Annotated in this window: 213 protein-coding genes, 2 tRNA genes, 2 pseudogenes and 1 riboswitch (2 of these 218 cut by a window edge); of the genes and pseudogenes, 99 read left to right on the top strand and 118 right to left on the bottom strand. The window is 38.1% G+C overall.

Annotated elements, in window-relative coordinates:
- Together H4J66_RS17725 and H4J66_RS17730 are read right to left on the bottom strand one after the other, a co-directional pair.
- Window positions 1-1,506, bottom strand: the 5' portion of a protein-coding gene (locus tag H4J66_RS17725) for a tetratricopeptide repeat-containing diguanylate cyclase (protein ID WP_182176255.1). 390 nt of this gene lie to the left of the window's left edge; only the first 1,506 of its 1,896 coding nucleotides appear in the window; it begins with the start codon at window positions 1,504-1,506; the stop codon falls past the left edge of the window.
- Window positions 1,507-1,625: 119 nt separating this feature from the next.
- Window positions 1,626-1,853 (bottom strand): glutaredoxin family protein, encoded by a 228-nt coding sequence (locus tag H4J66_RS17730; protein ID WP_070374757.1) that lies wholly within the window; start codon window positions 1,851-1,853, stop codon window positions 1,626-1,628.
- A 363-nt stretch (window positions 1,854-2,216) separates the two neighbouring features.
- Here H4J66_RS17730 and H4J66_RS17735 point away from each other — a divergent pair, with 363 nt between their 5' ends.
- Complete coding sequence (locus tag H4J66_RS17735; protein WP_182176256.1) at window positions 2,217-2,945, top strand: cytochrome b/b6 domain-containing protein; 729 nt, start codon at window positions 2,217-2,219, stop codon at window positions 2,943-2,945.
- 187 nt (window positions 2,946-3,132) lie between these two features.
- A complete protein-coding gene (locus H4J66_RS17740; protein ID WP_182176257.1) occupies window positions 3,133-5,067 on the top strand; it encodes a DNA topoisomerase III in 1,935 nt (644 codons plus the stop codon).
- A 79-nt stretch (window positions 5,068-5,146) separates the two neighbouring features.
- Here H4J66_RS17740 and ampE read toward each other — a convergent pair whose 3' ends face one another.
- Both ampE and ampD read right to left on the bottom strand, forming a co-directional pair.
- A complete protein-coding gene (ampE, locus tag H4J66_RS17745) occupies window positions 5,147-6,070 on the bottom strand; it encodes a beta-lactamase regulator AmpE (RefSeq protein ID WP_182176258.1) in 924 nt (307 codons plus the stop codon).
- A gap of 113 nt (window positions 6,071-6,183) precedes the next feature.
- Window positions 6,184-6,777: a 1,6-anhydro-N-acetylmuramyl-L-alanine amidase AmpD gene (ampD, locus tag H4J66_RS17750; protein ID WP_259369170.1), complete on the bottom strand. Its 594-nt coding sequence runs from the start codon at window positions 6,775-6,777 to the stop codon at window positions 6,184-6,186.
- Between the two features lie 42 nt (window positions 6,778-6,819).
- Here ampD and H4J66_RS17755 point away from each other — a divergent pair, with 42 nt between their 5' ends.
- From H4J66_RS17755 to yacG, 9 genes are all read left to right on the top strand, one after another.
- Window positions 6,820-7,338 carry a TIGR02281 family clan AA aspartic protease gene (locus H4J66_RS17755; RefSeq protein WP_182176259.1) on the top strand — a complete coding sequence of 173 codons (519 nt, stop codon included), beginning with the start codon at window positions 6,820-6,822 and terminating at the stop codon, window positions 7,336-7,338.
- Between the two features lie 89 nt (window positions 7,339-7,427).
- Window positions 7,428-8,306, top strand: a complete 879-nt coding sequence (nadC, locus tag H4J66_RS17760) for a carboxylating nicotinate-nucleotide diphosphorylase (protein WP_409049368.1) — start codon at window positions 7,428-7,430, stop codon at window positions 8,304-8,306.
- Window positions 8,307-8,466: 160 nt separating this feature from the next.
- Window positions 8,467-8,913: a prepilin-type N-terminal cleavage/methylation domain-containing protein gene (locus H4J66_RS17765; RefSeq protein ID WP_182176261.1), complete on the top strand. Its 447-nt coding sequence runs from the start codon at window positions 8,467-8,469 to the stop codon at window positions 8,911-8,913.
- Window positions 8,914-9,078: 165 nt separating this feature from the next.
- Entirely contained in the window at window positions 9,079-10,782 is a 1,704-nt protein-coding gene (pilB, locus tag H4J66_RS17770; protein WP_182176262.1) for a type IV-A pilus assembly ATPase PilB, read from the top strand.
- A gap of 82 nt (window positions 10,783-10,864) precedes the next feature.
- Window positions 10,865-12,115, top strand: a complete 1,251-nt coding sequence (locus tag H4J66_RS17775) for a type II secretion system F family protein (RefSeq protein WP_182176263.1) — start codon at window positions 10,865-10,867, stop codon at window positions 12,113-12,115.
- 69 nt (window positions 12,116-12,184) lie between these two features.
- Window positions 12,185-13,066 (top strand): A24 family peptidase, encoded by an 882-nt coding sequence (locus tag H4J66_RS17780; protein ID WP_259369171.1) that lies wholly within the window; start codon window positions 12,185-12,187, stop codon window positions 13,064-13,066.
- Window positions 13,067-13,076: 10 nt separating this feature from the next.
- Entirely contained in the window at window positions 13,077-13,691 is a 615-nt protein-coding gene (gene coaE, locus H4J66_RS17785) for a dephospho-CoA kinase (RefSeq protein ID WP_259369173.1), read from the top strand.
- Window positions 13,692-13,798: 107 nt separating this feature from the next.
- Window positions 13,799-14,545, top strand: coding sequence for a cell division protein ZapD (gene zapD, locus H4J66_RS17790; protein ID WP_070374765.1), 747 nt, complete (start codon window positions 13,799-13,801; stop codon window positions 14,543-14,545).
- A 112-nt stretch (window positions 14,546-14,657) separates the two neighbouring features.
- The gene (yacG, locus tag H4J66_RS17795) at window positions 14,658-14,894 is read left to right on the top strand and encodes a DNA gyrase inhibitor YacG (protein ID WP_070374766.1); all 237 of its coding nucleotides are present in this window, start codon (window positions 14,658-14,660) and stop codon (window positions 14,892-14,894) included.
- A 2-nt stretch (window positions 14,895-14,896) separates the two neighbouring features.
- On the opposite strand, the gene mutT is transcribed toward yacG, so the two are convergent.
- From mutT to H4J66_RS17810, 3 genes are all read right to left on the bottom strand, one after another.
- Complete coding sequence (gene mutT, locus H4J66_RS17800; protein ID WP_182176265.1) at window positions 14,897-15,289, bottom strand: 8-oxo-dGTP diphosphatase MutT; 393 nt, start codon at window positions 15,287-15,289, stop codon at window positions 14,897-14,899.
- A gap of 288 nt (window positions 15,290-15,577) precedes the next feature.
- Window positions 15,578-18,277: a preprotein translocase subunit SecA gene (secA, locus tag H4J66_RS17805; protein ID WP_182176266.1), complete on the bottom strand. Its 2,700-nt coding sequence runs from the start codon at window positions 18,275-18,277 to the stop codon at window positions 15,578-15,580.
- Window positions 18,278-18,355: 78 nt separating this feature from the next.
- The gene (locus tag H4J66_RS17810; protein ID WP_259368442.1) at window positions 18,356-19,207 is read right to left on the bottom strand and encodes a M23 family metallopeptidase; all 852 of its coding nucleotides are present in this window, start codon (window positions 19,205-19,207) and stop codon (window positions 18,356-18,358) included.
- Window positions 19,208-19,287: 80 nt separating this feature from the next.
- Between H4J66_RS17810 and H4J66_RS17815 the strand changes: the two genes are divergently transcribed.
- Window positions 19,288-19,758 (top strand): DUF721 domain-containing protein, encoded by a 471-nt coding sequence (locus H4J66_RS17815; protein WP_070374770.1) that lies wholly within the window; start codon window positions 19,288-19,290, stop codon window positions 19,756-19,758.
- Between the two features lie 97 nt (window positions 19,759-19,855).
- Here H4J66_RS17815 and lpxC read toward each other — a convergent pair whose 3' ends face one another.
- The 21 genes from lpxC to H4J66_RS17920 all read right to left on the bottom strand — a co-directional run bounded on the left by lpxC (window position 19,856) and on the right by H4J66_RS17920 (window position 45,698).
- Window positions 19,856-20,773, bottom strand: a complete 918-nt coding sequence (gene lpxC / locus H4J66_RS17820; RefSeq protein ID WP_070374771.1) for a UDP-3-O-acyl-N-acetylglucosamine deacetylase — start codon at window positions 20,771-20,773, stop codon at window positions 19,856-19,858.
- Window positions 20,774-20,998: 225 nt separating this feature from the next.
- Window positions 20,999-22,156: a cell division protein FtsZ gene (gene ftsZ / locus H4J66_RS17825; RefSeq protein WP_182176268.1), complete on the bottom strand. Its 1,158-nt coding sequence runs from the start codon at window positions 22,154-22,156 to the stop codon at window positions 20,999-21,001.
- 132 nt (window positions 22,157-22,288) lie between these two features.
- Entirely contained in the window at window positions 22,289-23,524 is a 1,236-nt protein-coding gene (gene ftsA / locus H4J66_RS17830; RefSeq protein WP_182176269.1) for a cell division protein FtsA, read from the bottom strand.
- 5 nt (window positions 23,525-23,529) lie between these two features.
- Window positions 23,530-24,321 carry a cell division protein FtsQ/DivIB gene (locus H4J66_RS17835; RefSeq protein ID WP_259368441.1) on the bottom strand — a complete coding sequence of 264 codons (792 nt, stop codon included), beginning with the start codon at window positions 24,319-24,321 and terminating at the stop codon, window positions 23,530-23,532.
- Entirely contained in the window at window positions 24,321-25,262 is a 942-nt protein-coding gene (locus tag H4J66_RS17840; RefSeq protein ID WP_182176270.1) for a D-alanine--D-alanine ligase, read from the bottom strand. Before H4J66_RS17840 ends, H4J66_RS17835 begins: the two co-directional genes overlap by 1 nt.
- Window positions 25,259-26,719 (bottom strand): UDP-N-acetylmuramate--L-alanine ligase, encoded by a 1,461-nt coding sequence (gene murC / locus H4J66_RS17845; RefSeq protein WP_182176271.1) that lies wholly within the window; start codon window positions 26,717-26,719, stop codon window positions 25,259-25,261. Before murC ends, H4J66_RS17840 begins: the two co-directional genes overlap by 4 nt.
- 11 nt (window positions 26,720-26,730) lie before the next feature.
- Window positions 26,731-27,837: an undecaprenyldiphospho-muramoylpentapeptide beta-N-acetylglucosaminyltransferase gene (gene murG / locus H4J66_RS17850; protein ID WP_182176272.1), complete on the bottom strand. Its 1,107-nt coding sequence runs from the start codon at window positions 27,835-27,837 to the stop codon at window positions 26,731-26,733.
- A complete protein-coding gene (gene ftsW, locus H4J66_RS17855) occupies window positions 27,824-29,074 on the bottom strand; it encodes a cell division protein FtsW (protein WP_220463351.1) in 1,251 nt (416 codons plus the stop codon). The genes murG and ftsW overlap by 14 nt, the downstream gene beginning before the upstream one ends.
- A gap of 41 nt (window positions 29,075-29,115) precedes the next feature.
- The gene (gene murD, locus H4J66_RS17860) at window positions 29,116-30,537 is read right to left on the bottom strand and encodes a UDP-N-acetylmuramoyl-L-alanine--D-glutamate ligase (protein WP_182176274.1); all 1,422 of its coding nucleotides are present in this window, start codon (window positions 30,535-30,537) and stop codon (window positions 29,116-29,118) included.
- Between the two features lie 63 nt (window positions 30,538-30,600).
- Window positions 30,601-31,683 carry a phospho-N-acetylmuramoyl-pentapeptide-transferase gene (gene mraY, locus H4J66_RS17865; RefSeq protein ID WP_182176275.1) on the bottom strand — a complete coding sequence of 361 codons (1,083 nt, stop codon included), beginning with the start codon at window positions 31,681-31,683 and terminating at the stop codon, window positions 30,601-30,603.
- Window positions 31,677-33,089, bottom strand: coding sequence for a UDP-N-acetylmuramoyl-tripeptide--D-alanyl-D-alanine ligase (murF, locus tag H4J66_RS17870; protein ID WP_182176276.1), 1,413 nt, complete (start codon window positions 33,087-33,089; stop codon window positions 31,677-31,679). The genes mraY and murF overlap by 7 nt, the downstream gene beginning before the upstream one ends.
- On the bottom strand, window positions 33,086-34,669 hold the full coding sequence (locus H4J66_RS17875; protein ID WP_182176277.1) for a UDP-N-acetylmuramoyl-L-alanyl-D-glutamate--2,6-diaminopimelate ligase: 1,584 nt from the start codon (window positions 34,667-34,669) through the stop codon (window positions 33,086-33,088). The genes murF and H4J66_RS17875 overlap by 4 nt, the downstream gene beginning before the upstream one ends.
- Window positions 34,662-36,440: a penicillin-binding protein 2 gene (locus H4J66_RS17880; RefSeq protein WP_182176278.1), complete on the bottom strand. Its 1,779-nt coding sequence runs from the start codon at window positions 36,438-36,440 to the stop codon at window positions 34,662-34,664. Before H4J66_RS17880 ends, H4J66_RS17875 begins: the two co-directional genes overlap by 8 nt.
- Window positions 36,437-36,751, bottom strand: a complete 315-nt coding sequence (gene ftsL, locus H4J66_RS17885; RefSeq protein ID WP_182176279.1) for a cell division protein FtsL — start codon at window positions 36,749-36,751, stop codon at window positions 36,437-36,439. Before ftsL ends, H4J66_RS17880 begins: the two co-directional genes overlap by 4 nt.
- A 16-nt stretch (window positions 36,752-36,767) precedes the next feature.
- Window positions 36,768-37,709: a 16S rRNA (cytosine(1402)-N(4))-methyltransferase RsmH gene (rsmH, locus tag H4J66_RS17890; RefSeq protein WP_182176280.1), complete on the bottom strand. Its 942-nt coding sequence runs from the start codon at window positions 37,707-37,709 to the stop codon at window positions 36,768-36,770.
- An 82-nt stretch (window positions 37,710-37,791) separates the two neighbouring features.
- A complete protein-coding gene (gene mraZ, locus H4J66_RS17895) occupies window positions 37,792-38,250 on the bottom strand; it encodes a division/cell wall cluster transcriptional repressor MraZ (protein WP_182176281.1) in 459 nt (152 codons plus the stop codon).
- A 256-nt stretch (window positions 38,251-38,506) separates the two neighbouring features.
- On the bottom strand, window positions 38,507-39,313 hold the full coding sequence (locus H4J66_RS17900; RefSeq protein ID WP_182176282.1) for a sulfite exporter TauE/SafE family protein: 807 nt from the start codon (window positions 39,311-39,313) through the stop codon (window positions 38,507-38,509).
- 69 nt (window positions 39,314-39,382) lie between these two features.
- Window positions 39,383-39,874: a YcxB family protein gene (locus H4J66_RS17905; protein WP_182176283.1), complete on the bottom strand. Its 492-nt coding sequence runs from the start codon at window positions 39,872-39,874 to the stop codon at window positions 39,383-39,385.
- A 91-nt stretch (window positions 39,875-39,965) separates the two neighbouring features.
- A complete protein-coding gene (parC, locus tag H4J66_RS17910; RefSeq protein ID WP_182176284.1) occupies window positions 39,966-42,275 on the bottom strand; it encodes a DNA topoisomerase IV subunit A in 2,310 nt (769 codons plus the stop codon).
- 199 nt (window positions 42,276-42,474) lie between these two features.
- Window positions 42,475-43,737 carry a GGDEF domain-containing protein gene (locus tag H4J66_RS17915; protein WP_182176285.1) on the bottom strand — a complete coding sequence of 421 codons (1,263 nt, stop codon included), beginning with the start codon at window positions 43,735-43,737 and terminating at the stop codon, window positions 42,475-42,477.
- A gap of 53 nt (window positions 43,738-43,790) precedes the next feature.
- The gene (locus tag H4J66_RS17920; RefSeq protein WP_182176286.1) at window positions 43,791-45,698 is read right to left on the bottom strand and encodes a diguanylate cyclase; all 1,908 of its coding nucleotides are present in this window, start codon (window positions 45,696-45,698) and stop codon (window positions 43,791-43,793) included.
- A gap of 183 nt (window positions 45,699-45,881) precedes the next feature.
- On the opposite strand from H4J66_RS17920, the gene H4J66_RS17925 reads away from it, so the two are divergent.
- Both H4J66_RS17925 and H4J66_RS17930 read left to right on the top strand, forming a co-directional pair.
- Window positions 45,882-45,958: transfer RNA gene (locus H4J66_RS17925), tRNA-Arg, on the top strand.
- A gap of 392 nt (window positions 45,959-46,350) precedes the next feature.
- Entirely contained in the window at window positions 46,351-46,734 is a 384-nt protein-coding gene (locus tag H4J66_RS17930; protein WP_182176287.1) for a hypothetical protein, read from the top strand.
- Between the two features lie 227 nt (window positions 46,735-46,961).
- Here the strand turns inward: H4J66_RS17930 and H4J66_RS17935 are convergent, their stop codons facing one another.
- Entirely contained in the window at window positions 46,962-47,102 is a 141-nt protein-coding gene (locus H4J66_RS17935; protein WP_182176288.1) for a hypothetical protein, read from the bottom strand.
- A 312-nt stretch (window positions 47,103-47,414) separates the two neighbouring features.
- Here H4J66_RS17935 and tkt point away from each other — a divergent pair, with 312 nt between their 5' ends.
- The 6 genes from tkt to H4J66_RS17965 all read left to right on the top strand — a co-directional run bounded on the left by tkt (window position 47,415) and on the right by H4J66_RS17965 (window position 54,952).
- Window positions 47,415-49,403 (top strand): transketolase, encoded by a 1,989-nt coding sequence (tkt, locus tag H4J66_RS17940; protein ID WP_182176289.1) that lies wholly within the window; start codon window positions 47,415-47,417, stop codon window positions 49,401-49,403.
- 114 nt (window positions 49,404-49,517) lie between these two features.
- Complete coding sequence (gene epd / locus H4J66_RS17945) at window positions 49,518-50,543, top strand: erythrose-4-phosphate dehydrogenase (RefSeq protein WP_182176533.1); 1,026 nt, start codon at window positions 49,518-49,520, stop codon at window positions 50,541-50,543.
- A gap of 52 nt (window positions 50,544-50,595) precedes the next feature.
- Window positions 50,596-51,774: a phosphoglycerate kinase gene (locus tag H4J66_RS17950; protein ID WP_182176290.1), complete on the top strand. Its 1,179-nt coding sequence runs from the start codon at window positions 50,596-50,598 to the stop codon at window positions 51,772-51,774.
- A gap of 394 nt (window positions 51,775-52,168) precedes the next feature.
- Entirely contained in the window at window positions 52,169-53,233 is a 1,065-nt protein-coding gene (gene fba, locus H4J66_RS17955) for a class II fructose-bisphosphate aldolase (protein WP_182176291.1), read from the top strand.
- A 113-nt stretch (window positions 53,234-53,346) separates the two neighbouring features.
- Complete coding sequence (locus H4J66_RS17960) at window positions 53,347-54,177, top strand: mechanosensitive ion channel family protein (protein ID WP_182176292.1); 831 nt, start codon at window positions 53,347-53,349, stop codon at window positions 54,175-54,177.
- Window positions 54,167-54,952 carry a YdiY family protein gene (locus tag H4J66_RS17965; RefSeq protein ID WP_182176293.1) on the top strand — a complete coding sequence of 262 codons (786 nt, stop codon included), beginning with the start codon at window positions 54,167-54,169 and terminating at the stop codon, window positions 54,950-54,952. Before H4J66_RS17960 ends, H4J66_RS17965 begins: the two co-directional genes overlap by 11 nt.
- A 180-nt stretch (window positions 54,953-55,132) precedes the next feature.
- Here H4J66_RS17965 and guaA read toward each other — a convergent pair whose 3' ends face one another.
- Window positions 55,133-56,710, bottom strand: a complete 1,578-nt coding sequence (gene guaA, locus H4J66_RS17970) for a glutamine-hydrolyzing GMP synthase (RefSeq protein ID WP_182176294.1) — start codon at window positions 56,708-56,710, stop codon at window positions 55,133-55,135.
- Between the two features lie 365 nt (window positions 56,711-57,075).
- Window positions 57,076-58,548, bottom strand: coding sequence for an IMP dehydrogenase (gene guaB, locus H4J66_RS17975; protein ID WP_070374798.1), 1,473 nt, complete (start codon window positions 58,546-58,548; stop codon window positions 57,076-57,078).
- A 441-nt stretch (window positions 58,549-58,989) separates the two neighbouring features.
- Here guaB and xseA point away from each other — a divergent pair, with 441 nt between their 5' ends.
- Entirely contained in the window at window positions 58,990-60,333 is a 1,344-nt protein-coding gene (gene xseA / locus H4J66_RS17980; protein ID WP_182176295.1) for an exodeoxyribonuclease VII large subunit, read from the top strand.
- On the opposite strand, the gene H4J66_RS17985 is transcribed toward xseA, so the two are convergent.
- The 12 genes from H4J66_RS17985 to iscX all read right to left on the bottom strand — a co-directional run bounded on the left by H4J66_RS17985 (window position 60,330) and on the right by iscX (window position 73,899).
- Window positions 60,330-61,013 carry a PilZ domain-containing protein gene (locus H4J66_RS17985; RefSeq protein WP_182176296.1) on the bottom strand — a complete coding sequence of 228 codons (684 nt, stop codon included), beginning with the start codon at window positions 61,011-61,013 and terminating at the stop codon, window positions 60,330-60,332. The genes xseA and H4J66_RS17985 overlap by 4 nt on opposite strands.
- 105 nt (window positions 61,014-61,118) lie before the next feature.
- Window positions 61,119-62,579 carry a ribosome biogenesis GTPase Der gene (der, locus tag H4J66_RS17990; RefSeq protein WP_182176297.1) on the bottom strand — a complete coding sequence of 487 codons (1,461 nt, stop codon included), beginning with the start codon at window positions 62,577-62,579 and terminating at the stop codon, window positions 61,119-61,121.
- Between the two features lie 133 nt (window positions 62,580-62,712).
- A complete protein-coding gene (gene bamB / locus H4J66_RS17995; protein ID WP_182176298.1) occupies window positions 62,713-63,918 on the bottom strand; it encodes an outer membrane protein assembly factor BamB in 1,206 nt (401 codons plus the stop codon).
- 17 nt (window positions 63,919-63,935) lie between these two features.
- Window positions 63,936-64,574, bottom strand: a complete 639-nt coding sequence (locus tag H4J66_RS18000) for a tetratricopeptide repeat protein (RefSeq protein WP_182176299.1) — start codon at window positions 64,572-64,574, stop codon at window positions 63,936-63,938.
- Between the two features lie 9 nt (window positions 64,575-64,583).
- Window positions 64,584-65,858: a histidine--tRNA ligase gene (gene hisS, locus H4J66_RS18005; RefSeq protein WP_182176300.1), complete on the bottom strand. Its 1,275-nt coding sequence runs from the start codon at window positions 65,856-65,858 to the stop codon at window positions 64,584-64,586.
- Between the two features lie 184 nt (window positions 65,859-66,042).
- A complete protein-coding gene (ispG, locus tag H4J66_RS18010) occupies window positions 66,043-67,161 on the bottom strand; it encodes a flavodoxin-dependent (E)-4-hydroxy-3-methylbut-2-enyl-diphosphate synthase (RefSeq protein ID WP_182176301.1) in 1,119 nt (372 codons plus the stop codon).
- 68 nt (window positions 67,162-67,229) lie between these two features.
- Window positions 67,230-68,237 (bottom strand): RodZ domain-containing protein, encoded by a 1,008-nt coding sequence (locus H4J66_RS18015; protein WP_182176302.1) that lies wholly within the window; start codon window positions 68,235-68,237, stop codon window positions 67,230-67,232.
- A complete protein-coding gene (pilW, locus tag H4J66_RS18020; protein WP_182176303.1) occupies window positions 68,234-69,457 on the bottom strand; it encodes a type IV pilus biogenesis/stability protein PilW in 1,224 nt (407 codons plus the stop codon). Before pilW ends, H4J66_RS18015 begins: the two co-directional genes overlap by 4 nt.
- 122 nt (window positions 69,458-69,579) lie before the next feature.
- Window positions 69,580-70,752 carry a bifunctional tRNA (adenosine(37)-C2)-methyltransferase TrmG/ribosomal RNA large subunit methyltransferase RlmN gene (locus H4J66_RS18025; RefSeq protein ID WP_182176304.1) on the bottom strand — a complete coding sequence of 391 codons (1,173 nt, stop codon included), beginning with the start codon at window positions 70,750-70,752 and terminating at the stop codon, window positions 69,580-69,582.
- Window positions 70,753-71,091: 339 nt separating this feature from the next.
- The gene (ndk, locus tag H4J66_RS18030) at window positions 71,092-71,523 is read right to left on the bottom strand and encodes a nucleoside-diphosphate kinase (protein ID WP_070374808.1); all 432 of its coding nucleotides are present in this window, start codon (window positions 71,521-71,523) and stop codon (window positions 71,092-71,094) included.
- Window positions 71,524-71,845: 322 nt separating this feature from the next.
- A complete protein-coding gene (locus H4J66_RS18035) occupies window positions 71,846-73,555 on the bottom strand; it encodes an NAD-dependent malic enzyme (RefSeq protein WP_182176305.1) in 1,710 nt (569 codons plus the stop codon).
- 143 nt (window positions 73,556-73,698) lie between these two features.
- Entirely contained in the window at window positions 73,699-73,899 is a 201-nt protein-coding gene (iscX, locus tag H4J66_RS18040) for a Fe-S cluster assembly protein IscX (protein WP_182176306.1), read from the bottom strand.
- Between the two features lie 298 nt (window positions 73,900-74,197).
- On the opposite strand from iscX, the gene H4J66_RS18045 reads away from it, so the two are divergent.
- The 3 genes from H4J66_RS18045 to H4J66_RS18055 all read left to right on the top strand — a co-directional run bounded on the left by H4J66_RS18045 (window position 74,198) and on the right by H4J66_RS18055 (window position 76,907).
- Complete coding sequence (locus H4J66_RS18045) at window positions 74,198-74,443, top strand: DUF2164 domain-containing protein (protein ID WP_182176307.1); 246 nt, start codon at window positions 74,198-74,200, stop codon at window positions 74,441-74,443.
- A gap of 184 nt (window positions 74,444-74,627) precedes the next feature.
- A complete protein-coding gene (locus H4J66_RS18050; RefSeq protein WP_182176308.1) occupies window positions 74,628-75,830 on the top strand; it encodes an NnrS family protein in 1,203 nt (400 codons plus the stop codon).
- Between the two features lie 108 nt (window positions 75,831-75,938).
- Window positions 75,939-76,907 carry a D-2-hydroxyacid dehydrogenase gene (locus tag H4J66_RS18055; RefSeq protein ID WP_259368437.1) on the top strand — a complete coding sequence of 323 codons (969 nt, stop codon included), beginning with the start codon at window positions 75,939-75,941 and terminating at the stop codon, window positions 76,905-76,907.
- 79 nt (window positions 76,908-76,986) lie between these two features.
- On the opposite strand, the gene ahpF is transcribed toward H4J66_RS18055, so the two are convergent.
- Together ahpF and ahpC are read right to left on the bottom strand one after the other, a co-directional pair.
- Window positions 76,987-78,552: an alkyl hydroperoxide reductase subunit F gene (gene ahpF / locus H4J66_RS18060; protein ID WP_182176309.1), complete on the bottom strand. Its 1,566-nt coding sequence runs from the start codon at window positions 78,550-78,552 to the stop codon at window positions 76,987-76,989.
- A gap of 124 nt (window positions 78,553-78,676) precedes the next feature.
- Entirely contained in the window at window positions 78,677-79,240 is a 564-nt protein-coding gene (ahpC, locus tag H4J66_RS18065; RefSeq protein WP_070374813.1) for an alkyl hydroperoxide reductase subunit C, read from the bottom strand.
- Window positions 79,241-79,550: 310 nt separating this feature from the next.
- On the opposite strand from ahpC, the gene H4J66_RS18070 reads away from it, so the two are divergent.
- The gene (locus H4J66_RS18070) at window positions 79,551-80,453 is read left to right on the top strand and encodes a hydrogen peroxide-inducible genes activator (protein ID WP_182176310.1); all 903 of its coding nucleotides are present in this window, start codon (window positions 79,551-79,553) and stop codon (window positions 80,451-80,453) included.
- A 114-nt stretch (window positions 80,454-80,567) separates the two neighbouring features.
- Window positions 80,568-80,699 carry a hypothetical protein gene (locus H4J66_RS20520; RefSeq protein WP_259368436.1) on the top strand — a complete coding sequence of 44 codons (132 nt, stop codon included), beginning with the start codon at window positions 80,568-80,570 and terminating at the stop codon, window positions 80,697-80,699.
- Between the two features lie 745 nt (window positions 80,700-81,444).
- On the opposite strand, the gene H4J66_RS18075 is transcribed toward H4J66_RS20520, so the two are convergent.
- From H4J66_RS18075 to H4J66_RS18095, 5 genes are all read right to left on the bottom strand, one after another.
- Window positions 81,445-81,897 (bottom strand): NfeD family protein, encoded by a 453-nt coding sequence (locus H4J66_RS18075; RefSeq protein WP_182176311.1) that lies wholly within the window; start codon window positions 81,895-81,897, stop codon window positions 81,445-81,447.
- 3 nt (window positions 81,898-81,900) lie between these two features.
- Window positions 81,901-82,836 carry an SPFH domain-containing protein gene (locus H4J66_RS18080; protein WP_182176312.1) on the bottom strand — a complete coding sequence of 312 codons (936 nt, stop codon included), beginning with the start codon at window positions 82,834-82,836 and terminating at the stop codon, window positions 81,901-81,903.
- 290 nt (window positions 82,837-83,126) lie between these two features.
- Window positions 83,127-83,273: a hypothetical protein gene (locus tag H4J66_RS18085; RefSeq protein WP_182176313.1), complete on the bottom strand. Its 147-nt coding sequence runs from the start codon at window positions 83,271-83,273 to the stop codon at window positions 83,127-83,129.
- Window positions 83,274-83,308: 35 nt separating this feature from the next.
- Entirely contained in the window at window positions 83,309-83,530 is a 222-nt protein-coding gene (locus tag H4J66_RS18090; protein WP_182176314.1) for a hypothetical protein, read from the bottom strand.
- A 910-nt stretch (window positions 83,531-84,440) separates the two neighbouring features.
- Window positions 84,441-85,811 carry an FAD-binding oxidoreductase gene (locus H4J66_RS18095; RefSeq protein WP_182176315.1) on the bottom strand — a complete coding sequence of 457 codons (1,371 nt, stop codon included), beginning with the start codon at window positions 85,809-85,811 and terminating at the stop codon, window positions 84,441-84,443.
- Window positions 85,812-85,918: 107 nt separating this feature from the next.
- On the opposite strand from H4J66_RS18095, the gene H4J66_RS18100 reads away from it, so the two are divergent.
- Entirely contained in the window at window positions 85,919-86,524 is a 606-nt protein-coding gene (locus H4J66_RS18100; RefSeq protein ID WP_259368435.1) for a GNAT family N-acetyltransferase, read from the top strand.
- Between the two features lie 34 nt (window positions 86,525-86,558).
- Here the strand turns inward: H4J66_RS18100 and H4J66_RS18105 are convergent, their stop codons facing one another.
- On the bottom strand, window positions 86,559-88,130 hold the full coding sequence (locus H4J66_RS18105) for an aminotransferase class V-fold PLP-dependent enzyme (RefSeq protein WP_182176316.1): 1,572 nt from the start codon (window positions 88,128-88,130) through the stop codon (window positions 86,559-86,561).
- Between the two features lie 298 nt (window positions 88,131-88,428).
- On the opposite strand from H4J66_RS18105, the gene H4J66_RS18110 reads away from it, so the two are divergent.
- On the top strand, window positions 88,429-90,249 hold the full coding sequence (locus tag H4J66_RS18110; protein WP_182176317.1) for a DUF885 family protein: 1,821 nt from the start codon (window positions 88,429-88,431) through the stop codon (window positions 90,247-90,249).
- A 71-nt stretch (window positions 90,250-90,320) separates the two neighbouring features.
- Here the strand turns inward: H4J66_RS18110 and H4J66_RS18115 are convergent, their stop codons facing one another.
- From H4J66_RS18115 to moaA (H4J66_RS18160), 10 genes are all read right to left on the bottom strand, one after another.
- Complete coding sequence (locus tag H4J66_RS18115) at window positions 90,321-91,070, bottom strand: HesA/MoeB/ThiF family protein (RefSeq protein ID WP_182176318.1); 750 nt, start codon at window positions 91,068-91,070, stop codon at window positions 90,321-90,323.
- Between the two features lie 24 nt (window positions 91,071-91,094).
- Window positions 91,095-92,183, bottom strand: a complete 1,089-nt coding sequence (gene modC / locus H4J66_RS18120; protein ID WP_182176319.1) for a molybdenum ABC transporter ATP-binding protein — start codon at window positions 92,181-92,183, stop codon at window positions 91,095-91,097.
- A complete protein-coding gene (gene modB, locus H4J66_RS18125; protein WP_070374821.1) occupies window positions 92,183-92,884 on the bottom strand; it encodes a molybdate ABC transporter permease subunit in 702 nt (233 codons plus the stop codon). Before modB ends, modC begins: the two co-directional genes overlap by 1 nt.
- The gene (gene modA, locus H4J66_RS18130; protein ID WP_259369187.1) at window positions 92,877-93,674 is read right to left on the bottom strand and encodes a molybdate ABC transporter substrate-binding protein; all 798 of its coding nucleotides are present in this window, start codon (window positions 93,672-93,674) and stop codon (window positions 92,877-92,879) included. Before modA ends, modB begins: the two co-directional genes overlap by 8 nt.
- Before the next feature lie 11 nt (window positions 93,675-93,685).
- The gene (gene moaE, locus H4J66_RS18135) at window positions 93,686-94,162 is read right to left on the bottom strand and encodes a molybdopterin synthase catalytic subunit MoaE (protein WP_070374822.1); all 477 of its coding nucleotides are present in this window, start codon (window positions 94,160-94,162) and stop codon (window positions 93,686-93,688) included.
- Window positions 94,163-94,172: 10 nt separating this feature from the next.
- Window positions 94,173-94,421, bottom strand: coding sequence for a molybdopterin converting factor subunit 1 (gene moaD / locus H4J66_RS18140; RefSeq protein WP_182176321.1), 249 nt, complete (start codon window positions 94,419-94,421; stop codon window positions 94,173-94,175).
- Window positions 94,422-94,424: 3 nt separating this feature from the next.
- A complete protein-coding gene (gene moaC / locus H4J66_RS18145) occupies window positions 94,425-94,964 on the bottom strand; it encodes a cyclic pyranopterin monophosphate synthase MoaC (protein ID WP_182176322.1) in 540 nt (179 codons plus the stop codon).
- Window positions 94,964-95,506, bottom strand: coding sequence for a molybdenum cofactor biosynthesis protein B (gene moaB, locus H4J66_RS18150; RefSeq protein WP_182176323.1), 543 nt, complete (start codon window positions 95,504-95,506; stop codon window positions 94,964-94,966). Before moaB ends, moaC begins: the two co-directional genes overlap by 1 nt.
- A 56-nt stretch (window positions 95,507-95,562) precedes the next feature.
- Window positions 95,563-96,216: a molybdenum cofactor guanylyltransferase gene (locus H4J66_RS18155; RefSeq protein ID WP_182176324.1), complete on the bottom strand. Its 654-nt coding sequence runs from the start codon at window positions 96,214-96,216 to the stop codon at window positions 95,563-95,565.
- Between the two features lies 1 nt (window position 96,217).
- Window positions 96,218-97,189 carry a GTP 3',8-cyclase MoaA gene (gene moaA / locus H4J66_RS18160; protein ID WP_182176325.1) on the bottom strand — a complete coding sequence of 324 codons (972 nt, stop codon included), beginning with the start codon at window positions 97,187-97,189 and terminating at the stop codon, window positions 96,218-96,220.
- Window positions 97,176-97,326: riboswitch (molybdenum cofactor riboswitch) on the bottom strand. Its footprint overlaps the gene before it by 14 nt.
- Before the next feature lie 229 nt (window positions 97,327-97,555).
- Between moaA (H4J66_RS18160) and moeA the strand changes: the two genes are divergently transcribed.
- The 12 genes from moeA to ung all read left to right on the top strand — a co-directional run bounded on the left by moeA (window position 97,556) and on the right by ung (window position 110,529).
- Entirely contained in the window at window positions 97,556-98,791 is a 1,236-nt protein-coding gene (moeA, locus tag H4J66_RS18165) for a molybdopterin molybdotransferase MoeA (RefSeq protein ID WP_182176326.1), read from the top strand.
- Window positions 98,792-98,826: 35 nt separating this feature from the next.
- Window positions 98,827-99,525, top strand: a complete 699-nt coding sequence (locus H4J66_RS18170; protein WP_182176327.1) for an alpha/beta fold hydrolase — start codon at window positions 98,827-98,829, stop codon at window positions 99,523-99,525.
- Between the two features lie 21 nt (window positions 99,526-99,546).
- Window positions 99,547-100,962, top strand: a complete 1,416-nt coding sequence (gene dbpA, locus H4J66_RS18175; protein ID WP_182176328.1) for an ATP-dependent RNA helicase DbpA — start codon at window positions 99,547-99,549, stop codon at window positions 100,960-100,962.
- A 176-nt stretch (window positions 100,963-101,138) separates the two neighbouring features.
- Window positions 101,139-101,498 (top strand): YebG family protein, encoded by a 360-nt coding sequence (locus H4J66_RS18180; protein WP_182176329.1) that lies wholly within the window; start codon window positions 101,139-101,141, stop codon window positions 101,496-101,498.
- A gap of 55 nt (window positions 101,499-101,553) precedes the next feature.
- Window positions 101,554-102,267 carry a M48 family metallopeptidase gene (locus H4J66_RS18185; protein WP_182176330.1) on the top strand — a complete coding sequence of 238 codons (714 nt, stop codon included), beginning with the start codon at window positions 101,554-101,556 and terminating at the stop codon, window positions 102,265-102,267.
- 526 nt (window positions 102,268-102,793) lie between these two features.
- Window positions 102,794-103,159, top strand: coding sequence for a response regulator (locus H4J66_RS18190; RefSeq protein ID WP_070374832.1), 366 nt, complete (start codon window positions 102,794-102,796; stop codon window positions 103,157-103,159).
- A complete protein-coding gene (locus H4J66_RS18195) occupies window positions 103,156-103,764 on the top strand; it encodes a chemotaxis protein (protein ID WP_070374833.1) in 609 nt (202 codons plus the stop codon). The genes H4J66_RS18190 and H4J66_RS18195 overlap by 4 nt, the downstream gene beginning before the upstream one ends.
- Window positions 103,765-104,712, top strand: a complete 948-nt coding sequence (locus H4J66_RS18200) for a sensor domain-containing diguanylate cyclase (protein ID WP_182176331.1) — start codon at window positions 103,765-103,767, stop codon at window positions 104,710-104,712.
- Between the two features lie 322 nt (window positions 104,713-105,034).
- On the top strand, window positions 105,035-107,491 hold the full coding sequence (thrA, locus tag H4J66_RS18205; RefSeq protein WP_182176332.1) for a bifunctional aspartate kinase/homoserine dehydrogenase I: 2,457 nt from the start codon (window positions 105,035-105,037) through the stop codon (window positions 107,489-107,491).
- On the top strand, window positions 107,473-108,438 hold the full coding sequence (thrB, locus tag H4J66_RS18210) for a homoserine kinase (protein ID WP_259369174.1): 966 nt from the start codon (window positions 107,473-107,475) through the stop codon (window positions 108,436-108,438). The genes thrA and thrB overlap by 19 nt, the downstream gene beginning before the upstream one ends.
- Window positions 108,439-108,477: 39 nt before the next feature.
- The gene (gene thrC / locus H4J66_RS18215; RefSeq protein ID WP_182176333.1) at window positions 108,478-109,773 is read left to right on the top strand and encodes a threonine synthase; all 1,296 of its coding nucleotides are present in this window, start codon (window positions 108,478-108,480) and stop codon (window positions 109,771-109,773) included.
- Between the two features lie 66 nt (window positions 109,774-109,839).
- Window positions 109,840-110,529: a uracil-DNA glycosylase gene (ung, locus tag H4J66_RS18220; RefSeq protein WP_182176334.1), complete on the top strand. Its 690-nt coding sequence runs from the start codon at window positions 109,840-109,842 to the stop codon at window positions 110,527-110,529.
- A gap of 74 nt (window positions 110,530-110,603) precedes the next feature.
- Here ung and rmf read toward each other — a convergent pair whose 3' ends face one another.
- Together rmf and H4J66_RS18230 are read right to left on the bottom strand one after the other, a co-directional pair.
- Window positions 110,604-110,780 (bottom strand): ribosome modulation factor, encoded by a 177-nt coding sequence (gene rmf, locus H4J66_RS18225; protein WP_070374838.1) that lies wholly within the window; start codon window positions 110,778-110,780, stop codon window positions 110,604-110,606.
- A gap of 245 nt (window positions 110,781-111,025) precedes the next feature.
- Window positions 111,026-111,268: a DUF3820 family protein gene (locus tag H4J66_RS18230; protein ID WP_070374839.1), complete on the bottom strand. Its 243-nt coding sequence runs from the start codon at window positions 111,266-111,268 to the stop codon at window positions 111,026-111,028.
- Window positions 111,269-111,395: 127 nt separating this feature from the next.
- Between H4J66_RS18230 and H4J66_RS18235 the strand changes: the two genes are divergently transcribed.
- Complete coding sequence (locus tag H4J66_RS18235; protein ID WP_182176335.1) at window positions 111,396-112,514, top strand: DUF3083 family protein; 1,119 nt, start codon at window positions 111,396-111,398, stop codon at window positions 112,512-112,514.
- Between the two features lie 2 nt (window positions 112,515-112,516).
- Here the strand turns inward: H4J66_RS18235 and H4J66_RS18240 are convergent.
- From H4J66_RS18240 to H4J66_RS18250, 3 genes and pseudogenes are all read right to left on the bottom strand, one after another.
- Window positions 112,517-113,088 (bottom strand): annotated as a pseudogene (locus H4J66_RS18240) (response regulator transcription factor).
- Window positions 113,089-113,099: 11 nt separating this feature from the next.
- Window positions 113,100-113,762, bottom strand: a complete 663-nt coding sequence (locus H4J66_RS18245; protein ID WP_182176336.1) for a HAMP domain-containing sensor histidine kinase — start codon at window positions 113,760-113,762, stop codon at window positions 113,100-113,102.
- 6 nt (window positions 113,763-113,768) lie between these two features.
- On the bottom strand, window positions 113,769-114,035 hold the full coding sequence (locus H4J66_RS18250) for a hypothetical protein (RefSeq protein ID WP_182176337.1): 267 nt from the start codon (window positions 114,033-114,035) through the stop codon (window positions 113,769-113,771).
- A 467-nt stretch (window positions 114,036-114,502) separates the two neighbouring features.
- Between H4J66_RS18250 and msrA the strand changes: the two genes are divergently transcribed.
- Window positions 114,503-115,048 (top strand): peptide-methionine (S)-S-oxide reductase MsrA, encoded by a 546-nt coding sequence (msrA, locus tag H4J66_RS18255; protein WP_182176338.1) that lies wholly within the window; start codon window positions 114,503-114,505, stop codon window positions 115,046-115,048.
- Window positions 115,049-115,147: 99 nt separating this feature from the next.
- On the opposite strand, the gene H4J66_RS18260 is transcribed toward msrA, so the two are convergent.
- The 5 genes from H4J66_RS18260 to folB form a co-directional block, all read right to left on the bottom strand.
- Window positions 115,148-115,996, bottom strand: coding sequence for a tetratricopeptide repeat protein (locus H4J66_RS18260; RefSeq protein WP_310650676.1), 849 nt, complete (start codon window positions 115,994-115,996; stop codon window positions 115,148-115,150).
- A 145-nt stretch (window positions 115,997-116,141) separates the two neighbouring features.
- Complete coding sequence (locus H4J66_RS18265; RefSeq protein ID WP_182176340.1) at window positions 116,142-117,296, bottom strand: acyl-CoA dehydrogenase family protein; 1,155 nt, start codon at window positions 117,294-117,296, stop codon at window positions 116,142-116,144.
- A gap of 137 nt (window positions 117,297-117,433) precedes the next feature.
- Window positions 117,434-118,249, bottom strand: a complete 816-nt coding sequence (locus H4J66_RS18270) for an undecaprenyl-diphosphate phosphatase (RefSeq protein ID WP_182176341.1) — start codon at window positions 118,247-118,249, stop codon at window positions 117,434-117,436.
- Between the two features lie 48 nt (window positions 118,250-118,297).
- Complete coding sequence (gene folK / locus H4J66_RS18275; RefSeq protein ID WP_182176342.1) at window positions 118,298-118,795, bottom strand: 2-amino-4-hydroxy-6-hydroxymethyldihydropteridine diphosphokinase; 498 nt, start codon at window positions 118,793-118,795, stop codon at window positions 118,298-118,300.
- On the bottom strand, window positions 118,795-119,169 hold the full coding sequence (folB, locus tag H4J66_RS18280; RefSeq protein ID WP_182176343.1) for a dihydroneopterin aldolase: 375 nt from the start codon (window positions 119,167-119,169) through the stop codon (window positions 118,795-118,797). The genes folK and folB overlap by 1 nt, the downstream gene beginning before the upstream one ends.
- A 220-nt stretch (window positions 119,170-119,389) precedes the next feature.
- Between folB and plsY the strand changes: the two genes are divergently transcribed.
- The gene (plsY, locus tag H4J66_RS18285) at window positions 119,390-119,992 is read left to right on the top strand and encodes a glycerol-3-phosphate 1-O-acyltransferase PlsY (RefSeq protein WP_310650681.1); all 603 of its coding nucleotides are present in this window, start codon (window positions 119,390-119,392) and stop codon (window positions 119,990-119,992) included.
- A gap of 29 nt (window positions 119,993-120,021) precedes the next feature.
- On the opposite strand, the gene tsaD is transcribed toward plsY, so the two are convergent.
- Window positions 120,022-121,080 (bottom strand): tRNA (adenosine(37)-N6)-threonylcarbamoyltransferase complex transferase subunit TsaD, encoded by a 1,059-nt coding sequence (gene tsaD, locus H4J66_RS18290; RefSeq protein WP_070374848.1) that lies wholly within the window; start codon window positions 121,078-121,080, stop codon window positions 120,022-120,024.
- Window positions 121,081-121,441: 361 nt separating this feature from the next.
- Between tsaD and rpsU the strand changes: the two genes are divergently transcribed.
- The 5 genes from rpsU (at window position 121,442) to H4J66_RS18315 (ending at window position 126,803) form a co-directional block, all read left to right on the top strand.
- Window positions 121,442-121,657, top strand: coding sequence for a 30S ribosomal protein S21 (rpsU, locus tag H4J66_RS18295; protein ID WP_011045067.1), 216 nt, complete (start codon window positions 121,442-121,444; stop codon window positions 121,655-121,657).
- 38 nt (window positions 121,658-121,695) lie between these two features.
- Entirely contained in the window at window positions 121,696-122,142 is a 447-nt protein-coding gene (locus H4J66_RS18300) for a GatB/YqeY domain-containing protein (RefSeq protein ID WP_182176345.1), read from the top strand.
- Window positions 122,143-122,342: 200 nt separating this feature from the next.
- Window positions 122,343-124,100 carry a DNA primase gene (gene dnaG, locus H4J66_RS18305; RefSeq protein WP_182176346.1) on the top strand — a complete coding sequence of 586 codons (1,758 nt, stop codon included), beginning with the start codon at window positions 122,343-122,345 and terminating at the stop codon, window positions 124,098-124,100.
- Between the two features lie 114 nt (window positions 124,101-124,214).
- Entirely contained in the window at window positions 124,215-126,056 is a 1,842-nt protein-coding gene (rpoD, locus tag H4J66_RS18310; RefSeq protein ID WP_070374851.1) for an RNA polymerase sigma factor RpoD, read from the top strand.
- A 117-nt stretch (window positions 126,057-126,173) separates the two neighbouring features.
- Window positions 126,174-126,803 (top strand): hypothetical protein, encoded by a 630-nt coding sequence (locus tag H4J66_RS18315; protein ID WP_182176347.1) that lies wholly within the window; start codon window positions 126,174-126,176, stop codon window positions 126,801-126,803.
- 3 nt (window positions 126,804-126,806) lie between these two features.
- Here H4J66_RS18315 and H4J66_RS18320 read toward each other — a convergent pair whose 3' ends face one another.
- Together H4J66_RS18320 and H4J66_RS18325 are read right to left on the bottom strand one after the other, a co-directional pair.
- A complete protein-coding gene (locus H4J66_RS18320) occupies window positions 126,807-127,970 on the bottom strand; it encodes an MbnH family di-heme enzyme (RefSeq protein WP_182176348.1) in 1,164 nt (387 codons plus the stop codon).
- Complete coding sequence (locus H4J66_RS18325; protein WP_182176349.1) at window positions 127,963-128,814, bottom strand: MbnP family copper-binding protein; 852 nt, start codon at window positions 128,812-128,814, stop codon at window positions 127,963-127,965. Before H4J66_RS18325 ends, H4J66_RS18320 begins: the two co-directional genes overlap by 8 nt.
- A gap of 142 nt (window positions 128,815-128,956) precedes the next feature.
- Here H4J66_RS18325 and H4J66_RS18330 point away from each other — a divergent pair, with 142 nt between their 5' ends.
- Both H4J66_RS18330 and H4J66_RS18335 read left to right on the top strand, forming a co-directional pair.
- A complete protein-coding gene (locus H4J66_RS18330) occupies window positions 128,957-131,977 on the top strand; it encodes a choice-of-anchor B family protein (protein WP_182176350.1) in 3,021 nt (1,006 codons plus the stop codon).
- Window positions 131,978-132,154: 177 nt separating this feature from the next.
- Window positions 132,155-132,231: transfer RNA gene (locus H4J66_RS18335), tRNA-Ile, on the top strand.
- 635 nt (window positions 132,232-132,866) lie between these two features.
- On the opposite strand, the gene H4J66_RS18340 is transcribed toward H4J66_RS18335, so the two are convergent.
- The 6 genes from H4J66_RS18340 to H4J66_RS18365 all read right to left on the bottom strand — a co-directional run bounded on the left by H4J66_RS18340 (window position 132,867) and on the right by H4J66_RS18365 (window position 145,494).
- Window positions 132,867-133,307 (bottom strand): hypothetical protein, encoded by a 441-nt coding sequence (locus H4J66_RS18340; protein WP_182176351.1) that lies wholly within the window; start codon window positions 133,305-133,307, stop codon window positions 132,867-132,869.
- A gap of 4 nt (window positions 133,308-133,311) precedes the next feature.
- Window positions 133,312-133,533 carry a hypothetical protein gene (locus H4J66_RS18345; protein WP_182176352.1) on the bottom strand — a complete coding sequence of 74 codons (222 nt, stop codon included), beginning with the start codon at window positions 133,531-133,533 and terminating at the stop codon, window positions 133,312-133,314.
- A 235-nt stretch (window positions 133,534-133,768) separates the two neighbouring features.
- The gene (locus H4J66_RS18350; RefSeq protein ID WP_182176353.1) at window positions 133,769-141,886 is read right to left on the bottom strand and encodes a right-handed parallel beta-helix repeat-containing protein; all 8,118 of its coding nucleotides are present in this window, start codon (window positions 141,884-141,886) and stop codon (window positions 133,769-133,771) included.
- A 35-nt stretch (window positions 141,887-141,921) separates the two neighbouring features.
- Window positions 141,922-142,584, bottom strand: a complete 663-nt coding sequence (locus H4J66_RS18355; RefSeq protein ID WP_182176354.1) for a hypothetical protein — start codon at window positions 142,582-142,584, stop codon at window positions 141,922-141,924.
- 346 nt (window positions 142,585-142,930) lie between these two features.
- Window positions 142,931-143,776, bottom strand: coding sequence for a response regulator transcription factor (locus tag H4J66_RS18360; RefSeq protein WP_182176355.1), 846 nt, complete (start codon window positions 143,774-143,776; stop codon window positions 142,931-142,933).
- A 527-nt stretch (window positions 143,777-144,303) separates the two neighbouring features.
- Window positions 144,304-145,494: a site-specific integrase gene (locus H4J66_RS18365; RefSeq protein WP_182176356.1), complete on the bottom strand. Its 1,191-nt coding sequence runs from the start codon at window positions 145,492-145,494 to the stop codon at window positions 144,304-144,306.
- Window positions 145,495-146,355: 861 nt separating this feature from the next.
- Between H4J66_RS18365 and H4J66_RS18370 the strand changes: the two genes are divergently transcribed.
- Both H4J66_RS18370 and H4J66_RS18375 read left to right on the top strand, forming a co-directional pair.
- A complete protein-coding gene (locus H4J66_RS18370; RefSeq protein WP_182176357.1) occupies window positions 146,356-146,712 on the top strand; it encodes a hypothetical protein in 357 nt (118 codons plus the stop codon).
- A 347-nt stretch (window positions 146,713-147,059) separates the two neighbouring features.
- Window positions 147,060-147,364 (top strand): annotated as a pseudogene (locus H4J66_RS18375) (ABC transporter permease); the annotation flags it as partial.
- A gap of 125 nt (window positions 147,365-147,489) precedes the next feature.
- On the opposite strand, the gene H4J66_RS18380 reads toward H4J66_RS18375, so the two are convergent.
- From H4J66_RS18380 to H4J66_RS18395, 4 genes are read right to left on the bottom strand one after another with little or no spacing between them, the layout of a single operon-like run.
- Window positions 147,490-148,188, bottom strand: a complete 699-nt coding sequence (locus tag H4J66_RS18380) for a GNA1162 family protein (RefSeq protein ID WP_182176358.1) — start codon at window positions 148,186-148,188, stop codon at window positions 147,490-147,492.
- 5 nt (window positions 148,189-148,193) lie between these two features.
- The gene (locus H4J66_RS18385) at window positions 148,194-148,550 is read right to left on the bottom strand and encodes a DUF4810 domain-containing protein (protein ID WP_182176359.1); all 357 of its coding nucleotides are present in this window, start codon (window positions 148,548-148,550) and stop codon (window positions 148,194-148,196) included.
- A 16-nt stretch (window positions 148,551-148,566) separates the two neighbouring features.
- Entirely contained in the window at window positions 148,567-148,872 is a 306-nt protein-coding gene (locus H4J66_RS18390) for a hypothetical protein (protein WP_182176360.1), read from the bottom strand.
- 11 nt (window positions 148,873-148,883) lie between these two features.
- Complete coding sequence (locus H4J66_RS18395) at window positions 148,884-149,846, bottom strand: CsgG/HfaB family protein (protein ID WP_182176361.1); 963 nt, start codon at window positions 149,844-149,846, stop codon at window positions 148,884-148,886.
- 441 nt (window positions 149,847-150,287) lie between these two features.
- Here H4J66_RS18395 and H4J66_RS18400 point away from each other — a divergent pair, with 441 nt between their 5' ends.
- Both H4J66_RS18400 and H4J66_RS18405 read left to right on the top strand, forming a co-directional pair.
- Window positions 150,288-150,479, top strand: a complete 192-nt coding sequence (locus H4J66_RS18400; protein WP_182176362.1) for a DUF3185 family protein — start codon at window positions 150,288-150,290, stop codon at window positions 150,477-150,479.
- 502 nt (window positions 150,480-150,981) lie between these two features.
- Window positions 150,982-151,746, top strand: a complete 765-nt coding sequence (locus tag H4J66_RS18405) for an endonuclease/exonuclease/phosphatase family protein (protein ID WP_259368449.1) — start codon at window positions 150,982-150,984, stop codon at window positions 151,744-151,746.
- 43 nt (window positions 151,747-151,789) lie between these two features.
- On the opposite strand, the gene H4J66_RS18410 is transcribed toward H4J66_RS18405, so the two are convergent.
- From H4J66_RS18410 to mlaF, 10 genes are all read right to left on the bottom strand, one after another.
- Entirely contained in the window at window positions 151,790-152,350 is a 561-nt protein-coding gene (locus H4J66_RS18410; protein WP_182176363.1) for a TrmH family RNA methyltransferase, read from the bottom strand.
- A 123-nt stretch (window positions 152,351-152,473) separates the two neighbouring features.
- The gene (locus H4J66_RS18415) at window positions 152,474-153,076 is read right to left on the bottom strand and encodes a flavin reductase family protein (protein ID WP_182176364.1); all 603 of its coding nucleotides are present in this window, start codon (window positions 153,074-153,076) and stop codon (window positions 152,474-152,476) included.
- The gene (locus H4J66_RS18420; protein WP_182176365.1) at window positions 153,066-153,515 is read right to left on the bottom strand and encodes an SMI1/KNR4 family protein; all 450 of its coding nucleotides are present in this window, start codon (window positions 153,513-153,515) and stop codon (window positions 153,066-153,068) included. Before H4J66_RS18420 ends, H4J66_RS18415 begins: the two co-directional genes overlap by 11 nt.
- Before the next feature lie 277 nt (window positions 153,516-153,792).
- Entirely contained in the window at window positions 153,793-155,055 is a 1,263-nt protein-coding gene (gene murA / locus H4J66_RS18425; protein WP_182176366.1) for a UDP-N-acetylglucosamine 1-carboxyvinyltransferase, read from the bottom strand.
- Window positions 155,056-155,083: 28 nt separating this feature from the next.
- Complete coding sequence (locus tag H4J66_RS18430) at window positions 155,084-155,341, bottom strand: BolA family protein (protein WP_070374871.1); 258 nt, start codon at window positions 155,339-155,341, stop codon at window positions 155,084-155,086.
- Between the two features lie 12 nt (window positions 155,342-155,353).
- Complete coding sequence (locus H4J66_RS18435; RefSeq protein ID WP_182176367.1) at window positions 155,354-155,668, bottom strand: lipid asymmetry maintenance protein MlaB; 315 nt, start codon at window positions 155,666-155,668, stop codon at window positions 155,354-155,356.
- A gap of 37 nt (window positions 155,669-155,705) precedes the next feature.
- Window positions 155,706-156,338: an ABC transporter substrate-binding protein gene (locus H4J66_RS18440; RefSeq protein WP_182176368.1), complete on the bottom strand. Its 633-nt coding sequence runs from the start codon at window positions 156,336-156,338 to the stop codon at window positions 155,706-155,708.
- Between the two features lie 29 nt (window positions 156,339-156,367).
- Window positions 156,368-156,835: an outer membrane lipid asymmetry maintenance protein MlaD gene (gene mlaD / locus H4J66_RS18445; protein ID WP_070374874.1), complete on the bottom strand. Its 468-nt coding sequence runs from the start codon at window positions 156,833-156,835 to the stop codon at window positions 156,368-156,370.
- Window positions 156,836-156,891: 56 nt separating this feature from the next.
- On the bottom strand, window positions 156,892-157,668 hold the full coding sequence (gene mlaE, locus H4J66_RS18450) for a lipid asymmetry maintenance ABC transporter permease subunit MlaE (RefSeq protein WP_070374875.1): 777 nt from the start codon (window positions 157,666-157,668) through the stop codon (window positions 156,892-156,894).
- On the bottom strand, window positions 157,668-158,474 hold the full coding sequence (gene mlaF, locus H4J66_RS18455) for a phospholipid ABC transporter ATP-binding protein MlaF (protein WP_182176369.1): 807 nt from the start codon (window positions 158,472-158,474) through the stop codon (window positions 157,668-157,670). Before mlaF ends, mlaE begins: the two co-directional genes overlap by 1 nt.
- A gap of 316 nt (window positions 158,475-158,790) precedes the next feature.
- Here mlaF and H4J66_RS18460 point away from each other — a divergent pair, with 316 nt between their 5' ends.
- From H4J66_RS18460 to mgtE, 12 genes are all read left to right on the top strand, one after another.
- Window positions 158,791-159,774 carry a calcium/sodium antiporter gene (locus H4J66_RS18460; protein ID WP_182176370.1) on the top strand — a complete coding sequence of 328 codons (984 nt, stop codon included), beginning with the start codon at window positions 158,791-158,793 and terminating at the stop codon, window positions 159,772-159,774.
- A 43-nt stretch (window positions 159,775-159,817) separates the two neighbouring features.
- Window positions 159,818-160,783 (top strand): KpsF/GutQ family sugar-phosphate isomerase, encoded by a 966-nt coding sequence (locus tag H4J66_RS18465; RefSeq protein WP_182176371.1) that lies wholly within the window; start codon window positions 159,818-159,820, stop codon window positions 160,781-160,783.
- 1 nt (window position 160,784) lies between these two features.
- On the top strand, window positions 160,785-161,330 hold the full coding sequence (gene kdsC / locus H4J66_RS18470; protein WP_182176372.1) for a 3-deoxy-manno-octulosonate-8-phosphatase KdsC: 546 nt from the start codon (window positions 160,785-160,787) through the stop codon (window positions 161,328-161,330).
- Window positions 161,327-161,893 (top strand): LPS export ABC transporter periplasmic protein LptC, encoded by a 567-nt coding sequence (gene lptC, locus H4J66_RS18475; protein ID WP_182176373.1) that lies wholly within the window; start codon window positions 161,327-161,329, stop codon window positions 161,891-161,893. The genes kdsC and lptC overlap by 4 nt, the downstream gene beginning before the upstream one ends.
- The gene (gene lptA / locus H4J66_RS18480) at window positions 161,874-162,416 is read left to right on the top strand and encodes a lipopolysaccharide transport periplasmic protein LptA (protein ID WP_070374881.1); all 543 of its coding nucleotides are present in this window, start codon (window positions 161,874-161,876) and stop codon (window positions 162,414-162,416) included. The genes lptC and lptA overlap by 20 nt, the downstream gene beginning before the upstream one ends.
- On the top strand, window positions 162,413-163,144 hold the full coding sequence (gene lptB, locus H4J66_RS18485) for an LPS export ABC transporter ATP-binding protein (protein WP_182176374.1): 732 nt from the start codon (window positions 162,413-162,415) through the stop codon (window positions 163,142-163,144). Before lptA ends, lptB begins: the two co-directional genes overlap by 4 nt.
- Before the next feature lie 79 nt (window positions 163,145-163,223).
- Window positions 163,224-164,732: an RNA polymerase factor sigma-54 gene (locus H4J66_RS18490; protein WP_182176375.1), complete on the top strand. Its 1,509-nt coding sequence runs from the start codon at window positions 163,224-163,226 to the stop codon at window positions 164,730-164,732.
- 23 nt (window positions 164,733-164,755) lie between these two features.
- The gene (gene hpf / locus H4J66_RS18495) at window positions 164,756-165,043 is read left to right on the top strand and encodes a ribosome hibernation-promoting factor, HPF/YfiA family (RefSeq protein ID WP_182176376.1); all 288 of its coding nucleotides are present in this window, start codon (window positions 164,756-164,758) and stop codon (window positions 165,041-165,043) included.
- A gap of 45 nt (window positions 165,044-165,088) precedes the next feature.
- Window positions 165,089-165,544, top strand: a complete 456-nt coding sequence (gene ptsN, locus H4J66_RS18500; protein WP_182176377.1) for a PTS IIA-like nitrogen regulatory protein PtsN — start codon at window positions 165,089-165,091, stop codon at window positions 165,542-165,544.
- Between the two features lie 31 nt (window positions 165,545-165,575).
- Window positions 165,576-166,430 carry an RNase adapter RapZ gene (rapZ, locus tag H4J66_RS18505; RefSeq protein ID WP_182176378.1) on the top strand — a complete coding sequence of 285 codons (855 nt, stop codon included), beginning with the start codon at window positions 165,576-165,578 and terminating at the stop codon, window positions 166,428-166,430.
- 13 nt (window positions 166,431-166,443) lie between these two features.
- Complete coding sequence (locus H4J66_RS18510) at window positions 166,444-166,719, top strand: HPr family phosphocarrier protein (RefSeq protein WP_070374887.1); 276 nt, start codon at window positions 166,444-166,446, stop codon at window positions 166,717-166,719.
- Window positions 166,720-166,838: 119 nt separating this feature from the next.
- Window positions 166,839-168,197, top strand: coding sequence for a magnesium transporter (gene mgtE / locus H4J66_RS18515; protein WP_070374888.1), 1,359 nt, complete (start codon window positions 166,839-166,841; stop codon window positions 168,195-168,197).
- Between the two features lie 113 nt (window positions 168,198-168,310).
- Here the strand turns inward: mgtE and pmbA are convergent, their stop codons facing one another.
- Window positions 168,311-169,678, bottom strand: a complete 1,368-nt coding sequence (pmbA, locus tag H4J66_RS18520; RefSeq protein ID WP_404842765.1) for a metalloprotease PmbA — start codon at window positions 169,676-169,678, stop codon at window positions 168,311-168,313.
- 107 nt (window positions 169,679-169,785) lie between these two features.
- On the opposite strand from pmbA, the gene yjgA reads away from it, so the two are divergent.
- Window positions 169,786-170,310: a ribosome biogenesis factor YjgA gene (gene yjgA, locus H4J66_RS18525; RefSeq protein ID WP_182176379.1), complete on the top strand. Its 525-nt coding sequence runs from the start codon at window positions 169,786-169,788 to the stop codon at window positions 170,308-170,310.
- A 153-nt stretch (window positions 170,311-170,463) separates the two neighbouring features.
- Here the strand turns inward: yjgA and efp are convergent, their stop codons facing one another.
- Window positions 170,464-171,033 carry an elongation factor P gene (efp, locus tag H4J66_RS18530; RefSeq protein WP_070374890.1) on the bottom strand — a complete coding sequence of 190 codons (570 nt, stop codon included), beginning with the start codon at window positions 171,031-171,033 and terminating at the stop codon, window positions 170,464-170,466.
- A gap of 56 nt (window positions 171,034-171,089) precedes the next feature.
- Between efp and epmB the strand changes: the two genes are divergently transcribed.
- Window positions 171,090-172,106, top strand: a complete 1,017-nt coding sequence (gene epmB, locus H4J66_RS18535; protein ID WP_182176380.1) for an EF-P beta-lysylation protein EpmB — start codon at window positions 171,090-171,092, stop codon at window positions 172,104-172,106.
- 38 nt (window positions 172,107-172,144) lie between these two features.
- On the top strand, window positions 172,145-172,456 hold the full coding sequence (locus H4J66_RS18540) for a hypothetical protein (protein ID WP_182176381.1): 312 nt from the start codon (window positions 172,145-172,147) through the stop codon (window positions 172,454-172,456).
- 91 nt (window positions 172,457-172,547) lie between these two features.
- Here the strand turns inward: H4J66_RS18540 and H4J66_RS18545 are convergent, their stop codons facing one another.
- The 4 genes from H4J66_RS18545 to H4J66_RS18560 form a co-directional block, all read right to left on the bottom strand.
- The gene (locus H4J66_RS18545) at window positions 172,548-173,057 is read right to left on the bottom strand and encodes a DUF3016 domain-containing protein (protein WP_182176382.1); all 510 of its coding nucleotides are present in this window, start codon (window positions 173,055-173,057) and stop codon (window positions 172,548-172,550) included.
- 110 nt (window positions 173,058-173,167) lie between these two features.
- Window positions 173,168-173,701 (bottom strand): RNA polymerase sigma factor SigX, encoded by a 534-nt coding sequence (sigX, locus tag H4J66_RS18550; protein ID WP_182176383.1) that lies wholly within the window; start codon window positions 173,699-173,701, stop codon window positions 173,168-173,170.
- A gap of 19 nt (window positions 173,702-173,720) precedes the next feature.
- Entirely contained in the window at window positions 173,721-174,545 is an 825-nt protein-coding gene (locus tag H4J66_RS18555) for a mechanosensitive ion channel family protein (RefSeq protein ID WP_182176384.1), read from the bottom strand.
- On the bottom strand, window positions 174,545-174,811 hold the full coding sequence (locus H4J66_RS18560) for a hypothetical protein (RefSeq protein ID WP_182176385.1): 267 nt from the start codon (window positions 174,809-174,811) through the stop codon (window positions 174,545-174,547). The genes H4J66_RS18555 and H4J66_RS18560 overlap by 1 nt, the downstream gene beginning before the upstream one ends.
- A 260-nt stretch (window positions 174,812-175,071) precedes the next feature.
- Here H4J66_RS18560 and H4J66_RS18565 point away from each other — a divergent pair, with 260 nt between their 5' ends.
- Window positions 175,072-176,145, top strand: coding sequence for an OmpA family protein (locus H4J66_RS18565; RefSeq protein ID WP_182176386.1), 1,074 nt, complete (start codon window positions 175,072-175,074; stop codon window positions 176,143-176,145).
- 161 nt (window positions 176,146-176,306) lie between these two features.
- On the opposite strand, the gene H4J66_RS18570 is transcribed toward H4J66_RS18565, so the two are convergent.
- The 3 genes from H4J66_RS18570 to H4J66_RS18580 form a co-directional block, all read right to left on the bottom strand.
- Complete coding sequence (locus H4J66_RS18570; protein WP_182176387.1) at window positions 176,307-178,208, bottom strand: bifunctional diguanylate cyclase/phosphodiesterase; 1,902 nt, start codon at window positions 178,206-178,208, stop codon at window positions 176,307-176,309.
- Window positions 178,201-179,331, bottom strand: a complete 1,131-nt coding sequence (locus tag H4J66_RS18575; RefSeq protein ID WP_182176388.1) for an FIST signal transduction protein — start codon at window positions 179,329-179,331, stop codon at window positions 178,201-178,203. The genes H4J66_RS18570 and H4J66_RS18575 overlap by 8 nt, the downstream gene beginning before the upstream one ends.
- Before the next feature lie 1,651 nt (window positions 179,332-180,982).
- Window positions 180,983-181,441, bottom strand: a complete 459-nt coding sequence (locus tag H4J66_RS18580; RefSeq protein ID WP_182176389.1) for an SUF system Fe-S cluster assembly regulator — start codon at window positions 181,439-181,441, stop codon at window positions 180,983-180,985.
- Window positions 181,442-181,897: 456 nt separating this feature from the next.
- Here H4J66_RS18580 and sufB point away from each other — a divergent pair, with 456 nt between their 5' ends.
- The 14 genes from sufB (at window position 181,898) to moaA (H4J66_RS18650) (ending at window position 194,456) form a co-directional block, all read left to right on the top strand.
- Complete coding sequence (gene sufB / locus H4J66_RS18585; RefSeq protein ID WP_182176390.1) at window positions 181,898-183,340, top strand: Fe-S cluster assembly protein SufB; 1,443 nt, start codon at window positions 181,898-181,900, stop codon at window positions 183,338-183,340.
- Between the two features lie 94 nt (window positions 183,341-183,434).
- Entirely contained in the window at window positions 183,435-184,208 is a 774-nt protein-coding gene (gene sufC / locus H4J66_RS18590) for a Fe-S cluster assembly ATPase SufC (RefSeq protein WP_182176391.1), read from the top strand.
- A gap of 2 nt (window positions 184,209-184,210) precedes the next feature.
- The gene (gene sufD / locus H4J66_RS18595) at window positions 184,211-185,533 is read left to right on the top strand and encodes a Fe-S cluster assembly protein SufD (protein ID WP_182176392.1); all 1,323 of its coding nucleotides are present in this window, start codon (window positions 184,211-184,213) and stop codon (window positions 185,531-185,533) included.
- A gap of 2 nt (window positions 185,534-185,535) precedes the next feature.
- Entirely contained in the window at window positions 185,536-186,783 is a 1,248-nt protein-coding gene (locus H4J66_RS18600; protein WP_182176393.1) for an aminotransferase class V-fold PLP-dependent enzyme, read from the top strand.
- A 30-nt stretch (window positions 186,784-186,813) separates the two neighbouring features.
- On the top strand, window positions 186,814-187,170 hold the full coding sequence (locus H4J66_RS18605; RefSeq protein WP_182176394.1) for an iron-sulfur cluster assembly accessory protein: 357 nt from the start codon (window positions 186,814-186,816) through the stop codon (window positions 187,168-187,170).
- A gap of 70 nt (window positions 187,171-187,240) precedes the next feature.
- Window positions 187,241-187,813 carry a putative Fe-S cluster assembly protein SufT gene (gene sufT, locus H4J66_RS18610; RefSeq protein ID WP_182176395.1) on the top strand — a complete coding sequence of 191 codons (573 nt, stop codon included), beginning with the start codon at window positions 187,241-187,243 and terminating at the stop codon, window positions 187,811-187,813.
- Window positions 187,813-188,271 carry a SufE family protein gene (locus tag H4J66_RS18615; RefSeq protein WP_182176396.1) on the top strand — a complete coding sequence of 153 codons (459 nt, stop codon included), beginning with the start codon at window positions 187,813-187,815 and terminating at the stop codon, window positions 188,269-188,271. Before sufT ends, H4J66_RS18615 begins: the two co-directional genes overlap by 1 nt.
- A 72-nt stretch (window positions 188,272-188,343) precedes the next feature.
- Complete coding sequence (locus tag H4J66_RS18620; RefSeq protein ID WP_182176397.1) at window positions 188,344-188,763, top strand: glutaredoxin domain-containing protein; 420 nt, start codon at window positions 188,344-188,346, stop codon at window positions 188,761-188,763.
- Complete coding sequence (locus tag H4J66_RS18625) at window positions 188,757-188,843, top strand: hypothetical protein (RefSeq protein ID WP_259369188.1); 87 nt, start codon at window positions 188,757-188,759, stop codon at window positions 188,841-188,843. Before H4J66_RS18620 ends, H4J66_RS18625 begins: the two co-directional genes overlap by 7 nt.
- Window positions 188,844-188,926: 83 nt before the next feature.
- A complete protein-coding gene (gene lipA, locus H4J66_RS18630) occupies window positions 188,927-189,898 on the top strand; it encodes a lipoyl synthase (RefSeq protein ID WP_182176398.1) in 972 nt (323 codons plus the stop codon).
- A gap of 21 nt (window positions 189,899-189,919) precedes the next feature.
- Window positions 189,920-190,702: a ferredoxin--NADP reductase gene (locus H4J66_RS18635; RefSeq protein WP_182176399.1), complete on the top strand. Its 783-nt coding sequence runs from the start codon at window positions 189,920-189,922 to the stop codon at window positions 190,700-190,702.
- Between the two features lie 619 nt (window positions 190,703-191,321).
- Window positions 191,322-191,564: a NifU family protein gene (locus H4J66_RS18640; RefSeq protein WP_182175635.1), complete on the top strand. Its 243-nt coding sequence runs from the start codon at window positions 191,322-191,324 to the stop codon at window positions 191,562-191,564.
- The gene (locus H4J66_RS18645; RefSeq protein WP_182176400.1) at window positions 191,561-193,312 is read left to right on the top strand and encodes a YdiU family protein; all 1,752 of its coding nucleotides are present in this window, start codon (window positions 191,561-191,563) and stop codon (window positions 193,310-193,312) included. Before H4J66_RS18640 ends, H4J66_RS18645 begins: the two co-directional genes overlap by 4 nt.
- A 130-nt stretch (window positions 193,313-193,442) precedes the next feature.
- The gene (moaA, locus tag H4J66_RS18650) at window positions 193,443-194,456 is read left to right on the top strand and encodes a GTP 3',8-cyclase MoaA (protein ID WP_409049369.1); all 1,014 of its coding nucleotides are present in this window, start codon (window positions 193,443-193,445) and stop codon (window positions 194,454-194,456) included.
- 111 nt (window positions 194,457-194,567) lie between these two features.
- Here moaA (H4J66_RS18650) and ilvD read toward each other — a convergent pair whose 3' ends face one another.
- From ilvD to H4J66_RS18690, 8 genes are all read right to left on the bottom strand, one after another.
- Window positions 194,568-196,274 (bottom strand): dihydroxy-acid dehydratase, encoded by a 1,707-nt coding sequence (gene ilvD / locus H4J66_RS18655; RefSeq protein ID WP_182176402.1) that lies wholly within the window; start codon window positions 196,272-196,274, stop codon window positions 194,568-194,570.
- Between the two features lie 169 nt (window positions 196,275-196,443).
- On the bottom strand, window positions 196,444-196,593 hold the full coding sequence (locus H4J66_RS18660; RefSeq protein WP_182176403.1) for a hypothetical protein: 150 nt from the start codon (window positions 196,591-196,593) through the stop codon (window positions 196,444-196,446).
- Between the two features lie 220 nt (window positions 196,594-196,813).
- Window positions 196,814-197,728, bottom strand: coding sequence for a diguanylate cyclase (locus tag H4J66_RS18665; RefSeq protein WP_182176404.1), 915 nt, complete (start codon window positions 197,726-197,728; stop codon window positions 196,814-196,816).
- 60 nt (window positions 197,729-197,788) lie between these two features.
- Window positions 197,789-201,274 (bottom strand): response regulator, encoded by a 3,486-nt coding sequence (locus H4J66_RS18670; protein WP_182176405.1) that lies wholly within the window; start codon window positions 201,272-201,274, stop codon window positions 197,789-197,791.
- 62 nt (window positions 201,275-201,336) lie between these two features.
- Window positions 201,337-203,736 (bottom strand): TonB-dependent receptor, encoded by a 2,400-nt coding sequence (locus tag H4J66_RS18675; protein ID WP_182176406.1) that lies wholly within the window; start codon window positions 203,734-203,736, stop codon window positions 201,337-201,339.
- A gap of 771 nt (window positions 203,737-204,507) precedes the next feature.
- Entirely contained in the window at window positions 204,508-206,151 is a 1,644-nt protein-coding gene (gene groL, locus H4J66_RS18680; RefSeq protein ID WP_182176407.1) for a chaperonin GroEL, read from the bottom strand.
- 120 nt (window positions 206,152-206,271) lie between these two features.
- Window positions 206,272-206,565 (bottom strand): co-chaperone GroES, encoded by a 294-nt coding sequence (locus H4J66_RS18685; RefSeq protein ID WP_070374905.1) that lies wholly within the window; start codon window positions 206,563-206,565, stop codon window positions 206,272-206,274.
- A gap of 117 nt (window positions 206,566-206,682) precedes the next feature.
- Window positions 206,683-207,195: an FxsA family protein gene (locus tag H4J66_RS18690; protein ID WP_182176408.1), complete on the bottom strand. Its 513-nt coding sequence runs from the start codon at window positions 207,193-207,195 to the stop codon at window positions 206,683-206,685.
- 159 nt (window positions 207,196-207,354) lie between these two features.
- On the opposite strand from H4J66_RS18690, the gene cutA reads away from it, so the two are divergent.
- Together cutA and H4J66_RS18700 are read left to right on the top strand one after the other, a co-directional pair.
- Window positions 207,355-207,666, top strand: a complete 312-nt coding sequence (cutA, locus tag H4J66_RS18695) for a divalent-cation tolerance protein CutA (RefSeq protein ID WP_182176409.1) — start codon at window positions 207,355-207,357, stop codon at window positions 207,664-207,666.
- Between the two features lie 5 nt (window positions 207,667-207,671).
- The gene (locus tag H4J66_RS18700; protein ID WP_182176410.1) at window positions 207,672-209,498 is read left to right on the top strand and encodes a protein-disulfide reductase DsbD; all 1,827 of its coding nucleotides are present in this window, start codon (window positions 207,672-207,674) and stop codon (window positions 209,496-209,498) included.
- A 43-nt stretch (window positions 209,499-209,541) separates the two neighbouring features.
- Here the strand turns inward: H4J66_RS18700 and H4J66_RS18705 are convergent, their stop codons facing one another.
- Genes H4J66_RS18705 through H4J66_RS18715 form a run of 3 tightly spaced genes read right to left on the bottom strand, consistent with a single transcriptional unit; the run spans window position 209,542 to window position 213,602 of the window.
- A complete protein-coding gene (locus H4J66_RS18705) occupies window positions 209,542-212,004 on the bottom strand; it encodes a bifunctional diguanylate cyclase/phosphodiesterase (protein WP_182176411.1) in 2,463 nt (820 codons plus the stop codon).
- 13 nt (window positions 212,005-212,017) lie between these two features.
- Complete coding sequence (locus H4J66_RS18710; RefSeq protein WP_182176412.1) at window positions 212,018-213,202, bottom strand: hypothetical protein; 1,185 nt, start codon at window positions 213,200-213,202, stop codon at window positions 212,018-212,020.
- Between the two features lies 1 nt (window position 213,203).
- Window positions 213,204-213,602 (bottom strand): hypothetical protein, encoded by a 399-nt coding sequence (locus H4J66_RS18715; RefSeq protein WP_182176413.1) that lies wholly within the window; start codon window positions 213,600-213,602, stop codon window positions 213,204-213,206.
- A gap of 418 nt (window positions 213,603-214,020) precedes the next feature.
- Here H4J66_RS18715 and aroQ point away from each other — a divergent pair, with 418 nt between their 5' ends.
- The 6 genes from aroQ to H4J66_RS18745 all read left to right on the top strand — a co-directional run bounded on the left by aroQ (window position 214,021) and on the right by H4J66_RS18745 (window position 217,464).
- Window positions 214,021-214,476, top strand: a complete 456-nt coding sequence (gene aroQ / locus H4J66_RS18720) for a type II 3-dehydroquinate dehydratase (protein ID WP_182176414.1) — start codon at window positions 214,021-214,023, stop codon at window positions 214,474-214,476.
- 79 nt (window positions 214,477-214,555) lie between these two features.
- Window positions 214,556-214,993, top strand: a complete 438-nt coding sequence (gene accB / locus H4J66_RS18725) for an acetyl-CoA carboxylase biotin carboxyl carrier protein (protein WP_182176415.1) — start codon at window positions 214,556-214,558, stop codon at window positions 214,991-214,993.
- A gap of 31 nt (window positions 214,994-215,024) precedes the next feature.
- Entirely contained in the window at window positions 215,025-216,371 is a 1,347-nt protein-coding gene (gene accC, locus H4J66_RS18730; protein ID WP_182176416.1) for an acetyl-CoA carboxylase biotin carboxylase subunit, read from the top strand.
- 77 nt (window positions 216,372-216,448) lie between these two features.
- The gene (locus tag H4J66_RS18735; RefSeq protein WP_182176417.1) at window positions 216,449-217,033 is read left to right on the top strand and encodes a hypothetical protein; all 585 of its coding nucleotides are present in this window, start codon (window positions 216,449-216,451) and stop codon (window positions 217,031-217,033) included.
- 80 nt (window positions 217,034-217,113) lie between these two features.
- Window positions 217,114-217,278: an oxidoreductase-like domain-containing protein gene (locus tag H4J66_RS18740; protein ID WP_083277941.1), complete on the top strand. Its 165-nt coding sequence runs from the start codon at window positions 217,114-217,116 to the stop codon at window positions 217,276-217,278.
- A 30-nt stretch (window positions 217,279-217,308) separates the two neighbouring features.
- Window positions 217,309-217,464 carry an oxidoreductase-like domain-containing protein gene (locus H4J66_RS18745; protein ID WP_182176418.1) on the top strand — a complete coding sequence of 52 codons (156 nt, stop codon included), beginning with the start codon at window positions 217,309-217,311 and terminating at the stop codon, window positions 217,462-217,464.
- Window positions 217,465-217,466: 2 nt separating this feature from the next.
- Here the strand turns inward: H4J66_RS18745 and elbB are convergent, their stop codons facing one another.
- Genes elbB through H4J66_RS18760 form a run of 3 tightly spaced genes read right to left on the bottom strand, consistent with a single transcriptional unit; the run spans window position 217,467 to window position 220,777 of the window.
- Complete coding sequence (gene elbB / locus H4J66_RS18750; protein WP_182176419.1) at window positions 217,467-218,120, bottom strand: isoprenoid biosynthesis glyoxalase ElbB; 654 nt, start codon at window positions 218,118-218,120, stop codon at window positions 217,467-217,469.
- A gap of 15 nt (window positions 218,121-218,135) precedes the next feature.
- Window positions 218,136-219,332, bottom strand: a complete 1,197-nt coding sequence (locus H4J66_RS18755) for a multidrug effflux MFS transporter (protein WP_182176420.1) — start codon at window positions 219,330-219,332, stop codon at window positions 218,136-218,138.
- A complete protein-coding gene (locus H4J66_RS18760) occupies window positions 219,329-220,777 on the bottom strand; it encodes a PLP-dependent aminotransferase family protein (protein WP_182176421.1) in 1,449 nt (482 codons plus the stop codon). Before H4J66_RS18760 ends, H4J66_RS18755 begins: the two co-directional genes overlap by 4 nt.
- A 197-nt stretch (window positions 220,778-220,974) precedes the next feature.
- Between H4J66_RS18760 and H4J66_RS18765 the strand changes: the two genes are divergently transcribed.
- The 3 genes from H4J66_RS18765 (at window position 220,975) to H4J66_RS18775 (ending at window position 224,111) form a co-directional block, all read left to right on the top strand.
- Entirely contained in the window at window positions 220,975-221,871 is an 897-nt protein-coding gene (locus H4J66_RS18765; protein WP_182176422.1) for a DMT family transporter, read from the top strand.
- Window positions 221,872-222,091: 220 nt separating this feature from the next.
- Window positions 222,092-222,853, top strand: coding sequence for an ABC transporter substrate-binding protein (locus H4J66_RS18770; protein WP_182176423.1), 762 nt, complete (start codon window positions 222,092-222,094; stop codon window positions 222,851-222,853).
- A 148-nt stretch (window positions 222,854-223,001) separates the two neighbouring features.
- Window positions 223,002-224,111: a M28 family metallopeptidase gene (locus H4J66_RS18775; protein ID WP_182176424.1), complete on the top strand. Its 1,110-nt coding sequence runs from the start codon at window positions 223,002-223,004 to the stop codon at window positions 224,109-224,111.
- A gap of 67 nt (window positions 224,112-224,178) precedes the next feature.
- On the opposite strand, the gene H4J66_RS18780 is transcribed toward H4J66_RS18775, so the two are convergent.
- Entirely contained in the window at window positions 224,179-226,611 is a 2,433-nt protein-coding gene (locus H4J66_RS18780; protein ID WP_182176425.1) for a zinc-dependent metalloprotease, read from the bottom strand.
- Window positions 226,612-226,837: 226 nt separating this feature from the next.
- On the opposite strand from H4J66_RS18780, the gene H4J66_RS18785 reads away from it, so the two are divergent.
- The 4 genes from H4J66_RS18785 to H4J66_RS18800 form a co-directional block, all read left to right on the top strand.
- Window positions 226,838-227,806 (top strand): class 1 fructose-bisphosphatase, encoded by a 969-nt coding sequence (locus H4J66_RS18785; protein WP_182176426.1) that lies wholly within the window; start codon window positions 226,838-226,840, stop codon window positions 227,804-227,806.
- Window positions 227,807-228,108: 302 nt separating this feature from the next.
- Window positions 228,109-229,299, top strand: a complete 1,191-nt coding sequence (gene chrA, locus H4J66_RS18790; RefSeq protein ID WP_182176427.1) for a chromate efflux transporter — start codon at window positions 228,109-228,111, stop codon at window positions 229,297-229,299.
- Window positions 229,300-229,452: 153 nt separating this feature from the next.
- Window positions 229,453-230,373 (top strand): manganese-dependent inorganic pyrophosphatase, encoded by a 921-nt coding sequence (locus tag H4J66_RS18795; RefSeq protein WP_182176428.1) that lies wholly within the window; start codon window positions 229,453-229,455, stop codon window positions 230,371-230,373.
- Between the two features lie 2 nt (window positions 230,374-230,375).
- A protein-coding gene (locus tag H4J66_RS18800) for a GNAT family N-acetyltransferase (protein WP_182176429.1) crosses the window boundary here: on the top strand, window positions 230,376-230,686 show its 5' portion. The gene runs 229 nt beyond the window's last position; 311 of the gene's 540 nt are visible here — the first part of the coding sequence; its start codon is at window positions 230,376-230,378; the stop codon falls past the right edge of the window.

Below are 230,686 nucleotides of genomic sequence, written 5' to 3' on the forward strand. Positions count from 1 at the left end.
AAGTTCAGTTTTTTCGACTAAGACATCATTAAGATAATTCGATAAGTACTCAAAAATATAGCGACGGTTATATAAATTTGATAATGGGTCTTTAATGGACAGTGCATACATTTTCTTATTATTTTTATACTGAATGGTTATCACGATAATAACAACCACACCGGCACATAGCATAAAAATCAGTAGATAAAGGTTCTGTAATTTTTGTTGATCATAAGAATCATTTTCTAAAGCGGCGACCTTTTCTCGTTGCAGGGTAAGTGCTTGTTCGATATATTTTCGCTCATTTTCCATCGCAGCACGCGCTGTGGTTAATCGTGTGCTGGAATTTTTTACCAATAACTCATTGTATTTTTGATAGTACTGTCGAGATAATTGAAAAGCTTCACTGTCATTATTTCTTGCGTGAGCAAGCTCTGAGCCAAGCTTTATAACTTCTAATTGCCACTTAGTGCCGACTAATTCAGGTAAAGACATGAATATATTTTCAGCTTTAGTCAACGATGCTTGCGCTTGTGCTAACTCACCCAAGATAATAAAACAGTGAACCTGTTGCTTATATAATTCGGCATTATAATCAATCAAGCCATTTAATGTTAGGGCATGATTAATAACATTGATAGCTTTAACACAATCGCCTTTTTCGGCCAGTGTCATACCTAAACCGTAAGCTGAAAAAAAAGAAATTTCAGTGTTAGGGGTATAGGCAATTTTTTCTTGATAAAGCTCGAAGTAGCGAATTGCCAAATCATATTTTTGCCAATATCGATAAGTTACAGCAATGCCATAAATAGCCTCTGAAATATGAGCTGGATAATTTAAACGTTCATAAGTATTTAATGCTTTTTGGTAATATTCTATCGATTTTTCATAATCGTCCATATAGCCATAAATAGCACCGTAGGTTTCATTGATAACAGCAATTAGAAAGTGTTCTTTTAGCGAATAAGCGTCTAAGTAAGCTTCTTGCATTTCATTCAATGATAGCTCAAAGAGCTCAGTTATACTTTTTGTAAAAGCAAGCTCTTGTTTAGCAAGAATAAAAAGGTAAGTTAAATTATTTTTTTTTGCTATAGACATAGCCTTTCGTAGAATAATTACAGAATCTGCATACTGAGCATGACGACGATAAATTATCCCCTGATAAATATAAAGGTGACTTTGAATTATTAATGGAGTTTTGTTGTCAATAAGCGTTTTGGCTAGTGCGACGGTCTTATTAAAGTCTTCATAAAAATAGAGTAAATTTTCTGCTTGAGCTTTACGTAACAACCACCAAGATTGTTGTAGCTTTGGCATAGTTGAAAAAGATTTTTCTGCGTTTAATAATTGTTGATAAGACTGTAGAGGTTGTTGTCGTATTTCTTCATCCATATTCAATAAGCGACTTAGCTCATCGGTTTGTTCTGCGGCTAATTGGCCACTACTATTTGCCTGTGATTGACTACAGGACAAAAAAAATATAATAACAACAACCGAAAAAAACCGATAAAAATCAAATTTCATTACACATCCGTAATTAATGATCTTGTTAATTAATGTAAGTATTTTAACCTTAACATAGACCTTTTTTTAAAACGAGTTAAAGCCATAAAATTGTATCATCAGCAATATATTAACCAATATTAATCCTCGTAAAGCGCTTTAAAAGCCGCCACTTTAAAACCTTGCAGATATTCTTCGCCTATCTTTATTACCGGTACGGATCTAAAGTTTGCTCTGCGAAACTCTTTTTGTCCCGCGGCTGTTTTCACATTACATAAACGATAAGCAATGTTGTTTTTATCTAAGTACGCTTTCGCCGTGTCACAATGAGGGCAGTTACTCATACTATATAAGACAATTTTCTTCATGCTAAGTTTCCTTGGTTATTTATTCGCTGCATGACCTCCAACAAATAAATGTTAAATGGGTGTCCATAATACACACTATAATGCACAGAATTAATACACAGAATTATTTTACGGCTGTTTGTCTAGTTTACAGGAACTTACCTTGAAAAACGCTGACACTTGCAGAAAATTAAATTAAATTATCTGCTAGGTAATCGTCAGAAAAATAGAATAACACCGCTTAATTGTAATGACACACAACTACTATAAGATAACTCGTAACCAATAATCCAAATAACCATCACTTAGTGTTAGAAGCAGATAAATATTTCGGTTATTATTAAAAAACAGGCAAAATGTTAACAAATAAAAAGAGTCATCATCATGCAAGATAACCCAGTAAATATCAGTTCCACTATAGTAAAAACTTTTGTTTGGAGTAGAAATATTCGTTTATTTCATTGGTTGAATGTCTTGTCAGTACTTTTGCTTATTGTTATTGGTAGCGTTATTTATTTTGGTAAAGACCTAGGTATCTCAACAGAAGGTAAAATACTGCTTAAAACAATACATGTATGTGTGGGCTATGTTTTTGCTGCAAATTTAATTTTTAGAATTATTCTTGGTTTTATTGGTAAAGGTTATGAACGCTGGGGACAAACACTGCCTTTTAACAAAGTATTTAAACAAGAACTAGCCGATTTCAAAAAAGATAAAAATAAGACCTTTAAAGGTCATAGTCCACTGGGTAAACTTATGGTTGGCGCTTTAATGTTAAGTCTTTCTATTCAAATGATTTCAGGTTTAGTGATTGCGGGTACTGACATTTATTATCCTCCTTTTGGGCAGTATTTTGCTAGCAACATAGCTCAAGATAAAAGCCAAGTATCCTTAATTAAGCCTTACAGTAAAGAAAATGTTGATGCAGATGCTTATAAAGAAATGCGTAATGTAAGAAAGCCTTTTATAACTGCTCACGTTTACAGCTTTTACTTTTTGTTGCTGTTGATCCCACTACATATTTTAGCGGTATTTTTTGCTGAGCGACGTGAAAAACATTCTATTGTTTCTTCAATGATCCACGGCTTTAAATATTTACCTAAAGACAAGTAAAACTACTTTTATCCTACCGCTGTGATAATGACCTACTCACCACATAGTGAATAAGTGGGTCGCCTCCTAACTAAACCTAGTTACGGATGAAACAATTTGACTATAACTGAGAATAAGCACTGTATAAAAAACCAGTTATTGTGCTAAACTTATTCTAATGGTTAGTATTGAACCCTTGGAAATTCTATTGAAACTATATATTGCCGAAAAGCCAAGTTTAGGACGTGCCATTGCGGCAGCTTTACCCAAACCCCATAAAAGTCAACAAGGCTATATAGCGCTCGGCAATGGTGATATCGTGAGTTGGTGTATTGGTCATATTCTTGAGCAAGCCGATCCAGAAGTTTACAACGATGACTTTAAAAAGTGGCGAATGGAGCATTTGCCTATTATTCCCGAGCAATGGCAACTGACCCCAAAAGCTCAAACACGTTCACAACTTAATGTCTTACGAAAATTGGTAAAAAATGCCAGTGAAATTATTCACGCTGGTGATCCCGACAGAGAAGGTCAATTATTAGTTGATGAAGTAATTGATTTCTTAAAAGTGTCTAAGACAAAAAAACAGCAAGTAAAACGTTTATTGATCAGCGATTTAAATTTACCGGCAGTAAAAAGGTCACTTAACGCATTAAAAAGTAACCAAGATTTTATGCCTTTATCTGTATCAGCGCTGGCTCGTTCACGTGCTGATTGGTTATACGGTATTAACCTTACCCGCGCCTATACTTTGCAAGGACAAAAAGTAGGCTTTAATGGTGTGCTTTCTGTAGGGCGAGTACAGACGCCCTTGTTAGGTTTAGTGGTTGAGAAAGATCGCCAAATCGCAGACTTTGTTCCCCATGATTATTTCGATGTTTATGCCGATATTATCACTCCTGGCGGTGAAAAATTCATCGCAAAATGGCAGCCGAGTCAAGCTTGTACTTCCTATATGGATGAAAATAAAAAAATAATTAATAAAGCACTCGCAGAAAACGTTGTTAGTCGTATCACAGATAAGCCCGCTATAGTGACCTTGCTTACCGAACAAGACAAAAAGCAATTTGCCGCACTGCCCTACAATTTGTCAGCATTACAGATTGATGCCGCGAAGCTGTTTTCAATGAATGCAAAACTAGTACTGGATGTTTGTCAGGCATTATATGAAAAGTATAAATTAATCACCTATCCCAGATCAGACTCTAGATACTTGCCGGTAGAACATCATCAACAAGCCAAAGCTATTATACAAATTTTAGCAGAGTCAAAGGACAAGTATGCCGAGTTTGCCAAAAATGCCAACTGCACGGTTAAAGGTAAGGCGTGGAATAACAGTAAAGTAAGTGCTCACCATGCGATTATTCCTACAGAGAAGTCAGCCAATAATATTTCTCTTAACTCTTTTGAAAAAAACATTTATCAGCTCATTGTTCGCCAATATCTAGCACAATTTTACCCGCCTTATTGTTACCAACAAACACAAGTAGAATTAGAGATAGCGCAAGGTAAATTCACCGTTAATGCTAAAGTTCCACAGCAACTTGGTTGGAAAATCATGTTCCAATCAAGCAAAACAAAAAAAACGCCCCAAACAAGTAATGACCAAGCATCTTTTACAGAGCAATTATTGCCAAAATTAACCCAAGGCGAAATACTGCATTGCCAACAAGGTTTAATTGCTGAAAAAGTGACACAAGCACCAACCCCTTACAACGATGCAACACTGCTCGGCGCCATGACAGGTATTGCCCGTTTTGTACAAAATTCCGAGATTAAAAAGATCCTCAAAGAAACTGATGGCTTGGGTACCGAGGCGACACGTGCAGGAATTATTGATCTACTTTTTAAACGAGGGTTTTTACAACGTATTGGTAAAAATATAACGGCTACAGATATTGGCACTTCACTAATTAACGCTTTACCTAAAATAGCAACTACGCCTGATATGACCGCACAGTGGGAAGCAACACTTAATGATATTAGTGAGCGGAGAAGTAACTATCAAAATTTTATTACGCCGTTGACTGCAACGCTAAAAAGTATGGTCATTCAAGCTGAACAACAGTCTTTTGAGCAATTACCCAAAGTGCCTTTTAAGCGAAAATCAAAAAGAAAGACGCGCTTTAAAAAGGCAGGGTAATATTTTACTGATGATTGACTCTACTCAGTACTTGAAAAAGAATGTCACGAGGTGCCATCCAAAAAGTATATAAAAGAGATTAGTTAAGGATACCAGTTAATATTAATACCGCTATAACAGCTAGACATAACAACAGAGTCCGCTTTGCCAACCTCACTAATAAACAAGGTTCAGCAGTACAGTCATCAGGGTCAACCATAAAATCTTCAGACTTTTGCGCAACACTAATTAATATTTGGTTGGGCTGCTTGTTGATATCAAATAAATTTTCTAACCATACCGGCATGGCTTTTGAGAAGTGTCCTACCAGCATATAACCAAAAGCAACCATGCGTACTGGCAACCAGTCGACCCAAAAGAGCATATCTTTCAATAACTGAGATTCATTTTTTTCGATAGAATCTGTTGTTTTAACCTCATTATTTACTTCAACATCGGCTTCATCAACCTCAGCGTTAGCTTTTTCTTGCTTGTCTGAACATTCTTCTGCAAGCACTTCAGGACATTCATTCATGGTCACTAGTAGACGATAAAATAATGCACCAGCAGGTCCAAAGACAACGAATAAAATCATAATAGCAATAAAATATCGGTAATTTAACCATACTAATAATTGACCAAAACTCATTGGTGCGCTGCAGGTATCTTGTTGCAGTTGGCTATGATGCAATTCACATGTTGTCGGCTCGCCTCGAAAAGCCGACAATAAATAAGCTTTGTAGCTCTGCCGCGTTTTCGTACAACCAAAACAAACAATCAAAATCAAGGTTGAAAAGATTAAATAGAGTAAGCCATCATCAACGAGCTCGAGCAATAAGTCACAAACAACAACGGGGATGGCAATAAAGATAAGCTGTGAGACAATTGACAGTTTGGCTAAATGCATTAATTTAGTGCGTTTAAATAGATCAACATAAGCATGAAAATAGGTTTGAAATTGCCACGCTGTCGTCGACAAGTAACGCTCTGCCGCCAAGGCAATAAGTAAGCTAATAAGACTCATATAGTTTTCCTAATTTATTATCCACTTGTAGAATGAGTATATCGCCGTGGCCATTCAAACACTCTGATATCTGCATTTTCATTGGTAACGAGTATATACCCTTTGCTATTGAATTAACTAGACTTTAAACAATCATGAAAATGTTGCCAATTAAAAGCATCACCTGGATCTGTCTTTCTCCCTGGCGCAATATCACTATGCCCAGCTATATTACTTTTAATGTCGGGATAACATTGTTGCAATGCTTGGGTTAATTGCGCCAAAGTATGATATTGCGCTGCTTCATAAGGAATATCATCAGCGCCTTCAAGCTCAATACCAATAGAAAAATCATTACATTTATCAAGTCCTTGATAGGAGGATACACCAGCATGCCAAGCTTTATCATCAAATGAAACGTATTGAATAATATGCCCTACTCTGGTTATTAGACAATGAGCAGAAACTTTTAGCTGGGCAATTTCTTCAAAATAACAATGTGCTTTACTATCTAACTTTCCTAAAAAAAAATCAGTAATATAGCCACCACCAAACTGATTTGGCGGTAATGAGATATTATGTACCACCAATAAATGAACCGTATCATTTTTATCTCGCACACTAAAATGTGGTGATTTTTGTTGTTCTTCATTCACAAGCCAGCCACTGATAATAGGCATATTATTATTTTGCTTGGCGGACAATTTATTTTTTAAGTCTTTCGTCATACAATAGCGTTAATATTTAATTTCAAAATTTGTGAACAGAGTATGACTGAATTTGATTCGACAAACAAAATGGGAAAAATATTTATTTGGTTAGCGTGGTTAATTGCGTTGGCATTAATGGTGTTTTTTTTTCAAGATGTACTTGATAAGCAATGGGATCCTAACAAAGATCCGCAGATGAGTTTAAATGCACAGGGTAAAGCGGAAGTAACGTTACAACAAAACCGCCAAGGTCATTATGTAGCACATGGTGAAATAAATGAGATGCCTGTGGTTTTTTTACTCGATACTGGAGCAACACAAGTGTCGATTCCCGCTTGTATAGCAGAGCAATTGCAGCTCAAGGGAAACAGACCGTCACTTGTTAATACGGCCAATGGCACTACCACTGTTTATCAAACTGAATTACAACAGCTCAGTATTGGTAATATTTATTTGTATGATGTTAGCGCCCACATCAATCCCAGCATGCAGTCTAATGAAATTCTATTGGGCATGAGTGCATTAAAAAGGGTAGAATTCAGCCAGATAGGTAAGAAACTTATTTTACGCGAGCAATGATCTACCTGCTGTGATTTACTGGCGATAAACGCCCCACTAAAAACTCACTTAATTATTTACCAACAAGAGAATAAAATTCAATGCTTTCTGTGCAACTACAACACGATATTAAAAAAACAGTAACTTGGGCATTATGTGAAGATTTAGGTGTTGATAACGCCGACGCATTAAAAAATAGCCAAGATATTACAGCTGAGCTAATTCCACTGAAAAATATAGCGGTTGCTAATATCATTACCCGTGAAGATTGTATTATTTGTGGTGTGGCTTGGGTTAACGAAGTTTTTGCCCAGCTCGATGTGATACATAAGACAAAAACGGATATTACTTGGTTTGTTAACGACGGCGAAAGTGTCAAAGCCAATAGCACTTTATTTGAATTATCTGGAAACGCACGTGTTCTTCTTACTGGCGAACGATGTGCTTTAAATTTTTTACAATCCCTTTCAGGAACCGCAACATTAACTAGTCGCTATGTTAAAGAATTATCGGCGAGTAACACTAAGTTACTTGATACCCGAAAAACAGTGCCTGGTTTACGCAGTGCGCAAAAGTATGCGGTAACATGTGGCGGCGGTGTTAATCATCGTATTGGTTTATTTGATGCTTTTTTAATTAAAGAAAATCATATTGCCGCCTGTGGTGGCATCGAGAAGTCGATTCAAACGGCTCGAAAAAACCATCCAAATAAAACGGTTGAAGTTGAAGTTGAAAATATCGCAGAACTCACTCAAGCATTAAAGGCTGGCAGCGATATTATTATGCTTGATAACTTTAGTCATGAAATGATTGAGCAAGCGGTTATAGCAACCGCTGAAATTTCACAAGGTAAAACCAAATTAGAAGTTTCTGGCAATATGACCATAGAATCACTAAAAAGCTATGCAAAAGCAGGTGTCGATTTTATTTCAGTGGGCGCATTAACTAAAAATATCAATGCTATTGACCTTTCTATGCGCTTTGTTTAACATTTTAGTGTGTCATAATTAGTTAAAAAGATGTTACTTTTTGATTTTTTTTTAACTAATATCAAAAAAATGATAAAAAAAGTGTCACAAAATTTTACATTTCCTGATTTTTGTCGCAATATAAATTCAGCCCCCGTAATCATGTATGGATATACCTATTATGAACAATGTTAAATCTTTAAGAAATAAATCTTTAAATAAAGCAAAGGGTTTTACCCTTATTGAATTAATGATCGTTGTTGCGATCATCGGTATTTTAGCGGCAGTTGCACTACCTGCTTATCAATCATATACAACTAAAGCCAAATACACAGAAGTGGTGTTAGCCTCTTCTTCATATAAAACAGCTCTTGAAGTTTGTGCACAAGTTGAGGGTACACTTGTACCAGCTAGCTGTGGTCACAGTGTAGGTGGAGTACCTGCCGCTGCTACAGCTTCCGGTATAGTAACGTCTGTCACAATATCTGGTGGCGCAGCAGATGCTGTTATCATTACTGTAGTTCCTGTTGAACAAGGCGGTATTTTAGCAACTGATACTTATGTATTAACTGGCGCATATACAACTGGTAAAATCACTTGGTCTGATAATTGCACAACCCTTTGTTAATAAATTAATGATAACGTTAAAAAATAAAAGCTCCGAGAGGAGCTTTTTTTATTACTAATATTTATAGTTTCTTATTTTTCATAAAGTCAAAAATGAATTAAGCTATACTTAGCATTAACATTATGAGTAAATACATAATGCTATCTTCACCACTAAAAGGTCACCATGAAAGGTCATCATAAACAATCAAGTGTTTTAACTGCACTTTTAAAGCATGATATTGTCGCCGAAAACATGGTCGAATCCATCAGTGCTGACTTTCTTAAACAAACAAAACCTTTTGTACGATTTCTTATTGAAGATAAAAATTTAAACGCGGATAGTATCACGACCGTACTCTCTCGTAGTTTTGGCTTTCCGCTAATCGACCTTAACACTTTCGATAGTACGATGATCCCTGATGGTATTCGCAACGAAAAATTGATCCGCAAGCATAATGCACTGCCCTTATTTTTACGTGGCAAAGTGTTATTTGTCGCGATGTCTGACCCAACCAATTTAGATGCGTTAGAAGATATACAATTTAACACCGGGTTTCCTACCGAATTAGTGTTAACCAATGATCAAAACTTACAAGTCTTTATTGATAAAATTCTGGAAGAAGAAAGTAATGCTTTAGATATTACTGATATTGATGCTGCTGAACTTGCAGGTATTGACGTTCAAGAGGAGCGCCAAGAAGATGATAGCGCTACCGGTGATAAAGAAGATGCACCAATTGTTGTCTATATCAATAAGATACTACTTGATGCTATTCGCAAAGGGGCTTCAGATTTACACTTTGAACCTTACGAAAAATCTTATCGTATACGCTTTCGTGTTGATGGCATTTTAACTGAGATGGCAAAGCCGCCCGTATCACTTGCCTCTCGTATGGCGGCACGTTTAAAAGTCATGTCAAAGCTCGATATCGCTGAACGGCGAGTTCCCCAAGATGGACGGATAAAATTAGCCTTGTCCAAGAAAAAATCAATTGATTTTCGTGTTTCAACGCTACCGACGATGTGGGGTGAGAAAGTTGTGATGCGTATTCTTGACTCTTCTAGCGCGATGTTAGGTATTGAAATGCTCGGCTATGAGCCGGCGCAAAAAAAAATTTACATGGACGCTTTAGCGCAGCCACAAGGAATGATATTAGTCACAGGACCGACCGGCTCAGGTAAAACAGTGTCTCTTTATACTGGGTTAAATATTCTTAACACCGAAGAGCGTAATATATCAACAGCAGAAGATCCGGTAGAAATAAATTTAGATGGCGTTAATCAAGTACAAATTAATGTGCGTGCTGGTTTAACCTTTCCTAATGCGCTGCGCTCTTTTCTTCGCCAAGATCCCGATATTGTTATGGTAGGTGAAATTCGTGATCTTGAAACTGCTGAAATAGCGATTAAAGCCGCGCAAACCGGTCACTTAGTGTTGTCTACGTTGCACACAAACTCGGCATCAGAAACCCTGACTAGATTATTAAATATGGGTGTTCCTTCATATAACGTTGCCAGTTCGGTCAGTATTATTATTGCCCAGCGTTTAGCCAGACGTTTATGTAACCACTGTAAAGTTGAAGATGTTATACCTAGACCTGAACTAGAAAAACAAGGTTTTACCCCTGAACAACTTAGTGAAATAAAATTATTTAAACCCGTTGGTTGCAATCAATGTACGGGCGGCTACAAAGGTCGTGTTGGTATTTATGAAGTGATAAAAATCAGTGAAAAAATGTCTTCTATTATTATGGAAGGCGGTAATTCTATGGATATCGCTCAGCAGTGTCAAAAAGAAGGTTACAATAACTTACGCCAATCAGGTTTAGAAAAAGCCCATCAGGGGGTAACAAGTTTGGCGGAAATAAACCGTGTAACTTCTGCATAAAATAAACCGCTCACTATTATTTTTAGTGATCTTGACTAGTATTAACAATGATTAATATTTTAACGTTACAGGTAAACGCTATATGGCAACTTCAGGGGCTAAAAAAAGAAACTTACCGCAAGCTAAAGCTCTTGATACGTTCGTTTGGCAAGGGGTAAACCGTAAGGGTAAAAAAGTTAATGGTGAGCTACCCGCGACCAGCATACTAGAACTAAAATCTCAGCTACGCAAACAAGGCATTACCCCAGGGAAAGTAAAAAAGAAAGCCAAATCTATTTTTGGTAATGCCAATGATAAAAAAATAATACCTGCAGATATTGCCATTGTTACACGGCAAATTGCTACCATGCTTGGCGCTGGTGTCCCCTTAGTACAAACGGTTGAAATGATTGGTAAAGGTCATAGCAATGGCAATATGCAAAGATTGTTAGCTGATATCAGTAATAAACTGCAATCGGGTATTCCTTTATCTGGATGTTTACGCGACCATCCTAAATACTTTGATGACTTATATTGTGATTTAGTCAGTTCTGGCGAGCAATCGGGCGCACTTGAGACCATTTATGATCGTATTGCGACTTACAAAGAAAAAGCCGAAGCATTAAAGTCTAAAATTAAAAAAGCGATGACTTATCCTATCTCTGTATTAGTGATAGCATTTATTGTTACCTCAATATTGTTAATTTTTGTCGTGCCGGTATTTCAAGAAATTTTTGCCAGCTTTGGCGCTGAGCTACCTGCGTTTACTTTATTTGTTATTGCCCTATCAGAATTTATGCAAGCTTATTGGTATATAGGGTTAGCGGGGCTATTTATTGCCAGTTTCTTTTTTAAAAAAGCTCATCTTAACAGCCAAAGTTTTAGAGACCGAGTTGATAGGATAATATTAAAAATTCCGGTTATTGGTGCCTTACTCGAAAAGGCAGCCGTTGCCCGCTACGCAAGAACTTTATCTACCACCTTTGCTGCCGGTGTCCCCTTACCTGACGCATTAGAGTCGGCCGCAGGTGCGTCTGGTAATGCGGTTTTTCGTATTGCAATTCTTGAAATTCGCGCCGAAGTGTCATCGGGTATGCAAATGAATTTAGCAATGCGTAACTGTAATATCTTTCCTGATATGGTTATACAAATGGTTGCGATTGGTGAAGAATCAGGCGCTGTGGATGATATGCTTGCCAAAGTTGCCACAATATATGAGCAACAAGTTGATGACGCGGTAGACTCACTGACCAGTTTATTAGAGCCAATGATAATGGCAGTACTCGGCGTAGTGATTGGCGGATTAATTATCGCTATGTACTTACCTATTTTTGAAATAGGTAAAATTGTTTAGTGTCGCGCGCTAATATTTTTATACCTAGTTTTCACCATAGTTAATTAATAAATAATAAAAGGTTTTATCTTGTCTGAATTTATTCATCTGTTAGAAAGTAACTCGCTGTTTTTTTATGGCTTTGTTTTTGTTTTCTCGTTAATGATAGGTAGCTTTTTAAACGTAGTTATTTATCGTTTTCCAAAAATGTTAGAACAAGGTTGGTATCAAGAGTGTCGAGAATTTCTTGCCGATGAGCTCAAGCCATCATCGACAAAGCAAGTAGAACTCCTCACTTTATCAACGCCCGATTCTACCTGTCCACATTGCCAACATAGCATACGTTTTTATGAAAACATTCCTGTGGTTAGCTGGTTAGTGTTGAAAGGAAAATGTAGCCAATGTAAAAATAAAATTTCTGCGCGTTATCCATTAGTTGAATTAAGTACCACTTTATTGAGTTTAGTTATTGCTCAACATTTTGGTGTCACTGTTATCACTTGTTACGCCTTAATATTGACGTGGGGCTTAATTACCTTAACGATGATCGACTTTGATCATATGCTGCTCCCTGACCAAATTGTTCTGCCATTAATGTGGTTAGGCTTAATCGTTAATCTATCAAATGGAATTGTGCCCTTAGAAGATGCTGTTATCGGCGCTATTGCCGGCTACACTAGCCTTTTTACTATTTTTTGGCTGTTCAAATTAGCTACCGGTAAAGAAGGCATGGGCTTTGGTGATTTTAAGCTGTTTGCACTCTTTGGTGCTTGGCTAGGTTGGCAGTTATTACCCTTACTTATTCTAATGGCGTCGGTAGTCGGTGCCATTATTGGCATTAGTTTAATGCTATTTAAAAATCATCAAAAAGGACAGGCGATTCCGTTCGGCCCTTACCTTGCGATCGCAGGTTGGATAACACTTTTATGGGGTGAAAATATCTGGTCTTGGTATTTAGCCCAAGTGCTTTAGCAGGATGACAATGATTATAGCAAAAAAGATCGTTATTGGTTTAACCGGTGGTATTGGTTGTGGCAAAACAACCGTTGCTAATTTTTTTGCCAACTTAGGTATCGATATTATTGATGCCGACATCGCGGCAAGAAAAGTTGTCGCACCGAACAGCAACGCATTACTGCAAATATCTCAGCATTTTGGCAAGACGTTTATTATGCCAGACGGCACCCTTAATCGGGCCTTATTACGCAGTCAAATATTCAGTAATGAAGCTGACAAACAATGGCTTAATCATTTACTTCACCCGTTAATAAGACAAACGATACTCGAAGAGATCCAGCAAAGTCAGTCACCCTATTGCTTGCTTGTCGCCCCTCTACTTATCGAAAACAACTTACAGAGTTTAGTTGCCCGCATTTTAGTAATTGATATCGGCGAATCAGCACAAGTTAAGCGTGCGGTATTGCGTGATCCTAGTTCGTCGGATGAAATAAAGCGTATTATTGCCAGTCAAATATCAAGGGAAGCTCGCTTAAAACATGCCGATGATATTATTGATAACTCCAGTTCTGACTTGAACTTGATAAAAGCGAGTGTCATTAAGCTTGACCAAAAATATCGAAATTTAGCAACGAGTTAGTAAAATTGTACAAATTTTACTATTTTTAGCAAAAAAATTCGCCATTTCTGTTGGGTGTCGTTAGTATGGAAAGCTAAACACTCAGCTTTATTGATGACATCAGGTTAATGACTAAAATTTTATATGAACATCCACTTAACGAACGGATCCGTAACTACCTTAAACTTGAACATTTATTTGCTCAGGCACAAGATTGCCTGCAGCGTAAAATTTCAGTCAGCCATCAAGTTTTCTTTAACGCCTTATTTGCCATTATTGATACCTTAGAACGAAATGATGTTCGCGGTGACTTAATTAAAGATCTTGAAAAACTAGAACAAAATTTAGTGATCTGGTCACAAGCGCCTGAAATAGATGACAGTATCTTAGCTGAAAATCTACAACAAACTGTCGAGCTTATTTGTCTATTAAAACCAAATACTCCTGTGTGGGCACAACTCAAACACGACAAGTTTCTAGCGACCTTAAAACAACGCTTTGCCATGCAAGGTGGTAGCTCAAGTTTTGATTTACCACAACTACAGTTTTGGTTACATCAAGACAGTGAGATTCTTGCTAAAGATGTCCAAGGCTGGCTCGCCCTGCTTGAACAAGTTAAAAGCGCTTTAGATATGATATTAAAGTTTATTCGCCAACGGGCAGAATTCAAACAAATAGATACCGAGAGTGGTTTTTACCAAGATAATGGTGAGGGTATTTTATTACTTCGTATTAAAGTTGACCAAAAATCACCTTATTACCCAACGGTAAGTGGCAATCGTCTGCGTTATTCTATTCGCTTTATGTCTCTTTGTGATGAAACCGGACGTAAGTATTCAAATAAAGCCACCTCATTTCAATTAGCTCGCTGTTAGCATTGCCTTAATTAATTTCACAAATACCCTTTATCCATTCAATATGCAGGTTTCATCTTGGAATAGGAAGGGTATAATCCCACCACTAAATATTTAATTACAAGCACCAACTATGACCTTAAAAGTATCATGTCCAACGTGTCAAAAAGAAGTTATTTGGCAACCAGAGAGTCAGTTTCGACCTTTTTGCTGCAAACGTTGCCAGTTAATTGACATTGGTGAATGGGCTGATGAAGGACATAAAATCAGCCAGCCATTACAAGGTGATATTCAGTTAACCGAAGAGATGCTTGACGCACTCGAAGGTGAGTTCTTGCAAAGTAATAAGTTTTTTGTTGAACCAGAATAGTATTAATTATTCATCAGCAGTTTTTCAACAATCGCAACATTAGCAGCGGGAAAGTCACATTGGCTTAATTGCGCTAATGTGAACCAAGCTGATTGCTGCCCTTCTTGGGCAATAGGTTCGTGTTGGAAGTTATCAACCACATAAACATCTAATAACACCTTTTTATCGCCATAATCATGGCTAACTTCAATGAGCGGGTAGCAAGAGAGAACATCTATTGCTACTTCCTCTTGAAGCTCTCTGTGCAGAGCCTGAGCAACTGTTTCATCTTTTTCCACTTTACCACCAGGAAACTCCCATTTCCCGCCTTGATGCGCATTATCGAGGCGCTTGGTAAGAAAGTACTGCTCTTCTCGCATGATAACACCGACAGCTACATGTACTACTTTTTGCATAACTCTTTCCTAAAGCTTTAAATTAATCAATGATTTTGTTGTTAACGTAAAAAACAAATCTAAGCTTAAACACCAAAGCGTCTAATCATACCCTACGCATAATTATATATAACCATGCATTGCCATATCTCTGAAAGCGACATTGTTCGAACGTATTTAGCTAGTGATGACTCGTCTGTAACAAAAATTATAACTGAACACTGCAACAATTATCTTCATTAGCATTGCGCACATAAAAAACGCCAGTTAATAACTGGCGCTTTTTTCAAACATCTTAATAAATAACGATTAGGTTAATTTACCATGACATTGCTTATATTTCTTACCTGAACCACATGGACAAGCTTCATTACGACCCACTCGTTGTATTTCTGGCTTTGTCTCTGTACTGCTAGCAGATTCGTGAGTATATTCTTTTGGAATATCTTCAGCTTTACGATGTTGCTCTTCAACAGCTTCAACATCAGACTCAGCACGAATTTTTACCTTGCTAAGAATACTGATAACGTCATATTTGAGGGTCTCAAGTAATTCACCAAATAACTCAAAAGATTCACGCTTAAACTCTTGCTTAGGATTTTTCTGAGCATAGCCACGTAAATGTATACCTTGACGTAGATGATCCATCGCCGCTAAATGTTCTTTCCAATGAGAATCTAAGCTTTGTAACATAACAGCTTTTTCAAATTGACGAATAACATCGGCACCAGCTTGCTCTTCTTTCTCGGTATAGTTAGCTTCAACTTCTGCGAGTAATTTTTCACGTAAAGTTTCTTCATGCAATTTAGTATCTTCTTCAAGCCACTTTGCAATAGGGAACTCTAAAGATAACTCGCCCTTAAAGCGCTCTTCTAAACCAGAGATATCCCACATTTCTTCCATAGATTGCTGAGGAATATGCTGATTTATAATGCCAGTTACTACATCTGTACGAATATTTTTAATAACATCAGCAATATCAGCTTCGTCCATTAACTCGTTACGTTGTTCATAAATAACTTGGCGTTGATCATTAGAAACATCATCGAACTCGAGCAGTTGTTTACGAATATCGAAGTTACGACCTTCAACTTTACGCTGAGCATTTTCGATGCTGCGAGTGACCCATGGATGTTCAATGGCTTCGCCGTGCTCCATGCCTAACTTGCGCATCATGTTTGAAATACGTTCTGAAGCAAAAATTCGCATCAGGGCATCTTCCATCGATAAGTAGAAGCGAGTTGAACCTGCATCACCTTGACGTCCTGAACGGCCGCGTAATTGATTATCAATACGACGAGACTCATGGCGTTCAGTGGCAACTATGTGTAAGCCACCTAGTTCTAATACTTTATTGTGCTGTATTATCCATTCTTCTTTCGTTTTAGCGATGCTTTCTTTGCTTTGGTCTTTTAATTTAGCAACAATCGCATCAAAGTTTCCGCCTAAAACGATATCGGTACCACGACCTGCCATGTTGGTTGCAATAGTTACTGCGCCAACTTTACCCGCATCAGCAACAATTTCAGCTTCTTGCTGGTGAAACTTAGCATTCAATACTTTGTGCTTAATTTTTGCTTTCTTTAAGAAGTCAGATAAAAACTCAGAGGTTTCTATACTAATCGTACCAACAAGCACAGGTTGTCCGCGTTCAACACAATCTTTAATATCTTCTAAAATCGCTTCAAACTTTTCATCTGCGGTTAAATAGATCAGATCAGCAAGATCTTTACGGATCATCGGTTGATTGGTTGGAATAACTACGGTTTCTAAACCATAAATATGATTAAACTCAAATGCTTCTGTGTCAGCAGTACCTGTCATTCCCGATAATTTTTCGTAAATACGGAAAAAATTCTGGAACGTTATCGAAGCTAAGGTTTGATTTTCGTTTTGAATATTCACCCCTTCTTTTGCTTCAACGGCTTGATGTAACCCTTCTGACCAACGACGGCCTTCCATCGTACGACCGGTATGTTCATCAACAATAACGATTTCGTCATCTTTAACAATATAATCGACATCTTTTTGGAAAAGCTTATGGGCACGTAATGCCGCCATAACATGATGCAATAAGGTAATATTGGTTGCTGAAAACAAAGAATCGCCGTCTTGAATGAGACCTTTCTCATTCATGATTTCTTCAATTCTTATTTGGCCATGCTCTGTTAGATAGATTTGCTTAGACTTCTCATCAATGGTGAAATCACCTTCAACAAAATCTTTAGATTGTCCGGTATCTTTATCTTTGTCTTCTTCGTTTTGTAGTACTAACGTAGGCACAACAAGGTTAATTTGACGGTAAAGTTCAGAGCTATCTTCGGCTTGACCCGAAATAATCAAGGGAGTTCTAGCTTCATCAATTAAAATTGAATCGACTTCATCAATAACAGCAAAATTTAATGGCTTTTGCGTACGTTCTTCTGGCGAGAAGGCCATATTGTCACGTAAATAATCAAAACCAAATTCGTTGTTAGTACCATAGGTAATATCTGAATTATAAGCCGCTTGCTTTTCAGCTGATGCTAATCCGGCAATATTACAACCTACCGTCATATCTAGAAAATCAAATAATGGTCGACACCAGTCAGCATCACGTGTTGCTAGGTAATCATTCACCGTTATAACGTGAACACCCTTACCTGTTAATGCATTGAGGTAAGAAGGAAGTGTCGCGGTTAACGTTTTACCTTCACCAGTGCGCATTTCCGCAATTTTACCATCGTTTAAGACCATGCCGCCGATCATTTGTACATCAAAGTGGCGCATGCCAAAGACACGTTTACTGGCTTCACGTACAACAGCAAATGCTTCTGGTAGGATACTTGATAGAGATTCTTCTTTGGCTAAACGCTCTTTAAATTCTGCGGTTTTTGCTTTTAGTTCTTCGTCAGAAAGAGCTTCCATAACGGGCTCTAAGGCGTTTATTTTTAAAACTTCTTTATTCATTTGTTTAATTAATCGATCATTACGACTACCAAACATTTTTGTCATTAACTTTACAAACATCTTGTTAAACCATATTGATATTAGAAGAAATACTTCCGCTGAAAATAACGTGACCAACAAGGGTCACATAAATTGTTTTTATTTTGCTTTTCTATATACGAACTTAATTGGATCTATTTGTGCATTATTGCGTAAAATTTCGTAATGAATATGAGGTCCAGTCGAGCGCCCCGTGCTACCCATACGTGCAATAATTTGTCCTTTGCTAACCACATCTCCTACTTTAACGAGTAAATTTTTATTATGACCATAACGAGTTTTTAATCCCCTACCGTGATTAATCTCGATAAGTTGCCCGTAGCCGTACCGGTCACTTGCCCAAGAAACAACACCTGAAGCCGTTGCAATTATCGCAGCACCTTCTTTACCTGCGAAATCTACACCTTTATGTATCGCTGGTTTGCCACTAAATGGGTCTTTTCGTACACCGTAATATGAAGAGAGCCAACCACCAATTATTGGTCGACCAGACAAATAGCTGCTACTTTCTATATGGTGACCCAAAGTCAAAGATTCAAGCGTAGTCAGTTGATTTTCTTCGTGGTGTAAACTTTCTTCTAGTGTTGATATTTCAGTTAACAACTCTGCCAGTGGCTTTTTATAATGGTTTTCACTCTGCAGCATAGGACCACCTGATGGTGGTAATTGTTGAAAATTAAATTCATTCTCTGGAATTGAAGCTTCACTTGCTAAACGGTCACCTAAAGCATTCAGTCGTAACACTTGGCTTTGCAACTCAGCGAGTTTCATCGTTAGTGCGGTTAATTGTGGTTCACTTAATTGCCGAGGATCTATCTTAGCGGGTGAATTCAAAGCATAGGGTACAGCTTTTGGCACGTCATCAGCAGAAAAAATCAAATGAACAACAAAGCCTGATATTAGCGCAAATACAGTAATCGCAGACAACCAATGCAACTTATTCAGCGTCATTGAAAATCTAACGTTCTTTCCACGATATAGTAGTGTTAAACTCATAATTACTTAAATACTATTCCAAAGTAGAGTGGTTAATGGCACGCAAAACAAGAAAACCTTCAGATATGTCAGAGCTCTTTCAATCATCGAAAGGCACTTTGGCACAAATAGCAGCAAAAACCAACTCTTTAACTATCTTGTCTGACATTGTACGCCAAACTTGCCCTGACCTGCCAGCAGATGTCTGGCATATTGCCAATTTTAAGCAAAATTCTTTAGTAATTGAAGTCACATCTGCTGTTTGGAGCCAAAGACTACAGTTTGAACGGATGAATATTTGCCGTGAACTGGCCATCGCTACCGACAAGGCTTTTGATCAAATTGAAATTAAGGTATCACCTTATCGCAATAAAGTCGTTTATCAATCTGAAGAAAAACCCGCGGAGCCATTACATATCTCACAAAACACCGCTAACCAATTATTGGCTATAGCTAAAAACGCGCCTGAGAGTTTACGTAAAAAATTAGAAAAATTGGCAAAACACGCTGACAAAAACGCCATATAATAATTTTGCCTAGATATGATTTATACCCTTTATCTTAAAATAAAAAACCAGTCATTTGACTGGTTTTTTTTATTGAATAACATTAACTTTAAATTAATTAAAATGCGGCAGCCGTTACTTCTTGATATTGGATAGGAGACGGTGTTTCATCTTCGTAAGTCACCCATTCCCAACTTTCTTTTTGCTTAAAGACTTCTCTTAATAAGATATTATTTAAGCCATGTCCTGATTTAAAGGCGTTTAACTCACCTAAAATACTGTGACCACACATGTACAAGTCGCCAATCGCATCGAGTATTTTGTGTTTAACAAATTCATCGTCATAGCGTAATTCATCTTTATTAAGCATGCGGTATTCATCAAGTACAATGGCATTTTCTAAACTGCCACCTAAAGCTAAATCGTGAGAGCGAAGAAATTCGATATCACTCATAAAGCCAAAAGTACGTGCTCGACTAATTTCTTTAATAAAAGAACAGCTAGATAAGTCCATGCTCATCGTCTGACATGTTTTAGAAATAACAGGATGTTCAAATTCAATAGCAAAATTAATTTTAAAACCATGATAAGGCTTTAATTCTGCCCATTTGTCACCTTCTTCAACACGAACAGTTTTCTTTATGCGAATAAAACGTTTTGCTGCTGCTAATGTTTTGATACCAACCGACTGTATTAAATAAACGAACGGCAATGCGCTACCGTCCATAATCGGGATTTCAGGAGAATCTATTTCAACAATTAAGTTGTCAATACCTAAACCTGCGGCAGCTGATAACAAGTGCTCGACGGTGGAAATCTTCACACCTTGTTCATTGACTAAGCACGTACACAAAGTTGTCTCGCCCACAGCTTCAGGCGTTGCTGAAATTTCAACAATCGGATCTAAATCTATGCGGCGAAAAACAATACCAGTATTGGCTGGCGCAGGACGGAGAGTCAACTGCACCTTTTCACCTTTGTGTAAACCAACACCAACGGCGGTTACACTGTCTTTTAATGTACGTTGTTTAATCATAAATGCCTTATTAAGCTTTTACTAACCTTGAAATGCACCGTCCTCTTTCGACGGGCGCACAATATAGCAGAAAAACTTAACAAAATCAAAATATCAGCTTTTAGCTTCACATTGTTTCACACACAACTGTTCAACCAGCCGTATCCTAGTCACAAATTAATTCGAATAATATTAGCGATTATATACACTATTTTTATTCTCTGATGACAAAATTAACCGTTCAAATTAGTCAGCTTGTTTACGTAAAAATGCCGGGATATCTAAATAGTTCTCGATATCTGCTGCAGTTTGTACTTGAGCATTGCTGTCTTGCATTGCAATCGGCGCTGTATTCACTTCTGCCTGTGGGCTAGCAATAAATTCTTGGCCAACGGCAATAGGTGCACTAGTAGGAGCTGGATTTACTAGTGTTATATCTGGCTTACGATCAGCACCAATACCGGTTGCAACTACAGTTACACGTAACTCATTAGTCATTTCAGGGTCGATAACCGCACCAACAACAACCGTTGCATTCTCAGAAGCAAAGGCCTTTACAGCATTACCCACTGTTTCAAATTCATCGATACTAATATCCATGCCAGCAGTAATGTTTACCAAAATACCCCGAGCTCCGGCTAGATCAACATCTTCAAGTAATGGACTCGAAATTGCTGCTTCTGCAGCTTCTTCTGCACGGTCAGGACCCGATGCAATACCAGAGCCCATCATTGCTGTGCCCATTTCTGACATAACAGTACGCACATCGGCGAAATCAACGTTAATCAAACCTGGACGAGTAATTAGCTCTGCAATCCCCTGAACAGCACCTAATAATACATTATTTGCGGCCTTAAAAGCGTCAAGTAACGACGTACCTGGGCCTAAAACTTTTAATAATTTTTCATTAGGTATAGTAATTAATGAGTCGACACTTTTCGATAATAACTCAATACCTTGATTAGCATAGTTCATGCGTTTTTTGCCTTCAAATGGGAAGGGTTTGGTAACAACAGCAACCGTTAATATGCCCATTTCTTTTGCAATTTCAGCAACAACTGGTGCAGCACCCGTACCTGTACCACCACCCATACCTGCGGCGATAAAGATCATATCAGCCCCTTGTAGCGTTTCTCTAATCGTTTCTCTGTCTTCTTCAGCGCTGCGACGACCTATTTCAGGGTTAGCGCCGGCGCCTAAACCTTTAGTAACATCTGCACCAAGTTGTAAAGTAACATTGGCTGCTGAATTACGTAATGCTTGTGAATCAGTATTTGCCGTTATGAATTCAACACCTTCAATGGTTTGACAAACCATGTGTTCAACTGCATTACCGCCACCGCCACCAACACCAATGACTTTGATTACTGCTTCTTCGTTATGATCTTCCATTAATTCAAACATTTTTACTCTCTCCGATTTTTATGTTTTATTCCACCAAAACGCGATTTAACTCTTACTTTTTACTTACCCACCATGATTGAGGTAGATTATAAAAATTATTTACTCTTCTTGTAACAAAAGTTTTAGTGAGGGTTAAAACTCACCTTTAAACCATGCTAAGATACGCGAAGTAATACTAGCAATACCTTCACTTTTCCTACTCTCTATACTTTGTTGTTCATTGGCTTGCATACCGTAATGTAATAAACCAACAACTGTTGAGTACGTTGAATCATCAACATACTCTTTTAAACCACTCATACCTTTTGGCTTAGCGACACGAACTGGCATCTGAAAAACTTCTTCAGCAAACTCAACAACACCTTCCATTTTCGCTGTACCACCGGTTAACACATAACCCGCGGCAATTTGATCTTCTAAGCCCGCTTCGCGTACCGCTTCTTGAATAAGTTCAAAAAGCTCTTGGTAACGTGGCTCAACAACTTCCGCTAAAGTGTGACGAGACATTGAGCGTGCAGGACGCCCCCCAACACTGGGTACTTCAATGTTCTCTTCCATACTCACCATTTGTCGAAGCGCACAAGCATATTGCACTTTAATATCTTCTGCGTGGCTTAACGGCGTTCTAAAAATTTTTGCAATATCACTGGTGACCTGATTACCAGCCACAGGTATAACCGCAGTGTGTCTTAAAGCACCGCCAGCAAATACCGCAATATCCATCGTACCTGCGCCCATGTCTACCACACAAATACCGAGTTCTTTCTCATCATCAGTTAACACAGCATAACTAGATGCTAATGCTGAAAAAATAAGTTGATCGGCTTTTACTTCACAGCGCTCAACACATTTAACAATATTTTTAGCCATGTCGTTAGCACAAGTAACAATATGAACTTTGGCCTCCATTCGGACACCTGACATACCAATCGGGCTTTTTATGCCATCTTGACAGTCAATACTAAATTCTTGTGGTAATACATGTAACATACGTCGTTCCGCGGAAATCGGTACTGAACGCGCGGTATGTATTACGTTATCAACATCTTCTTGAATAACTTCTTTGTCATTAATTGGCACCATGCCATTTTCATTTTGACAACTAATATGCTTACCTGAAATACCTAAGTAAACCGAGCTAATTTGGCAATCGGCCATTAATTCAGCTTCGTTGATAGCACGCTGAATTGATTGAATAACCAAATTCAAATCATTAACGCCACCTTTATCCATACCTCGTGCGGGCTGATTTCCAACACCAACAATGCTTAATTGATTGTCCGGTGTTATTTCACCAACAGCAACAGATATTTTCGACGTTCCTATGTCTAAACCTACTACCAAATTTCTTTCGTTTACTTTTGACATTAAAGTTAAGCTCTTTGTTTATTCTCTGCGGTTTTCCAACCAACAGCGAGTCCAGTGTCATAACGTAAATCAACATAATCGACTTGCTGATTTTCTTCTTTTGTTTTCATTATTTGCGGGTAGACATCCATAAAGCGTTGTACACGCTCAATTTTGTTTTCTCTACCTAAATTAAGCGTTATGCCGTTCTTCAGCGTTAACTGCCAAGAATGACGTTCGGTAAGTAACAATTCATCAATTGACAACTCACTAAATTTCAGCAACTTACTTAAATTAACAAAGTTACTCAAGGCAAGATCTTCACTGCCTTCAGGACCAAAAAATGCGGGTAATGCAGACTGCAAACGTGTGGTGTCTGCCTGAAATGCTTTACCGTATTGATTAATTAAAAAGTCACCATTCCATAAAGCAATCGGCGTTTGGTCAACAACATAAATTTTCAGTTCATTCGGCCATTTTTTTCGTACCGATACCGAGTATACCCAAGGCAATTCAGCCACTTTCTGTTGTACGTGATTGACATCAACATTAAAAAAGTTTCCTAAGTTAACATCTTCAATCGCATTTTCTATATCTTGTCTATTGGTAAACGGCATTTCACCGCCAATAACAATCGACGTAACAGGCATTGACTCTTCAGATGACATTTTATTATTTAAAAACCAACTGAATGAAATAATAGTAATAATCACCAGCACAAAAAAAGTCACACCGAGCCAAAAAGACCAGTGTAATTTTTCTAGTTGCTCCGTCATTAATGGTGACAATGACGGTTGATTTCTACTAGTTATTGTCATTATTTATCTGCTAATTGTCCTGTGCTAATGGCGACTATTTTTGTTACCAGCTCACTAAAACTTAAGCCGTGTACCTTTGCTGCTTTAGGTACCAATGACGTTTCAGTCATACCTGGAACAGTATTTACTTCCAGTAGTTGCCATTTATTTTCATTGTTGCGCATAACATCTACGCGCCCCCATCCTTTTGCACCAGTTGCTTTAAAAGCTTTAAGCGCTAAGGCTTTAAGCGCTTGTTCATCTTCATCACTCAAACCAGCAGGACAATGATATTGTGTTGTTGTTGATTGATATTTAGCTTCGTAGTCATAGAACTCACGAGGCGTTTCCATATGAATGGCGGGTAACGCTTCTTCGCCTAAAATGGCCACCGTATATTCAGGGCCATTAATCCATGCTTCTACTAAAATTTGGTCATCATATTCAAAGGCAGTCGTTAATGCTTGGTGTAATTCATTGGCTGTTTTGGCTTTGGCCATACCAATACTTGAGCCTTCATTGGCTGGCTTAACCATGACCATACCACCGAGTGTCGCCAGTATTTTTTCTGCTTGAGTTTCTTGGTAAGCCTCTTTTTCTACAATAGCAAAAGGCGCAGTCGGTAATCCTTGTGCTTGAAACACTTGCTTGCTACGAATTTTGTCCATGGACAACGCAGATCCTAAAACATCAGAACCGGTATAGGGGATGCCCATATATTGTAAAGCCCCCTGTACACAACCATCTTCACCGCCTCGACCATGCAAAGCGATAAAAACCCGATCGATATTTCGTTTAGCTAAGCCAGCTAAACAAAACCCTCGAGTGTCGATGAGTTCAACGTCAAAACCAGCTTGTTGTAGACCCTTGGTAATCGCTTTTCCAGAATTAAGTGATACTTCGCGTTCTGCTGAGTCGCCACCATATAAAACAGCTAACCTTTGGTCTTTCAGTGATTTCACTTTTTAGCCCCTTTAAGGTCAACATTTAGTAACGGGTTTATCATAATTTCACGAGCTATAACGCCAATAGTACCTGCGCCTTGTGTAATAACCATATCGCCGTCTTGTAATTGCGCTTGCAACAATTCTGCTAATATTTCAGCGCTACTAACATAGATAGGTTCAATTTGACCACGCTGGCGAATACTTCGCGCTAGACTTTTACTGTCAGCACTATTAATAGGCGCTTCGCCCGCCGCATAAACATCGAGTAAAAATAAGCAATCAACTTCAGACAACACTTCAACAAAGTCTTCATATAAATCACGCGTACGTGAATAACGGTGTGGCTCAAAAATCATCACTAAGCGTTTTTCAGGCCAGCCATTTCTCATCGCTTTAATTGTTGCTTTAACTTCACGAGGGTGATGTCCATAATCATCGACTAAGATCATCTCACCTTTTTCTGTCGCTAAATTAGCCAATTGTTCAAAACGTCTACCGATACCTGCAAATTTTTCTAGAGCACTGACAATAGCCGCGTCGGCTACGCCTTCATCAGTTGCAACTGCGATACTCGCTAAAGCGTTAAGCACATTATGTTCACCGGGTAAGTTTACTGACATATTGATATCAGCAAAACCTTCACGCTGTACGGTAAAATGACTAACGCCACCATTTTGTTGAAAGTTTGTCGCTCGTACATCAGCATCTTCACTAAAACCATAGGTGATCACTTGACGACCCATTCTTGGAATGAGTTCACGCACAACATCGTTATCTATACAAACAACCGCTAAACCATAAAACGGTAAGTTATGTAAAAATTCGATGTAGGTATCTTTAAGTTTTTCAAAATCACCTTGGTAAGTCTCCATGTGATCTTCGTCGATATTAGTGATCACTGAAACCATAGGCTGCAGATGCAAGAATGACGCGTCACTCTCATCGGCTTCTGCAATAAGGTAACGACTTTTACCCAAACGCGCATTGGTGCCTGCGCTATTTAATAAGCCACCAATCACAAATGTTGGGTCTAGGTCACCTTCAGCAAAAATACTTGCAATCAAACTGGTCGTTGTTGTTTTGCCATGAGTCCCCGCAATCGCAACACCATGGCGAAAACGCATTAATTCAGCTAACATTTCCGCACGACGTACCACAGGAATACGTAACGTTTGCGCATTCACCAATTCTGGGTTATCGGCTTTAATTGCCGTTGAAACAACAATAACACTCGCACCAACAATGTTATCTGCCGCATGACCTATAGTAATCTTTGCACCTAACGCCATTAAGCGAGTAACAACTTGATTTTCGCCAATATCAGAGCCAGTAATTTGGTAGCCTTCATTTAACAATACTTCAGCAATACCCCCCATACCTGCACCGCCAATACCAACAAAGTGAATGCTTTTTACGCGGCGCATTTCTGGTAATTTAATAGGTGCGGTGTTATTGGCTATTTTATTTCTCATTATCTTACTCATTAGTTAACTAACTCCGCGCAAGTATTAGCAACACGGAGAGTTGCATCAACGTGAGCAGCATCGTGCGCCGCTTTAACCATCGACCTTACTACGCTGTCGGAAATAAAAAGGCTGTTAAGCATTTGCGCTAAAGTCGTACCGTTAAATTCTTTTTGTGGTAATAATTTTGCAGCACCACGTGAAACTAAATACATCGCATTTTTAGTTTGATGGTCATCAACGGCATGAGGTAAAGGCACAAAAATAGCAGGTTTAGCTGCCATAGCGAGTTCTGAAACGGTTAAGGCGCCTGCTCGGCACACAACAATGTCTGCCCATTGATAAGCGGCCGCCATATCTTCAATAAATTCAGTCACTTTAACTTTATCTTCTGACAAGCCAAATTTTTTATAACTGGCCAGTACTGCTGTTTGATTATCACGACCCGTTTGATGCCAAACGTCAATATTTTGCAGTTGTATTTGCTTTAACGCTTGTGGCACGGTTTCATTCAAAATTTTAGCGCCAAGACTTCCACCAACCACTAGTACTTTTTTACTACTGCTTGGATTCTCAGGGATCACTGGCGTTAACGCTGTTATTTCTTTACGCAACGGGTTTCCGACCACCTGAAAGTCAATATTAGCGGTAAAAGCATTTGGGAATGCACTCAACACTTTCGTGGCAATTTTCGCTAAATAACGGTTTGTCATGCCAGCAACCGCATTTTGTTCATGTAAGACTAAAGGGATCCGCATTAACCATGCAGCAAAACCACCAGGAGCACTTGCATAACCGCCCATGCCTAAAACAACATCGGGTTTTACTTTGCGTAATATCGCGATTGATTGTAAAACCGACTGTAATAATTGAAACGGTATTTTAACACGCTCTAACAAGCTTTTATTACGTACACCGGAAATATTGATAAATGAAATATCAAAACCATGCTCAGGAACAATTTTTGCTTCCATACGTTTTTCAGTGCCAAGCCAATGTATCTTCCAGCCTTTAGCTTTGAGCATTTCTGCCACAGCTATACCTGGGAAAATATGACCCCCTGTGCCACCAGCCATCACTAATAAAGTGGGTGCTTTTTTGCTAGTTGTATTTTCAAATCCAGTCATATTGTTCACCCTCCTTATAATCTTTAGTTTTGGATTTTGCTTCTATTTTATTCATTGCATTACTTTTTTTTATTTTATTTTTCTTTGATTTTTTCTTAGTGGTCGCCTGAATACTTTGTAAACGTATCTCATGGTCTATTCTCATCAAAATAAACACTGCCATGGTCATAATGATCATCGAGCTACCGCCATAACTTAATAACGGCATCGTTAACCCTTTAGTGGGTACAACACCTACACTAGCACCAACATTGACCGCCGCTTGAAAGCTTATCCAAATACCAATAGCGTAAGCAAAAAAGCCTTCGAAATATTTTTCTTTTTGCAAAGCTACTCTGCCAAGTAACAGTGCCTTGAGCACTAAAAACATACTCAGCATTAAAATCACGCTTATGCCAATAAAACCAAGTTCTTCCGCAACAACCGCCATAACAAAATCGGTATGCGCTTCGGGTAAATATTCTAGCTTTTGAATACTATTTCCTAAACCTTGTCCAAAAATCTCACCACGGCCATAAGCCATCAATGATTGTGTTAATTGATAACCACTGCCAAATGGATCTTCCCAAGGGTCTAAAAAGCCGGTAACTCGCGCCCAACGATAAGGAGAAAAATAAGCGAGCGCGGATAATAAACTAATGCCAACGCCAGATACACAAGCGAATTGCCAAAGTTTAGCGCCAGCTAAAAATAACAGACCAAAAGTGGTCACAAACATCACAACAATGGTACCTAAATCGGGTTGCATTAATAACAAACCACCAAGTACAGTAAAGACAACGAGTGGTTTAGCAAACCCTTTAACGTTCTCCATCACTTCATCACGACGTCGAACGAGATAAGACGATAAATAACAAAAGAAAAACAATTTCGCAGGCTCTGCCGCTTGTAACGTTATTGGACCCACAACAATCCACCGTGTAGAACCATTAACCGTTCGGCCAATCACTAACACCACAACTAACAGCAGAATCCCCAATAGCAGTAAATGCCCACTGTTTTTTTGCCAAAGACTCATCGGTACGCTCATCGTGACAACTGCCACAAACAAGCTTATACAAATATAAATAAAGTGACGCTCGACAAAATGAAACGGGTCATTGAACAATCTTTCGGCAACTGGCATAGACGAACTGGCGACCATAATGAGACCAATCATATACATACTAATAGCGAGTAGTAAGTATGTACGATCAAATGTAGCGCTACTAGAACCTTGCTCTGCCGATAACCACATTGGTAGCTTTATATTATCGAGTTTAGAGAGAACTGATGTTGTCATGAGTTCTCCTCTGGCAAACTTGGTATTTTATTTTCTCCGCTCAATTTATTAACCGCATTGACAAAGACTTCGCCACGTTCAGCAAAGTTTTTAAACATATCAATGCTGGCACAAGCCGGTGAAAGTAACACTACATCACCTGATTTAACAATATTGCCAAGGATATTAATCGCTTGTTCAATACCGGTAACTTTACTATTTTTTATCTGTACTTTATTAGCGACAGCAGCTATTTCATCGCCGTCTTTACCTAAGGTAAAAACATGGCTAACATCTTTAGAAAAAACGTTGGTTAATGGGGAAAAATCTGCTCCTTTGCCATCGCCACCGGCAATAACATATAAGTTGTTATGTTCTGACATCATAGCGGCTAAGCCTTCAATCGCAGCGAAGGTTGCGCCAACATTGGTTGCTTTAGAGTCGTTAATCCATTGCACATTGTTATACGTTGATATCAGCTGACAACGATGTGCCAAGCCTTTAAATTCAACTAAATGTGTTAACATCTCGTCAAGTGGCCAACCAGCACTATGACCTAGTGCCAATACCGCTAAACAGTTCAAGGCATTGTGTAAACCGGCAATAGGCAGTTGATTAACACCAATAAGCGGCATCGAGCCAAGCATTAATTGTCTTTGTCCATCAATCACCAACATGCCAAAATGACCGTCGAGTGCAGCGTCGCTACCAAACGAAAGCGACTTTTGCGCCTTACCAACAAGTTGAGTATTCACATCATCACGATTAGTTATAGCCGTTTGACACTGTTGATAAATACCTCGTTTAATCGCGGCATAGTTTTCTAAGGTTTTGTGACGATCTAAATGATCATCGCTCACATTTAAAACAGTTGCGGCAATCGCCTTCATACTGCGTAATGTTTCTAATTGAAAACTAGAAAGTTCTAAGACTAAGCAGTCGAGTGATTTATGCGATTGTTCAAGAACCGGTACACCGATATTACCGCCTAGCTCAACTTTTTTACCCAGCCGTTGTCCAAGAAAAGCCAATAAAGACACGACCGTTGATTTACCATTTGAACCGGTGACAGCAAGAATAGCGGTGTTATTATTTTGACAATAAAGCTCAACGTCTCCAGCAACAATACAATTTTTACTTATCTGCTTAGCAATGTCAGCAATACTGGTATCTATACCTGGGCTAACCAGTAAGACATCGGCTGAAGCGATCAGTGTTTTATCCCAGCGACCTAACGTTAATGCTGTATGTGGAAACTCTTGCTTAAAATCGTCAATATTAACGGCATTATCACGATTGTCGTTTACCGAGCAAGTTAAGCCATTTTTTGTTAAATAACGCACACAAGACAACCCTGTTAACCCTGCACCGAGGACAACAATTTTTTGGTTTGTTAACTGCGCTATAGCTAACGGAGCTTGTGAGATTTTTTGCGTCATCTTATGTTTTATACCTACTTTAAATACTATTTTTTTATTAAATGATTTATTAATCAATCATTGTTAGCGTAGTTTTAATGTTGCTAAACCAATCAAGACCAGTACTAATGAGATAATCCAAAAACGGACAATAACTCTTGGCTCAGGCCAGCCTTTTAATTCGTAATGATGATGAATAGGCGCCATACGGAAAATACGTTGGCCACGTAATTTATAAGAGCCGACTTGTAAAATAACCGACACTGTTTCCATAACAAAAACACCACCCATAATAAACAACACTAATTCTTGTCGAACCAAAACCGCGATAACACCCAAGGCTGCACCAAGAGCTAAAGAACCAACATCACCCATAAATACTTGCGCCGGGTAAGTGTTAAACCAGAGAAATCCTAATCCTGCGCCAACAATAGCAGTACAAACAACCACTAACTCACTCGCCATCGCAATGTGGGGAATATTTAAATATTCAGAGAAGTTTGCGTGTCCTGTCATGTAGGCAAAAATAGCAAAAGCACCGGCGACCATTATCGTTGGCACAATTGCTAAGCCATCTAAACCATCAGTTAAATTAACTGCGTTACTGGTCCCGACAATCACAAAGTAGGTCATTCCAACGTAAAAAATACCCAATTGAGGTAATACGTCTTTAACAAACGGAATAAGTAAACTTGTTTCTTCGGGACTTTGCGCAAGAGAATATAAAAACAAAGCGGTCGCTAAACCCGCAATGGTTTGCCAAAAGTATTTCCAACGCGCAATTAAACCATTCGGGTCTTTGCGAATAACTTTTCGATAATCGTCAACAAAGCCTATTAGGCCAAAACTGGTGATAACAAAAAGTACGACCCAAACATAGGTGTTACTTAAATCGGCCCAGAGTAAAACACTGACCACAATAGCGGCTAAAATTAACAGCCCACCCATAGTAGGCGTGCCGGTTTTCACCAAATGGCTTTCGGGGCCATCATCGCGAACAACCTGACCCACTTGCATATTTTGCAAGAAACGGATCAGCTTAGGACCAAAGTACAAGGATATAGTTAACGCAGTTAATGTACTTATAATGGCGCGAAATGTTAGATAAGAAAAAACATTAAAAAAACTGTAATACTGTGTTAAATATTCACTTAGCCAAACTAGCATGAACTTATCTCCGATGATTTATGTTCTGAAGTTGACGAAGAGAGTTCTAAATTTTTACGCCAGTTAATAATATCTTGCACGACATTTTCCATACGGGCACTACGTGATCCTTTAACTAAGATAGAGATCGCTTGTTGCTCATTTTCCAATAAAGAAGTTAGGCAACGCATTAACGACACTCTGTCACTAAAATGTTGGCCATTAAAAGCATCAGCTGAACTTTGACTTAGTACGCCCAGCGTCAGTAAATCATCAATTTTGCATTGTTTAGCATAATCGCCAACTTCATGATGATAACCTCGAGCTTGTGCGCCCAATTCGCCCATATCACCAAGGATAAGGATACGTCGACCTGAGTAGCTAGCCAACAAATCGCTAGCCGCTTTTATTGATTCAACATTTGCATTATAGGTATCATCAATTAATTTAAACGTGGGTGTTAACTGATGTAAATTCAATCGGCCTTTCACCGGTGACATTTCAGCCAAGCCTAAACGAATATCATCAAGGCTAGCACCAAACTCTAAAGCAATCGCAGCTGCAGCAACCGCATTACAAACATTGTGTTTCCCCGGCACCGTTAATTCAATGAACGTGTTCCCAGAGTGAGTATTAAGCTTAAAGCCAGCACAACCTGTATCATCAAGTATTACATCACTTGAGAAACAGTCAGCAGCTTGTTCACATGAGAAAGTTCTCACTTTCTTGTCAACCAAACGCCATTGCCATTTATTGGCAAATTTACAATCTTGGTTATATAGAGCAATACCACCACTGCTTAAGCCTTCAAAAATTTCGCCTTTTGCTCGTGCCACGCCACATAAATCGCCAAATCCCTCTAAATGAGCCGCGGCAATATTATTAATAATGGCGACATCAGGCTTCACTAATGCTGAGGTATAAGCTATTTCACCCATATGATTTGCACCCAACTCAACCACCGCAAATTCGTGCTGTGGCTCAAGGTGCAATAAGGTGAGTGGCACACCAATATCGTTATTAAAATTCCCTTTTGTTGCTAATACCTTGCCCAAGCGTGATAAAATTGCTGCCACCATTTCTTTTACTGTGGTTTTACCACTGCTTCCGGTAATCGCAACCGTTTTAGGAGCAACTTTTTCTTTCACATAAGCCGCAATTTTACCTAAGGCTTTATGCGTATCTTCAACAATAATTTGAGGAATACTCAGTTGGCAATCATATTGAACAATCACGGCTACACAACCTAATTCAATCACCTGATTCAAAAAACGATGAGCATCAAAATTTGGGCCCTTGAGCGCAAGAAATAATTCACCCTTTGCTAATGCTCGACTATCAGTATTAATGCTATCAATAGTGATGTTTTCTCCAACGAGCTTACCATCAACGGCTAATGCAATTTCAGCTAAGCATAATGGGATCATGAGATTGCTCCTGCAGTGTTACTTTGTTGTTGATAAACGTCATAAATGGCTTTAACCAATTCACGTTCGTTATAATTAATTTTTTCATTAGCTACTATGATGTAGTCTTCATGGCCTTTACCCGCAAGTAAAACCATGTCATCAGCTTTTGCTTTTGCCAAGGTAGCTTTAATAGCGGCTTCTCGGTCAAGTAAAACGGTGATTTTTTCAGGAAAAAGACACCCGGCGAACATATCGGCAACGATATCTTCAGCTTTTTCTGTTCTTGGATTATCTGTGGTAAATACCAGATGATCAGCACCACTTTCGGCTGCTAGCGCCATTAGTGGTCGCTTACCTTTGTCTCTGTCTCCTCCACAACCAAACACCACCCATAGCTCACCTTTACAATGGTGGCGACAAGCATGCAGTGCACTGACTAATGCATCGGGGGTATGTGCATAGTCAACAATAGTGGTCGCTTTATTATTGGCTTTAAATGTTTCCATGCGGCCAACAATCGGTGTTAATGCTTTAACCGCTAACGCGATATCATTTAATGAAATATTTTTACTCATCAGTACAGCGATACCCGCTAATAAATTTTCAATATTGAAATCGCCCATTAGCACGCTGTCAATTTCTTGCTGACCAAGATGGGTATTCAAAATGAATTGAACACCATTAGCATGGGTTTTAATTTCACTGGCTTGGGCATAAGCTGAAAATTGAGTAACTGCGGCCGATTTACCATAAACAATAAGACTTTGCTTATTTGGCCAATGCGCTAACCATTGTTTACCTTGCTGGTCATCACCATTAATAATGGCAATTTGTTTGGCATCATGACTAAAAATTTGATATTTGGCGTCAGCATAGTTTGCCATGGTTTTATGATAATCAAGATGATCACGAGTCAAATTGGTGAACACGGCAATATCAAGTAAACTTGCTATAACACGTTGCTGCTCAAGTGCATGAGAAGATATTTCCATAGCAACATTTTTACAATGATCTGCAGAGAACTCAGCCATTAACTGATGCAACTGTGTTGCCGCCGGTGTTGTATTTTCAACGGTTTGTAGCGATTCAATTTGTCCAGCGCCATTGGTGCCTATAACCGCTGTTCTTTGTTGGCAACTCGCTAATAATTTTGAGATTATTTGACTGGTGCTGGTTTTACCATTGGTGCCAGTAATACCTATAATCGTCATATTATCTTGTGGACTTTGATAATACCCCTTAGCAAATGAAAATAACTTTTCATTGAGTTGATAGAAATAGACTTGTGCTATTTTTTTATCTGAATTTTCTGTCGTTAAATAAATAATTTCACCATGTTGACTGGCATGGCTGCATTCAGCAATGATTAACCCACACTTTAAGGATACGGCTTGCTTAATAAAATCATTACCATTTTGCTGATGACCGATAATCGCACAAAAAACATCGCCCACTTTTAATTTACGGGTATCATTAACCAAATCTCCACAATTCATTGGGAAATAAGCCTGTTCAGCCAATGCAGGTAACGGTAAATTAAACCGTTTAAAAACGTCAAATAATTGTGCTTGGCTCAATGAAAAAGTAAACTTAGGCATCGGCATGCTCCTGTTTTACTTTCATTGTTGGCTTGCCTTCACTGACCACAGGTCTTATATCAGCAACACGCTTTGCATCTGGGGCAATATTTAATACCCGCAATGCGCCTTTCATCACTCTTGAAAAAACAGGGGCAGCAACTTCGCCACCATGATATAAATCGCCACCAGGTTCATTGATAACGACAACAACCACAATCTCAGGATCAGAAATTGGTGCCATGCCAGCAAACAAGCCAACGTATTCATTGCCATAGCCACCAGCGAAAGCTTTAATTGCAGTGCCCGTTTTACCACCAACACGGTAGCCTTCTACCTTAGCATTTGGGGTATGCTCATTAACCACATTTTCTAACATACCAACCACTTGCTCACTCGATTGTTCTGAAAAAATCCGTACATCTCGAAGTGGAATAGTATTCAAGGTATCTTTTTTAATAATAGTGAGCGGCTTTTTAATGCCGCCATTAGCTAAGGTTGAATAAAAACGTGCTAGTTGAAGCGGGGTTGCCGCAACACCATGTCCCCAAGATAAGGTCGCTAATTCAAATTTAGACCAACGTTGGCGATCATGCATAATACCTGAACTTTCGCCAATTAAGCCAACACCTGTTTCTTCGCCAAAGCCTGCATCAAAAAATTTATTCAGTAAAAATTCTTTCGGTACTGAAAGTGCTAATTTTGTCGTGCCCATATTCGATGAATGCACCAAAATATCAGTAATACTTAATTTGCCACGGTTAATGGGGTCGCCAACTCTTCGGCCACCTAAACGCATCCAACCTGGACTGGTATCAATAATGCTGTCGGCTTTTACTGAACCAAACTCTAATGCGGTTAATGCGGTTAAAGGCTTTAAGGTTGAACCCGGTTCATAAAAATCGGTGATCGCTCGGTTTCGAAAACGATGGATCGCTGTGTTTCGACGATTATTAGGATTATAAGATGGGCTATTTACCAGCGCTAAAATTTCACCTGTATGAACATTAGTAACAACGACTGAGCCTGATGTCGCTTTAAATGCTTTTACCGCACCTTTTAATTCTTTATAAGCGATGGCTTGAATACGCTGGTCAATACTCAAAACGATATCTTTGGGCTGAGTAGATTCTTGCTCAGACAGTATTTCTATTTTACGGCCCTTAGCATCTTTACGGTATTTTTTTTCGCCGTCAGTTCCCGTCAGTAATTGATCGTAAACGCGTTCAACGCCCTCGATACCTTTGTCATCTACATTGGTAAAGCCAACAACATGAGCGCTTATTTCTCCTGATGGGTAAAAGCGTTTTGATTCTTTTCGTAAATGAATACCCGGTATTTTTAATTCTTTAATGTATTTAGCCATTGCTGGCGATACTTTGCGTTCAACATAAACAAAACGTTTAGTTGGGTTTTTAACAATACGTGAAGTTAGTTTGTTAACATTACGCCCTAAAACATCGGCAAGTGCTTGCCAATGCTCTTTCATTGCTAGCGCATTATTGTCCATGATAATTTTAGGATCTGCCCACACGGTTTCAACCGGGACACTGATTGCCAGTTCCCGGCCGTTACGATCGACAATTGAACCACGTTGTACTGTATGAGCAGCGGTGCGTAATGAGCGCATATCTCCCTGTTTTTTCAACATGTCGGGTTCAATGATTTGAATATATGCACTGCGAGCCAACAAACCTGCATAAACAAAAACTATTAGGCCGACCACAACGTAAAAACGCCATGCCACCGAAATTTGCTGTTTATCTACTTGTTTCTTCACTAACTTGCTCATTGTTGTTGAATGATAACTTCGGAATTTATATTCGGTCTTTTCATCTGTAATAATTTTCTAGCTTTGCTTTCTATCGTACTGTGTTCAGCTAGGCTGTTTTGCTCTAACAATAAATTACGCCACTCAATATCTAACTCATCTCGTTCTGTTAACAATATTTCTAAACCACTGGTGGTTTGGCGATTTAAATGGGTGAAATAAATCACTGAAAATGCCGAAACAACCACCATAACTAACAACAGATATATAAATATATGTCGCTGAATGTCGTACCAAACTTCTAATGGCAATGCCATTTTTGAGTTTGCCATAACTATATCAGCTGCATTAAAGCGGTAATCTCATTGCAACCCGCATGACAGAGCTTCGCGAACGCTTATTTTCTTCAACTTCACTTTCACTGGGTTTTAGCCTTCGACCAACAAGTTCTAATTTTTTACCTTTATTCAATTCTGCTTCACTGATCGGTAAACCACGAGGCACTTTTTTGCCTTGCGAGTGTTTTTTCATAAACTGCTTAACAAGACGGTCTTCTAATGAATGAAAGCTAATAACCACTAAACGACCATTTTCAGCAAGTACTGATAATGATGCCGCAAGTACTTTTTCAATTTGCTCTAACTCACTATTAATATAAATGCGGATCGCTTGAAAGCTTCGTGTTGCCGGGTGCTTTTTAATTTCGCGTTGTGGTGCTGTCGTTTGAATGATTTTGGCTAACTGACTAGTACGGGTATAAGGGGTTTCTTCACGTGTATCAACAATGGCGTTAGCAATTCGCCAAGCATGTTTTTCTTCGCCAAAAGTACGTAGTACCCAAGTAATATCTTCAACATCAGCCACAGCAATCCATTCTGCTGCGGTTTGTCCACGCGAAGTATCCATACGCATGTCTAATGGGCCATCATTCATAAAGCTAAAGCCACGTTCGGCTTCATCAAGCTGCGGCGAAGATACACCAAGGTCAAGGAGAATACCGTCAACTTTACCAAGTAATTGATACTTTTCAGCAATGTTTTGTAAGTCGGCAAAGCCTTCGTGCTCAATAGTAAATCGAGCATCGTCAGCAAATTTTTCTGCCGCTTTAATTGCCGTAAGATCTCGATCAATGGCAATAAGTCGACCATTTTCAGAGAGTTGAGAAAGTATAAGAGCTGAGTGCCCGCCTCGACCAAACGTACAGTCGATATAGGTACCATCGGGGTTAATTGCGAGTCCGGTCACTGCTTCGTCAAGCAATACCGAGATATGTGAATTATCTAATTTCATTTTGGGTAACACCATGTTACTGAATACCAAGTGATCAATTCGGTATCGGGTTATTAACTATTTTTAGTCTTAATTTTGCTATTTACAGTGATAAGTCTAACAAGCGGTCAGTCAGTTCAATTTCACCCGACTGAATTTGGCTAATGCCTTTTTGCATTTGCACTTGCCAGGCATTTTCACTCCAAATTTCAAATTTCTTTAATTGTCCTACCAGCATCACACTTTTTTCTAAATTGGCATGTAAACGCAACGGACCATTAATCAATAAGCGACCACTCTTATCGATTTCACAATCAGAAGCATTACCTAAAAGTACTTGCTGTAACAATCGCTCTTGTGGGTTCATACTCGATAAACTACACAATTTTAATTCTATTTCTTCCCATTCAGGAAGCGGGTAAAGTAGTAAGCAGGGATGTTGAATATCAACGGTACAAACCATTTTTCCTTGGCAATCGGCAAATAGCTCTTCGCGGTACTTAGTTGGTACCGTGATTCTATTTTTACTGTCGAGCGTAATTGCGCTGGTGCCTCTAAACATAATCCTGCTTTATTATTTTAGTAATCCTTTAAGATCCACTAATTCCCACTTATTCCCACATTGATATAGTTTAGTGAGAAAAGTGAAGCCATGTCAAGCAAAGATTGGTATAAATGATCTGGCCGAACACCAATAAAATTAAGGCTTTGAGCAAAGTTGATGAATTTGTGGGTTTTTGTGGATCCTTGCCCCAGAATATGTAATACAATTAATTTTTTAGCTGATTTCGAAGAAAAGATGAGCGGTTAGCGACTACTTACTTGATACCGATGAGTCCTATTATTAACAACCAAAAAGCAAAAAATAATTTCAACTTAGTTGCTGAGAGGTGCGTCACCAAGGTCTTAGCAAAAATACCGCCAAGCAAGGCACCTGGGCCTGCAAATAGTACCACTTGCCAATAAATTTCAAATTGAATCAAGGTATGCTGCCAGATGGCTGACCAAACGGTAAAAGCTGAAACAATCACGGCTGCGGCCACTGCCATACTAATGTCAAAACGTCGAAGAATTAAATAAATGGCCAATAACTCACCGACACCTACCGATAGCCAAGCGGTAAGCGCACCACCAAAGAGTCCTATGGTGGTTAAAGCCAGCCAATCAAAAAGGTAGAGTTGGCTACGCTCACAATGCGGCTTAATAAAGAAGATAGTGCCAACTATAAATAGGCCAAGCACTAAAGAAAACCAGCTAAAGCTGTGATGCAAAGAAGTGGGTGAGCTAAGTTGATTACCATAAACAAACCAAATACCGATGATTGAGCTTATTGTGGTCACACTGATAATACGTTTAAACCCTTGCCATAAACGTAATTGTGTTTTTTCACTATGGTAATGAAACCACCAAGTAAAAGCGCCGGCAGTCATACCAAAACATTGAATAGCAAAGCTGGTCGCTATAGATTGTTGTTCAGTAAAGTTGAGTTGATTAAACAGTGGGATAAAGACAACTCCGCCACCTGCTCCGGTTGAATTGGCAAAAATACCGCCAATTAAGCCAATAAAACTAAATACCCCATACTCAGGAATGTCTTCGATAGCCATAGGAGACATTGCTAGCATGCCAAGCCAAATCGAAATGAATAATAAAATAAATTTAGGATTATTTAAGCGGAAGAAACTCACTGAACATTAACACTTACTTTGGTGAGACTGTTTATCGGTAAGGAATGTTATCGCTGCTGCCGATAAATTTTTATTAGAAATGTAACTCCGACCCTTAGCGTGTCTTATTAACCAACCTAGTTGAGTGTTTTGTATTAATTGCACGTCTGACCACAATAACGTCAAGCTAGCATAAAATGATTTACTCACAATGCCTTGTTCATCAATCGTTAAATCAACATTACCTTTGGCGGCTTTACTGAGCATTTGTCGCATCACCCACCACGGCTTTTGATAATAAGTACTGACGGCTTCAAGAATACCTAAAGCAAAAACAAACCAAGCTACATAGGGATTCATTTCGGTAAAGAGTACTAACAACATGCCGGCAACGGATAAGACAATTGATTTTTTGTAGGCACTTATTGAAGTATCGATGACAACAGATTCGCTAAAACATTCTTGAAAATGGGCTTTGTCTAGTTCGTAGGTTGTTGAGTAGGTAAAAGGCTGTGGCATAAATATAAAAAACTCAGATAAAATAATAATGTTATTTTACCTGAGTTTTTAATAAATGATGAAGTAAATAGTGATTAAAAGTTATGGTTAATTATTTCTCATTATTGTCTGTTGGGATCACAGCGTCTTCAATGTTAATTTCTTCAGCGATCATACCCACTTCGACACGATCAACGCGTTGTAGACCTCGTGGTAACTTATTGCCACGGCGACCACGCTCACCACGATAGTGTTCAACATCGCTGGCTTTTAAGGTTAACTTACGTTTACCCGCGTGCAATGTTAGCGAACTCTCAGCTGAAATAACGTTTAGTATCGAAACAAATTCTTCACGGCTTTTCGCTCTTGCTGCAGAAATATTAATAATTTTGTTACCTTTACCTTTACTCAGTATCGGTAAGTCTTTAACTGGAAATACCAGCATTCGACCTTCAGACGTAATGGCAAGCACTAACATATTATCAATATTAGCAATAGGCAATGGTGTATTCACTTTGGCATTTGCTGGCACGCTTAATAATGCTTTACCATTCTTATTGCGACTAATCATGTCAGAAAATTTACCAACAAAACCATAGCCGGCATCACTGCTTAGTAAATATTTACTTTCATCACTTGCCATTAAACTCGTGACAAAGGTTTCTCCTGTCGATAGGCTAAAACGGCCACTTAATGGCTCACCTTGGCTTCTTGCTGTTGGCAATGTATGAGCGTCGGTGGTGTAAGCACGCCCCGTTGAGTCAATAAAGACCACAGGATTATTGCTGCGCCCTTTTGAAGAACATAAGTAGCTGTCACCTGATTTATAACTTAGCGCTTCGGGTTCGATATCATGACCTTTGGCACAACGCGCCCAACCCTTGTGAGAAACGACAACGGTAACGGCTTCACTGGGGACTAAATCTTTTTCAGATAATGCTTTTGCTTCACTGCGCTCAATAAGAACAGAACGACGGTCATCACCATATTTTTCAGCCGCTTCTTGAATTTCTTTTTTCATTAGCGTATTCATTCGCGCTGTTGAATTTAATATTTTTTCAAGATACTCACGTTCTATATTAAGCTCTGCTTGCTCTGCTCTTATTTTAATTTCTTCAAGTTTAGCAAGTTGACGAAGCTTAATTTCTAAAATTGATTCTGCTTGACGTTCTGATAAATCAAAACGAGAAATCAGTTCTTCTTTGGGTTTATCAAAATTTCGAATAATTTCGATAACTTCATCAATATTTAAATAGGCGATCAATAACCCGTCTAATAAATGTAAACGAGCTAACACTTTATCGAGACGATACTGCAAACGACGGCGCACAGTTTCGCGACGATATACCAGCCATTCTGATAAAATAACCCGCAAGTCTTTTACTGCAGGTTTATTATTCAAGCCAATCATGTTTAGATTAACACGATAACTTTTTTCTAAATCGGTACTGGCGAACAAGTGATTCATTAATTGTTCTATATCAACTCGATTAGAACGAGGGATCACCACTAAACGGGTTGGATTCTCATGATCAGACTCGTCACGCAAATCAACCACCATAGGTAGTTTTTTCGCATTCATTTGCCCAGCAATTTGTTCAAGTATTTTGCCGCCAGAAGCTTGATGAGGTAAAGCTGTAATAACAATATCACCCTGCACAATCTCAAAAATAGCGCGCATTTTAATACTGCCTTTACCGGTTCGATATATTTTTTCAATATCGGCTTTAGGTGTAATTATTTCAGCATCGGTGGGGTAATCAGGACCTTTGACATACTCAAGTAAATCACTAATTTCCGCTTTAGGTTGTTCAATTAAATGTACACATGCATTAGCTACTTCACGAACATTATGAGGTGGAATATCGGTAGCCATACCAACCGCTATGCCGGTAATACCATTCAAGAGTATATGAGGTAAACGAGCAGGCAAGGTTTTAGGTTCATTCATGGTACCGTCAAAGTTTGGTGTCCAATCAACGGTGCCTTGACCCAATTCGGCGAGTAATATTTCGCTAAAACGTGATAAACGTGATTCGGTATAACGCATAGCAGCGAAAGACTTCGGATCGTCTGGCGCGCCCCAGTTTCCTTGTCCATCAACCAGCGGATATCGATATGAAAATGGCTGAGCCATTAATACCATAGCTTCATAGCAAGCAGAGTCGCCATGTGGGTGAAATTTACCCAACACATCACCAACAGTACGCGCTGATTTTTTATATTTTGCGTTGGCAGACAAACCCAATTCAGACATCGCATAGACAATACGTCTTTGAACTGGTTTCAAGCCATCACCAATATGTGGTAAAGCTCGATCCATGATCACGTACATCGAATAGTTTAAATAAGACTCTTCGGTAAATTGTCGAAGTGGTCGCTGTTCAATACCTTCGAGGCTAAAATTAAGCGCGTCTGACATGAATTAATTCCTGAATTGTCAACCTGTTAGGGAGTAGTCCTACCTGTGACTTTGGTTATTATTTTTAGATTACATTTAACTAGACTCTAGCTTATATGATTATATAGCTGTTGCCAATCAAGATGCGCCTCTGAGAGTACATTTTGAATGACAATAGGGAGACAAGGCAGGAAAACACTTCTTTATCAAAATTTGTAAATTAGTCGTTATTATTTTTTTGGTTATTATTTTGGCCTTCATCATTAAACTGACAGACGCGGTTGCGTCCGTTAGCTTTAGCATAATACATCGCTATATCAGCTGCATTAAGTAAGTCATCAAAGTTTGACTCGACTTGCTCTAAACAAGCAACGCCAATACATACCGATAGTTGTTCGTTAATATTAAATTCAGACCAGTCTTTACTTGCCACTTTCTCACGTAAACGCTCGGCTATTGCCTTAGCTTCAGCACAGCCTACCTCTGGTAATATACCTGCAAACTCTTCACCACCTAATCGGGCAAAAAGATCGCGAGAGCGCATAGTTTCACTGCCTAGTTTGGCAATTATTTTAATAACTTCATCACCAATATCATGACCGTAAGTATCATTTATATTTTTGAAGTGATCTATATCTAATAGAATGACACTTAAACTCTGTTTTTCATTGACCGCTGTAGCCACTGCTTCAGCGCCTTTTTCAAACAAAGTACGTCGATTATACAAGTTAGTGAGACTATCTACTTTTGCTAAATATTTTAATTTTTTTCTGACTTTTATTTGTCTCAATAGAAGTACAAAGAAAACAATAACAGTGACGACTAGTATTAAAATATTACGTTGTTGAGCAAATTTTTTATTCTCTGCAGCAATAATTTTTAAACGTTTAATTTTATTTTGATTGGCTAGTAATTCATTTTGCTTAATTTTTTCATCGGTTTCATAGGTTTTATTAAGATCTTTAATTTTATCAGCTCGGGTTCCATCGAAGTATTGGTAACCATTTCTTATATATTTTTTCTTATAATCGAACGCTTGCTTAAAGTCACCCAAAGCAGAAAATGAGCGAGCAAAAATTAGATTCACTTCAGAGAATTCCGGCAAGTAAAGCTGCTTTTCAGGGATTTCATCTCGTAAGTTTAATGTTTTCTCAAGCCAAGCAATAGCCTGTTTATCCTGTTGTGCATGGTGTTCGATTAAAGCGTGTATCAAAAATATTAAATACTGTTCTGCCGCGTTAAAAGTTGAGTTAATTTCTTCTAGTTGTAATAAAACACCGGTAACTTGCACAGCATTTTTTTGATCGTTTTGTTGAACCAGTGATAACAAAGACAAAATACGAGCATTAATTGGTAACGGCTCTTTATTGTTCAAAATATTTTCAGGCTCAGCAGGCGCCTCGACACTTTTATTTTCTTCTGCGGCTAACGCTTCGTCAACTGAATAAGATTGCGCTACTGATGGAAATGCTACATTTGCCAAGTAGAAGCTCAATAAGACACACAGTGATATATAAGAAAAAGAGCTATGCCTCATTAAAAACACACCTTATTTCTGCCTAAATTTTTTGCTTGATACATATTAATATCCGCATCTTTTATCAGTTGAGCAAAACTTGTAGTACTTTCTTTTTGGTAAGAAGATATACCAATACTGACCGTAACCCCAGTGAGTTTTTTATATGACCAAACTTTATTTTGAATACTCAAACGTAATCTCTCAGCCAAATTATGAGCATTTTCGGGTGAAGTGTTCGCTAATAAAGCAATAAATTCCTCACCACCGAAACGGCCAAAACAATCACTTTGACGCATAATATAGTTGGCCAAGTCTGCAATATCTTTGAGTATTTTGTCACCGGTACTATGACCAAAGCTATCATTTATTGCCTTAAAATTATCAACATCGAGCATTAATATACTAAAAGGTGCTTGTTCTTCTTGTGCTCGAGCAAACATTTGCTCACCCAACTCAATTAAACGTCGGCGGTTCGCCACACCTGTTAAATCATCAACTTGGCTAATTCGAACAAAATGTTTTTGACTTTGTAACATTTTAAGTAAAAACCAAGCGAGTATAACGAGCACAGTACCGACAAAAATAATCAACAAATGTAAATTTTCTTCGTAGTAGGTCACATCGTTAAGTTGTATTATTTGTACAGACTTCTCCTGTTCAAGTATTTTGTTTTTTAAGTCTGCTTGTTTGCTTTCAAAACTTAATCGTAACTCTTCAATTTGTTCCATGTTTATGTTCTCTTGATCTTTAAATAAACGCGTTAAAAATTGAGATTGTTTATCATAAGCTTGCTGATATCTTTGTGTTTTATAATAAATTTCAGACTGCAAATACATTAAGTGATAATTTGAAAAAGTATTTTTTGTTTGACTATTTTTTGCTAATATTTTTTCAGCGACTGCTAAGTTTTCAAGCGCCTCATCATATCGTTCCATGGCTTCAAGTACATATGCCTTATTAACATTAAAAAATAATAAGGCATTATGTTGCTGCACACCTTTTAAGTATTGTTCAGCAAGGGTAATATATTGATAAGCAACATCTAAATCAGGATCTTTTTTCTTAGCGTGCGATATAGACAAACGAGTATAAGCACCACCTATGACTTCATTGTTACCAAACTTATTAGCACTGGCTATGACTTCTTCAAATAGCTCGATAGCCTGTTCATATCGGCTTTGATCCATGTAGTTCACTGCAATATTTTGTAAACTATTTAACGCATAGAGTGCCATACCCGCTTTTTTATAATGTTCGTAAGACGCTTGGTAAAATTTTATCGATTTTTTAGGGTTATACATATAAGAGTATAAAATACCCAACTCGCTGTTAACGGAACCTTTAAGTTCTTCGTTATCTAAAGTATTGGCAATAACCAACGCATTATTGAGCATAGTCAACGACTGTTCATATTGTTCAGTTAGGTAATAAATAGCACCTAAGTTGATAAAGCCATCGGCAATAAATTTTTTAGCATCTAAGGATTCGGCAACTTCTAAGCCATTCAAATAATTCTCAACTGCGCCACTAGCATCACCTAAACTTTCTAAAGAAAAGCCACGTAAGTATGAAAGTTGTGAAATCAATATAGTAGGACTAGTTAAATGTTGTGCTATTTTTAACCCTTGTGATGCGGCGCTAAACGCCGATTTATATTGAGAGGCTTCAATATAAACTTCTGACAGTACTTGGTAATACTTTACCTGGTTCCCAACGGTTAACGCATTGATATTGGCTTGATAAGAATCTAACAGCGCAAGTGCATCGGTAATATTAGTATTTTGTAATTTTTCAACGCGTTCAACAAAAAAGATAAAGTCACGATTGGTTGTGCCATCATCTGCAAATGTTTGCGTAGTTATCAATAAAGCGCTTAACAGAGACCAAAAAACCAAGGTAACTTGTTTGTAACGTTTTTTTAACAAATTCAACCTCTTATTTATAGTTTTAGTCATAGTTTAATCAACTTCAGTTGCAGTATAAAACGATTTAAAGCGAATGATAAACCGTTATTTCTAATTAATTATTTTTCATCCACATACAGAGAAAATAAAACTAGAACAACAACAAATTTTAAGATAAATTAACAGCGCTTTTTGCGTTATTATGTCCTTGTAGCTCAGTTGGATAGAGCAAGCGCCTCCTAAGCGCTAGGTCGGACGTTCGAATCGTCTCAGGGACACCAAAATCATTAAACTCAGTAAGAATCAAAAAACAGGCAACTAGTCTAAAAATTATACTTTTTACCGCTATGTAACCCGCTTATAACAGCCCTCACACTTATCATTGCTATAATAAAGACACCTTTAAAGAAAAGCCTATAATGTAGAGAACATCCCTCTATTGATTTACCATCACATAATCTACTTTATAGATAACATCATAATATTGCGCCCCACTCTGAACAGTCCATGTCTAATAAGTAGTTTTATCGATAAATATCAGCTATTAACCTAAAAGCGCTATTTTATTATTAGCTAGCCCCTCGATAAATTTATCCGCAGATCAGCCTACTAGTAATTCAAAAAAAGACTACAATTGTTGCTTCATCAAATATATTTCACTATGAGTCCCTAAATGGAAAAATATAGATTAAGTTTTGTTCAAATAAACCTTTTAAATGAAAAAATTGCCGAAGTGATTTTTGATAAAGGCGTTTATATCTCAATTGAAATGATGGAAGAAATTGAAACTTTTTTTTGTACTTTTTTTAAAACTGATTTTGGTGTTATCGTCAATAAAATTTATCCTTACACCTATTCATTAGAAGCACAGTTAACCATGGGTTCTCTAATTCATATGAAATCAATAGCCTCCATCAACTATTCTAAAGAAGGTGTTGCTAACACTGAAGATATTATCAATAAACGTAGTAATGATAAGTTAAACGTTAAGCAGTTTAATGGTTTAGAGCTCGGTCGCCAGCAAGCACTTAAATGGCTACAAAAAGAACTAGCTTGATCGCTGATTGATGCGGAACATATACATTCTTTGCCACCTCGCTAACTGCTCCTGCCTTACTCTACTTCCTGCATAAATGCGGTCACAGCACCGTGCTATTGCCTCCATGGATAAGGGGCTATGATTTGTAGGGAACAAAATGACGTGCAGGATGCACTAATGCAGCGTAGACATAAAAAAGCCTCGTAAACGAGGCCTTTAAAATTCATATAATATATTACCAACGACTACTCACTGGTAGATTTTTCTATTGTAACTTCCTTGTCACCTAAGATTGAGATATTACTCAATGCCGCTGAAACAGCCAATACGATTACCGCAAAAAGTACTGTCGTCAGCTTAATTCCTCGTGAAGATGACCTGTTCATAAATGTTCCTGTGTCAGGTGTTTTTGTTATTATTTTGACATCTGTACAAAACTCAACCAATCTATACGATTAACATTGATAATTCAACTGTTTAAAATTAATAAAACAGATAAATTATAAACAATCGACCGGTGACGTAATATTATATTAATGGTCTTTTTAGCCATTTGGTCTAACTAATACCAAAAAAAACACTTATTTGCATAATATCGTTTGCAGTTTAGTGGTGGTCTAGGTGAAAATGGTACCACTTATACCACTCATATACTTAGTTCATTTTAAGTATAAATATAATAAAGATTTGGAGTCAATATGCCGTCTCGTCAAGAACTGGCCAATGCAATTAGAGCTTTAAGTATGGATGCCGTACAGAAAGCGAAATCCGGACACCCTGGAGCCCCAATGGGCATGGCAGATATTGCCGAAGTATTATGGCGCGATTTTCTAAAACATAATCCAACAGATCCAAATTGGACCGACCGCGATCGTTTCGTTTTGTCGAACGGTCATGGCTCAATGCTTATATATTCTTTATTACATTTAACCGGATATGAATTACCGATTGAAGAATTAAAGAATTTCCGTCAATTACATTCTAAAACACCAGGTCACCCAGAGTACGGTTACACCCCAGGTGTAGAAACGACGACAGGACCATTAGGTGCTGGTATTTCTAATGCCGTTGGTATGGCCATTGCTGAAAGAACACTTGCTGCACAATTTAACCGTCCAGGTCACGACATCGTTGATCACTTTACTTATTGTTTCTTAGGTGATGGTTGTTTGATGGAAGGTATTTCTCATGAAGTATGTTCATTAGCCGGCACTTTAGGATTAGGTAAATTAGTCGCTTTTTGGGATGACAACGGTATTTCAATTGATGGTAAAGTTGAAGGTTGGTTTACAGATGACACACCTGCTCGTTTTGAAGCTTATGGCTGGCACGTAATAAGCGTTGACGGTCACGATTCAGCGGCTATAGCGGCGGCAATTACAGCAGCTAAAGCAGTAACGGACAAACCATCAATGATTTGTTGTAAAACAATTATTGGTTTTGGTTCACCGAATAAAGAAGGCACACATGATTGTCATGGCGCACCATTAGGTGATGATGAGATTGCAGCGACACGTAAAGCGCTAAACTGGCCACATGCCCCTTTTGAAATTCCAAGCGATGTTTATGCTGAATGGGATCAAAAAGAAAAAGGCCAATCGAGCCAAGTTTCTTGGAATGACCAATTTTCAGCATACCAACAAGCTCACCCAGAACTTGCTGCCGAATACGAGCGTCGAGTTATTAAAGGTGATTTACCAAGCGACTTCGAAGAAAAAGCCAATGCCCTAGTACAAGCTTGCCAAGATAAAGGCGAAAATATTGCTTCGCGTAAAGCTTCACAAAATACTATTGAAGCTTTTGGCGCTATATTACCTGAGTTATTGGGTGGTTCTGCTGATTTAGCGGGTTCTAACTTAACATTATGGTCAGGTTCTAAAGGTATTGAAAAAGACGCTGGCGGTAACTACATTTATTACGGCGTACGTGAATTTGGTATGAGCGGCATTATGAATGGTGTTTCATTGCACGGTGGTTTCATTAATTACGGTGCAACGTTCATGATGTTTATGGAGTACGCGCGTAACGCAGTTCGTATGTCGGCTTTAATGGGTATTCAAAATATATTTGTTTACACTCACGATTCTATTGGTCAAGGTGAAGATGGTCCAACACATCAGCCAATCGAACAGTTAACGAATTTACGTACTACTCCGAATATGGATACTTGGCGCCCATGTGATGCAACAGAATCTGTTGTTGCTTGGAAATCAGCGATTGAACGTAAAAACGGCCCTACGTCATTAATATTTTCTCGCCAAGGTCTACCCGCAGTAGCGCGTAACAGTTCACAAGTAACAAACATCGCCAAAGGCGCTTATGTATTGCAAGACTGTGAGGGTACTGCTGACGTTATACTCATTGCAACGGGTTCTGAAGTATCATTAGCCCTTGATTCTGCAAAGCAATTAACCGCTGACGGTAAAAAAGTACGTGTGGTTTCTATGCCGTCAACCAATATTTTTGATGTGCAATCAAGCGAATACAAAGAATCAGTATTGCCTTCATCAGTGATAAAACGTGTCGCTATTGAAGCTGCTCACACTGATTTTTGGTACAAGTATGTTGGTTTTTCTGGCGCTGTTGTCGGTATGACAACCTTTGGTGAATCTGCACCAGGTAACGTGTTACTTGAGCATTTTGGTTTCACCGTGGCAAATGTTGTTAAGACTGTAAACCAGCTTTAATCATTAATTAAAGCCTATAAGTCAAAACCTTCAAACGAAATGTATACTCGTTTGAAGGACTTTGATTTTTATAAACACCCTAAATTAATACCATTAACCTATGCCAATAAACTTATGTCTGTAAACATTGCTATTAATGGCTTTGGCCGAATTGGTCGAAGTGTTGCTCGTGCCCTCTATGAGAATGCTGATAACCAATATTTAAAGCTTGTCGCAATTAATGAGCTTGCCGAGCCGAAAGGTATTGCGCATTTATTAAAATATGACACTACCCATGGTCGTTTCCCCTTTTCAGTTGAGTTAGCTGACAATCAGTTAGTTATCGCCGGCGATGTCATACAACTTAGCCATGAAAAATCCCTCGAATACATGCCATGGAAAAAACATAACATAGATATTGTTCTTGATTGCACCGGTAAATTTGCTAATCAACGCGATGGAAATATTCACTTGAGCCAAGGAGCCAGTAAAGTACTTTACTCTTATCCCGGTGAACAAGACGTTGATGCCACCATTATTTATGGTATTAATCATCAGCAACTCAGCGAAAAAGATAAAATAGTCTCGAACGGCTCATGCACCACGAATTGTGTTGTGCCCGTCATAAAAGTCATTGATGAAGCTTTTGGCGTTGAAAGTGGCAGTATTACCACTATTCATTCCTCTATGCATGATCAACAAGTTATCGACGCTTACCATCCAGATCTTCGCCTTAGTAGAGCAGCAAGCCAATCTATCATCCCGGTTGACACCAAACTAGCAGCAGGTATTGAAAGAATACTGCCTAAATTTGCTGGACGCTTCGAAGCGATTGCCGTGCGAGTACCAACGATCAATGTTACCGCGATGGACTTAAGCCTAACCTTGTCGACAGATGTAGATATTAACGCGATTAACCAAGCCATTATTCGTGCACAAAACAATGGTTTACAAGGAATTCTAGGCTATACAGAAGAGCCACTAGTTTCTGTAGATTTTAATCATGACCCACATTCTTGTATTGTTGACGGCAACCAAACGCGTGTTAGCCACAAGCGTTTAGTGAAAATGCTAGTCTGGTGCGATAACGAGTGGGGCTTTGCAAACCGTATGATAGATACAGCAAAAGCCATGGCAAAAGATATTCAGCTTAAAAAATAATAACAGTAAAAAACACCCATAACTTTAAAATTTATCGAATAGGAAACAGCAAATGTCAGTAATTAAAATGACCGACTTGGCGCTAGCCAATCAAAGAGTTTTGATCCGAGAAGATCTCAATGTACCTCTTAAAGACGGAAAAATAACCTCTGATGCTCGATTAAGAGCGGCTTTACCTACCCTTAAACTTGCTTTAGAAGCGGGCGCAAAAGTGATGATAATGTCTCACCTTGGTCGTCCAACTGAAGGTGAGTACAACAAAGAGTTTTCATTAAAACCTGTCGCTGACTATTTAGCTGCCGCATTAAATGTCCCTGTGCATCTAGCAAAAGATTACTTAGATGGCGTTGATGCAAAAGTAGGTGAATTAGTTGTGTTTGAAAACATTCGTTTTAATGTTGGCGAAAAAAATAATGATGATATTTTATCAAAAAAATTGGCAGCATTATGTGATGTTTTTGTCATGGATGCTTTTGGTACTGCCCACCGCGCGCAAGCTAGTACACATGGCGTAGCAAAGTTTGCACCTATTGCTTGTGCAGGTCCACTATTGTCCGGTGAATTAGCTGCACTTGGTAAAGCACTAGACAATCCTGCACGCCCATTAGTGGCGATTGTTGGTGGCTCTAAAGTTTCTACAAAATTAACCGTGTTAGAGTCGTTAGCGAAAATTGTTGACCAATTAGTGGTTGGCGGCGGCATTGCAAATACCTTTATAGCAGCAAGCGGGCATAATGTAGGTAAATCATTATACGAAGCCAATTTGCTTGATGAAGCTAACCGTTTAACACAGCAGGCAAGAGCAAATGATGGCGATATCCCGGTGCCAACAGATGTTATCACTGGTACAGAGTTCTCAGAAACGGCTGTCGCGACATTAAAGTCAGTTAACGATGTTAGCGATGAAGATATGATTTTTGATATCGGACCAGATTCAGCGCAAGCACTCGTAGAAATTATTAAAAATGCTGGCACTATTGTTTGGAATGGACCTGTTGGCGTTTTTGAATTTGATCAATTTGGTAGAGGTACAGAAACTATTGCAAAAGCAATTGCCAAAAGCTCAGCCTTTTCAATTGCTGGTGGTGGCGATACCTTAGCTGCTGTAGATAAATATAATATAGCCGATAAAATTTCCTATATTTCAACTGGTGGTGGTGCTTTTTTAGAGTTTTTAGAAGGGAAAGTGTTACCCGCTGTCGCTATCTTAGAAGAACGCGCTAAAACGTAAAACACGTTAATTAAATCATCAACGCCAAACCGCTCTTTATTTTATACAAGGCGGTTTTTTTTAGCTTTTTTTATTATTTCTAACAAACTTCATAAAAACCATCAACAGCGCTTTCATTACATTTCACTCTTTCGTTGTAAACTTACAAAACAAAAGCACAAATATTCGCTATAAATCGAGTTTAGCAAGCTTCTTGACAGTAATTATAGAACATTATTTAAAACCATAATAAATAAACAGATAAAAACCATTAATGGCATTATTTTTTCTTTTGCCATGTCAATTTCTTATCTGATATACTTACGTTACGAAAGCTTAAATTTCACAATGAAACTTGTATTTCTTGAGATTGGGCAAATAATATATGACATCTTAAACACTTAGGAGTAATTCAATGGCTTTAATTTCTATGCGCCAAATGTTAGATCACGCTGCAGAATACGGATACGGTATTCCCGCTTTTAACGTTAACAACTTAGAGCAAGTTAGAGCAATAATGATCGCTGCAGACAAAACCAATAGCCCGGTTATTTTACAAGGCTCTGCAGGTGCTCGTAAGTATGCTGGCGCTCCTTTTCTTCGTCATTTAATTCTTGCAGCAATTGAAGAATTCCCTCATATTCCCGTGGTAATGCATCAAGATCACGGCACTTCGCCAAGTGTTTGTCAGCGTTCAATTCAAATGGGGTTTTCATCAGTTATGATGGATGGTTCTTTAATGTCTGATGGTAAAACGCCTTCAAGCTATGAATACAACGTTGATGTAACACGCAGAACCGTTGAAATGGCACATGCTTGTGGTGTTTCTGTTGAAGGTGAATTAGGTTGTCTTGGTTCATTAGAGACAGGTGAAGCGGGTGAAGAAGACGGTATTGGTGCAGTAGGGATCTTAACAAAAGAACAAATGTTAACTGACCCAGAAGAAGCGGCTGACTTTGTTAAGAAAACTCAAGTTGATGCTTTAGCGATTGCTTGTGGTACTTCTCATGGTGCTTACAAATTTACGCGTCCACCAACAGGTGACATCTTAGCGATTGACCGTATTAAAGCGATACATAACCGCATCCCAAATACCCATTTAGTTATGCACGGTTCATCATCAGTGCCGCAAGAGTGGCTTGCTATTATTAATGAATATGGTGGTAATATTCCTGAAACTTATGGTGTGCCGGTAGAGCAAATTCAAGAAGGCATTAAAAATGGTGTTCGTAAAATTAATATTGATACTGATTTACGTTTAGCATCAACGGGGGCAACTCGTCGCTTCTTAGCGCACAACCCAAGCGAATTTGACCCACGTAAATTTTTAGCTGAAACCACTAAAGCCATGACTGATATTTGTATAGCTCGCTATGATTCATTTGGCGCATCGGGTAATGCAGATAAAATTAAACCCATTTCATTAGATACTATGTTTGATTTATATGATGCTGGCAAACTGAACGCTATTATAAAATAACATCCGCTAGCCATTAACATTAAGGAGCTTCGGCTCCTTTTTTTGTAATATTATTAGAAATATGTTGTCAAATTCACTATAATATTTGACTATTTTTAAAAAGAGTATAAAAAATGGACAATGTTACTAATTGGTTAGTTGAGAACCAGCCCATGTTACAAGAAAACCTAATAAAATTTATCATCGCGATTGTTATCTTTGTGATTGGTAAATTTGTCGCAAAACTGATCAGTTCTGCAACAAAAAAAATTCTTACTCACAAAAAATTTGATAATACCGTAATTTCTTTTATCGCTAGCTTAATTTATGGCTTAGTTGTGATGGTTGCCTTTATTGCTGCAATTTCTCACTTAGGTTTTAATACCACCTCATTAGTGGCAATTGTGGGTGCCGCTGGTCTTGCAATAGGCTTAGCATTACAAGGTTCATTATCAAACTTTGCCTCAGGTATTTTATTAATTTCATTAAAACCTTTTAAAGCCGGTGATTTTGTAGAAATCGCAGGTACCGCAGGTATTGTTGAAGAAGTGCATGTATTTTCAACACAGTTAAGAACCGGTGATAACAAAACAGTTATTATTCCTAATGGTGGCATTACAAATGGCACTATTACTAACTACTCAACAAAACCTACGAGAAGAATAGATTTAGTGATTGGTGTTGGTTATAGCGCAGATTTAAAACTAACAAAAAAAATATTAAAAGATGTGGTTAGTCGCCATAACTTAGTTTTAAAAGAACCTGCTATTACCATAGGTGTTAGTGAATTAGCCGATAGCTCGGTAAACTTTATTGTGCGACCATGGGTTAAAACAGCCGATTACTGGCCTGTGCATTTTGATTTATTGGAAGCAATTAAAATTGCCCTAGACGATGCTGGTATTGAAATCCCATTCCCACAACTTTCTGTACATGTTAATCAAGAGACCAAAAATGAACAATAAATTAGTAATTCTTGCCTTATGCGGCAGCTTATCACTTAATACCTTTGCCGAAGAAGTAGAAGCTCCTAAAGATCCATTAAGTATGTCGGCAGAATTAGGTGCACTGTTTAAAACGGGTGACAATAAAAGTACCGATATAAAAGCAGGCTTCGATTTAGATCATGAATTAGGCTTATGGCGAAGTACTGTTCGCTTTGACTTGCTTGCAAGTAAAGCTGAGATTGAAGATGAAGAGGGTGTTGAGCGCTCTCAAACAACAGATCAGCAATGGAAAATAGTGGGTCAAACTAACTATACCATTGGTACTAAAAAAACTAACTACGTCTACGGTAACGTATCTCACGACGATAATCGTTTTGGCGGATTTGAGACTCAAAGTTCTATCTCTGCTGGTTGGGGTCGTCGTTGGTTTGAAAGTAAAACAGGTACATTTGATGCTGATATTGGACCGGGTTACAAAAAAGACGTCGTGCGTTTAGAAGATGAAAATGGTAATGAGTATAATGAAAACAAGTCTGCTTTTATTATACAAGCTCAAGCTTTGTATACGCATAATTTAAACGAACATGTTAAATTTAAGCAGCTCTTTGTCGCTAAGTATGCGACTAAAAGTGGTGAAAATAGTAATTATCAGGCAGAAAGCTCAATAATTACTAAGCTTATTTCAACGTTACAATTAAAAGTTAGTTTTAAGATTGACTATAATACTGATGTTGAAGAAGGCAAAGAAAACACCAATACTCAAACGGCGTTAACGCTCGTTTATAGCTTCTAGTCGACCTAAAATAAAATGCTTTATTTAGCCTTCAACTCTTTTGAAGGCTAAATATATTTCCTTTTCATCCCTAGTATCTCTCATCATCACCTACTTTATTACTTATTAGAACGATCTATAAAAAAGCCCTAACATTTAAATGCTAAGGCTATTATTATTTACAGGCAATAAAAGTACTGTTTATTCCCACTCAATCGTCGCGGGTGGTTTACCTGAAATATCATAAACGACACGTGAAATACCATCAATTTCGTTAATGATCCGATTAGACACTAAACCTAGGAAATCATAAGGCAAATGTGACCAACGTGCTGTCATAAAGTCGATGGTTTCAACACAACGTAATGATACAACCCAATCATATTTACGGGCATCGCCCATAACACCTACTGATTTTACGGGTAAAAATACGGTAAACGCTTGGCTTACTTTGGTGTATAAATCATGCTTGTGTAATTCTTCAATGAAAATAGCATCGGCACGACGTAATAAATCAGCATATTCTTTTTTAACTTCACCTAAAATACGTACACCCAACCCAGGGCCAGGAAACGGATGACGGTAAAGCATATCGTACGGTAAGCCAAGCTCTAAACCTATTTTACGTACTTCATCTTTAAATAACTCACGTAATGGTTCAACTAAGCCTAGTTTCATGTAATCAGGTAAGCCGCCAACATTATGATGTGATTTAATAACATGCGCCTTACCGGTCGCTGAGGCCGCAGATTCAATGACGTCAGGATAAATAGTGCCCTGTGCTAACCATTTGGCATTATCTAACTTATTCGACTCTTCTTCGAAAACATCAATAAAAACATTACCAATAATTTTACGTTTTGCTTCTGGCTCACTTTCACCCGCTAAGCGGTCTAAAAATCTATCTTCAGCTTCAATTTTTATAATATTTAAACCAAAATGATCGCCAAACATATCCATGACTTGCTGGCCTTCATCTAAACGAAGTAAACCATTATCAACAAATACACAGGTCAATTTATCACCAATCGCTCGATGTAATAACATAGCAACGACTGATGAATCAACACCGCCTGAAAGACCTAAGATAACTTCGTCGTCACCGACTTGAGCTTTCATTTTTGCAATAGCATCATCAATGATTGATGATGAAGTCCATAGTTTTTCACACTGACAAATTTCAACAACAAAGTTTTCTAAAATGCGTAAACCTTGTTTAGTGTGGGTCACTTCAGGGTGAAACTGCACACCATAGAATTGCTTATCTTCGTTTGCCATTGCTGCATAAGCACAACTTGCTGTTTGTGCAACAGTAACAAAGCCTGTTGGTATAGCTGACACTTTGTCGCCGTGGCTCATCCAAACATCAAGTAAAGCATTACCGTTAGTACCAATACTGTCTTCAACATTGTTGAATAACGCAGATTTAGCAATAAGTTCAACCGCGGCATAACCAAACTCTTTGTGCGTTGAACTTTCAACACCACCGCCAAGTTGTTCAGCCATTGTTTGCATGCCATAGCAAATACCTAAAACAGGAACGCCAGCGTTATAAACATATTCAGGTGCTCGAGGTGAATTTTCTGCAGTGACTGACTCAGGGCCGCCAGCTAGAATGATACCTGTTGGGTTAAAACCTTTAATTTGCTCTTCGGTTACATCCCAAGACCAAAGTTCACAATAAACACCTATTTCACGTACGCGACGAGCAATTAGCTGAGTATATTGTGAACCAAAATCTAAAATTAGTATTCGGTGATCATGAATGTCTTTACTCATGTTGTTTTCCTACTTTAAACGCTCGTTATGTCTAAACTTTATACTGCGTTGTTTTCGTAATGAAACAAAATCATTTATAAAACCTTATTTATAATAAGATAAGTCATTTGTTTAATTACTCAACAGCCTTGCCTAAAGCTCATTCATTTAGAGCGGATTTATAAAATGAACAGGCTGAGTTATTTATTGATAACTCAGCCCGTAGAATCTTTTGTTTTCCAGTTACCTAAAAGTAACTAAGAATATTTGCATAGCATCAAGTTGAGAATATTTTAGCTCTAGTTCAAGGCGCTAGCGCGGAGTTGACGATAGTCAATCAGCACTTGCAACGCAGGAATCGAGCTTAAATAACTCAACCGATATTTCTACCCCATACGATAGTTTGGTGCTTCTTTGGTGATGGTTACGTCATGAACATGCGACTCACCCATACCTGCCGAGGTAATTTTCATAAACTCAGGCTTAGTTCGCATGGTCTCAATATCTTTACAGCCTGTTAAACCCATTGATGAGCGTAATCCGCCCATCTGCTGGTGGATAATTGCAGAAACAGGTCCTTTGTAAGCAACACGACCTTCAATACCTTCTGGTACCAACTTGTCAGCTTCGCCATCAGATTTTTGAAAATAACGATCACTTGAACCTTCTTTCTGGCTCATTGCGCCTAAAGAGCCCATACCGCGATATGATTTATAATAGCGACCTTGATAAAGTTCTACTTCGCCAGGTGCTTCTTCGGTTCCAGCAAACATACTACCAACCATCACACAATGCGCGCCAGCAACCAGTGCTTTAGCAATATCGCCAGAGAATCGAATACCACCATCGGCAATAACAGGAATACCCGTGCCTTTAAGCGCTTCTACTGCATTTGAGATAGCCGTTAATTGTGGTACTCCAACGCCAGTTACAATACGCGTAGTACATATTGAACCTGGGCCGATACCCACTTTAACCGCATCTACGCCAACATCGGCTAATGCTTTTGCACCAGCTCCTGTCGCCACATTGCCAGCAACAATTTGTAAGTCAGGATATTTTTGACGGGTTTCTTTTACTCGATCAAGAACACCTTGCGAATGACCATGTGAAGTATCAATTAATAAGACGTCAACACCTGCGGCAACTAACGCGTCAATACGTTCATCGGTACCCGCGCCGACACCTACAGCCGCGCCCACTCGTAAACGACCTAATTGATCTTTACAAGCGTTTGGTTTGCTTTCAGCTTTTTGATAATCTTTAGCGGTGATCAAACCCACTAATTTAAAGGCATCATCAACCACTAAAATTTTCTCAATACGGTTACTGTGCATTAAGCCAAGTATTTCTTCACGCGCGGCACCTTCTTTAACCGTGACTAATTTTTCTTTAGTCGTCATTAACGCCGAGACAGGCTTAGTGAGGTCTGTTTCAAAGCGTAAATCACGGCCAGTAATTATACCGGTAAGATTGCCATTTTCATCAACAACAGGAAATCCTGAAAAGCCAAGATCATCAGCTTTATGCATGACTTCTTCAATAGTAAAGTTAGCATTTACAGTCACAGGATCGGAAACAATACCACTTTCGTATTTTTTAACTTTTAATACGTTAGCCGCTTGCTCAGCGATGGTCATGTTTTTATGAATAAAACCTAAACCACCTTCTTGCGCTAGTGTAATAGCTAAAGGTGCTTCAGTAACTGTATCCATAGATGCAGATACCATAGGTATATTTAAATTAATTTTACGGGTTAATTTAGTTTTTAAATCGGCCGTATGTGGGAGTACTTCTGAATGAGCAGGTACAAGTAATACATCATCAAAAGTTAGTGCTTCTTGGGCAATTCTTAGCATCGCAACATCTCTCTAAAAAGGTTGGTTAGGGAGTGAATATTGCGACAGAATTTTAACCGTTTTGTGGTTTAAGAACAACTTAAATTTAACGATAAACTAAAATAATTATCCCTGGAGAGTTTTAAGAAATATATAATTTACTGGTTCCACTTTAATAGGTAGGATCCAAGGGGAATTATAAACGTCTTTAGGCAAGATATTGATTGAAAATAATAGTTATTCTATTATTGAAATCAATAACGTAAAATAAAGTGCTTATAAACACCCTTTCGGGGAATCGAAATAAATATTACACGTTGTTACATTTTATTTAAGGGAATAACCTTTAACATAAATATGTGCTTAGATTATGATTCGCTTTGGTTTGCCAAAGCAAGAAAATTTAAGCAGAGCGTATATATCGACTCAAATCGCCTTAACATTAGATAAAGTAAGTATTTTATGGCTACGCAGCACATTTTACAGATAAGTGAACTGACAAGAAAAGTTAAGTTCATGCTAGAAAGTGAACTTAATACCGTATGGTTGTGTGGTGAAATCTCAAATTTCATTGCTGCTAGCTCGGGTCATTGGTATTTGTCACTCAAAGACAGTAAATCGCAAGTGCGTTGTGCAATGTTTAAAGGCAACAATCGACGAGTAAGGTTAGCGAGTGGTTCAACGCCTCGTAATGGCCAACAGGTGTTAGTACGCGCCAAGGTTTCTTTGTATGAGCCACGAGGTGATTTTCAATTAATTATTGAAATGATGGAAGATGCGGGTGAAGGTTTATTGCGACAACAATTTGAGCAATTAAAGAGTAAGCTCAATGCACAAGGTTTATTTGCTCAGCAGTTCAAGCAAGCCATTCCTAAAAATATTAACACGGTTGGCATAGTTACCTCGCCAACGGGTGCTGCAGTTAAAGATATAATCTCTGTTTTGCAAAGACGTAATCCAGCAATTACTATCGTTATATACCCTGCGCTTGTGCAAGGTGAGCATGCTAAGAATGACATTGTTCATGCCATCGATATCGCTAATCAACGTGAAGAATGCCAAGTATTGATTGTTGGTCGTGGAGGAGGCTCTCTAGAAGACTTATGGAGCTTTAATGAAGAAGACGTAGTCAATGCTATTTTTCATAGTCGCATTCCAATTATCAGCGCTGTTGGTCATGAGATAGACACAACATTAAGTGATCTCGTTGCTGATTTAAGAGCGCCAACACCTTCAGCAGCGGCAGAACTGGTTTCACAAGACAATAGTGAATTACAAAATCGCCTACAAGAATTATCAAAGCGGGCTCAACAGTTATTTACTCAAAAAGTAAAAGAAGAAAACTCATACCTGAAAAACCTTAATCATCGCTTAACGCAAGTTCATCCAGAAAGGAAGCTTCAGCAGCATCAACAAAAATCAGATGAATTGAATATTCGTTTAGATAAAGCAATCAAGCGTGAATTGGCCCGTTTCAAACAAAAACCCGAAAAGTTAGTCCGCGATTTACAACACGTAGATCCAACCAAAGTGATCAATCAACATCAAAGTACCTTGCGCCACTTAGATGACAGATTACAACGGGCATTAGACGTTAGCGTAAAAAATAAATCGGAGCACTTTGTTAGCATTATTGAGCAACTCCATATTGTCAGTCCACTCGCGACTATTGCCCGTGGTTATAGTGTCAGTCGAAATAGTCATCAGCAAATTGTTCGCACAAAAGATCAAGTGAATATTGGTGATGAAATATCTATTCAAGTCATTGATGGTCGTATTTTAAGCCAAGTTATTGATAAAATTTAATTTTCAGCAATAACGGCATGCTGAAGTAATTTTATCACTGATGCTTTACTTTTTTCTTCAAACTTTAAACCGATACAAAGGCCATTAGCTTGTGATTTGTAGCTACAGGTTTCTGCAGAAAACTTTAAGTTTCCTAATCCTTGAAAGTCTTCAACAATTAATTCAACAGATTTATCTTTTTCCATCACTAACGACTCACCGTTAGTGATCAATACTTGGCAGCCGTTAACAGAAATATCTATAATGGTCGCTTGCCAATATTCTTTAGCAATATTTATCTTAGCAACAATATCGGTATCAATACGCATCGCTGAACGTAAGCTTTGTAAGCTAACAGACCGTGGAAAATCAAGGACAATTAATCTTGAGGGTATTTGTAAGGTTTGTTTAACATTACTGATAAAAGCAACCACCGCGCCCTCATGCCCTTCAATTAAGCCTCGCACCGTAATACTAGCACCTTGGGTAATATATTGAGAAAAATTCCCTAATTTATTTGCATCAGGAAATTGCACTAATACGTAATATTTGGGGAGATAACCAATGAAGGTGCTACGAAACTTTGCTTTTTGCCCAGCTGGTGTGGCTATATCGATAGTAATCGTTGAACCTGACTGCAATAAGCCAAGGTTTCTGTCTAAGCGGTTAACCAACGCAATTTTTTTAGGAGTGGCTGCCATAATGCTAACATTTAAGAATAAGTTTTTTAAATGTAGCACTTAGCAAAAAGCCAATCAAATGATTGGCTTCAGTAATGCTAAATTATTATCAAAAAACGTCAGCTTTTAGTCTTTTTTATAACCTTCAGTGGCTCTAGCCATTTTCTTTTGCTCGGTATAAGTTAACTTTTTCTTACCAGCAAACGGGTTACTTGTTTCTCTAAACTCAATTCTAATCGGCGTACCCATTATTTTTAATGATTTACGGTAATAATTCATTAAATAGCGTTTATATGAAACAGGAAGCTTTTTGGCTAAATTACCATGAATAACAATGATAGGCGGATTATATCCACCGGCATGTGCATATTTAAGCTTAATACGGCGCCCTTGACTCATCGGTGGTTGATGATCAAACGTGGCCATATCTAATATTTTGGTAACCATTGAGGTAGATATACGTTTAGTTGCAGAAATGAAAGCTTCTTCAACCGACTCATATAAATGGCCAACACCGGTACCGTGTAAAGCAGAGATAAAGTGGATACGTGCAAAATCAATAAACCCTAAACGACGATCTAGTTCAGTTTTAATACGATCTTTAACATGCTCTTCTAACCCATCCCATTTATTAACCGCAAGTACCAAAGAACGACCTGCTTCTAGAATAAAGCCCAGTAAACTTAAATCTTGATCGGTAATACCTTCACGAGCATCAATAATTAACAAACAAACATTGGCATCTTCTATGGCACGTAGTGTTTTAATAACAGAATACTTTTCTACGACATCAGTAACGTTTTTACGTCGACGAATACCTGCAGTATCGATTAATGTATATTCACGGCCATCATGTTCCATCGGGATGTAAACACTATCGCGAGTGGTACCTGGCGCATCAAAAACAACAACGCGGTCTTCACCTAATATACGGTTAGTCAGTGTTGACTTACCCACATTAGGTTTACCAATGATGGCAAGTTTGATTTTATCATTTTCAAATGGAGCTTCGGCAATTTTTTCTTCATCAGTTTTAGCTGAGAATTCTTGTGCACCATCAAACTCATCATTTTCACGGGCTTCACCAAGTGCTTCTATATGAGGTGTTAATGCCAGTGTTAATAACTGTGTAACACCACGACCATGCGCGGCGGCAATTTTATGAACGGTATCACCCAGTGATAATTCATAAAACTCAGCTACGGCAGAATCAGCATCAATACCATCAACTTTATTCGCAACCAAAAATATTTTCTTATTTTGTTTACGAAGGTAGTCAGCTATACCGATATCCGCTGATGTTAGACCATCTCGAGCATCAACCATAAATAAAACAGCATCAGCTTCTGCTATCGCCATTAATGACTGTTCGGCCATTAATGCGTCAATACCTTGTTCATTACCATTAATACCGCCGGTATCAATAACAATAAAGGGGTGATCTTCTACTTTCGCTTGGCCATATTGACGGTCACGCGTTAAGCCAGGATAATCTGCTACGAGAGCATCCCGGCTTCGGGTTAATCGGTTAAATAACGTCGATTTGCCAACATTAGGACGTCCGACAAGTGCAACAACTGGAAGCATGTTTACCTCTATAAATTCATTTGTAGAGTAAACAACGTCATGCAAAATGCAAAACTTTTACTCTATTTAATAACAAACAACGGCTCCAATGCATTCTGCAATGGAGCCGTTTAATTCTAGCTGATAAAAAGACTTATGGAATTTTTATCGCTTGCAAATCACCATTACGTGATTGTGCATAAATAATATTTTCGTGTACAGTGGGTGCTATATTTAAACCGCTGCTGTCAACTTCGTGACGTGCAACGATGTCACCTGTTGTTTGGTCGATAAAGTGAAGATAGCCTTCAAAGTCGCCAACAACAATATAATCACCAATAGTAGCAGGACCGGTAACACCACGATTAGTCAGTGCAAGTTGGCTCCACTTTTCAAAACCGTTTAAGCGGTCAACCGCATAAACATGCCCTTTAATATCAGTTAAAAATAGGTTGTTACCACTAATAGCCATATCATGATATGACGAATACTGGCGTTCCCAAATCATCCGGCCGGTACGTAAATCTATAGCGGTCAGATTACCTTTAACTGAAATACTATAAACTTTATCGCCATAAATGAGTGGCGCAGAGTCAACATCAATGACTCGTTCTAATTGTGTAGAACCACCGGCTTCACCAACTTCTACTGTCCAACCTTGCTGACCAGTTTCAAGAATATAGACGCTCATGGTTCCATTCGCTGAACCAACCATCACACCACCAGAAGAAATCGCTGGCGAACTAACGCCACGCAACGTTAATGCTGGTACTTCTTGTTCGATTTGCCATTCATCTTGACCGTTCGAAGCGTTAAAAGCCTTGATGACACCTGAGGCAGTATTGACAACTAAAATACCCGCATCAATGGCGGGAGCGGCAATAACTTCACCTTTTACTTTTCCTTGCCAATCAAGCTTACCCGTATCAGCATCTAATGCGAATACTTCGCCATTCTCACTGCCAATAAAGACTTTTTGAATACCTAAAATCGGGCCACCGTTTAATAAAGCAGATCGTCGACGTTCAAAAAAGCCGCGTTTGCCTTTTATATCACTTAAATCTGTTGACCAAACTTCTTCACCATTAGCTAGTTCTAAAGCAACAACATCACCATAACGACTAGCACTGTAAAGTTTGCCGTAAGCAACATTGGGTTTAATACGCGAAAAATAATCGCTAACACCATTACCGACACTGGATTCCCAGAGCACATCAGCATCAAAAGCTTGTTTGATTTCTGTTAATTCAGCAACCTTGGTCGCTTCATCTTCTTCGTCAGTTGAAGAACAAGCTACAAGCCCTAAGGACACTAGCGCTATTACTAATAACTTTTTATTAAAGCGTAATTTTTTTAACATATGAATGATTAGCCTCTTTATTTAGCAATCGATGATAATTGGGCTAAATCATTTAATTTCATTTGTAAGGCACCATTATTTGTTTGACCTTCAACATCAAGTGCTGCTTGATAAGCATTACGAGCAAGTTCTACTTTACCTTGCTTTAAATAGGCATCGCCTTTAGTTTCTTCAATCGCACTTTTAAATGACTCTGGCATTGTAACCGATAGGGTTGCCAATGCTTCAGTGTATTGTTCAAGTTGAATTTGCACACGCGCTAACCGAACACTTGCGATAGCTTTAATACCTTGATTGGTAGAGCTTTCAATAGCACTTGCCAAGTGAATAGCAACTTGTGGCCAATCTTTATGCGTAGCCGTTTCTTTTGCTAGCGCAAGCGATGTTAATGAAGCGTAGCTAGAGTCTTTATTTTCAGTAATAAATTTACTGGCATTTGCTGAAAAAAGCTTTCCGTCTACACCTGCACTTTCCATGACTGTTTGGTAAGCATCAGACGTTAAAACTTCATTCTCAAGTTGAGTATCTTTATATACGTTAAAGCCAATAAAACCAGCAAAACCTAAAACTAAACCGGCAATAACTGCAGTACCATTTTCTTTCCAAAAACCTTTGATGGCTTCGACTTGTTGTTCTTCTGTTTGATAAACGTCCACTACTTCACCTTAAATTAAACTGTTTAATAAAGCTGGCACTTGTTCAAGCGACACCTTCTGTTGTTCTTGTTGTCCACGCAAATATTTTATCGTCACACTTTGCTCAGCAAGTTCATCTTCACCGATGATAATTGCTACTTGCGCACTCGATTTATCTGCCCGTTTCATTTGTTTTTTCATATTACCACCACCGCAGTGGTTTTGTATGCGAATATCTTTAACTTGGTCACGCCATTGTTCACTGAGTAGTGCTGCTTGAATATCAACCCCCTCACCTAAACCAATAACATAAACATCAACTTGTGCACGAATATTGTTAGCTTTTTCTAAACTCGTTAACATGAGTACCAAGCGTTCAATACCTAAGGCAAAACCAAATGCTGGTGTTGCTTTACCACCAAGTTGTTCGACTAATCCATCATAACGACCACCCGCACAAATAGTACCCTGTGCGCCTAAACTGTCAGTCACCCATTCAAATACCGTACGATTGTAATAATCTAAGCCGCGAACTAAGCGGTCATTAATCACATACTTAATGCCCGCGGCATCTAAACGCTGACAAACACTGGCAAAGTGAGCTTTAGATTCATCATCAAAATAATCACTTAATTTTGGTGCGCCCACTAAAGCCGTTTGTACATCTTTATTTTTACTGTCTAAAACGCGTAATGGATTGGTATGCATTCTGCGCTTAGAGTCTTCATCAAGTTGCTCTTCTCTTTCCGTTAAGAAAACAACTAAAGCATCGCGATAATTTGCACGCTCTTCATTTGAACCTAACGAGTTTAGCTCTAGTGTGACAAACTCATTGATGCCAAGTTCCCGCCAAAGACGAGAAGTTAGCATAATAATTTCTGCGTCTATGTCAGGTGTTCCAATTCCAAAGGCTTCTAAGCCGAATTGGTGGAACTGACGATAACGACCTTTTTGTGGGCGTTCATGCCTAAACATTGGCCCCGTATACCATAAACGTTGTTCTTGGTTATATAATAAACCATGCTGATTGCCTGCACGCACACAAGATGCTGTGCCTTCTGGTCGCAGTGTTAAGCTATCACCGTTACGGTCATCGAAAGTGTACATCTCTTTTTCAACGATATCAGTAACTTCACCAATAGAACGTTTAAAAAGTCCAGTAGACTCAACAATTGGCATACGGATTTCAGCAAAACCATAGCTACTAGCAACTCGGCGTAAAACTGATTCAACCATTTGCCAAATAGGCGTTTCAGTGGGTAAACAGTCGTTCATCCCTCTGACGGCTTGTAATGTTTTGCTCAAAGTAAGGCTCTCTTTCATCTATTGTATAAAATAGATATTTATATAAAACGGGAAAAATTAAGTGCAGCGCGCATTATAGGCAGTTTGAGAGGAAACGTAAATAGTACAGCTGTGATACCTCAAAATGCAGGTTTTAACTGCACGGTCACCGGTATAACGTTTCGCTCTTTTTAAAGCTATTTTATTACTCTATTTCTTTAAACTTTATTTTGTAAGCCGCATCAAGAAGCTTCGCTTTAGCACGAATTCGCTCTTCGAGCTGGTCTACTAAGTTATTATTATCAAAACGGTCTTTTTGACGGATGCCATCTAAATAATAACCACTTTTTCGGCTACTACCCGTTAAGCCCAAATCAGAAATAATCGCTTCACCAGGACCGTTAACAATACAACCAATAATAGAAACATCCATTGGCGTTAATATATCTTCAATACGTTGTTCTAATGCATTAACGGTGGCGATAACATCAAACTCTTGGCGAGAACAGCTTGGGCAAGCAATAAGATTGATACCTCGACTACGTAATTTTAGTGATTTTAAAATATCAAAACCGACTTTAATTTCTTCAATGGGATCGGCTGCCAAAGAAATGCGTAACGTGTCGCCAATTCCTTCAGCTAATAACAAGCCTAAGCCTACTGAAGATTTTACTGAGCCAGAGCGCAAGCCACCTGCTTCGGTAATACCAAGATGAAGTGGGTTATCAATCTGTTTTGCTAATAAACGGTAAGATTCGACTGCAAGAAATACATCTGAGGCTTTAACACTGACCTTAAACTGGTTAAAATTAAGCCTATCTAGAATATCAACATGACGCATGGCCGATTCAAAAAGTGCTTCTGGCGTTGGTTCAGTATATTTTTCTTGGATATCCTTTTCTAATGAACCGCCATTTACACCAATACGAATAGGAATATTTAAGTCCCGTGCACATTCAACAACACTACGCACTCGGTCTTCGCGGCCGATATTACCAGGATTAATACGTAAACAATCTGCGCCATATTCAGCAACTTTTAAGGCAATTCGATAATCAAAATGGATATCAGCAACCAGTGGAACTTTCACTAGTTTTTTAATTTCGCGAAAGGCTTCTGCTGCATCCATCGTCGGTACGCTCACCCGAACAATATCAGCCCCCACACCTTCTAATGCTTTAATTTGTGCAACGGTGGCTGCCACATCAGTCGTCAACGTATTGGTCATTGACTGCACAGTTATCGGTGCGTCGCCACCAACAGGAACATTACCCACCATTATTTGACGAGATTTACGGCGGATGATTGGAGATTCTTTAAACATAATAATTCACAACTTTGGTGGTTTGTCACTTAAGCGCAACAAACGTTATTTATACAAAATGCTAATGACTAATTGGTAACAGGCAAAGTAAATTTAGCGATATTACCACTGTTAAACTGATTCATATCAATGACTTCATCGGCAAAATTTATTGCCACTAATTCAGGTCTTCCTAGGGTAACATCAAAAGGTACTTGCCCAGATATTGTCATAACGTAACCCAATTTTTTCACACCCCAAGCAATGCGCTCACCCGTTGAATCTGAAATATTTACCCAACAGTCACCAGAAAAAGTAAAGGTGACTTCAGTTAAAGCCACTTCAGTCAATTCTTCCTCTACTATTGGACTATTTTCAAGTGCAATGATGTCGATTTCACTCACTTGACTATTATCTACATTAACCGCTGTGGGTGCAATATCACTACTTTGCTGTTCTAACGCTGCAGTAGTAGCTAAAGGTGCCTCAGCAATGGTTTTAATCACGTTTTCGATGTTAACCGTCGAGAGATCACTCGCTTGATTTTCGTTAACACCGTCAGCACTTTGGGTATTTATCTCAATATCTTCAGCAAGCGTCTGAGCTTGTTCTGTATTATTTTGCAACCACCACATCATAGTAGAACCAATAAGAATGGCTAAAATGATATAGCTTATCCACATAATACGATTGCTTTCCGCTAATTTTTCCGTGCCTTTAGAAAAACTTTGTAGCTTAGAGACTTGTGCTTTAGTTATATTTAATTGTTCATAGCTTACCAATACATCATCTTGAGAAACATTCACTAATTTTGCATAGCTACGTAAATAGCCGCGATTATAAGTTTCTGGCAAATTGCTATTAAACAGCTCACTTTCTATCTCATTAACTAAAGTAAGACGAAAATTTAGTTTACTCGCGACCTCTTGCTGAGTTAAGCCTGCTTTTTTTCTTGCATCACTAAGGATTTGTCCCGGCCCAATGATTTTACTATTGTCAGAAAGGTCGTCTTCGGAACTATTATGCAACGGTTCTGGTTCTGATGATGCAGTAGCTTGTGCCTTATTGATATTATTAGGCTTTTCAATATGGGTCATTGAGTTTTCTCTTGTTCAACTTTATTAGTAACATTATTGGTTGGCATAGTATCAGTATGCTCTGCTAAATAAACATAGAGCGTTTGGCCTAGCTTTAAAATATCGCTACGAGTAATATTATTCCAGCGCTCTAGCGTCTTCATATGAATATTGTATTGTTTTGATAGGCTAAATAAACTATCGCCTTTGACAATGATATGTGTTTTTGCCTCAAGGTTAGCCTTCAACTGTTCTTGGGTATCCTTGATACTCATCGCCTGTGCGTCAGTACTTTTAACAACTGTTGATTTTTTAGCCTGTTGTTTTAGCCGTTTTTTTTGGGACTTATTCGGTGTCAAAACAAAGACACGTTTTGGTGGTAAAGTGTCACTAGTCGTTAAAATCGATGCTTGATAAATCTTTGCTAAGTCATCCGCTTCAGTATAATCAAGCGCATTTAGAATATATTGCTTAGCTTGGTAAGACGTTGGGAACATTTTTACCAACATACTGGCATAATTTTTAGCTGTACGATAATTTCGCTGCTTTTCAAAAACCTTATAAGCCAATGAAAGCGCTTCAGGACTAAAGCGACGAGTTGCTTTTTCATAACGTTTCAAATAACGTTGCGCGGCTTTATAATCGCCAATAGCGTACTGTAAGCGGACCATTTGTAATAAAGCTGATGCACGATTAGGACTATGCCGAATAGATTTTGTAAAGTATTTTTCAGCCTTAACAAATTCACCAGCTTTTAGTTGACAAAGCGCCAGGTTTTCGTAACTTTGTGAGACCATCAAGTACGTTGGGATTGCTATCGCTTTTAAAGTGTATTTTTCAGCGTCGGCATACTTTTCATGTCGACAAAGAAAAACCCCATAATTATTTAAGGTATCTGGATTTTTTTCATCGATTGATAACGCTTGTTCATAAGCATTGGTAGCAAGCTGTGATTCGCCAACCACATCATAATAATGAGCAAACGCCGTATAAACTTGGGATAAGTTTGGTGAAAAGCGCTTTGCTTTTTCCAAGTTTAACTTCGCTTGGCTAGTATTTCCCATCTTTAAATAGCCAAGACCTAATGAAATTCGAGTCATCGCCCTTTCATTATTACTTGAATCACTTTCTACTACAGGTATTGTACTGTCGTTCTCATAATTTTGTGTTACACACCCAGAAAGGACAATTAACAAAGCGATAACGCTCGTTATAAATAACCGCGGCAGAAATTTAATCATATGGCAGAATGTCACTTATCGTAATGTAATAATTACAGATTATACCTATACCCGATCTACTTCAAGATGCTTATTGAACTAGTATGATGTCGAACGGGTATAAATAGCTCGAGAATAAAGTGTTAGACCAGTTTAACTGAAATCTCTTGGGCTTTAGACTCGTCTTTATTTGAAGAGTTCATTGCTGTTCGCTTTGTTCTATCAAAAACATCACCGGCTAGTTGGCCACAAGCCGCATCAATATCATCACCACGGGTACGGCGAGTAATTACGGTTAAACCATATGACTGCAATACTTTATCAAAACGGTCAATACGTGAATTACTTGAACGTTTATAAGGCGAGCCAGGGTAAGGGTTAAACGGGATAAGATTGATTTTACTTGGTAAATCTTTCAAAGCGATAGCAAGTTCATGTGCTTGGTCAGTACTGTCATTAACATGGTCTAACATCACATATTCAATCGTTGCCTGCTTATTCGCTTTTGAACCATCAATATAACGTCCAGCTGCCGCAATAAACTCTTCTAAAGGATACTTTTTGTTTATCGGGACCAATACATCACGAAGCTCGTTGTTACCCGCGTGAATTGAAATGGCTAATGCACAATCTATTTTTTCTTTTAACATATCAAGTGCCGGTACTACACCAGAAGTGCTCACTGTTACTCGACGTTTTGAGAGGCCGTAGCCTAAATCATTTAACATAGTATCAAGCGCTGGAATTAAATTTTTCATATTTAAAAGCGGTTCGCCCATCCCCATCATAACAATATTTGTAATGGGACGTTTTCCAGCGATACGTGTCGCGCCAATATCATTAGCAACACGCCATACTTGACCGATAATTTCGCTCATAGACAAATTGCGATTAAAGCCTTGTTGCGCCGTGGCACAAAAGGTACATTCAAGTGCACAACCGACTTGCGAGGATACACATAATGTTGCGCGATCGTTTTCAGGGATCCACACTGTTTCGACTTCTTGACCACCTTCGAGGCGTAAAGAGTATTTTATCGTGCCGTCGGTTGATACTTGCTTTTCAGATATTTCTGGTGCACTAATTTCTGTTTCACGTTGTAATTTTTCACGTAATTTTTTGTTCAAATTAGTCATTAATTCAAAATCAGAGTAACCAAAATGATATATCCATTTCATCATTTGATCGGCACGAAACGGCTTTTCGCCAATTGAAGCAAAGTATTCACGCATCCCTTGATGATCCAAGTTTAATAGATTTACTTTCTTCTTTACCGCAGATACGGTCGGGCTTACAACTTCAGTCACTTCACTCATGATTCACTACTTCTCAAACAACAAAATTACAAAAAACAATTGTACAACTTTCATACAAAGCATAACAGTTTACAGATAAAATTATATCAAACCTTAACGTTTTTAATTAAATTTCTCTTTAGGTAAAACAGAGGGTTAGTAAATTAAAAAGCTTAAGGTTTATTATAACTCTAAAAATAACAAAAGGATTTTACTGGAAACAGTAAAACCCTTTCATATTTCGATTTCTACTTTAATCACAGCAAATTAAGTGAATTCAAGGAGAATGCACGGAGCTTACGTTAGTAAATGAGTACATTCGACGAAGAATTCGCAAAATTTGTGAAGATTAAAATCAGATTAACGGGTGCGTGGGCAAATTTCGTCGTCTGAGAAGAAGTAAGCAATTTCACGTGCAGCAGATTCTAAAGCGTCAGAACCGTGGGCAGCATTTTCGTCGATGCTATCAGCAAGATCAGCACGGATAGTACCAGCAAGTGCTTCAGCTGGGTTAGTAGCACCCATGATTTCACGGTTTTTAAGAACAGCGTTTTCGCCTTCTAAAACTTGAACCATAACTGGACCAGAAGTCATGAATGAAACCAAAGCACCAAAGAAAGGACGTTCGCTATGTTCAGCGTAAAAGCCTTCAGCTTTTTCTTGGCTTAAGTGAATCATTTTAGAAGCAACAATTTTTAAACCAGCAGTTTCAAAACGGTTATAAATTTGACCAATGAAGTTTTTAGCAACTGCGTCTGGTTTTACGATAGAAAAAGTACGTTCGATAGCCATGATAAGCCCTTATATATTTTAAATAAAATAGGTGTATAAATTTTGGCGCGATTATAGACGAATTTGAACAAAAAAACTAATATTATTCACTAAGTACTCTTTTTGATTTTAATGTCTTAACCCAGCCTCTAATCTTTCTAGAGATATGGGTAACGTAAGTTGCTTTTTACTTTCTAGAGCAAAAGCGATCTTACTCACCTTAGGATTTTTCATCTCATTGAGTAAAACATCATCGATTTTGAGAATAATTTAAGGTGTAAAATAAGCATACATAAAAAAACTGACATTGAGTCAGTTTTTAATATGAGTAACAAAACAATAACTACGCACTGCTTCGACGATACTGTCGATATTCTGGTTGCCAAAAGTTTTGTTCTATTTTTACGAGTAAGCTTTCATCATCGATGCGTAAAGCTAAGTTTTGATCAAAAGCTACTTTCGCGACAGCAAAGGCTATTTTTCGACTTAAACTGGCAATTTCAGTGAGTGGAGGTAAGAGTTCACCCAACCCGGTGTTGGCTAATGGTGAAGCTTCAGCAAGGGTTTCGCTGGCAACCATTAGCATTTCATCAGTAACACGGTTAATATTGGCTGAAACGATGCCCAAACCTAAACCAGGAAAAATATAACTATTATTACACTGCACGATAGGAAAAGTTTTACCTTGATATTCAACGGGTTTAAATGGACTGCCCGTTGCAACAATAACCTCACCTTGAGTCCAATTAATGACTTGTGTTGGCGTAGCTTCTACTTGTTTAATAGGATTACTAAGCGGGAAAATAATTGGCATTGGGCAGTGTGATTTCATTGCTTTAATCACTGGTTCAGTAAATAAACCGGGTACACCTGACACGCCGATTAAAATATCTGGCTGAGCATTATTCATCACTTCTAATAATGTCGCGTATCGCCCTAAAACAGCCCACGTGGAAATTGTATGAGGTGATTGCACCAGTTTTTGCTGAAAGTCTCGTAAATCAGCCATACCATCGATTAATAAACCAAAACGGTCGACCATGAAAATTTGACTGCGTGCCTGTTTTGCAGAAATACCTTCACTGACCATTTGCGCAATAATTTGTTCAGCAATACCGCAACCGGCAGAGCCACTGCCAACAAAGACAACTTTTTGCTGTGATAATGTGGTTTCTTTAGCAAGCTTACGCCCTTTAATCCGACATGCTGCTAGTAAAGTGCCGACAGTCACTGAGGCGGTTCCTTGAATATCATCATTGAAACAACAAATTTCATCACGATACTTATTAAGTAGTGGTGTAGCATTGGGTTGAGCAAAATCTTCAAATTGTAATAATACATGTGGCCAACGACGTTTCACTGCTTGAATAAACATGTCAACAAACTCGTTGTATTCTTCTTGATTAATACGTTTATGACGACGCCCCATATACATAGGGTCATTCAATAATTTTTCGTTATTGGTACCAACATCGAGCATTACCGGCAAAGTATACGCTGGGCTAATGCCGCCACAAGCGGTATAAAGTGAAAGCTTGCCTATCGGAATACCCATTCCGCCTATGCCTTGATCACCCAGACCAAGAATACGCTCACCATCGGTAACAACAATGACTTTTATTTTATTTTTTGTCGCATTACGAAGAATATCATCCATGTGATGTCTATCTTCATAAGAAATAAATAATCCACGCGAGCTACGATAAATATCTGAAAATTGCTCACACGCATCACCTACTGTCGGCGTATAAATAATCGGCATCATCTCAGCTAAGTGCGCCTGAACGAGTCTGAAAAATAAAGTTTCGTTGTTATCATGAATGGTACGTAAATAAATATGCTTATTTAAGTTAGTTCGAAACTTATTATATTGCATAAAAGCACGTTCAACTTGCTCGTCTATTGTTTCATAACGGGGTGGCAATAAGCCCATTAAGTTAAAATTAGTGCGCTCCTCTTCGTCAAAAGCGCTGCCTTTATTTAACAGGGGGGTTTCTAAAAGACTTGGACCAGCATAGTGGATATATAACGGACGTTTAATATTTATTGTCATAATAATTCTTGATGTAGACCATATGGTTGATGAATAGTCAAAATTCATGGTAGTGATATATGCAGTAGTATAAGCCAGATGAGGTTTATAAAACAATCAATTACCTAAACAAGACTAAAAATCACCCTTAAGTTTATCTGCCGCTAATCGATTTCAGAAATCCACGCTAATTGAATGGCCTCAAGTACTCTTTCCCCACAATGCTTAGGATCATCATCAAAATTATCGAGGGCTATTACCCATTGCATCAATTCTGGAAAATGTAATTTAAGTGGATCAGCATCCGGATGCTCTTCCATTAAGTCTAATGCTAACTCTAATGAGTCTGTCCAACGATATCCCATATATAACTCCAACTTTTAAAATAAAAGATTAAACCACAATGCATCTATTGCAATCATGATAATTAACCAAATAAACATTCTTCGGTATTTAAGGCAAAATTGACAATCAGTTTGCCACCATTTTTTCAATGTCTCTTTCACTTAAACAACCCACCTTAATACTTGGCCATAAGTATATACTTATGATACATCAAAGACGCTACTTCAGCAGGAAATATAATTGCTTAAGACAGGATTGATTGAAATATTATGGTTATAATCTCGTCAAGAATTTTTATCAAAAGAGCAGAGAATAAAGATGAGTGAAATTAAGTTTTCATCCGCACAAAAAGAATTACTGATTCAAAAACTACAGCACTATTTTGCAAGCGAACTTGATCAAGAGCTCGCTCAGTTTGACGCTGACTTTTTGCTTGATTTTTTTACTAAAGAAATGGGCAATCATTATTATAATCAAGGTATTTATGATGCCCAGCAATTATTAACAGAAAAACTTGATTATATTTCTGATGAAATGTACCAATTAGAAAAACCAGCCAACTAATGACCACTGAGCCAAAATAGATAAAGTAACTTTAGCCTTAGCAATATTCTTTATCCTTTATCTGTAAGGTTAATTTAAAATTGTATTATCTAGCAGAAATGATAATAAGAGTTGATTTATCACAACGATTATTCTGATAAATACGCTAATATGGCTTTACTGATTATTTGAAACACAAACTATAATGCAAATTACTGATTTAAATGACGAGCAGAAAATTCTGCCAATATTTCGCTTAGGCTTCCGACCCTTTTTTTTAGGTGGCGCTGTTTTTAGTTTAATTGCCATTACTTTATGGTTGTTAATTTATAAAGGGACCGTTAGCTTTTCACCTTACGGTGGTGGTTATTGGTGGCATATTCATGAAATGATTTTTGGTTTCGGCAGTGCCATCATTGCTGGCTTTTTACTCACCGCAGTGCAAAATTGGACAGGTATTGCCAGTGTTAAAGGTAAACCCCTCGCCGCTTTATTTTTTCTATGGCTATTAGGCCGAGTAGTCATGTTAATGCCTGACTTATTAGGGGCAACATTAAGCGCTTTGATAGATTTAAGTTTCTTATTAGCTATCGCTTATACACTCGCCAAACCCATATTAGCAATAAAACAGTATCGAAATTTATTTTTTGTACCACTCTTGGTGATGTTTACCATCGCCAATGGAGAAATGCACTTAGCAACCCTTTACCCACAAAGTGTTTCGTTGAGCTACTCAGGTTATGCCGGTGTTTTATTAGTGGTATTTTTAATGTCCGTTATGTCTGGACGTGTTGTGCCAATGTTCACCGCTAATGGAACACAAACCACGAAAACAACCCCTGCTCCTTTACTTGATAAACTTGCTAATGGCAGTTTACTGCTTGCTATGCTGATGTTGTTGTTACATCCATTGGTGGGTTTTGTACCGATGTTTTTTGGCATTATCTTAATTTTTGCTGGTTTATTTCAGTTAATTCGTTGGTTGAGATGGCGACCTTGGATAACACTGGGTGTACCACTTTTATGGTCATTACATTTCGCCATTAAATTTATTTGGTTTGGCCTTATTTTATTAGGATTTAGCTACATTATTGATGAGATCCCCAGTAATCATGTTTGGCATCTATTAACCATTGGTGGCATGGGGGGGATTATTTTAGCAATGATTTCTCGTGTTTCTTTAGGGCATTCTGGTCGACCATTAACCCCACCTAAAATGATGTCAGTCGCTTTTGCATCTATTACCCTCTCGGCTATGGCTCGGGTATTTGGGCCTTGGTTAGTTCCAGAAAAAACTTTACTCTTTGTCGATATAAGTGGTTTTTTCTGGTTGGTTGCTTTTGGACTATTTACTTTTTTCTACGGGCCAATGTTGCTAAAAGCACGAGAAGATGGGCGCCCTGGTTAAACTAAGTAACACTAATGCCATAAAATAAATATCACATGCTAAAACGGTAAACAGCAATAGATGCTGATTGCCGTTTTTTTTTATCTTGATTTCTATTAAGCTAACGACATGATTTCTTTTTGGCTACTCGCTATGCAAACCGTTTTTTTAGATCAACAAACCTTTAGTGCCAGCATTTCTTTGACCCGTATAAAGTCTCAAGTCAGTACATTAAGCTGTTATGCCACCACCACAAACATTCAAATTATTGAACGTTGTAAAATGGCTGAGATTATTATCACCAACAAAGTGTTGTTATCTAAAAATATACTCGAGCAATTACCCCAGCTAAAATTAGTGTGCATTGCCGCAACAGGTATGAATAATGTTGACCTAGTTGCAGCTAAAGCACTTAACATTGCGGTTAAAAACGTCAGTGGTTACTCACAAGCCTCAGTCAGTCAATATGTCTTTGCGCAAATGCTTGAATATTTCAGTAATACCGCACACCACAACATCAATACTCAACAAGGACATTGGCAAAACAGTGCTACTTTTTGTTTTCATGGCAAAGGAAGTCAAGAATTAGCAGGAAAAACCATCGGCATTATTGGTTTTGGCAACCTAGGTAAAGCGGTAGCAAAAATTGCTCAAGCTTTTGATATGCACGTCATGATTGCTGAACGTCCTAATGCGATAAAAATAAGAGAAAACCGTCATAGTTTTACTGAAGTATTAAATAAAGCCGATGTCATCAGCTTACATTGCCCACAAACTGAGGAGACGATAAACTTAATAAATAGTGAAACTTTAGCGCTTATGAAACCCTCGGCGTTACTGATTAATACGGCGCGAGGCGCACTGGTTAATAGTGCGGATTTACTGCAGGCATTAAAGAATAAAATCATATCTCACGCTGTGCTCGATGTATTAGAACATGAGCCTCCAACCGTGAGTCACCCGTTAATTAATGCCTTAATAAAAAAAGAAATCGATAACTTGTCGATAACCGCCCATATTGCTTGGGCCAGTATTGAGTCGCAGCAGCGATTAATTGATTTAGTCGCTTTAAATATTAAAAACTATAAAGCCGTATAAGGTTTATTTATACGGCTTTTGATAAGACACATCTAAACGAGTAGCGATACTATAAGTTCAGATGTGTGGTTGATGTTGATTAACTTTCTCTAATAAGATAATCGAATGCTGACAAGGATGCTTTTGACCCCTCACCCATCGCAATAACAATTTGCTTATAAGGCACGGTAGAAACATCTCCAGCAGCAAATATACCCGGCTCAGAAGTCTGACATTTTTCGTCAATGATGACTTCGCCATATTTAGTACATTCAACAACACCCTGTAAAAAATCACTGTTGGGTAATAAGCCTATTTGGATAAATATTCCCGACAAGCTTTGTTGCTTCATCTCCCCTGTTGCTCTATCTTCATAGGCCAGAGCAACCACTTTACCATCTTCAGCAATCACTTCTTTAGTAGCAACATTTTTAATGATGGTGATCTTTTTATGTGCTTCAGCTTTTTCTACTAATATTTTATCTGCTTTCAAGCCAGGTAAGAATTCGAAGACGGTAACATGATTAACCATACTTGCTAAATCTAATGCCGCTTCTATTCCTGAGTTACCACCACCAACCACAGCAACATCTTTACCTTTAAAGAATGGGCCATCACAATGCGGACAATAAGCGACACCAGAACCAATATTTTCTTTTTCTCCTGGTATACCAAGTTCACGCCATTTAGCCCCAGTAGCAATGATCACCGTTTTAGATTCGATAACTTCGCCGCTAGAAAGATGTAGCTTTTTCGGTAATTTACTCTCAGACTCACCTTTATCAATTTTTTCAACACGTACAAACTCTCTTGTTGTGATCTCGTAATCATTTAAGTGTGCTTGCATATTACCCGTCAGTTGTGTGCCAGTCGTTTTAGAGACTGAAATTAAGTTCTCAATACCTACGGTATCTTTGACCTGACCACCAAAACGGTCGGCAATAATAGTCACTTTTAAACCTTTACGAGCGGCATAAATAGCAGCAGCAACACCGGCAGGACCTGCACCTATAACGGTAATATCTTGTAACGATAACTGCTCATTGTCATCGCCACCGACAATGTAAGGGAAACGTTCGATAAGTTTATCGACTAATTGACCTGTGTCTATTTTTCCATTCGCAAATAATTCGCCATTAAGGTAAACACTCGGTACACCTTGAATATTACGTTCGTCTATTAAGTGCTTAAATAAGCCACCATCAATCATTTCACTGCTAATACCTTCGTTTAATAAGGCAAACTGATTCAACGATTGCACAACATCAGGACAGTTATGGCAACTTAAGGAAATAAATACTTCAAAGTGCAAATCTTCTTTGATTTTTTGCACCATTTTAGTCAAGGTGCCGTCCAATTTGAGTTCGGTACCCGATGACTGTAAAATAGCTAATATCAACGAATTAAATTCATGTCCACTGGGAATACCTGAAAAGTGGATGCCATTATTTTTACCATCGATTTCTAAGTAAAACGTAATTGGGCTGCGTAAACCATCATCACGTTCAACCAGTACTAGATTGTCTGATACTGATGTTAACTGTGTTAAAAATTCTTTTAATTCGTTACGTTTTTGATGTTCACCCGTCTGTAAAACTAGTGATACTTTGTTGGTCATATTTTGGGTATAAGCTTTTACTGCATTTAAAATATCTTCACTTAACATGGGGCTACCTCATTATTTATCTTGTTGAATTTGACATAAGAGCTGTCATCTTGTTGATTGAAATAAGGCGGAAGAAGCCTGGTTAACCAGAATAACGACTTCCACCCATAACGAGACTGCTGTCTTAGATTTTACCGACTAAGTCTAAACTTGGTGTTAAGGTTGCTTCACCTTGTTCCCAAGCTGCTGGACATACTTCACCGTCGTTTTCACGCACATATTGTGCAGCTTTTACATTACGCACCATATCTTTTGCACTTCGACCGATACCACCCGCATGAATATGGGCAACTTGAATAACACCATCTGGGTCGACTAAAAATGTACCGCGGTGTGCCATATGATCTTCTTCGATCATTACATCAAAACCACGAGTAATTGTGCCAGTTTGGTCACCAATCATCGGAAATTTAATTTTACCAATGGCTTCTGAAGAATCGTGCCATGCTTTATGTGAGAAATGTGTATCGGTTGATACCGAGTAAACTTCAACACCAAGACCTTGTAACTCTTCATATTGGTTTGCCATGTCTTCTAATTCAGTTGGACAAACAAATGTAAAATCTGCAGGGTAGAACAAAAAGATTGACCATTTGCCTTTAGTACTCTCAGATGTTACTTCAACAAACTCATCGTTATGAAATGCTTGAGCTTTAAATTCTGGGATAGTTTTGCCTATTTGAGCCATGGGTATTACCTCTGTTATTTAAAAATGTTTAGTTAAATGGTTTTGTTTTAAAAGCATGTTTGCTTTCGATGTGTGTATAGTAGATTCTGTTGAGCGATAAATAAATTTGATTAAATAGATATTAATATTCTAAAAAACAGAATTACTAAATATTTATTATGATAACTAAACAGGAAGTTTTACGAGCGTCGATTTCACGCTATCCATCAATAATATTAATATCAAAATAAGTGACCCGCGAACAAGATGACTAATTCAATAAATTAGATTATTATGGCGTCTATGTTCAATATAAATTATCGTTATAAATATGATTTCAATAAAACAGCTTCATTACGCACTCGCTATCGAAAAGACTTTACACTTCAAAAAAGCTGCAGAGGCATGTAATGTTTCTCAATCAGCGCTAAGTACAGCCATTAATGAGCTTGAAAAGCAGTTGGGAATGATGATATTTGAGCGCAATAACAAACAAGTCTTAGTCACTCAAAAGGGTCAATTGATCCTTAATAAGGCTCGCCAAGTAAAGCTGGAACTAGATGAGTTATTGCAAATTTCAAAAAACGACAATCAGCCTTTTTCTAGTTCGATGTCGATTGGTGTTATCCCAACTATAGGTCCATACCTTTTGCCTAAGGTGTTGCCCGAAGTTAGGCATCAATATCCAAATTTTAAATTGAGGATACTAGAAGAACAATCACATACCTTAGTTGATATGGTGCGAACCGGAGCGATTGATGCGGCGATATTGGCGTTACCTTATCCTATAGAGGGTTTAATGAGTTTCAGTTTTTGGCAAGAAGACTTCTATTTAGTCTGCCATAAGGATGAATGTCCACAGAAGACCCAAGAAATTACCAGTGAAGAGTTAGTGACAGAAAAGCTGATGTTGTTAAAAGATGGCCATTGCCTAAAGGAACATGCACTAGCGGCTTGTCAATTACAAAATCCAAAACAAAGTGCTGATTTTGGCTCTGCTAGTTTGCATACACTGATCCAAATGGTTGCTGGTAAACTCGGAACAACGCTTGTACCACAAATGGCCTTAGATCAGCTGACTTATAACGAATCTGAACTTCGGGCTATTCATTTAAATGAGCCAGGGCCACACAGAACAATTGCGTTAATCATTAGGCCTAATTATGTAAGAACTAGCGAGTTAAGCCTGCTAAAAGCTATTTTTACAGCACAACTTACTGCAAAGTGTAGCTAATATCATCCGTTAAATACTTTAATTAAATAGAACTATATATTAAATTTTATCAAATTTACTGAATAATGGTGTTAGGCCATAATAGTTTTATCTTAAATACATCAGGTAGCCAAAATGAAAAAAATCATTAAAAACATCAAAAAAATTTTTAAGACAACAAGTGATCAAAAAATTGGGGTTAATTGTAACTACTCAAACAACTATTATGGTGATCAGTATTGCCAAGAAAATAAGGAAAAAGGTTAATCAAAATTAATCCTTTCTCATGAACGGTTCATTTAACGCTACACAAGATTAGAAAAATTTATTAGGTGAGCCAGTCATGAAAAAATCCTTACTATATCATTAATCACCACAGCACTATTTATTGCAGCTTGCACTCAAGAAGCCGTAAATAAGTTAATATTATGCAAAAAACGATATTATTCTACAAATAACATCGCCCATATCGGTGATAGCGACTATTTTACAGATCAAAAAGTTATTACTAAACAGAAAGTTATGACTGAAAAAATGGATTTTCAAGAAAAAGCGAGTTATTTGACTTTATCAAGTGCTGTCGTCATTAAGATAAAAGTACTGATAAATAAAAAAGAGTAAGCGCCATGCAATATGCAAAAAAAGCTTTACTAACTACAAAACTATCTGTTCAACGGATGGCAAATTAATGCCTAGTTCACTTAAACACCTCAAAATAAAGAAAAGCACAGGATGATAAATTTAGGGGGTTGTGTTGCGCATAATCACTAAGGCCAAGACTTTGAGAATAGGAGTGCCTGGCGATCGCCGATTCACTAACAGTGAATCGTAATCTCGAATATGTTTGAAAAGTCCGCTGTGCTTACCCATAAATGTTCTACATACCTGTCTTGGTGTTAGATACTGTTTTTATTCATATGAGCTTGCACAAAAAATTACAAGTAATGCCCCCTTAAATAAAAAAAGTCGGGTTCTCCCCGACTTACTATAACAGACACTAACAATGTAAAAATTAGCTAGCTTTGATGTGGAATACGCCCACATCAGCTTGTGTGACTTCTACCTTGGTGCCTGCTAGCAAATGTTCATTGGCCTTTAGCTTCCAATCGATCCCTGAATAATGATATTTAGGGGTCAACTCAGGCGCTACATCTTCCACTAATATAAAACTATGACCAACCAAATCGCCTTTTACTTTTGTTGTGTCGACCTGAGTTTGCATATTCTGTAAAGGTTTCCATAACAAAATAGCGGATAATCCAGTCAGCAGGCCTGTGCTAAACATAGCCGACAACCAAGTATCTGGGATAATACCCACATACAATAAACCTGCGGTAACCACTGCAGCACAGCCTACAAAAAACAGTACAAAGGTTGAAAAACCTAACACTGCCAGTTCAATCACTAATAAAAGTATGCCGAGAATGAGCAAACTTTCAGCTAAGTTGTTGATTGCCCAATCCATATACTACCCCTTATTTAATTGATTAATAATGGTCATCGCTTGGGCTACAACACTCGCGGCTTCAGTACTGCTATCAGGCAACAATACAACAGAAGATTCTTTAGCAATCGCATGTTTGGCCTCAATGGCCTTAGTGGCTAAATCCAATTGAATGGCTTTTTGCCCTTCAGGGGTAGCAGCCGCTTCACCTACTTGTCTGAGGGCTTCTGCCTGAGCGGTGGCGACAGCTACTATAGCTTTAGCCTCACCTTCTGCTCGTAATACTTGTTCTTCTTTATCAGCTTCTGCGGCTAATACTACCGAGGCTTTAAGACCTTCAGCTCGATTAATAGCGGCCTGCCTGTCACCTTCAGACTCTAAAATTTGTGCCCGTTTGACTCGTTCAGCCTTCATTTGCGCTTCCATCGCTTCCATAACAGATTGAGGCGGCACAATATCTTTAATTTCGTAACGCAGTACTTGAATACCCCAAGGGCCGGCAGCATCATTAATCGCCGCAACGATATTGATGTTCAGCACATCTCTTTCCTCAAAGGTTTTATCGAGTTCCATTTTGCCTAATTCAGAACGCATAGTGGTCTGTGCTAGTTGAGTGACGGCGAACTCATAATCGTCAATTCCATAGGTGGCCTTATAAGGGTCAAGCACTCGAAAATACAAAACACCATCCACTGACAACGAAATATTGTCTTTGGTAATAGCGCTTTGTTCAGGCACATCTACAGCTTTTTCTTTCAACGAACGATCCGCGGAAATACGGTCAATAAAGGGTATAATAAAATTTAACCCAGCTTCTTTAGTTGACTGATATTTACCAAATCGTTCTATCACGTAAGCACGGTTTTGTGGCACAAATTTAATTGAGGTTTTAAGTAACACCACAACAAAAACTAAAACGAGTGTTTGTGCGGTCATAATATAATCGAGTAATACTTCCATTACTGCCTTCCTTTTTTGACACGGCTAGAGTTGCCGTAAATAAGATGTATGGCCAAAGCAAACAATTATCAAGCCTCACTAATCCGATAGTTTAGCGATGCGTAACTGGATTTCATAAACGCCTAACACCCACTTTTGGTTAATGAAGTGAGAACATCATCTTGATAGGCTGAGTCTGAATAACCTACAAAAAATTTGGTCAGTGGATTGAGCTTGTACAAATATAAAAGTTGCTTGCCTAATCTTATACTGTTGGCGTCTACATCAAAAGTATAATTTTGTTGGTTACGTTAAATATCAGTACACACCAACATCAGAGGTAAAAACTGGCGTTGATTGAACTGATAAGTAGTACGAAAATCAGATAGGTTGCCGGTAAAAAGCTGCTGATTATGTACATCAAGATTTTGATAAGTGCCACGCAATGTAAACTGCAAACTTTTGCCAATATTCTATTTTATAGTAAGACCAACTAACCATTGTTTATCGAAGCGGTTGTTGTCTTAGTCAATATGGTCATCAAAATGCATAAATGTACTGAAATACCACCAGAGACTTGGAGGTATTTCAAAATAAATCTGTCTTGCTGCTCATTGAATAAGGTGCTGTTGTAAGTGATACTCATAATACTTGGATCATCACGAAGCTCAACTTTATCTCGTTTTAAAAAGCTTATTTCAAAATAGGACTGCAAGCGACCATAAATGCTCAGACGTACTTCAGACTTGTTCTTGATAGTTCGTTATCATCGTTATGGCTAATATCCCAGTCATCGGATAATCTGACTTTATTCCACCACGTGTTTTCACTGTAACCGTTATAACCAGCGTCCACTAACGACTGATAACGGTCAGACAAAGAACCTAAATCTGTTAAAATACTTGCGCCACGGCTGTTGCGGTTTAGAAAAAGTTCTAATTTTGCTCCTCGTAGGTATAACTGACATGATAAGCTTTGTCACTAAAAGCGTCGGTTTTTTTCAATTGTAAAACAGTCTATAAATGGTCCTCGTCCTGCTTACAGTTGTTGTCGCAAAACTCTGTGTATAGATCAGTTGGATATTACCTATCTGAACGTAATTTTTGTGCACGAAAGGTATCGTTACCTGTTAGTTGATATTTTTCATCAATAGCATTAACGTAATTTTAATACCCTTTGCATCATGCAAAATGCCGGTCCAACCGATAAATAGCTGTTCGAAATCAACAATTATAGTTTTCTCATGCACTCATCAATGGCCAGATAACAGGCGGTAAAGCCGTTATTGAATGGTTCGCTAAACATTTTATGAAAAAGAGCTACAAACTAACGCTCAAACACAGTTATGACAGCAGAAGAAATAGAAAAATGGCCGTTCAACAAGTGCCTCAAATGTTAAGTATGTTAGTGGAGCAAGTCTTTTTTATAGTAACCAACACTCATTACACAACTGATTATATTTGAAGGACAGTAAATTAAAGCTTATTCCACTGCATTTTAAAACTGATTAGCCGCTATTATTAACTAAAAGCAGTTAAGCTATTGAGGCATTTATACGTATAACTTAACTGCTAATGTAAAAGAAAAAATAAGGGTCACTTTGAAATGAGCACCGTAAACTCTCACTAAAACCATTCATCTTTTACTTTTCCATAATGAAAATATCCCCATTGTCCAACACGTCTCAAAGGCGCAAATGGAAATTTAGGTAATTCACAATTATAAAGTGGAAGATTTTCTATTTTAGGATCAATAGCTTTTTCAGCGACTTTTTCGGCCAACCGCTTACCTGCTTGCACCGAAAATGACACGCCAGAGCCGCAGTAACCCATGCTATAAAAAACATTTTTCTTAGGGTTTTGATAAATATGAGGTAAGTCGTCTAGCGACATACAGATCCAACCTGACCAAGCATACTGGTAGTTTAACTTAGCTAACGGTGGAAAACTTGTTTTTAACACTGCCAACAAACGCTGTGCGTAATAAGGATCATCAGCAGACTTGCCCGTTATTGCGCCACGCCCACCAAATAGAATGCGGTTGTCGGGCAGCTTTCTGTAATAGTATTTTAGCGCTCGAGTATCCATCACTACATTCGACGTTAAAAAGTTACAATCGGCTAACTGCTGCTCTGACAAAGGTTCGGTGACAATAATTTGTGAAAGTACCGGCAACGTTCGATCGGTTGTTAATGAATGAAACCCTTTAGGTGTATATCCGTTGGTAGCAATAACAATCTTTTTAGCCGTAACAACACCTTGAGATGTTATCAGTTTTTGTTGGTGCCCTTCATCTAAAATATCTAACACTGGAGAGCTGGTATGAACTTTAGCGCCTGCTTCACGTGCTAATCGCTGATAGCCCCAGGCCAGTTTCAACGGATTTAAACCAAAACCGTCTTGATAACGAATCGCGCCATAAGCATTTTTATCGTCCATGTATTGTTGACGAACTTCGTTTCTCGTTAAAATCTCCACATCACTATTTTTAATACCTGCAAAGGTTTTTTGTTGCAGTTTTGCTTGGCTAATAAGCTCAGCTAATTTACTCGGCTTATGCGCTACTTTTAAAAAACCACGCGTTTGTACGTCACAGTCAATACCTTCAGCGATCAGTGATTTTACCGTTTCAACGCCAGCGCACATTTCATCATAAATGCCGCGCATCACTTCTTCACCCCATTTTTGCGCCATATCGCTATAAGACTTGCGTCCTGAAGACTTGAGAATAAAGCCAGCATTTCTACCACTACAACCCCAAGCCGTTTGATTTGCCTCTAATACATGTGCCTTAATACCATGTTCACGCGCTAAGTGTAGCGCACAAGAAAGCCCGGTATAACCAGCACCTATAATAGCAACATCAACATCTACGTCTTGATTAATTTGCCCGTCACTTGCTGGGGCATTTATTTCAACATCTGCATTTTCAGCCCAGTAACTTTTAGGATATGGGGCACCACAACCGGGAGATTTATCGTGTAAAGGATCGTACATTTTTCAAAACTACTTTAAGAAAGAAAACCACAGAAACCTTACCGTATTTATGGAAAATTTGCTAAGATCAATTTTATAAAATTACTTTATTTTAACAAATCTAAAAAATGAAAAAACAGTTTAATTCAGTAAAGTCTCAAGTCTTATACCGTAAAATGTTACCCAGCGATTTTTCAGCAATAATAGCCTTAGGCACAGCTGTTCATGGTGCTGGTTATATTGACGATTCAAACATGGGCGTCTGGTATAGAAAAGGTATATTAAAAATAGCTGATAGTAGCGAAATCAATGCAAACTTTGTCGCTTATCTAGATAACGTACTGATAGGTTTTCGCTTAACTTACGCCATTAATCAATGGGAAATTGACGCTTGGTGCAGCCCTGAATTATGGCAACAACCCAGCGAAAAAGTTTGTTATTTCAAATGTAATACGGTTGATGAGAATTATCGTGGTTACGGTGTTGGCAGTCGGCTACTCAAATTATCAACACAAGCAGCAATTAAACAAGGTGCAAATGCGGGTGTTAGTCATTTATGGAAACAAAGCCCCGGTAATAGCGCAGTAAAATATTTCACTAAATGTGGTGGCGTGTTAATTAAAGAACATCCAGAACGCTGGAATGAACTCAGTAAGCAAGGCTATGAATGCCCAGAATGCCCAGACGAATGTAATTGTGTAGCTGCGGAAATGATCATTTACTTTGAAAAATAATCATTACGCCACTCATTTGGATGACATTCAGTAACTAGCCAAATATTTTCTTAAATAATGAAGCTGGTGTTTTAATTTCAGCCACGTGATTTTGTACTAGATCCCCCTGACATTGAGTGCCTATCCTTGCAACATCGGGTAGCACTAAGGCATTAAAGTCATTGAGACTTGGATATTCAACTGCAGAATTTTTATGTTCAAAGTCTCCTGTAGCAGGGTTAAAACGGTATTCTTTCGCCCATTCAACAATATTTTCAGTGACTTGATTAATCGCTTCAACAATATACCTGACTTCTTTATCAGAGGTCGTAGGATGAAATGACGCACGTATCCAACCAGGTTTTTCAGCATAATCACCCCTATTAATTTTTTCAGTGATTTTGTTAGACGTATCATGATCAACATTCAATAATATATGACCATAAGTGCCCGCACATGAACAACCACCACGCGTTTGAACACCAAACTTATCGTTGAGCAATCGTACTACTAAATTATAATGAACATTAGGTATGTAAAAAGAAACAATAGCTAAACGGTCTTTAACATTCTTTTCTAGCATCACTACGTTGTCATTTTTGGCTAATTCAGTCATTACATAATCAGTAATTTCTTTTTCACGGGCGGTAATGTTGTTAACGCCCATAGCGTTCTTTACTTTTATCGCTAAGGCAGTACGAATACACTGTAAAAATCCAGGAGTTCCGCCATCTTCACGCATTTCAATATTATTGAAAAAGCTGTGCTCTCCCCATGGGTTGGTCCAAGTGACTGTTCCGCCTCCGGGGTGATCGGGTACTCTGTTTTTATAGAGCGCTTTATTGAAGATAAGCACTCCCGAGCTGCCAGGCCCACCAAGAAATTTATGAGGAGAGAAATAAATGGCGTCTAAACTTTGCTTGGAGTTTGTTGGATGCATATCAATATCAACATAGGGAGCTGAACAAGCAAAATCAACAAAACATAAGCCGCCGTGTTCGTGCATTTTTTCTGCTAACAAGTGATAAGGGGTTTTAATGCCAGTGACATTGGAACAAGCAGAAAACGAGCCTATTTTTACTTTTCTAGCTTGGTACTTTTCTAACAATAATTGTAGATGTTCAAGCGATGGTAAACCATGGCTGTCAGGGTCAATAATCTCTAACGTGATATCACACTCATACCAAGTAGTTTGGTTTGAATGGTGTTCCATATGGGTAATGAAAACAACGGGTTTATCATAATCATCAAACTTCACTTGCTCTTGCATACGCTCAGGAATACGTAGACCTAGAATACGTTGAAACTTATTAATAACACCGGTCATTCCTGCTTCTGCCGTGATTAATACGTCATTATCGCAGGCATTTACATGGCGTTTTATTATTTTTTGCGCATCATGATATGCATTCGTCATCGCACACCCGGTTAAATTAGTTTCGGTATGGGTATTAGCGACAAAAGGCCCTAAGGTATGGCTGATATAATGTTCAATTGGCGCATAAAGTCGACCACTTGCAGTCCAATCAGCGTAAACAATATCTAATTGCTTACCATTGATTTCATGGCTTAATGATTGACCAATGATATTATTTCTAAAAGGAAGAAAGTGATTTTCAAGTGACATGATTGACGGCTCGTACGTTGTTTCGATAAATAATTCTAGCAAAACCGCACTAATGAGCAATCAAAAACCAATTAAAACAATCAATACGCAAAATAAATTCATATAAAAGCAATTTATAGCAAAAAACTCTAAACTCAACTACTTTTCGTTAAGATAACGAAAACTCAGTTTCGCGCAAATATTGTACTTGTCAGGTGCTTGATCGGATAAGAAGAACAATTCGTCGTACAATACTATTTACTTGGATAAAATTGCGTTACTTTATTAGCTGTTTATAACCGTAGGAATTTAATAAAATATGAATTTTTCTTTGTGTAAGTTTCTGGTCGTGCCCGCTATTCTTGTTTCACTTAGCGCTTGTCAACTCACCATGAATAGCAAAAACTCGCCACAGACCACCGCTAACGAAAAATTTGATAGTACGGTTAAAGCCCTATTAGATCATCGTGCCAGTAAAGGTATTTATCAAAAAAGTGCAGTACTAAACGAAGAAAGCTATTGGCCTGATTTATCACCAGAAATGTTGGAAAAAAAATACCAACAACGTATCACTATCGCGGCAGCATTTGAAGAGATAAATCAAACGTCACTGACAGACGATAATAAAATTAATTATGCAATTATTAAAGCCCAACTTGATAATAGTATTGCTGAGTATTATTTTAAAGCTCATTACATGCCATTCAATGCTGAATCAGGCTTTCACTCTAATTTAAGTTTTTTCATCAACAATACAGCATTTAATAAAGAAAAAGATATCGACTTCTATTTGAATAAATTATCGGCGCTTCCCCTATATTTTGATCAAAACATTTATTGGATGCAGCAGGGATTATCGACAGGGATCACTCAACCTCAAGCGGTATTAATCGGCTATGAACAGTCAATACTTGCCTTTATTCCTGAATATGCTGAAAATTCTGAATTTCTTAAGCCTTTTAGCACAGCGTCAAATTTAATTGCACCTGACTTGCTTTCTGATAAAAAAAGCCAGCTTATTTCGCTATTAAAAACTAAAGTTATTCCTGCTTATCAGCACTACTATCAATTCTTTACCAAAGAGTATTTTCCAAATGCCCGTAAAACTATTGGCGTTTCGGCGACAGCTAACGGTAATGAATTTTATCGCAATAGAGTTAAACACTACACCACAACAGATATGACACCTGAGAAAATTCATACCTTAGGTTTGAGTGAAGTAAAACGTATTCGTCAAGAAATGGCTGAGATCATTGTAAAAACTGGTTTTAAAGGGACTTTTTCTGAGTTCACCGATTTCTTACGAACTGATGAACAGTTTTATGCAAAAACGCCGTTAGCGTTACTTAAAGAAGCTGCGTATATTGCCAAACAAATGGATGCTAAATTACCCGCACTCTTTAAGCATTTACCACGCACACCTTATGGTGTTGCACCAGTACCAGACAGCATCGCACCTAAGTATACTACTGGACGCTACATTCGGGCGCAAAATGATACTCAGCCTGGTTATTATTGGGTTAATACCTACGCGTTAGACAAACGTCCCCTTTATGTATTACCCGCTTTAACCTTACATGAGGGTGTCCCTGGGCATCATCTGCAAATATCATTGAATGGCGAATTAGATAACCTACCTTCATACCGAAGAAATGCCTATATTTCAGCTTTTGGTGAAGGTTGGGGCTTGTATGCTGAATGGTTAGGTATTGAAGCCGGCATATACCAAGACCACTACAGTAATTTTGGTCGCCTGACCTATGAAATGTGGCGGGCAGCCCGTCTTGTTGTTGATACCGGCATGCATGTTATGGACTGGTCAAGAGCGCGTGCCATAAACTTTATGACCAATAACACCGCACTATCATCACACAATGTAAAAACAGAAATTGATCGTTATATATCATGGCCTGGACAAGCGTTATCTTACAAAATTGGTGAGATAACCATCAGAAATCTACGTAAAAAAACAGCAGCTGAATTGGGACAAAATTTTGATGTGCGCGAATTTCATCATCAAATTTTGAAAAATGGTTCCGTACCTCTAAACGTACTTGAAGACCAAATTAACGCCTATATTGCCACAACGTTACTAACAATCGCAGCAGAAGATAAGAAAAAAAGCATCGCAAGTGAGTAGACACTCATAGCCATATGAAGTGACACGGGGTTAGTTGATTTAACTCCGTGCCGTTAATGAGCATGAATTATCTAGCTCGTTCGACAAACCGGACAATCGTCCTGTTTATTTAGGGTAAATTGTTGCCATTGATTTGATAAACCATCAAAGAGATTTAACTGATTAATATGTATGGTGTTGCCTGTTAATAATTTAATGGCCTGTAACGATTGCATACCGGCTATAATCGCTAATACAGGACCGACAATACCAAGGGTTTGACAATTTTGGGTCGGCGCTTTTTCACTCGCAGGAAATAAGCACTGATAGCAAGCACTTGCTGGATTTCGAGGATCAATGACTAATTGCTGACCGTCAAACCCCGTAGCCGCCCCAACGATTAATGGTGTTTTTTGCTCAACACAGATTTTATTTAATAAATAACGTGTGGTGATATTGTCTGTGCAATCAAGGACCACATCGACCTGTTCAATGTAATAGTTTGCTAATTCTTCATCAAGCATCTCATCAACGACTTCGATAGTAATGTCACTGTTATGCTGTTGCAATTTCTCAGCACCAACATCAGCTTTATTATTACCGATATCATTTTCAGTGAATAATATCTGTCGCTGTAAATTGGTCATCTCAACCTTATCACCGTCGGCAATAAATAAAGTTCCTACTCCGGCGGCCGCTAAATATAAACTGACCGGATTACCTAGCCCACCGACACCAACGATTAGTACTTTGGCTTCACGCAGGGCTAACTGCCCTTGCTCACCTATTTTATTGATCATAATTTGACGGCTGTAACGTAGTTGTTCGTATTGAGATAACATCAGCTAAATAGTTCCTAAAAAAAGTTAACGCAGTGAACGTACTGCATTCGCTTTGAATTGAATAAATATACTTTGACCCGGCATTAACGATAAGCGCTTAGCCGACCAAGTAGTAATGGTGACAAAAAAGGGTTGTGCTGAGCAATTAACCGTTATTAGCATTTGAGCATTAGCGCCATCAGACGATATGATATGACTAATTGCTGTTATTTCGCCATGTAAGTGATTAACAATAGAGCTTTCAATAGGTTCATGTAAAGTAATGCTAATATCACTAGCGGCAATAATGCAGCGCACTTTTTTCTTTTTGTCTGATGGACTGTCACAAGCAATAAATATTTGTTGCTCGCCTAAACGTAAACTTGTTAAGCCGTATTCGGGTAAATGCTCTTTCACCATCAATGATAAGCTGGTTTGATGCAATATTTCGTTATTGGTGGTTAGTTGATGAATAACGTGGTGAATATCACCATGATGAATCACTTTTCCTAAAGAAATAACTAGTAGCTTATCGGCCAGTTGTTGAAGCTCATCTAAAGAATGGCTGACATATAACATCGGTAAATTAAGCTTTCTCTTGACCCTGTCGAGTAAAGCTAACAAGATAATTTTATTTTTATCGTCAAGTGCACTCAATGGCTCATCAAGTAATAATAATCTTGGCTCAGCCAATATGGCGCGCGCTAATGCAACACGCTGTTGCTCGCCCCCAGAGAGTTGAGTAACCGCTTTATAGAGCAAGCTTTCAAGCTGGGTGAGTTCAACTATTTCTGCAAAACTTAACCGACAATTTTTATGTCGCTTTTGCCCAAAACGTAGGTTTTCTTCGACATTTAAATGAGGAAACAAGCGACTATTTTGAAAAACTAAACCTATGCGACGTTGATGTGGTGCAATAAACGTTTTTGCCTCGCTATTAAATAAGTATTCATCATCAAGTAATACCTTGCCATGTGCTTGTTGTTCTAATCCGGCGATCACTTTTAATAAGGTTGATTTTCCAGAGCCAGAATGACCAAAAATCCCTGTGATACCCGTTAAAGATATTTTTTCATCAATTGTTAATGAAAAATCATCATGCTCAACGGTGAAATTTAGTGCTAGCTCAGCCATTAATTAAACCTCTTTGATTTAACTCGTTTATTTTTAGCAGGCCTATTCAGTAAATAAATTAAAGATAATAGAACAAGCGATGAGATAACTAAACTTATTGAAATAAGGTGTGCTTGTGCATAATCGAACGCTTCAACATGATCGAACAAGGCAATTGACAGCACACGGGTTTCACCTGGAATATTACCACCAATCATTAAGACCACACCAAATTCACCAACCGTATGAGCAAAGCCTAAACTGGCTGCGGTAATAAAACTGGCTTTAGTCATTGGCATAACAACCGTAAAAAATCGATCGAAAGCGCTAGCACCAAGCATAGCTGCTGCTTCTAATAAGTCATCGCCCAATTGCTCAAATGCCTTTTGTAATGGTTGCACAACAAAGGGTAAAGAGTATAAAACAGAGCCAATAACAATAGCAGAAAAGCTAAACGCTAGTTGTTGACCGGTTGCCTGTTGCCAAATTTGTCCTGGAAGGTATTGCGGAGAAAACAACAATAATAAATAAAATCCCAGTACTGTCGGTGGTAGTACTAAAGGTAAAGCCACTAATGCTTCAATAAAAACTTTCGATCGGCTTTGCATTTTAGCGAGATACCAAGCGAGTGGCGTGCCAATTAACATTAAAATAACCGTGGTTAAGCCCGCCATTTTTAATGTGGTGATCAGCGCCAGCATATCTGGGTGGGTATTACTCATTGGCATTCATCTCATTCGACAATGCATAACCTGATTCAGTGATAAACTGTTGAGCTTGCTTACTCATCAACAAGGTAACAAAACGTTCGGCTTGGGCTATTTTTTTACTGTGCTTTAAAATCACTAATTGCTGTTTTATTGGTTGATGTAAATGTGAGGGGATCAATACTCCCTTAAAATTATTGAGCACTAATTGACTATTACTGACAATGCCTAAGTTTACGGCTTGCGAACGTGTTTGCTGAAACGTTTGGCCAATATTAATTCCTTGAATTAATCGGTCTTTATAATCATCCCAACGTTGTAAATTTTCTAATACTTGCTTAGCAGCCTTACCGTAGGGCGCAATCCTGGGGTTAGCAATGGCAAGACGATGTTTATTATTATTAAGGGCTACCAAGAGGTCGCTGTCAATATTACCCTTTGCAGACCAGAGAGCTAGCTGCCCAAAAGCATAGGTTTGCAGACTTCCACTCACCGCTAAGCCGCTTGTTGATAATAATTGTGGTCGTTCACTGTCAGCAGATAAAAACACATCAAAAGTAGCGCCATGTTCAATTTGTAGAAATAAAGTACCACTGGATGCCGCGATAAGAATTGGTGATAAAAATTGTTTTTGATTTGAATTAAAGCGAGCCAGTAACTGTTTTAATGTCGGTGCAAAATTCGAAGCAACGGCAATGCGCAAGGGTGCTTCATTCTCACTTGCCGTGTATTTAGCCGCAACTAAAGTTATCGGTAACATAAGTAGCGCTATCAATAAAAAACGAGTAGATATACTCGCCAGCATTAATGCCAAAGCTATTTACTCCACGCCTGTGCTTTTTCTTTATCACTGGCCTTCGCTGCTAACCAGGTTTCACCAAGTTCAGTGAGTTCTTTTTTCCAAAATGGCGCGGCCACTTTTAAAAAATCCATAATAAATTCATTAGCAGCAAATGCATCTTGACGATGTTTACTAGTCACACCAACAAAAACAATTTGTTCACCTATGGCTAACTGGCCGATTCGGTGAATAACTTTTACACGGCCAATATCCCAGCGTTTTTTTGCCGTATCAATGATTTCAGCTAATAGCTTTTCAGTCATATCAGGGTAGTGCTCAAGGAATAATCCTTTAACTTTCAAACCCAAGTTATTATTGCGCACTCGACCGCTGAAGGTAACAACGGCACCATCTTCAACATTATCATTCTCTAACAGATTAACTTCAACACCGTGATCAAAGTCTTCGGTTTGAATACTGATCTCTGGGTACTTATTATTGAGACTCGCCATATTAACTATTTTATCCTCCGGTGACGGGTGGAAAGAAAGCCACTTCGTCTCCTGCTTTCACCAAAAAATCATTATTAACCATTTGATGATTAACCGCACAAAGTAATGAATTGTTGGTGAGGTAATATTGCCAATCATTATTTTTTTCACCTAACGCCACTTTAACTTCAGCGACGGTAGTGGCAAGGTCAGCACTTATTTCAGTACCCGCAGAGCCGAGCTGTTCTCGCAACGCGGCAAAAAATATTACTTTGATCATAGCTTATCCTTTATTCTTTGAATCTTCTAAAGCTTGCTCTGCTTTTGCTTGCCAAGAGCCTGATTTACCCCCCTCCTTAGTCATTACACGAATACCGTGAATTTCCATTAAAGGGTCAGCGGCTTTACACATATCAAATAATGTTAAACACGCAACAGCAACCGCTGTTAGGGCTTCCATTTCGACACCCGTTTGTCCGGTTAGTTTACATAAACTTGTCACATGCACTTGGCTACGTTCTTCATCGATGGTGAAATCAACATTTACTTTAGTTAACATCAACGGATGACAAAGAGGAATTAAATCACTGCATTTTTTTGCCGCTTGAATACCGGCAATGCGAGCAACAGAAAATACATCACCCTTTTTATTATCACCTTGGGTAATTAACGACAAGGTATGTACCGACATTTGGATATAACCTTCGGCCGTCGCAGACCTTGACGTCAGCGCTTTATCGGTGACATCAACCATATTTGCTTCACCACGTTTATTGACATGGCTTAAGGCGCTAACATGGTTATTATTTGCTAAAGTAGTCATTAGTCGCGCGTCTCACAAACTTCTGCCATTTTTAAATGAGGTACAAAATTACAAGGGCGATGGCTCGCATCAAGTTGCTCTCTAATAAGTTTATCCCAAGCAGTACGACAAGCATTAGTTGAGCCTGGTACACATAAAATAACAGTACTGTTAGCAATGCCGCCAAACGCTCGTGACTGAATTGTCGACGTGCCAATTTCATCAAGCGAAATAGCCCGAAAAACTTCACCAAAACCTTCGACATTTTTATCAAATAAAGGCATTAAGGCTTCAGGAGTATTATCACGAGCAGTAAAACCGGTGCCGCCGGTCGAAATTATCGCTTGGACATTATCATCGGCAATCCATTTTGAAACAATGGCGCGTAGTTGATAAACATCATCTTTAACAATCACTTTATCGGCAAGTTTATGACCCGCTTCAGTTAAGCGTTCAACAAGTACTTGCCCTGAAGTGTCATTTGATTCATCACGGGTATCAGAAACAGTTAATACCGCAATTGATAAGGGAATAAAAGCGTTACCGCTATGTAAAGAGCTCATGATTTTTCCTAAATTTTATTAGTTTCTGTCAATTGTTAAATAAAAAACGCAAAAAATCACACAGAAAAGCGTTGCTGCGCTTGTTGCCATTCTTGCGGTGTATTGGTATTAAATAAACACTGTGGTGACTTCACAGCTAAAACTTGATGTGGCACTTGTGCAAACATCGAACGAATAGACGGACCATTTTTCTTAGGGTTGTTTTTTTCGCTTAACGCACCTTTATTACCTTGCAAATAATGGAGAAAATGCGAGGTAAAAAATTGCTCAACAAAAGCATTGTTAGGTAAATAAAGTGGTAAAAAATGATTAGAATAAAAACAGGCTTTTTGAGCTAATTCACCTTTTATTTTTAACTGCGAAAGTGTTTCCTTGGTCATTAAAGGTAAATCAACCGGTAATATCAATAATGATTTAGGTTGGTATTTTTTAATAACACTGTAAATACCCCCCATAGGGCCAAGTTCTGCAAATTGATCAGTAACATAATTTTCGCTGTTAACATTAATCCCATCAGTACTTCCACTGACAACAATGTTATTTATACCAATATTTTTCAGTAGGTCCTTACTGAAACTGAGCATATTTTCTTTGCCATTTACTGCAATCTTATTACGCATTAACAAAGCTTTATTGCTGCCCATACGAGAAGACTTTCCACCCGCTAGCACTACGCCTAAACATCCTTGATTAAACAAAGCTGCATTCATCTTAGCCACCCAACATCGCAAGGTTTTTGGTGGCACCGGTGAGTTTATCTTGCAGAAAATGAGTGGCTTTTTTATCGGTCATCATCGCGCGAATCTGTGCTTTCAATGGCTCAATATCATCTTGCTGTAAATACTCTTTTAACGGTAAACCTTCTTCGGTAAATAAGCATAAATGTAATTTACCTAATGAACTTATCCGCAAACGATTACAAGTACTACAAAAGTCTTTACTGTACGGCATAATTAAACCGATTTTACCTTGATAATCAGGATGATAAAACTCTTGTGCTGGGCCTGCTGCTTTATCGTTAACTACATGTAACCAACCATCTAATATTAGATTTTGCTTAATACGTGCACCCTGTACATGTTGTGCATCAAAAAATTCTTGGTTATCACCGGTTTGCATTAATTCAATAAAGCGTAATGTCACCGGAGTCACTTTCAGCCAATCAAGAAAAGTTTTAATGTCGTGACCGTTGTATTCGCGCATTAATACGGTATTAATTTTAATTGTTGCACGACCATCTGCCAACGCCATATCTATGCCTTTTAAAATATGGGGTAACTTATTGTGGCCGGTGATTGAATGGAACATGCGCGGGTCAAGACTATCAATACTAATATTAATCGCGTCAATTCCGGCATCTAACCAGCCTTGCAGATGTTCAGGTAATTTATAACCATTAGTGGTTATCGCGACTTTTTTAATACCAGGCGTTTGCTTACAAGCAGCAATAATTTCAGGTAAGTCTTTTCGCAGTGAAGGTTCGCCACCGGTTATACGGATTTTCTCTGTACCCATTTGAGCAAAAGCGTTGGCAACACGCTTAATTTCGTCAAAGGATAGAAAATCACGATCATGGTCACATGAATAACCATCAGGTAAGCAATAGGTGCAACGGAAGTTGCAAACGTCAGTAATAGAGAGGCGCAAGTAATAAAACTTGCGACCGAAGTTGTCTGTTAACATCTCACCTTTCCAAATGTAGGGAGGCTAACAAGTTTCCTCGTTAACCCTGGTGGTTATAGCAAAATTACTATTAACCACGGCTTAAATAGCATTCTAAAAAAAGATTTAGCTAGAAAAGCTCGGCGAATAATTCATTTAATGAATACAAGTATAGTAAACTATTTCACTATTAAAATACGGCTAGACGATAAGTAATTTTGATATGCATCAAAAAGTCATCACTTTACACGTATTATTGATAAGTAAATTTACGTCATAATAACGTATTCCTATGCTGTTAAATAAATTGTAATAGGCGCGTATGGGAATAACACGCAGGCGGTGCTAATTTGCCGTGTAAAAATAAATATAATAGAAGAGTTACTTATGGTTGATTGTTATTCTGCTCCCGGATTATTACCTTTCGAACAAGCGATGGAAAAAATGTTATCGGCGATTACGCCGATCGATACAACTGAGACAATTTCTTTGGCATTAGGTTTAAATCGTGTGCTAGCTCGCAACATTTCGAGCCCATTAAATGTTCCTCCTCATCATAATTCAGCCATGGACGGTTATGCCTTTAAATTGGCAAGTTTACAAACGACTGATACATTAACTATGATTGGCCGGTCAATGGCTGGCGCGCCTTTTCAAGGTGAATGTAAAATCGGTGAATGTATTCGTATAATGACAGGTGCAAAATTACCAAGTTGTTGTGATACCGTCGAAATGCAAGAGAACTGCCAAGTAAAAGATACCGGTATTACATTCCTAGAAAGCCGAGAATTTAACGATAACATTCGCTTTACCGGTGAAGATATCGCAATAAACCAAGCCGTTTTTAGCCAAGGTAAAAAGCTCTCGGCGATAGATATTGGTGTACTGGCATCTTTAGGTGTGCCAACAGTAGAAGTCTATCGTAAAATTACTGTTGCTGTATTAGCAACCGGCGATGAATTAAAATCTCCGGGCGAAGTCCTTAATGACGGTGATATTTATGAAAGTAATAGCCATGCGTTAATTGCGATTTTGACTAAGCTGAATGTTACTGTTATTAATTTTGGTATTATCGTTGACGATGAACAAGCAATACGCACTGCATTTGAACAAGCCGATCAACAAGCCGATGTTGTTATTTCTTCAGGAGGTGTTTCTGTAGGTGACGCCGATTATACTAAGTTGGTACTTGAACAATTAGGCGAAATTGGTTTTTGGAAAATAGCCATGAAACCCGGTAAGCCTTTTGCTTTTGGAAAATTACCTAATAGTTACTTTTTTGGCTTACCCGGCAACCCTGTTTCAGCCTTGGTCACCGCACATCAATTGGCTGTGCCCGCATTATTAAAATTACAGCATGCCCAAGCTAAAAAGTTACCACTATTAAAAGTAAAAACAGCCACCCAATTAAATAAACGCGCCGGACGCATGGACTTTCAACGGGCGATATTGTCAACCAATCACCAAGGCGAGATGATAGTTACCAGTACAGGTAGTCAAGGCTCAGGGATTTTAACCAGCATGTCGATGGCCAACTGCTATATTGTTCTACCGGCAAACCAAGGCAACGTTCCCGCTAATGAAATTGTTAACGTGCAACTATTTGATGATGTTATTCAATAGCATTATTTATTTTTAGCTTGTTATGAATACACAATATGACGATTAAAATATATTGCCTGCCCGGTACCATGTGCGATCAACGTCTGTGGCAGGCTTGTATGGCTTACTTACCTGAAAATGTGGAGCTTATCCACATTGCCATCCCCGTGAAAAATAGTATTGATAAAATAGTCACTGCGCTTGAACAAAAATTCCCACCAGGAAAAATAAATTTAGCCGGTTTTTCTTTAGGGGGATATATCGCGTCAGCTTTTGCGCTGAAGTATCCTAATAAAATTAACAAACTACTGCTTATTTCTAATATGTCTTATTTGTTGCCACCCGCTGCATTAAAAGAGCGCAGCCGAACGATTGCTTATGTAAAGTTGCATGGTTACTCAGGCATCACCAGCAAACGTATAACTGCCTTGCTGCATCCAAGCAAACACAATAATCAAGACATCATTAACTGTATTCGAGCAATGGATATTGAGTTGGGTAAGGAGACACTTATCCATCAATTAACAGTGACCACCCAACGCGAAAATTTATTAGTAAAACTTCCTACGCTTGCCGTCCCCATTCAGTTCTTAATTGGTGATAATGACTCGCTGGTTACGTTAACGCGCATTGCCGCTATTTTAACGCAATCGACGCTGATTTCTTCAATAACACTTGCCGACACCGGCCATATGTTACCCCTTGAACAACCAGAAAAGTGTGCTGGCAATATGATTCGTTTTTTTATCGAGTAATAAGCATTTAAACAAGGTAAAATGACCTATCATATTTATGCCAAGGAATTCCCGTTGAGCCAGCTTAGTTTTTCCACCTTACAACTCAAACCTGAGTTAATTCAAAATTTAGAGTCTATGGGTTATCAACAGATGACCGACATTCAAGCCCAAAGCTTGCCAACTATTATTGCCGGTGGTGACGTTATTGCCCAAGGTAAAACAGGCTCAGGGAAAACCGCTGCTTTTGGCCTAGGTGTTTTAGAAAAACTAGACGTAAAACGTTTTCGTATTCAAACACTGATCCTTTGTCCTACACGTGAATTAGCCGACCAAGTAGCGAAAGAAATTCGTAAATTAGCCCGAGCCATCCATAACATAAAAATATTGACCCTTTGTGGCGGTATGCCTTTTGGCCCGCAAGTTGGTTCTTTAGAGCATGGTGCTCATATCATTGTTGGCACGCCAGGAAGAATTGAAGATCATTTAGGTAAAGGCACATTAAAGTTAGACGATGTGAATATGCTAGTGCTTGATGAAGCCGACCGCATGCTAGAGATGGGCTTTCAAGCCTCCGTTGATTTTATTATTAGCCAAATTCCTCAACAACGACAGACCTTATTATTTAGTGCGACTTATCCTGCAGAAATTGCCGATATTGCTAAAAAAATAATGCTATCACCAACCAAGGTAACCGTTGAGGGAAATCACGAAGAAAGCACCATATCACAGCATTTTTATAAGGTAGAGAATGACAGCGAGCGTATCGACGGTATCCGTTTATTGTTGTTACAGCATCAACCCGAATCAAGTATCGTTTTTTGTAACACCAAAAAAGACGTACAAATTGTTGTCAATGAACTACGTAATTACGGTTTTAATGTTCAAGATTTACATGGCGATTTAGAGCAAAGAGATCGTACCGAAGTATTAGTTCGCTTTGCCAATAAGAGTATTTCAATTTTAGTCGCCACCGATGTTGCCGCGCGTGGTTTAGACATTGATGCGCTAGATGCCGTATTTAATTATCATATCGCTCGTGATAGCGAAATTCATGTACACCGTATTGGCCGCACAGGTCGAGCGGGTAGCACAGGTATTGCTTGTTCTTTTTTCAGTGAAAAAGAAAGCTACAAAATAGGTTTATTAGAAGATTACCTTGACCGAACTATCGAAGGCGAATTACTGCCAGACGCTAGTGTATTAAACGCCTCGGTGTATTCTCCGAAAATGGCAACAATACAAATAGATGGTGGTAAAAAACAAAAAGTACGTGCGGGCGATATCCTTGGCGCTCTAACTGGTGATAAAACCATTTCAGCTAGCGAAGTGGGGAAAATTCAATTATCAGATAACTGGGCTTATGTAGCTGTAAGCCGAAAGTTTGCCAAGCAGGCCTTTAAAAAACTCAGTGACGGCAAGTTAAAAGGTCGTAAATTTAGAGTGCGATTACTATAGTTACTTTCGGTTAAAACAGTATTTATCAATAACGAGGTTTTATAAAATGATTGTATTTTAATACAAACCTCGTATGATACTGTTGTTTTGTACAGTTAATTTTGATTGTATAAGCGGTTTTAAATCGTATATGATAAAACCATCAAGCGTAATATTGATCCTATAAGGGAAAAAAAATGGCAGTTGAAAGTCGATTTGTCGTCATTAGACAAGGTGTGGAGGTAGAAACATTCATGGATAAAAAAGCAGCAGACGAGTATGACAAAATGCTTGATATGGCTGACAGCTTAGCCGAAATGTTTGAAGCCAGCAGCTTTAATATTGATGAAAAAGTGCGTGAAGAACTCTGTATTTATCTAGCTAAGAATCGTGAAGATGTGCTTGTTGCTTTGCAAGCTAAGAAAGCTAAGCCAGAAACTGCTGCTAAAAAAAACGTTACCGCGTCAGTTGAAACAGTAAATAGCACTGACTCGTCGCCAGAAATTGAAGCAAAAGTAAAAGCGCCGCGCAATGCTAAAGCGAGCACAAATAAATAAAGTGCGATGTACGGGTTTGAATTTACCTTTACTTAGCACTAGATAATATTGAATTATGTTGTTATATCAGCTCATTCGTAGTGTTAAAAGAAAAACGGTTGGCTTACAAGTTAAGCACGGAAAAATTATAATCCGTGCGCCAAAATATGTTTCTGAAGATGATATAGCGAACATTGTTAAATCAAAAAGTCTTTGGCTGCACAGAAAAATTGCCGAGCAAAACGCACAACCTGCCAGTCAAAATAATCATTATCAAAAAGATAGCCAATTGCTTGTTAATGGCGAACTTAAAACACTGGATATTCATTATGGTCTATTTCCAGAAATAACGCTTCATCAAGATACCATCATAGCGACTCTCGCTAGTAAATTAAAAATCAAAATAGCTGATGATATAAAAAACCAAGATAAATATGTAAAGCAACAACTTGAAGCTTGGTTAAAGCAGCAAACTTATGCTTATATTGATGAAAACTTATCTCATTACGCGGAAAAAATTGGTGTTTTACCCAAATTGTTTAAAGTAAGATTGTACAAGTCTAGATGGGGCAGCTGTAATAGTCGAAGTGAACTTAGTTTCAGTTCTTTATTAGCCATGACGCCTAAATGGATTATCGATTATGTAATAGTTCACGAGCTTTGTCATCTTAGGTATATGAATCACTCAACTAAGTTTTGGCAATTAGTTGCGCTTAACTACCCTAACTACGGTTCAGCTAAAGCGTGGTTAAAATCCCACCAAAACCAATTACAATGGCCGACTATTTAATGGTCATAATATCCTCGTAGGGGATAAATGAGCGAACAAATAAACCTTTTTATAAACAAAATATAATCAATTCAGTATTAGCCTAATAAAATTCTCAACAATTTCTCCAACTTACATTATATTGTGGCACGAATATCGCTTATTATTTGAATACTAATTTAAATTCACAGGATATAACAATTTATTAGCCATTGTTATAATCAATAGATGAAGAGATAAATGATGAAATTCAAAACATATAGCTGGAAAGCTATTGCGATTTATACCCTTTCGACAATAATGTCTATAGTGTTAATTAACCTAATAATCACCTTCTAAACAGGTAAAAGATAAAAGTATCACGGGAAGATTATCACTCATTTTTGGCCGTATTATTTTTAGTTTGTTGTTATATTGTGCAATTATTAGAGAGATAGTTATTAAAAGCATAAAAAATCAGCATTTTTGTACTTTATTAATTAACAGTACCGCTTATTTAAGGTAGATTAACGCTATATAATAAAAAAAATAAAGGATTACCGATTACATGAGCTTTTCAGTTCTTGTTTGTGATGACTCTAATATGGCCCGTAAACAAGTTTTACGTAGCTTACCAGAGCAACTATCAGCTAATGCACAATTAGCAAAAAATGGTCAAGAAGCTGTTGAACTTTTACGCAGTCAAGTATTTGACATTCTATTTCTTGACCTTACCATGCCTGTTCTAGATGGCTTAGGTGTACTCCAAACCCTAAAAGATGAAAACATTACACCGGCAATTTTTGTTATATCAGCTGATATACAACCAGAAATGCAAAGTAAAGTCCTTGAACTCGGTGCCAAAGCTTTTTTACGTAAACCTGTTGAATTAGAAGTCCTTAACACTAACCTAAGAAATCATGGTTTTTTATGAGCGATCTCAACTTAAATGAAGATCAGCAAGATTGTTTACAAGAAATAATTAATGTTGCTATGGGTCAAGCAAGTGATCAACTTGCCCGATACTTAAATACCTTTGTTTATTTAAAAGTACCTAGTATTGAACAAGTCAGTACGCTAAGCCTGCTTAACTCGTTAAACAGTGATGAAAATTCTGCTGCGGTAGTAAGTCAAGGCTTCTTTGGTTACGAAGGCATTCGCGGTGAAGCACTGCTTATGTACAAGCCAAAAGATTCTGATCGACTTGCAGATTTACTGGGCTATGAGCCTGATGAATTATCTGTTGAAGAACAAATTATTGACTTAAGCTCTATTTTAACCACCACCTTCTTAAATGTTTTTGCTAAACAAATAGATAATCAAATGTCTTACAGTGCGCCGCGTTTATTAGCGGGTTCACAAAGTGCAATATCCGATCATCTTGCCCAACAATCATTTAACTGGGATTTAGCTTTAAAAGTTAAAATAACTTATCAAGTTACTGATTATTCATTTAATTGCGATATGGTTTTGTTTATTCCTGAGTCAGCAATTATCAATATAAAAACAGTTATTGACAGAATTTTGGAAGAGTTCTAAATGCTTGCTGATGATATTTGTCCTGATATTGCCAACAAATTAAATACCGGTATTCTCATCATAGATAGTCAATACAATATCGTATTTTGGAATCGGTATTTACAAATTCATGCGAACAAAAAGCCTGAAAATGTTATCGGACAAGATATTTTTATTGTCTTTCCCGAGCTGCCAGAAAAGTGGTTCAAAAGAAAAATTGAAAGTGTCTTTCAACTAAAAACCCAGTCTTTTTGCTCATGGGAACAAAGACATCACCTATTTGAATTGCCTCATACCCGCCCTATGACGACAGACAGTCACTTTATGGCACAAAACTGTACCTTTTTGCCGCTTGAAAATAAAGAGGCTAACGAGCACGTTTGTATTCTTATAGAAGATGTTACCGATGTATGCCATTACCAAAGTAAGCTAAACAAAACACTTGAAGAGCTTGCACAGGCCAATCGTATCGATGGCTTAACACAAGTCTTTAACCGAAAGCATTGGGAAGAGTGTCTCGAAAAAGAATTTTCGCGTGCACGTCGTTATCAGCATGGTTTAGCACTTATTATGTTCGATTTAGATCATTTCAAATTACTTAATGATACCTACGGACATTTAGGTGGTGACATAGTATTAATAGAAACCGCTAAAGTGATCAGTGAACTACTGCGCTTAGGTGACTTATTTGGTCGCTATGGCGGTGAAGAGTTTGCGATTATTCTACCTAATACCGATATTATTGGCGCTTTAGATGTTGCTGAGCGGATCCGTGTTGCGATTAGCAAAAATATCATTAACTTTCAAGAAATCGAAATAAATGTTACCGCCAGTGTTGGTGTCGCAGTCATCACCGAAGCAGACACTCGTTATGAAGACCTAATATCCCACACAGACCTTGCCTTATATGACGCTAAGGCTTCTGGAAGAAATATAGTTTGCACTGCAAAAAATATTATTTCAGCCTAAAAAACTGAATATATTCGCTTTATTATCCAAATAAACCCTCTTAATGCTTATTTATGAATAAAATATAACTTTTTATTCATAAATAACTATTGACAGTAAAACACTGCTCAGGCATTTTAGAACCATGAAAACATTTGTCCGTCGTATTACCATTATTATTATCACTACCACCCTCAATGGGATGGTTGTCATCGGCTGACGTGTAAAAAACACATAAATAAAAGCCCGTGACCCCTTAGGTTCCGGGCTTTTTTTTGTTTTAAGGTTTTAATCATTGCAAGTTCTTTGGCTCGCAAAGAATTTACAATAAAAAGGAAGTAAAATGCGTGTATTAAAGTTTGGAGGTTCATCTCTAGGTTCAGCAGAACGTTTTGTGCAAGTTGCCAAAATTATAACTGACAAAAGTAACGATTCTGCCGTTGCTGTCGTTGTTTCCGCCCCACAGGGCGTAACCAACCATTTAGTGGCTATGGCGGAGAATATTAGTGATGAAATAAAATTACAGAATGATTTAGAACACTTCAGAAAAGCCATTATAACTATTATTGATGATCTTGGTGCCAGCTTACCAAAATTCAGCCCATTACATGCAGAGCAAGTCCTTGCAAACTGGGAGCATAAGCTTTCACGTTATCTACAAGGCGCGACTATGTTGTCTTATTGCCCGGATCATATCCGCGCTATAATTATCAGCATAGGTGAGCGTTTAAGTGTTGCCTTGCTCGAATCAGTGTTGAACGCACAAAATATTAAAACGTCTGTTATTGAACCAGAAAATTTTTTAATCACCAACGAAGCGTCTCTTAATGCAGTCGCTGATTTAGTCTTATCAAAAGAAAACTTCGAAAACCATTACAACGATCTCAATAAAGTTGCCTTAATGCCGGGTTTCATCGGGGTTAACAAACAAGGGCAAGTAACGACACTTGGCCGCAATGGTTCGGATTACTCTGCCGCCGTTCTCGCGGTTTGTGCTCAAGCTGAATGTTGTGAAATATGGACGGATGTTGATGGTGTTTTTAACGCAGATCCTCGCCTAATAAAAGAAGCAAAGTTACTTGATTACTTGTCATATCAAGAAGCGATGGAACTTTCATATTTTGGTGCTAGCGTACTACACCCAAAAACGATTGGCCCCATTGCCCAATTTCATATTCCTTGTTTGATTAAAAATACCGGTAATCCTTCTGCGCCAGGAACCTTAATATCTAACGAGGATGATCAAACTAAAAAAGTTAAAGCAATATCTAATCTTGATGATTTAACTATGGTCAATGTCTCAGGACCGGGTATGAAAGGTATGGTTGGCATGGCCAGTCGTGTATTTGCCACTATGAGTCAAGAAAAAATTTCTTTAGTCTTAATTAGTCAGTCTTCCAGCGAATACTGTATCAGTTTTTGTATTCACACCAGTGATGCTGAATTAGCCGAACTAAGCTTACAACAAGAGTTCGAGCTAGAGTTACTCAATGGTTTACTTGAACCATTGAAGTTACAACATGAATTATCAATTATTTCTCTGGTTGGTGACGGTATGCATCATCAACAAGGGGTTGCTGCTAAGTTTTTCAGTTCATTAGCCCAAGCGCGTGTCAATGTAATCGCTATTGCCCAAGATTCGTCAGAGCGTAGTATTTCTGTTGTGGTAGAAAAACGTAAATGTACTGATGCAATGAAAGTCAGTCATCAAAATTTCTTCACTCACAAACCCACTATTGATGTATTTCTTGTTGGCTGCGGCGTTGTTGGTAGTGAGCTTCTTGCGCAAATTGCTCGTCAACAACCTAAGCTTAAAAAGCAAAATATTTCCTTAAAGGTTTACGGCATTGCTAACAGTAAAGGTATGCTCTTTAATACTGAAGGGATTGATTTAGATAACTGGCAAGCAGAAATGAAAAGTGACGCAGTTCCAGTAAATGTTGAAAACATCAAGGCTTTTGTCCGCGAGAATCACCTGATTAATCCGGTGTTAGTCGACTCAACGTCTAGTGAGTCTTTAGCAATGAGCTATGTAGAGTACCTTGAAGAGGGTTTTAATATTGTAACGCCAAATAAAAAAGCCAATACTGACTCTTGGCAATACTATCAAGCTTTGCGCAGTGCCGCACAGAAGTCTAACCGTCGCTTCTTATATGAAACAACGGTTGGTGCTGGCTTACCCGTAATTGATACCTTACAAAGCTTGCTAAAAGCGGGTGATGAATTAGTACGTTTTGAAGGTATATTGTCTGGTTCACTTTCTTATATGTTTGGAAAACTAGAAGAAGGTATGACCGTTTCTCAAGCTACCGCTATCGCCAAAGAAAATGGCTTTACCGAGCCTGACCCTCGTGACGATTTAAGCGGTATGGACGTAGCGCGTAAATTGTTAATCATGGCGCGTGAAGCAGGAATTCCGCTTGAGTTATCTGATATTTCTATAGAATCTGTGTTACCTGCAAATTTTGATGCAAGTGGTGATGTCAGTGAATTTATGAAGAACTTAGCGAAAATAGATAATGAATTTTCTCAACGAGTAAAAGTGGCAAAAGCTGAAGGTAAAGTTTTACGTTATATTGGCAATATAGTTGATGGAAAATGTAAAGTTGCCATTGAAGCTGTTGCCAATGATCATCCACTTTATAGTGTTAAAGATGGTGAGAATGCGTTGGCAATACATAGCCGTTATTACCAACCCTTACCGTTTGTATTACGGGGTTATGGCGCAGGTGCTGCGGTTACCGCCGCCGGTGTGTTTGGTGATCTATTAAGAACATTAGCATGGGAGCAGCAGCACTAATGGCTATATCTGTTTTTGCTCCCGCATCAATAGGCAACCTAAACGTTGGCTTTGATGTTTTAGGTCTAGCGGTTAAACCCATTGATGGTACTTTATTAGGTGATGTAGTTACCATAGAGTCAGCCTCTGAGAATAAGCTGATTGTGATTGGTGAATTTGCCAATAAGCTACCCGGTAAGGCAACAGACAATATTGTTTGGCATTGTCTAGAGCTATACAACCTAGCACTTGAAAAATCGCAACAAGCGGTTCATAAAGTACAACTGACACTAGATAAAAAGATGCCAGTTGGCAGTGGTTTAGGCTCAAGTGCTTGCTCTGTAGTTGCAGCACTGGTCGCACTTAATGAATTTTATCAGCAATATTTTGATGAAAAAACGCTGTTATTTATGATGGGTGAAATGGAGGCAAAAATAAGTGGTAGTTTGCACTACGACAATGTCGCGCCATGTTATTTAGGTGGTTTGCAATTAATGGTGCCAGACAAGCACGTTATTAGCCGAAGTTTGCCACAATTTGATCATTGCTACTACGTAATGGCTTACCCTGGTATTAATGTCTCAACGAAAGCTGCGCGCGATGTCTTACCCAAACAATACAGTCGAGCTGATGCCATTACCTTCGGTCAAAATTTAGCAACTTTTGTTGATGCTTGCCACCGTAATGATAAACAACAAGCATTTTCAGTGCTCAAAGATGTACTTGCAGAGCCTTATCGTCAGCACTTGTTGCCAAAATTTATCGAAGCCAAAGACTATTTAAGCGCTCAAGGTCATTTAGCTGTAGGGATTTCAGGATCAGGACCTACCTTATTTTGTGTCTGTGATTCGCTTGAAAAAGCCCAAGATAGCGCGCTTTGGTTACAAAAAAATTATTTACAAACAGACTCAGGTTTTGTTCATGTCTGTCAGGTTGACTTAACGGGTGCTGAGAGATTGCCCGCTTAATCACTTTATTAAAAATACCAAATTTATTAGGAATATGTTGTGAAATTTTATAATTTAAAAGAAAACGATGAACAAGTCAGTTTTTCTGGTGCGGTTAAGCAAGGACTAGGAAAAAATCAGGGACTATTTTTTCCTGAAACAATCCCAGTGTTAGATAATATCGATGACTTACTTGCTATGCCTTTAGTTGAAAGAAGTGTACATGTCATCTACCCATTTGTAGAAGGTGATTTAACTAAAGCGCAATTAACTGAGATTGTGACCAGTGCTTTTAACTTTCCAGCACAAATTCAACCCATCAATAAAGACAGAGCCATATTAGAGCTTTTTCATGGTCCAACACTCGCCTTTAAAGATTTTGGCGCGCGTTTTATGGCTAAATGTTTGCAAGTTTTTAGCAAAGATAAAAAAATCACCATATTAACGGCGACTTCAGGTGACACAGGCGCAGCGGTTGCTCATGCTTTTCATAACATTGAAAATATTCGTGTGGTGATCTTATATCCAAAAGGAAAAATTAGCCTGCTACAAGAAAAAATGTTTACGACCTTAGGCGGCAATATTGAAACACTCGCTATCGACGGGAGTTTTGATGATTGTCAGGCGTTAGTTAAAAAGTCATTCGATGATAGAGAGCTCGCCACTACTATAGGTTTAAATTCTGCTAACTCAATAAATATCAGCCGCTTATTAGCTCAGGTATGTTATTACTTTGAAGGGTTTGCACAGTTATCTCGTCAAAAGTGTAAAAGCGAATTAAACGATGTTGTGGTATCTATTCCCAGTGGTAACTTTGGTAACTTAACTGCTGGTTTATTTGCTAAAGCACTCGGTTTACCGATAAAAAGATTTATTGCGGCAACAAATGCCAACGATACTGTGCCTCGTTACTTAAAAACAGGTGAGTGGACGCCTAATGCTACTGTAGCGACCATTTCCAATGCGATGGATGTTAGCGATCCAAACAACTGGCCTCGTGTTGAACATATGCTAAAGTCTGGCATAGTTCCCAGCGATTGTATTAGCTCTGTTTCAATTGATGAAGAACAAACACAGTCAACTGTTTTACAGTTAGCCAAGTTGGGTTACATCAGTGAACCACATGCAGCCATTGCCTATAAAGCGTTACAGTACAATGCAAATGAAGGTGAATTTGGTGTATTTTTAGGGACCGCACACCCAGCAAAATTCAAAGAGGTGGTTGAAAGTATTTTAGGACAACCAATCGGTTTACCAAAAGAGCTTGCTGACTGCGCCAGCGAAACCATTTTATCAAAAGATATGGCTGCTAACTTTAGCGACTTACGTGATTATTTATTATTAAACGATCACTGATTTTGTTCAGTTAAAAACACGTTTATAATGGTCGTTAATTTAGATTAACGGCCATTTTTATACCTCATGATAAATCAAAATATTAAGCCACAATGGCAACAACTTATTAATCAAGAACAATCCAAGCCATATTTCATCGAACTAAGCCAAGTAATTTCTCAACAACGAGCAAAGGGCGACGTTATCTTTCCTGCGCAAAACGATATTTTTAATGCTTTTTGTTATCAAAATATTAGAGACACTAAAGTAGTTATTTTAGGACAAGACCCCTATCACGGTGAAAATCAAGCTCACGGACTCGCTTTTTCTGTGCAACCCGGCATTAAAGTCCCACCTTCTTTAGTCAATATTTATAAAGAGCTTGTTAATGAGTTTACTGACTTTATTAAGCCAAGCCATGGTTGCTTAACGCAGTGGGCAGAGCAAGGGGTGTTATTACTGAATACAGTTTTAACCGTCAAACAAGCACAGGCTCATTCTCATGCTAAGTTAGGTTGGGAAACATTTACTGATGAAGTAATAAAGCACATTAATCAAGAAAGTAGCGGTTGTGTATTCTTACTTTGGGGAGCTCATGCACAAAAGAAAGGAAAAGATATTAATACCGAAAAGCATTCTGTATTAAAGGGGCCACATCCTTCACCTTTATCGGCATATCGCGGTTTTTTTGGCTGTCAGCATTTCTCAAAAACCAACCAATGGTTACTATCAAAAAATATGACTCCGATAAACTGGCAGTTACCGGAACAAGTCTAAGCTTAACTAAAAAAGATACAGCCCTTGGTAAACATCAACAAAGGGCTCTTTTTTATTAAAAATATGATGTTAACTTATAGTTTGAATAGTCCTAGGTTTTTATCTGTTAACGCATCACGCCAACCCCCTAGCCATTCTGATTTTGCATCAGTATTTTGATAAGGACATTTTTCTTTTGTTTTTCCGGTGAGGCCTGCTTTATAACCATTGGAATGTGCTCTGCCTAGACGATCTCTTTTCTTTGTTTGCATCGATAACTCTCCATCATTGTCTTGGTGATATTTATTAATACTTGTCGAATAAAACAGCAGTCGACAATTCAGTTAAGATTAAGGAGAAGGCTAAATCAAGGTACATTACGATAGAAAAACGTTCAAAAGTTAATGAACCAGAGCTGAAAAATCTTGATTATAAGATTATATAAATAAAACAATTTGTTACCAACAAGCGTTATTACCTATGATTATTAAAAGTTATTTTTATATAAGAAATTATTTTAATGTTGTGGGATACCTAAGCGACTCGAGCGTAACAGCGGTTCTAACATGCCTTCAAGACCATTAAGTTTTATTTCATAAATTAATTCAAGTTGCTGTCCTAGCTTACCTTCAGGAAAACCTTTTGATTTAAACCAAACTAAGTAAGGCTCTGGCAATTTTAGTAGGGGTCTACCTGCATATTTTCCAAAAGGCATTATTTGATTTACAGCGTCGAGCAAAGCTTGTTGATCTGAAAACATAGTTTCTCTACTTATTAAATTTTCCTGTCGGGATAATAACTCAAAACCTTTTAACATCATAAAAGTGTCATAAGGTCTATTTATAATCATCACAAGTTTATCGACTAATTTAAAACAGGGAACGAACATGTCTATAATAAGAAAACGCAGTGCAGCGCACAAAGCTTATATTCCTTCAAATGCGCGAGATAACCAATATATTTTAGCTGAGTTTACCATTACTGATGAATTAATAGAGTTAATTTCTCCAAATATTTCAACGCATAGCACTCAACCTTACTATGATTTTTATCAAAGTTTATCACAATTGTTATTTACGCTAAGTAATGACTATGCGATACAAAGTAGCTTATTTATTGCTAACGACAAATTAGTTCGCGTTCGCTACAGTCAAGAAATGCACCAATGGCAAACCAACCAGCAAATTTTATTTTATTACGATCCTCAAAATCATCAATTACAAAATTCTTTTTTTGATGCCAGTATTCGCGCAAAAAAGATTACCCTGCTGTTTTTAGCCTCTGGCGACGACATTCGCTTTAATGCAGCGGCATTTCATCAAAAAGTGACTCGGTTACTGCATAGTTTTATCGAGCAAACAAAATTGCCTAGTAGAGCGATACGTTTACGTGATCATCAACACCTTACCTATGATTTATTTGCTAAAAATAAAGGCTGCTTAGGCACACAAGCGCATAAATTACGACCTATTGATGAACGCTATAAATCACAAAACGTTGTTATAACACCAAACGCATCGGCAATAAGTTATGTGGTAATTAATCTAACGGTCGATAATCGTTTATTGGGTTTAGTTGATATTGATGCCAATTCTAAAGATCCATACAATCCGCTTTATACTTATTTAACGGATACATTTTCTCTGGTGGCAAAGCGCTTTAATTTAAATAATGGAGCGTTAATCGCTAATGGTTTAGTCCCCATTGTCCGACATAGTTTGCATGAAATAATTTCTAAGATGGGTGAGTTACAAATGTTAGGTTATAACCCTAACCAGAGTCCCTGTGGCTTGGTGAGTAAATGGAAAGCCGATGAGTTAGTTGATAACGTACAACTTATCTTTGTGGCTACCGCAGAAGACTCCCAGCACAGCGGCTATGGCAAGTTTATTAACCAAATAGAACAGGCAATGCGTTTATTAGCAACCGAACTCGAAATCCCTATTAATAAAGATGAATTAACGCTAAGGTTTCATCAGCATATTGCTTATAACATTGAAAACTAAGGTTATTTAACTTCGCCATTAACGGTTGTTTTTTTCTGTAGCTTGCGTTGTAACGTTCTGCGGTGCATTGAAAGCTGACGTGCCGTTGCTGAAACATTACCATTATTAAATTTTAAGACTTGTTAATATACTCCCATTCAACCTGCTCGGTTGACAACGTTGGCTCATTGATAATGTTTATTCCTAAATTTGAAGCCAATGTTGATTTTTTTAGCAACGAACTGTTAGCGTTTTTAGCTAAAGCTGATAATAAAGTCTGTGTATCGACCGGCTTGGCTAAGTAATCATCTGCGCCAAGCTTTATTGCGTCAACGGCAGTAGCTATACTGGCAAAACTGGTTAACAAAATAATACGACTCTTTGGCAATAGTTTCCTCATCAGATTAATCAAATTTAAGCCACTTTCATGATGGAGTTTCATATCGAGTAATATGAATTCTGGCAACTGACGATGACAGGTTAACAATGCATCATTAATGTTATCGGCCAACCAACAGCTGTAGCCATGTTTTCAAATGCGTCTTTTAAGCGTATTAGCAAAGGTGCTGTCATCTTCAACAATTAATAATTTCATCCATTTTTTTCCTACGTATCATTAACCACTAACGCTAATTTCAACGTTACTAATGCACCACCAGCAACGTGATTGGTTAAGGCAAGTGTAACGCCTAATCGCTCTAAACTTGCATGACTCAAAAATACTGCCATACCTAATCCTTGTTTGCTGTTTACAGGTTTAACGCCTAACTCACTTAGTGTTAATTGGGTAAAACCACAACCAAAATCACGCATACTGAGCTGCCAATTTTTTTCATCAAACAAGCTAGATAACTCAATTTTATCACTACCGCTGACTTTAGTGGATCGAATCGCATTATTAACTAAATTTAAAATTGCTGGCAATAATGAAGCATCAGCCAATACTTTAGCGTTTTCACTGAGTATTGATTGGTGCTTCTCAGAGAAGAAGTTCACCCTAACATCAGGATAATTTAAGTTAATATGATCACGCACTTGTTGCACAATATCAGCACAAAGCACCTCTTTTGACTTTTGCTCTTTAATCTCAAAAACCATTTGACGAAACTCAGCTAAACTTCTGCTACAACGTAATAATTGTCTTTGTAAGTCAACAATCGCAGGGTGCTCAGGTAGCTCCTCACTGAGCTCATCGACAAGCAACTTTACAGTTACTATGGGAGTAGCGAGCTGATAAGTTATTTGCGCAGAAGCGCCCCCTAATGACATGATTTTTTATTGCTTTAATTGCTCTTCCCGAAAAGCAGCTATTGCTTGTTCTTTTTGAGGGATTCTTCGTGCCATTTGGCCAACAACGGTTGCAACAACAATGCTAGAAAAGAGAAAATTTATCCACACACCAATAAAGTGGCTTTGCATATTGCCATGCATTACTGACATGGGTAATAACCACAATAAAACACTGTATGAAGCAATCGCTAATAGTGCGACACTTCCAAGTAACAGCGGAGTTAACGTCACAGCAGCAATAGGAATAAGCAATAACGAGACAAAAGCATTAGTTGCTCGGCCACTAAAATATAAAATAAGTGAGAGAAATAAAATATCAGCACAAATCTGCCCAAGTAAGGCGCGCTTATCAACTTCTTTTCCAGACTTATAATATAAATAGCTGACTAAGGTAAATAAAGCTTCAATTGAAATAACAATAATGAGCGGTAACCAAGGCAGTTGATAGTTTAAAACGCCATTAACAAAAGTATTAATATCAGCTGAATAATTATAGCCGCACTGCGTAATAAAAGAACGGTGCGAACTTGGTTAAACTTACTAAAAAATAAAGACATAATGTTTTATATTGGTTAATCGTATTCGTTGATATTACGCTAATTTTTATATTTTCAACTAATCAAAAACAGTTTATTTTAAATTTCAGATAAAAACATATAGACATCTAAACGTCTATTGTTATACAGTTATTTTAATCAAATTTATTAAGGTTTATTTTAATGTCATCACATGAAGAAAAAATCACCCTGGCAGGCGGTTGCTTTTGGTGTATTGAAGGTGCATACAACCAATTAATCGGCATTAAATCTGCCATATCAGGTTATATGGGCGGCAGCGCAGCGCTAGCAACTTATGAAGACGTTTGCTCGGGTCAAACCGGCCATGCAGAAGTCGTGCAGTTAACTTTTGATAGCGCAGCGATCACTTGTCGTGAAATATTAGAAGTATTTTTTACGCTACACGATGCCAGCCAATTAAATCGTCAAGGTAACGATATAGGAACCCAGTATCGCTCAGGGATTTTTTATCACAGCAAAGAACAACAGCAAGTTGCTGAAGATATTATTAAAGAAGTCGACGCTAGCAATATGTATAGCTCAGCGGTTGTGACTGAGGTAACTCAAGCGTCAGAGTTCTTTTCTGGTGAAGATGTTCATCAAGACTATTTCAATAATAATCCTGGTAATCCTTACTGTCAGGCAGTTGTTTCACCTAAGCTCGCGAAATTTAGAAAAACGTTCGTAAGTAAATTAAAACCATCATAGGCTTAAAGTAATATTGTCAGCTTGAGAATAAAATCTCATTTTTAACAAAGTGCGGACACTGAAACAATCAGTGTCACGCATTTGCTACCAAGTACTGATTTAATACATTAAGGTATACAGTTTTCTGCGGAATTTATTGGCTAATGGGTCGCCATCAGGTAAAGCCTTTAACACATCCAGATAAAGATCTTTGCTGGCAGCATCACTACTGTCTTTTTGCATTAAACGAAACAGTAACGTCAACGCTTCTTCATGTCGGTTGACTTGGCTGTATTGCGCAACAAGTTGATGTTGTAGAGCAATGTTGTCAACGTCGTCCACTAACTGTGCTTCTAATGCTTTAATTTCTGGTGAGTCCGCGGCTTGACTGGCAAGCTCAAGTTTAGCGATAAGCGCTTGATAGTGACTGTCTTGATCAACCATTAAAATAGTGGTTAATAAAGATTCGGCTTCGCTTATTTTACCCGTTTGTAAATAAACATCTGCCATCATTAATTTAATGTCGGCACGTTCACTATTAAGTTGATAAGCACTATTAATCGCCGTAAATGCATCATTAATATTATTATCAGCTAACAACTTTTGCGCCTGAATAAGTAATAAGTCTTCTTCTTTAGGTAAATGATTCGCTAAAAATTCTTTTATATTGTCATCATCTTGTGGCCCAGTTAAACCATCAAGTGGTTGGCCATCTTTCACTAAAATAGCCGTAGGTAAACCTTGAATACCAAATTGTTGGGCAATTTGTTGCTGAGTTTGACAATCAACCGTGGCGTATAATATATACTGTTCAAAACCCTGCAAGCCGATGGCTAACTTATCTTTAAGCTCCAAACTCTCAGGGACCTGTGCCGCCCAAAAGTCAACTAAGACTAACTTCGATTTTGATTCTTCTAAAATAATTTGTTGAAAATTTTCTAGGGTAATTTCAATGGCATTTGTAGTCACATTCACTTCCATTTAGTTTATTGATGAGCGTCTATATTCTATATTTTGGGGCAATTATAAAAAGCGCAAGTGCCTTAATACAAAAAGCTGAACGCCTATCAATAAAGAGACCTTCAGCTTTAGTACTATATAAGTGTAATAATAATTAGACTTCGTTTAATAACTCGCGAGCAATAATGATTTTTTGGATCTCGCTAGTGCCTTCATAAATAGTGGTAATACGTACGTCGCGAGCCATGCGTTCAAGTGGATATTCTTTAATATAGCCAGCACCACCCATTAATTGCAATGCGTCATAACAAGCAATATTTGCTTTTTCTGCCGCAAATAACTTCGCCATAGAGGCGGCTTTACCAAAGGGTAAACCTTGTTCTTTAGTATAAGCAGCTTGCATTAACAATAAACGGGCTGCTTCTAAATCTGTGTAACGTTCGGCAAGTTTCCATTGTAAACCTTGGAAGTTTGATAATGCTTGGCCAAACTGCTTACGTTCAGTGATAAAGGCACGGGCGTAATCCATGGCGGCTAAACCAATACCTAGCGCTAATGAACCAATACCAATTCGACCGCCCGCAAGTTCGCCAACCGCAACGCCAAAGCCTTTATTTTCTTTGCCCATCATGGCACTAGCAGGTATCCGGCAGTTACTAAAGCTCACTTCATTTGTGGGTGATGCTTTTTGCCCCATTTTTTCTTCTGGCTTACTGACCGTAATACCTGGCGTATTTGCTTCCACTAAGAAACATGAAATACCCTTACCTTTTCGAGCGGTCGCGTCAGTTACCGCCCAAACAACAAAGATGTCAGCAAAGCTGGCACTGGTAATATAGAGTTTGCTGCCATTGAGTAAGTACGCATCACCGTCGAGTACTGCAGAGGTCTTCATGCCAGCAGGGTCTGAACCAGCGTCATTCTCTGTTAAACAAAAAGCACCGGCTTTATATTCACCACTACATATTTTAGGTAAATACTTTTGCTTTTGCTCTTCATTACCAACCGCTTGAATAACTTCAGCAACCATATTTGTCACTGATGCTGTTACTGCGGTTGCTGCACATGCGCGTGCTATTTCTGTTATCGCTAAGCTAAAAGCAACCGTGCCTGCTTCTACGCCACCATATTCTGCTTTAATATTTAAGCCCATAAAACCCAATTCAGTTAACTGCGCAAGGTTGTTGAGGAAAAGTGTTTGATCTTGGGTTTCATCAAGTTCGGCCGCTACAGGAGCTAATTCGCTTTCAGCGAATTTTTTTGCCATATCTTGAATCATCATCTGTTCTTCGGTTAATGATAAATTCATTCGTTACTCACTTTTATATATTAAATTTGTATTTATTTGTATTTAGATGCGTATTTAACAGTTAAATCGCATATTTAAATTTCTTATTATTATTTTTTTCTAATTAACTAAACGATAGCAGCACCGATTTAGATCAATCAACCCAGCACAAACCAAAGTAATGCGACACCTAGAACTAAGCGATAGATAACAAATGGCATCATACCAACTTTTTCCAATAGAATAAGAAAGTAGTGAATGCAGGCATAAGCACTAAAAAAAGCTAACACACTGCCAAGACCAATAGCATTCCAATCAACAGGGCCCGTTTCAGTCATTAATTTTAATGTTAAATAACTCCCCGCCATCGCAATGGCAGGAATTGACAATAAAAAAGAAAATCGAGCGGCATTATCTCGACTTAAGCCAAGCATCAAACCGATTGTCATTGTTATACCTGAACGAGATGTACCCGGAATTAAGGCTACCGCCTGTGCTAAACCAATCAGCATAGCGCCTTTAAATCCTAGCTTTTCAAAATCAATGTGCTCAGTCGCTTTTCTTTTGCCCGCTTTAATGTCAGCAAAACCCAGTAAAAATCCAAAAATTAAGGTAGTAGCAGCAATAACCAACGCAGTACGTAAATGTGCTTCGATGAAGTCTTTGCCGAGCAAACCAAATATTCCTAATGGGATAGTCGCAAATAATATCCACCAGGCAAGCTTGCCATCAAAGCTAGTATTATCGCCTTTTATACTACCCACCCAAGCAACAGCCATATTAGCGACATCTTTACGAAAATATAAAACAACTGCGAGTAATGTTCCAACATGCAAAGCAACATCGAGTGCTAAACCTTGATCTTTCCACCCTAAAACAGCTGAGGGTAAGATTAAATGTGCAGAACTTGATACGGGTAAAAACTCCGTTAATCCTTGGAGAATAGCTAAAATAAATATCTCTGTAATGGTCATTGCTTATTATATTCCTTATGTATAATTCAATTTTTTAATGTCTAACTTTTACAATTGGCTTGACCAAGAAAAGTCTACTGTGGTTATTTGTTGTTGTGTTTTATCGTAAGCTTGCCAAAGTTGTTGGTACGATTTTTTTAAAATGGGGTGTTTAAGATCTGGCGCTACTTCAGCCAATGGCCATAAAACAAAGGCATTTTCTGTGATCTCGGCACGTGGGATTTGTGCTGGAGTGTCCAACACTAAATCATCAAACAGTAATAAATCTAAATCTAAGGTGCGTGGGCTATATTTTTTAGCATCAATTTCTCGACCGTTGGTAAACTCAATTTCGCGAAGTGCTTTAGCCACTTGTACTATATTAAGTTCGGTCGTCGCACCGATCACCATATTATAAAATTCAGCACCGTCAAATCCTACAGCTTTACTAGCAAATAAAGATGATAGCGTTAACTCACCAAGCAGCGCCTCAAGGGCAGTCAATCCTGTCTGTAAATAGTGCTGACGGTCTACATTACTGCCAAGCGAAATATATAAACGCGCCATTACCCATGATTACTGTTATTTGATTGGCTACCACGTTCAATTTCAACACCAACGGTTATGGCATTATACACCGCATTAGGCTTGCCTACTTTCAATTTAAGCCAAGGGATCTGATAAGTTTCGATTAAGAATTTAGCCAAACGCTCTGCTAATGTTTCAATTAAATCTACGGGGTTTTTATTAGCAAATTCGGCTATTTTTACTGATATGTCGGCATAATCGAGTGTTTTAGCTAGCTCATCATTTTCGGCCGGTTTGGCGGTATCCCACCCCATAACTAAATCAATCACTAAGGTTTGTTTGATTTCTTTTTCCCAATCGAAAAAACCTATGGTGGTTTGAATACTCAAGCCTTCAATATAAACTTTATCCATTAACGTACACTCATCTTTAATAAGACAACTAAAAATATAGGTCGATTTTACCTGTGCAAAGTTATAAAAACTAGTGGTTGACGGATCAATTCATTTTTTTTATTAATAGACGATAGAAAAACTTATTTCCATTGACATTATGAAAGGCTAGAATATCTAAAATTGTTGAAAACTTGTTATAATTAACCATCATTTTAACAATGAATTGGGAGATTTTTGTATTAGCGCTCTATTAGTAACACTGATAATAATGCTTGCTGCCTATTTGGTCGGTTCGATTTCTAGTGCTATTTTATTGTGTAAGCTGTTAAAACTTCCAGATCCTCGCACTACCGGCTCAAACAATCCTGGCGCAACCAATGTTTTGCGTATCAGTAACAAATTCATCGCTGCACTGGTGCTGGTCTTTGATATCCTCAAAGGCACTATTCCCGTGTGGGGCGCTTATTTCCTTGATTTAGACCCCCTTAATTTAGGGTTAATAGCATTGGCTGCTTGTTTAGGCCATATGTACCCTATATTTTTTAACTTTAGAGGCGGAAAAGGCGTTGCAACCGCACTGGGTGTATTATTACCGATAGGTTTAGATCTTGGCGGTTTATTGATACTGACCTGGGTAAGTGTGATTTATTTTACCCGATATTCAAGCTTGGCCGCTATTATTACGGTATCGCTTGCGCCTTTTTATATTTGGCTATTAAAACCTCTATATATGTACCCAGTGATGATGCTCTCGGTATTAATTATTTTTCGCCACAAGGACAACATTTGGCGATTAATGAAAGGAGATGAAGGTAAAATATCCTTTACTAAGGCCAAATGAAGTCATTAATGTACCAACTTTACCGCTAGTTATACCGCTGGTAAAGTATCTAACGGCCAGCGTGGTGTCGCTTTAAACGATAAATCTGCATCTGTTCCTGCTTTTAAACGTTGCAAGCCCGCATAAGCTATCATCGCGCCATTATCAGTACAAAACTCAGGACGTGGATAAAAAACTTCACCACCGAGCTTTTTAGTAATTTCCGCTAATTTCTCTCGAAGTGATGTGTTGGCGCTAACGCCACCAGCAATCACTAAACGTTTTAACTCACACTGCTGCAAAGCACGGCGACATTTTATTGCTAAGGTATCAACAACCGCTTCTTGAAATGCATAAGCGACATCGGCATGAGTTTGTTCATCCATACCTTCATTGCCTTGTGCTTTTTGCAACGCTATTTCTTTGCGAATAACGGTACCCGCAGCTGTCTTTAAACCACTAAAGCTAAAATCTAAACCTGGACGATCTGTCATTGGGCGCGGTAATTTATAACGCCCTTTTGTGCCTTTTTCAGCCATCTTCGATAAAGCAGGCCCGCCGGGGTAATCAAGCCCAAGTAACTTAGCTGTTTTATCAAACGCTTCACCCGCAGCATCGTCAACTGATTCACCGAGCAATTCATATCGACCAATGCCGTCAACACGCACTAGCATAGTATGTCCACCCGAAACGAGCAGGGCAACAAAAGGAAACTCTGGCACGTTTTCTTCTAACATAGGCGCGAGTAAATGCCCTTCCATATGATGAACAGGCACAGCCGGAAGTCCCCAGCCGTAAGCTAAACTTCTGCCAATTGAACAGCCTACTAATAATGCCCCCACTAAACCAGGCCCTGCAGTATAAGCAACGCCGTCTAGATCAGCAGGGGTTAAGTTAGCTTCTTTTAACACTTCTTTAATTAAAGGTATTGTTTTACGGACATGATCTCGTGACGCTAATTCAGGAACAACTCCGCCGTAGTCAGCATGAACAGCTATTTGACTATATAAACGATGGGCTACAATACCTTTGGGTAAATCACCTTCTCCGTCATCATAAATAGCAATACCCGTTTCATCACAAGATGTTTCTATACCTAAAATTCGCATAATACCCTTAACCTAAAAGCCTAAATAATGTTTATTTCATTTTATTGAGCGATTTTAACGCCAACTACGTTAGCTATTATACCCATTTGAACAAGGTTGTGATCTACTTTTTATAAGAAAATAGATAAGGGTCAGCGACAACGTTTAATAAATTATTATTCGTTTTCCCCTCGTGAAAGTCAGTGGGTATATAATCAACTTAGTATTAAATCAGTTAATTTTAATTTTAGAAAATATTACACTTTACTTTAACTAGTGCTTAGCTTTAGAATACGTCACCCAATTTTGATAGAGTGGGTGTTTGCGAAGCAATAATGCTTAAGCGATACACCAATCATATAGATACATACTAAGGTTATACATGCCAGTAATTAAAGTTAGAGAAAACGAACCATTTGACGTTGCATTACGTCGTTTTAAACGTTCATGTGAAAAAGCAGGGATCCTTTCAGAAGTTCGCCGTCGCGAATCTTACGAAAAGCCTACTTGGGAACGTAAACGTAAGAAAGCTGCCGCTGTTAAGCGCGCTGCTAAAAAAGTTTCTCGTGAAAACGCTCGCCGCGTTCGCATGTACTAAGATACCTTAGTAGTATTTAAGACTATCGAGTAAAATAAATGAGTTTAATAGACCAACTCAGAGATGAAATGAAAGTTGCGATGCGTGCTAAAGACAAATGTCGTCTTGGTGTTATTCGTATGGCCATTTCATCAATTAAGCAAGCCGAAATCGATCATAACCTTGAACCAACTGATGAGAACATCATTGTGATTTTAACCAAAATGGTTAAACAACGCAGAGAGTCCATCAAAATGTTTACTGACGGTGGTCGTGATGAGTTAGCTGCTAAAGAAGCTGAAGAAGTAACCGCGTTAGGATTTTTTCTTCCGCAGCCACTTTCAAGTGAAGAAATTAGTCAGTTAATTACTAAAACTATTGCTGATACCGGTGCGGCTTCAATGGCTGACATGGGTAAAGTAATGGCGGTATTAAAACCATTAATGCAAGGCAAAGCAGACTTAGGCGTAGTAAGTGGTCAAGTTCGTAATACCCTAAATGCATAACGGATTTTACTAAAGCTTACTGTTTTCGTTTTATTAAAATATACATTTTAAAGCCGTGAAAATTTATTTTCACGGCTTTATTGTTTTATATAATACCTATTTAGCGTTTCACTTGGGTGAGAAGTTAAAAAACACCTATCCAGTACAGGTCAATTAGGTTTAAAATAACATTCGCACAAACAACCAAAGAAAATGTAGACATGACTGGTATGATCCCTCGACAATTTATTGATGATTTATTAGCGCGCGCTGATATTGTTGAATTAATTGACTCTCGAGTGCCGTTAAAAAAAGCTGGCAAAAATTATCAAGCTTGTTGCCCATTCCATACCGAAAAGTCTCCCTCATTCAGCGTTAGCCAAGATAAACAGTTTTATCATTGCTTTGGTTGTGGTGCACACGGTAATGCCATTTCTTTTCTAATGGAGTTTGATCGTTTAGAATTTCCTGATGCCATTGAAGAACTTGCTTCTCATTACAACATGGAAGTGCCTCGCGAGAAAAATAATCAAAGTCCCGCTCAACAAAAACAACAACAACAAGCACATCAACAAAAACAAGATGATTACGAGCTGATGGAAAAAATCAGTCGTTTTTATCAACAACAATTAAAAGTGGCTACCGATAAAGATTCCGCCATTGATTATTTAAAAGGTCGCGGTTTAAGCGGTGAAGTGGTTAAGCGCTTTGGTATTGGTTATATCAGTGACGCTTGGGATGGGGTAATGAAAAATTTTGCCAAAAATCCTTCAGCCACTCAACAACTTGTAGATTTAGGTATGGCAATACCTGGCGATAAAAATCGTCCTTATGATCGTTTTAGAGGTCGTATTCAATTCCCCATTCGTGACAAGCGAGGTCGCGTTATTGGTTTTGGTGGTCGTGTATTGGGAGATGGTACGCCAAAGTATTTAAACTCTCCAGAAACGCGTATTTATCATAAAGGCCATGAACTTTACGGATTATTTGAAGCAAAACAAGCCAATAAACAATTGTCACGATTGGTTGTGGTTGAAGGCTATATGGATGTTGTGGCACTAGCACAACATGGTGTTGACTATGCTGTAGCGTCGCTCGGTACATCAACCACCCCAGAGCAATGCCAAACTTTATTTAGAACCGTTAAAGAAGTTATCTGTTGTTATGACGGTGACCGAGCAGGCCGAGATGCCGCATGGCGAGCCATGGAGAATGCCCTGCCTTTAATTAACGATGGTACGAGTTTAAAATTTGTATTTTTACCTGACGGTGAAGACCCTGATTCGTTGATCAGAGAAAAAGGTCAACAAGCTTTCGAAGAAATTATAGATAACGCCACCCCCTTGTCAGTTTTTCTTTTTGATCACCTTTCTCTACAAGTCAATATGAGCACTTTGGAAGGAAAATCAAAAATGATTGAGCTCTTCCAGCCCTACTTAAATAAGCTGCCTGATAGTACCTTAAAAGATTCAATTTTGACCGAATTAGCCAATAAATTCGCCCGTGGCAACGAAAAACGTTTAGACGAATTACGTAAAAAGAACAATCAAAACAACAAGGCGAGCACGGTAAAGAAGCAAAGTAAAATCACACCATTACGCCTTGCTATTGCATTATTACTTGAGCACCCCCATATCATTAGTGCATTACCAGATATTACTATTTTACAACAACTCGATATGCCAGGTATTCCTTTGCTCAATCGACTGTTAGTTTTATGTAAAGAAAATTCAAAAATTAACAGTGCTCAGCTTATTGAACATTTTCGAGGGACCACTGAAGGTAGCCAATTAACAAAGTTAATGTGCTTACAACATCATGTTGAACCTGAAAATGCTGAATCGATGTTTATTGATGTAATAGAAAGTTTTTTAAACAAATTTATTGAACAACGTACGGAGCAATTGCTTGCCAAAGAACATGCAAGCGGCTTAAATAAAAGTGAGAAACAAGAATTACATAGTTTGTTAAGTGCGTAGCAAACAAAAATAAGTTGAACATAGTTTAACGCTGGCAATATACTAAGCAATTAGCTATAATTTACGGCTTACTGTTTTCATTTTGATAGCCATAATTTAGGTGGACACTCGTCAATGAATCAAGCCCCACAATCTAGACTTAAAGAGCTCATTACCAAAGGTAAAGAGCAAGGTTACTTAACTTTTGCTCAAGTTAACGATCACCTGCCACAAGATATAATCGATTCAGACCAAGTTGAAGACATCGTTAGAATGATCAACGACATGGGTATTCAGGTATTCGAAACTGCTCCAGATCAAGATACCTTGATGATGACAGAAGGTAATACTGATGAAGATGCTGCTGAAGCAGCTGCCCAAGCACTTGCTACGGTTGAAAGCGAAATTGGTAGAACAACTGATCCTGTCCGCATGTACATGCGTGAAATGGGCACGGTTGAGCTATTAACGCGTAAAGGCGAAATTGTTATCGCTAAGCGTATTGAAGAAGGCATTAAGGAAGTTCAGCGTAGTGTTGCTGAATATCCGCCGGCAATCAATTTTTTACTCGATATGTGGGACAACTTTGAAGCTGAAGAAGTACGTTTAACCGATATTATTGTTGGCTTTTTAGACCCTGATGCTGAAGAAGAAGAAATTCCAGCAGCAGCGACGCATATTGGTTCAGAGCTTTCAAAAGAAGAGCTCAACGACGAAGATAAGTCTGATGGCGACGAGGAAGATGAGGAAGAAGAAGATACCGGTCCTTGTCCTGAACTTGCTAAAGAAAAGTTCACTCTACTTCGCAATGCCTACGAAAAAGCAAATAAAGTTATTAATGCTAAAGGTCGCGGTCATAAAGACGCACAAGCAGCGATTGATGATTTAGCTGAAGTATTTAAAGAATTCCGTTTAATTCCTAAACTTTTTGATAAGCTTGTTAAAAACATGCGTAGCGTAATGGATAGATTACGTATTCAAGAACGTTTAATCATGAAGCACTGTGTTGTTGGTGCTGGCATGCCTAAAACAACCTTTATCAAAATTTTTCCAGGCAATGAAACCTCTAAAGATTGGTTTAACGAGCAAAAAGCTGCAGGTCATGCTTATTCAGCAAAATTGTCTGATATTGAGTTAGACGTTGAACGTTGTATTTATAAATTAAATCAATTAGAAAAAGAAACGTTCTTAAATGTACACGGTATAAAAGATATTAACCGTCGTATGTCTATCGGTGAAGCTAAGGCTCGTCGTGCGAAAAAAGAAATGGTTGAAGCTAACCTACGTTTAGTTATCTCGATTGCTAAAAAATATACCAACCGTGGTTTACAATTCTTAGATTTAATTCAAGAAGGTAACATTGGTTTGATGAAAGCGGTTGATAAATTTGAATACCGTCGTGGTTACAAATTTTCAACGTATGCAACTTGGTGGATCCGTCAAGCGATCACCCGTTCAATTGCTGACCAAGCCAGAACGATTCGTATCCCTGTGCATATGATAGAAACGATTAATAAATTGAATCGTATTTCTCGTCAGATGTTACAAGAAATGGGACGTGAGCCAACACCTGAAGAATTAGCTGAACGCATGATCATGCCGGAAGATAAGATTCGTAAAGTATTGAAGATTGCTAAAGAACCTATTTCAATGGAAACCCCTATCGGTGATGACGAAGATTCACACTTGGGCGATTTCATTGAAGATGGTAATGGCGAACTACCTGTTGACTCAGCTACCGCTGAAAACTTGAAAGATGCGACACACGAAGTATTAGCTGGCTTAACCGCTCGTGAAGCTAAAGTGTTAAGAATGCGTTTTGGTATCGATATGAATACCGATCATACGTTAGAAGAAGTGGGTAAGCAGTTTGATGTTACCCGTGAACGTATTCGTCAAATCGAAGCAAAAGCGTTACGTAAATTACGTCACCCTTCTCGCTCTGAGCAACTTAAAAGTTTCTTAGACGGCGAATAAAGCTTTCATTTTTAAATAGATGACTTAAAATCCAGTAATTAATTACTGGATTTTTTTTATCTGTAATTAACTCGATTCAATAATTAGCCAATCAAATTTTTCATAAAAGGACTTTCAATGCGCTTTCTCATTCTACTATTTTCTTTATTTTTAACACTTCCTACTTTAGCGGCTAAATCTGGACCTATCGAAGTAACTCCCTTTGCAGGTTACCGTTTAGGAGGAGACTTTACGATTGCAGGTGACTTTTATGATATGAGTGAGTCCCAATCGTTAGAAATTGAGATAGATGAAGGCTCAAGTTTTGGGGTGATTGTTGCTTGGCCTTATGACAATAAACGACAAGGTGAATTGCTGATAAGTCACTATGAGAGTGAATTAATTCCTGCCAGTTTATTAAGCCCTTATACTAGTGACTTATCGGTAACTTACCTACATATCGGTGGTAATGTGCCACTTTCAAATAGCTTAGTTCCCTTTTGGTTTTCTGGTGGCTTTGGTGTTACGCATTTTTCACCCGAGGCAAAAGAACTTGATGATGAAACTAAACTGTCAGTAAACCTAGGGTTTTACAGTAAATTACAACTCAATGACCGTATAGCGATTCGTTTAGGTGCAAGAGTATATGCGACACTTATTGATTCTCAAGACGCACTTTTCTGTGATAAAAATACCTGTAAAATCGCAATATCAAGCGATATGTGGGTACAAAGTGAATTATCAGCAGGTTTAACCTTCACGTTTTAAGACTTACTTATCAACAATAATATGCTTAGGATCAGATAGAAATGTTTGGTCCGTTAAGGTTTTCAAAAAAGCAATTAAGTCTTCTTTTTCTGCTTTTGTTAAGACAAACCCTTTAATGAACTGACTTTTCAGTGGATTCTTTCGCCCATCACCTTGATATTCACCCGTAGTAACATTTCGTCCACCAGCGGCATAAAAATCAATAACTTCCGCTAAGCTTCCAATACTGCCGTCATGCATGTAGGGCGCACTAACTTCAATATTACGTAATGTTGGCGCTCTAAATCGGCCATTATCTCTCACTAACGTTGAAATTTCAGACAAGCCAGTATCATGTTTAGGGTAACCTGATTTATCACGACCACTTTGATGGCTAACATTATACAAACCCGTATTATGGAAGGGTCTGCGATCAATAAGCTGTTTTTCATGACTGGTAGACTGAGTGAAATTAAATCCGCCGTGACAATGATGGCATTCAAGCTGCTCTGAGAAAAATAAATTCATACCGCGCAAAGCCGAGGCAGAAATAGCATTGTCATCAGCCAAATATGCATAGCTATCAAAAGGCGAATTTAAAGAAACTAAACTGCGCACGTAACTCGCTAATGCTTTCACAATTAAGTCGAAATTAACGGTTTGATTTGGAAATGCTTTTGTGAATAACATTTGATAAGTTTCTGAGCTAAAGCGTGCCAAAACTTCTTCTTCATGACCCGTTATACCTAGCTCAACCGGCGATTCACCAAACATAGGTAAGAGTATTTGCTGTTCAATAGAGGTTAAACCGTCGTGTGCCCACGTTAATGTTTTGTTATACGCTATGTTAACTAAAGCAGAGGCATTACGTCGATGTGGTTGTGCGGTGCTACCGAATGAGTGTGGGATATTTTCACCAAAAGCAAACTCTTGATGATGGCAACTGGCGCAAGCTTGTTGTTGATTAGCTGACAAATTTTTATCAAAAAAGAGTTGTTTACCTAAATTGACTTTTGCTTGGGTCATCGGGTTATCTTGTGGTACTTGCGGCTTAGGAAAACCTTCAATAATGGGCCACTGATATTCTCCTGCTAACTCTTTATTATCACTACATGATTGCAGTAATAAGCAAAGCATTACTAAGCCCGACAAATAAAGTGTTGCTGCCTTTAAACGTTGACTAACCATCTATTTGCGCCTTAAGGTTTGTTTTAAATAACATAGACTGATCTGTATTATTGGTATTTATCCCTAGATTTTTAAATAACACTTTACAGCTTTCTTCATCAACCGATGACTGACAACTGTTTGCACGAGTTAATGTTATATCAGTAATTAATGCTGATAAATCAAACTCGATCGTAGTTATTAGTGAAGTGAAAGGCAAAGAAACGACAACTCGATTAGGGTACAAACATTCACTTTTTGGTGAACGAACAGGACTTAAGGCTTTACAACCGATAGAGCCCAGATGAAACAGCCAATCATCATCGGGTGAAGCTAACTCTGCACGCATAAATTTGTGACCACCCTGCCATCCCCAGAACATTGAAGCTTCATTTAACGGGCTAGGCTGTGTTAATGGGTTAAGGTGATTCAATGCAAACGGCACACCTAAGGTAAAACGAATATCGGTTATAACGCTCGCTTCTTTTAGAGGGGTTAATTCAAGTTGCCAATAGTCTTGCTCACCTTCTTCATTACACACCTCTCCCAATAAGGCGACATTCTCTGCTTGATGAGCATTTGTTGTCATCGACCATGACTGCCAACCACTTTTTTTAGTGTTAACTTCAACATCATGTATAAAAAACTGTAATTGCTGATACTGCCAATTTTTTGAGGCCGTACCTAGGAGTTGTTCATTATTACCACTGAAGTGACTGGCACAGTTCAAAGCAACCTGCTTATAAACCGGTTGAAAAGTGAGTGTTATTGGGGACTCTTTTTGAAAACATCCTGAAAGTAACGTAACACTTAGCCCAAAAAGAGTAGTGACAGATAAGATTTTTTTTAATATATAACAGTTCATTTTAATAAGGCTTAATCGTTGAATGCAAAGTAATATTTACATGAAGTTAAGGTAATGTTAACGAGTTGGTTTTAAATTGTACGTTAACTTGCTATGGTAAAGCCATCAAATATTGAGCAGCTAAATAAAAAACGAGTACATTATGGCTAAAATATCACTACCCATGGGTATTGCAATTATTTCAATATCATCACTTATACTTTCTTCCAATATATTTGCGCACTCAGAACATGACAAATCCAGGTTTGTCGCAACCAATGGTGTAGATAAGCAAAGATGTGATAATGTTCTTAGACCATGCAGAACAATAGCCTATGCAGTTAGTCAAGCGAACAAGGGTGATAAAGTACTTGTGGGTTCGGGTGAATTTACCATCACTTCCAGTGAAGAGTTATTCTTTTTAAAAAGTGCTCTTGTGCCAGTTTTTGGAGGCTATAATCGTTTCGATCATTATCAATCACAAAGCCCGCAGTCTAATGTAACCACTTTATATAATATTCCAACTAATATGGTTGATGAATTAAGAAAAAATGGTTTTAGGGTTATTGCCGACGGTAAAGCCTTTGTTAAAGACAAAGACTTGACACTTAAACTTGCCAGTTATCACCAATTAAGTCAAAGCCAATCTGATGAGGCTTGCATAAGTGGTAAGGCAGATGTATTCGACTGTAATAATATCGATTTACTTGCTCACTTTCCTTTATCACAAATGTCGAGTAAACCCGGCGCAGGTAACGATATTTGGGGGCATGTAGATTTAAATACCAATAATGAATTTGCCATAATGGGTGTAAATAATGGTGTGACAGTTGTTAACGTTACCAACCCCACCACTCCTGTTGAAGTAGGTACTGTTCGGGGAGTTAACTCTTCTTGGCGAGATGTTAAAGTTTACCAATACTTTGATGAAAATATTAACCTATGGCAAGCCTATGCCTACGTGACCACTGAAGGAAATAATGGCGGTGTAGCAATTATTGACCTTAACAACCTCCCTAACTCGATAAGCCTAGTTGAGAAGAATAATGTTGTTAGCACATCACATAATGTTTACATAACTAATGTAGACCATACCCTTAATATTACCCTGCCTAACCAAACGGCTTCATTGCAGCTTATTGGCGCAAATAGTAAAAGTGGTGCCTTTCAAAGTTATTCATTAGCAAACCCAAAAACTTTGGTAAATATTAACGCTAATAACTTTGGTAATGGTTACACTCATGATGGCGCTTCTTTGGTAATAGATGACCAGCGCTCGATTAATGATTGTGGCTTAACCTCGGGTAGTTGTACTGTTTTCATTGATTTTAATGAGGACGTTATGAAGTTATGGAATATCACTGATCCTAATAACACAACTCAATTAGGTACAGCCCGTTATAACGATGTTACCCAAAATAATAAGTATGTACATTCTGGCTGGGGAACAGAAGACAAACAGTTTATTTTATTACATGACGAATTTGATGAACAGCGCGGAGGTTTAAACTCTACCGTTAGAATATTTTCGATTGCAGACCTCAATAATCCAACACAAGTAGGTCAGTGGACAGGTCCTACCAGAGCTATAGATCATAATGGCTTTGTTCGTGGCAATAGATACTATATGTCTAACTATGAACGAGGGTTAACTGTTTTAGATATAACAGACCCGACAACTCCGACAGAGGTTGGCTTTTTTGATACTTTCACACCAAGCAATAATGCTAGTTTTAATGGTGCTTGGGGCGTTTATCCGTTTTTACCTTCTGGAAATATTTTAGTCAGCGATATTAATAGTGGGCTCTATGTATTAAAAGACAACACCAATGCTTCAACTAAAGGTATGTTTGGCTTTAAAAATAAAAGCACACAAACCGCTCAAGGAACAACCTTTGACTTAACGGTACAACGTAATGCCTCAAATGCCAGTGCAAGTGCTGCAGTTAGTTACCAGGTAATTCAGGGTAGTGCGAAACAAGATAGTGATTACACAGTAGCAAGTAGCACACTGACTTGGGCAGCAAATGATAATACAGACAAAACAATTAGTATTGTCATTGCTGATGATCCAACAAGTATCGAAATAGCAGAATCATTTTTTATACGATTATATAATCCAACCGATGGTGCTACGCTCGGTGCTAATAATTACAACACCATCAATATTGATGGGTTAGTCGATAATGGCAGTGGAAGTTTTGAATTTGACCAAGAAACTATTGCAGAAAATGTAGGTGAATACATTGTTAACGTAAATCGTATGGGTAGCACAAAAGGTAACATTGCCTTTGAGTATCAACTGACATCAGGAGAAGCTATTATCGGCATCGATATGCTTGATGCATCAGGCCAAGTTTCTTGGGCTGACGGCGAAAGTGATACTAAAGAAATTATCCTAACGATTCTTGATGATACCGAAGAAGAAGAAAGTGAGACCTTTACCCTAGCGTTATCAAGCGTTAACGATAGCAACCTTGGCAGTAATGCTCAAATAACGTTTACTATCGCTGATGACGATCAAAATACCGCACCTTTAGTAACACTCAGTGAAGATTTTGAAGTAAACACCGGTCAAACACAAAGTTTAACAGCACAAACAAGTGATAATGAAAATGACACTATGACTTATCTATGGGTGCAAACGTCAGGCTCTGAGGTGATATTAACAAATGCTGAGACCTTATCAGCAAGCTTTACAGCACCCGATAGCGCTGAATCTCTAATGTTTCAATTCACGGCAACAGACTTTAGGGGCGCTTCAACGACAAAGAGTCTTACTATCTCGGTTATTGCACCTCCATTGAATACCGCACCTGTTGTTACCTTAGGAGCGAATGTCGAATTAACCGGTGGAAGAACACAAAGTCTAGCAGCACAAGCAAGAGATGCAGAGAACGATACGATGACCTATCTTTGGGAGCAAACTGCCGGCTCGAATGTAACCTTATCTAATGCCAATACTTTAATCACAAGTTTCACAGCACCCAATACGACTGAGTCACTAACATTTAAATTTACTGCTACAGACTCTAAAGGTTTATCAACAGCTGAGAGTATTATCGTCTCAGTAGTGGCTTCACCTGCAGTAGTTACAACGACATCGACACCAAAAAAATCTTCTGGTGGTTCAATATTTTGGTTAACTATGCTTTCGTTATCTTTATTGGTTAGAAAAAAGTAAAGATTAAGTAATAAGGTTTAGGCAATACTGATAAAAATCATCCGTATTGCCTAACAATTAACCAAACACTCTATAATTTAGCATTTTTTAAAAATACGCTAGTGACAACAAAATAAAAAATGCTTATACTTCACGCCGCTTTAAGTTGAACCCTCAATTTAAAGCGGATAAAAAGATGGCCCCTTAGCTCAGTTGGTTAGAGCATCCGACTCATAATCGGCAGGTCCCCTGTTCAAGTCAGGGAGGGGCCACCACTTCTAACAGTACACTCCAAGTTAACAACAAACAAAATAAATTATCTAAGTAAGCTCTAGTTAGCATTTACTTGTTTTTTCTTAGATATATTTCCATAAAGATTATTAATAATCCTTTTTTAAGTAAAACACTCCTAAAAATCTTAACAATTTTTAACACTATAAAATCTTTTAATAAGCCTAATAAGTATTATCAAGGGTTAAGTTAATAAAACACAGTTTCATGGTCCGGTTGGCCACAAGATGCTTTAAATGATTACTGCGAACAGCAACAGTTAAAGCGAAGAAAAATCTTAAGCCATTACAATAAACTCTTTGCTTGAATTCACTTCACTCATTAAAACAGCTATAAATTTAATTTGTTAATTCTGTAGGATGACGCTTGTCGATAAATAAGTACTTTAGGAATTAATTAGCTGAAAATTTGTTTTATCGCCATCGTATCTTATCAAAAACCCTCTTTAATGATGACGACTGACGAGATGTTGAAACATCTAGACTATTTTATTTAGAGCCAGTGTCACTTAAATATTTTTCTGTCTTGTCGATAGGCTGCCTTTCCTAAACGCTATATGGGCATTCACGATAGGCAGTTACATAGATATTGTTAAGGACCTAAGAGTCACTACAGACTCTTATTTTTTACTACGTCTCATTCTTAAAAGAAATGGAAATGCGGCTAATAGCGCAATCCCCATGCCTGTTGGTTCACTCACTGACATCGGGGGTGAAATAACTCTTACAAGTGCAACGCCGAACTCGGGTGACATAGAGTCAAACTGTGACGTTCTAAGAGAATAATCCCTCACATATCCCCATGCTGAATTATAAGGAGTGTAATTCTCTACTTGGTATTCACTTCTGACCGTGGCTGCAAACAGCTTTGTGCCAGCTGCATTATAAGACCATGCAGCGCTTGTGCTCAAATTATTAACAGAACTATCACTTTGAAATGTCGATCCGAATATTGTAGTGAAAGTAACTGCCAATTCATCAGTAATGGCCGATTTATCCCCCTCACCTGTATCCTCATTAAACTGAGTTGAACCGAAAAAATCATTAAATGCTACAGACAATAAGTCAGATGGTTGCTATATACCAACCATCTTTTAAAACTAAATCAGAATTCAGTACCTGCTCGATAGACATTTCATCTGTTAAAGACCAGCTTAACCATTCTTTATTCGAAAGGGTTTTATTTGCCCCAGTGTAATTGACAATGGTTCCGTCCGTTTTCCAATTGTTATGAGTAATAATACCCGCATTTGAAAATACCGAAAAACCAACTAACATTATTGCCATTAAATATTTCATTTATAAACTCTCTTTTAATTATTATTTTATGTATTATTCTAAATTTATCGTAAATATGATCCACTTGAAAAAACTGAAGATTTGAAGTCATCTATTTAAACTCAGTCTCATATAGAGATTCATTTATCAGGACATTCACGATAGTTTTTTACGTTGGCTCACATAAAAAAAGAGATACGTATATTTTACGTACCTCCTTAATTGAGCTGCTTTATTTTTCAGTTTACGCGGCTATTTTTATCAACCGTTTTCTTAATAATCCAAAACTCATTACGATAAGTACCCACCCCATAGAGCCGCCACCTCCACCACTTTCTTTCGGCGGTGTTACTGGAGGTGTTACAGCAGCTACATTATTAATGGTCACAGTTGTCGTTTTAGACACAGTATCAACGCCATCTGATACCGTTACTTTAAACTCAAGGTTTTGGTCGCTTGTAACTGCTGGTGCAGTAAAAGTAACCGATGCGCTTGAAGCTCCCGAAAGCGTTACTGTCGGGCCTGATGTTTGCTCCCACGCATAACTTAACGCGTCAGCATCTTCGTCAGCGCCTGTTGCCTTTAACGATACAGAATCACCTTCATCAAAAGATGAAGTATGGCTATCAATTGAAACCGTTGGTGCAATGTTCACTTGAAGCACCAATAGCTCAACTTCAGTTGTTGTGCTGTCTCGACCATCATTTACGGTTAGTTCGAATGTTAAAGACTCATCGTTACTTACCTGTGGCGCTGTAAAACTTAAAGTTTCAGTATCCTGCCCTGATAGCTCAACCGTGATTCCCGTTAACTGTACCCATTGATAAGTTAACATGTCATTTTCTGCATCGATAGTTTCTGATGCGTCAAAGGTAACAACACTGCCTTCATTTGCTGTTTCATCAGTATTAACAACAATAACAGGTGCTTGGTTTATGACTTCTGAAGTTAAAACACCAGGGTCTTTAACCATACCGTTAGCGAGACCATCTGCATCATTCTCTCCACCATCTTTGATGAGTAGTTGAATACAGTTGTTGCCAGCCGTTAGACCTTGTTGATACTGGGTTGATAATGGATTAGGACAATTACCGTCTTCGTCTGCTAACGCAGAGTAAACACCATTGTTGCTATCAACCACAAAATCAAACCAACCTTTACTCTTGCTATGCTTTCTATAGATACTACCTTCAAGTATTGTTTTTCCGTTTGCTAAAGGAATAACAATAGGCACAGATTGACCAGCCTCAGTCAAGCCTGAAACATTAAAGTTGGTGATAGTCGATAATGTAGTAAAATGCTCATCAGTACTAATATCGTTAACATTTACTGTTGCATTAGCTGCTGTTACACCACTTGACGTTGTAACTATATCGCCAAGGCTTAAACTTAAACCATTCAAGGTTTGCATTGCTGCTGTTAAGTCATCAATCGGTAAACGACTTGGATTATCGTCAGTATCTAAGTAGTCAGATATGCCATCATTATCACTATCACTATAACCTTCGTCCGCATCTGAAATTCCATCATTATCACTATCGGTATTTATATCTAATGGTGGAAGTGAGGCATCAACAACGATATTTTTATCAACAGAAATACTATATAGCTCGCTAGTATTATTTTCACTTACATTCACGGTTAATTCATAAGTGTCTGACGTTAAGCCCTCAGGCGAGAACTCAAAAGTAGATGTTAAGCTATCAGTATTTAAATCAACCAGAGTATTGTTCAATGAACTCCAAGTAATATCGTGTATATCATTTACATTAATATCATGAACAAAAGCAGTCACAGTAACAATGCCACCTTGACCATCAACAACACTGATTTTTTCATCATTTTGTTGAGTCACTAATATTAGCGTGGGTATAAAGTTAGTTTGATCTACCGTTAATTGAATAGACGTTACAAAACCTAATACTGCATTTTTAGCCGATGTTATAGCAACAGAGTAAACATCACCATTAAGTGCGTCATTGGGTATTTCAATGGTAATAACACCTGAAATATTTTCGGAAATTGTAAGTTCATTTGTTGCAATGATTGAACCAGACTGCATCAGTGTATAAGTTACTCCAACAGGATAAACCGCAGCATTACCTGAAAGCGTTACAGGTAATACAACCGAAGCGCCTGGCTCAACTTTTCTGCTTTGGCTTAATTCTACAAGCGGATTAATATGTACTTCTACCTCTGTTTCAGCAATATTACCTGAGCTATCAGTTGCCGATACTGGCACAAAATGAGCACCAGAACGATAAAGCGTATCACCAATAACAACTGCATTAATGCTTCCATCAACTAAGTCATAAGCCTGAACATTGTTTATCTCGTCTGAAACATCACTAAAAATACCCATCGCACTTAGAGTTTGTATTTGAAAATCATTAAACATCGCAGCGGTTGTATCAACAATTGTCACTAGTTGTGTTGCTGTTGAAACGTTTCCTGCAAAATCCGTTGCTGTCCATGTTATCTCGTGTGTTCCCAATGGCAGTGCATCACTATAGTCAGACGTAACAGTTGGAGCATTAAGGTTATTATCAAAAACTTCTGGCACAACTAAGTCTAAATCAGTAGTAGTTCCTGTTGCTTCAAAAGTAACATCAACTAGTTCAGAGAAAACAGGTGATTCCTCATCACCAATAGAGCCGTTTAGAGGTGCACTATCGTTTTCGTCAATAATTCCATCGCCATCATCATCGGTATCAACGTTGTTACCTATGTCATCGCCATCGGTATCTACTGATTCCGTACTGTCTAATGGGAAAGCATCATCAACATCTAAAACAAGATCATTATCATCATCGGTATCTAATAAATCTGATACAAAGTCTTCATCAGTATCAGTAGGTAACGAGTCTGCTGATAAACTATCTGTTCCATTGGCTAATTCATCTTCATCTGAGTAACCGTCATTATCGTCATCACTATCTAATAAGTTTGAAATGAAATCTCCGTCATTATCACTAGGCAACGAGTCTGCTGATAAACCATCCGTTTCATTAGCTAATTCATCAATGTCAGAATAACCATCATTATCATCATCTAAATCTAACGTTAAGCTAGAATCAATAACACAGGTGTCGTCACAATTTTCATGAAAACTATCTGGTAAACCATCTAAATCAGTATCAACACTTGCTGCGGCGTTCGTTGAAAATGCATCATCTTTATCTAGAACACCATCGTTATCATCATCGGTATCAAAGTAATTATATTGGCCATCTTCATCAAGATCATTTGATGAGTTACTGGTAATTGAAATATCACCCAAGTTATTTATGTTTGATAATTTAACGACAAAAGAGTTTTCTTTAGCGTTTACATCACTAACTAAGATTAAGTAACCATCTGTTCCGTCTGTGGTGAAATACAGCTCATTTTCAACACTTATCGTTGTCACTGTGTCATTTAAGTTGGTATTCCAAACTAGATTACTCGCAGATTCATGATCAACAATTACTACGCTATCTTCAGATTGATAATCAACAATTGTGGTGTGGTTAGCTAATGTAGCTAGAGAAAGGTCTTTAAAAACAAATTCATCTTTACCATTACCACCCGTTAATTCATCACTACCTGCACTAGCTACAATAATATCGTCACCGCTGTAACCTAAAATGATATTGATATTTTCATCAGTAATTATTACATCATTACTTTGGCCTGCAATTAACCTCTCAAAGCCAGTAAAAGTATCGCTGTCTATATTGATACCAGAAGCTGTACCGTTGATGAAATCTACAATAATCGGCTGCACTGCTGATGTGTATTTTAGGGTATCAAAACCTTCATCACCCTCATAAATATCATCACCTTGACCTGAACCGCCAATAACTAAATCATCACCAGCACCCGCTTCAACATGATCATTACCATCACCAGAAAATATATAGTCATTTCCTGACAAACCGATTAGGTGATCATTACTTCGATTAGCACCAAATACAAAATCATCTTTCGTAGAGGCTTCTATTTCGTATGAATCAGATACTTCGTCATCAGGATAATAAAGGTTTATGGATGTAATAGAGCTTTGATTGGCTTCATCTATATCGGTTTTACTTAATGTTTTTTCGTTTGCTGCAAAATCATTAAGTCTTACAAAGTCGACTTTATATTCACCACTTTCATAAATTTGTGGAAGTGCTATTTGGCTAGAGAAAGTGCGGTTCAACACATTTTCACCATTATCAATTTCTTGCCATTTGTCCAGATCACCATTACTTGGTCTTGTCAGTCTTAAATAAACCTTTTCAACACCTGATACATCATCAGTTGCTAAGCCATTAATAGCTAAAATAGGACGGTCACTTTGTTCGTCAAATTTAGCTTCTAAATTGATATAGCTTAAAGAAGCTGCTGAGGTATCAGAGTTTGGATTGACTAATTCGTACCCCTCAAGATTGTCTGCAATCCAATCTTGGGAAAAGTTTGAGTTTCCAGCATTGTCATACAAACGGATAGTATATATAGGGTAAACACCTGAACTAGCATACTTGTTAAGTACAAAGTCAAAACTATAGGTATTGTTAGCTACTTTTATGCCATGTTCTTGAATTGAAGTGCCTGTTGGTGAATAAAGTTCCAGAAGTATTCCGTCCTGTAAGCCACTCAAATTATCTTCAACAACAACAGTAAAGGTTATTTGCGGTTCTTCATTATTGTTAATACTCCATCCTGAAGTCGTTAAGCTTGTAACAGATGGTTTTTCACTATCAGAAACAGGATTATTAAAATCTACGCTTGTATTAAAGCCAAGTAAGTTTATCTGGCTCTCGTTTAAATAAATCTCATTACCCTGATTGTCCGTTAACTCCATTGCCCTTACGTCGTAAGAACCAGATGCAGCATATTCATTAAGTTCAATTTCAGTAACAAACAAACCTGTTTCAGGATCTCTTGTTAGAGTGATCCAATGTTGCTCATTTCCCTCTAACCAATATAAAACTTTAACGGTTTCAGCATTAGAAAAGTTATCTGACAGAGCAAGTTCAAAGTGCACTTTAGGAGGGACATCATTACTAATACAATATTGAAAAGACTTAATATCTCCTTCAGTTGTGCCATTGCTATTCAAACGAGAGTTTATCGGGCATGTATCTTCGACATCTAAAGCACCATCGTTATCATCGTCTGTATCTAATACATCGAATATGTTATCTAGATCTGTATCTACAATTGAACGACGAAGCGAACTAGTATCTGTTTCTAATTCACCTACTTGCTGGAGTAATATAGTCCCGTTGATGTTAACCATTGAAATGAATTCGCTGCTATGAACTAACTCTTCATCAAATGAAGCTTCTTCCTGCAAACTAATAGCAAAACTATCAACTGCTGACCAATCAGAGCTCACTTCTATATTTGAAGAGACTACAAACGGCTCACTTTGTTCTATAGGCTCTAATTCATTTTTGTAGTAAGCCAAGTAACCGACTTTCTCTGCGTATTCGCCTACCGTATTGTTTTCTTGTTCAGCTAATTTAGCCGAAAATCCTGAACTAGTTATATTATCAGTCAGTAAATTAAAGACTTTATTAGTCTCATTACTTTGACTAGTCAAAATGACAGTTGGTGCTGCTGCAAACGAGCTTGCAAATGAAGTTTCATGCCACTGCTGAATTGAAGACAGTTGAAGTTCACCGACTTCTAACTCGTCACCATTGCTTAATAAGTATCTACCTTTGGTCAACGCAACATAAGGAACTGACTCTACATCATGATTACCATCAAGGTATCCCCACTCTTTAAATGAAGCTGTTACTTCTGTTGATGTGATACTTGACACTTTTGCAACGCCTGAACCACTATTTTTATAGCTAGGTGCACTTAATAAAATAATAGGCTCAGAGATCTCAGCAGAGAATTCTTGACTGGTTTCTTGATCGCCAAGTGACAACTCACCACTTCGACTAGCATTTTGTGCATCAATATCACCAATATAAAAACGCTTAGTAACTGCGGCTTCTTGATGACCTGCTACATCAATAGAGAAGGATTTAACAATAGCACTTTCATTAAGCGTTATTACACCTTCATATAACACTGAGCTAGTCGTTGGTTCACTGCCATCAATACTGTAATAAGTTTTACTACAACCAGAGTTAACTCCACCAATATCATCATTACATGACAAGGTAATTTCAAAAGATAATAAAGAAATTACACTTACACTAGATAGTGTCGTTACTGGTGGGCTTTGATCTTGAATTGAAAAGCTTAACCAGCCTGCATAATTAACCTTACCTGCATTACCGTCATTATTCCCATCATAAATAAAGCTCAACGCTTTAGGGTTCGAGCCTTCGTTTATCTCTGCACTATCATCCACACCCCACCAATTGTTCTTCGCAACAAGCGCAAAACTAGTATGGTTTTCTAATGCATAACCCGTATTTCCAACAATATCATTATCGTTAATTACTGGTTTAGCATAACCGTTAACACTGACGCCATATCCCTGGTTATTGGTAATGATATTATTCGATAACGCAAAGTCGCCATTACCATTAACATCATCATAATTTACATAAATACCCGCACCATTATTGTCAATGGTATTGCCGACAATGGAAGGTACTGCTTTACCTGAAATGTACAAACCTGCCTGACTACCCATGTCATTAAGGCCGTTACCTGTTATTTCATTATCATGAATAATAGGCTGAGTATTATGACTTTGGGAATGGATAGAAATTCCGTACCCTGAATTGTTACGCACCTTATTACGATTAATCGCTGGGTCAACATCACCAGAGTAATGTAATTGAATGCCTGTATAGCTATTGTCGTCGATGATATTATCTTCAATGACTATGCTATCTGTCACCCATTCCCCGTCTTCAGACCACGTATTGATATTCAGACCGCCTGACATCATCATATATTGATCTTTATTATTAGATAACGTATTACCAGTGAAGATTAAATCATCGCGAACCTCAGATATTTGAACACCACCACTATTGCCTGATATTTCATTATCAATGAACGAAATGTCATGCGAATAACCGAAAGATAATGCGTTGTCACCTTGACGTCCATTATCTGAAATGGTGTTTCCCTCTAAGACCCAATATGCATAACTATTGTCTGAGTCGATCGCACGTCCACTGTTTTCCCTAATAGCGTTATTTGTTAATGTAAATATACCATTGTAAGAATAGTTAGCTCTAATCCCTAAGCCGTTGTTAGCAACTTCACTGTGACTTAACGTAAACACATTGCCATCTTGTACATTATACAAATCAACACCATAGGCACTATACTCAAGTGTGGTATAGGTAATACTTGCTGTACTATTTTCAACGCGAATCCCCCCCCAATCTCCTATGGCAGGCTCTCGGTTACTACTCGTGAGAATTACGCCCTTAGCCTCAGTTCCTGCAACATTTAAGCTACCCTGAATAATCAGTTCACTGTCATAAGGCGCTTGCCCACCCATTGTGTCATCTGAATTTGCAAGGAACAACACCTTAACCCCTGGCATGATGGTTAGCGTGGTATTGACTGAAACTGTCACATCACCCGTAACAAGATAAGGACTATTTTCTTCTGTCCAAATAGTATCTTCTAATAAAGTAGAGCCTTTAATTACGGTAGCGGCATAAAGTGCGGTAGTACGGGCTTGCTCAGCATCGCCCCAATCGCCGCTGGCATCATCATAAAATACGGTAATTAAATCACCTGACTGCACATCTAAAATACCATCTGCTTCATTGGGTGTTTCTGCTTCATTGAGCGTTATGCTATTAGTAAAAACACCTGTATCTACATCAGTTTCCGTTAAGGTTACTGTTTCACCAACAATCGTACCTGCGCTGGTTGAAAAGGTGAAAGTATCACCCACTGTGAAAGCAATGGAACCGTTTTCAATGAAAAAGCTCACTTCATTGTTATCACTGATATAGGTGTGCTTTTCACTCGCGCCATCGGTGATAGCGTATTGCTGACTTTGTTGGCCTGAAACACTGCCTGTCACAAGGAAACTATTCGCACTGACCGCTAGCATTGACCAATCTTCGTTTTTTGTGTCGTATGAGGTTTTCAAAACGGTAAGCGTGCCGTCGCCAACATTGCTGTTTGCAGCAATAGGGGTTGTCGCACTAAATGGCGTACCCGTATCTTCAGTTTCTGAAGTAATTTTAACCGTTAAGGTTTCCGCTACCGCTGGGTCTGCATTGCCATCGCTATCGGCAACTTGAATGTAGGCACTTTCGCCATTTTGGTAAGTTGGAACCACAACTCCTGATGAATCCGTTAACGTCAGTTGCCCTGTCGTACTTGCTGTCACAGCCAGTGATATTAGAGAAAAAGTTAGTGCTAAAGATTGTTTATAGTATGCGTTCTTCATATTGTTATTCCATTTATTGAAGTTTGCTTATTAATTTATTTTTCTGACTTTTTTATCCAATCGACCATCACTGGTGATCTAGGAGGGGTATTCATCTTTGGAGGTTGGTTATTTCTATTTGGTGAGGTTTTTTCTTGTTGCCACTCGATCTTATTACCAACGAGTAACTCACCTGAAACACGCTCATTTTTAACAATCAGTTCGAGAACAGATTGCTCTTGTTGAACGCTAAGAAAGGTATTTTCATCAACTATTTTAATGGCCGCAATCACGCCCACTTTAATTGATTCATCTTTAATTGTTACCATATATAGCCGCTCGAAATTTTGCTTTAGTGCATGACTATAATAATTTTTGCTTAAACGAGGGTTTTCCCAATGGACTACATTACCAACCAAAAGTTTGTTCGGTAGATTAGCAGCAGCTAAGGTTAATGTTTTTCTTGAAGGTAATTCGACTTCTATAAAAGAGTAACCGCCCCCATTTTGAATAGATAATATCTTCCCTGTATTTTTAACAATACGTGCTACAGGAGATTGGGGTTGGTTGGCTAACTTTTTACTTGTGAGCAAGGCAGACTGGCTAACTTGAGCATCTACACTTTTATCTTGTTCACTTGTGATCAAAAAAAAGCTTAAAACAATAATTCCAAGCACAATCAATAATAACAACTTAATATTAAAATATTTTTTATTCATTCAAATTCCATTTACAACGACAAAATCCATAAAACCTTTATGTTTCTTGAATCATCCTTATTTCCAATAAAGTATATTAACAATAAGCTGAGAACCTTTGATAGCCAAACGAGTATATTGACCGACTTTCGCATATAATCGACCCGTTTTCGCTAATGATAACGTCCAAGTATACAGGGGTGTTTACACTCGAAGTAGATGTGAATTTAGTTTTGGAAATTTATAGAAGGTTCTTACTTGTTAATACTCCTTCATTTGAAGTACCTGAAAAAACATTAATTTATTTAATAAGTAAATTGTCATTTTAATAAATAACTTCAAACGATTGATTTTAATAAGACATTTGTCACTGACTTTTTATCGCAAGTTGATACTTTTTATATAATGTTGAAAAATTTCCAACGTGCTTAAAACCGACAGAATATGCAGTTTCTGCTAATGTTTTATGAACCTTAGATTGAATAAACTCATGCGCCTTAGACAACCTTTTTTGACGAATATATATTGCTGCACTTTCCCCCGTTTCCGTTTTTAATTTCCGTTGTAATGTTGAACGACTCATAAATAAATGTTCGGACAAAGCGTTTACGTCAAAGTTATTATCATGCATGTTAACGAGTACAACATTTTCAACTTTTGCCATAAAGCTTGAATTGAAATTCTGATTTGAATCCTCATTTATGAAATTCCCCACTTGAAGGCTTTTAAGCTTTGATAACTCTATATCCTCCTCATTAGTTACAGGTACTTCAACGGATATTACTAACAGGGTTTCATTTTGGCCACTTTCACTTTCGACCGGAATAATGGTTGAGTGAAAGCGTAATTCATTACCTTTGAGATCAACTATATTAGCTTCTTGCTTAACGATCTTATTAGTTGTCAGTGCCCTATTTAAACTCTCAGTCATATCGTCACAGAATAATTGTGGATAAAAATCAAAAGGGTAAGGTCGTCCATAAAAGTTATTAATATCATCAATACCGAGTGATTTAATTCCAGAAGGGCTCATATATTTTAAGTTAAAAGCAAGGTCTAATATTTTGATGCAGATGGGAGCGTTATCCAGCAAGGCGATTGCTTGTCCCTTAGTAAAGTTAGACTGAAGTGCTGAAAGTACAGATGTTGAAGCAGATTGTTCTAATAAACTTATTACAGAGTTAGCAGCATCAGCATGAACTTTTTTAAGCATTATATATCCATATATAAGTATATGTATTAAAAGATATTTATAACATATAATATGCACACATGTCAGTAATATCCTTTTTATCTTCAATATTTCTTTAGCAATGTAAACAGTGAGTTACATTAGTGTAATGACCAAAGTCACTTTGAAGGACATGCGCAAACAACTACCACATTTGTGCTATTTTTAACAAGTTGACTCTTCGAATTAATTATTTTAAATTTTAATAGCACTCCTTATTATATAAGACCTCTCCATTGAGCTATCTGACATTAAACGGATTTTCGTTTAAAATACTTTGGTACTCACAAAAAGTTGATAAAGCGAATTACTAAGCGGTTTAGTTGTTCATAAAAATGCGCTTAGCTTTGTAAATTTTGTATCTGCAATTAAAGTGATTATATACTCTTTAACAATCCCCTGTTCAAGTCACACCTCATGACTTGAACTGGGGCTCCTTGAATTACAAACAGAGAGCCTGTAAACCTCCCCATAACTTATCGAGTTAATTAGTTATGCCGTAAATCAGCTTAGAATATATCAAATGCCTTATTAACCGATTCTCTAACCTGATCTACATTGGTGTGGGCGTATACCATGGTGTGCTTTAAAGATGTATGGCACAAAGCTTTAGAAACAACACTGATATCAGCGCCAGACTGAATTTGCCATGTCGCAAACGTTCGTCGTAAGTCATGTGGCCTTGGTCTAATGTTTGGGTTTTCATGATATAAACCTGCCCGCTTAATTGATGATTTCCATATAGGATCACCACCTGTAATATAGCCATACTTGGATGTCTTGGAAGGGAAAACAAATTTTTCATTAGTAAATAAATCCCCCCTTTTTTTCAAAAGATCTAAAACATAGTCATGTAGCGGAATTTCATAGTGATGAGCTGTTTTAGTATTACTTGCAGGGATTAACCAAACACCTGATATTAAGTCTATATCATGCCATTGCATGGTTTTAACATTTGAAAGTCTAGCGCCTGTAAATAATGCCATTCTGTATATGTCAGCGACATCTTGATTCATTTCGACATCAAGTGCTTTTAACAAAAGCTTTGCTTCTTTGTGTGTGAGGTATCTGCTTCTCTTAACACCTGCCAACTTTTTAATTCGACCAAAAGGGTTAGCTGTTAATCCTGAATCATCTTCATAATCTAATACGTAATTAAACGCCGATTTAATGGCACTTAAACATCGATTATGAACCGAGTAACCTAGAGATTCTAACTCTCTAAAAAGGCTACGGGTAAACTTTTTGGTTAGCTCTTCAATTGGCATCTGGCCTATTTTTTTCTTGATGTGACATTCATACGAAACTTCAAGGGCATGCGTTCTGCCAGCAATAGTTTGTCGCTGACATAGTTCATTGTCTCTATATGTTTTAAATACATCATGTACCGTTTTAAATTTTGAACTTGATACAATGTTATCTCGCACACTTTGAGCGGTAATATTTCCTCTTATATAATTGATAAATTCGACAGCCCTATGACGCGCATCATTTAGACTTAATAAATCAGCGCTTCCTAGTTTTTCATTATAACTTTTAGTTTTAGCTTTAAAGCGAACATAGAATGTTTTAGTCCCGTTAGGGGTAACAACCAGCTTTAAATTTCCAAACTTATTGTTCGAATAGGTTTTAGTGCTTAACTGTGCTTTAATCTGTTTTATTCGTTTGTCTGTGAACGAGAAAGTAGTTTCTATTTTCATTTTTACACCCTTTTTTACAGTTGACATAGGTGTAAAAAAAGATAAAAAAGCCTTTAAAAACAGTGGTAAAATCGTCCCGCAGCCCGTACTCTAGTGTTTCTTAGATTCAGGGAGGGGCCACCACTTCAAATATTATTATCCTCATAAGTATTTACTAACAATAAATTTCAATCTTAAAATTAACTGTAGTTATCACTGTAGTCACCTTTCACCATTAAAAATGTATTGTGAAAATTTTATTCTGTTTTAGTGACTCCAATAATGTCATGTGCGATAACACTCACTCTTGCGGTGTCAAAAATCTGCATAAATCCCCTCCCCCTTTAAGATATCTCAAAACGGTAGGCTTACCACAGTAGTGTTGGTGTAAAGATCCACTGCTTGAATATAAGATGAGTGCTAAACTTTTGACATATCGGATGAGGGTGGTTTTACTATACGTATAATCTCAACCTATTATGTTCTTACAAGAGTCGGTAATGGAGTACTCTGAAGTGGTTTACGACCTCTAGTTTTAGGTTCATAATAAATCTATAAACGTTACTCACAAAGTGTTAATGAAGCTAATGACTAAGCGGTTTAGTTGTTTATAAAAGTGCGTTTAGCTTTGCAAATTTTGTATCTACACAACTAAGTAGATTATTTACTCTTTAATGCTAGCTATAGAGGTTTTATTCTTACGAAGGCTTATTGATTATCATGGTTAATAGTAAATTATTAGCAAAACTTTGTTTTAAGTACGTTCATATCAATAATAATTTGTTATTTTTAATGTAGTATAAGATCGGACTTGCTTACTAGGCTATGATTGTTCAAAGCCCTCTAAGAAATAAAAACAAATAAAATAGGGATAAATAAACAATGGTAAACATGTTAATTGCATATCAACTTGATGGCGGTGATGTTATCGAGATTAATCATCCAGAAGAGTTCGAGTTCAAAGATTTAGATGGAAATAGCTTAGGAAATGCTCAGATTATCAAGCGCCATAATAACGATCTGATATTAGCCGAAGCTGCATTTGTGATCTCAGCCGAACATGCAAAAGTTATGATACCAAGCGATGCGGCATTCATGGAATCAAAAGCAGGCGTAAAGCAACCTTTTGACTTTAATGGGCTCGTAAAAAGCTGTGGATTTGATTCTGTTAAATATAAATTTGATAAACAAGGTGATGAACCAACTGATTGGGTTGTCGCCTATCCTCAGGAGCATTAAGCCTAAAGTGGTCGCTAGTCATACTAGTGACCTTTTTTATAGCTTTGAATAGACCAGGTAATGAGATTATTTCAACATCAGGCTAAGCAAATATATCTGTTTCAGCACTACTGAATATTGATTTAAACAGAAGGTGAGATATCAGGTTAAGAAACACTGATACGTAAACCAAACTTAGCAATATTTTATTATATTTTTAACAAAATATAACCGATATAATTAAGGAAATAAGCTGTAATATTTGCCAAAACATTGTATTTTAATCAATATGACAGAAAGAAAGTGATTTTTTTTTGACCAAGGTGATTAATTGAACTGTATATGTATAAAACTATTATTTTCGCCAGCTGAGTACTTGTTTAGTTATATCTACAATTGCTAAAAACCAATTACAATCAATGCAAATGACAATATTAATTTTACTGCCATCTATATTATTATCTGGCTTTATGTTCCCTTATGAAGGTATGCCACTGCCCGGACAATTATTGCTGAGGCACTGCCAGCGACACACTTTATTCGCTTAATAAGAGCTGTAGTATTTCGTGATGTTGACGTTATTGAAATGAATTTTGATATGCTATGGTTAATTGCTTTTACCTGTTTTGGCTTACTTGTTTCAGCGCTGCGTTTTAAGAAAACACTCGACTAGCTTACATGATGGTTTCATTGCATAAGGTGAGGTATTTGAGTGAAGAAAATAATATAAAAGTGTCGCGAAACTAAGCCACTTTTATATTTTATTTTCACACAATATCCTGCATTATTTATAGTGAGTTATTTAGCACTATTATTTTCTGAGGCTTGCTGCAGAATTTGAACTTTCTGGTCTTTAAGGTAGAGCGGATGGTAAGGCCCTACCGGTACTGTACCAACAAACCGGCTATTAGCCTGTCTTGCATAACGGGTGTAATCAGCTGCTGCCGTGTTTACCGCTGTAGCTATTGCGCCAACAATCAATCCAGCTAAACCACCACCATTATTTCCACCACTAAGATCAACAACAACCGTGCCGGTATATTTCCATAAGGTCGAAGATGTTTTGGTTGATTTTATTTCTGCTTCAATTGATACGGTTAAGCTTGAAGCAATAACCAAATAGCTAGTGTCCCACTTAAGTATTTTGGTAAATAACACCGCATCCGCACCGAAGTACTCATGAAATTTATTAAGCGGCATGTCGTAAACAAGTTCAGCATCATAAATACCTTCTTGTTTCAATATTTCTGACGTTAGCTCATATGGAAAAGTATAATATCCCTGAAACGCGATAGGCATTTCTACCGTAGTCGCATAATAATCTTTCGCATCTGCTGCCGTACTTAAATTGATTGGTGGCATTATTAATAATGAACGTGGTTTTTCATTATACATCTCTGGGAATTCGTCTAGTTTAGTGACGAGGTTGTTACTCACACAGCCTGAAACAAAAACAACAACGAGAGCAACCAACAACGTTCTAGACTTATTAAACATAATCACTATCCCTGTACCTTAACTTTACTGATCAAATTATTCATAAAGATAACTGATTCTGGATAAACACTTTTTTCCAACTCAAAATAGGAAATTGCCTTGGTGGTATCATTTAACTTTAAGTGTAAATAACCTAAATTGGCGTATACGCCAGGCGGAACACGTAATCCTTGGTTACCAGAGCGTTGAATAACATCTTCTAACGCAAACTTCCATTCGCCTTCAGAAATTTCACCCGCATCTCTTTTCATTGCATAGAATGACTCTGAATATTCGCCATAGTCATACATAGGCTTAGGCCCACTTGCACAACCAGTTGCTAGCAGTACTGCACAAGCCATCATTAAAATTTTAGTTTTCATTGTGAGTCCTTAGCTGTTATTTAGGTACATTAAATTCTTTTGATTGGCCGTCACCTAACAGTACAATCCTGTTAACTACTGTTACACCATTCTTGGTGATCGTTACTTGTTGTTTACCCGTAGCAACCTTATAAATGTTACGTGCACCTAATTTATCAACAACGAAAGCCTCTCCTTTACCTACTGTCACTTCTGCCCCTTCAGCATTTCCAGTGAAGTAAACATATGATACGGGCTCAGCAGTTCGAACTCCTTCGTTATAACCACAAGCACTTAAGTACATGGCAATAAAAACACACAATGATATTTTTAATAATTTCATTTTATAATCCTTTATTTACTTTCTTGAATGTATAACGAAGAGAAGTCACCTGATGCAATGTATTGACTAAAATCACCTGTTGAAATTGAAGCAATTGATATCTCACTTTCTGGGGTGTCACCCATAGAGGTCAGCACAACAATGTTACCTATAGGTTTTCCGGGTAAGGTAATAAACATTCCTGTTTGTGGGTTTTTAACTTTGTTACCTGATTTATAAACAGTAAATTTAGAATTTTCAGAAATATTTTGAGATTTACCGCCAGAGATAATGAGGTTACCTTCATCTGAAGAGAGAATGTAAGATTTCCAAGGTTTATCAAGCATGTTTTCAATAACATTTGAGGCTAAATCGGTAATAGCCGCATTAAGCACTTTATCATTAAGCGAACTGTCATAGCCTGCTTTATCACCAACGCCCATGACACTGCCCGCTTCAGAGAATGCGATCCCTTTACCAGACTCAGAATAGATTATCTGGCCTGTTGATACATCTATTAATCGAATGTTTACTGTTGCATTGGCTTCTTGTTTTTTAACTCTTGAAAAAATTCCTACTTCACTGGTGTTTTTACGGCCAAACTCTGAAATAGAGCCAACAATTAAGAAGTCAGCCGCATTTTTAAGACTCGTCTCACCGCCAATAGAAAGTTCCTTTTCAACTTGCGCTAGATCTGCACGTTCAAGCATTATAAATCGATCAGTTTCAAACAACTTAGCCGATAATATATCCATAGCTTGCTTACCAATACGATCATTATTTTTATCAATAAAGAAGCTTTGTCCGTATTTAGTTTCATTAGTAAAACGTCCTATCGCAACTTTGCGCTTAAGGTATTTTTTACTGACGACATCCGCTTGCAATGTTTGGCTAACAGCCGCCTTTTTTTGTTTCGTCTCCGTGACGGTTGAATCTTTTACCGTTGCACAACCTGATGCAAGTAGCAAAGATGATACAATTAACAATTTTTTCATGGTGGTACGTTCCTTTTTTTATAATATCGATACTTCAATGTACCGTTAAAGTCTTAATAAAATTACATTCACTACATGTAGTTACAAATTTTAATAGTAATATTATACATATATAAAAAAAGCTAAATGTAGTCTATGTACACTTAATTATGTACGTTATGTCTTACATAATTAAGGTAAGCCAACTCGGCTAAAGTACAATATCAGTGATAAAAGTTAACTATAAGTCCTATTTAAAGTGGCAATTTCGATGGGAAATTTTCATCTGTAGGCCTACCACTTAAGCTAATGTTGAGTTTATTTACGTTTTTACCGTGTGATTAAATTGTCGAATTATATTTTGATTGGTGAAAGTGGTAGATAAACTGTTAACGTAGCGTTATATGCTTTCGTTAGTATTCACGCGATTAAACTATCGTCTTATAAATATTTGGAGTAGAAATGAATAATAAAATTATTGGTATTACCCTTATCATTGTTGGTGTTGCTCTCGCGATTTGGGGTTATAACATTTATGACTCAGCTAGCGCTCAACTTACTCGTACGTTAAGCGGTGATACGCCTATTGAAGCTTGGGCAGGAATGATCGGTGGTGTTATTGCTGTTGTTATCGGTATCACAAGAGTAAAGTAAGCGTTGATTTTTACCCGTTAACACCTATAAGTGCTTACGGGTAAACTAGGCTTAGCGCTATTTATTTCAATAAATAGTTCATTCTATTTTCAACTATTATAAGCATCAGTAAAAATCAATTACGAAAATATCGACAGTAGCAAGATATTAAGATTAAGCGGACAAGATTAGGCTATCAATGTTAACCATACTCACATTTTTCACCCTGTTTACTGTGCTAACAACCCTTTTGCCCTTGTCTCGACATCCCCGTTGGATTGTTAGAGGTATGGATTTTCCTTGCTTACAGTTCACTATACTTGCAACGATTTTGTTACTCGCCTATTTTATTTTTCTTGATCCCCAAAGAGTAAGTACGCAGGCACTGATTATTAGCACAACGCTTTGTTTGATATGGCAGTTATCTTGAATAATACCCTATACTTTTATTTATCCCAAAGAGGTTAAAAACTCTACTGAATCTGATGCTGATAAACAACTTAGTATTATTACTTCAAATGTTCTGACACCCAATCGTAATGCCGATGCACTGATAGCACTGATTAAAAAACATCAGCCCAATGTGCTAGTCACACTAGAATCAGACCTATGGTGGGAAGAACAGCTTAACGTCCTAGAAACTGACATGCCTTATAGCGTTAAATGCCCACTTGATAACCTCTATGGCATGCATGTATTCTCACGATTACCTATCGCCGAACAAGAAATCTGTTATTTAGTTGAAAAAGATGTTCCATCAATACACACCACAATAGAATTACGTAGCGGCGATAAAGTGCGAGTGCATTTTCTTCATCCTGCGCCGCCAAGCCCAACAGAGAATACTGAATCTGCAGAGCGTGATGCTGAGCTGATGATTGTGGCTCGAAGTGTTGCTGACAGTGAACAACCCGTTATTGTGACAGGCGATCTTAATGATGTTGCTTGGTCAGCTACCACACGACTGTTTCATAAAATTAGTGGTTTACTCGATCCTCGCGTTGGACGAGGAGTATTTAACACTTTTCATGTCGACTACCCATTGGTTCGATGGCCTTTAGATCATTTGTTTCACAGCAAACATTTTACACTGCAAAAAATTAAGCGTTTACCGTCAATCGGTTCAGACCATTTTCCACTGTTAACCCAACTATCGTTTACTGCACTGCGTTGTAATAATCAAGCAGCTATAAAAGCAGACACGGCTGAGCATAAGTGGTCACAAGAAATATCTGAACAACAAAATGTTAGTAAAGGTGATGTACCAAAGCCCGGTGAAACAAGTTAAGCCAATAAACGTTCTGTGTTAATGGCTAACGTTTTATAACGGATTAATCCGTAACTATATTTGCTGATATTTTGCGGATTTGATCAGCGCACTCAGCTAAGACGATAGCACCAGCCGTTGATACATTCAGAGAATTACCCATACCAAACATAGAAATGTGTATTTGATGATGGCTTAGCTTTAATGCCGCTTCACTTACGCCCTTGCGTTCATTACCTAACACTAATGCACAAGCAGTTGGGTAGGTCATCTCTTTATAGTCAACCGACTGCTGACAGAGTTCTACGCCAAAAACAGTATAACCGTCGTCTATTAATGATTGTAAGCTTGCCGTCGTGCTGTCACTGTATTCAATATCGACCCATTTCGCTTCATTTCTAGAGGCCTTTTTCAATTTTTTATCAGAGATTGTGAGTTCGCCACAAACAATAATTTTTTGAATAGCAAAAGCATCCGCCAAACGAATAAATGCACCTATGTTGTAGCTATTAGTGACATGATCTAAAACCAATATTAAAGGAATTTTTGCCTGCTTCACATATTCGTCGCGGGTCGGTTTATCTTGTCGGAGATCTTCTTTACTTAATTGTATTTTTGAATGCATGATAGCGGCTCTTATTAGATGCTAATCGACCTCACCGATTAGTCGTCTGACTAATCGATGAGGTCGATATTTGATATTTTCAGTTCGTCACGGTTAACTAATTAAACAAACCTTTATTGCAATTTATGGGCGTTCAAGGGCTATGTATTCTGAAGTGAGACTATAACCATCGCCGCCCATTTTACCAACAGAATCAATTAACACTTGGTTTATCCCTGCTTCGTTGTATAGGTCATCACGTACATAAATAGACTTTACATCTAAAAGCACAAGCGTTCCCCCAGCAGGTAAATCACCGAGAGTAATAAGTTCTCTTAATGTACATTCATAACGAATTGGCGACGCTTTAACCGAAAATGGTGCCACGCTACAGCTACCTATTTTATCAACCCCGGCAAAGTCAAACTCACTTTCATCGAGACTAATACTGGCACTTGTTTTGTTCATTTGGGCCAATAATGAGCTATTTACAATATTGATAACACATTCACCCGTTTCTCTTAAGTTTTGTAAGGTGTCTTTATCAAGACCACTGCGTTGCGTTACCTGCGTATAGAGAAGTACCGGAGGATTACAACTGGCCACCGTAAAAAAAGAGTAAGGAGCAAGATTGTCAACACCGTCTTTAGAACGTGTACTGATCCAAGCGATTGGTCTTGGTGTAACACCACCATTGAGTAGGCGATATTTTTCCTGAACGCCAAGTTCTGTAATATCAAAGTTCATTAAATGCCTCCAGCCATTCTGTAAAAGAATTAGCGACCTTTTTTACCGTTACCGCCGTGTGATCATAGAACCATACTGCACTGTCTGCTTGTCTGTGCGTACAATCACTAAGTTTGAAGCAAAACATACTGCCCTTACAATCAGATGCAAACAAGATATGGCCTTTTGGCATACCGGTCATTTCATATAACTTTGAGAGCGAAAAAACATCATCAAGGCTTAAAAAATCTTGTACTTCGGTAATATCGACACCTAAATCACAGATTTTAGTTAATACATTTGGCGTGTGTACCAAACCGTAAGTCGAGATCAAATATTTATATGCATCAGGCATGTAAGCAGATAATTTTAATTCTAGCTCGGTTATATCCTCACTGGCTATCGGTACCATGGCGCTTTTACTGCCCCAATTTTTTACAAAAAGATCAATGCTATTCATCTGGATACTCTCATTCTGTTACTGTGTTATTTGTATTGAACACTTTATAACTTGCCAATTTATCGTGCTTTGTTCAAGCTTACCTATAACGTCGCATTCTAGCAGTTTAAGAGAATAGGGTATTGCTAATTAATAGCGTAACGAGTTTACTTATCTGGTTATTTCAGCAAAATAACAACACTGATAATATGCAGCTAAGCCATTCATTATATTGAGCGATAAAAAAAGCACCTAAAAAGGTGCTTTAATCAATCGTATCTTTTATCTTAATTTCAGACTAACTCGCTTTAATGCGTGTAATATTCGCACCAAGTGCTTGTAGTTTATCTTCAATATTTTGGTAACCGCGGTCAATATGATAAATACGGTCAACTTGTGTTTCTGAGGTCGCCACTAAGCCAGCAATCACTAAACTTGCTGATGCACGTAAGTCTGTTGCCATTACTTGCGCACCGTTAAGTGATTCAACACCACAAGAAATAGCGGTATTGCCTTCGAGACTAATATCAGCTCCCATGCGTTGTAGTTCAGGAACATGCATAAAACGATTTTCAAAAATAGTTTCTGTTGTCGTTGCCATACCTTTTGCAATTACGTTCATTGTCACGAACTGTGCTTGCATATCCGTAGGAAAAGCAGGATGAGGAGCAGTGCGAATATTAACCGCTTTTGGTCGCTGATTCATCGTTAGCTCAATCCAATCATCACCGGAGGTAATTTCTGCGCCAGCTTCTTGTAACTTACTTATAACCGCTTCTAAAGCTTTAGGATCTGTATTTAAACACTTAACCTTGCCTTGAGTAACCGCAGCAGCCACTAAAAAAGTGCCTGTTTCAATACGATCTGGCATAACACGATACTGTGTGCCTGATAACTCGGCAACACCCTCTATGCTCAGTGTATCTGTACCTGCGCCAGAAACTTTAGCGCCCATAGCGTTTAAGCACTTAGCTAAATCAACAATTTCTGGTTCGCGGGCAGCATTTTCGATCGTGGTAATACCGTCGGCTAATGCTGCAGCCATCATCAAGTTTTCAGTGCCGGTAACACTTACCGTATCCATAAAAATGGTCGCACCTTTTAAGCGCCCATTATTGCGAGCAATGATATAACCATTTTCAACGTCTATGTCTGCGCCCATTAACTTTAAACCATGAATATGTAAATTCACCGGTCTTGCGCCAATAGCACAACCGCCAGGCAAAGAAACTTCTGCATGACCAAAGCGCGCCAATAACGGACCTAAAACTAATATAGACGCGCGCATAGTTTTAACTAACTCGTAAGATGCACGACAATGAGCTATGGTACTTGCATCAATAACTAATTCATTATCACCAGACCAATGAGCTTTAGCACCTAATTGACTTAGCAATTTAATCGTCGTTTCAATATCATTTAACTTAGGAACGTTACTAAATGTAATCGGTGTCTTAGAGAGAAGTGCTGACATTAATATCGGTAAAGCGGCGTTCTTTGCGCCCGAGATGGTTACTTCACCCTTTAGGGCCGTACCACCTGTTATTTTAAATGCATCCAATAGAATATTCTTATTTGGTTATGAAAATTTAAAGCGGAAGATTAAACATTTTTTCACGTTGCCACACTGACGTTGTGAAAGTTTTAATCGATACCGCATGAATTGCACCCGCTTTAATAGTCTCTGCTAAAGGTGCATATATTGCTTGTTGCTTCTTTACACGGCTTAATTCACCAAGAAAGTCTGCAACCGCAATCACTTTGCATTGTGATCCATCAAATGCAACATGTAACTCATCAAGTTCTAGGGCATCATTAAGTAATTTTTCTATATCTGAAACTTCCACATTTATCTCCGGTTACTGATTAAGGGTACTATCAGTTTTTGGTAAGAACATATCAACACAACTTAACTGAGCTAATTTAATTAAATCTTTTGGTAAATTATCAAAAGTTAATTGGCAGTCAGTCTTATTACTTAATTCTAGCATGGCAAGTAACCAAGCTAAACAAGCCGTGTCGACTTTTGAAACATTCGACAAATCAAAGATTAATACCCCTGATTTAATCAAAGCTTTTGATTTTTTTTCAAATGAATTATCAATAGTTAATAAGGTTAATTCACCACTAAAAACAACTCTGGAATCTTTTTCAATAAAACTAATTTTCTTCACTTCAATTCCTAATCATCACAGAAATAGCCTATTAACGCTACTTAAAAACGATTTTTTGATCGCTTTTTTCTTTTAACATTTCAGTAACGTATGGCAAACCTTTTTGACGTATTAAGCCGCTAAGTTCTACTTCTTTACTATCAAGTAAACTAACACCTTCGGCGACCATATCGTAAGCTTTCCATTCATTGGTTGTAGTATTTCTTCTGACACGAAATGAAATATCAATAGGGGGTCTACCTGGGTCTAAAACCGAGGTTCTAACAGCAACAACCTTAGCGTCATCAAAGTCTCTTTCTGGTTCAAATTCAACTTCTTGTTGCTTATACAAAGTAAAGACTTGTGCATATGAGGTAACTAAATACTCTCTAAAAACATCAACAAAATCAGCTCTGCTTTGCGAAGTTGTTTGTTCAAAGTTTTTAAAACCGATAACTTTCAATGCTGCATATCGGTAATTAATGTAAGGCATCAACTCTTCACGAACGATATCTTTCAATATTTCAGGGTTCTTACGAATCTCTGGTTGTTCGTCAGAAAAACGTTTAAACGTTACTTTCGCTACCGTTTCGATCATCGCGTACGGATTTTTACTATCAACCGCTTTTGCTGTTGCACTAATACTCACCATTAATGCTAAAGCGATTATTACTGTAAATAATTTTTTCATTATATTTCTACTCTCCATTGGTAAACCAGCTAGTCACTTCCTTGACTAAATAAAAATTGTCCTATTAATTCTTCTAGTACTAATGCTGGTTTAGTATCTTCAATGAAGTCACCTGGAACTAGCGTGCCTACCGATTCATCAACAAAACCAGGTCGTAAGCCAACATATTGCTCACCCAGCAAACCTGCGGTTAAAATAGAGACCGACGTTGCTTCTGAAAAATTAATATACTGTGTATAAATATCTAAAGTGACTACCGGCGTATAATCTTTTGCGTCGATGGTAATATGACTAACACGACCGACAACAACACCACCCACTTTTATCGCTGAACGAACTTTTAGACCGCCAATGTTATCAAACTTAGCATAAAGTTGATATGTCTCACTATTACCGGAAATACCGCTATCAGCAACTTTCAGCGCAAGCATAAGCAACGCAGCAATACCTATTGCTGCAAATAAACCTACCATTAACTCAATTTTTTTCGACACCATGTCTTCCACCAAACCTAAAATAAAAATTATTATAAATAATTAACTAACAGCAAACATTAACTCGCAAACATTAATGCTGTTAATACAAAATCTAACCCTAAAACCAATAATGATGATTGTACAACTGTTGAAGTTGTCGCTCGACTAATACCTTCTGATGTTGGTACACAATCGTAACCTTTATAAACAGCTATCCAAGTGACAACAAAAGCAAAAACAACCGATTTTATCACCCCATTAAGAATATCTTTTTGAAAATCAACTTGAGCCTGCATCACTGACCAGAATGTGCCACTGTCTACGCCTAACCATTCAACACCAACAAGATGACCACCTAATATTCCTACGGCAGAAAAAATAGCGGCTAGCAAAGGTAAACTAATAAACCCTGCCCAGAATCTTGGCGCAATCACACGACGTAACGGATCAATTGCCATCATCTCTAAACTTGATAATTGTTCTGTTGCTTTCATTAAACCAATTTCGGCGGTTAATGCAGAACCTGCACGTCCTGCAAATAATAATGCCGCAACCACAGGGCCTAATTCACGGAGTAAAGAGAGTGCGACCATAGGTCCTAAGCTGCCTTCAGCACCATAGCCCACTAAAATAGTATAGCCCTGTAGCGAGATAACCATGCCAATAAATAAACCGGATACCACCACTATCATCAGTGAAAGTACGCCAACAGAATATAACTGCTGCACCAATAGAGGGAAGCCTTTACGTACATTCGGCACATGAAGCAATGCAGAAAGTAATAAAACTATTGCTCGCCCTAATCCCGTAATCGTGGCAATAATGTTATGCCCTAAACTTTGTAAACTATTCATTATTTAGGCTCCTTACCCATTAATTCATATTGATAAGGGGCGCTAGGAAAATGAAATGGTACGGGACCATCAGCCTCACCTTGAATAAATTGTTGCACCAGTGGTGATGTTTGCTTACTTATCTCTGACGGTGTGCCATGACCAATAATTTTCTTTTCAGCAATAATATAAATGTAATCGGCAATACTCATTACTTCTGTAACGTCATGTGAGACCACAACTGAGGTTAAACCTAATGCTTCATTTAAATCTTTTATTAAACGAACAATAACACCCATTGAAATAGGGTCTTGTCCCGCAAAAGGCTCATCATACAAAATAAGTTCAGGGTCTAAGGCGATAGCGCGGGCAAGGGCAACTCTTCGTGCCATGCCACCAGAAAGTTCGCCAGGTGCTAAATTTCGTGCACCGCGTAAACCAACGACCTCAAGTTTCATTAATACCATTTTTTCAATTAACGATTCTGACAAGGTACTGTGTTCGCGCATCGGAAAAGCAATATTGTCGTAAACACTCATATCGGTAAATAACGCGCCACTTTGAAACAACATGCTCATACGTTTACGCGCTTCATAAAGTGCACTGCGTGATAATGTTGGAATATTTTGTCCATCAAAAAGTATTTTACCTGAATTGGGTCTGAGTTGACCGCCAATTAAACGTAATAAGGTGGTTTTACCAATACCACTTGGCCCCATTATCGCGGTAACTTTTCCTTTAGGGATCGACAGACTAATATCATCATAGATCACTCGTTCATCACGTTTAAACGTAAGGTTCTGGATATCGACCAAGTTTTCAGGCATAAGATTTATATAACGTCACTGGTTGTTATTATTAAAGTCAGGTGAATTTTACCTGAGCAATCAAAAAACGTCATTAAAATTGCGTTAAAAATGTAAATAAAAATCGTAAGAAAGCGTGTAAAAACGTAATAAAGTGTAAGATTTTACTCTCAGAAGATATATTTTTGCTTTAACGAAATTTTTACTTTGGCTATTTTTTAACAATGGCATGTAAAAAAACCGCCTTTTGGGCACTTTTTTACCAAGATCTGATTATTTCTCTTTGTTTTTGCTTCGCAACCAGCGACAATTTACGCTCTTAATATAGGAGCCCTTAATGTTATTACAGATTCTAATTTTACTTGTTTCACTTGTTACTCTGGTATGGAGTGCTGATAAATTTGTTTTTGGTGCCTCATCATTAGCAAGAAATTTTGGTATCTCACCGATGATTATTGGTTTAACTATTGTTGCCATGGGTTCATCTGCTCCAGAAATGATGATTGCAGCGACAGCATCTTTAGACGGTAACAATAATACAGCTATCGGTAACGCAATCGGTTCAAACATTACTAACATTGCTTTGGTACTCGGTATAACAGCATTATTTCAACCTTTAAACGTTTCCTCATCAACGGTAAGACGAGAAATTCCATTAATTTTAATTGTTACCGCCCTAGCCTATTGGATGCTTTCTGACGATTACTTTGGCTTTAACGAAGGCTTATCACTGATGATCGGCTTTTTTGTTTATATATTTGCGTTACTTTTTATCACCATAAGAGCCTCTAAAACTCGGCCAATTGATGATCCATTGATCATTGAAGCAGAACAAGAAGTGCCAGACGCGGTTAGCAAACCTAAATCTTTACTTTGGCTAGTCGTTGGTATTATTTTCTTACCTATGAGTGCTAGCTACCTGGTCGATTCATCCGTTTTTATTGCTAAAGCATTTGGCATCAGTGACTTAGTGATTGGTTTGACCGTTATTGCCGTTGGCACAAGCTTGCCAGAACTTGCGGCAAGTATTATGAGTATTATCAAGAAAGAAGATGATTTAGCGCTAGGGAGTATTATTGGCTCTAATATCTTTAATATTTTAGCCGTACTCTCGCTCGCTGGCTTAATTGCACCGGGCGAAGTAGATTCAGATGCCGCAGCACGTGACGCTCCTTACATGCTTGGCGTTACCGTATTATTATTTATACTGTGTTTTACTCGTCGTGCCGGAAAGTTTTGCATTGGCCGCTTAAAAGGTTTGTTATTAATAGGCGCTTTTATCGCTTATCAAGCGCTACTTTTTAGTCAAATAAAGCAATAACAAACACTATAATAGCAATTTACAAAATAAAAACGGGCTAATAATGAACGATTTTAAACAGCTAGCGTTAGACGTTATTCACATAGAACAACAGGCTATTGCAGAGTTAGCCCAGTACATTGATGAGAACTTTGAATATGCCTGTCAGTTAATGTTTAACTGTAAAGGTAGGGTTATTATTGCTGGCATGGGCAAGTCAGGCCATATCGGTGGCAAGATTGCTGCAACGCTGGCGAGCACCGGTACACCTTCTTTTTTTGTTCACCCTGGTGAAGCAAGTCACGGTGATTTAGGTATGATTACCGGTGATGACGTCGTGTTAACTATTTCGCACTCGGGCGAAACCAGTGAAGTGTTAGCAATAGTGCCAGTCATAAAACGTATTGGCGCTAAACTTATTGCGATGACGGGGAATCCAGCCTCAACCTTAGCAAAACTAGGCGATACCCATGTCTGTGTTGCTGTTTCACAAGAGGCTTGTCCACTAGGATTAGCGCCAACATCAAGTACCACAGCAACCCTAGTAATGGGTGATGCACTCGCTGTTGCCTTATTAAATGCTCGCGGCTTTACCGCTGACGACTTCGCACTCTCTCATCCCGGTGGTAGTTTAGGAAAACGCCTATTACTACGTCTTAGCGATATAATGCATAGTGGTGAGCGCTTACCAACTGTAAATGCTAATGCTAAAATTAAGGATGCGTTGGTTGAAGTATCGTTAAAAGGTTTGGGGATGACGGCGGTAGTCGACGAGAGTGGTCAATTACAAGGCTTATTCACTGACGGAGATTTACGTCGTATTCTTGATGAACGTATTGATATACATCTCGATACTATTGCATCAGTGATGACAAAAAATCCCACTGTGGCTCATCAAGATATGCTAGCCGCCGAAGGCTTAAAGATCATGGAAGACAAAAAAATTAATGGTTTAATTATTGTTAATGACAATAATATACCTATTGGCGCAATGAATATGCACGACTTACTAAAATCAGGTCTTATCTAATATGCAAACACTCTATGGCGAAATTACTGACACAGCATTCAATACCATGAAAACAATAAAGCTACTGATATGTGATATTGATGGCGTTTTTTCTGATGGCCGTATTTATTTGGGTAACGATGGTGAAGAATTAAAAGCTTTTCACACTAAAGATGGCTACGGCATAAAAGCATTAGGCGCCAGCGGTGTCGATGTAGCGGTGATCACCGGGAGAACATCAAATATTGTCGCAACACGTATGTCAGCCTTAAATGTTAAATATATAGTGCAAGGTGAAGAAAATAAATTACCCGCCTTGAAAACGATGGCTAAGCAATTAAAGTTATCCCTCGAGGAAATTGCTTATATTGGTGATGATATGCCTGATTATGAGTGTATCAAAGCCGTAGGCTTGGGTATTGCTGTTCAAGATGCCCACCCAAGTATTTTATCTATCGCAAATTACACCACTTTTAACCATGGCGGTTTTGGTGCTGTTCGAGAAATATGCGATTTAATCATGCTTAGCCAAAACACCTTAGCAAATGCTTCGGGTGCGAGTATATGAATCGACTTTATAGTTTAACTTTGTTGTTTTTTCTAATTGCGGGAGGCGTTTACGGTATAATTGAATGGAGAAATTCCTCAGCACCACAATTACAAGCGATTGATAAGACGCTGACCCCTGATTTTATTGCCGAAAATTTACACAGTAATGTTTATAAACATCAAGGAAGTTTAGCTTATGTTGTTGATGCCCATCGTATGGAACATTACCCTGAGTTAAGTATTACCAACTTTGAGTTTCCTCAATACACACTTCATCCAAAAAATGATGCGCCCGCATGGAAAATATCTGCCAATGAAGGCATATTATACAATAACAACCGGGTGAAATTAGAAAAGCATGTCCGCCTGTTAGCAACAGATCCCGATAGCTTATTACAAGAAGTTCAAGGAAAATACTTTGAACTTGATCTAAAAACTAACATCATAAGTTCAGAACAAGAAATTAAAATTATCGGTAAAGGATTTACCATCGATGGTAAAGGTTTAATTGTCGACTTAAACACCAACCAAATGACACTAACTAAACATGTGAAATCAATTTATGAAATTGTTAAAAAATAGCCTACTGTGCTTATTGTTATCAACTCCGCTATTTTCGTCAGCTTTCGCTGAAAAATTTGATATAAAACAAAAGATTGAAATTAACGCTTCAAGACAAGCCGTTGATCTTAAAAATAAAATATTCAGCTATATTGATAACGTGGTGATCACTCAAGGTTCATTAGTTATACGTGCTGATTTAGTACAAGTGCTGACTCAATCAGGCAGTGAAGAAAAAACCTACATCGCTAAAGGGAAGCCAGCAACCTTTAAACAAACCTTAGCCGATGGCACTCCACTTAGCTTACAAGCCGACGAAATAAGATATGAGCCTGCAAATAATTTAGTGATCATTTCAGGAAATGCGCTATTACAGCAAGAAGGCAGTGAAGTTAGTGGCAGTAGAATTACTTACAATATTGCCACTCAGTATGTTAATGCTGAAAGTAAATCTAACGAACGCACTAAAACGATTTTTCAGCCAAAAGAAAAAATTAAAGCGACAACCACAGACGCGAAAACTCAGGAAAAAATTAATTTATGAGCACTAGCACCCTAATGGCAAAAGGCCTTGCCAAAGCCTATAAAGGCAGAAAAGTGGTTAAAAATGTCAGTATGCAAGTTTCAGCAGGACAAATAGTCGGTTTACTGGGCCCAAATGGTGCCGGAAAAACAACTTCTTTTTATATGATCGTTGGTTTGGTTGAAAGTGATAGTGGCGATATTATTTTAAATGACGAAAACCTGACGTTAGCGCCTATGCATGAGCGTGCTAGAAAAGGCATCGGATATTTACCACAAGAAGCCTCTATTTTTCGAAAACTCAGTGTTTACGATAATATTATGGCTATTTTACAAACACGAAAAGAATTATCAGATGCTGAACGTGAAGAAAAATTAGAACATCTTGTTGAAGAATTCAACATAGGTCATATCAAAGATAATTTAGGCATGAGCTTATCGGGTGGTGAACGCCGCCGAGTAGAAATTGCCCGCGCTTTAGCTGCTGAACCAAAATTTATTTTATTAGATGAACCTTTTGCTGGTGTTGACCCAATTTCAGTAGGTGATATTAAAAAAATTATTCTACACTTAAAAGAACGTGGCATTGGTGTGTTGGTCACTGATCACAATGTACGTGAAACTCTCGATGTATGTGAACATGCGTATATTGTTAGTCATGGTGAACTTATTGCAGAAGGTACTGCAGATCAAATTCTTGCAAATCAACATGTAAGAGATGTATACCTTGGTGAACAATTCACGCTATAGTAGTCAGTAAGTGAATAATATCTTCGTATGAAAAAAACGAAAATATCCCATTAAAAATAATAGGAAGTTAATGACCTAAATGCGCCCTACTCTACAACTCCGCATAGGACAACAATTAACCATGACGCCACAATTGCAGCAAGCAATCAAATTGCTGCAACTGTCTACGTTAGAGCTTCAACAAGAAATTCAAGAAGCCTTAGAAAGCAATCCATTATTAGAAATGGATGAGTCTTCAAATAATCCCGAAGATAAAAGTACTGACAACCTTGAAGAAGCTCACACTGCCGGTACTGGTGATGTTAAAGAAGCCCCAGCTTCTGATGGTAGCGAAGACGCTACGCCTACCATTGATGAAATCACCACTACTGAAGCCATGGACAAAAACGATATCCCTGAAGAATTAAACATGGATACCACTTGGGATGATAACTACACAGCTGGTGCAGCAAGTTCAAGTTCAGGCCCCTCTTCAGAAGATTATACTTACCAAGGCGAGACCCAAGACTCTATTCAAGATCATTTGCGCTGGCAAATGGAATTAAGCCCTTTTACCGAAACAGACCGCACTATAGCGACAGCAATTATTGATGCGGTTGATGACGCCGGTTACTTAACGGTATCTAGTGAAGACATTTTAGAGAGTGTTGCCATTGAAGGAGTAGAGCTTGATGAAATAGAGGTGGTACTAAAACGTATTAACCTCTTTGATCCTGTCGGCGTCGCTGCTCGTTCAATTTCAGAATGTTTAATCATTCAACTTAATCAATTTGACCCAGCTACACCTTGGCTAGCAGAAAGTAAGTTAGTTTTGCGTGACCATATTAATCTGCTGGGTAGCCGAGACTATCGTACATTAATGCGTAAAACTCGACTGAAAGAAGACCAACTGCGCGAAGTGGTACGTCTTATTCAATCACTTGACCCTAGACCCGGCGATAGTGTGATGAAGAGTGACGACCAGTACGTTATTCCTGATGTGTCTGTTGAAAAGAAAAATGGCCGTTGGGTGGTCGAATTAAACCCTGATACTGCGCCAAAACTTTCGGTGAATCAGCAATATGCTTCGATGTCACGTTCGATGAAGTCGACAGCGGACACACAATTTATTCGCTCAAATTTACAAGAAGCTAAATGGTTTATTAAAAGCTTAGAAAGCCGTAATGATACTTTATTAAAAGTGTCAAACTGTATTGTGCAACGTCAAATTGGCTTTTTTGAACATGGTAATGAAGCCATGCGTCCAATGGTTTTAAATGATATTGCCGAAGCTGTCGATATGCATGAATCAACCATTTCACGAGTGACAACACAAAAGTACATGCATACGCCACGTGGAATTTTCGAACTGAAGTTTTTCTTCTCAAGCCATGTTGGCACCGAAAGCGGTGGCGAATGCTCATCAACAGCTATTCGTGCACTAATCAAAAAATTTGTTGCTGCCGAAATCCCAGCAAAACCACTTAGTGATAGTAAAATGGCTGATTTATTAGCCGACCAAGGGATAAATGTAGCTCGACGTACCATAGCAAAATATCGAGAGTCACTTTCTATTCCACCTTCTAACCAACGAAAAAGTTTACTTTAACGAAAAGATGAGGAATTAAGCTTATGCAAATTAATCTTTCTGGCCACCATGTTGACATTACCGAAGCTTTACGAGAAAACGTCACGACTAAGATGACAAAATTAAGCCGACATTTTGATCATATCAATAATGTACATGTTGTTCTCACCGTTGAAAAATCAAATCAAATTGCTGAAGCGACTGTTCACGTTAGTGGCTCTGATTTACATGCAAAAGCTGAAAATGCTGACATGTATGCCTCTATTGATAGTCTTGTTGTTAAGCTTGACCGGCAAATATTAAAGTACAAAGGTAAAACGAATCAGCATTAATGCTGTTTATCGCCTGTTCACTCACCAAAGAATCTAAGTAGTATAATGAAGTTGCAAGATATCCTTACCCTTGATTGCACCCTGTGTGCAATTAAGGGTACAAGCAAAAAAAAACTCCTTGAAATAATTAGCACAACTGCGGCAAAAAAATTCGACAATATTGATACTCATCAATTATTCGAAAGCTTAATGGCGCGTGAAAAAGTTGGATCTACCGGTATAGGAAATGGCATTGCGATTCCTCATGGTCGATTAACTAACACGTCACAAGTTATTGCTGTATTGCTGACCAGTGAACAAGCCGTTGAATTTGATGCGATAGACAACCGTGCTGTCGATATTATTATTGCGTTATTTGTACCCGAAGAAAACTGCCAACAACATTTAGATACCTTACAAAGTATTGCGCAAATATTTAGTACTAAACAATTCGCAAAGCAAATAAGAAAATGCAAAGATTCGCAAGAGCTTTTTACTATAATAAAGCATGCTCAACGTTAATAAAATCTAATAATAACCCAGGAAAACTCAAATGAAACTCTTGATAGTCAGTGGTCGCTCAGGGTCAGGTAAAAGTGTCGCCTTACGTGTACTCGAAGATTTAGGCTACTACTGTGTCGATAATATTCCGGTAAATTTATTGCCTGCATTAGCACATACCGTTATTAATGATTACGACAAAGTAGCGGTTAGTTTAGATGTACGTAACTTACCCAATGACCCTAATGATGTTTCAGAGATATTAGATTATCTGCCAAAAACGGTAAAACTCGATATCCTGTATTTAGATGCCGATGACTCTGATCTTATTCGACGTTTTAGTGAAACGCGTCGTTTGCATCCTTTAATTAAACAAAATATTCCACTCGACCAAGCCATCTCTTTAGAGAAAAAGCTGCTTGAGCCTATTTCGACGCGTGCGGGTTTGTATATTAATACCAGCCAGTTATCACCTCATCAATTATCTGATTTAGTGCGTGAGCGAATTTTGGGCAAAACCTCGGCATCTATGGTGGTGGTGTTTGAATCTTTTGGCTTTAAACACGGTGTACCACAAGACGCAGATTATGTTTTTGATGCACGTTTTCTACCTAACCCTTTTTGGGAAACAGACTTAAAAGGTTTTACTGGTTTAGATCAACCCGTGCGAGACTTTCTTGCTAGCCAACCGATTGTCACTAAATTTATCTGGCAAATTAACAGTTTTATGATGACGTGGTTACCCCACTTAGAAAGAAACAATCGCAGCTATATTACTATCGCTATTGGTTGTACAGGTGGAAAACACCGTTCAGTTTATATTGCGGAAATATTAGCAAACAATCTCAGAAAAGAACGCGAAGATGTTCAATCTCATCATCGCGACATTAAAATACAAAGCACTTAATAACGGTCACTTTATGCCAAAATATAATAAATCATTAACCATTAGCAATAAACTGGGATTACACGCACGTGCTGCCACTAAACTTGCCCAGTTAAGCCAAAAGCTTAATGCTAACGTTACTATTTGCTTAGAGGGCAAAGAAGCTGATGCCAGCAGTATTATGGGGTTAATGTTACTGGCCGGTGGCTTTGGGAAAACCGTAGAGGTTATTACCCAAGGAGAAGATGCTCAACAAGCACTTAACGATGTATGCCAGTTATTTTCTGATAAATTTGATGAAGACGAATGATAAAAAGACTGAATAAAAAATAAAGTTACGTTATCATTCATTACAACACCTTAGCCAGTGCATCTTGACTAAGATATAGACAATATAATTTTCGTATTACTGCGGCACAGGAAAACTTTATGCCGGAAATATCAGAGCAACAACAAAATCATCAACGCCTGCAACAAGTCAATGAAGCACTTGGTAGCGGTATGTTTGTGCACGTTCGAAAATTACTACAGAACATGCCAGCCTATGATATTGCTTTAATATTAGAGTCATCTCACTCGAAAAGTCGTGCCGTTTTATGGCAACTTATCGACGCAGATAATCACGGTGAAGTACTTGAAGAACTCAATGAGGAAGTTCGAAAAGGTATTTTAAAAACTATCCGCCCTGAAAAATTAGCCGCCGTTGCTGAAGGTATGGATGTTGATGATTTAGCTGAAGTTTTACGTACTCTACCCGATAGTGTTTATCAAGAAGTATTAAGTGCTATGGATTCGCAAGACCGAGGTCGAGTCGAAGCCGCGTTGTCATTTGAAGAAGATACTGCTGGCGGTATCATGAACACTGATACCATAACAATTCGTCCCGATGTAACGGTTGATGTGGTATTGCGCTATTTACGCTTACGAGGTGATTTACCTGAAGCGACCGATTCTTTTTATGTGGTCGATGGTAAAAATCACTTTATTGGCGCCGTTTCTCTAGCGGCGATAATTACCGCCAAACCTGAAATTATCGTCTCAACACTCATTGATAAAGATATTGAAGCAATTCAAGTGCATTTGTCTGATAGTGACGTAGCACAACTCTTTGAAAAATTTGATTGGTTCTCTGCACCAGTGATTGATGATGAAGGTCGTTTGCTTGGTCGTATCACGATAGACGATGTTATCGATATTATTCGTGAAGATGCCGAACATTCGATGATGAGTATGGCGGGTTTAGATGGGGAAGCTGATACCTTTGCTCCGGTTTTAAAAAGCACACAACAACGCTCTATTTGGCTTGGCGTTAATCTCATTACCGCACTACTGGCTGTTGCTGTATCGAGTATGTTCGAAGGTGTTTTAAGCCAACTGGCTATTTTAGCTATTTTAAATTCTTTAGTGCCTAGTATGGGTGGTGTTGCCGGTAACCAAACCTTAACACTGGTTGTTCGCGCCATTGCACTAGGCCATGTTGGCGACTCGAATGCGAGAATACTCATTCAAAAAGAACTTGCTGTTGGTTTTCTGAATGGCGTTATCTGGGCGGTATTAATTGCCGGTGTTGTGGCTATTTGGCAACAAAATTTAATGCTTGGTGGCGTAATAGCCTTTGCAATGTTAATGAATTTAACCGCTGCTGGTATCGCTGGTGTCGCTATCCCGCTGTTTTTAAAACGAATGAATATTGACCCTGCTCTCGCTGGTAGTGTGATATTAACAACGATTACCGATGTGGTTGGAATATTCGCTTTCTTAGGAACTGCAACTTTATTCCTAACCTAACCTCACCTAAACTAGATATGGGCTTATTGAGATCTTGATAGCTTTTCAAGATCTCATTGTTGGTCTGCTGGTTTTAGTAATCAAATGTACCTTGTTAAAATAGCAGGGTGTGATTAATTACCGCCAACCTGCATCTCTTCAATTAACAATGAACCCGTTAAAATACTGCCTCGTAAATCAACATCACTACCGACTGCTACTAAGCCTTTAAAGATATCAGATAAATTACCTGCAATGGTAACTTCTGATACCGGGTAAGCAATTTCGCCGTTTTCAACCCAGAAACCGGCAGCGCCACGTGAATAATCGCCATTGACTACATTAACGCCTTGTCCCATTAATTCAGTGACAAGAAAGCCAGTACCAAGTTTTTTCAACATGGCATTAAAATCACCACCATTGGCAGAACCTTTGGCGTTAATTTTCCAATTATGAATACCACCGGCATGACCAGTAGATTTAAGCCCTAGTTTACGTGCTGAGTAACTGGTTAATAGATAGGTCTCTAAACAACCATCGACAATAATTTCACGGTCAACCGTTTTTATGCCTTCACTGTCGAAAGCACTACTCGCCAAGCCCTTTAAAATATGAGGGCGTTCACTGATGTTTAAAAAGTCAGGAAAAACTTGTTTACCAATAGCGTCCATTAAAAAAGATGATTTACGGTATAAATTACCACCGCTGATCGCCGCAATAAAATGTCCAAAAATTGAATTAGCAATATCGGCACGAAACATCACCGGTACTTTTCCTGTCGGTAATTTTTGAGCATTTAATCTCGATAGCGCTTCTTTTGATGCTTGCACACCAATAGCAACGCCATTATCCATTAAGTCAAAATCACGATTAACGGTGTAAGCATAATCTCTTTGCATATCATCACCTTCAGAGGCGATCATTACACAGCTTAAACTATGGCGAGAGCTCGGATAGCCAACAATTTGCCCATTGGTATTACCATACACTTTATAGCCTTCAAAGCTATCAAGTGAGGCACCATCTGAGTTAGTAATACGAGGGTCATACGCTAGCGCACTGTCTTCACATTCTTTGGCGAGTTGAATAGCTTGGTCTGTTGTTAAAACTTTTGGGTGATATAAGTCTAAATCAGCAGGCGACATTTCAAGCATGTCCTTGTCTGCTAATCCTGAACAGTCGTCAACAGAGGTATACTTTGCAATATTAACCGCCGCTTGTACTGTTTGCTTTAAAGCCGCTTCTGATAAATCTGCGGTTGAAGCACTCCCTTTACGACCTTGCTGGTAAACAGTAATACCCAATGCACCGTCATTAGTAAACTCAACCGTTTCCACTTCACCAAACCGCGTACCAACACTTAACCCTTGTTGGCGGCTTATAGAAGCTTCAGCTGCATCTGCTCCTAGCGATTTTGCTAAGTCGAGTACTTGTGCTACACGTTGCTCAACGTCTCTTAATTGTTCGTTCATCGATTGTTTAGCGTTCATCGTTTCAGTCATAATTTATTGTTTTCTTCTATAAATGCAGGAAATTGGAGAATATGCGCTGTATACCATAAGCACTTACGAGTATAATAGCGATAATTATCACTTTAATAACGAATATTATGCCCGACTCTGCTAACGATATCGATGAATTAGATGAAGAATTAAAAAGTAAATCAGAAGTAAAGCGCGAAATGATCCAGTTACAAATCTTTGGACAGTCGCTTATTGATTTATCTAAGCATCAGCGCAGTAAAATTCCTTTTACTGAGGAGATTAAGGACGCCTTAATTTTAGCTGATAAAATTAAAAACAAACATGAAGCATTACGTCGCCATGTTCGCCACTTGGCAAGAATATTATCAGAATCTGATTTAGAGCCAATTAAACATGCTCTTGATGTTATGGCAAATAAGCATCAACAAGAAACAGCTAAGTTTGTTAAACTTGAAAAGATGCGCGATGACGCTATTGATGAAGGTAATGACTTTGTAGAAGCTTTACTGAACGAGCATGAGTCGATGGAAAGACAAAAGCTACGTCAATTAGTACGACAAGCGGCAAAAGAGAAAAAAGCAGAAAAGCTTGGCAAGTATTACAAAGAGCTATTTGATTATCTAAAACTTCATACCAGACAGATAAACTAGTCGTTTATCTATAAAAAAACCTGCATCAGCAGGTTTTTTTAATACTAAATTTTATTCATTGCTAAATTATAATAAACCTAAATAGCCAAAATGCACTGGCTACTTATTAAAACGCTTATTGAAAATAGCGCAGTAGATAATCGTTAAAAGTGCTTATTTACTTGCACGCGATACGTATTCACCTGTACGCGTATCCACTTTAACTGTCTCACCAATTTGAATAAATAGCGGTACACGAATAACCGCACCGGTATGTAACGTTGCTGGTTTTCCACCCGTACCGGCAGTATCACCTTTTAATCCTGGGTCTGTTTCTGTAACATCTAGATCAACAAAATTAGGGGTTGTTACTGTGATAGGTGAACCATTCCATAAAGTAATGGTACAAAGATCGCCTTCTTTTAACCATTTAATACAATCTACAACTGCTTTTTCATCAGCGGCAATTTGCTCAAAGGTATCATTATTCATAAAATGCCAGAATTCACCGTCAGCATACAAGTAAGCTAGCTCGGTTTCCATTACATCAGCGCCTTCGCAAGACTCGCCTGATTTAAAGGTTTTTTCTAAGACTTTATTAGAAATAAGTTTACGAATTTTTACCCGGCTAAAGGCTTGGCCTTTACCTGGTTTTACTAATTCGTTTTCTAAAATGTTACATGGTTCGCCGTCAATCATTAATTTAAGGCCAGCCTTAAATTGGTTTGTACTAAAATTAGCCATATGAATGTTCTCTTATACTCAAACAAATAACGCAGAGATTTAAATTGAAATTACAAATGCCGCAGATAATACCCCAAATAAGCGAACAATTGCACATTTCTTGGCAAAAAGAGTTAAGTAATGTCGTTACAGATCCGAAAAAGCTTTTAGATATGCTAGAAATTGACAGCCAAGATTATCTGCAACACTTTTCCGCACGTAAGTTATTTCCGGTCCGTGTACCTCGACCTTTTATTACAAGAATGAAAAAAGGCGACTTTAACGATCCGCTGCTTAAACAGGTTATGCCACTCTCTGATGAGTTTGTTATCTCTGATGGCTATTCAATGGATCCACTAGAAGAACACGACACGGTTGCCGAAGGTTTATTGCATAAATATAAGCACCGAGTATTGATGATAATAAAGTCAGGTTGTGCGGTTAATTGCCGTTATTGTTTTCGTCGCCACTTTCCTTATGATGAAAACAGTCCCAATAAAGTTCGCTGGCAGCCAGCACTCAAATATATTGCCGATCATCCTGAAATTAATGAAGTGATTTTTAGTGGTGGCGATCCTTTAATGGCAAGTGATGATCATCTACAGTGGCTTATTGAACAACTTGAGCCGATTAAACATTTGACACGCTTGCGTATTCATACGCGTTTACCCATTGTTATCCCACAGCGCATAACAACATCATTAGTGAACATTTTGTCTGAAAGTCGATTAAAGGCAACCATGGTTTTACATATTAATCACCCTAATGAAATCGATGATGAAGTAAAGCAAGCACTCGAAAAACTACGTGTGGCAAGAATTCCTTTGTTTAATCAAAGCGTATTATTAAAAGGAGTGAATGATGATGCCAAACTCTTATGTCAACTCAGTGAAACTTTATTTGATAGTGGTATTCAACCTTATTACTTACATATGTTTGATCCCGTACAAGGGGTTGCTCACTTTGATATTTGTGAAGAGGAGGCAAAAATAATTGTCCAAAAAATGATGGCGATATTACCTGGCTTTTTAATGCCAAAATTAGTACGAGAAATTGCGGGAGAAGCTAACAAAACGCCCATCAATTTGGCATAATAGCGATATATCAAAACAATCGTCAATATAGAGACACTATGAGCGCAACTGTTAGTAAACAACTCGTTGATAATATTTCAATTATTTTAAAAAAATCGCTAACCGCTGATGCGACTTTAGCTGATTTAAGAAAAAACAAGCAAGCAAGCTTTGAGGCAATATTTAAAGCAGACGCTGGTTTCAAATGTTCGGCAAATACTTTTCAGCCTTATGTTGAAGAAGTCGCGAACGATTTAATTTTTTGGCAAAAAACATCAGATCAACAAACGTTAATAGATACGGTAAAGAAAATAGAAAAGCTTTTTACCGTTTTAGCGAACTTTGAAAACAGTGCAACGGTTACTCATTAACGGTACAGCTTAAAAGTAAAAATAAAAAGGCCATCTTTATTGCACTATAAAGATGGCCTTTTGCTTTCTCTAACGTTAAAAAATGGAACGCTTATTTTTCAACATAATCTGCAAAAGTATTTTTAAACCAATCATCAAGCAATTTTTTTTCATAACTTAATGCATTATTTCTATATTTTAAGCGTCCGCCCATCATAAAACTCATATCTTTTAAATTAACATTATCGCTAAGTATTATGACTTTCTCAGCATTTATTAATGTAAATGATAGTTTTATTCTTGGAAAATAAAGGTCTTTAATCACTCTGATTTGATGTAGACCACTGGCGAGAACATCACCGGCTAAATCAATGTCTGTTACGTCTATATTAAGTATTTGAGATGCAGGTAATGCATTGGCAAGTTTTGATAAATGTTTTTCAAATTCGTTAAACATATTTTCTCGAAAGCGTTTTCGACCTTCGGTTCCTGAATCAATATCTCGGTATTTATCAGGCTCTGTCCAAGTGATGTTCACCTCAGCAGCTTGTACTGTAGGAATCGTAAAGATCATGCTGCTTAGTATTAAAGCAGTCAATAAAGTGAATAGTGGTTTAATCATCATATATCCTTAACCATAAAGTTTATTAATGCCGAGTGACTTTTTATATTTATCCTGAATAAAAACGGCGCTAAAATTATCTTAACCATAGTTACACAAGTTACTTAACTTTACTGCTTTAATCGTTGTTGTAAAAAATCTACAACCCTTTTATGACGCATTTTTACCGCTGAAATATTGAGGTGACAAATATCGGCTATTTCTTGAAATTCCAAACCTGTGCGGTAGCGTAGTAGCATAATATTACGATCAGCAAAGGACAGGTTAACCATTAATAATGAAAGTGCTGTGCCAAAATCTTCGTGGCTATTGTCATCATCGATTATATTTTCAAGATATTCATCATTGTGTTCGATAGTATCCCAACGGCGATCTCTTATCTTATTGATACATTCGTTATGGGCAATTTTAAATAGCCATGCTTTAAAAGATACCGCCCACTTAAAATTTTTTAAGTGGGCGAGTACCTTTATAATTGTTTCTTGTACGACGTCTTCGGCATCAGGCTGATGCTTAAGTAACTTTACACAGTATCCTTTTAAAATAGGTAAATAAGGTGTAATTAGTTGCTGAAAAAGACGCGTATCATAAGGCAGGCTTGCTTGCACTAGGGCAACAAGCTCGCGTTCATTAAACGTAGTCAAACCGTAAAATAAGCCTCAACTATTGCTTAATAACTTTATTAGCTAATAAGAAAGTATTCGGTATCGTCGTTAGCGACTCATCGGCTGCCATCACTTTACTCGCAACACTGCCAATAACAGCTAAGGTGCCCTTAATGTCTGTTACTTCAATAACGTCACCTATTTGGTACATCTCTCGAAGATAAACGCCAGCAACAATTTCTTGGGCCATAGCTTTAGTGCCGATACCTAAAGAAATAGCCGCCGCTAAACCGACACTGCCAATAAGTACTGTCATGATGTTATTTAGCAGAGAAACATCTATGTCTAATTGCGTAATAGATAAAGAAACAGTAATAACGATAATAATACCGCGGCATACTTCGGCAACGGAACGGCCATAGTCAACACCCGTATTCTTAGCGGCTATTTTTACACCATTAAAAACAATTTGCGCAACAAAGAAGCCACAAATTAAGACCGCGAGTGAAGCAAGTAATTTAGGTAAAAACAACACCAAAGTGTCGATTAAGCCGGAAAGTACGTTTAAACCTAAAATATCTAGAGCCGCTAATAAAAAGATAAGTAAGAAGAATGTCGAAATAAGACTAGCAACAACTTGGCTACCCGTTAAAGTAACATCCATTTTTTTCAGCAGTGAATCTAGCCCCAGTTTATTTAAAAACGTATCAAAACCAATTTTAATTAATGATTTATTAAGAAAGTTTTTAATGAGTGTTGAAATAATCCAACCGACAAGTATAAATAAAATAGCGACAATTAAATCAGGTAAAAAAGTAACCACTTTATGCCAAACAGTCATTAAGCCAGAGTAAGCTTTGTCGGTGAAGTTTTCAGTATCCATTATCTATTCTCATTATTAGTTATGCTATTGCTTGTTATCTTTGGGCAAGGTGCCATCTGTTTAAATATTGGTTTTAAAACTTTCATAAATAGGCTAATAAAAACAACCCAAAGTGAAGCTAAGCCCAATGCAACAAGATCTTTTGTACCTTGCTGATTATTTGCTGTTAATCTTGCACGCTTAAAAAGCTCATCATCTGATGTACTAAAAACAACATCTGCATCACAGCTTAATTCTTTCGCTAAACTCTTTTCTATGTCTTTCATCTCATCCTCGAGCAATAGTTTTATCGCTTTATTCTTTAACGATTGAGCCATTAAAAAGTCACATTAAATCTGTATGTTTTTTATTCTTATTTTATCTATACACATTAACTTTTTTAAATCGGGTGCATTTTACGCTAAACAATTTTGAGTTTTAACGTTAATTTAGTAAAATTAAGAAAAACTTGTGACTTTTTAGTTCCTTATCCGTTATAGAGCCAGAAATTACATCGCATTACCTGAAACTTAATAAGGATTTATCCATGAAAACTTTTAACATAACTCTGATAGCTGCATTAATAAGCTCTCCACTAGCTGCAGAAACTATTGATAAAGCATGGGAGCTTGGTGTGTTTAGCGACTACATCAAGTCAGATACAAACAAAGAACACAATACTGACTGGCAACAAATTGAATCGGGCAAAAGCCTTGGTATTGATTTACAAAAAATTATTAATGAGCGCTGGGATATTCGTTTAGAATTAGCTAAAACGCGTTACGACATTGAAAATGGTAATGATAAAGATTACGGAACACGTGCCGGTATCGATGCAATTTATAAAGTTGAAGATAGCAGTTTCTACCTTTTCACTGGTGTAAAGCGCTTTAATAATGTTAGAAGTTATAATGCGGCTAATGTAGGTGCTGGTTATAACCTTCAAATTAATGATCGTTTCTCTCTATACAGCGAAGCTGCTGTTTATCGCGATCTTGATTACGGTCAAACAGATCAAGGTATTAAATTAGGTGTAAAATATACTTTTGGCGATGTTAAAAAATCACCTGTTGTTAACAAAGCTGTTGTTAACAAACCTGTTATGGAAACAATGAAGTCAACAACGCCAGTCGTTAAAAAAGTGATGATGGCTGATACTGACAGCGATGGTGTTAGTGATAACAATGACCGTTGTGCTAATACACCGGCAAATGTAAAAGTTGATTCACAAGGCTGTACGTTATATTCAGAAAAATCAGTCGAAATTAAGTTAAATGTTATCTTTGAAAATAACAGTTCACTTGTTAAGCCAGCAATGATTGATGATGTTCAGCGTTTAGCTGATTTCATGAAAGAATACCAAAACACAAGTGTTGTTATTGAAGGACACAGTTCAGCTACAGGTAGTGAAAAATATAACCTAATGCTTTCGCAAAAACGTGCTGATACCATTAAAAACTTATTAATTAATAAGTTTTCTATCGATGCTAGTCGTTTATCTGCAAAAGGCTTTGGTGAAACACAGTTGATTGCTCAAGGAACTTCGCTTGCAGACAATAGTGTGAACCGCAGAGTTGTAGCGAAAATAGAAACTGTTGTTAAAAAAGTGATTACAAAATAAGACTAAACAGCCTAACCCAAAGGGAAGCCATTTTAGCTTCCCTTTTTTATTACTCTCAATAAAAGTCTCTTGATAAATCAGTTTACTAAATGTGTATAAAGCGCAATATTAAACTGAAATGACGAGTTATCACATGCTCAACATATATTAGCTACCCTGCACTATTTCTTTAAAGTATCAGTAGAAAATTCTAAAAGCATTTTTTCAGTAATAGGTTTACTCATATGGTAGCCTTGACCAATATGGCAACCTTGTTGCGTTAGTAATGCCATAATGCTTGCCGATTCAATACCCTCAGCGACAATCTTGAAGCCTAAATTAATGCCCACATCAATAATACTTTTAACAATAGCTTGAGACTTTTCATCGTCAAGCATGCCTAAGACAAAACTTTTATCTATTTTTAAAAAATCTAACTCCATATCACGTAAATAAGCAAATGAAGAAAAGCCAGTACCAAAGTCGTCAATAGCTAGTTTTATTTTTTTTGACTTTAATTTCTTAATTTTTTCTTGTACTGAGCCTATATCATTAAAAAATGTTGATTCTGTTAATTCAAGTTCTAATAATGCAGGGTTGATATTATACTTATCAATAAGTTGAAAGACTTGTTCAACAAAGTAAGGATCGGCAAAGTCAATGGCAGAAATATTTAACGACATTGGAATATTAGCTAACGAAGTGTTTTCCCAACTTTTTAATGTTTGGCAAGCTTTGTTTAATAGCCAATAGGTAATCTCTCGTATTAAACCGTTTTTCTCTGCTATATGTATAAAGCAGTCAGGATAAACAAGTTCATTAGGTGTTTTTTGCCAACGAATAAGCGCTTCTACACCACACAAAGAATTATCTTTTAAGCGCATTTTAGGTTGATAATGCAGTACAAAATTTTCTTCTTTAATCGCTTCACGTAATTGGCCGTCAATCATTACGCTATTAAGTGCAATTTTCTCTAATTTTTTATCAAAAAAGTGGTACGTATTCTTCCCTGATTCTTTAGCTTGGTACATTGCCATATCAGCTTTGCGAATAAGCTCATCTGAGCTAACTGAATCATCAGGCGATAAACTTACACCAATACTGCACGACATATAGTATTTTTTATCTTTAATATAAAAAGGCAATTTACATAACGCTAAAATGCGTTCATTAATTTGAACCACATGTGAAATATCATCTATGTCTTCTAGGATCACGACAAATTCATCCCCTCCTAAACGACCTAAAATATCACCCGCCTTTAATGCTGATTGGATACGATTTGCAAATTCAATCAGGTACCGATCGCCTTCTTGATGCCCTGCGGTATCATTAATTTTTTTAAAGTCATCTAAATCAATAAATAATAAACCTACTTTTAGGTTATGCCGTTTCCCCATAGCGATGGCATGGTTTAACACATCTAAAATTAATGAACGATTAGGTAAGTCAGTTAAGGCGTCATGGTTAGCTCTATACTTCAATAGTGCTTCATTTTTTCTAACATCAGTGATGTCACGACAACACCAAACTCGGCCAAAAAAATCACCATCTACAACTTCAGGCACAGAGTAAAACTCGTAAGAACGGTGATCTATAGTATCAAAGAAGCCATGCACTACCGCTAATTCATTATCTCTTATCGGCTGAATATCATTAGAAAAACTATCATGATTTACTAATCTTGACAGAAATAAGTCACAAGTAAGTACTTCGCCATTATTTAAGCGATCAACATCTAAATCCAAAAAATCAATGGCTGCTTGGTTAAGTTTTTCGATGATATTATCAGGACTAAAGCTAAAAATAGCTTCTGTACTTGCATTAAATAAAGCATCTTGCTTAGCAATAAGCTTTTCAGAATGGCGCTGAATTTTTTCATTTTTTGCAAGGTTTTCTTTTAAACTGATATTAATTTCATTGAGTTCAGTAGAAGACAGCGTGAGAGTGCGCTCCATAAATTCACGTTCGTCTTGCTGTTGGGCAAAAATATCGTCAATACCACTAATAAAGTCTTTAATACTTTTATGATTATCATATTCATGTAAATGTCTTTTTATCAGACGCTTTAATAACCTATTCATCTATTTCACATAGAGTAGTAATGGTCATTGTTTGGTTGTGTAAGGCACAAGCCTCACTGTTTAACATCGGTGAAAGTTCTCCATAAGAGTAGAATCCTGTATATGCCCATTTTTCACCCAGAATATCTTTAACAACCTCAACTTCTTCTTCACAGTAATTACCCAAGACTATTCTTCTACCTACGCAACTGATCAGTATGGCTAAGCCATTACTGTAATTATTGGGTATTCTACTCAACGCATGTTCTGCAGCAATTTCAGCACCATCAATTAAGCTACTGGTATTAGCACGCATTAACTGTACTGTTGCGCCTTCAGGCACATCTCCTGCAAACGTCATCGAACCATCTTCTTCATTGATACTCAAAATGGTTCTTGTCATTCTTTTATTATCAATTTTTAAAACCAGAGGGAATAATAAAGCTGAGGCCGGTAAATCATCGGCATGTGGACCCAAATACCTTTTATATAAAGCTAGAGCAGGACGATTATCTAATTCATAAAGCACATTACTTTTGGATTTAGTGATAGTTCTGTCAGGGCCAAACGCATCCCATCCGCCTATGCAACCATAGCCCAACGATAACCTCTCACCATAAAAACCCACTAAAACAATTTGCCCTAATTCAGTCGCATTATTATGCCAGACAAGTGTTTCATTAAAGTTGGTGCCATCACCTGCTAAGCCTCCTGTGACTAATATATCTTTAGGTAAATAAGCTTGCAAAGCATTCACTAGTTCCGTGCCATTTATTTGATGCCCATCTGACAATACCATCACATATCGAAGCCCTTCTTTATTAAGGCCATCAGCAAGATTTTTCACCACCTCAAGTACAGAGCTACCAGTAATTGATGCACTTTGAACAGAGATAAAAGAGTAGTCAAATTCAATAGCTGTTAAACATAAGCTGTCGTCATAGATCTTTGTTCCTTGAATTTCACCTGCTGTTGTACAACCAATAATATCTGCTTTTGGGTAGTGGCAGCGTATATCTGCCATTATCGCTTCATTTTTAACAAGGTCTCGGTTCCCAAAAAGTAAAACAAGATTAGCTTTTTCAATACTCTCGATGGGGCTTTCCCATCTGCCTAAAAGGTAAGTGTTCTGATGAAACTTCATGGGGCACCTACTAATTAACTATAAAAACGGGTAATTTCGCAATACTACAAACACCAATAAAATGTTTTATACTGACGCGTTATACGTTGCGCCTAATCATTTGTATAAACTGATATTATTTCATATGACTTTTTTAACTATAGCAAATAAACTTAATAGGATAATTTTTTATTTTCAGTCAAATTTATTGATACGTTCACCGAGATTAAAGGCCTATATAATTTTGGGCGAATGATTTACTTTTACTGGACTGTAATATACTTAATATGTAGTTGGTTTTTATTAAACGTTCATTAGGCATTTTTATAATTTTTTAGGTAGCTTACCAGCTTATAATAGGAAAATATGAATTCCATTGTTGTGACCATCGCCATATCATTGGACATTGCTGAGAATAAAAGAGATCTCTCATAAGGGCTCCCTTATCAAGTGTGCAATGCAGTTTTTTTTATCTTTTTTATTGCCTATTTATTACTTATTTATTACTTATTTATGCACCTAAAGGTCTCATGATTTGGTGTGAACTAAACCATCATATTGTTACATTTTGATCTTCCCCCCCCTATAAAATAAGTTAGTGTTTTTATAACCACTATTTTAAACTGACACGAAGAGAGAGTCCTATATGATACCCGTGGCACTTAAAAATAGAATTCATTTAATTTCCACTTACTTTTTTGTCAAAGAATATTACCGTTAACTACATAAGTGATACCCACTTTATACCTCTGCCAACTCACGACTAAAGTTAACCAACTGAATATTAAATAATTTACTGGCTTATTTAGTATTCATTACGCTTTATCAGTTTTCAAAGCAGCCCTAGTTCAGAAGTATATTTTTCCTAAGAGTAAATAGAGAGCAGAGCTATCGCCCAATGAAGCTAAACAATAAGAGCAGAGGGTACACGAAAATAGGATGACGCTACTAAAAAACAACAGTCAATAACTTGGGCGTAAAAACTCAACGTAACTTTTAACATAGATATTGAAACCTTTAACCAATCTGTGCGGCGGTTAAGGTTATAGCGAGTAGCTAGGATCCTTTGGCAATCAAAAAGTTCCTTTGTTACCTAAATACAAAACATGATGAATTACCCAAATTATTACCCACACAAAGTAGAGTAACGCCTCAGATAAGTCTGTTCGAATAAAAATAATAAACCATCATAAACAAAAGCAATATTCAAAAACTGGTTTATACATAGTAGGAGGCGCTTGTTTTAAATTCTAAATTATGTAGAACAGTTTAATAAGCGATAAATCGCCAATTTACACTCCGCCAAGAATATAAAAGATATATCAGTATGGAGAGTAGGTATCGTCATTTTATAAAAAACGTTTTATGTTACCTATACTTTGACAGCCTGCATTGGTGGTCATTTCACCTTCTACCATTACTTAATTATATCAGGCACTTAGAAATTGACATAAGAACAATAATCGATAAAATTACTGATAATGATAGATAAAACTATTAATAGATTGATGAGGTTGGAAAGCTCTATAGTTAACACATGTAAATATTTTTTTAATCTTAAAATAGCTGAATTAAAATATTTATCTAAAGAGCAGGCGAGACAGCTAAAAACACTTATCAACTTGGCGAGCTAATTTGAAAAATATATTATTGCTTGTCTATTGTTGAACACTTATTCGTTTTGGTCGCAGACCTCTATGAATGTTGACTTCAAGCGTTTAACATCCATAGGCTCTTGCCCCATTGCATCTAGTGTCACGTTGTGAAGCGCATTGGAAATCAAACGATTAACAATATTCCAATTTCCTTGTAATCCACATGTATCTGCCAATTCACAATCACCGCCATCCGACTTAACACACTCTGTTAATGCAATAGGCCCATCGATGGCTTCAATCACTTCTGCAATCGATATTTGATCAGATTGACTACTGAGTTTATAACCCCCATGAGATCCCCTAACTGATTCCACTAAATTGTTATGGATGAGTGACCGCATCAATTTACGCACGGTAGGTAGAGATAATGCCGTTAGCTGACACAATCTTTCTAGCGTAATTAGCTCATCGCGACCACACATTTTTAATACCACCAACAGCGCATAATCGGCCATGCGGCTAATTCTTATCATAAGTATTCTCTCGAAAATTTACTCACCTCATCTGGTCAGTAATTATATTTACTAGTATACCCCAATAGTATTCCTTTTTATTCCTAATACCACCCAGTAAATTTAATAAACGCTAAGATACTTCTGAAATAAAACCTAAAAAATGCAAGTTGTAACATTTTAGATAATATGTAAAACAAAGGTTAAGCGTTATCTCATCGAGTAAACATTCCACTCTCCCAAACAACAATAAATACCAATTTAGTATTGTATTAAATTTACGTGTCATATAAACTGACATACATTACTAAATCAGTATTCTTTATGGTGTTAGCGTTTCACAAAATACAATCGAGATCATCTACGCGTTTAAATAACCGTTAAAGATAGATCCTTGCCAAATTAATGTTTTTTATGATTTGGTCTGTGACACCACGCTATTTACTTTACACATCGACAAAAAGAGAGTTAATCATTATGAGCGAAAGCAATGTTATTGATGAGCGTATTAATTCCAGCTACGACGCGGGTTTTATCACCGATGTTGAAATGCAAACATTTGATCCTGGATTAAATGAAAATGTCATACGAAAAATATCAGCCAAAAAAAATGAACCCAAATACATGTTGGAATGGCGTTTAAAGGCCTACCAACAATGGCTAGAAATGAAGCGTCCAGAATGGGCGCAAGTCAATTACCCTGAAATAGACTTTGAAGCCATTGCCTACTATTCAAGTCCCAAAAGTCAGGACGACGCACCTAAAAGTTTAGCCGAAGTTGACCCTGAACTGCTTCGTACCTACGAAAAACTAGGTATTCCATTGCATGAACAAGAAATGCTGGCTGGTGTGGCCGTTGATATAGTATTTGATAGTGTTTCTATTATTACCACTTTTAAAGAAAAGCTTGCCGAGTCTGGCGTAATATTCTGTTCACTTTCAGAAGCAATCATCGAACATCCTGAATTAATTAAAAAATACCTGGGCTCTGTGGTGCCCGTTAAAGATAATTATTATGCCGCTTTAAACTGTTCGGTATTTAGTGACGGTTCGTTTGTTTATATACCTAAGGGGGTTAGGTGTCCAATGGAGTTGTCAACCTACTTCCGGATTAATGAGATGAACACGGGTCAGTTTGAACGTACCTTGATTATTGCTGATGAAGGTAGCTATGTGAGCTATCTTGAAGGTTGTACCGCGCCCTCAAGAGACGAAAATCAACTGCACGGGGCAGTGGTTGAGTTAGTCGCACTAGAAGGCGCGCAAATTAAATATTCTACTGTTCAAAACTGGTATCCCGGGGATGAAAACGGTAAAGGAGGTATCTATAATTTTGTCACCAAACGCGGTATCTGCCATACCAACGCAAAAATATCATGGACTCAAGTTGAAACAGGCTCCGCCATCACATGGAAGTACCCAAGCGTAATATTACTTGGCGATAACAGTGTTGGTGAATTTTATTCAGTGGCCTTAACCCGAAACGCACAACAAGCGGATACTGGGACCAAGATGATCCATCTAGGTCGTAATACTCGCAGTACTATTATTTCAAAAGGCATTTCAGCTGGCAAAGGATCTAATACCTATCGAGGATTAGTCAATATATCACCAAAAGCAGAAGGTGCACGTAATTTCACCCAATGTGATTCACTCTTAATTGGTGATAAATGTGCTGCACATACCTTCCCCTATATTGTTAGCAAAAATCCAAGTGCGATTGTCGAACATGAAGCGACAACATCAAAAGTCAGTGAAGATCAGTTATTCCTATGCCAACAACGCGGTATCGATCCTGAAAAAGCGGTATCGATGATTGTTAATGGTTTTTGTAAATCAGTTTTCAAAGAGTTGCCAATGGAATTTGCTGTTGAAGCTGGGAAGCTATTAGAGATCAGCTTAGAGGGTGCCGTTGGATAACGCGCTGCGAAGGGATCAAAAAAATTTCATGAAACAGACATCAGTCGTATTACCACACTGATAAAACTTGATTAAAAGATAATGAGGTCAATAGATGCTAAACGTTAAAAATTTAAAAGCCAAGATTGATGGGAAAGAGATCCTCAAAGGATTAAATATTGAGGTTAAACCTGGTGAAGTCCACGCCATTATGGGACCAAATGGGAGCGGAAAAAGCACGCTATCCAATGTACTAGCAGGTCGTGATAACTATGATGCGACCGATGGAACCGTCATCTTTGAAGGCAAAGACTTATTAACACTTGCGCCTGAAAATCGTGCACGAGAAGGCATTTTTCTTGCCTTTCAGTACCCGGTTGAAATCCCGGGAGTCAGTAACCTTGAGTTTTTAAAAACATCCCTTGAGTGTCTCCATACATATCAAAACAAGCCTCTTTTGAGTGCGGTAGAGTTTATGAAGCTGGCGCGTGAGAAATGTCGACTGGTTGATTTAGATGCTGGCTTTTTAAAGCGTGGTGTGAATGAAGGTTTTTCAGGTGGTGAGAAAAAACGCAATGAAATTATGCAGATGCTAATGTTAGAGCCAAAGTTATGCCTACTTGATGAAACTGATTCAGGTTTAGATATCGATGCACTTAAAGTAGTGGCTGATGGGATCAATCAGTTACGCAGTCCAGATCGTTCCTTTATCTTGATCACTCATTACCAACGATTATTGGATTACGTGCAACCTGATTTTGTACATGTATTAGCCGACGGGAAAATAATTAAATCTGGTGGAAGTGAGCTGGCGTTAGAGTTAGAAGAAAAAGGCTACGGTTGGTTAGAAAGTGGAACTGAGCAATCAGCAAATCCACTTAAGGTTTAACCATGAATAATCTACAGCAAATAACGACTGACTTTAGCAACGAGTATACCTCTCAAAAAAATCTGTGGTTACAAGGTATTCGTGATGCGGCAAGTGAACGCTTAAAAGCGCTGCAATTACCAACCAAAAAAACCGAAGATTGGAAATATCTTAAACTTGAAGAATTGTTAGCTGATGATCAACTCGACGTACAAAGCATACAAGTACTCGATTCAAAAAGTGACGACGACATTGATGAATTACTTTCGCAGTCTTTAATAAAGGACCTTAATGCGTATCGTTTAGTTTTTGTCAACGGTGTATTTGCGAATGGATTATCACACCTTGATAGTAACCCTTACAGCACTTTATTCTCTAAAGCTAACACCGCTCAGCAGCAACTCATTATTGATCATTTAGATACCAGTCATAACTACTACCACGACTATTTTTCTAGCCTTAACAGTGCACAACTTGAAGATGGTTTACTTATCCATATCCCAGGGCATTGTGAGGTCGACAAGCCCTTTTACATCGTAAATCTGACACAAGGTGCTCAGCCGAAAACAAACATGATGCGATTATTAATTATTGCTGAAACCGGCAGTAAAGCGACAATAATCGAGCATGAAGACGCACCACTCAAACACACGTCAATGGTTAATACTGTGATTGAATGTTTTGTAAATGACAAGGCGCATATCACCCATAGCCGACTGCAACTTGATGAGAGTGTCACGAGCATATGCAATCATCGTGTAAAACAAGGGCATCATAGCACTTATCAACAACATCAAATTAGCCTTGCTTCTAAATTGAAACGTAATGATCTTACGGTGTCTTTGCAGGGGGAGTATGCAAGTAATGATATTCGAGGCAGTTTTTACGGTCGCCATCAACAAACCATTGATAACCATATTTGTATGCAACATATCGCACCAAATTGTAGCAGCAATGAAGTATTTCGAGGTTTAGTGGATGACCAAGCTAATGCTGTCTTCAATGGCCGCATTCATATTCATCCAAACGCTCAAAAAACATTGGCCGAGCTCAGTAACAAAAACTTATTACTTTCAAGCACTGCCACCATCAATACTAAACCTGAACTGGAAATTTATGCTGATGATGTAAGATGTTCACACGGTGCTACAGTGGGTCAAATCAATAGTGAAGCATTATTTTATTTACAATCTAGGGGTATTCCAAGGGTCGAAGCTAAACGTCTATTGAGCCTGGCTTTTATTGCTGAAATAGTCGAACAACTACCACACAATAGTGTGCGAGAGTTTGTTACACAGCGTTCATCTAGTTTACTTTCCTCATTACACCACGAAGGAGAAAGATAACGATGTCTTCTATAGATGCAGTTGAGCAAGACAACAGGTTTAATATTGCAAAAATTCGGCAAGATTTCCCCATATTAGATCAAAAGGTTAAAGGTAAACCTTTAATTTATTTGGATAACGCGGCAACCACTCAAAAACCACAGATTGTCATCGATGCTATTAGCCAATTTTATAGTATGAATAACGCTAATGTGCATCGAGGTGCTCACACGCTGAGTGATAATGCTACTGAGCTGTTTGAAAATGCACGTAGTAAAGTGCAAAATTTTATTCATGCAAAACATGCTCATGAAATAGTGTGGACAAGAGGCACAACAGAAGCGATCAATACAATTGCCAGTGGATTAGCGCAAAGCTTTTTAAAACCAGGTGATGAAATTATTATTTCAGCAATGGAGCACCATGCCAATATTGTGCCTTGGCAAGTGGCAGCAAAGCGAAGTGGTGCCAAACTTGTGGTAGCTCCTATAAATGAAAAAGGCGAACTAAATTTTTCAATTTATAAGACGTTACTCAATAAAAATACCGCAGTTGTTGCTATGACACATGTCTCCAACACACTTGGTACGATAAATCAGGTTAAAGAAATAGTGCAATCTGCACAGCAAGTTAATGCCATAACAGTGATAGATGGCGCACAAGCCATTGGTCATGGTTTTGTTGATGTCCAAGAGCTGAATTGTGATTTTTACGTCTTCTCAGGGCATAAGTTATTTGGCCCTACGGGGATCGGTGTGTTGTATGGTAAAGAAGCTCATTTAGAGCAATTACCCCCGTTTCAAACCGGCGGAGAGATGATAAAAACGGTCACATTTCAACAGTCAACTTGGAATGAATTACCCTATAAATTTGAAGCTGGCACACCGAATATTGCGGGTGCAATAGGACTCGCAGCAGCCATCGATTATGTAAACAGCATTGACCGAGTTGGCGCTATAGCACACGAACAGCGATTGACTAATTATTGTTCAGCGTTAGCCAATAGTATGGATGATATTCGTATTTACGGCACAGCAGAAAATAAGACGGCTATTTTTTCTTTTCTCATGGGTGATGCGCATCCAAGCGATGTAGGTACTTTGCTTAATCAACAAGGTATTGCTGTTCGAACGGGTCATCACTGTACGATGCCGTTAATGAATGAACTGGGCATTTTGGGCACGGTACGCGCATCATTTTCTATGTATAACACCGAAGAAGAAGTGGCAAAGTTATTTGCAGCATTGACTAAAGTAAGAACATTCCTCTAACGAAAAATTGACATTAACAAGGGTAATATTATGACTGTAATGACTTTTGAACCAAATAAACCACGTGTGTCTTTAAGTGATAGTGCTCGTGTTTATTTGTCTCAAAAAATAAAAAACAAGCAGGCAGTTGGATTGTGTTTTTCAGTAACGAAAAGTGGCTGCAATGGTTTTAAATATGTGTTGGATTTTATTGACAATCCCAGTACGGAAGAACATTTAGTCACCATTAATGACGATGAATTAAAACTCTACATCACTCAAGAAGCCTTACCCTTTGTTAATGGCACTGAAATTGATTGTGTTACCCAGGGATTGAACAAAGTGATTAAGTTTATTAATCCGAATAGCTCAGCAGAATGTGGTTGTGGTGAAAGCTTTTCAGTCTAATTATTCACTCAAAAAAATTGAAGAATACTGATGAGTCGTTAATAAATAATGGGGCATACAGAAGCATATTATGGAAAGAAAAATAATTTTAGTGAACAGAGAATGTCCAGCACGATTAGTGCCCGACGGAACTCCAATCACCATTAAAAAAGATACCTTCGTCACTCTAACCCAATCATTAGGCGGAGCATATACCGTGCTGATTAACGGTAATATGGCACGCGTTGACGGTACTGATGGTGATGCGCTCGGCTTTGAACCTATTGTCTTGGTCTTTGAGTTGTCAGAAGAGAGATCAGGCGATGACTCCGATGATCAATCAGGGAATAACTCTGATAATAAAACCGTGCTGGAAAGCAATGTCTGGAAGGCAATATCTGCTGTTTACGATCCAGAAATGCCGGTCAACATTGTTGATTTAGGTTTGATCTATGGCTGTAAAATAGATGGTCATACCGTCGTCATTACCATGACATTAACCGCTCCAGCTTGTGGTATGGGACCCGTATTGGTCGAGGATGTAAAATACAAAGTTGGGCTAGTGCCTAATGTCGATACAGTAAACGTGATTCTAGTGCTTGACCCGCCATGGAGTCGTGAAATGATGACGGAAGAGGCTCAATTAGAGCTAGGGTTATTCTGATGACTAAATTATCTATTGCCAGCTTATCAGAAAGTCCTTTTGGTAGTGAAATCAAGTCGGGAGACATCAAAGACACACTAATTTTCTTTGATGATTGGGAGGATCGTTACCGTTATATCATCGACCTTGGCAAAGAGCTTCCTACCGTACCCGTATCCTATCGAACAGACGAAAATCTTATCGTTGGCTGTCAAAGTCAGGTATGGCTGATATGCGAATATGATGAAATAAATAATATGTTGTTGATGGCTGTCGATAGCGAAGCTCAAATTGTTAAAGGATTAGCGGCAATTGTCCTCAGTGCCTTTAATAAAAGCACCCCTCAAGCAGTAACCAATTTTAATATCGACGCCTTCTTTACTGACATTGATTTATTCAGTCATTTAAGTTCGATGCGTGGTAATGGTTTACGTGCCATGGTTAAAAAAATATTACACATCGCCAAGCAATATAGTTGAAGCACATTTCAATTAAAACTAAATTAACTAATATATCAATAAGTTAATAATAAAGGTTACGAGGAGTGATAAATGGATATAATGAAAGAAATTGAAGAACATATCAATAATAATGCAGTTATCATTTTTATGAAGGGTACGTCAGAACGACCTCTATGCGGGTTTTCTGCTATCGCCGTAAAAGCCTTAATTGCTTGCAGTGAAAATTTTGTTTCTGTGGATATATTAGCTAATCCAGAAATTCGAGCAGCATTACCCGTCTACGGAGATTGGCCAATTTTCCCTCAAGTTTGGGCTAATGGTCAGTTGATTGGCGACGGCGATATTATCAGCGAACTCAATCAAAATGGCGAGTTAAAAGTCATTATTTCAGCAGCCGTGAAAAGTGCTGCGACAAAGCAGACTAAAGCGAGCACTATACCCGTTCCACTTGAAGATGCAGTTTCAGCCTTTGTGTCGTCACAGCAAAATTTGAGGGCAAAAGCATGTTAGCTAAACATAAGTTGGTACTCTCAGCCATTGCGCCTTTAATGTCTGAAATAATGCACCTGTCCACGCAATTGATAACCTAGAAACACAGCTGCCAACAGCGTAATCAATACCGTATCTTATAAACGTAGGAGGTCACTTTTTGGCCTCAAGGTCGATCACTATCATGAGTAACATTAAACAATCACTATTGGTCGCTGGCGAAAAACTTCGTGATGCGGATAAGTTGGCTTTTATTCCAGTAAAAATTATTGCGAGTGAAAAAGCAACCACCTTAAAAAAACCTAGTTGGTTAAAAATAAAGATACCAAGTAACACCGCTAAGGTAACAGAAATTAAACAAGCGATGCGTAAGCATAATTTAAACTCAGTGTGTGAAGAAGCGTCATGTCCTAATTTACATGAATGTTTTAACCACGGCACAGCAACGTTTATGATCTTGGGTGCTATTTGTACTCGCCGCTGTCCATTTTGTGATGTCGCGCATGGTAGACCCTTACCAGTGAGTGCAGAAGAGCCAGAAAAGTTAGCCGCAACAATACGTGACATGAAATTAAAGTATGTGGTAATCACTTCGGTCGACAGGGATGATCTTCGCGATGGCGGTGCTCAGCATTTTGTTGACTGTATTAAAGCCATACGTAAAGAAATACCTCATATAAAAATTGAAATTTTGGTGCCTGACTTTAAAGGTCGAGTAGAACGAGCACTCAACATTTTAAGTCAGGCACCGCCCGATGTGTTTAACCATAACTTAGAGACTGCACCACATATGTATCGTGAAGTTCGTCCGGGGGCAAGTTATAAAAATTCATTGGAGTTGTTAAGTCGTTTTAAAGCCATGCACCCACAGGTCGCGACAAAATCAGGATTAATGATGGGGCTTGGCGAGACAAATGATGAAATTTCCGCCGTATTAAACGACTTGCGTAAACATAATGTAGAGATGCTAACGTTAGGGCAATACATGCAACCGAGTAAGCATCATCTTGCGGTTAAACGCTATGTACCTCCAGAAGAGTTTGATGAGCTGGGTATTATCGCTAAAAGACTTGGTTTTACTCATGCTGCGTGTGGCCCTTTGGTACGTTCAAGTTACCATGCAGATCTTCAAGCCTCGGGTAAAGAAATAAAATAATAAAACTGTATAGGATAAAACATGAATAAGAAATTTAATCCCGAAAAAGTCATCGATGTTGTTCACTGGAATGATAGCCTGTTTTCTTTTAAGACCACACGCAGCCAAGGACTCCGCTTTAGAAATGGGGAATATATCATTATTGGCTTAGCGCAAGATGATGCTAGGCCGATCTTACGTGCTTATAGCATCGCTAGTGCAAACCATGAAGATTATTTGGAATTTTTCAGCATTAAAGTTGAAGGCGGTGCTTTCACCTCTAAATTACAACATTTAACGATTGGTGATGAAGTTATTATCGGCAGTAAACCAACCGGAACCGTGGTTATTGATGATTTACGCGATGGTCGAAATTTATTGTTAATAGGTACTGGCACGGGGCTAGCTCCCTTTTTAAGTATTATCAAAGATCCTGAAACTTATGAACGTTTTGAAAAGGTTATATTATTCCATGGCGTAAGATATGCCAATGAATTGGCATATAAAAACATACTTACTGAAGATCTGCCTAATCACGAATATCTGGGTGAAATGATTACTGAACAGCTCATTTATTATCCATGTGTTACACGAGAGCCTTATAAAAATCAAGGACGAATAACTGATTTATTACGAACGGGAAAGTTATCTCTTGACCTTGGTATAGCTAAACTTGACCCAGAGTTTGATCGTGTGATGTTGTGCGGTAGTCCTTCAATGTTAAAAGATACCTGTGCCATTTTAGATGAAAGAGGCTTCAAAGAAAGTCCTAAAAAAGGAATACAAGGCGACTACGTTGTTGAAAGAGCTTTTGTTGAAAAATAACAGCTTTATTCCATTAAAAATTAAGTAGCAATGGTCTAAATATTATAGGTTGTATTTATCAAATCATCTAAATTTCGTCATACAAAAACAAATAAAAATCAACCAGTAACAGATGTTTTTCATGTCTGTAAAAAAGTAGTGGTTCTTTGCATATTCTCATGTATCGCAATTGAGGTTAAAAATCGAACTGACCTATCAAACGATCGAAAAATATTATTCGAGTGATATACTAAATCTAATTCGCACACCACCATTTATCTATTCCATAGGGTCTAAAAAACCAGAATAACATGCAGGAAAAAATACAATGAAACCTACGCACGATACCTTGTTAGAATGTTTGAATCAGGCATTTCCCGATGCTATTATCGAGATTGAGGACGAGAGCGAATAGCATACTGGTCAAGTAGACGCTGACCATTATCGAGTTCAAGTGCTTGACGCCAGATTCAATAGATTACATCGTATAGTCCGGCATTGTCTTATTTATAATGCAATGTCTAACTGAGGTCAGAACAGGTGTATGCACTTAATATTATTCCTATGACTCTAAAAGAAGCTGCACAGGCAAAGAATGATCCACTCACAGCTGCGCGGCTTGATATCGAGTATGTAACCAATGTGTTTTACGTCGGTTGCTAACCACAGCGGCAAGATATCAATAGGAGAAATCAGTCAAGGAAAACTTTACATCAGCATGAGCGGTGGTTGCCAGGGATGTCCATCTTATCAGGTAACATTACGACAGGGACTCGAAGTCATACTGAAAAAGATCGCTCCAAAAATCGAGGAGGTTGTCGATACGACCAACCCCTCAGCGGGAAAACAACCATTCTACCCAAGTCATGAGGAGGCCCTATGACAAATCGACTGCCCCAGCAAACGACTCCAACCATAGTTACGCTAGACGATCTCGCTAAGCTAGCAAACTACTCGCTCATGGATACGCTCAACTGCGATCCTGATGCGAGAGAAAATGGCGTAGACCATAGTCCACGACAAGTATTTACCGGGCACTATGTTCCCGTCAAGCCAACCCCTATCCAAGACCCTGAGTACGTTACTCATAGTAAAACCTTTTTCCGTGAACTGGGTTTTTCCGACAGCATGGCGCAGTCGGCTGACTTCATTCGACTGTTCTCTGGCGACCTAACAGAGGTTCCAGCGCCGCTGCGCAAGTTTGGTTGGGCTACAGGCTATGCATTGTCTATTTACGGTAGCGAATACTATCAACAGTGCCCTTTCCAAACGGGTAACGGCTACGGAGACGGTCGCGCAATGTCTGTGCTTGAGGCAGTTATTAACGGTCAACGCTGGGAAATGCAACTAAAAGGCGGAGGACGTACACCATACTGCCGTGGCGCTGATGGTCGCGCCGTGCTGCGATCAAGTGTGCGCGAGTTTTTAGCACAAGAGCACATGCACGCGCTTGGAGTAGCCTCGTCGCGGTCGCTGAGCTTATACGTGTCGAAAACAGAGCAGGTTAATCGACCGTGGTACGCTGAAGGCTCACGTTCACAGGATCCCGATAGGCTTATATCTGAGGCGGTCGCCATTTCTACGCGCGTCGCACCGTCATTTATTCGTGTGGGTCAGCTAGAACTGTTCAGTCGCCGTGTTCACAAGCAGGAACACCCACAAGCAATGGCAGAGCTTGAGATGATTGTACTGCACTTGATCGATCGTGAGTACAGCGACATCATTGACAATATACTTTCCATGGCTGAAAAAGTGGTGCTGCTCGCGCGCGCGTTCCGCAACCGTTTGACGTCACTGGTAGCCAACTGGATCCGTGTCGGTTATTGTCAGGGCAACTTCAACAGTGACAACTGCGCGGCAGGTGGCTTTACACTCGATTATGGCCCCTTCGGGTTTTGCGATGTATTCAACCCGCAATATCAACCATGGACAGGAGGCGGTCATCACTTTTCGTTTATGAATCAGCCTGTGGCAGCAGAACGAAATTTCAACATGTTTTGTAAGGCGTTGCAGCCACTCGTGGCATTACATCAGGATGCTATAAAAAATCTCGACGAGATTCGCACGGGTTTTACAACCGTAATGCAAGAAAAAATGGAAAAAATGTGGGCTGAAAAACTTGGGCTGCAGACATTTAATGCGGAATTATTGCGCGAACTCGAAACACTGATGGCGCAAACTGCGGTTGATTACACCATTTTCTTCCGAGAACTATCAACGGTGCCTAGCGATATTGGCCCACTCAAAAAAAGCTTCTACAAAAACGCGACGTATAATGCAGATCCCGAAGGAATCGACAAGCGCTGGTCAGCGTGGCTCACAACATGGAAATCTCTTAACGCCAGTACGACCGACCCTAGCACTACCGAAGTAAATAGTGCCCGTTCTCCAGTTGAGCTCTCTAGGCAGATGAAACTTGTCAATCCAAAATATAATTTGCGAGAGTGGTTCGTTGTGCCTGCGTATCAACAAGCGAGCATAGGGAATTACTCGTTAGTGCAAGAGTTGCAGGAAGTCATGACGCAGCCATATGCCGAGCAATCAATTGATATGGAAAAAAAATACTATCGGCTGAAGCCACTTGAGTTCTTCGAAACCGGTGGGTTATCCCATTACAGCTGCTCGTCATGACTTATCGCTTAATGATCAATTTATCTATATCGAGTGCACAATGAGCATAAACATAATCCCTACTATTGACCTGCTTTACGCTGGCCAAGTACCACTAATTCCCGCGCACGCGCCTGCCCCCAATGGTCAGATGTCAGATACACGCGGAAGGCTCTTGGGCGATCTACGCATTTCAGTCACCGACCGATGTAACTTCCGTTGCACTTATTGTATGCCCAAGGAAGTCTTCGGAAAAGGCTACCAATACCTGCCACAATCCGAACTATTGAGTTTCGATGAGATCACACGCATGGCGCGACTGTTTGTTGCACACGGTGTTACAAAAATTCGTCTTACCGGTGGCGAACCCCTACTACGTAAAAACCTCGAGGTGTTGGTTGAAATGCTGGCCGCCTTAAAAACACCAAACGACAAGCCACTTGATATCGCGCTTACTACCAATGCCACGTTATTACCCAAGAAAGTAAAAGCGCTTAAAGCCGCAGGCCTTAATCGGATTACCGTTTCCCTCGACTCTCTTGATGAGGTGACATTCCGGGCTATGAACGACGTTAACTTCCCTGTAGCCGATGTATTAAAGGGGATCGATGCGGCACATGATGCTGGTTTTAGCGCCATTAAAATTAACATGGTGGTTAAGAAGGGTGTCAATGATCAAGATGTCGTTGCCATGGCGCGGCATTTCAAAGGCAGCGGGCATATTGTCCGCTTTATCGAATTCATGGATGTGGGTTCTTCTAATGGTTGGCGCATGAAGGATGTTATTTCTTCGGCTGAGATTGTACGTATGGTCAATGCTGATATGCCGCTTGTCGAAGCAAAGTCCAACTACAGCGGTGAAGTTGCCAAACGTTGGAATTATGCCGATGGTAGCGGCGAAATTGGGGTTATATCCAGTGTAACGCAAGCCTTCTGTTCTACCTGCACACGCACCCGACTTTCAACTGATGGCAAATTGTTCACTTGCCTATTCGCACAGTCGGGCCATGATCTACGCGCACTTATGCGTTCAGGTAAGAGCGATACGCAAATTACCCGTGCCATAGGATTAATTTGGAATCAGCGTGAGGATCGCTATTCACAACTTCGAACAGAAGAAACGACAGGCAACAAAAAAGTGGAGATGTCGTATATCGGTGGCTGATATTTTCAGCCATAACGACACTTTAAAACCATGTAAATTTTTAAAAGTAATATAAAAAACCCAAACAGAAAATACTGTGCTGAGCTTTTTATGCACTAACAAAGATTATGCTTAGAAGTCGTCGAGTACTGCACCTTTACTGGCACTGGAGGCGTTAAAAGCAAACTTGGCTTGCACCCCACGGTTATAACGTGGCGTTGGCGCTTGCCAGCCTTTTTTACGTTCAGCAAGCTCATCATCGCTGATATTCAGTTGCAGTAGTAACTGTTTAGCATCAATGGTGATGGAGTCGTCTTCTTCAATGAAGGCGATGTTACCACCTGCAGCGGCTTCAGGCGCGACATGTCCGACGACCATTCCCCAAGTACCACCAGAAAAACGGCCATCAGTAATTAAGCCAACGCTTTCTCCCAAACCTGCGCCAACAAGAGCGCCTGTCGGTGCCAGCATTTCTGGCATACCTGGGCCACCTTTAGGACCTAAATAGCGCAGTACCATGACATCACCCGCTTTAATTTTACCCGCCAATATGGCCGCGAGAGCAGTTTGTTCGTCGTTGAAGACACGAGCTGGGCCGGTCATTACGGGGTTTTTTAAACCGGTGATCTTAGCCACACAACCTTCCGGTGACAAGTTACCCTTAAGAATGGCCAAGTGACCCTGCTGATACATAGGGTTGCTGATAGGACGAATCACATCCTGATCTGCTCGTGGCACCTCAGGCACGTATGTCAGTACTTCTGCAATGGTCTGTCCTGTTATAGTCAAACAGTCGCCATGCAGTAGACCGGCCACCAATAATATTTTCATGACTTGTGGGATGCCACCAGCTTGATGCAAATCGACAGCCAAGTATTCTCCGCTAGGTTTGAGGTTGCACAGTACGGGGGTCTTTTGGCGGACTCGTTCAAAATCGTCAATAGTCCATTCCACTTCAGCCGCATGGGCGATAGCTAAGAAGTGAAGCACGGCATTAGTTGAGCCACCGGTGGCCATGATGACCGCCACAGCGTTTTCAATTGATTTACGGGTCACAATATCACGCGGTTTGATATTCTGGCGGATAGCTTCAATCAGTACCTTGGCAGACTCTGTCGCGGAATCTACTTTCTCATCATGCGGGTTAGCCATGGTTGATGAGTAGGGCAGAGAAATACCCAGTGCTTCAAATGAGCTCGACATAGTATTCGCTGTGTACATACCACCGCAACTACCGGTGCTTGGAACAGCTCGGCGTTCGATTTGCAACAAGTCTTCATCGCTCATTTTTCCAGCAGCATGTTCGCCCACGGCTTCGAAAACACTGACAATATTAAGTGCTTTCCCCTGATACTTTCCGGGCAGTACGGTACCACCATAAACATAAATAGAAGGCACGTTGGCACGCAGCATACCCATTAGGCCGCCAGGCATATTCTTATCACAACCTCCAATGACTAATACGCCATCCATCCACTGACCCTGTACGCAGGTTTCAATACAGTCAGAGATCACTTCGCGGCTGATTAATGAATACTTCATGCCCTCGGTACCCATGGCCATACCATCAGAAATTGTCGGGGTACCAAAAACTTGAGCATTCCCCCCCGCTTCTTTAATCCCCGCTATTGCGGCATCAGCCAACTTTTGCAGGCCACTGTTACATGGAGTAATAGTGCTGTGCCCATTGGCGATACCCACCATAGGTTTATTGAAGTCTTCTGCCTTGTAACCCATAGCATAATACATCGATCGGTTCGGTGCGCGTGAAGGCCCTTCTGTAATATTTTTACTACGACGATTGATTTGGTCGCTGGTATTTTTGCTGTTTTGCGTCATGATGTTTCTCGTCGGAAATAAATGTGGGTAAACATAAAGTATGCACTAGGGAATAAAGCTATTCCAGATATTTAGCATGACTCAATCCCTCCAAAAGCCAAGTTAATATATAAAATATGGTATTTACATTATTACTCTCTAAATAAAATACCCCACCTTTGCATTGCCCTCAACTTTCGTAGGCCATCATTAATGCTTGCATCGTTAACCCCTTATCAGCGATCAATTTAGCAAGTAATTCAATATGCTCATTTCTTTTGGTAATCACAATGACTAAGCTGCCATGGTTTACGGATTTTTTGATGCTGTTAACAATCATTTCATCTCTAGCTTGGTTACAAGCTAAGTGTTCGGCTCTGTTATAGGTTAGCTTCACCAGATAGCAAAAGTACGGTTCTCTATAACACCCTATCAAAAAAAGATAGATCATCGACCCATCTATTATGTAATTCCTTTTACATATAGCGTCCAGTTAATGAATAAAAAATTTTGAAAAAATAGTGACAAAAAAGCAGAAACCAACGATTTTTTCCTGAAAGCTAATTGCGCCATATAACACAATTTCGTCCCTCTTCTTTTGCTTGATACAGCATATCGTCAGCCAACTTAAACGTCGCTTCAGAACACATTTGCTGCGTTGGAAAGCAATTGACTCCACCAATACTGATTGTCAGGTATTTATTGCTGGTGTTTTTTTCGTGCTCTATTTTCAGGTCCTCCACAGCTTGGCAACAAGATTCCATTATACTAAAGGCATCTTGAGCTGGCGTGTTCGGCAGCAATACCACAAATTCCTCGCCTCCGTAACGAGCAACAAAATCAAAAGGTCTTTTTAATTGCTTAAAAATCACTTGTGCCACCATTTTTAAAGCTTGATCTCCTGCCGCATGCCCGTATTGGTCGTTATATTGTTTGAAATAATCTATATCAATCATAATCAGAGATAAAGATGTATTTTTTCTGACGGACATTCGCCACTCAAGAGCAAATATTTCGTAGAACTTTCGACGATTAGGGACACAGGTTAACGAATCTACATTTGCTAACTGCTCAAGCTGTATGCGCTGCTCTGCCAATTTCAAATGTAGATTAACACGTGCAAGTACTATATCAATGTGAAAAGGTTTTTGAATATAATCACAGGCACCTAGTGCCAAGCCTTGACTTTCATCGACCACATCTGTCAGACCTGTAATAAAAATGACAGGGATAGCAGAAGTTTCCTTATTCTTTTTCAGTTGCTTGATAACTGCAAACCCACTCATTCCCGGCATGATAATATCCAATAAAATAAGATCAGGCTTAAATTTTATTATTTTTTCAATACCTTGCGTACCATTTTTTGCCAAAATAATATTAACCTTTGACTTAAAAAGTTCACTTAAGATTTTAAGATTAGCTTTTTCATCATCAATCACTAAGACAGTTTGTCGCTCAGATATTAAATTTTTCATAAATTTTTTTCCCAGCTATACTCAGATATTATACAAAGATAAATTCTACATGGCTAATGGCTAATGGCTAATTTGAGCATACAGTTTATCGGCATATTCCGATGCTTCTTCATACTCAATATTATCAACAAGTTCAATTATTTTGTTAATAACAAATGAATATTCACTATCCTTACACATTGATTGTATTCCGGGTAAATATTTTTCCACTGAAAAATCAGAAGCTTTCAGCAACGGTCTTATTTTATCCAAATCATTGAGTAGATTTTTGATTGAAAATGAAACTGTTAACTCAGTTTGAGCGGTATTAACTATGCGAGCAATCTCTGTAAGTAGTATATCCAATTCCTTTAATGTTATATCAAATAAAGCCCTGTTTGGGGATCCCTCTTGTAAGGTGTATTCCAGCTCATCACATAATGTCGATAATTCAACAGCGCCTATATAAGCAGCATTCGACTTTAGTGAGTGTATAATACGATGGAGAGTCTCCCAGTCGCCCTCTTGATACAACTGTTCAAGGACTTCTTTCCCTTCTTGAACATTCACAAAATCGTTTATTAAACCTAAGTAAAACTCAATATTGCCTTTTAAATTCCCTAAGGCTAAATCATATTTAATTCCTTTTAACTGCATAATTAAGGATAATTGATCTTGCATATTTTTAGGGATATCAGCGAGTAAAACAGCTTTATTATCAATATTGAGTTCTGCCTCTATAGATGTGCTTACATGTGTTTCAATCTTCACACTCAAAAAGCTGACCAATGTTTTATACAAAACATCAAGATCAATCGGCTTCATTAGATGAGTATTCATGCCAACCTCTCGACTTTTGTCAACATCACTTTGCATCGCATGGGCTGTCATCGCGACTATCGGTAAATCAACCAATTTCAATGTCTGGCGAATTTCTTTAGTGGCAGTTAATCCATCCATTTCCGGCATCTGAATATCCATAAAAACTAAGTCGTAAGTCGATTTCTGTAACTTTTCCAAAGCTATCAAACCGTTTTCTGCAATATCTACCTGAATATTCGTCTCCTTCAAAAAACCTAACATTACTTTACGATTAAGAAAGTTATCTTCCACTAATAAAATATGAAACGAAGCTAAATTCGGCGTAGTAACTTGGGTTTTAAAAGTGCTCGGCCGCACTTCCATAAGAGGTGAGAGAACATTCATAATAGCATCTATTAATATCGATTGATTAACCGGTTTTTCAATAAATCCTTGGATAGCCGTACCACTGATGAGTGGTTGAGCCACGTATTTGTCATAAGCTGAAACCATTAGAATATGTGGAGATTTCTTGATAGCCAACTCACTAATATGACGCGCAGTTTCAATGCCATCCATATTGGGCATTCGCCAGTCCATAAAAATAATATCATAGTAAATATCATCGTTTTCAGAGCGCTTAATAAACTCAACTGCCTCTCTACCTGATTCAGCTTCATCAGCATGAATACCGAGGTCATTTAGAAGTGACTGCAATACAACTCTAGCCAGAGGAGCATCATCGACTATAAGTACCTTCAGCCCTGATAACTTATTTTTATCAACCAATATTTCCGAGTTGAAATCGACTTTGTCTACCATTACTGTAAAGTGAAACGCGGCACCTTTACCTGCTTCACTTTCAAGCCAGATTTCTCCATCCATTAATTCACTCAGCTGTTTTGATATCGCTAAGCCAAGACCTGTTCCCCCATATTTTCGTGTCACAGAATCATCTGCTTGAGAAAAAGACTGGAATAATCTGGATTGCTGTTCCTCAGTCATGCCAATGCCTGTATCAATAACAGAAAATTGCAACATTAACTGTTGTTTCCTGTCTTCTTTAATCTGTAATTTGATACAGATAGTTCCTATTTCAGTAAATTTAACGGCATTACTAATTAAATTAACAAGGATTTGCTGGAGCCTATAAGAATCTCCTACAAGCTTGGGAGGTATATTTTTATCTACATGCAGAATCAACTCAAGACCTTTATCATGAGCCTTTAAAGCATTAAGATTGATTGCTCTACATAATAACTTTTCTAATGAGAATGAACTTTTTTCAAGGGTTAGCTTACCCGCTTCTATCTTCGAAAAATCGAGAATTTCATTAATTAATATTAATAGGTCTTCACCTGACTCCAAAATACTTTTAATATTCTCTTCTTGTTCATTATCCAAGTCAGTTTTAAGAGTTAAACGGCTTAAACCAATCACCGCATTCATCGGTGTACGTATTTCATGACTCATTTTTGCTAAAAAGTCAGATTTAGCTTCACTGGCTGCTTTTAACTTTAAGTTAGATACTGCAAGCTCTGAAGTTCTTCGATCAACCTTAACCTCTAAGCCTTTATTTAATTCTATATTTTCTTCATTAATCAAACTAAATTTATTTGCCATCGCAAAAGCAAGTAATATAGATTCCAAGGCAAAACCAATCAGCCCCAAAAGATATCCCGTAATACTTATAGGAGGTAATAGATCAAACGTAATCAAATTATTAAGCATATTCGGCACGGATAGCGTTATATATGCCAATACAAAATATCTTGCAGGCCTAAAACCAAGTCGCCAAGAATAGATACCCGCATAAAAAGCTAACAGCACATAAATACTACTTGTTATCGTCAACAACCAAAATCCTGTTCCAGGATCTGCCATAACAAGAGGTATGCAACAAATAACAAAGCGAGCAAAGTAAATGGAAAGTTTATTTAGTTTTGGATGAAACTCTTTCAACTTCAAAAAATGTGAATAAAAATAAATACCAAAAACTATCATCAGAGCAACACCTAACCAATGTAGATGTGGATAAGAGTCGCCTGATATTCGAGGGAAAATCAGTTGAAAATGAGTCCAATAGAAAACCCATGATCCTGTAAATAATGAATAGTAAAGATGACTGAGATCTTTAAAAGCCATGTATATCAAAAAATTATAGATGCACAGCGAGAGTCCGATCCCCAAACACAGTACAACAATTAAATTTTCTAGCGTAACTTGATCTTTAAACGCTTCAACCGGTGTGACACGTATATTAAGTGATAAGTAAAAATAGCTACTTTCAATAAAACCAATAATATAGTGTGTTTCACCTCTATTTAGTGTGATGTTATTACCGTAATGAAAATCGTATTCAGTTGGATAGTTTTCTCCTGAGAATACCTGCTGTACTCCGTTTTGAGAATAAATGGAGAAGCGCATTTCCTCAATTAACGTATTATAGGGGTACAAAACAAAGTCACTGTATTCCGACTGGTTATAAATTTTTATCACAAACCAGAATTTATCTCCACTGGCGTTGATTGCTGTAGGAGGTAATACTTTTTTATCTTCAAGCCACCCAGGTATGTCATCTAAACCGGCAGGAAATTGTACGTCGTCTGCTTGGTAATATGTGACAAGATCGCTAAAGTCTCGGTCAACGGTAGAAGAATTTAATATTAGCGGCTCTACCTTTGTAGCACTTACACTGAATGACATGACACACAACAGAGCGACACACAACAAAGCATTAGCATATATGAATGTTTTTCTTAACATAAAGTCAATCAACCTAATAAGACTAGAAGCGCTACACAGCAATAGTTAAATAGCAGAGGTTTTTAAAATCGCAAATTTACATCAAGACCAAAATGCCGAGGCATTGGCATAATATAATAATCAAACATAAACGTTTGCTGTGCATTAATGGCATAAACGGGCTCATTGTTTTCTTCAATATTTTTAATCCACAGTGATACAGCATAACTTTCATTTGCAGACGACCAAGTAAACCTAGCATTTGACTGCATATAACCGTCTGCTTTAATGCCCTCATACCCATAGTCATCATTGTAAGCAGAGAACCACTGTTTACTCACATATTGACTATTAAAGTGCATTGATACCTCTCCCCAGCTCCCCCTAGCCGCAATGTAATCCAAAGAAATGTTCATATTTACACTGGGCGCCGAAGGTAATTGGTTACCAGAAAGGTCAACGGGTAAACTTGTAGCCGGGTTTGTTAAGCTAAGTTCATCATACTCTGTATCGAGTAAACCAAGACCTATATTAATTGATAAGTCTTCGGACAGTAGCGCACGAAACTCTAATTCTGCACCATCAATGTACGAGCTACCTGCATTTTCCAGAAATCGTACAGCACCAACAATATTAACCAGTTGTTGATTCTTATAATTATTGTGAAATAGCGCACCATTAAACTGTAAGCGGTTATCCCACCAACGAGACTTTATCCCAATTTCGTAAGCCTCTACCGTTTCAGGCTCAGCTATTGTCAATTCAGTTGTGCTGAAGGTTGCACCACCATTGAAAGCACTACTGCGATACCCCTGACTATAACTACCATAAAGCATAAACTCATCGGATAATTGATATTTCAATCCCATACTACCGCTTACTTTGTCATCGTTGTAACGCTTAGGTGGCTGATCTACAATTAAGTCATAGGCGTGATTAGCATCATAATCGCCCACCCATGAATGTACATTAGAAAGTTTTCCTTTATCCTTGGTATAACGCACCCCCAAGAAACCTTCTAACAACTTATTAATGTCGTAGGTTAAGTGCGTATAAATAGCCTTAGAATCACGCTGTTGTTGATAGCTTTGACCCACTGTAAAGCCACTGGTCGCTAGAGAAGGATCAAAAGGCACTCCTAAAGACTCAGTGAATAACAAAAAGCTCAGGTCGTTTTGAATTTTCATTTTATCGTGACTAACAAACACACCAACAATAGCATTAAGGTCGCCCTCAAAATTGGTCGTTAAACGTAGATCTTGTGACCACTGTTCAATCTTACTACTCCAATCTATTTCAAGAATTGAGACAGGTGAACCATCGCCGTTTTCATTTAACGCTTTACCCTTCGACCATGCTGTCACGGAGGTATAATCAATATCTTTTGTCAATGCACCTTTTACGGTTAAATTAAGACTATCTGTTTCTGTGTTATAGGCACCCACTTTATCTTCAGAGCCTTCAAAGTCATCATAGTTTTGTTTAATACGTTGTTCTATTACGCCACCACTAAAAAAGCCCGCCACATCATAACCATTTGGACCTCGTCCTTTAGCAATAATACCCGCCGTATTGCCAAGCGTTTTACCCAACTGTAAACGTAATATTGCATCAATCGACTCTGTTTTATAACGTAACGAGGTTCGAAGCGCCCAATTGTTAATTTCTCGTAAATCTTCAGCGCCTTCATAGTTATTTCCATAAAACCCATCACTATCGCTGTAGGTAAAAGCGGTTCTTAGTCCCAAAGTATCATCAAGAAATACGGTTTCACCTGCGCCTGAAACGCGAAGGTTATTATTATTGCCGTAGGATAAATGCAAGCGTGCATTTCGCTCAAATTCAGGGACTCTACTCGTAAAATTGATAGCTCCAGCGGTCGTGTTTTTACCATATAACGTTCCTTGAGGACCACGTAAAACTTCGGCACGCTCAATATCAAACAACTGTGAAGCTTGCATAAAAGATGCCTCAACTGGTGACTCATCGAAATAAATACCAACAGGGCTAGATTGATTGGTATTAAAATCCGTCATACTAATTCCACGTAATGTGAAAATAGGCTGCGCATCTCCATAAGGTTCTGACACCTGTAGATTTGGCGTTTGTTGAGCAATATCTGATGGCAAGAGAATACCCAAGCTCGACAATGATTGGCTATCAAAAGCCGATATTGAAACCGGCACCTTTTGAATGTTTTCAGTGCGTTTCTGTGCCGTTACCACGATGACTTCCAACATTGGATGTGGCTTTGGGGTTATATTTGATGGTTCTGATAAGACTAAAACATCTACGTTTGACGCCGATTCGCTCTGCTCATTTACAACTAGTACGTCCTGCATCTGGGCAGAAGAGAAAAAAGATAATAGAAAGAAAGGAGCTACAAACGTTAAAGAAAAGCGTGAAGGAAACACCTGCATATTATATTGAAGTCCACAAAAAACCTTAGCATTAACTATAAGCATGCAATAGATTAATTTCAATGAACAATGCCTCTATTCAACGGTATAGGCTCTTACATTACGCTCTTTCTTATGAATAACATGAAAAATTATAATGTTTTTATTTTTAAGATATTATCAAAGACCTATTTCATAAATATTTTATCATTACCCATAAATATAATTTTCTGAATTTTGATACTTAATACGACTATAAAAAAGCCTAGTTGTTAGTGATTGTAGGTCTACTTCTAGCAGAAATATTAACTAATAACAGAAAAAATATAGTATAGATCCTATTTATATTTTCCAAAAAGTTAAGATCAGTAAGGATCCACATGGATGATATTTATCTCTACCAAAAAAGTTGTTTTTACAAAATATAACGTTTAGAGTTTATGACGTATCAACTTGATATTTTTTCATTTGATATCATAAAGTTATATTAAGGACATAAGTATGAATAATCTTCCTCCCTATATTAATTACTCAGGCAACATAATTATACATCCACCTGCAATATGGATAATGCCGATATGTATGGTTTTTTTGTAAAAGGAAAACTTGATTAGTTGATAAAAATAGAAGATCCCTTTTCGAAATGAATAACGTAGCATAAACGTTTCTAAACCAAGCCCACAGTGAGCACCTAGGTAGTTTATACTTTTCATTTTCTCCTTCTTTAGAGAATGATCATTTGACAAGATATCCTTTCACCAGAAAACTAGATAGGGTTGAAAAAAAACCCGAATATCGCTATTCGGGCTTTCATTTAAATGATTAGACTGTATAGATTTAGAGTTTAAATCCTACTTACATCATGCCGCCCATTCCACCCATACCGCCCATATCAGGCATACCGCCAGCGCCAGCATCTTTAACTGGTGAGTCGGTGATCATAGCTTCAGTTGTTAACATTAGACCGGCTACAGAAGCAGCAAACTGTAATGCACTACGCGTTACTTTAGTTGGGTCAAGAATACCCATTTCTAACATATCACCGTAAGTAGAGTTACCCGCATTGTAACCAAAGTTACCTTTACCGTTACGCACTTCGTTTAATACGACTGAAGCTTCATCACCACAGTTAGCAACGATTTGACGTAGTGGTGCTTCCATTGCGCGAATTGCAACGTTAATACCATGTGTTTGGTCTTCGTTGGCACCTTCAAGATCTTTAATAAGGTCAGCAGCACGAACTAATGCAACACCACCACCAGCAACAACACCTTCTTCTACCGCGGCGCGAGTTGCATGCAATGCATCTTCAACACGGGCTTTTTTCTCTTTCATTTCGATTTCTGTTGCTGCGCCAATTTTAATAACCGCAACACCGCCAGCTAATTTAGCTAAACGTTCTTGTAACTTTTCTTTATCGTAATCAGAAGATGAGTCTTCGATTTGACCACGAATTTGCATTACGCGACCTTGTATATCAGCTTCGTTACCAATACCATCAATAATCGTTGTATTGTCTTTAGTGATAACAACACGTTTAGCTTGACCTAAATCTTCTAATGTTGCTTTTTCAAGCTCCATACCGATTTCTTCAGAGATTACCGTACCACCCGTTAATGTCGCGATATCTTGTAACATTGCTTTACGACGGTCACCAAAACCAGGTGCTTTAACCGCTGCAACTTTAACGATGCCGCGCATGTTGTTTACCACTAATGTTGCTAAAGCTTCACCTTCAACATCTTCAGCAATAATTAATAATGGCTTACCTGATTTTGCAACACCCTCTAAAGTAGAAAGTAATTCACGAATGCTGCCTACTTTTTTGTCTACTAATAGAATAAATGGGCTTTCTAATTCAACAGTGCCACTTTCTTGGTTGTTGATAAAGTAAGGAGATAAATAGCCACGGTCAAATTGCATACCTTCAACAACGTCTAATTCGTCAGTTAACGCTTGACCTTCTTCAACAGTAATTACGCCTTCAGTACCAACTTTTTCCATCGCTGTTGCAATGATTTTACCGACAGTTTCGTCAGAGTTAGCAGAGATAGTGCCTACCTGCTCAATCGCTTTGTTATCGCTACATTCTTGCGATAAACCTTTTAACGCTTCAACGGCGGCAATAACTGCTTGGTCGATACCACGTTTTAAGTCCATTGGGTTCATGCCGGCAGCAATTGATTTCAAACCTTCATTTACAATAGCTTGCGCTAAAACAGTTGCAGTAGTTGTTCCGTCACCGGCTTCATCATTGGCTTTAGAAGCAACTTCTTTAACCATCTGTGCGCCCATGTTTTCAAATTTGTCTTCTAATTCAATTTCTTTTGCAACAGTAACACCATCTTTGGTGATGATTGGACCACCAAAAGATTTGTCTAATACAACATTACGACCTTTAGGGCCTAATGTTACTTTTACCGCGTCAGCTAAAACATTTACACCACGTAGCATTTTTGCTCGTGCGTCATTTCCAAATAATACGTCTTTTGCAGCCATGTTGTTTCTTCCTATATTTTGTTAGTTTGTCGAACATCGTTCGACTACAATAATTAATGCACTGTAAGTTGAGGCTTAGCCTAACGAATTCCTACAGTTTATATAAAGTCAGTAGGGTTACTATGACTCAACAATCGCTAAAATGTCTGATTCAGAAAGGATTAAAACTTCTTCGCCATCAATTTTTTCAGTTTTAACGCCGTAACCTTCACTAAAAATAACTTGGTCACCTACTTTAACGTCTAAAGCACGTACTTCGCCATTTTCTAAAATGCGACCGTTACCAACAGCAATAACTTCACCGCGCGTTGATTTTTCTGCAGCACTTCCTGTTAAAACAATGCCACCAGCTGATTTTGATTCTACTTCTTTACGTTTAATTATTACGCGGTCATGTAATGGACGAATGCTCATTAATTTTCTCCTGAGAGTTTATTCACTCTCAATAAATTTAAATAAAAGGTTATAAAACTTTGTTGTAATTAAAGATGGGGCTAATTTAAAACTTCACAAGCCCCGTTAAAAAATTTTTTATTCTTTGCGCTCATACTCACCTTCAAGCGTTTCACCTTGGTGGTGTTCAATCGGCTTCTTAGTGCCTAAACCCTGCTCAAATGGATCAGGCGTAACTGGCTGTTCTTGCTGAGTATGCACCGAACTTTGATAAGTAAAACCAGCTGCGCTTTGATTCATGACTAAACGTGACTGTACTGATTTGATCAACAGACTTCTCACACTAGGGATCAGAAGAGATAATCCAAAAATGTCAGTAACAAAGCCAGGCGTTACTAAAAGTATGCCAGCAACCAGTAAAAGTAGTCCTGCAACTATTTCATCTGAAGGCATTTCTCCTTGCGCCATTTTAGTTTGTACTGAGTTTAAGGTGGCAATCCCCTGCTGTTTAACATTTCTCGCGCCCAGCCATGCAGTAATAATAACAATAGCAATTGTTGGCCATGCACCAAGCCAAGTACCAACATTGATCAGTACCATAATTTCGATAATAGGAACGACAATAAAAAGGATAAATAGAAATCGAAACATTTAACGTCTCTTCATTAAAAAAATTTTATATAAGATGAAACATATATGGGGTTGTGCCGGTCTTTTTCAAGCATCAACTAAATACAAGATAGTTCATATGGCGATTAGTTATTAATTGTCATTTAAATAGTTTAAGTTTTTGTTAAGGAAAATACGTTAATGTTTCAATTAATAATGTGCACTTGTCCTGATATTAGCAATGCAAAGCTAATTGCAAAGCATTTAATACAAGAAAAACTGGCCGCTTGTGTCAATATTATTCCTAACGTTATCTCTGTTTATCGCTGGCAAGATAATATTGAATGTGATGAAGAAATACAGTTAATAATAAAAACACAAACCGATAAATTTAACGAGGTAGCTAGTGAAATTAAACGCTTACATCGTTATGATACCCCTGAAATTATCGCCGTGAACATCCAGCAAGGCGACAATAGTTATTTAAACTGGATTACTGAGTCTTTAAAATAGTTGTTATGAAAAAAATTGTCTTACTTTTTTGGTTAGTTTTAACCAGTATTTTTTTACAAGTACCCAATGTTCAAGCCCAAGATTCAATTTTTGATACTTCGTCCGCTTCATTATTCAGTAACGATGATGAGTTTCTTAGTGTCGAAGAAGCCTTTGAATTTAACTTTCACCAGAAGGATGATCAATTATCTGTTTCCTTTACCATAGCTGAGGGGTATTACTTATATCGTCATCAGTTTAAGTTTAGTGTTGAAAACGCAGAAATAATACCGGTCGAATTGCCTGTAGGTGAAGACCATGAAGATGAATTTTTTGGTGTTCAGCAAATATTTACCGAAAAGCTAAGCTTCACGATTAAGCTTGTTAACGCTGATAGCAATGCCAGCATTAAAATACGCTATCAAGGGTGCGCAGCGAAAGGCTTATGCTACCCCCCTAAAAGTAAAGTTGTAGCACTATCAAAAGTAAATAATGAAGAAGTTATTAACACCAACAATGTTTTGGCGGCGATAACAGCTGACAATGAAACCGGCAATACATCTATTGCCGCTGAAAATGCCAGCGAACAACATCAATTAGCCGATATGCTCAAAAGTGATAATATTTGGCTAACACTACTCGCTTTTTTTGTCGGTGGTTTACTGCTTTCATTTACTCCTTGTGTATTTCCTATGTACCCTATTCTGACCGGCATTATCGTTGGGCAAGGCGATAAATTATCAACGTCAAAAGCCTTTCGTTTATCGTTTGCTTATGTACAAGGCATGGCAATAACATATACCTTACTGGGCATTGTTGTTGCACTGGCCGGCGCTCAGTTCCAAGCGATGTTTCAACATCCTGCTGTTTTAATTGTATTAAGTGTTTTATTCATCTTTTTAGCACTTTCTATGTTTGGAGTTTTTAATCTTGCCTTGCCAAGTAGCTGGCAAAATAAATTGAATAACATCAGTAATAGCCAAAAAGGTGGTTCATATTTAGGTGTTGTTGTTATGGGTGCTATTTCTGGTTTAGTGGCGTCTCCATGTACTACCGCTCCTTTAACCGGTGCTCTGCTATACATCTCGCAATCGGGTGATATTTGGTTAGGTGCATCAGCCCTCTACGCATTAAGTTTAGGTATGGGTGTACCATTACTTGTTTTGGGTAGTTCTGGTGGTAAATTATTACCAAAAGCAGGTACATGGATGACGGTAATTAAAAATGTATTTGGTTTATTACTACTCGCTGTTCCAATATTTTTAATGGAAAGGTTTTTACCTTCATTGGTAACACAAGCCATGTGGGCAATATTGGTCTTATCAAGCGCAGGCTATTTTTATACCGTCAATCAACAGACCCAGAATAACTTTTGGTTTGGTGTTAGAAGTGTGGTGATATTTGTAATGATATTTTTTGGCGCCAACCAAGCTTTTCAACTGATAAATCCTAGCCAAAACGTTGCGACAAGTAATCAAGCATCTCCACAACAACATTTTACTAAAGTAGCAACACTACCAGAGTTGTTAGCGGCAGTGGATAACGCTAATGCACAAGGGAAGACTGTAATGGTCGATTTGTATGCCGACTGGTGTATTGCCTGTAAAGAGTTTGAAGAATACACCTTTAATGCGCCACAAGTACAAAAAGTGCTGAGTAACACGGTATGGTTACAAGTTGATATGACTGACTTCGACTCGACTGACAATGCTGAGTTTGCGAAAAAGTATCAAGTACTTGGCTTACCAAGCATTCTATTTTTTGACCAACAAGGTAAAGAATTAACTCAGCAGCGCGTAACGGGGTTTATGGGGGCAGAAGAATTTACTGAACATCTACAAAAAATCCTTTAACCTTTAACAAACAAGCACACTTTAACTCGCATAACTCTGCGGGTTAAAGTGCTGATACTTTCCAATAGCCATTAACAATTTTTGTATCAATAAATTCCATTAGTTTGGTTTCAGGAATAGGTTTAGAAAAGTAGTATCCTTGAATAATATCGCAATCATTTTCGGTTAAACTGCGTAACTGCGCACTCGTTTCAACACCTTCTGCGATGACCTGCAAACCTAAGTTCTTCACCATAGCAATGGTTGACATAATAATTTGATAATCAGCTCGATTTTCTAACATGCCAAATACAAAGCTTTTATCTATTTTAATAACATCGACCGGCATTTTTTTCAAATAAGCTAATGACGAATAACCAGTGCCAAAGTCATCAATGGCAAAACTAAATCCTACATCCCTCAAGCCATTCATCATTTCAATTGCACTATCAATATTTTTTACTAAGGTTTGCTCAGTCAGTTCTAGTTCGAAGTGACTTGCCTTAAGCGAAAACTCAGTAAGTAAACCGGTTAAATAAGGGGTTAGATGTGGATCGGCAAATTGACCTGCGGACAGATTTATCGCAATACGGACATCCGTTAAGCCCTTATCAATAAATGTTTGGCAAAGCTCAAAACAGCGCCTGATCACCCAATAACCTAGTTCAACCATATGCTGGGAGTTTTCAAGAAGAGGAATAAAATCTTCTGGCGAAACCATGCCTCGCTCAGGATGCTGCCAGCGAAGCAACGCTTCAAAGCCGTATAGTCTTTTTGTTTTTGCATCTAACTGAGGTTGTAAACTTAAGCTAAATTGATTTTTAGCTAAAGCCTGTCTAACTTCACTTTCCATCATCACCCGAAGGGCAACTTTTTTATACATCTCTTCATGGTAAATATGATATTTGGCGCCACCATCGTCTTTAGCTTCGTACATAGCGATATCCGCATAACTAATCAAATCTTCTGACTGAGTCATTTCTTCAGAAGCAAAGGCTATTCCAATGCTGGTACTTACATAAAAAAGGCTGTTTTGTATTTTAATCGGTGCTTTAAAAGCCTCTAAAATTTCTTGTGCAACAAGCACTGCGTCATTTTCATGGTCTATATGTCCAAGGACGACAACGAACTCGTCGCCACCAAAACGACAAGCCATATCAACTTCCCTGATGCTAGAGCGCAAACGATTAGCCGCTTGAATTAACAACTTATCTCCATCGGTATGACCATGGCTATCATTTACTTTCTTAAAATCATCGAGATCTAAAAATAAAACGGCAATTTTTCCATCACTGTGTGAAACATTCATCAACGCTTTACGCAGTTGGTAGTTCAACATATTACGGTTAGGTAACCCCGTTAATAAATCATACATGGCAATATTTTCGAGTTCCTTCGTTTTTTGATCAACTTCAATGTTTAATTGTTCAAGTTCAAAACTTAACTCGGTGGCCGCATTTGCCAAAATATCTAGTTCATCAATATATTTACCATTTCTTTGAAGGTCTGTTTCACGAAACTGATCAAATTCTTTTTTTGCCAATAAAGGTAAAACATCTGACAATACCAGTAAGCGACGAGTAAATGGGCTAGCAACAAAATGAACAACAATGACTAAAGCAATAAGCACAACTAAGGTAAAAATTAAAAATTGCAAACGGTTTTGCTGATATTTATCTGTAAAAATAGTGGCATCATCAATCAGTGCTAGGTAATAAAAATCATCACGGGTATTTGCGATGGGAATTAAGTTAATCAGATAACTGCTATCGTTGGCTTTAGCTTTTATACCTTGAGAGTTAATTATCTCGCTATTGACAATTTCTTGGTTTGACATAAATAATTCACTGACTAGTTGAGTATTTGTTGAAGAAATAAATTTAGCATCAGCAAGTATAATAGCCTCTTCGTTACTTGTTATTGATACAAGCTTATCTGAACGAGAAAAACTTACAACGGCTAACTCATTATCAAGCGCCTGATTTATATAAAAAATCATATCAACAAGTGAAACTGTCATCGCGACAACCGCCATATCACCCTTACCGTTTAAGACCGGTATTGTGATCAACTGAACGCAATGACCCTCACAGTACAAAGTGTGTTCAGGTTGCTGATATCTTAGTACATTGTCAATACTCAGCTGAACAAATTTAGGAATAGCATTAGAAAGGTATAACTCTTCATTACTTGCTGAAACTAACCAAACATTTTCAACATTTTGATTCATTTGTAGGGTATCAAACTGCGCAGCAAACTCGTGTGCTAAAACGTCAAAATTAGCTTGCTCTTTTAACCGCACAATATCAGAAAACGACTCTAGCCACGTCAGTATTTTTTGACGTAATACGTTATTTTGCACAGAAAATTGTGCCTGGCCTTTACGTAAAGTATCGCTTTGATATTGGGTGAATTCTTGATTTAATCTTGATAAAGACAAGTAAGAGAAAATAGCCGTTAGGAGCAATAAAGCCCCAATAACTAGCACTAATAATTTAACAGGAACGCTAACAAATCTTTTTCTCATCAAGTTAGCCCTACTAGAACCAGTACATTAGTTGTAAGGCCCACACTTTCCAATGCTCACTATTCGCCTCTGGGTTGGGTAACACAATAGGATTAACGCGCGCAGCGCCTTTTACCCAATGGTACTCCGCATTGACTCGTAAACTATCAGAAAAATCATATGAAAATCCTAGCATTTTATTGTGCTGATAAGCAAAATAATGAGGTATGGTACCAAAACTTTGTTGTTGTAATTCACGGCCTTTTTTATCATTCTTATTTGCATAGAAATTTTCAAAACGACTAATAAATTTCAATTGTTGATTTACCTTGTAAACCGCTTGAAAATAACCACCTTGACCAATATTGTCTTGGTTAAACTGAGCCGCGTAAAAACCGTCGGTTAAAAACCTTGTTTGCGAAATTTCACTAGTAAACTCCCAGTGCTCACCTTCATATAAAGCATTCATCGTATAAAACTGAAAAACAAATTTTCCATCAACAAAAAAATCAGGACTCTCATTTTTATAGTTAAATTCTGAATCCAATAAGGTTAGACCAAAGCGCCATTGTGAAAATACTGGCCGCCAATAAACACTCACTTGCGTATCAAGCTCATGCTCGATATCTCCCTGTGCTAATTTACTGAGAATGACTTCTGAATCATCACTATTAATTGGACTTTTACCACGACTAAAATTGAAATCAAATTCACCATATTTATCATTATTGTAAGTCAACTTTAATGCAGCGCCATCGCCACCAACAGCGATATCACGAAAGCCATCAAAATAAGTCCCTTGCGGTAACAAGATTGAGGGCCGTGCAAAAGGAATATCACGGGTACTTGAATGTAACCAGTGAGCATTTTTAAAACGGCCAACAAATAAATTGGCTTGCCACTGCTCTGAACTATAAGCGCTCCAATCCATTAAGAAGTAATCAACACGCAAACCTTCCTTGTAGCGATTGCCCCCGTCTAAATAAACAGCTTGTGCCGCAAAGCGATAATCGTCAGAAAATTGATACGAGGTATTAAGTCCTATCTCTGTTAATTTTAACGATATTTTGCCATTATCATTAACAAAGTTGCTATTATCGACGTCAATAACGCCTTGCGCAACAAAGCCATGTATTTTTAACGGATCTGCCGAATGCCCTTCCTGTGCGTGCGCATTAAGCGCAAGTAATGCTAATAAGCACATTACTTTATAATTCATTTTATTGATCGATTTTAAGCAGATTGACATCACTTACCTCATTAATATCTTCAATGTAACCAATGGCACCTGTGGTTGATTTAACGGCTTTAATTAACTCCTCTTCACTTAACACCACCGTTGGGGCAATACCCATACCTGAGAAAGTCAACTTGTCCCATATACGGTCAAGTTGATACGGAAATAAGCGTAAGATATCTTTACAAAATTTTTGATGGATGGGATTGGTACTTGATAAAACAAAAACAGTTATGGGAAGGCCATTGGCCCATTTAGTTTGACGCATTGAATATATACGACGTAACTGAGTGGTTGTTATTGACACAGTACCAGCAGAGATATTGGTAATAACTTCGACCGCATGAGTTACCGGACTGCCAATAAATATGACAAGAACCATTAATCTGATTAGAATTTGGCTGATAACTAAATCCTTGTTAATGAAAAATAAAGAGCACTTTGTGTATCTAACAAAGTGCTCCGTAGCCACTAGTAGTAACCGACCAAAGGAGACCGAACACCCCACTGGCACATGTCAACCTGTATATAAAAAACGCTAAACCAATGAATTGATTAACAAATGTAGATAATAATAGTGTAGTAAATTTTTTCTAAAATACAAAACTTTATTGTCATCTTATTGATAAAAAGTTAACAACAACAGATCAGACCAGTATTTTGCTGCTATATTCTGCGAAAACACTATAATAATCGCTTAACAGCAGAAATGCTCGATTTTGTTATTAGCTGTTCCATCACTCTAGTTTTTATGTGATGATATTTGTAATGTTTGCTATTTAATAGGTTTTTCTCAGAAAATGACTACAAAGTTTAAAGTTTTAGTGATAAATGGCCCTAACTTAAATATGTTAGGGAAACGCGAGCCTGAAATTTATGGTGCGCAATCATTAACCCATATTATTGACGATTTAACATTGCAAGCTTTACCACTGAGAATTGAATTAAGTCATTTGCAATCAAATGCTGAACACCTGCTGATAGAAAAAATACATCAAGCTCATAATGAAATAGACTTTATTGTCATCAATCCCGCCGCATTTACCCATACTAGTATAGCGATACGTGACGCACTTCTTTCTGTAGACATTCCATATATTGAAGTTCATCTTTCAAATGTCCATGCTAGAGAGTCGTTTAGACATCATTCGTATCTATCAGACAAAGCTATTGGTGTTATTTGTGGCTTAGGTGCCAATGGTTATAAATATGCGTTAGCGTCGGCTTATACTTGGTTAACTGACCATAAAAGTTAATGAATAAACAACAGAGAGTGACTTAAGTTTAGTGGCTCTATTGACAACATAAATTACACATTGATAAAAAGGTATTCAAATGGATATTCGTAAAATAAAAAAATTAATTGAATTAGTACAAGAATCAGGGATTAACGAATTAGAAATTTCTGAAGGTGAAGAATCAGTACGTATTTGTCGTGGCGGTACTATGGTACAAGCTTCTCCAATGATGCACTCTGCTCCTTCTGCTGCTCCTATTGCCGCACCTGTAGCCACTGAAACTGCACCTGCTGTTATTTCAGGTCACGTTGTTCGTTCGCCAATGGTTGGTACTTTCTACGCTTCAGCGTCACCTGATTCACCTGCATTTGTCGAAGTAGGTAAACATGTAAATGCTGGTGATACTTTATGTATTCTTGAGGCAATGAAAATGATGAACCAAATTGAAGCTGATAAGTCTGGTGTTATTAAAGAAATTCTAGCAGGTAATGAAGACGCTATCGAATTTGACCAGCCGCTATTCATCATTGAATAATCCTATAGATATCAAACAAAAGGATCATTCCATGTTAGATAAAGTTGTTATCGCCAATCGAGGCGAAATTGCACTAAGAATATTACGTGCATGTAAAGAACTCGGTATAAAAACTGTTGCTGTGCACTCTACGGCTGACAGAAACTTAAAACATGTTTTATTAGCCGATGAAACTATCTGTATTGGCAAAGCGCCTGCGCCTGACAGCTACCTTAATATTCCTGCCATAATAACGGCAGCTGAAGTCACTAACGCAGTAGCAATACATCCTGGCTATGGTTTTCTAGCTGAGAATGCTGATTTTGCAGAACAGGTTGAAAAGTCAGGCTTTGCTTTTATAGGTCCAAAAGCTGAAAGCATCCGTATTATGGGTGATAAAGTTGCGGCAATTAAAGCAATGAAAATAGCGGGTGTTCCTTGTGTTCCAGGGTCAGATGGCCCACTTAATGATGATGAAGCGGCCAATAAAGCTCACGCTAAACGTATTGGCTACCCGATTATTGTTAAAGCGGCTGGTGGCGGTGGTGGTCGTGGTATGCGTGTTGTGCGCAGCGAAGAAGATTTAGTCGACGCGATTGCATTAACCAAAAGAGAAGCCGGTACTATTTTCAAAAATGATATGGTTTACATGGAAAAATTCCTTGAAAACCCTCGTCATGTTGAAATTCAAATAATGGCTGATGGTCAAGGTGCTGCAATTCACTTAGGTGAGCGAGATTGTTCTATGCAGCGTCGTCATCAAAAAGTGGTTGAAGAAGCTCCAGCACCAGGTATTACTCCAGAAATGCGCGCCAAAATTGGTGAGCGTTGTTGTAAAGCTTGTATTGATATTAATTATCGTGGCGCCGGTACTTTTGAATTTTTATACGAAAACGGTGAATTCTACTTCATTGAAATGAATACCCGTATTCAAGTTGAGCATCCAGTTACTGAAATGATCACCGGTGTTGATTTGATCAAAGAGCAATTACGTATTGCTGCTGGTCAACCATTATCTTATACCCAAGATGATATCAAAATCGCTGGCCATTCAATTGAATGTCGTATTAATGCTGAAGACCCACGTACTTTTGTTCCTTCACCGGGCAAAATCACTCGTTTTCATCCTCCAGGAGGATTGGGTGTTCGTTGGGATTCTCATATCTATGCTGAGTATACGGTACCACCAAATTATGACTCTATGATCGGCAAACTGATCACTTGGGGTGATAACAGAGATGTTGCAATCGCACGTATGCGCAATGCCTTAGCCGAATTAGTGATTGACGGTATTAAAACCAACATTGCCTTACATCAAAATATTTTAAATGATAAAGGTTTTGTAAATGGCGGTGCCAACATCCACTATCTAGAAAAGAAATTAGCTGAAGCTGAATAACCTTTTCATTTAATAAAAACCTGCTTAGGCAGGTTTTTTTATAACTAAATAAACTATATTTGCACTAAAGGAACACTATGAAAAAAATTATACTCCCCTTTATATTTACTCTCTTATCTGTAAACGTCTACGCCGATGCTCCATTAGTTTCAATAAGTAATCACGATCAGTTTTTTGACAATATAGCTGCCTTTTGTGGCAAAGCTTTCGCAGGAAAAGTAACCGTTGACAATAGTAGTGGTGATGGTTTTGATAAGCCTTTAATTATGCATGTGCGTCAGTGTAGTAAGACACAACTGCATATTCCTTTCCATGTTGGTGATGATTCATCAAGAACTTGGATTATAACCAAGACAGGTTCAGGGCTTTCTCTTAAGCATGACCACAGACACAAAGATGGTAGTGATGACAAGTCAACTATGTATGGCGGACATACTAATGATGCGGGCTGGGCACAAGTGCAATCATTTCCTGCAGACCAATATTCAAAGGAGCTTTTTGTCAGTGGTGGCATCCCACAATCTATTGGCAACACTTGGCAAATTTATATTTATCCAACAAAGTTTACTTATCGATTGATCAGGCAGGGTAGGGAATTTCGTGTCGATTTTGATTTAACTAAGCCTATTTCTCTGCCTAAAGCTCCTTGGGGGTATAAATAATCCAATTTTTATTTATACCCAATCCACCTCAAGGCTGTTTGGGTATATAATACAAAAAATTTTAATATTGATATAAATTTATGACTGAATTACTTGAAAAACCTTTACCACCTGCCGATGGTGAATGTTGTGACAGCGCATGTACACCATGTGTTTGGGACAATTTCTATGCAAAGCGTAAAGAATGGCGCCTACAACAAGTCGCACTAAAAGAAAAACAAGCCCAAGACAACGAGTCAAATTAATACTAAGCGACTTTCTAAACGATACTGTGTATGACTGAATTACTTAAAGAACCTTCCCTTCCCGCCGATGATGACTGTTGCGGCGGCGGTGCTTGTTGCCCTTGTGTATGGGACCACTACTATAGCGAATACGAAAAGTGGCGTTTACAACAAGTAGAATTACAAACTGATGCCAAAGCTGAGTAATATTAGCTGAGTAAAATTACTTTTTTCACTAATTTATTAATACCGCTGGCTGCCTCAACAAGTGACGTCGCTAGCATGTAGGCCGGTGTTGAAACAAGTTTTCGTTTTCCGTCAACAATAATATCGCCCACTTCACAATCAACGTGTGCTAAACCACGCTTTATTAACGAGTCCGCAATATCACGGTCTTTACCAATTGTTGCTTGAACATCCTCACCGTAAATAAGTGGGATCATTGCCGGAGCAATACACATAAAGCCAAGCGGTTTGTCTGCTTTAATAAAGCGTTGAGCAGCAGCAAGTACTTCAGCATTTATTTGATAGTTTTCTGCATCAAGCGCGAAGCCACAGAGGTTCTTTGCTGCGCCAAAGCCACCTGGAAAAACGAGCGCATCAAATTCTTCATGGTAAAGCTCAGTAATGTCTTCAATGTCACCACGGGCAATACGCGCAGATTCAACCAAAACATTACGTGTTTCATCGTCACTAACCGCACCAGTTAAATGGTTAATCACATGATATTGATTAATGTTTGGTGCAAAACAACGATAGCTTGCTCCTTGCTGTTCAATCGCTAATAACGTTAAAACACTTTCATGTATTTCACTGCCGTCATAAACGCCACAGCCAGATAAAATAATCGCTATTTTTTTCATGTTAATCCTTTATTCCTATATTCCTATATTCTTTGTCATATTAGGTAACTGACATAATAAAACAACTATTATCGAGCACCACATCAATAATGCAAACGGTAAAGCACTACCATCATAAAAATACGCTAATATTGGTCCTGCTAATGCGCCAATACCAAAGCGAAGGGTACCTATTACCGCACTTGCGGTACCTGATTCCCGTGTAAATTCTTGCATAATAAGTGCATCAGCATTTACCGCTATCATCGATAAACTGCCCATCAACGGCAATACCGCAACTGCGGTATACATTAATGGTAGCTGTAAAAAGTTTACCACCACCAACAATGAAGAAAAACATAACGCAACAATTAAACCGTAGGTCAACATTATAAATGACCCTTTACGACTAACTAAGCGGGTATTAATAAAGTGAGCGGTCATTAACGCCAAAACATTAACAGCAAAAAGTAGGCTAAATTCAAATTCAGAGACGTTAAAAACCGTTAGATAGACAAAAGGGATAGCAGTAATATAAGCAAAAAAAGCCAATGAAATAACCATAGACGTAACAATATTTAGTTGTGACTTTTTATTAGATAAAACAATTTTATAGCGTTGCAGAAAACTAACAGGTGCTAAATTTTTCTCACGCTTTACTTCAGGTAAAAATCGATACACCAAAAGCAAAATAATAAAGCTATAGGCCGCTAAACTTAAAAATATAAGCTGCCAACTATGCAGCAGTAACACTGAGCCAATAGCAGGCGCTATCATAGGCGCTATCATCATAATCATAGATACATAAGAAAACCCTTTGGCGGTATCTTTGCCATATCGCTCTTTTATTGTTCCTGGCACAACAACCGTTGCCGCACTACTAATAAATGCCTGAAAAAACCGAAAGGATAAAAATTGTTCAATACTCGTGACAAACGTTATCGCTATACTCATCACGATAAAACCTGAGATACCTAGCATCACTAATTTTCTTCTGCTGTGCTTATCCGCTTGTGGACCAAAAAATAACAAACCTAAAGCATAGCCTAGTAAATAAATACTCAGGCTATTTTGTACCATTGGCATATCGGTTGACAAATGCTCTGCCAGTATCGGCATTGCTGGTAAATACATGTCGATTGCCAATGGTGAAATAGCAATAATGGCTGCTAATAAGGGTAATAATAATTTTAATGAAAGCTCTGTTTGTTCACTAATTTTTACGTTTCTCATGATTTCTCCGGATAGTCGTAAACAAGTTTGCCAAGGTCAGCAATCGCTTTGTCTATTTTTTCACACCATTTCACCCCATAACTAATGCGCATAAAATTTTTATATTGCCCTGTTGGAGAAAATATTTCACCAGGAGCAAAACTCACCCCCTTAGCAATAGCCTGAGTAAAAAATTTGCTAGTATCAACATGAGAACGGCAACGTATCCATAAGACACTGCCTCCTTGTGGCTGTGAAATGCAGACTTCTTTTGGAAAATGACTCGCGATTAAGGCGCGCATCCGCTCGCAATTATAACGTAAGGTTTTTCTTAACACTTGTAAGTGGCGATCATATTCACCACTCATCAAATAATCAGTTAATGTCCATTGCTGTAACATCGGTGTTGAGCAAGACTGTGCGCGTTTAATACGCTTTGCTGCTTCTTCATATTTGCCCGGTAATAGCCAACCGACTCGATAACCCGGTGCAGCCGTTTTTGAAAAAGACGAGCAGGTTAGCACTAGGCCTTTTTTGGAGTAAAGCTGTGCGGGTACTGGTCTATCTTTGCTAAAATATAAGTCACTGTAAACTTCATCTTCGATAAGTGGAATATCATGTTTTTCTAATAAACTGACCATATTCTGGCGCTGTTGATTAGTCATCATGGAGCCAAGTGGATTAGAAATAGCGGTAGAAAATAAACACACTTTTACTGGATGTTGCTCAATAACTTTAGCCAGTTCTTCGACACAGATCCCCTCTTCAGTGCAGGTATAAACTTCCAGAGCTTTCATACCCAAACTTTCAATTAATTCAATCAAACCAAAGAAACATGGTGATTCTACAGCGATAATATCACCACGTTCCGCAACACACTGTAAGGCAATTGACAGGGCTTCTTGGGCACCACTAGTGATAATGATATCGTCATGATTAATGGCTACACCTTGCTCATGATAACGAAAAGCAAGGTTTAAACGCAGTTTTGGATCACCATTTACGGGTCCGTAACTAACCGCTTTTTCAGCATTTTTACTCAACACCGAACGCATTAATCGTGCTAAAGCTTTATCTGGTGGGTGTGCATTGACCGGGTTAGAAATACCCAATGCGACAGTATCGGGTAAATGAACAGCTTCATAAACTTGTTCTATTATGCTTCGACATGAGATTTCAACGGGCTGACAACTTGCCCATAATGACCGCATGGGTTTTAAGGTTCGTGCTTGTTTAGCTTTTAAATAATAGCCTGATTGTGGCCTTGCAGAAATACTACCCTGGCGCTCTAGTTCAATATACGCTTGTTTTACTGTCGGTATACTTATCTCAAATTGTCTACTGAGTTTACGTAGACTAGGTAGCTTGTCTCCCGCTCTTATTGCCCCACTTTTTTCTTGGTCTTCAACAAAGTCAATGACTTGCTGATATAAAAATTCTGAAGAAGATTTATCTAAAAGTCGCATTTTATTTCACCTCAACAAAAACTGTATAGGTTGCATTTTATATTTTTTGTATCTGTTACACAACAGAACTATCTATAAACTAGCGTTTTAGAAATAAATCGACCTTAAGAAATAGTACTTCATATAAGAAATGCTGTTACAGTGATTTAGTCAAAATTAATTGAGAAGATTGCGCTTAAATTTTTCAGGAAAGAATAATGAACAACACACTTTTATATGTGATCACCGTACTTATCTGGGGAACAACGTGGATCGCCATTAATTATCAATTAGGTGATGTTCCCGCCGAAGCATCTATTGTTTATCGTTTTGGCTTAGCAGCACTTCTGCTATTTGCTTATTGTCGTTTTAAAAAGCTCTCACTTGCCTTTAACAAAAAACAGCACCTACAATTCCTGTTCTTTGGTTTGATGTTATTTGGCTGTAATTACTATTTTTTATATTCAGCTCAACAGCACATAAATTCTGCGCTTGCCTCAATCGCTTTTTCAATGATTATGTTTTTCAATGTGATCAATGCCCGCATTTGGTTTAACACTAAAATTACTCAACAAACTTATCTAGGCGCTTTTCTTGGTTTAACCGGTATTGTGGTTTTATTCTGGCCACAAATTAACGATACCGAGTTAGGCGCAGAAACATTGCTAGGTTTATCACTTTGCTTCGTAGGGACATTGTTCGCTTCAACGGGCAATATGGTCTCAATGAAAAATAAGCTTATGAATTTACCTATGATGCAAGCCAATGCTTGGGGCATGCTTTATGGTTCAATATTTATGACTCTATTGCTATTAATACAAGGAAAATCATTTAGTTTTTCATATACCTTACCCTATATAAGTTCGCTGATTTACCTATCGGTTTTCGGTTCTATTATTGCCTTTGCCAGTTACTTAACACTTTTAAATAACATCGGTGCTCATAAGGCCTCATATGCAAGCGTGATGTTCCCTGCTGTTGCCGTCGTTATCTCAACGATATTTGAAGATTTTAGCTGGAATATTTATACCGTCATTGGCTTATTAATTATTGTCGCTGGGAATATTGTTGTGTTAACTAAACCAAAAAAGAAAAACATAATAATAACACCATAAAAGCATCCTTTTTTTAAATATATTTCATTTAAATCAGCTTATTAACCAATAAATAACTTTACCAGGCAATTTATAAATAATAACATAAACAGCGTATGAAAACGCTAAGTAACGCTGTTATTTTCAATAAAAATCGAGTTAAAATAAAGGCATTTTTTTATTGTGATGCTACTCTTTTTAGGGTGATTAATTTTTATAAAGTCATTAATTAGGGGGCAAAATGTTAAATAACTCATGGGGTCAATTGTTAATACTAGCGCTATCGTTACTTGTGACGACGAACGCTGCTTGCCAACAAATAAATAATAATCATTATTTACCCATAGTAACGTTAAAGTTTGACCCTTCTGGCTCAAATGCTTGGTATCCTTATTATATTAATACCGGTGAACAACGTGGCATTGTCGTTGACGCCGTAGCCATAATACTCGCCACTGCCAATATAAGTGGTAAAGAAATAATTTTACCGCCAAAACGCACCAACTTATCATTGAGAAATGGTCTCGTTGATTTTGATTTAATCAATCCTGATTGGTTATCTAAAGAGCAACAGTCTGACGACTATGTCTTTAGTGATAGCGTGATCCCAATTAAAGAACATATTATCTATTTGGCCGGTACTGTTCTTCCTGAAAACTTAGGGGAAGACCAACAATTAACCAATCAAGATATAGGTACCGTTCGAGGTTACTATTATCACAATGATAATTTATTTAATCGCCTAGATTACCCTTCAGAAAAAGAGTTAATCAAAGCACTTTTTAGAAAAAGGATCACCTTTGCGATCAGTGGTGATAAACCAGCACAATATTGGGCAAAAATATTATCAGTCCCCATTGTTTTAGGCCCTGTCCATTCTGATGGCTACTTAAAAATTAGACTAAGAAAAGAGCTAAAATATCTTTTACCCCAAATCAATGATGCCATTCAACGATTAAAAATAAATGGCAGTCTCGAAAGTATTATAAAAGCTTATATATAATGCTCATCGACTTAATTTATAACTAAGTACTCTATAAGGTTAGTTGCTGAGTATTTTTTATCGTGCGTAGTTGTTAATAGCAAGTGACTCCATTATCCTATTACCTTAAGATAATCCGCTCTATCTCGTCTTAAAATTTAAGGGTAATATGAAATATTTCCATCGCTCAGTGCTACCTTGTTTGCTTTCTAGCTATTTATTACTAGTAACATCTTGCACGTTATCAAGCGAACAAACCAAAACAGATAACAATGAAACTGCTGCTTTTACCTATCTTAAAGAACTGGTTTCACCCACCGATGGTATAGGTGCTCGCGAAGCTGGAACAATAAAAGAACAGCAAACAGCTCACTATATTAAAACTAAATTTGAAAAGTTTGGTTATCGAGTTACCGAGCAAAACTTTTCTTATAACAGTAGAGAAATGGTCGGCGAATCAAAGAACATTATTGCTGAATTTGGTGACGTAACAAAGCCAACCATCATACTTGGCGCACATTATGATTCAACGGCAATGAAAACGGGATCAATGGGCGCCACAGATAACGGCGCAGGTGTTGCGGCAATGTTAGCGATAGCCCAAGCATTGACCACAAAAATGCCAAATAATTATAGTATTCGCTTTATTGCCTTTGGCGCAGAAGAAATTGGTTTGCAAGGTTCAAAATATTACGTCAACGACTTATTAACCCATAAAAAATTAGATAATATCGCTGCGATGATTAATTTTGACACTATTGCTGGTGGCGATAAGGTTTATGTACATAGCGCGCATACACAAGCTTATGATGATTGTAAAAATGAAACTTATAACAGCGACACTTTTATGCGAAATGCTTTACTCAAGGCATCAATTAAGGTGTTAGGCGAACAAAACAAGTATGTTATTCATCCTGACTATGAAGGCTATCCTGAAGGTGTAACTGGCTCTTGGTCTGATCATGCTAGTTTTGCCTGTGCTGGTATTCCTATCGCGTATGTAGAATCAACCAACTTTTCAATTAATGGCCAGAATGGCTTTGATGGTTACTCTCAATCAACCGCAAAAAAATTGTGGACTTGTTATGATAAAAAGAATTCAACAGCTTGTGATAATAAAGCCGAGAAAAACTGGGGAAATATTTGGCATACTCAATTCGACCGTTTAGATAAACTTGATGAAATATTTCCGGGACGTGTTAAGCAGCAGCTTAATAATAATGTTGAGGTGCTAATTGAATTATTAGCTGATCCTGATAAATATTTACCTGCAAAGTAAAAGATAAAATAATCTTTTAAAGTGGTGGGTGGTTTTATTAAGACTCAAGCCACCCACACTTCAATAATTAACTACCAATAGGTGAACCCGGCGGCATGGTAATATTAGCAGCAGGATGAACAAGTTTCCCTTGCTCAAGACTATGGGTGATTTGCGCTGCTAACAACATAAACTGAGCAGCTAAGCGCTTGTACTTTTTAGAGTCATAATTATCATTTAACCATTCTTTTATATTAAGTAAAGCCATATAAACTTCTGCACGCACCTCTGTTACTAAATTTTTGTTATGCCAAAGTGCTAATAAATGCTCAATAACTTGTTGATTAACCCGTTGTTGAACCAACAAAGCCAAGCCCTTTTCAGCCGGTACTTTAATTGACTGCTCTATTAAAGCGTCAATCAATTCTTGCACACTCAAGATACGCTTATCTATTACTGACTGTTGTTGTAAACGCGCTAAACGTTGCTCATTTAAAAGCAAAGACACCGTATGTTTAGCACTCGCCTGTGCAGCAGAAACTGGGTCAAAAGTAAGCCCCGTATTACCAGTAAAGCTCTCACGATTACGATAATAACCATAAGCTTTTGGTGGAATAAGTTTCACTATGTGTTCTGGCAAGGTTAATATTTTTGTATCTAGAGTGGCTAACAAAACCTGCAGCGCTTTTCGCTGCTGTTTACCTGAGACTACCTCCAATGGCTTTAGAACATTTTCTTCTCGCAGTTGATAGCGATAGTCTATACCTGAAATTAATTTTGCTGCGGCGGTAACTTGAAAACGATGAAAGTTATAGATGGGCACCAAAACCTCTTCAATTTCTGACAAGGGTCGCCCTAGAGGAATACTATTTAAACCAAAGTCTATGAGCGCTTTTTCACGTATTTTTAAGACTCTATTAAGCTCATCGGCGGCATCTACTCCGTTGTCCCACAAATGTGCGCGGCTATGTGTACTTGAAGAAGAACGCGCATCTGAGTCTGACATATACAGCAAATCTGCTTGTTGCGCACTTGCTATAACTTTCGCTAAATACTCGGCTTCTTGATCAGCCGCTATATCAGCATAACCATAAGCAATAACTGATTTGTCCCAGCGACCAATATCTGTAGCGTAGGCATTTGATAAATCAATTTCGCCATTTTTCAAGGTAATTAACGGGTGAGGATAATCCATTACTGAAGCGCGATTATTAGCACTTGCGGCAAAATTATGCGCGATACCCAAAGTGTGCCCAACTTCATGAGCCGACAATTGACGAATACGTGCTAAAGCCATTTCTTTCATTGGTGAAGTGTCTGTTATAGATGACTTAAAAGGAGATGTTAAGCCCAAAGCGATGAGATAATCTTGACGAACACGTAGAGAGCCCAGCGTGACATGCCCCTTTAATATTTCTCCTGTTCTTGGGTCTATCACTGATGAACCATAAGACCAACCTCTTGTTGCTCGATGTACCCATTGAATAACGTTATAACGAACATCCATAGGGTCTGCGTCGGCTGGTAACATTTTTACCTGAAAAGCATTTTTATAACCGATGGCTGAAAATGCTTGGTCCCACCAACGAGCGCCATCCAGTAAAGCACTTTTTATAGGTTCAGGTACGCCGGCATCTAAATAATAAATAATAGGTTCAACCGCTTCGCTGACCTCAAGATTTCTATCTTTTTTGTTTAAGCGATGACGTGGAATATTACGCTGAATTAACGGTTGGTCGATAGCACTGGCGTAATCGGCATAACTATTTGACCAAAAGCCACTGTAAGGATGAAAAGTACGTGCTTGGTATTTGTCGTCTGGTAATTTAATCAGCGAATGATGTAAGTTCACCGTAACAGCGGTTGAGTCTGGCGTTACTGAGCGTAAGTATTTACCTGCATCCGTTCCTTGGTAAGTCACTGTTGCTTCAAGCTCAGTGTTATTAGGAAAGGCCTTACTGCGTTTTATGTAGATGCCACTTCGGCTTTCATCAATTTTGAAGTTACCTTGTTGACGTTGTTTAAGTTTACTGGATAATTGATGAATATCAGATAAAAGAAAGGGTGTATAATCAATTAATACTTTTTTACCGTCCTTACTTTCTTTGGCAACTTTAAACCCCCAAATAATAGAGCTAGCAAATGCCTCGCTAACAGCTTTTTTTTCTAAGTTGTTTTCAGTATCCGCTCGATAATAAGTATTAAGTTGGCGGAGAAAAACCTTCTCCCCTACTTTTTCAAAGCGTACTAGACGGGTATCACCTAATTGGCCTCTATCGAGCCCAATATCATTAGAACCGACTCCTTGAGGTAAACCGCTTTGAAATAAAAAGTCTTGTTCAAATTGCTGGATCTCTAAATAAACATTGCCCTTTTTTTTATCATGATAAAAAGAAAAATAGCCTTGCTGGTGATCTTTATCTTTAACAAAGCCATTATAACTGATTATTTCTTCGCTGAGCGCGGCTATTGAAAAGGTACTACAAATAAATATTAAAAAGACACCTAGCGTCAGTTTCATCGTTTTTCCCTATTTGATTTTTGGTTCTATAAATATATATTCAAGTCATTCCATTATTTTTGTTATCATTAACCTTACAGGTGAGGTGATGGCTTTCATCGTCACCTCTAACCGTAAAATAATGTAATATGTAGCTGCTATTATTTTTTATTTTACGGTATTAAATAACCAACAATTTTATGACTCAATTTTTAAGAGTCTTACTCTAAATCAATTAGGTAACCCGATGCAACGACTAGCACCAGCTTTACGTCAAGATAATGTTCCACTCGATTTAATTTCGCTGATCAAAACGATTTTAGCGGCAACTAAAGAAATTTCATTTCGTGTTAGCCAAGGTCACTTAAGTGACTTGATGGGTTCAACTTCGGATGAAAATATTCAAGGTGAAGTGCAGAAAGAATTAGATGTTGTTGCAAATGAATTACTTAAAGATATTTTATTAGAGTCTGGTTTTGTTAAAGCGATTTCTTCTGAAGAAGAAGATAGCTCTGTTGCAGGTGAAAAAAATGGCAAGTATCTAGTTTCTTTCGATCCACTTGATGGCAGCTCTAATATCGAAATCAACTCATTAATTGGCACAATTTTCTCTATTCATGAAGCACCAAGTGATATGGATGCTAGTGATCCAGACATGTTTAAGCAAGCGGGTAACAAACAACTTTGTGCGGGTTATGTCTTATATGGTCCGTCAACTATGTTGGTAATGACTACGGGTAACGGCACACACTTTTATGTACTTGACCGTACCCATGGTGGTTTTTTATTAGTTGAACGTAATGTTCAAGTGCCTACGGACACACAAGAATTTGCTGTTAACATGTCAAATCAACGTTTTTGGCAAGCGCCTATGCAGAATTACATTAGTGATTTACTTGCTGGTGATACCGGCCCTCGTGGCAAAAATTTCAATATGCGTTGGATTGCCGCTATGGTTGGTGACATTCATCGTGTATTAACACGTGGTGGTATTTTTACTTATCCACAAGACAGTAAAAACCCGCAACAACCACACAAGCTACGCTTAATGTATGAAGCGAATCCAATGAGTTTTCTCATTGAACAAGCCGGTGGACTGGCAATGACCAGTGAAGGACGCATTATGGATATGGAACCGAATAGCATTCATCAGCGTGTCGAAGTAATTATGGGCTCAAAAAACGAAGTAGAAGCCTGTCTAGCTTATTACAAATAATAAAAAATTAGCATGCATCAACATGTCGAAGTCCAATTAACAGGTTTCTAAAAGCAAAGATGAAGCCTGTTTAGCTTATTACAAATAATAAAAATTAGCATGCATCAACATGTCGAAGTCCAATTAGCAAGTTTCTAAAAACAAAGATGAAGCCTGTTTAGATTATTAAAAGTCACTAACATTTTCTTATGTCGGTAAAAAAGCTCAATTCATTGAGCTTTTTTACCGTTAAATTTAATATTCCCTTCATACTTTTACGATATAATAGTTAATATAATTGACTGGCTTTTAACGACATTGTTATGAAAAAACTATTTGAAGTATTTTGGCGTTTTCTTTTTTTAGGTTGTATCAGTTTTGGTGGACCTGCCGCACATATTGGCTATTTTCAAAAAACATTTGTCGATAAACTAAAGTGGTTAGATCAAACAAGTTATGCAAATTTAATCTCGTTAAGCCAATTTTTACCGGGCCCTGGCTCTAGTCAATTAGGTTTTGCTATTGGATTGAGGCAAGCTGGACTGCCTGGCGGCATTGCCGCATTTATCGGCTTTACCTTACCGTCATTTATTCTTATCTATTTACTCGCCACTAATATTAGCGGCGCTGAACAACCTTGGGTTTTTCATGTTATAAGTGGTTTAAAATTACTGGCTGTGGTGGTAGTGGCTGACGCTTGCTTAACTATGTTTAAAAGTTTCTGTAATAATAACACCCACAGACTTATTGCGGGTATAGCAGCGATTACTTTAATCACGTTACCGAGTTTAACGACGCAAATTTTCATACTGACTATCGCAGCAAGCTTTGGTTTTTTTGTTAATCCATCGTTAAAATCAGTCACCACTGAAGTTGCCCAACCCTCAGCTCTAACCTCAAGACAGTTTAAAATACTGCCATTGATGTTGTTCTTAATCATCGTCTTTGCTTTACCACTAGCAACCGTATTTGGAGCACCGATTGACTCAGCCAAGATCATGGTCTTATTCAATCAGTTTTTTCAAGCGGGTAGTATGGTCTTTGGTGGCGGACACGTCGTCTTGCCACTGTTACAACAAACAATTGGTGAAGCGTTATCGAACGATGTTTTTCTTACCGGTTATGCCGCAGCGCAAGCCGTTCCTGGCCCAATGTTTACCTTAGCGACTTTTCTGGGTGCAGAGCTATTTCCACAAGCCCCTTTAATAGGAGCGACAGTCGCAACCTTAGCAATATTTTTACCTGGATTTTTATTGGTACTCACCTTTGAAAGTACTTGGCAATCATTAGCAACAAAGCCAAAAGTCGCCGGTGCGATTATGGCGGTAAATGCCGCTGTGGTTGGCCTATTATTTTCTGCGCTTTATCACCCTATTTTTACTAGTGCTGTTAGTTCACTATTTGACTTATTTTCTGTGCTTATTGGTTTTTATTTATTACGCATAGTCAAACTGCCTATTATTGTTTTAGTGGTGACATTTGTTGGCGTTGGTTTATTAACGCAATTCTACTAAGTCGGATATTGCAGAGTAATAAGCGCCTGAGTGCTATTGATATGATTTAGTGCCGATAATGTAAGCTTTAACTTTTCACCGCCATGGTTTATTTGCTAAAATATCGCCAATGTAAAATATAGCCTCAATATAAACGCTAATACGAGAAAACTTATGCCTAATTATGCTGTTGGACACAAAACACCTGATTCAGATTCAATCTGTTCAGCTATCGCCCTTTCCTATTTAAAAACCACGCTAGGTGAAGAAACCGTCCCAGCTCGTTTAGGAGAGCTTTCACCAGAAACTTTATTTATTTTAGACAAATTTGGTTTTGAGCAACCCGAATTAAAAACAAGTTTTGCAGGCGAAGGTATCTATATTGTTGACCATTCAGACCGTATTCAAGGACCTGATGATATCGATGAAGCGACAATATTAGGTATTATTGATCATCATAAATTAGGCGATATTACTACATCTACCCCATTAGAAATTTGGGTTCGTCCTGTTGGCTGTACCAATACCATCATTAAAATGATGTACGATTTCTATGATGTAGAAATTCCAAAAAATATTGCTGGTGCAATGATGTGCGCTATTTTGTCTGATACGGTTATTTTTAAATCACCCACCTGTACCACTGCTGATATAAAATGTGTTGAAGCATTAGCTGAAATTGCAGGCATTAGCGACGCAAAAGCCTTGGGTATGGAAATGTTTGAGGTAAAATCTGCCGTATTGGGTACGCCTATACGTGACCTAGTCTTACGTGATTTTAAAGACTTTAACATGCATGGCAACTTAGTGGGTATCGGTCAATTGGAAGTACTTGACCTCGCCATCTTTGATGATATGAAGCTTGAATTATTTGCTGACATTGCAAAATTAAAAGCCGAAGGTAGCCGACACACGGTTTTATTATTACTGACAGACATTATGAAAGAAGGCTCTGAAATGTTAGTTATTAGCGACAATGCTGATTTAACAGAAAAAGCTTATGGCAAACCACTTGTTGACGGTAAAGTATGGTTAGATGGCGTATTGAGCCGTAAAAAACAAGTTGTACCACCTCTACAAGATTCATTAGCTTAAAAATGAAAATCAATAACTCTGCACGGCTAAGCTACAGATTAATGTCTGCTGACGATGCAGAGTTATTGTATCAACTTGACCAAGACCCAGAAGTGATGCGTTTTATCAGTGATGGTAACCCGTCGTCACGCGAGACCATTACAAACGTGTTATTGCCTCGTATGCAAAAATACCTAAGTCCAACTAAAGGTTGGGGATTATGGCAAGTTAATATCACTGAAACGGATCAGTATATTGGCTGGGTACTTGTGCGACCGATGAATTTTTTCTCTGCCTTACCTGAGTTTGATAACCTAGAACTCGGTTGGCGATT

Origin of the sequence: Colwellia sp. MB3u-55 (assembly GCF_014076785.1) — a bacterium.
GTDB lineage: Bacteria > Pseudomonadota > Gammaproteobacteria > Enterobacterales > Alteromonadaceae > Colwellia_A.

What these genes read in the sequence shown, in the direction of transcription:
- rsmH (WP_182176280.1), bottom strand. Translation starts at nt 37,709, where the DNA reads ATGAAATTAGATAATTCACATATCTCGGTATTGCTTGACGAAGCAGTG.
- efp (WP_070374890.1), bottom strand. Translation starts at nt 171,033, where the DNA reads ATGGCTAATTTTAGTACAAACCAATTTAAGGCTGGCCTTAAATTAATG.
- modB (WP_070374821.1), bottom strand. Translation starts at nt 92,884, where the DNA reads ATGAGTAATACCCACCCAGATATGCTGGCGCTGATCACCACATTAAAA.
- H4J66_RS18735 (WP_182176417.1), top strand. Translation starts at nt 216,449, where the DNA reads ATGAAAAAAATTATACTCCCCTTTATATTTACTCTCTTATCTGTAAAC.
- H4J66_RS17930 (WP_182176287.1), top strand. Translation starts at nt 46,351, where the DNA reads ATGGAAAAATATAGATTAAGTTTTGTTCAAATAAACCTTTTAAATGAA.
- H4J66_RS18780 (WP_182176425.1), bottom strand. Translation starts at nt 226,611, where the DNA reads ATGAAACTGACGCTAGGTGTCTTTTTAATATTTATTTGTAGTACCTTT.
- guaA (WP_182176294.1), bottom strand. Translation starts at nt 56,710, where the DNA reads ATGAGTAAAGACATTCATGATCACCGAATACTAATTTTAGATTTTGGT.
- H4J66_RS17810 (WP_259368442.1), bottom strand. Translation starts at nt 19,207, where the DNA reads ATGACGCTGAATAAGTTGCATTGGTTGTCTGCGATTACTGTATTTGCG.
- aroQ (WP_182176414.1), top strand. Translation starts at nt 214,021, where the DNA reads ATGACTACAAAGTTTAAAGTTTTAGTGATAAATGGCCCTAACTTAAAT.
- moaA (WP_409049369.1), top strand. Translation starts at nt 193,443, where the DNA reads ATGTCAGATACACGCGGAAGGCTCTTGGGCGATCTACGCATTTCAGTC.
- H4J66_RS18635 (WP_182176399.1), top strand. Translation starts at nt 189,920, where the DNA reads ATGAATAAGAAATTTAATCCCGAAAAAGTCATCGATGTTGTTCACTGG.
- ftsL (WP_182176279.1), bottom strand. Translation starts at nt 36,751, where the DNA reads ATGGCAAACTCAAAAATGGCATTGCCATTAGAAGTTTGGTACGACATT.
- ftsA (WP_182176269.1), bottom strand. Translation starts at nt 23,524, where the DNA reads ATGTCAAAAGTAAACGAAAGAAATTTGGTAGTAGGTTTAGACATAGGA.
- H4J66_RS18740 (WP_083277941.1), top strand. Translation starts at nt 217,114, where the DNA reads ATGACTGAATTACTTGAAAAACCTTTACCACCTGCCGATGGTGAATGT.
- ftsW (WP_220463351.1), bottom strand. Translation starts at nt 29,074, where the DNA reads ATGTGGTTATCGGCAGAGCAAGGTTCTAGTAGCGCTACATTTGATCGT.
- modC (WP_182176319.1), bottom strand. Translation starts at nt 92,183, where the DNA reads ATGGCTGAGCTAGCACTAAATTTCACCGTTGAGCATGATGATTTTTCA.
- H4J66_RS17905 (WP_182176283.1), bottom strand. Translation starts at nt 39,874, where the DNA reads ATGCCACAGCCTTTTACCTACTCAACAACCTACGAACTAGACAAAGCC.
- H4J66_RS18605 (WP_182176394.1), top strand. Translation starts at nt 186,814, where the DNA reads ATGACTGTAATGACTTTTGAACCAAATAAACCACGTGTGTCTTTAAGT.
- H4J66_RS18420 (WP_182176365.1), bottom strand. Translation starts at nt 153,515, where the DNA reads ATGAATAGCATTGATCTTTTTGTAAAAAATTGGGGCAGTAAAAGCGCC.
- pilW (WP_182176303.1), bottom strand. Translation starts at nt 69,457, where the DNA reads ATGATTAAATTTCTGCCGCGGTTATTTATAACGAGCGTTATCGCTTTG.
- tsaD (WP_070374848.1), bottom strand. Translation starts at nt 121,080, where the DNA reads ATGCGAATTTTAGGTATAGAAACATCTTGTGATGAAACGGGTATTGCT.
- H4J66_RS17815 (WP_070374770.1), top strand. Translation starts at nt 19,288, where the DNA reads ATGGCACGCAAAACAAGAAAACCTTCAGATATGTCAGAGCTCTTTCAA.
- H4J66_RS18490 (WP_182176375.1), top strand. Translation starts at nt 163,224, where the DNA reads ATGCGCCCTACTCTACAACTCCGCATAGGACAACAATTAACCATGACG.
- bamB (WP_182176298.1), bottom strand. Translation starts at nt 63,918, where the DNA reads ATGTTAAAAAAATTACGCTTTAATAAAAAGTTATTAGTAATAGCGCTA.
- H4J66_RS18560 (WP_182176385.1), bottom strand. Translation starts at nt 174,811, where the DNA reads ATGAAAGACATAGAAAAGAGTTTAGCGAAAGAATTAAGCTGTGATGCA.
- H4J66_RS18015 (WP_182176302.1), bottom strand. Translation starts at nt 68,237, where the DNA reads ATGACCCATATTGAAAAGCCTAATAATATCAATAAGGCACAAGCTACT.
- H4J66_RS18645 (WP_182176400.1), top strand. Translation starts at nt 191,561, where the DNA reads ATGACAAATCGACTGCCCCAGCAAACGACTCCAACCATAGTTACGCTA.
- H4J66_RS18660 (WP_182176403.1), bottom strand. Translation starts at nt 196,593, where the DNA reads ATGATTGTTAACAGCATCAAAAAATCCGTAAACCATGGCAGCTTAGTC.
- H4J66_RS18760 (WP_182176421.1), bottom strand. Translation starts at nt 220,777, where the DNA reads ATGCGACTTTTAGATAAATCTTCTTCAGAATTTTTATATCAGCAAGTC.
- pmbA (WP_404842765.1), bottom strand. Translation starts at nt 169,678, where the DNA reads ATGACTGAAACGATGAACGCTAAACAATCGATGAACGAACAATTAAGA.
- ahpF (WP_182176309.1), bottom strand. Translation starts at nt 78,552, where the DNA reads ATGTTAAGTGAAGATATTTTAAATGCAGTAAAAGCTTATACCCAAAAT.
- mlaE (WP_070374875.1), bottom strand. Translation starts at nt 157,668, where the DNA reads ATGAATAGTTTACAAAGTTTAGGGCATAACATTATTGCCACGATTACG.
- H4J66_RS18070 (WP_182176310.1), top strand. Translation starts at nt 79,551, where the DNA reads ATGATTTCAATAAAACAGCTTCATTACGCACTCGCTATCGAAAAGACT.
- epmB (WP_182176380.1), top strand. Translation starts at nt 171,090, where the DNA reads ATGCCGCAGATAATACCCCAAATAAGCGAACAATTGCACATTTCTTGG.
- H4J66_RS18055 (WP_259368437.1), top strand. Translation starts at nt 75,939, where the DNA reads ATGATTTCTTTTTGGCTACTCGCTATGCAAACCGTTTTTTTAGATCAA.
- murC (WP_182176271.1), bottom strand. Translation starts at nt 26,719, where the DNA reads ATGAGAAATAAAATAGCCAATAACACCGCACCTATTAAATTACCAGAA.
- ampE (WP_182176258.1), bottom strand. Translation starts at nt 6,070, where the DNA reads ATGAGTCTTATTAGCTTACTTATTGCCTTGGCGGCAGAGCGTTACTTG.
- moaC (WP_182176322.1), bottom strand. Translation starts at nt 94,964, where the DNA reads ATGACTACTTTAGCAAATAATAACCATGTTAGCGCCTTAAGCCATGTC.
- coaE (WP_259369173.1), top strand. Translation starts at nt 13,077, where the DNA reads ATGATTATAGCAAAAAAGATCGTTATTGGTTTAACCGGTGGTATTGGT.
- sufC (WP_182176391.1), top strand. Translation starts at nt 183,435, where the DNA reads ATGCTAAACGTTAAAAATTTAAAAGCCAAGATTGATGGGAAAGAGATC.
- H4J66_RS18715 (WP_182176413.1), bottom strand. Translation starts at nt 213,602, where the DNA reads ATGGTTCTTGTCATATTTATTGGCAGTCCGGTAACTCATGCGGTCGAA.
- H4J66_RS18600 (WP_182176393.1), top strand. Translation starts at nt 185,536, where the DNA reads ATGTCTTCTATAGATGCAGTTGAGCAAGACAACAGGTTTAATATTGCA.
- tkt (WP_182176289.1), top strand. Translation starts at nt 47,415, where the DNA reads ATGCCGTCTCGTCAAGAACTGGCCAATGCAATTAGAGCTTTAAGTATG.
- elbB (WP_182176419.1), bottom strand. Translation starts at nt 218,120, where the DNA reads ATGAAAAAAATAGCGATTATTTTATCTGGCTGTGGCGTTTATGACGGC.
- H4J66_RS18115 (WP_182176318.1), bottom strand. Translation starts at nt 91,070, where the DNA reads ATGTTATCTCAATACGAACAACTACGTTACAGCCGTCAAATTATGATC.
- H4J66_RS17880 (WP_182176278.1), bottom strand. Translation starts at nt 36,440, where the DNA reads ATGAGCAAGTTAGTGAAGAAACAAGTAGATAAACAGCAAATTTCGGTG.
- lptC (WP_182176373.1), top strand. Translation starts at nt 161,327, where the DNA reads ATGAATCGACTTTATAGTTTAACTTTGTTGTTTTTTCTAATTGCGGGA.
- pilB (WP_182176262.1), top strand. Translation starts at nt 9,079, where the DNA reads ATGAAAGGTCATCATAAACAATCAAGTGTTTTAACTGCACTTTTAAAG.
- H4J66_RS18265 (WP_182176340.1), bottom strand. Translation starts at nt 117,296, where the DNA reads ATGAATTTATCATTAACCGAAGAACAGATGATGATTCAAGATATGGCA.
- folK (WP_182176342.1), bottom strand. Translation starts at nt 118,795, where the DNA reads ATGGCGCGTTTATATATTTCGCTTGGCAGTAATGTAGACCGTCAGCAC.
- H4J66_RS18465 (WP_182176371.1), top strand. Translation starts at nt 159,818, where the DNA reads ATGAACGATTTTAAACAGCTAGCGTTAGACGTTATTCACATAGAACAA.
- mraZ (WP_182176281.1), bottom strand. Translation starts at nt 38,250, where the DNA reads ATGTTTAGAGGCACCAGCGCAATTACGCTCGACAGTAAAAATAGAATC.
- H4J66_RS18625 (WP_259369188.1), top strand. Translation starts at nt 188,757, where the DNA reads ATGTTAGCTAAACATAAGTTGGTACTCTCAGCCATTGCGCCTTTAATG.
- H4J66_RS18665 (WP_182176404.1), bottom strand. Translation starts at nt 197,728, where the DNA reads ATGAAAAATTTAATATCTGAGCGACAAACTGTCTTAGTGATTGATGAT.
- H4J66_RS18155 (WP_182176324.1), bottom strand. Translation starts at nt 96,216, where the DNA reads ATGAATGCAGCTTTGTTTAATCAAGGATGTTTAGGCGTAGTGCTAGCG.
- H4J66_RS18510 (WP_070374887.1), top strand. Translation starts at nt 166,444, where the DNA reads ATGCCAAAATATAATAAATCATTAACCATTAGCAATAAACTGGGATTA.
- H4J66_RS18200 (WP_182176331.1), top strand. Translation starts at nt 103,765, where the DNA reads ATGCTTGCTGATGATATTTGTCCTGATATTGCCAACAAATTAAATACC.
- modA (WP_259369187.1), bottom strand. Translation starts at nt 93,674, where the DNA reads ATGCTGGCGAGTATATCTACTCGTTTTTTATTGATAGCGCTACTTATG.
- H4J66_RS18185 (WP_182176330.1), top strand. Translation starts at nt 101,554, where the DNA reads ATGTTGTTATATCAGCTCATTCGTAGTGTTAAAAGAAAAACGGTTGGC.
- H4J66_RS18095 (WP_182176315.1), bottom strand. Translation starts at nt 85,811, where the DNA reads ATGTACGATCCTTTACACGATAAATCTCCCGGTTGTGGTGCCCCATAT.
- fba (WP_182176291.1), top strand. Translation starts at nt 52,169, where the DNA reads ATGGCTTTAATTTCTATGCGCCAAATGTTAGATCACGCTGCAGAATAC.
- H4J66_RS18615 (WP_182176396.1), top strand. Translation starts at nt 187,813, where the DNA reads ATGACTAAATTATCTATTGCCAGCTTATCAGAAAGTCCTTTTGGTAGT.
- H4J66_RS18370 (WP_182176357.1), top strand. Translation starts at nt 146,356, where the DNA reads ATGGTAAACATGTTAATTGCATATCAACTTGATGGCGGTGATGTTATC.
- H4J66_RS18540 (WP_182176381.1), top strand. Translation starts at nt 172,145, where the DNA reads ATGAGCGCAACTGTTAGTAAACAACTCGTTGATAATATTTCAATTATT.
- H4J66_RS17900 (WP_182176282.1), bottom strand. Translation starts at nt 39,313, where the DNA reads ATGCTAGCAATGTCTCCTATGGCTATCGAAGACATTCCTGAGTATGGG.
- H4J66_RS18365 (WP_182176356.1), bottom strand. Translation starts at nt 145,494, where the DNA reads ATGAAAATAGAAACTACTTTCTCGTTCACAGACAAACGAATAAAACAG.
- hpf (WP_182176376.1), top strand. Translation starts at nt 164,756, where the DNA reads ATGCAAATTAATCTTTCTGGCCACCATGTTGACATTACCGAAGCTTTA.
- H4J66_RS18105 (WP_182176316.1), bottom strand. Translation starts at nt 88,130, where the DNA reads ATGTCACTTGAAAATCACTTTCTTCCTTTTAGAAATAATATCATTGGT.
- H4J66_RS17730 (WP_070374757.1), bottom strand. Translation starts at nt 1,853, where the DNA reads ATGAAGAAAATTGTCTTATATAGTATGAGTAACTGCCCTCATTGTGAC.
- accC (WP_182176416.1), top strand. Translation starts at nt 215,025, where the DNA reads ATGTTAGATAAAGTTGTTATCGCCAATCGAGGCGAAATTGCACTAAGA.
- H4J66_RS18570 (WP_182176387.1), bottom strand. Translation starts at nt 178,208, where the DNA reads ATGAATAGGTTATTAAAGCGTCTGATAAAAAGACATTTACATGAATAT.
- groL (WP_182176407.1), bottom strand. Translation starts at nt 206,151, where the DNA reads ATGGCTGCAAAAGACGTATTATTTGGAAATGACGCACGAGCAAAAATG.
- H4J66_RS17950 (WP_182176290.1), top strand. Translation starts at nt 50,596, where the DNA reads ATGTCAGTAATTAAAATGACCGACTTGGCGCTAGCCAATCAAAGAGTT.
- rpsU (WP_011045067.1), top strand. Translation starts at nt 121,442, where the DNA reads ATGCCAGTAATTAAAGTTAGAGAAAACGAACCATTTGACGTTGCATTA.
- moaB (WP_182176323.1), bottom strand. Translation starts at nt 95,506, where the DNA reads ATGAGCTCTTTACATAGCGGTAACGCTTTTATTCCCTTATCAATTGCG.
- H4J66_RS18555 (WP_182176384.1), bottom strand. Translation starts at nt 174,545, where the DNA reads ATGGATACTGAAAACTTCACCGACAAAGCTTACTCTGGCTTAATGACT.
- H4J66_RS18795 (WP_182176428.1), top strand. Translation starts at nt 229,453, where the DNA reads ATGCCTAATTATGCTGTTGGACACAAAACACCTGATTCAGATTCAATC.
- H4J66_RS18565 (WP_182176386.1), top strand. Translation starts at nt 175,072, where the DNA reads ATGAAAACTTTTAACATAACTCTGATAGCTGCATTAATAAGCTCTCCA.
- H4J66_RS18710 (WP_182176412.1), bottom strand. Translation starts at nt 213,202, where the DNA reads ATGAATTATAAAGTAATGTGCTTATTAGCATTACTTGCGCTTAATGCG.
- H4J66_RS17765 (WP_182176261.1), top strand. Translation starts at nt 8,467, where the DNA reads ATGAACAATGTTAAATCTTTAAGAAATAAATCTTTAAATAAAGCAAAG.
- kdsC (WP_182176372.1), top strand. Translation starts at nt 160,785, where the DNA reads ATGCAAACACTCTATGGCGAAATTACTGACACAGCATTCAATACCATG.
- sufT (WP_182176395.1), top strand. Translation starts at nt 187,241, where the DNA reads ATGGAAAGAAAAATAATTTTAGTGAACAGAGAATGTCCAGCACGATTA.
- lptB (WP_182176374.1), top strand. Translation starts at nt 162,413, where the DNA reads ATGAGCACTAGCACCCTAATGGCAAAAGGCCTTGCCAAAGCCTATAAA.
- H4J66_RS18360 (WP_182176355.1), bottom strand. Translation starts at nt 143,776, where the DNA reads ATGCTTAAAAAAGTTCATGCTGATGCTGCTAACTCTGTAATAAGTTTA.
- folB (WP_182176343.1), bottom strand. Translation starts at nt 119,169, where the DNA reads ATGGATAAAGTTTATATTGAAGGCTTGAGTATTCAAACCACCATAGGT.
- H4J66_RS18580 (WP_182176389.1), bottom strand. Translation starts at nt 181,441, where the DNA reads ATGATAAGAATTAGCCGCATGGCCGATTATGCGCTGTTGGTGGTATTA.
- H4J66_RS18690 (WP_182176408.1), bottom strand. Translation starts at nt 207,195, where the DNA reads ATGTTTCGATTTCTATTTATCCTTTTTATTGTCGTTCCTATTATCGAA.
- H4J66_RS18075 (WP_182176311.1), bottom strand. Translation starts at nt 81,897, where the DNA reads ATGGATTGGGCAATCAACAACTTAGCTGAAAGTTTGCTCATTCTCGGC.
- zapD (WP_070374765.1), top strand. Translation starts at nt 13,799, where the DNA reads ATGACTAAAATTTTATATGAACATCCACTTAACGAACGGATCCGTAAC.
- H4J66_RS20520 (WP_259368436.1), top strand. Translation starts at nt 80,568, where the DNA reads ATGAAAAAAATCATTAAAAACATCAAAAAAATTTTTAAGACAACAAGT.
- H4J66_RS18415 (WP_182176364.1), bottom strand. Translation starts at nt 153,076, where the DNA reads ATGAACTTTGATATTACAGAACTTGGCGTTCAGGAAAAATATCGCCTA.
- xseA (WP_182176295.1), top strand. Translation starts at nt 58,990, where the DNA reads ATGGCTACGCAGCACATTTTACAGATAAGTGAACTGACAAGAAAAGTT.
- lpxC (WP_070374771.1), bottom strand. Translation starts at nt 20,773, where the DNA reads ATGATTAAACAACGTACATTAAAAGACAGTGTAACCGCCGTTGGTGTT.
- ilvD (WP_182176402.1), bottom strand. Translation starts at nt 196,274, where the DNA reads ATGACGCAAAACAGCAAAAATACCAGCGACCAAATCAATCGTCGTAGT.
- H4J66_RS18705 (WP_182176411.1), bottom strand. Translation starts at nt 212,004, where the DNA reads ATGAGAAAAAGATTTGTTAGCGTTCCTGTTAAATTATTAGTGCTAGTT.
- H4J66_RS18685 (WP_070374905.1), bottom strand. Translation starts at nt 206,565, where the DNA reads ATGAGCATTCGTCCATTACATGACCGCGTAATAATTAAACGTAAAGAA.
- H4J66_RS18700 (WP_182176410.1), top strand. Translation starts at nt 207,672, where the DNA reads ATGAAAAAAATTGTCTTACTTTTTTGGTTAGTTTTAACCAGTATTTTT.
- H4J66_RS17755 (WP_182176259.1), top strand. Translation starts at nt 6,820, where the DNA reads ATGACTGAATTTGATTCGACAAACAAAATGGGAAAAATATTTATTTGG.
- parC (WP_182176284.1), bottom strand. Translation starts at nt 42,275, where the DNA reads ATGTCAGACGCGCTTAATTTTAGCCTCGAAGGTATTGAACAGCGACCA.
- lptA (WP_070374881.1), top strand. Translation starts at nt 161,874, where the DNA reads ATGAAATTGTTAAAAAATAGCCTACTGTGCTTATTGTTATCAACTCCG.
- iscX (WP_182176306.1), bottom strand. Translation starts at nt 73,899, where the DNA reads ATGGGATATCGTTGGACAGACTCATTAGAGTTAGCATTAGACTTAATG.
- H4J66_RS18300 (WP_182176345.1), top strand. Translation starts at nt 121,696, where the DNA reads ATGAGTTTAATAGACCAACTCAGAGATGAAATGAAAGTTGCGATGCGT.
- H4J66_RS18080 (WP_182176312.1), bottom strand. Translation starts at nt 82,836, where the DNA reads ATGGAAGTATTACTCGATTATATTATGACCGCACAAACACTCGTTTTA.
- mutT (WP_182176265.1), bottom strand. Translation starts at nt 15,289, where the DNA reads ATGCAAAAAGTAGTACATGTAGCTGTCGGTGTTATCATGCGAGAAGAG.
- H4J66_RS18245 (WP_182176336.1), bottom strand. Translation starts at nt 113,762, where the DNA reads ATGTCATTAGGGGGCGCTTCTGCGCAAATAACTTATCAGCTCGCTACT.
- H4J66_RS18235 (WP_182176335.1), top strand. Translation starts at nt 111,396, where the DNA reads ATGTCTATAATAAGAAAACGCAGTGCAGCGCACAAAGCTTATATTCCT.
- H4J66_RS18050 (WP_182176308.1), top strand. Translation starts at nt 74,628, where the DNA reads ATGCAAATTACTGATTTAAATGACGAGCAGAAAATTCTGCCAATATTT.
- H4J66_RS18035 (WP_182176305.1), bottom strand. Translation starts at nt 73,555, where the DNA reads ATGACAATAAATATTAAACGTCCGTTATATATCCACTATGCTGGTCCA.
- H4J66_RS18755 (WP_182176420.1), bottom strand. Translation starts at nt 219,332, where the DNA reads ATGAGAAACGTAAAAATTAGTGAACAAACAGAGCTTTCATTAAAATTA.
- H4J66_RS18195 (WP_070374833.1), top strand. Translation starts at nt 103,156, where the DNA reads ATGAGCGATCTCAACTTAAATGAAGATCAGCAAGATTGTTTACAAGAA.
- moaA (WP_182176325.1), bottom strand. Translation starts at nt 97,189, where the DNA reads ATGTTAACAGACAACTTCGGTCGCAAGTTTTATTACTTGCGCCTCTCT.
- H4J66_RS17835 (WP_259368441.1), bottom strand. Translation starts at nt 24,321, where the DNA reads ATGACAATAACTAGTAGAAATCAACCGTCATTGTCACCATTAATGACG.
- thrB (WP_259369174.1), top strand. Translation starts at nt 107,473, where the DNA reads ATGGGAGCAGCAGCACTAATGGCTATATCTGTTTTTGCTCCCGCATCA.
- H4J66_RS18045 (WP_182176307.1), top strand. Translation starts at nt 74,198, where the DNA reads ATGAGTGAAATTAAGTTTTCATCCGCACAAAAAGAATTACTGATTCAA.
- chrA (WP_182176427.1), top strand. Translation starts at nt 228,109, where the DNA reads ATGAAAAAACTATTTGAAGTATTTTGGCGTTTTCTTTTTTTAGGTTGT.
- mgtE (WP_070374888.1), top strand. Translation starts at nt 166,839, where the DNA reads ATGCCGGAAATATCAGAGCAACAACAAAATCATCAACGCCTGCAACAA.
- dbpA (WP_182176328.1), top strand. Translation starts at nt 99,547, where the DNA reads ATGACCTATCATATTTATGCCAAGGAATTCCCGTTGAGCCAGCTTAGT.
- moaE (WP_070374822.1), bottom strand. Translation starts at nt 94,162, where the DNA reads ATGGCGAGTCTCAATAATAAGTACCCAGAGATCAGTATTCAAACCGAA.
- dnaG (WP_182176346.1), top strand. Translation starts at nt 122,343, where the DNA reads ATGACTGGTATGATCCCTCGACAATTTATTGATGATTTATTAGCGCGC.
- murG (WP_182176272.1), bottom strand. Translation starts at nt 27,837, where the DNA reads ATGACTGGATTTGAAAATACAACTAGCAAAAAAGCACCCACTTTATTA.
- ftsZ (WP_182176268.1), bottom strand. Translation starts at nt 22,156, where the DNA reads ATGTTTGAATTAATGGAAGATCATAACGAAGAAGCAGTAATCAAAGTC.
- ung (WP_182176334.1), top strand. Translation starts at nt 109,840, where the DNA reads ATGATAAATCAAAATATTAAGCCACAATGGCAACAACTTATTAATCAA.
- yjgA (WP_182176379.1), top strand. Translation starts at nt 169,786, where the DNA reads ATGCCCGACTCTGCTAACGATATCGATGAATTAGATGAAGAATTAAAA.
- H4J66_RS18785 (WP_182176426.1), top strand. Translation starts at nt 226,838, where the DNA reads ATGCAACGACTAGCACCAGCTTTACGTCAAGATAATGTTCCACTCGAT.
- rapZ (WP_182176378.1), top strand. Translation starts at nt 165,576, where the DNA reads ATGAAACTCTTGATAGTCAGTGGTCGCTCAGGGTCAGGTAAAAGTGTC.
- H4J66_RS18765 (WP_182176422.1), top strand. Translation starts at nt 220,975, where the DNA reads ATGAACAACACACTTTTATATGTGATCACCGTACTTATCTGGGGAACA.
- mraY (WP_182176275.1), bottom strand. Translation starts at nt 31,683, where the DNA reads ATGCTAGTTTGGCTAAGTGAATATTTAACACAGTATTACAGTTTTTTT.
- ptsN (WP_182176377.1), top strand. Translation starts at nt 165,089, where the DNA reads ATGAAGTTGCAAGATATCCTTACCCTTGATTGCACCCTGTGTGCAATT.
- epd (WP_182176533.1), top strand. Translation starts at nt 49,518, where the DNA reads ATGTCTGTAAACATTGCTATTAATGGCTTTGGCCGAATTGGTCGAAGT.
- H4J66_RS18190 (WP_070374832.1), top strand. Translation starts at nt 102,794, where the DNA reads ATGAGCTTTTCAGTTCTTGTTTGTGATGACTCTAATATGGCCCGTAAA.
- lipA (WP_182176398.1), top strand. Translation starts at nt 188,927, where the DNA reads ATGAGTAACATTAAACAATCACTATTGGTCGCTGGCGAAAAACTTCGT.
- H4J66_RS18345 (WP_182176352.1), bottom strand. Translation starts at nt 133,533, where the DNA reads ATGGCAATAATGTTAGTTGGTTTTTCGGTATTTTCAAATGCGGGTATT.
- H4J66_RS17935 (WP_182176288.1), bottom strand. Translation starts at nt 47,102, where the DNA reads ATGAACAGGTCATCTTCACGAGGAATTAAGCTGACGACAGTACTTTTT.
- H4J66_RS18385 (WP_182176359.1), bottom strand. Translation starts at nt 148,550, where the DNA reads ATGAAAACTAAAATTTTAATGATGGCTTGTGCAGTACTGCTAGCAACT.
- H4J66_RS18670 (WP_182176405.1), bottom strand. Translation starts at nt 201,274, where the DNA reads ATGTTAAGAAAAACATTCATATATGCTAATGCTTTGTTGTGTGTCGCT.
- H4J66_RS18270 (WP_182176341.1), bottom strand. Translation starts at nt 118,249, where the DNA reads ATGACCATTACAGAGATATTTATTTTAGCTATTCTCCAAGGATTAACG.
- moeA (WP_182176326.1), top strand. Translation starts at nt 97,556, where the DNA reads ATGGTTGATTGTTATTCTGCTCCCGGATTATTACCTTTCGAACAAGCG.
- H4J66_RS17875 (WP_182176277.1), bottom strand. Translation starts at nt 34,669, where the DNA reads ATGCCTAAGTTTACTTTTTCATTGAGCCAAGCACAATTATTTGACGTT.
- H4J66_RS18100 (WP_259368435.1), top strand. Translation starts at nt 85,919, where the DNA reads ATGAAAAAACAGTTTAATTCAGTAAAGTCTCAAGTCTTATACCGTAAA.
- mlaD (WP_070374874.1), bottom strand. Translation starts at nt 156,835, where the DNA reads ATGGTGTCGAAAAAAATTGAGTTAATGGTAGGTTTATTTGCAGCAATA.
- H4J66_RS18170 (WP_182176327.1), top strand. Translation starts at nt 98,827, where the DNA reads ATGACGATTAAAATATATTGCCTGCCCGGTACCATGTGCGATCAACGT.
- H4J66_RS18315 (WP_182176347.1), top strand. Translation starts at nt 126,174, where the DNA reads ATGCGCTTTCTCATTCTACTATTTTCTTTATTTTTAACACTTCCTACT.
- H4J66_RS18745 (WP_182176418.1), top strand. Translation starts at nt 217,309, where the DNA reads ATGACTGAATTACTTAAAGAACCTTCCCTTCCCGCCGATGATGACTGT.
- H4J66_RS18325 (WP_182176349.1), bottom strand. Translation starts at nt 128,814, where the DNA reads ATGAACTGTTATATATTAAAAAAAATCTTATCTGTCACTACTCTTTTT.
- H4J66_RS18400 (WP_182176362.1), top strand. Translation starts at nt 150,288, where the DNA reads ATGAATAATAAAATTATTGGTATTACCCTTATCATTGTTGGTGTTGCT.
- H4J66_RS18230 (WP_070374839.1), bottom strand. Translation starts at nt 111,268, where the DNA reads ATGTTTTCAGATCAACAAGCTTTGCTCGACGCTGTAAATCAAATAATG.
- mlaF (WP_182176369.1), bottom strand. Translation starts at nt 158,474, where the DNA reads ATGCCTGAAAACTTGGTCGATATCCAGAACCTTACGTTTAAACGTGAT.
- H4J66_RS18545 (WP_182176382.1), bottom strand. Translation starts at nt 173,057, where the DNA reads ATGATTAAACCACTATTCACTTTATTGACTGCTTTAATACTAAGCAGC.
- H4J66_RS18395 (WP_182176361.1), bottom strand. Translation starts at nt 149,846, where the DNA reads ATGAAAAAATTGTTAATTGTATCATCTTTGCTACTTGCATCAGGTTGT.
- H4J66_RS18025 (WP_182176304.1), bottom strand. Translation starts at nt 70,752, where the DNA reads ATGAGTGAAGTGACTGAAGTTGTAAGCCCGACCGTATCTGCGGTAAAG.
- H4J66_RS18320 (WP_182176348.1), bottom strand. Translation starts at nt 127,970, where the DNA reads ATGGTTAGTCAACGTTTAAAGGCAGCAACACTTTATTTGTCGGGCTTA.
- H4J66_RS18380 (WP_182176358.1), bottom strand. Translation starts at nt 148,188, where the DNA reads ATGTTTAATAAGTCTAGAACGTTGTTGGTTGCTCTCGTTGTTGTTTTT.
- sufB (WP_182176390.1), top strand. Translation starts at nt 181,898, where the DNA reads ATGAGCGAAAGCAATGTTATTGATGAGCGTATTAATTCCAGCTACGAC.
- sufD (WP_182176392.1), top strand. Translation starts at nt 184,211, where the DNA reads ATGAATAATCTACAGCAAATAACGACTGACTTTAGCAACGAGTATACC.
- H4J66_RS18110 (WP_182176317.1), top strand. Translation starts at nt 88,429, where the DNA reads ATGAATTTTTCTTTGTGTAAGTTTCTGGTCGTGCCCGCTATTCTTGTT.
- H4J66_RS18410 (WP_182176363.1), bottom strand. Translation starts at nt 152,350, where the DNA reads ATGCATTCAAAAATACAATTAAGTAAAGAAGATCTCCGACAAGATAAA.
- thrA (WP_182176332.1), top strand. Translation starts at nt 105,035, where the DNA reads ATGCGTGTATTAAAGTTTGGAGGTTCATCTCTAGGTTCAGCAGAACGT.
- H4J66_RS18775 (WP_182176424.1), top strand. Translation starts at nt 223,002, where the DNA reads ATGAAATATTTCCATCGCTCAGTGCTACCTTGTTTGCTTTCTAGCTAT.
- secA (WP_182176266.1), bottom strand. Translation starts at nt 18,277, where the DNA reads ATGTTTGTAAAGTTAATGACAAAAATGTTTGGTAGTCGTAATGATCGA.
- H4J66_RS17735 (WP_182176256.1), top strand. Translation starts at nt 2,217, where the DNA reads ATGCAAGATAACCCAGTAAATATCAGTTCCACTATAGTAAAAACTTTT.
- H4J66_RS18350 (WP_182176353.1), bottom strand. Translation starts at nt 141,886, where the DNA reads ATGAAGAACGCATACTATAAACAATCTTTAGCACTAACTTTTTCTCTA.
- murD (WP_182176274.1), bottom strand. Translation starts at nt 30,537, where the DNA reads ATGACGCAAAAAATCTCACAAGCTCCGTTAGCTATAGCGCAGTTAACA.
- H4J66_RS17960 (WP_182176292.1), top strand. Translation starts at nt 53,347, where the DNA reads ATGGACAATGTTACTAATTGGTTAGTTGAGAACCAGCCCATGTTACAA.
- der (WP_182176297.1), bottom strand. Translation starts at nt 62,579, where the DNA reads ATGCTTCCAGTTGTTGCACTTGTCGGACGTCCTAATGTTGGCAAATCG.
- H4J66_RS18440 (WP_182176368.1), bottom strand. Translation starts at nt 156,338, where the DNA reads ATGAAAAAATTATTTACAGTAATAATCGCTTTAGCATTAATGGTGAGT.
- H4J66_RS17985 (WP_182176296.1), bottom strand. Translation starts at nt 61,013, where the DNA reads ATGGCAGCCACTCCTAAAAAAATTGCGTTGGTTAACCGCTTAGACAGA.
- H4J66_RS17965 (WP_182176293.1), top strand. Translation starts at nt 54,167, where the DNA reads ATGAACAATAAATTAGTAATTCTTGCCTTATGCGGCAGCTTATCACTT.
- yacG (WP_070374766.1), top strand. Translation starts at nt 14,658, where the DNA reads ATGACCTTAAAAGTATCATGTCCAACGTGTCAAAAAGAAGTTATTTGG.
- msrA (WP_182176338.1), top strand. Translation starts at nt 114,503, where the DNA reads ATGTCATCACATGAAGAAAAAATCACCCTGGCAGGCGGTTGCTTTTGG.
- ampD (WP_259369170.1), bottom strand. Translation starts at nt 6,777, where the DNA reads ATGACGAAAGACTTAAAAAATAAATTGTCCGCCAAGCAAAATAATAAT.
- guaB (WP_070374798.1), bottom strand. Translation starts at nt 58,548, where the DNA reads ATGCTAAGAATTGCCCAAGAAGCACTAACTTTTGATGATGTATTACTT.
- H4J66_RS18620 (WP_182176397.1), top strand. Translation starts at nt 188,344, where the DNA reads ATGGATATAATGAAAGAAATTGAAGAACATATCAATAATAATGCAGTT.
- H4J66_RS18390 (WP_182176360.1), bottom strand. Translation starts at nt 148,872, where the DNA reads ATGAAATTATTAAAAATATCATTGTGTGTTTTTATTGCCATGTACTTA.
- moaD (WP_182176321.1), bottom strand. Translation starts at nt 94,421, where the DNA reads ATGATCAAAGTAATATTTTTTGCCGCGTTGCGAGAACAGCTCGGCTCT.
- rmf (WP_070374838.1), bottom strand. Translation starts at nt 110,780, where the DNA reads ATGCAAACAAAGAAAAGAGATCGTCTAGGCAGAGCACATTCCAATGGT.
- H4J66_RS18355 (WP_182176354.1), bottom strand. Translation starts at nt 142,584, where the DNA reads ATGAATAAAAAATATTTTAATATTAAGTTGTTATTATTGATTGTGCTT.
- ahpC (WP_070374813.1), bottom strand. Translation starts at nt 79,240, where the DNA reads ATGGCTCAAATAGGCAAAACTATCCCAGAATTTAAAGCTCAAGCATTT.
- cutA (WP_182176409.1), top strand. Translation starts at nt 207,355, where the DNA reads ATGTTTCAATTAATAATGTGCACTTGTCCTGATATTAGCAATGCAAAG.
- H4J66_RS18180 (WP_182176329.1), top strand. Translation starts at nt 101,139, where the DNA reads ATGGCAGTTGAAAGTCGATTTGTCGTCATTAGACAAGGTGTGGAGGTA.
- murF (WP_182176276.1), bottom strand. Translation starts at nt 33,089, where the DNA reads ATGATCCCATTATGCTTAGCTGAAATTGCATTAGCCGTTGATGGTAAG.
- H4J66_RS17775 (WP_182176263.1), top strand. Translation starts at nt 10,865, where the DNA reads ATGGCAACTTCAGGGGCTAAAAAAAGAAACTTACCGCAAGCTAAAGCT.
- H4J66_RS18640 (WP_182175635.1), top strand. Translation starts at nt 191,322, where the DNA reads ATGTGTTTTACGTCGGTTGCTAACCACAGCGGCAAGATATCAATAGGA.
- H4J66_RS18330 (WP_182176350.1), top strand. Translation starts at nt 128,957, where the DNA reads ATGGCTAAAATATCACTACCCATGGGTATTGCAATTATTTCAATATCA.
- rpoD (WP_070374851.1), top strand. Translation starts at nt 124,215, where the DNA reads ATGAATCAAGCCCCACAATCTAGACTTAAAGAGCTCATTACCAAAGGT.
- ispG (WP_182176301.1), bottom strand. Translation starts at nt 67,161, where the DNA reads ATGTTTAAAGAATCTCCAATCATCCGCCGTAAATCTCGTCAAATAATG.
- accB (WP_182176415.1), top strand. Translation starts at nt 214,556, where the DNA reads ATGGATATTCGTAAAATAAAAAAATTAATTGAATTAGTACAAGAATCA.
- H4J66_RS18770 (WP_182176423.1), top strand. Translation starts at nt 222,092, where the DNA reads ATGTTAAATAACTCATGGGGTCAATTGTTAATACTAGCGCTATCGTTA.
- ndk (WP_070374808.1), bottom strand. Translation starts at nt 71,523, where the DNA reads ATGGCTATCGAACGTACTTTTTCTATCGTAAAACCAGACGCAGTTGCT.
- H4J66_RS18460 (WP_182176370.1), top strand. Translation starts at nt 158,791, where the DNA reads ATGTTATTACAGATTCTAATTTTACTTGTTTCACTTGTTACTCTGGTA.
- H4J66_RS18575 (WP_182176388.1), bottom strand. Translation starts at nt 179,331, where the DNA reads ATGAAGTTTCATCAGAACACTTACCTTTTAGGCAGATGGGAAAGCCCC.